The sequence below is a fragment of the Streptomyces sp. NPDC047869 genome (assembly GCF_040704065.1).
Taxonomy (GTDB): domain Bacteria; phylum Actinomycetota; class Actinomycetes; order Streptomycetales; family Streptomycetaceae; genus Streptomyces.
Window position 1 is genome coordinate 312342 of sequence record NZ_JBEYRK010000002.1, and the last position, 165231, is coordinate 477572.

A 165231-nucleotide genomic window follows, 5' to 3' on the forward strand; every position below is an offset into this window, starting at 1 on the left:
AGCATGCCCTGGTCGCCGATGGCGCGCAGCAGGAAGCTGCTGAGCGAGCCGGAGCCGACGCCGGCCTCGACGACGCGGGCGCCGGGGAAGATGTCGGCGAAGGCGAGGATCTGCCCCGCGTCCTTCGGGTAGACGACGGCTGCCCCGCGGGGCATGGACAGGACGTAGTCGGGGAGCAGGGGGCGCAGCGCGAGGTAGGCGACGTTGCCGGTGGTGCGGACAACACTGCCTTCGGGAGCGCCGATCAGTTCGTCGTGCGGGAAGGAGCCCTTGTGGGTGTGGAAGTTCTTCCCGGCTTCGAGCGTGAACGTGTAGTGGCGGCCCTTGGGGTCGGTCAGCTGTACCTGGTCCCCGACCTTGAAGGGCCCGCGCCTGCGGGCGGCACCGGTCGGTTCGGACATGTGACCAGCCTACCGGCGTTTGCGGGGGCCGCCGACCACGGGAGGGCGGGCCGTCAGGGGCGGGCCATGGCCTTGACGAAGGCGCGCTCGACGTCTGCGGCGGAGAGGACGCCGTAGATCTCGCCGGTCTCCTCGACGACGAGGTATTCGGTGGCGGGGGTGGCGCGGAGGGTGTCGAGGAGTTCTTCTCCGGCCAGTTCGGCGGAGACCCGCATGCCGTCGGTGAGGTCCTGGGCGAGGCCGCTGACGGCGACCCAGGGGCGGCGGTGTTCGGGTACGCCGACGATGGCGGCCTCGCGGACGAGGGAGAGGGGGTTGCCGTCGGGGTCGACGACGACGAGGGCGCGGGCGCCCGCGGCGTTGGCGCGGCGGAGGGCTTCGGACAGCGGGGTGTCGGTCTCGACGGGGACGGCTCGCCGGGTGAGGGCGCGGGCCTTGAGTTCGGGGAGGTGTTCGCGCAGGCGGGCCATGCGCAGGCTGTTGCCGGCGCCGGTCCAGATGATCGCGGCGAGGATGGCGGCGAGCAGGGCGTCGGTGACGGTGTCCATGCCGCCCATGTCCTGGTTGCCCCCGCCGAAGGCGCCGGACTGGTTGAGCAGCGGCAGGCCGACGAGGACGGAGATGGCGAGGGCGCGGCCGACCCAGGCGGCCGCGACGGTGCCGCTCATGGGTTTGCCGGTGATCTTCCAGACGACGGCGCGGAGCATGCGGCCGCCGTCGAGGGGCAGGCCGGGCAGCAGGTTGAAGGCGGCGACGATGAGGTTGGAGATCATCAGGCCGGCGAGCAGGACGCCCGGGACGCTGTCCGGCTGTACGGGCTTCATGGCCAGGTAGAACAGGCCGGCCAGGGCGAGGGAGAGCAGGGGGCCGACGAAGGCGAGGACGAATTCGCGTCCCGGGGTCTCGGCCTCCTTCTCGATCTCGGAGACTCCGCCGAAGAACTGGAGCTGGATGCGGCGGACGGGGAGTTTGAAGCGGATCGCGGCGACCGTGTGGGCGAGTTCGTGGACGAGGACGGAGGCGTAGAAGGCGACGGCGAAGAAGAGGGATACCAGGTAGCGGGCGGCTCCGAGTTCGGGCAGGACCCGGTCGAGCTGGCCGCCGAAGACCCAGGTGATCAGGGCGGCCACGAGGAACCAGCTGGGTGCCACGTAGACGGGGACGCCGAAGGGGCGGCCCATGAGCAGTCCGCCGCCGGGTTCCCTGGGCCGCGGCTGCGGGGGTTCGCCCTTGGCGATGCCGGAGTGGGCGAGGGAGCGGTGTTCGGCGGGGTGGGTGCCGGGGCCGGCCGCGGGGGTCTCCTCGTCGGTGGCGGGGTGGGTGGGGCCGGTGTGGCAGGGGGTCTCGCCGGTTTCGGCGCTGGGGGTCGGGCTCGGGGCGCGGGTGTCCTTCGGGGTGCCCGCGTCGGGGTGCTCGTCCCGGCCGTCGTGGCCGTGCCGGGCGTCGTGGTCGTGCCCGTCGAGGTCTTGCCCGTCGTCGTGGTGGTCGTGCCGACTGTCCCGATCGTCGCGGTCGTGCCGGTCATCGATGTCGTGGCGGTCGTCCGGTTCGCGGGAGTCGCCGAGGCCGTCGCGCTCTGCCGGGCCGGGCTGGGGGGTGCCCGTGGGCTCGGGGCCGTCGTCGGGCTCCGGGCCGGCGTGGTGACCGGTGGGTCCGGCCGCCGGGACCGTAGGGCTCGCGGGGTGCTCGGCCGGCTCGTCGTTGCCGGACCGCGGCTGCCCGCTCCCGCCGCTCGCGTCCACGCTGTCCCCTCGTTCGAAGCGTCTTCCGCGCCATGTGGGCGGAAGGTCTCGGGTCGATGGTATGCGGCCGTGGTGGTTCGTTCCGCCCCGGCACCCCTTGTCTTTGCCCCGCTGTCGCGCGGCCTAACGCGGCCCGCGGCTGGGTCGCTGTCAGTGCCGGGCCGTATGGTCTGGGGTCATGGACAGCAGCATCGAGGACGCGGGGGCCCTGCCGGGTCATGCCGGGGGGACGGTTCCGGCGGCGGGGGCGGCGGAGCCGGCGCCGGACGCGGCGGTGGCCGCCGGGGAGCCGGTGGTGCCGGGCGGTGGTGCGGCCGGGCCGGCGGGAGAGCGGGTGGCCGTCGCGCCGTCCTCGTTGTCGCCGTCCCGGGCCGGTGACTTCATGCAGTGTCCCCTGCTGTACCGGTTCCGGGTGATCGACCGGTTGCCGGAGAAGCCGAGTGAGGCCGCGACGCGGGGGACGCTGGTGCACGCCGTGCTGGAGCGGCTGTTCGACGCGCCCGCCGCGGAGCGGACGGCGCCGCGGGCGAAGGCGCTGATCCCCGGGCAGTGGGACCGGTTGCGGGAGAGCCGGCCGGAGATCGGGGAGCTGTTCGCCGAGGATCCGGAGGGCGAGCGGCTGGCCCGCTGGCTGGGTGAGGCCGAGCGGCTGGTGGAGCGGTGGTTCACGCTGGAGGACCCCGCCCGGCTGGAGCCGGCCGAGCGGGAGCTGTTCGTGGAGGCCGAGCTGGAGTCGGGGCTGCGGCTGCGCGGGATCATCGACCGCGTCGACGTGGCGCCCACCGGCGAGGTGCGGATCGTGGACTACAAGACGGGGAAGGCGCCGCGGCCGGAGTACGCCGAGGGCGCGCTGTTCCAGATGAAGTTCTACGCGCTGGTGGTGTGGCGGCTGAAGGGGGTCGTCCCGCGCCGGTTGCAGCTGGTGTATCTCGGCAGCGGTGACGTGCTGACCTACGATCCCGTCCCGGCCGACCTGGAGCGGGTGGAGCGCAAGCTGCTGGCGCTGTGGGAGGCGATCCGGCAGGCCACGGAGACCGGCGAGTGGCGGGCCCGGCCGACGAAGCTGTGCGGCTGGTGCGATCACCGGTCCCACTGCCCGGAGTTCGGCGGTACTCCCCCGCCCTATCCGCTGCCGGTGCGGTCCGCCGCGGCCGGCGAGTAGGGCCGGCGGCTGCCTCGAGGGCGCCGCCGGTGGCCTGCCGGGGGCAGGGCAGAATGGGTGCGGACTAGCGAAGGAGTGTCACGTGGCCATCCGCGTCCTACTGGTCGACGACCAGCCCCTGCTGCGTACCGGTTTCCGGATGATTTTGGAGGCCGAGCAGGACATCGCGGTCGTGGGCGAGGCCGGCGACGGCCTGCAGGCCCTCGATCAGGTACGGGTCCTGCAGCCGGATGTCGTGCTGATGGACATCCGGATGCCGCGGATGGACGGTGTGGAGGCCACCCGGCAGATCACCGGTCCCGGGCGGGACGGCCCGGCGAAGGTGCTGGTGCTGACCACGTTCGATCTGGACGAGTACGTGGTGGAGGCGCTGCGCGCCGGGGCGAGCGGGTTCCTGCTGAAGGACGCGCCCGCCAACGAGCTGGTGCAGGCGATCCGGGTGGTGGCCGCCGGCGAGGCGATGCTGGCGCCGAGCATCACGCGCCGCCTGCTGGACAAGTACGCCACGCATCTGCCGTCCGGCGAGGAGTCCGTGCCGGACACCCTGCACACGCTCACCGACCGTGAGGTGGAGGTGCTGAAGCTGGTGGCGCGCGGGCTGTCCAACGCGGAGATCGCCGCGGATCTGTTCGTCAGCGAGACGACGGTGAAGACGCACGTGGGACATGTGCTGACCAAGCTCGGCCTGCGCGACCGGGTGCAGGCGGCGGTGTACGCGTACGAGAGCGGGCTGGTGCGGCCCGGCGCGAGCTGAGCCGGCCCCGTTACGACGCCGAGGGCGCCCCTTCCCGTGCGGGAAGGGGCGCCCTCGTCATGTGAGGCGGGCGGGCGTCAGCCGCTCACACCGCGGCCGAGCTCCCACAGCTGGAGCGAGGCGACGGAGTTGAGGGCGTAGGAGACACCCGTGACGTTGTCGCGTGCCGCGACGTACTGCTTGCCCTGCCACAGCGGCAGCACGGGGACGTCCTCGGCGACGGTGTCCTGGATCGCGGTGAGGGTCTTGACCGCGTTGAGGCGGTCGGCCTCGCGCCGGGACTGGGGGATCAGCGTGCGCTGGATGGTGCCGTTGGAGTAGGGCGAGCCGAGGAAGTTGCCCTTGTCGAGGAAGGGCGCGACGAAGTTGTCGGCGTCGGGGAAGTCGGGGAACCAGCCCATGCCGTAGACGTCGTACTGGCCCTTCTGCTCGGCGGGCCGGAAGGTCGACCAGGGGTGGCCCTGGATGCTGACGTCGAACAGGCCGCTGTTGTTGAGCTGCTTCTGCAGGATCTGGAACTCCTGCTTGGTGGCCGAGCCGTAGTGGTCGGTGGTGTAGTGCAGCGTCAGCTTCACCGGGGTGGTGATGCCGGCCTTCTCGAGCAGGCTCTTGGCCTTGGTGGCGCTGGGGTCGCCGTACTTGTTGAAGAATGAGTTGGAGTGGCCGGTGAGGGTGGCCGGGACCAGCGAGTACAGCGGCTCGGCCTGGGTGCCGTAGACCTTGGAGACGAGTTCGCCGCGGTTGATGACCTGGGCCATGGCCTGGCGGACGGCCTTGCTCTTCACGGTGGGCGCGTCGGTGTTGAAGGCCAGGTAGCGGATCTCGAGGCCGGGCATGTCGACGAGGTCGACGTTGGCCTGGGAGCCGGAGTCCAGCTTGTCGATCTGGGAAGGCGACATGGTGCGCGTCATCAGGTCGATGTCGCCCTTTTCGATGGCCTGGCCCATGGCGTCGGCGTCGTCGAAGGAGCGCATCTCGACCTCGTCGTTGTTCACCGTCAGGCTGCCCTTGTAGGAAGGGTTCTTGGTGAAGGTGGCGGTGACGATCGCGTTGTCCTTGACGTCGGACTTGAGCGTGTAGGGGCCGGAGCCGTCGACGTCGAAGCCGTCGCGCAGCTTGTCCTTGGCGTAGTCCTTCGGGTTGACGATGCCCGCGACCGGGGTCGACAGCTTGTACGGGAACGTGGCGTCGGCCGTCTTGAGGTGGAAGATCACCTCACGGTCGCCCTGGGTCTCGATCGTGTCGACCGTGTTCAGCAGGGTGGCGACACCACTGTCCGCGTTGATGCGCAGGGCACGCTCGATGGAGTACTTGACGTCGGCGGCCGTGACCTTGTCGCCGTCGGAGAACTGCAGGCCCTCGCGCAGCTTGCAGGCGTAGCGCTCGTTGCCGCTGTCGGTGAAGGAGCAGCTCTCGGCGGCCTCCGGGACGGGGTTGCCCTCACCCTTGGGCTGGGTCATCAGGGTCTGCACCGTCTGGCGCAGGATGTTCCAGGTGCCGACGTCATAGGCGTAGGCGGGGTCGAGGAGCGCCGGGGCGTCGCTGGTGGCCTCGAACCGGTCCGTGGTGCCGACCACGATGGCGTCCCCGCTCTTGCTCCCGCTGTCGGATCCGCCGCACGCGGCGAGAACCGGCGTCAGCAGGCCGGCCAGTGCCGGCAGCACCAAAGTCTTGCGGTTCATGCGGGAGTTTCTCCAGAGCTGTTCGAGTCCATGTACTCGGCATGCATGGGTGGTGCGGCGAGCCACGGGGGTTGCTTCGATGTTCTCGCGACGAGATTAGTCCGCGCCCGCACGGGGGTTCACTGACGCATGAGTTGAGCGTCCATCACGGAGTGAAACCGGGTGCGGACACACCGAAAACCCGACAGCGGCAGGATTAGTGCAGCGTCTCCCCAATCGGGACACAAGGGCACGCCGTCACGTCCCGGATCGGCACGGTCTGCACACTTGGGCAACGTTGTCGAGGACTCGACGCGTGGGGAACGTCACACCTGTGGCGAGGAGTTGGCGCTTACCGGAATTCGGCCGGGCGGCCCGCGCGGAATTCGCTCCATGGTGTACTTCCCCGGAAATTTGTCCAACACGCGCATGGCGTTTGGCACTCGGCCGGCTCGGGGCCCGGGAGTGCCCCGCGTGAACGGCTACCGCTTTTGCGCCATCAGGCCGCGCAGGAATGGCAGGTCGACCTCTTCCAGGGAGGACACGACGGTGCGCGTTTCGGCCGGGGCGATGGGGGCGATGGAGGGGACGGCGACCACCTGGCAGCCGGCGGCCTCGGCGGCGGCGACGCCGGTGGCGGTGTCCTCGACGACGGCGCAGCGGGCCGGGTCGACGCCGAGTCCGGCGGCGGCGAGCAGATAGGGGTCGGGGTAGGGCTTGGTGCGCGAGACCTCGTCACCGGCGATGGAGAGGCGGAAGTGGTGGGGGCCCAGCACGGTCAGCACGCGGTCGATGATGCGCCGGTGGGAGGCTGAGACCAGGGCGGTGGGGATGCCGTGCTCGTGGAGTTCGGCGAGCAGCCGGGCGGCGCCGGGCATCAGCGGCAGGGACCGGCCGATGCGGGTCTCGAAGCCGTCGTTGAGCAGCACGGAGACTTCGGCGAGGGTGATGGCGGCGCCGGTGGCCTCGATGAGGAAGCCGGCGCTGCGGGTCATGGGGCCGCCGACGACGACGTGCCGCCAGGATTCGTCGAGGACGTGGCCGAGGGCGGCGAAGACCTCGACCTCGACGTCCCACCAGAAGCCCTCGGTGTCCACCAGGGTGCCGTCCATGTCGAGGAGTACCGCCTGCAGGGCGGAGCCTTCGGCCGTACGGGTTCCGAGCGCTGGGACAGTGCTGGTCATCCGTGCGCACCTCCTTCAGGGACGACCAGGCCGGTTCCCATGCGGGGAACCGGCCTGCGGTGGACCGACCAGTGTACGTCTCCGATGCCCGGAGCGCCTCGTTTATCCGTCCCGGTCCGGGGTACCTCCTGAAACACCCCCGTGCAGGCCAGGCGGCCCTTCGGTGTGCCCGGACGCGGGGGCCGGCGGGTGCGTCAGCGGGCGTTGAAGTACTTGGCCTCCGGGTGGTGGATCACGATCGCGTCGGTGGACTGCTCGGGGTGGAGCTGGAACTCCTCGGAGAGCTGGACGCCGATCCGCTCGGGCCGCAGCAGCTCAGCGATCTTGGCGCGGTCCTCCAGGTCGGGGCAGGCGCCGTAGCCGAGGGAGAAGCGGGCGCCCCGGTACTTCAGGGCGAACATGTCCTCAATGGCGGCGGGGTCCTCGCCGCCGAAGCCGAGTTCGGCGCGCACCCGGGCGTGCCAGTACTCGGCGAGGGCCTCGGCCAGCTGTACGGACAGTCCGTGCAGTTCGAGGTAGTCGCGGTAGGCGTTGGACTCGAAGAGTTTCGCGGTCTGCTCGCCGATCCGGGAGCCGACGGTGACGACCTGGAACCCGACGACGTCGGTCTCGCCGGACTCCTCCGGGCGGAAGAAGTCGGCGAGGCACAGGCGGCGGCCGCGGCGCTGGCGGGGGAAGGTGAACCGGGTGCGTTCGTTGCCCCGCTCGTCCAGGATGATCAGGTCGTCGTCCTTGGAGACGCACGGGAAGTAGCCGTAGACGACGGCCGCCTCCAGCAGGTTCTCCGTCTGGAGTTGGTCCAGGAGGCCGCGCAGGCGGGGGCGGCCCTCGGTCTCCGCCAGTTCCTCGTAGGTCGGGCCGTCGCCGGCGCGGGCCTGCTTCAGGCCCCACTGGCCCTTGAACAGCGCGCCCTCGTCCAGCCAGCTCGCGTACTCCTTGAGCTGGATGCCCTTGATGACGCGGGTGTCCCAGAACGGCGGGGCGGGCACCGGGTTGTCGGTGGCGACGTCGGAGCGGACGTGCCCCTCCTCCGGGCGCTCCTCGATCTCCACGGCGGCCGTGGCGCGGACCCGGCGCTGCCGCAGCTCGGGCAGCTTCGCGCCGGGCACGCCCCGCTTGACGCCGATGAGGGCGTCCATCAGGCGCAGGCCCTCGAAGGCGTCGCGGGCGTAGCGGACCTCGCCGTCGTAGATCTCGTGCAGGTCCTGCTCGACGTAGGCGCGGGTGAGGGCGGCGCCGCCGAGGATGACCGGGAAGCGGGCGCCGAGGCCGCGCTGGTTCAGCTCCTCCAGGTTCTCCTTCATGATCACGGTGGACTTCACCAGGAGGCCGGACATGCCGATGACGTCGGCGCGGTGTTCCTCGGCGGCGTCCAGGATCGCGGAGACGGGCTGCTTGATGCCGAGGTTGACGACGTTGTAGCCGTTGTTGGACAGGATGATGTCGACGAGGTTCTTGCCGATGTCGTGGACGTCGCCGCGCACGGTGGCCAGCACGATGGTGCCCTTGCCCTCGGCGTCGGACTTCTCCATGTGCGGTTCGAGGTGGGCGACGGCCGTCTTCATGACCTCGGCCGACTGGAGCACGAACGGCAGCTGCATCTGGCCGGAGCCGAACAGTTCGCCGACGACCTTCATGCCGTCCAGCAGGGTCTCGTTGACGATGTCCAGGGCGGGCCGGTCCTGGAGGGCCTCGTCCAGGTCGGCCTCCAGGCCGTTGCGCTCGCCGTCGATGATGCGCCGCTTGAGCCGCTCCTCCAGGGGCAGCGCGGCCAGTTCCTCGGCCTTGCCGGCCTTGAGGGACTTGGCGGTGGCGCCCTCGAAGAGCTGCATCAGCTTCTGCAGCGGGTCGTAGCCCTCGGCGCGGCGGTCGTGGATGAGGTCGAGGGCCGTGCGGACCTCTTCGTCGCTGAACCGGGCGATCGGGAGGATCTTGGAGGCGTGCACGATCGCCGAGTCCAGGCCCGCCTTGACGCACTCGTCGAGGAAGACGGAGTTCAGCAGGATGCGGGCGGCCGGGTTCAGGCCGAAGGAGATGTTGGACAGGCCCAGGGTGGTCTGGACGGCCGGGTGGCGGCGCTTGAGCTCGCGGATGGCCTCGATGGTGGCGATGCCGTCCTTGCGGGACTCCTCCTGGCCGGTGCAGATGGTGAAGGTCAGGGTGTCGATGAGGATGTCCTCCTCACGGATGCCCCAGTTCCCGGTCAGGTCGTCGATGAGCCGTTCGGCGATCTCGACCTTCTTCTCCGGGGTGCGGGCCTGGCCCTCCTCGTCGATGGTGAGCGCGATCAGCGCGGCGCCGTGCTCCCGGGCCAGCGCGGTGACCTTAGCGAAGCGGGAGTCGGGGCCGGCGCCGTCCTCGTAGTTCACGGAGTTGATCACGGCGCGGCCGCCGAGCTTCTCCAGGCCCGCCTCGATGACGTCGACCTCGGTGGAGTCGAGGACGATCGGCAGGGTGGAGGCGGTGGCGAAGCGGCCGGCCAGTTCCTCCATGTCCGCGACGCCGTCGCGGCCGACGTAGTCCACGCACAGGTCGAGCATGTGGGCGCCCTCGCGGATCTGGTCGCGGGCCATCTCCACGCAGTCGTCCCAGCGGCCCTTGAGCATGGCCTCGCGGAACTTCTTGGATCCGTTGGCGTTGGTGCGCTCGCCGATGGCGAGGTAGGAGGTGTCCTGGCGGAAGGGCACGCTCTGGTAGAGGGAGGCGGCGCCGGGCTCGGGGCGCGGGTCGCGGGTGCGCGGGGTGAGGCCCTCGACGCGTTCGACGACCTGGCGCAGGTGCTCGGGGGTGGTGCCGCAGCAGCCGCCGACGAGGGAGAGTCCGTACTCGCGGACGAAGGTCTCCTGGGCGTCGGCCAGCTCGGGCGCGCTCAGCGGGTAGTGGGCGCCGTCCTTGCCGAGCACCGGCAGGCCCGCGTTGGGCATGCAGGACAGCGGGATGCGGGCGTTGCGGGCGAGGTGGCGCAGGTGCTCGCTCATCTCGGCCGGGCCGGTGGCGCAGTTCAGGCCGATCATGTCGATGCCGAGCGGTTCGAGCGCGGTGAGTGCGGCGCCGATCTCGGAGCCGAGCAGCATGGTGCCGGTGGTCTCGACGGTCACGGACACGATGACCGGCAGGTCCAGGCCGAGGGCGGCGAGGCCGCGGCGGGCGCCGAGCACGGCGGCCTTGGTCTGCAGCAGGTCCTGGGTGGTCTCCACGAGCAGCGCGTCGGCGCCGCCGGCGACCAGGCCCTCGGCGTTGCGCTGGTAGGCGTCGCGCAGGGTGGTGTAGGGGGCGTGGCCGAGGGTGGGCAGCTTGGTGCCGGGGCCCATGGAGCCGAGGACCCAGCGGGGCCGGCCGTCCTCGGCGGTGAACTCGTCGGCGACCTCGCGGGCGACGCGGGCGCCGGCCTCGGACAGTTCGTGCACGCGCTCGGGGATGTCGTACTCACCGAGGGCGGAGTGGTTGGCCCCGAAGGTGTTGGTCTCGACGCAGTCGACGCCCACGGCGAAGTACGCCTCGTGGACGGAGCGGACGATGTCGGGGCGGGTGAGGTTGAGAATCTCGTTGCAGCCCTCGAGCTGCTGGAAGTCCTCGAGCGTCGGCTCCTGGGCCTGGAGCATCGTGCCCATCGCTCCGTCGGCGACCACCACACGGGTGGCGAGTGCCTCTCGGAGCGCGGACACACGGGTCCGGCTGTCGGCGGAAGGGGTCGTTGGCAACGAGGCCATTAAGGGGCTCCCTGGGATGCGACGGCTGTCGGCTATGCGCCTTCCCCGGCGGGAACCGGGGCAGGGCACGGCGTCAGGGTAACCGGGTGTGGGCTTGGATGGGCACCGGCGTCCACGAGACGGACGCGGGGCGTGCCGGTTGGCCGGATCTCCACCGGTGTGCCGCACGGGATGTAACAGCTGTCGTCCGACCATTGGCGGGAGGTCGACATGGACCGGTAGTGTTCGACATTGCCGAACAGGGTGTTGCACGCTGTTCGGCATTGGTCGAAGAGGGCGGAGGCAGGACGGCGATGGCACGGAACATCCAGTCGCTCGAACGGGCGGCGGCGATGCTGCGGCTGCTCGCGGGCGGCGAGCGGCGGCTCGGCCTCTCGGACATCGCCTCGTCACTGGGCCTCGCCAAGGGCACCGCCCACGGCATCCTGCGGACCCTGCAGCAGGAGGGGTTCGTCGAGCAGGACGGTGTCTCCGGCCGCTACCAGCTGGGCGCCGAGCTGCTGCGCCTGGGGACCACCTATCTGGACGTGCACGAGCTGCGGGCGCGGGCCCTGGTGTGGACCGACGACCTGGCCCGCTCCAGCGGGGAGAGCGTGTATCTGGGCGTCCTGCACCAGCAGGGCGTCCTGATCGTGCACCACGTCTTCCGGCCGGACGACAGCCGGCAGGTGCTGGAGATAGGGGCCATGCAGCCGCTGCACTCCACGGCGCTGGGCAAGGTGCTCTCCGCCTACGACCCGGTGGCGCACAGCGAGGCCATGGAGGCCGACCGCAAGCCGTTCACGGATCGCACGGTGTGCGAACCGGCGGACTTCGAGCACCTGCTGGACCTCACGCGCGCGCGTGGCTACGCGGCGGACGTGGAGGAGACCTGGGAGGGCGTGGCGTCGATCGCCGCGCCGATCCACGACGGGCGCCGGATGCCGGTGGGCGCGGTCGGCATCGCGGGCGCGGTGGAGCGGCTGTGCCGCGACGGCGAGGTGCGCCCCGAGCTGATCGCCGCGGTACGGGACTGTGCCCGCGCGGTGTCGCGGGACCTGGGCGCGGGGCGTTTCTGACCGGCGGCGAGCCGCTGCCGGGCGACGGCCGGACACGGCCGGTCGCGACCCACTGACCGGATGAGGACCGGGACGCGAGGCGGCGTCCCGGTTCTCGCCATACCCTGAAATGGACATATCGGGCGAGCAGGTACGTCAGTGCAGGAAGAGCGATAACCGGCAGCGATCAATAACGATCCTGTTTTCGATAACAGAACCCTTGACGCATGCGTGACGCCGAAGCAAGACTCCCGTCCATCGGTCGGCATTGTCGAACACCTAACGGCAATACGCGCTAGTGTGTGACAACGCCAAGGGCCGGCATCGCTCTCACCCCCGAGGGCGCCAGAACCCCCGGAGGGACCCGGGGTTCGGTTTCCCTGGACGAAGGACAAAGGAGTCGCGGGTGTCCAGCTCCGACATCTTCATCGGCGAGACCATCGGTACCGCCATACTCATCCTGCTCGGCGGTGGCGTGTGCGCCGCCGTGACGCTGAAGGCCTCCAAGGCCCGTAACGCCGGCTGGCTCGCCATCACCTTCGGGTGGGGTTTCGCCGTACTGACGGCCGTCTACACCTCGGCGCCGCTCTCCGGCGCCCACCTCAACCCGGCCGTGACGCTCGCGCTCGCGATCAAGGACAAGGACTTCGGCAACCTGCCCGTCTACTGGGGCGGTCAGTTGCTCGGCGCCATGATCGGCGCGGCCCTGGTCTGGGCGGCCTACTACGGCCAGTTCCACGCGCACCTCACCGACAAGGAGATCGTCGGCGGTCCAGGGGCGCAGGCCACGACGGCCAAGGCCGTCGAGGCCCAGGAGAAGGGCGCCGGCCCGGTCCTGGGCGTCTTCTCCACCGGTCCGGAGATCCGGAACGCGGTGCAGAACCTCATCACGGAGATCATCGGCACGATCGTGCTGGTGCTCGCCGTCCTCACGCAGGGCCTGAACGACAAGGGCAACGGCCTGGGCACCCTGGGCGCCCTGATCACCGCGCTCGTGGTCGTCTCCATCGGCCTCTCCCTCGGCGGCCCCACGGGCTACGCGATCAACCCGGCGCGTGACCTCGGCCCCCGCATCGTCCACGCCCTGCTGCCCCTGCCCAACAAGGGCGGTTCCGACTGGAGCTACGCCTGGGTCCCGGTGGTCGGTCCGCTGATCGGCGGCGCGATCGCCGCAGGCATCTACAACGTCGCCTTCGTCTAGGAAGCACCCAGCCTCCGCGCACGCGCCGTACGTAAAGCCCCATCACCACGGATCTTTCAGGAGCACACAGTGACCGACGCCCACACCGCAGGCCCGTTCATCGCCGCGATCGACCAGGGCACCACCTCCTCGCGCTGCATCGTGTTCGACAAGGACGGCCGGATCGTCTCCGTCGACCAGAAGGAGCACGAGCAGATCTTCCCGAAGCCGGGCTGGGTCGAGCACAACGCCAACGAGATCTGGACCAACGTCCAGGAAGTCGTCGCCGGGGCCATCGAGAAGGCCGGCATCACCCGCGACGACATCAAGGCCATCGGTATCACCAACCAGCGCGAGACCACCGTGCTGTGGGACAAGAACACCGGTGAGCCCGTCCACAACGCCATCGTCTGGCAGGACACCCGTACCGACGCCCTCTGCCGGGAGCTGGGCCGCAACGTCGGCCAGGACCGCTTCCGGCGCGAGACCGGCCTGCCGCTGGCCGCCTACTTCGCCGGACCCAAGGCGCGCTGGCTGCTCGACAACGTCGAAGGCCTCCAGGAGCGCGCCGAGGCGGGCGACATCCTCTTCGGCACCATGGACAGCTGGGTCATCTGGAACCTGACCGGCGGCGTCAACGGCGGCAAGCACGTCACCGACGTCACCAACGCCTCCCGCACCCTGCTGATGAACCTGCACACCATGCAGTGGGACCCGAAGATCGCCGAGTCCATCGGCGTCCCGCTGGCGATGCTGCCCGAGATCCGCCCCTCCGCCGAGGTCTACGGCGAGATCTCCGGCGGCAAGCTGGGCGACCTGCTGGGCGGCATCCCGGTGGCCTCCGCGCTCGGCGACCAGCAGGCGGCCCTGTTCGGCCAGACCTGCTTCTCCGAGGGCGAGACCAAGTCCACCTACGGCACCGGCACCTTCATGGTGATGAACACCGGTGACAAGATCATCAACTCCTACGCCGGTCTGCTGACCACCGTCGGCTACAAGATCGGCGACCAGCCGACGGTCTACGCCCTCGAGGGCTCGATCGCCGTCACGGGCTCCCTGGTGCAGTGGATGCGCGACCAGATGGGCCTGATCTCCACAGCGGCCGAGATCGAGACGCTCGCGCTCTCGGTCGAGGACAACGGCGGCGCCTACTTCGTACCGGCCTTCTCCGGCCTGTTCGCCCCGCACTGGCGTTCCGACGCCCGCGGTGTGATCGCCGGGCTCACCCGGTACGTCACCAAGGCGCACCTCGCCCGCGCGGTCCTGGAGGCCACCGCCTGGCAGACGCGGGAGATCGCCGACGCCATGGTCAAGGACTCCGGCGACGAGCTGGTGACCCTCAAGGTCGACGGCGGCATGACCGCCAACAACCTGCTGATGCAGACGCTCTCGGACGTCCTGGACGCACCCGTGGTGCGCCCGATGGTCGCCGAGACCACCTGCCTCGGCGCCGCCTACGCCGCCGGCCTCGCCGTCGGCTTCTGGTCCAGCACCGACGAACTGCGCGCCAACTGGCGCCGGGCCGCCGAGTGGACCCCCCGCATGGACGCGGAGACCCGCGACCGTGAGTACAAGAACTGGCTCAAGGCCGTCGACCGGACCATGGGCTGGATCGAGGACGAGAGCTGAGCTGAGTTCCGACAGCTCTGACGAGGAGTAAGTACCCGACATGACCAGTCAGTCCACCCTGCAGTCCGTGCCTGCCCTGGGGACGCACCCGGCCTCCGGCTCGAACCCGAGCCGAGCCGAGACCAGGGAGCAACTCGCCAAGGCGTCGTACGACCTTCTTGTGATCGGCGGCGGCATCCTGGGCATCTCCACCGCCTGGCACGCCGCGCAGTCCGGACTCAGGGTGGCGCTGGTCGACGCCGGCGACTTCGCCGGTGCCACCTCCTCCGCCTCCTCCAAGCTGCTCCACGGCGGTCTGCGCTACCTGCAGACCGGCGCGGTGAAGCTGGTGGCGGAGAACCACTTCGAGCGCCGTGCGGTCTCCCGCCAGGTGGCCCCCCACCTGGCGAACCCGCTCACCTTCTACCTCCCTGTGTACAAGGGCGGGCCGCACGGCGCGGCGAAGCTCGGCGCGGGCGTCTTCGCCTACTCGGCGCTCTCCGCGTTCGGCGACGGCGTCGGCCACCTGCTCTCCCCCGCCAAGGCGGCGCAGGACGTGCCCGAGCTGCGCACCGACAACCTCAAGGCCGTGGCCGTGTACGGCGACGACCAGATGAACGACGCGCGCATGGCGCTGATGACGGTCCGCGCGGCCTTCGAGGCGGGCGCGGTCGTGCTCAACCACGCCGAGGTCACCGGGCTGCGCTTCACCAACGGCCGGGTCACCGGCGCCGAGCTCAGGGACCGGATCTCCGGCTCCGAGTTCGGGATCAACGCCCGCCTGGTGCTCAACGCGACCGGCCCCTGGGTCGACCACCTGCGCCGGATGGAGGACGCGAACGCGGCGCCCTCGATCCGCCTGTCCAAGGGCGCGCACCTGGTGCTGAAGCGCACCGCCCCCTGGAAGGCCGCGCTGGCCACCCCGATCGACAAGTACCGCATCACCTTCGCCCTCCCCTGGGAGGACATGCTGCTGCTCGGCACCACCGACGAGGAGTACGAGGGCGACCCGGCGGACGTCTCGGTCACCGAGAAGGACATAGCCCAGATCCTGGACGAGGCCGCGTTCTCCGTCCGGGACCAGCAACTCCAGCGCGACCTGATGACGTACGCCTTCGCCGGCCTGCGGGTGCTGCCGGGCGGTCCCGGCGACACCGCCAAGGCCAAGCGCGAGACGGTCGTGACCGAGGGCAAGGCCGGCATGCTGTCCGTCGCGGGCGGCAAGTGGACGACCTTCCGGCACATCGGCCGCACCGTGATGCAGAAGCTGGAGGAGCTGCCGGGCCACCCGCTCGGCGACGACGTGGAACCGGTCTCCTCGCTGCCGAAGAAGCTTCCGCTGCCCGGCGTCGCCAATCCGCGCGCGGTCGCCCACCGCCTGCTGGTGGACCACCCGGCGCCCGGCCCGCGGATGGCCGCCGACACGGCCAGGCACCTGGCCACCCACTACGGCTCCCTGGCCTTCGACATCGCCCGGCTGGCGAACGAGCGCCCGGAGCTGGCCGAGCGCGTCCACCCGGACGCCCCGGAGATCTGGGCGCAGGTCGTCTGGGCCCGCGACCACGAGTGGGCCGAGACCCAGGACGACGTGCTGCGCCGCCGCACCACGCTGACCATCCGCGGCCTGGCGACCGACGAGGTCCGCGCCAAGGTCCAGGACGTGCTCGACGGCAAGTAGGCCCGGCCGGCGGCCTGCCCTCCTCCCCGACCAGGGCAGGCCGCCGCTGCCGCGCCGGAACCCGCCGCACCGGGTCCGGAAGGGCGGAAGGGGCGGCTCCACGCCGATGGAGCCGCCCCTTCCGGCTGCCCCTCCCCTCTGCCCCGCTCTGCCCGGAGGCCCGCCGCGGCCGCAACCGGGCATGCCCCGGGCCCCGTTGGGCCGGTCCCGCCGCGGGCCGGGCCGCCGGGGCGGCGGTGCGGTCCGGCGGGGCCGCGCCGGGTGTTCCGGCGTGGCGAACGGGGCAGTGATCCGGGCAACCCCCGGTCAAGGGGGTCGCGGGCGCTCCCGCCGGACGCCGTAAGGTTGGGTGGTCAGGCGAGAGCACGTCGGAAGGAGGCACTGGGTGATCGAGCTGGAGGGGGTTCCCGAGCTGATCGACCCAGTCATGGTGGCCGCGTTCGAGGGCTGGAACGATGCCGGTGACGCCGCCTCCACGGCGGTCGCGCACCTGGAACGCGAGTGGAAGGGCGAAGTGTTCGCGGCGCTCGACGCCGAGGACTACTACGACTTCCAGGTGAACCGCCCCACGGTGTTCATGGACGGCGGAGTGCGCAAGATCACATGGCCGACGACCAGACTGTCGGTGGTGCGGGTCGGCGGGGAGAAACCGCGTGACCTGGTGCTGGTCCGGGGCATCGAACCGTCCATGCGCTGGCGGTCGTTCTGCAACGAGCTGCTCGGCTTCGCGCACGAGCTGGGTGTGGAGCTGGTGGTCGTCCTGGGCGCCCTGCTCGGCGACACCCCGCACACGCGTCCGGTGCCGGTCAGCGGGGTCACCTCCGACGCCGACCTGGCGCGCCGCATGGACCTGGAGGAGACCAAGTACGAGGGCCCCACGGGCATCGTCGGGGTCCTGCAGGAGGCCTGCACGCACGCGGGCGTGCCGGCGGTGTCGCTGTGGGCGGCGGTGCCGCACTACGTCTCCCAGCCGCCCAACCCCAAGGCCACGCTGGCCCTGCTCAACCGGCTGGAGGACCTGCTGGACCTGCGCATCCCGCAGGGCGAGCTGCCCGAGGACGCGCGCGCCTGGCAGGTGGGTGTGGACCAGCTGGCCGCGGAGGACAGCGAGGTCGCCGAGTACGTGCAGACGCTGGAGGAGGCCCGGGACACCGCCGAGCTGCCGGAGGCGTCCGGCGAGGCGATCGCCCGCGAGTTCGAGCGGTATCTGCGGCGACGGGACGTCGGCTCGCCGGGCGGGCACGCCACGGCGGACGGCGGCGAGGGCGGCTCGTTCCGGCGGGACACCCCTCGTGACACGCCCGGCGGGCGCACCCGCCCGCCGAAGCCGGCCAGGCCGGACACGGACACCCCCGGCGGCACCGAGGCCGACGACGAGGACGGCTCCGAGGACTGAGCGAGGACTGGGAAAAGGGGCGGTACGCGAGTCGCGTACCGCCCCTTCGCCGTCAGGCCGGGACCGTGCCCGGGCCGGGCTGGTGCGTCACAGGGCCACGCCGAGCAGCGCGTCCACGGCCCGGGTGACCAGACCGGGGGCGCCGGTGTCGGTGCCGCCCTCCCGCTGCTGCCGCTCGGCCCAGCGGTCGACGGCGGCGAGCGCGGCGGGTGCGTCGAGGTCGTCGGCGAGGGCCGCGCGGATCTCCTCGACGAGCGCGTCGGCGGAGGGGCCGTCGGGCCGGGAGACGGCGGCCCGCCAGCGGCCGAGCCGGTCCTGCGCGTCACGCAGGACCTGGTCGGTCCACTCCCAGTCGGAGCGGTAGTGGTGGGCGAGCAGGGTCAGCCGGATCGCGGCCGGGTCGACGCCGTCGCGGCGCAGCCCGGAGACGAAGACCAGGTTGCCCTTGGACTTCGACATCTTCTCGCCGTGCAGGGCGACCATCCCGGCGTGCACATACGCCTTGGCCATGGGGAACTCGCCGGTGAGCACCTGGGCGTGCGAGGCGCCCATCTCGTGGTGCGGGAAGGCCAGGTCGGAGCCGCCGCCCTGGACGTCGAAGCCCATGCCCAGGTGGTCGAGGGCGATCGCCACGCACTCGATGTGCCAGCCCGGGCGGCCGCGGCCGAGGCTGCCGCCGTCCCAGCTCGGCTCTCCCTCGCGGGCGGCCATCCACAGCATCGGGTCCAGCGGGTTCTTCTTGCCCGGCCGGTCCGGGTCGCCGCCGCGCTCGGCGGACAGCAGCCGCATCGCGGCCGCGTCCAGGTTCGAGACCTGCCCGAAGTGGGGGTCGGACTCGACGGAGAAGTAGACGTCTCCGTCGAGCTCGTAGGCCGCGCCGAGCTCACGCAGCCGCTCCACGAGCGGGACGATGCCGGGTATGGCCTCGACGGCGCCTATGTAGTGCTGGGGCGGGAGCATCCTGAGGGCGGTCATGTCCTCACGGAAGAGGGCGGTCTCCTTCTCGGCGAGGGCGACCCAGTCGACGCCGTCCCGGTCCGCGCGCTCCAGCAGCGGATCGTCGACGTCGGTGACGTTCTGGACGTAGTGGACCTGCCGCTTGGTGTCGAGCCACACGCGCTGAACGAGGTCGAACGCGTTGTAGGTCGCCGCGTGACCCATGTGGGTCGCGTCGTACGGCGTGATGCCGCAGACGTAGATACGGGCGACGGGACCGGGGTCGAGGGTGACGAGGCCGCCGGTCGCGGTGTCGTGGATCCTCAGGTCGCGGCCCTGACCAGGCAGGGCGGGGACCTCGGAAGCGGGCCAGGCATGCATGTACATGAGCCTAACCGGCCGCGAGCTGGGGATACGAACGGGATCGGCCCGGATGGCCGGTTCTGCGTTCTTGCGGTTCGCGCCGCGATGTGCTCACACGGGCGGCCAGGGGATCGCCGGCCATTCCCCACCCGGCTCCGGGTGGAGCCCGGTCGCGAGCAGCGCGTCGACACGCGCGCGTGTGGCGTCGATCTCGGCTGGGGTGATCAGCGGGGCCAGCCGCCCGGCCAGCCCACCGCCTTCGGCGAGGGACCCGCGCAGCGCCCCGAGCACCTCCGCGGCCTCGGCCGTGAGCGGTTCGCCGGCCCAGCCCCACAGCAGGGTGCGCAGCTTGTCCTCGGTGTTGAAGGTGACTCCGTGGTCGATGCCGTAGAGCCGGCCGTCCGCGGTGGGCAGCAGGTGGCCGCCCTTGCGGTCGGCGTTGTTGATCACGGCGTCGAGGACGGCCATGCGGCGCAGCCGCTCGTCGTCGGCGTGGACGAGCAGGGCGGTACGGCCCTCACCGACGTCGGCGAGTCCGATCGCCTTCCAGCCGGGCTCCGGTTCCTCGGCGTCCACCAGGGCGAGCAGCTCCGCCTCGGCGGCGGCGTCGATCCAGAGCTGGCACATGCCCTCGCCGTACGGGCCGTCGCGCAGCACGGTCGGCGGGACCAGCCCCCAGCCGGTGGCCTCGGAGACCTCGTAGGCGGCCACCTCGCGGCCGGCCAGGGTGCCGTCGGGGAAGTCCCACAGCGGGCGCTCCCCGGCCACCGGCTTGTACACGCAGGACGCTTCCCGGCCGTCCAGGGCGACCGTGCAGAACAGCGCCGCGTTGGACGCCTCGCGGATGCGTCCGCGCACGGACAGCTCACCGCGCGCGAGCAGCTCGGCGGCGCCGTCGTCCGCGGCCGTCACGCTCCGCGGCGGTATCCGTTCTGGCGCGGACATACGTGTCCTTCCGGGTCGAGCGGGAGGCTGCACAGCGGGCACGGCGGGCGTCCGGCGTTGACGACGTCCAGGGCGCGCTTGGCGAAGGCCCTGGCCTGCGCGCCGGTCAGCCGGACCCGCAGCATCGGGGGCCCGTTCTCCTCGTCCTGGAGCAGCCGCTCCTCGGCCTCAGCGAGGTCCTCGTCGGTGTCGGCGTCCAGCTCCACCAGGGCCTGTGCCTCAACGATCATGCGCTGTTCGTCACCGTCCCATGCCAGGGCCATGGTGCCGACCCGGAACTCCTCCTCGACGGGGGTGTCCAGCGGGCCGGAGTCGGCGACCTCCGCGGGTGCCACGGCGGGGACGGCGGCGCTGCCGCCGCTGCGCCGGACGACCTCGTCCAGCAGCTCGTCCATGCGCTCGGCGAGCGCGGCGACCTGGGTCTTCTCCAGGGCCACGCTGGTCACCCGGGAGCCCGCGACGGCCTGGAGGAAGAACGTACGGCGTCCGGGCAGCCCGACCGTGCCCGCGACGAAGCGGTCCGGCGGGTCGAAGAGGAACACCTGACGGGACACGTCCTGTCTCCATGTGGATTCGGGGATTGCTGCGGTACGGGCCATTGCGGGTGCCACGGGGTGGACCGCTTCACCCTACTGCGGGCGACGATCACGGTGCGCCCGCACCACCTCCGACCGGTGCGTCGCCCTCTCCGGGTTCCTCGCGCGGGGCGAGCGAAGCGAAGTCCCCGGTGTCGCCGAGGCGCAGGAGGAACGGCCTGAGGCGGGTGTAGCGGATCGCGGTGATGGAACACGGTTCCACGGAGATCCGCTGGAAGAGGTCGAGATGGAGTCCGAGGGCGTCGGCGACGAGCGACTTGATGATGTCGCCGTGCGAGCACATGAGGTAGACGGCGTCGGCTCCGTGGTCGCGCTCCACGCGCGCGTTCCACTCGCGTACGGCCTCGGCGGCACGGGTCTGCATGGCCCGCATGGACTCACCGCCCGGGAAGGCGGTGGCCGACGGGTGGGCCTGGACGACCTCCATCAGCGGCTCGTCCTTAAGCTCGGCGAGCTTGCGTCCGGACCAGTCGCCGTAGTGGCACTCCCCGATGCGTTCGTCGGTGTGGGCGCGCAGTCCGGGACGGGCGTCGAGCAGCGGGCGTACGGTCTCCTGGCAGCGTTCCAGGGGGCTCGCGACGACCTCTGCGAGCGGCAGTGCCGCGAGCCGTCCGGGCAGCGCGGCGGCCTGCGCGGCGCCGCGCTCGTCGAGGGTGACACCTGGGGTCCACCCGGCGAGCACGCCCGAGGTGTTGGCGGTCGACCGTCCGTGCCTGACGAGGATCAGCGTGGGCATGCGGCCCAGGGTAAGCGCATCCGTAGATGCACCGGTGAACGGGCGAAGGGAGAATGCGCTCCGTGATCGTGGACTGCGCCGTGTACCGGCACGGGCTCCGTACCGAGGGCCCCGAGGACCTGTCCGACGCGCTGGACGAGGCGCGGGCGGCGGGCGGCTTCGTGTGGATCGGGCTGCACGAACCGTCGGAACGGGAGTTCGACCTGGTCACCCGTGAGTTCGGGCTGCATCCACTGGCGGTCGAGGACGCCCTCAAGGCCCATCAGCGGCCCAAGCTGGAGGTGTACGACGACTCGCTCTTCATGGTGCTCAAGCCGGTGGTGTACGAGCCGAAGAGCGACACCGTCTCGGCCGGCGAGGTCATGGTGTTCGTCGGCGACGGCTTCGTGGTGACGGTCCGGCACGGCGTGGGGGCGCCGCTGGCGGACGTACGGCGCCGTCTGGAGGAGGACCCGGAGATGCTCGGAACGGGCCCCACCTCGGTGCTGTACGCGATCTCCGACGCCGTCGTGGACCACTACCTGGAGGTGGCGACGGAGCTGCAGACCGACCTGGAGGAGCTGGAGGCGGAGGTGTTCGAGCCGGTGAACGGCGGTTCGCGGCACACCGCGTCGCGGATCTACGCCTTCAAGCGGCAGGTCCTGGAGTTCCGCCGGGCTACCGGGCCGCTCGCGGTGCCGCTGACCCGGCTGGCCGGCACCGGACCGCTCAGCGGCGGCGGCGGCGGTGTGCGGTTCGTGGACGACAAGGCGCGGCCGTTCTTCCGGGACGTGAGCGACCACCTCACGCGCGTGAACGAGTCCGTGGAGAGCCTGGACCGGCTGGTGTCGGACATCCTGTCGGCGCACCTGGCGCAGACGAGCGTGCGGCAGAACGACGACATGCGGAAGATCTCCGCCTGGGCGGCGATGGCCGCGGTGCCGACGATGATCGCGGGCGTGTACGGCATGAACTTCGAGCACATGCCCGAACTGCACTGGCTGTGGTCGTATCCGGTGGTGATCGTGGTGATGGCCGGGCTGGAGGTCCTGCTGTACCGGCAGTTCAAGCGGCGCGGCTGGCTGTGAGCGGGCCGCGGGAGGGCGGGCCCGGAGCGGGCCGTCCGCGCGAAGGAGCGCCGGGGGTCGTAACCACCCGGCGTCCGGTGCGTTGTTCTGCGTGACGGCCGTGGCGGGGAAGACCCCCCGAGCCCCCACCACGGCCGCAGAACTTCCCGCGGCGCGTGCTAGCCGAGGCCGGCGCGCTCCAGGGCCTCGCTGCCGGCCCGCAGCGAGGCGATCCGCTCGTCGAGCGTGAAGCCCGCGGGGGCCAGCGAGAGCGTGGTGACGCCGGCGGCGGCGTAGGCCTTCATCCGGTCGGCGATGCGGTCCACGGAGCCCAGCAGCGTCGTCTTGTCGATCAGGTCCTGCGGGACCGCGGCCGCGGCGCCCTGCTTGTCGCCGGACAGGTACTTCTCCTGGATCTCGGCGGCCTCCTTCTCGTACCCCATCCGCTGGGCGAGCCGGTTGTAGAAGTTCTGCTTGAAGCTGCCCATGCCGCCGACGTACAGCGCGGTGTAGGGGCGGAAGGTGTCCGCGAGCCGGGAGACGTCCTTGTCGTCGCCGACGGCCAGCGGCAGGGTCGGGCAGATGTCGAACCCGTCGAGGGTCCTGCCCGCCTTCTCCCGTCCGGCGCGCAGGTGCGTGATCGTGGTGTCCTCGAGGTGCTCGGCGGACGGGAAGATCAGCAGGGCGCCGTCGGCGATCTCACCGGTCTGCTCGAGGTTCTTCGGGCCGATGGCGGCGATGTACAGCGGGATGTGCTCGCGCTGCGGGTGCACGGTCAGCTTGATCGGCTTGCCCGGGCCGCCGGGCAGCGGCAGCGTCCAGTGCTCGCCCTCGAACGACAGCCGCTCACGGGTCATCGCCCGGCGGACGATCTCCACGTACTCGCGGGTGCGGGAGAGCGGCTTGTCGAACCGGACGCCGTACCAGCCCTCGGAGACCTGCGGGCCGGAGACGCCGAGGCCGAGCCGGAAGCGGCCCTGGGACAGCGAGTCCAGGGTGGCGGCGGTCATCGCGGTCATGGCCGGCTGCCGGGCCGGGATCTGGAAGATCGCCGAGCCGACGTCGATGCGCTCGGTCTGGGCGGCGACCCAGCTGAGCACGGTGGCGGCGTCCGAGCCGTACGCCTCGGCGGCCCAGCACACGGCGTAGCCCAGCCGCTCGGCCTCCTGCGCGACGGCCAGATTGTCCGCGTCCATCCCGGCACCCCAGTAGCCGAGGTTGATCCCGAGCTGCATGGCCGAATCCCCTTACCCATGAGTAACGTCCGTTGGCTGCGACCTTAGCGAGCCGGGGCCGTCCCCGCACAGCCCCCGCCCGCCGCTCCCCGCCGGCGCCGGTGCCGACGGGGCCCGGGAATCCGGGCGCCCACCGGGGCGGATCCGGTTGTCCACAGGCAACCCACGGCCCCAGTTCTGGCCAGTAATCTCCCGCACATGGAGCAGAGGCATCTCGGCCGTACCGGCCTGCGCGTGTCCCGCATCGGACTCGGCACCCTCACCTGGGGCCGGGACACCGACGAGCACGACGCCGCGGACATGCTGAAGACGTTCTGGGAGGCCGGCGGCACCCTCGTCGACACCGCGGACGTGTACGGCGACGGTGAGGCGGAGTACCTGCTCGGGCGGCTCATGGACGGTCTGGTGCCCCGCCGGGACCTGGTGATCTCCACCAAGGCGGGCAGCGTCCCCGACCCGGACCGGCGCGTCGACGGCTCCCGCGGGCATCTGCTCGCCGCCCTGGACGCCTCCCTCGCCCGTCTCGGCACCGACCACGTCGACCTGTGGCAGATCCACGCCTACGATCCGGGCACTCCGCTGGAGGAGACCCTCCAGGCCCTCGACCTGGCGGTGAGCAGCGGCCGGGCCCGGTACGTCGGCGTCGCCAACTTCTGCGGCTGGCAGCTCGCCAAGGCGGCCACCTGGCAGCTCGGGGCGCCCGGCCGCACCCGGCTGGCCGGTACGCAGCTCGAGTACTCGCTGCTCCAGCGCGGCGCCGAACGCGAGGTGCTGCCCGCGGCGCTCGACCTGGGCGTCGGTCTGCTGCCGTCCTCCCCGCTGGGCCGCGGTGTGCTCACCGGCAAGTACCGGCACACCACTCCGGCGGACTCGCGCGGCGCCTCCGAGCACCTGGCGCCGTTCGTCGAGCCGTACCTCGACGACACCGCCTCCCACATCGTGGACGCCGTCACGACGGCCGCCGACGGGCTCGCGGTCACCCCGCTCCAAGTCGCCCTCGCCTGGGTCAGGGACCGGCCCGGGGTGGCCGCCCCGGTCGTCGGCGCGCGCAACGCGCAGCAGCTCACGGCGGCACTGTCAGTGGAGGCGCTTAGTCTTCCTGACGAGATCTGCCGGGCGCTGGACGATGTGTCGGCGCCCGTGCACCGCTATCCCGATCACGACTGGAGCACGCTGTGAGCACGGAGCCGGAGACCACGGAGGACACCGGGCCCGAGGCGCCGGACGTCCCGGAGAGCCCGGACACCGATCGGACCCCGGAGCAGGGCACCGCGACCGGCGGCGACCCGGGGAGCACGGGCGCGGAGCCCGCCGGTGACGCGGGCGGGCCGGAGCTGTCCGAGGCGGAGGCCGAGCTGGCCGCGCAGCGGATGGAGCGGGAGCGGATCGAGCGGCGCAGGGCCGAGCGGAAGGCGCCCATCGCGAGCGGCACCGCGCTCAGCGGGAAGGCGGCCGACCTGCTCGCCGCGGTCAGGGCGGTCGAGAGCGGCGAGCAGCCGGCCGCCGCGGTCTTCGCCGAGCCCGCGCCGGCCCCCCGCCGCCCGGCCCCCGAGCCGGTCCGGCGGCCGCAGCCCGCCCCGGCCGCGGTGCCCGCGGCCCACGGGCCCGCCCCCGAGGCCGTGGAGGCCGTGCGGCGGGTGCTCGCCGAGGGCGGGGCGCCCGAGGCCCTGGCGGCCCAGGTGGCATCGGGACTCGGCGAGGGCGCCGACACCGCGCTGCGCGAGGACCCATGGCAGCTGCTGCGGATCGGCGGGGTGCGGCCGGAGCAGGCCGACGGGTTCGCGCGGGCGCTGCTCGGCGCGGAGTGCCGTCCGGACGACGAGCGGCGGGGCCGCGCGGTGACCGTCTGGCTGCTGGAGCAGGCGGCGCTGGCCGGGCACACCGCGCTGGAGCTGACGGCACTCACCGCGGCCCTGGCGCAGCGTGGCGTGCCGGACCCGGACGCGGCGGTGCAGAGCACGATCGCCGAGGCGGAGGCGCTGGTCTTCCAGGACGCCCTGGAGGAGCCTGGCGCCCCGGCCCCGAGGGAGGACGACGGCGGGGAGGAGGAGCGCCCGGTCCGGGTCCTCGCCGGTCTGGAGCGGTACGCGCTCGCCGAGGAGAGCCTCGCCGACGGGCTGGCCCGGCTGGTCAACTCGCTGCCGAAGGAGGCCGCCGGGCCCTGGGAGGCGGTCGCCGCCGGGGCGTCCGGCGGCGCGGCCGAGCTGGCCCGCGCGGTCGCCGGGCACGCTCTGATACTGCACACCGGCGGCGAGGCGGCCCGCGCCGAACCGGTCGCGCTGCTCGGCGCGGCCCGGGCCGCCGGGCTGCGTGCCTTCGCCGTCTGCCACACCCCGGCCGGCCGCACCCCTCTCGCCGCCCTGCTCGGTGACGCCGAGGGCGCCCGGGCCGTCGGCACGGTCGCCGGTGTCCTGTCCGGGGCCGAGGGGCCCGGCCGGGACGCGGAGGGCGCGCTGGACCTGGATCTGCTGATCGTGCTGGACGCACCCCAACTCGACGTGGAGAGCGCTGCCATGCTGGTGGAGTCGCTGCCGGACGGGGCCCGGCTGGTGCTCAGCGGCGACCCCTCGGTGCTGTGGTCGGCCGGGCCCGGCCGGGTCTTCGCCGATCTGCTGGCCGCCCGCGCCTGCCCGCAGCTCGCCTCCCGCACCCCCGACCCCGGCCCGCTGGGCGAGCTGGTCTCCGGCATCGGGGCCGGTGAACTGAACCAGGTGGAGGCGCCCGGCAAGGAGATCGTCATCGTTCCGGTGCGGGACGCGGGCGAGGCCGTGCACCGGACGGTGCAACTGGTCGCGGACTCGGTGCCGCGTGCCATCGGGGTGCCGCCCGAACAGACGGTGGTGATCACCCCGGGCCACGGCGGCGCCGCCGGCACCCGGGCCCTGAACACCGCCCTGAAGGAACGCCTCAACCCGGGGCCCGGCCGCTTCGGCGGCTTCGACCCCGGCGACCGGATCGCCTACTCCCCCGCCCCGGGTCGTACGGTGCCGGGTCGCGTGGTGAACGCCGACGCCGACGGGCTGCGGCTGGAGTGCGCGGGCGAGCCCGTCGTCGTGCCCCGGGAGCGGGTGGAGCAGTCGGTGCGGCACGGCTGGGCGCTGACCGCGCACCAGGCGGTGGGCGGCCGCTGGCCGGCCGCGGTGGTGGTGCTGCCCGGGGACGCCGCGCAGACCCTCACCAGGCCCTGGATCTACACGGCCTTCGGCCGGGGTGAGCGCCATCTGTCGGTGGTGCACGGTGTGGAGCAGGCACTGCCGAGGGCCGTGGCGGAGGTCCAGGCCAAGCCCCGGACGACCCGTCTGCGGACGCTGCTGCGCGCCCAGGTCCCCGCGGCGGGCTGACCGGCCCGCCGGCTTCGCGCCCGGCGGAAGCGGCGGTGCCGTACGGGCCCCGGGCCCCGGCGGCACCGCCGGACCGGGTCACCGTTCGGCGTCGAGCGGCTCGAGATCGTCGTCGCCGTCCAGCTCGTCGTCCGCGTCCAGCTCGTCCAGGGCCTCGTCGTCGATGCCGTCGTCCTCGTGGTCCTCGTCGTCGTCCTCGTCCTCGTGGTCCTCGTCGAACACCGCGCTGACGTCGAACCGGCACAGCACCCGCTCCGGGTCGACCTCGTCGAACGGGGCCTCCAGCCACTCACCGGGTTCGGCCGGCTCGTCGGCGGCGGTGACCCACAGCGTGGAGTCGCCCTCCTCGAGGCCGAACTCCGCGTGCCGCGAGGCGATCTCGTCCGGTTCGAACTCGCCGAAGAGGACACCGAGCGCCCCGGGGACGGTGGCGGCGGCCTCGTCGTTCGCGCCCTCGCCGTCCTCGTACTCCGCCGCCTCGACCCGCTGGGCCTGGGCCAGCAGCCGCTGGGGCTCCGCCACGGAGTAGTCGCGGCGGATCAGCACGCTGACCGCGTGCGGTTCCCCTGGGCCCGCGTACGGCGGCAGCGAGTCCTCCGCACCGGGGATCTCGAACGGCGTGACCTCGTCGTAGCGGTCGTAGAGCAGCTCGTCGTAGGCCTCGGCGGCCGAGGCCAACTCGTTGAACGCCTCGTAGACGGCCTGGTCGTCCTCCCCCGTCCTGCGTTCGACCGCGGCCAGGTGACGGTCGAGCGCGGTCTTGACCGCCTCGACGGCGGCGCGTACCTCGGCAGCGGTGGGCTGCGCAGCATCAGACATAGTGCAGACGCTATCCGTACCGGGCACCAGCCCGCACAATAGATGCGATGCCGGAATACGAATTTGTCGACGTGTACGTGCCTCGCGGGGTGTCCCGCAAGGAGGCGACGCGTCTGCTGACGGACCATGCCGAGTACGGACACTGGGAGTTGGACCGACTGAGCCTGCTGCGCGACGGCAGCCGCAAGGTGCGGTTGCGCCGACGGATCATCCGCCAGGTGCGGGCCACGTGGTGAGGCAGGACGACGTATGAACAGCGGAGCGGGCCCCGCCAGGACGGCGGGGCCCGCTCCGGTTTCCACGGCCTCGCGGCCACGGCGTTCCGGCTAGGCGGCCCGGGCCTTGCGGTACAGCACCGCGCCCGCGAGCAGTGCGCCCGCGCCGGCCGGCAGCGCGAGCCCGAGCGGCACCTCGCTTCCGGTGTGGGCGAGCTGACCGCCGCCCACGGACTGCTCCGAGCCGCCGCCCTGCGTCCTGACCTGGGACGAACCGTGCGGCGTCCGGCCGGTGTCGGTGGGCGGAGCGGCCGGCGTTCCCGGGTGGCCGGGCGTACCGGGGTTGCCAGGCGTACCAGGGTTGCCGGGGTGACCGGGCGTTCCGGGATGGCCCGGAGTACCGGGGTGACCGGGCGTTCCGGGGTGCCCCGGAGTGCCTGGGTTGCCGGGGTGGCCCGGGTGCCCCGGGTGGCCGGGCGCGTTGTGGTGCCCGCCGCCGTTGGCGCAGTCGTTGCCCTTGGCGGCGTTGCCGGCGCCCACGACGTCCACGCTGTTGCCGCACACGTTCACCGGGACGTCGACCGGCACCTGGACGGTGTTGCCGGAGCCGACGCCGGGCGAGTGGTCGCTGCGGCCGCTCGCGTGGGAACCGCCGTGGCCGCCCGAGCCCCTGCCGCCGTGGTTGGCGCACGCGTTGCCCGCGGCCGGGTTGAGGAGCCCGACCACGTTCACGGTGTTGCCGCAGACGTTCACCGGCACGTGCACCGGTGCCTGCACGGTGTTGCCGGACAGCACGCCGGGCGAACCGGTGGCGGATCCGGCCGCGCCGGCGTCGGCGTGCGCGTAGCCGCTCGCGGCGGCGATCACGCCGGTGGCGGCGGCCATGGTCATAAGACCCTTGCGGGTACTCTGTCGCATTACGGAATTCCCCCCTGCCTTCGATGTTCTCTGCACCCTCCGCGGAAAGGAATTCCGCGGAGAAAGGCCGGTCGGCCCCGGAGCGCATGGCACGCGCTCCGGGGCCGACGGCTCGTAAAAGACGCCCCTCGGGGAGCCGGCGTCAGTCGTTGACGCAGCCGTTGCCGAAGGCGGGGTTCAGGAGCCCGATCACGTCGACCGTGTTGCCGCAGGCGTTCACCGGAACGTGGACGGGCACCTCGATGACGTTGCCGGAGACGACGCCCGGCGAGTGCGCGGCGGCACCCTGGGCACCCGAGTCGGCGACGGCCAGGCCCGCGCCCGCGAGAACCAGACCACCGGTGGCGGCCGCGGCAGCGACGACCTTCTTGATCATTTATTCCTCCTAGTTGGCAATGCGATCCCAAGGTGCGGGGATCACATCACCTGTAACGAGGAGGGGGTAATGAGGCTACGAGCTTATCGTCGCATTCACTCTTCCCAGTCGATCTCGCACAGCCGCCCGATTAATGGACCGAAGGCGTCACGACGCCGATCGACCGGAGGCGTCACGACGCGTCGATGAACCGGTCGAGCACCCGGACACCGAACTTCAGCCCGTCCACCGGCACCCGCTCATCCACGCCGTGGAACATGCCGGCGAAATCCAGCTCCGGCGGCAGCTTCAGCGGCGCGAAGCCGAAGCCGCGGATGCCGAGATCGTCGAAGGACTTGGCGTCGGTGCCGCCGGAGAGCATGTAGGGGATCGCCTTGGCGCTCGGGTCCTCGGCGAGCAGCGCGGACTGCATGGCTTCGACCAGCGCGCCGTCGAAGGTGGTCTCGACCGCCTTGTCGGCGTGCACGTCCTCGCGGCGGACGTTCGGCCCGAGGAGCCGGTCGAGGTCGCCGAGGAACTCCTCCTCGTGCCCCGGCAGGAACCGCCCGTCGATGTGCGCGGTGGCCTCGCCGGGGATGACGTTGACCTTGTAGCCGGCGCCGAGCTGGGTGGGGTTGGCGGTGTTGGAGAGGGTCGCGCCGATGAGCTTGGCGATGCCGCCGAGCTTGGCGAGGGTGGACTCCATGTTCTCCGGGTCCAGCTCGGTGCCGAGGGCGTCGCCGAGTTCGTCCAGGAAGGCCCGGGTGGTCTTGGTGACCCGGACCGGGAACTTGTGCCGGCCGACCCGGGCGACGGCCTCGGACAGCTCGGTGATGGCGTTGTCCCGGTGGATCATCGACCCGTGCCCGGCGGTGCCGGCCACGGTCAGCTTCATCCAGTGCATGCCCTTCTCGGCCGTCTGGATCAGGTAGAGCCGCCGCTGCTCGTTCACCGTGAACGAGAAACCGCCCACCTCGCTGATCGCCTCGGTGACGCCGTCGAACAGGCCGGGGTGGTGGTCGACGAGGTGCCGTGCGCCGTACGTGCCGCCCGCCTCCTCGTCGGCGAGGAAGGCGACCACGATGTCGCGCGGGGGCCGGCGTCCGCTCCGGAGCCGGTCGCGCACGACCGCGAGGGTCATCGCGTCCATGTCCTTCATGTCGACGGCCCCGCGCCCCCACACGCACCCGTCGGTGACCTCGCCGGAGAACGGGTCGTGGGTCCAGTCGTGGGCGTTGGCCGGTACGACGTCCAGGTGGCCGTGGATCAGCAGCGCGGGCCGGGACGGGTCCTCGCCCTCGATGCGGGCCACGGTGGAGGCGCGTCCGGGGTGCGACTCGAAGATCTCCGGCTCCAGCCCCACCTCGGCGAGCTTCCCGGCGACGTACTCGGCGGCCGCCCGTTCGCCGGGCCCGGAGTGGTCGCCGTAGTTGCTGGTGTCGAACCGGATCAGCTCGCGGCAGAGGTCCACGACCTCGTCCTCGCCGGTGACGCCCCTGGCCGTGTCCGTCTCGCTCACGCTGACTCCTCCCACTGTCACTGCTGGTGGTCCCGTCCATCCTCTCCCCGGCCCCGCCCCGCGCCCAAGACCGGGCCCGGCCCGTCACGCGCCGTTCACGCCGGACGGGCCCCGGGGACGGGGTGTGATCGGCCGGCCCCGAAAGCCTGGTAGTGTTTCCTTCGTCGCCGCGGGGGAAACCCCCGCACGACAGACACCTTGTCCGGGTGGCGGAATGGCAGACGCGCTAGCTTGAGGTGCTAGTGCCCTTTATCGGGCGTGGGGGTTCAAGTCCCCCCTCGGACACCAGCAAGGCCCTCGCTCCGCGGGGGCCTTTCGCATGCCCCGGGAGGGGCGCCGGGGGCCGGGGCGGCTCTCAGCGGGGCGCGGTGGCGCGCAGGGGCCGTGCGGTGAGGGTGCCGTCGTCGCTCCGCTCGACGCGGGTGCCGAGGTCGCTGCCGCACCGGTCGAGCACGGTGCGCAGCCAGGCGGTGTCCTCGGCCGAGGCGTGTTCCAGGCGCATCCGGCGGGCCCGCAGGGGGACCATCCGCAGGCGGGTCAGCCGGCCGGTGCCCGCATCGAGGGTCACCAGGTACAGCAGGCGCAGGTCGTCCCGGTAGCGCTCGTAGCCGCTGATGCCCTCGTAGTCGTCGACGAGGTCGCCGCAGCCGTACAGGACGAGCCGGCCCCGGTACACCTCGGGGGCGCGCGGATGGTGTGAGGAGTGGCCGTGGACGACGTCCACGCCGGCGTCGACCAGGGCGTGGGCGAAGCGGATCTCGCCGCCGGGGATTCCGTAGCCCCAGTTGGGGCCCCAGTGGACGGAGGCGACGACGAGGTCGGCGGGCCGCCGGAGCTGGCGCAGGCAGTCGGCGAAGGCGGCCGCGCCGGCCGGGGTCGGCGCGGCGATCAGGGCCACTCCGGAGCGGTCGGCGGTGGCGGCCCAGCCGTGCGGGATGCCGCTGGAGGGCATCCCGAAGGAGAAGACGAGGACGCGGCCGCCGGACTTCAGGGGCACGGCCGCCGGCCGCCAGGCGGAGACCGCGTCGGGGCCCGCTCCGGCCGTGCGCAGCCCGGCCCCGGCCAGGCTGTCCAGCGTCTCCGCCAGGCCGGGCGGCCCGAAGTCGAGCACGTGGTTGTTGGCGAGGGCGCAGACGTCGGGGCGGGCCGCGGCGAGGCAGGACAGGTTGGCGGGGTTCATGCGGTAATGGACGGCCTTGCCGGGCTCGAAGTCGCCGTCCTGGGTGACGGCGGTCTCCAGGTTGATCACCCGCACCTCGGGCGCGGCCCGGTCCAGGCAGCGCAGTGCCTCGCCCCAGGGCCAGGCCGGGTCCACCGGGCGGGGTATCGGGCCGTTCACGGACTCGGCAAGGGCCACGTAGTCCCGGGCGTCGCGCACGTAGTCCTCCCGCAGGGCGGGGTCGCCGGGGTGCGGGAGGATCTGGTCGACGCCCCGGCCGAGCATGACGTCACCGGCAAGGAACAGGGTGACGGCGCCCTCGCGCATGGTCCCGGCCCTACACGTGCGCGGGGGCCATGTGGTCGGTGAACCAGTCGCGGGCCAGTTCGGTCACCCGCTCCAGCGTGCCGGGCTCCTCGAAGAGATGGGTGGCGCCGGGCACCACCTCGAGCCGGCTCTCGCAGCGCAGCGCGGCCTGCGCCTCCCGGTTGAGTTCGAGCACCTGCCGGTCGGCGCCGCCCACGATGAGCAGGGTGGGCGCGGTCACCTCGGGCAGCCGGGGCCCGGCGAGGTCGGGGCGGCCCCCGCGGGAGACGACGGCGGCGGGGCGGGCCGACGGTTCGGCGGCGGCCCACAGGGCGGCGGCCGCGCCGGTGCTGGCGCCGAAGTAGCCGACCGCGAGCCCCTCGGCGTCGGGCTCCTCGCGCAGCCACCGGGTGACGTCGCGGAGCCGGCCGGCCAGCAGTCCGATGTCGAAGACGTTGGCCCGGTCGCGCTCCTCGTCCTCGGTGAGCAGGTCGAACAGGAGGGTGCCGAGTCCGGCGCGGTTCAGTCCGTCGGCGACGAACCGGTTGCGGGGGCTGTGCCGGCCGCTGCCGCTGCCGTGGGCGAAGGCCACGATTCCCGTCGCGCCCGCGGGCAGGGTGAGCCGGCCGCGCAGCCGGACGGCTCCGGCGGCGATCTCCGCCTCCCGGTCGCCGGGGCCGGTGCCGGCGAAGCGTTCGTGGCGGTGGGCCGCCTGCCGCAGCCAGGCGGTGACCTCGTCGTCGGCGACCTGGGTGAAGTCGCCGTAGAACTGGCCGATCGCGTAGAAGTCCGCCGGGGTGGCCAGGCAGACCAGGTCGTCGGCCTCCCCGGCGAGCCGGTGCGGGAAGTCCCAGGGTGCGACGGGGACCGCGAGCACGATCCGTGCGGCGCCGCGGGCCCGGGCGATCCGGCAGGCGACGCGCGCGGTGGAGCCGGTGGCCACGCCGTCGTCGACGATCACGGCGGTCCGGCCGGCGACTCCGGCCGGCCGGCGGTCGCCGCGGTAGCGGGCGGCGCGCTGTGCCAGGACGGCGCGCTCGTGCGCCTCGACCCGGTCCAGGTCGGCCCGGGTGACCCCGCTGCCGCGCACCACCTGCTGGTTGATGACGCGGACGCCGTCCTCGCCGATGGCGCCCATGCCCAGCTCGGGCTGGCTGGGCAGGCCCAGTTTGCGGACCATGCAGACGTCCAGCGGGGCGTCGAGGGCCTCGGCGACCTGCGCGCCGACCGGGATGCCGCCCCGGGGCAGTCCGAGCACCACGACGTCCTGGCCTCTGAGGTACTCGAGGCGGGCGCCCAGCCGCCGTCCCGCCTCGAGCCGGTCGGTGAAGAGCACGGTGGGCCACCTCATTCCCGGGACAGCCAGAGCGGCGCGGGAGCCTCCCGGTCGGTCGCGCCCATGTCCTTCATGTCGCCCGCGGCCGCGCGCAGCAGCACCCGGCCCATGGCGATCAGCGCGCGTCCGGCGGCGAGTTCGTCGCCGATGTCGGGCACCGCCGTGTCGTAGGGGTTGCGGCGGGCCTCGGCGTGGCTCTCCAGGACGTTGTCTCCGGTGTCCAGGACGATCCGGGCGGTGGTGTCCGGGTCGTGTTCGGACAGGTACAGGTTCAGCCGCCATTCCTTCACCGACGGAGGACGGCTGCTCAGGGGTCGGGTCATCGTCCGCCCCTCCTCACTGCGCTGCGAGGCCGGCGGGACGCGCCGGCACGCGTCACCCCTTCCACTGTGCACCGGCCGGGCGGGCGGCGCACCGGCGGCGGACCGGAGCGGCGGCCCGGGCAGAATGAGGGGCATGACCACGCGCGCCTGCCCCTGCGGACTTGCCCAGCCCTACGAGGCCTGCTGCGGCCGTTTCCACTCCGGGCCGGCCGCCGCTCCGACCGCCGAGGCGCTGATGCGGTCGCGTTACAGCGCGTTCGTCCGGGGGGACGCGGCGTATCTGCTGCGGACGTGGCATCCGCGCACCCGTCCCGAGCGGCTGGAGCTGGATCCGCGGATGAGGTGGACGGGGCTGGAGATCCTGGAGACCGGTGAGGGTTCGGCGTTCCACCGCGCGGGAACGGTGACCTTCCGTGCCTCCTACCGGGGCGGTTCGCTGCACGAGCGGAGCCGGTTCGAGCGGGTGGAAGGGGCGTGGGTGTACGTCGACGGGGACTTCCTCGACTGATCCCGGCCGGGGCGTCGCGTCCGCCCCGGGTCGCGGTTCCGGTCCCGGGGCGTCAGGGCGCCAGGATGTCCAGTTCCTGGAGGGCGCCCTCGGTGATCTCCCTGGTGAGCCGTTCGGCGCGGGTGCGGTCGCCTTCGCGGACCGCCTCGGCGACCTGGACGTGCAGGGTGACGGCCGCCGGGTCGGGGTCCTCGAACATGACCTCGTGGTGGGTGCGCCCGGCCAGCACCTCCGCGACGACGTCGCCGAGGCGGGCGAACATCTCGTTGCCGGAGGCGGTGAGGACGACCCGGTGGAAGGCGATGTCGTGGACCAGGTAGTCCTGGAGCCGGTGTCCGCGTGAGTTGGCCACCATTCCGAGGGCGCACTCGGTGAGTTCGGCGCACTGCTCGGGCGTGGCGTGGGTGGCGGCCAGGCCGGCGGCCACCGGTTCGACAGCGGAGCGCAGCACGGTCAGGGAGCGCAGCTGGTGCGGGCGGTCGGCGCCCGCCAGACGCCACCGGATGACCTGCGGGTCGTAGACGTTCCACTCGCACTTGGGGCGGACGGTGACGCCGACCCGGCGGCGGGACTCGACCAGGTGCATGGACTCCAGCACGCGGACGGCCTCGCGCATCACGGAGCGTGAGACCTCGAAGTGCTGTGCCAGCTCGTCGGTGCGCAGCACGCTGCCCGGCGGATACTCCCCCGCGGTGATCGCGGGACCGAGGGTGTCCAGTACGCGGCCGTGCAACCCCCGGCCCGGTGTGCTCATGGAATCAGCGTACGGCCTGGATCACGGCGACAAAAAGTCAGACTTATATGTCACACACTCTTGTATTCGTCGTACCTAATAGGTTTCAGTGTGGCGACGCCGAAGTGGCGTCGGATGTCGAGGAAGACAGCGAGGCAGCCATGCGCACCCCCCACGTCGTCGTCGTGATGGGCGTCGCCGGGACGGGCAAGACCACGATCGGTCCGTTGCTCGCCGCCCGGCTGGGTGTCCCGTACGCCGAGGGCGACGACTTCCACCCGCGGGCCAACATCGAGAAGATGACGGCCGGCGTTCCGCTCGAGGATGCCGACCGGTGGCCGTGGCTGGAGGCCATCGGGCACTGGGCGCACGGGCGCGCCGGGCTCGGCGGGGTGGTCAGCAGCTCGGCGCTGAAGCGGTCGTACCGCGACCGGCTCAGGGCCGTCGCTCCGGGAGTGGTGTTCCTCCACCTCACGGGCGACCGCGCGCTGATCGAGGACCGTATGTCCCACCGGCAGGGTCACTTCATGCCGACCGCGCTGCTGGACTCCCAGTTCGCCACGTTGCAGCCGCTGGAGCCGGACGAGGCCGGAGTGGCCGTGGACGTCGGCGGCAGCCCCGAGGAGATCACCGCACGCGCCGTGCGGGCCCTCGACGCGTTTTCCGACACCTCCGAGTAACACCTCACCCCCGTCCCCCGTACCTGCAAGGGAACCCCCGTGACCAGACTCAGCGTCGAGATGCTGGCAGCGGACGCACCTCCGCCGATCACCTCCGCCGGCCATGCCCAGCTCGGCATCGCCATCCTGGTGGGCATCGCCGTCATCGTGCTGCTCATCACCAAGTTCAAGCTTCATGCCTTCCTGTCGCTGACCATCGGGTCGCTGGCGCTCGGCGCGGTCGCCGGGGCCCCGCTGGACAAGGCCATCGTCAGTTTCACCACCGGGCTCGGCAGCACCGTGGCCGGCGTGGGCGTCCTGATCGCGCTCGGGGCGATCCTGGGCAAGCTCCTCGCCGACTCCGGCGGCGCCGACCAGCTCGTCGACACGATCCTCGCCAAGGCGGGCGGCCGGTCGATGCCGTGGGCGATGGTGCTGATCGCGTCCGTGATCGGCCTGCCGCTCTTCTTCGAGGTCGGCATCGTGCTGCTGATCCCGGTCGTCCTGATGGTCGCCAAGCGCGGCAACTACTCCCTGATGCGCATCGGCATCCCGGCGCTCGCCGGTCTGTCCGTGATGCACGGCCTGATCCCGCCGCACCCCGGCCCGCTGGTCGCGATCGACGCGGTCAAGGCCAACCTGGGTGTCACGCTGGCGCTCGGCATCCTGGTCGCCATCCCCACGGTGATCATCGCCGGTCCCGTGTTCTCGCGCTTCGCCGCCCGCTGGGTGGACGTCCCCGCCCCCGAGCGGATGATCCCGCAGCGCCCGTCCGAGGACCTGGAGCGCCGTCCGGGCTTCGGCCCGACGCTGGCAACCGTGCTGCTCCCCGTGGTGCTGATGCTGGCCAAGGCGCTGGTGGACATCGTGGTGGACGACACCACGGACATGACCCAGCGGGTCTTCGACGTGGTCGGTTCCCCGCTGATCGCGCTGCTGGCGGCCGTCATAGTCGGCTTCTTCACGCTGGGCCGGCCCGCCGGGTTCAGCAAGGAGCGCCTGCAGCAGACGGTCGAGAAGGGCCTGATGCCGATCGCCGGCATCCTGCTGATCGTGGGCGCGGGCGGCGGCTTCAAGCAGACGCTGATCGACTGCGGAGTGGGCCAGATGATCCTGGACATCTCCAAGGACTGGGCGATCCCGGCGCTGCTGCTGGCCTGGCTGATCGCGGTCGTGATCCGGCTGGCCACCGGCTCGGCGACGGTGGCGACGGTCTCGGCGGCCGGTCTGGTCGCGCCGCTCGCGGCCGACATGTCGACCACCCACTCCGCTCTGCTGGTCCTCGCCATCGGCGCCGGCTCGCTCTTCTTCAGCCATGTCAACGACGCCGGTTTCTGGCTGGTGAAGGAGTACTTCGGGCTGAGCGTGGGACAGACCGTGAAGACCTGGTCGGTGATGGAGACGATCATCTCGGTGGTCGCGGGCGGGCTGGTCCTGCTGCTGTCACTCGTCATATAGGCGACACGGGCGCGGTACACACGGGCGCCGCGCATGCGGGCGCGGCAGCCACCGCTCACCCCCTCCTCGGCGGCCGAGGAGGGGGTGAGCGCCGTTTCAGGGGCGCCACAGCGGGTGCTCCCGCTCGGCCCACCGTCTGCTCACGGTGCCGGTCCGCAGTCCGCGCCGGGCCTCCGGGTCGCCGAGCGCCATGCCGATGTGGCCGGCCAGCACCACGCCGATCGTCAGGGCCAGCCAGTCGTGCACGAAGGTCGCGGAGGTCCGCCAGACCAGCGGGGTGAGACAGGTGAACCACATCATCAGGCCGGTGCCGAGCATGACCAGCGTGGCCCCGGCGATCCAGGCCGCGTAGACCTTCTGGCCGGCGTTGAACTTGCCCGCCGGCCGCGAGGAGCGGCGCTTGTCCCGGCTCAGCGCGGCCCACAGCCAGACGCGGTCGTGGGGGCCGAAGCGGTTGAGGAAGCGCAGGTCGGCGCGGAAGGCGCGGGAGGCGAGGCCCAGCAGCACCGGGACGGGCAGGGCGAGCCCGGCGCACTCGTGGACCCGGACGACCAGTGCACGGCGACCGACGAGCACGGCGAGCTGCGGGATGTAGAGGCATGCCGCGGTGAGCACGCACACGCCCATCAGCGCGGCCGTGCCGCGGTGCACCCAGCGCTGGGCCGGGCCGAAGCGGCGGACGCGGGAGTCCGGCGGTGCCGGGGTGTCAGCTCGTAGGCTCATCGGTCCGCCCGTTCGACCGGCCGACCCAGGCGTCGACGTCGTAGCCGAGCCGCTCCCAGTAGCCGGGCCGGACGCGGTCGGTCACGGTGATGCCGGAGAGCCACTTCGCGGACTTGTAGAAGTACATGGGCGCGACGTAGAGGCGGACGGGGCCGCCGTGGTCGTGGCCGATGTCCTTGTCCTGCATGCGCAGGGCGACCAGGACGTCCCGGCGGCGGGCCTGGTCGAGGGTGAGGCTCTCGGAGTAGGTGCCGTCGAAGCAGGTGAAGCGGACCGCCCGGCCGGCGGCCCGTACTCCGGCCGCGTCCAGCAGCCGGGAGAGCGTCACGCCCTGGAAGGGGGTGCCCGGGACCCGCCAGCCGGTGACGCACTGGACGTCTCTGACCAGCCGGGTCTGCGGCAGCGCGCGCAGGTCGGCGAGGGTGTAGGTGCGCGGGTGGTCGACCAGGCCGTCGACGGTGAGCCGGTAGTCGGCGGGGCTCTTGTGCGGGACGGAGGCGGCCACCGAGTAGTAGCGGAAGCCGCCGCCGTTGGGCAGCAGACCGGACAGGCCCGTCGGGTCGCTGCCGAGGAAGCCTTCGAGGCCGCGTTGCACCACCGGGGCGGTGGCGACGCCCAGTGCTCCCAGGGCGAGGGTGCCGAGGAAGACACGGCGGCCGACGGGCCGGCCCTGGGCGCCGGGGTCCTCGGGCGGTTCGGGGTTCACCTCTTCATTCGAGCACTTGCGGCCGGGGCGGGGGCAGCGTGTGCGGACATCGGTCAGAGTTCCGTAAGGACTCCCCGGACGGGTGCGGGAGCGCTCCCGCCGTGTGGGTACGGGTGTCCGCCCAGCGCGCGGGCGCGGGCCGCGCGGAAGGCCGGCCACGGGTCGCGGTGCGGGTACGACCAGGGGACGGGGGTGGCGTGCCGCCCGATGCGCCGGAACAGGGCCGCCGCCTCGGCCGGGCGGCCGGCGCAGGACATCGCGAAGGCGAGGTGGTTGAGGTCGGTGTGACGGCGGGGGTGTTCGTCGTGCTCCCACTCCAGCCACCAGTCGAAGGCCGCGCGCAGGACGTGGCGGGCCCGGGGGCCCGACCAGTGCCCGCTGCCGGACGGGTCGGCGGGCGCCAGGCCGGTGGCGGCCAGGACGCGGTAGCGCTCGGCGTACGCGACGACCGGCAGGACGGCAAGCGGGGAGTCGGCGGGGGCCTCGGCGGCGGCCCGCTCGGCGAGGTCGTACACCTCGTGGGACTCGGCCCGGCCGCCGTGGGGCCGCTCGGCGAGCCGGGCGACCAGCAGGTGGTGGGCGTGGTGGTGTTCGGGGTGGCGCTCGCGCAGCTCGGCGAAGACGCCCAGCAGTTCGCGCTCGGGGCCGAGAAGGCGCGCGAGCCGGAGCAGGCCGAGCCAGGGCGTGGGGTCGGCGGGGGCCAGGGCCGCCGCGGCGTGGCAGGCGGCGCGGGCCCGGTCGGGGCTCTCCACGCCGCGTAAGGTCCGCCGGACCAGTGCGAGGGCGTGCAGGGCGGCGGCGTCGGGCGAGTCCGGTTCGGCGAGCAGCCAGTCCTGGGCCCAGGCGGCGGCGTAGTGCGCGCCGGCGAGCACGGTGAGGCGGTGGCCCCTGCGGTCCCAGTCGTCGCCGGTGCGTCGCAGCAGGGCGCGCGTGGCCTGTCGCCGGCCCTGGGCCAGCGAGGCGCGGGCGGCGAGGAGCTCGGCGTCGTCCAGGGCCTCGTCGAAGGCGCCGGAGTCCTCCGGGGCGGTGGCGCCCGGCTGGTCCGGAAGGGCACGGCGGGCGCCGAGCAGAGACGGGATTGGGGGCACCGCGGGACTTCCTGTTTCTCGGGCTGCCATCGACCGATCACGCACAGCAAACCCGCAGCCAGGGTTTGCGTCAAGCAGAACCGGAGTGTTGCCCTCTTCAACCAGCTTGTGGCGCGGGGCACTTGGGGCACGGACGCGCTGGTCGCCGCCGGGTCCGGACGGTGTGCGGGCCAGAGGGTGTGGCGTACGCCATGGCACGGTGTCCCGGGAACGCTACAGTCGGCCACTACGCGTCCGTGGTCCGGCCGGATGATCGAGGTACGCAGCGTGTCCGTTCTGGTTCTCCTGCTCGCCGTGGGCGCCGCCGCCTGCGTGGGCTCCGGTTTCGTGCTCCAGCAGAACGCCGCGCAGCGGGCACCGCTCGGCGACTTCCTGTCGTTCCGGCTGCTGCTGGACCTGATGCGGGTGCCGCGCTGGCTGGGCGGTATCGCCCTGATGGTGGCCGGCATGGTCCTCGGCGCGGTCGCCCTCGGCAAGGGCGAGATCTCGCTGGTCGAGCCGCTGCTCGCGACGAACCTCCTGTTCGCGCTGGCCCTGTCGCGCCTGCGGACCGGGAAGTCGCTCGGCCGTCAGGGCTGGGCGGGGCTCGGGCTGCTGGCGGGCGGTGTGAGCGCGTTCATCGTGGCGGGCGAACCGCGCGGCGGCATCGCCGTCACCGACCCGCTGCGGCACTGGCTGATCATCGGTGTGATGCTCGGCGCGGCCCTGGTGCTCACCACCTGGGCCAAGCGGTCCCGGCTGGACGGGGGCCCGGTGCTGCTGGCCACCGCCGCCGGGCTGCTCTACGGCGTGCAGGACGCGCTCACCCGGATCAGCGGCACCCGTTTCGCGGCCGGCGGCTTCCCGGAGCTGCTCAGCGGCTGGCAGCCCTACGGCGTGCTCGCGCTGGGCGTCACCGGACTGGTCCTGGTGCAGAGCGCGTTCGAGACGGCCGAGCTGCGCATGTCGCTGCCGGCGCTCACCGCGGCCCAGCCCCTGGCGGGCATCCTGTGCGGGGTGGGCTTCCTCGGCGACCGGCTGCGCACCGACACCGGGGCGCTGGCCTGGGAGGCGGCGGGGCTCGCGGCGATCGTCGCGGGCATCGTGCTGCTCGGGATGCACCCTGCGATGCCGTCCGGCGCGGCGGACCCGGAGCGCGCCCGGGACCTCCAGTCGCGCTGAGCCCGCGCGCCGGGCCCTGCTTGGATACGGGCATGAACCCTGCTGACGAGATCCTCGACATCGTCGACGAGAACGACCGGGTGGTGGCACAGGTCCCGCGCGGCGAGGCGTACGCCCGGGGCCTGCGCCACCGGTGCGTCTTCATCCAGGCCCGGGACGCGGCCGGGCGCCTGTTCGTGCACCGCCGCACCCCCACCAAGCTCGTCTTCCCCTCCCTGTACGACATGTTCGTCGGCGGTGTGGTGGGCGCGGGTGAGTCCTACGACGCGGCGGCGCTGCGCGAGGCGGAGGAGGAACTGGGCGTGTCGGGGCTGCCCCGGCCGGAGTTCCTCTTCAAGTTCCTCTACGACGACGGGGCCGGGAAGAGCTGGTGGTCGGCGGTGTACGAGGTGTCCTGCGACCTTCCGGTGCGGCCCCAGGCGGAGGAGGTGCAGTGGCACGACTTCCTGTCGGCGGACGAGGTGGAGCGGCGGCTCGGCGAGTGGGAGTGGGTGCCGGACGGCGTGGCGGCCTACGAGCGGCTGCGGGCGTTCCGGTCGGCCCGGTGACGCCCCGGTAGGGTCCTGCGCGTGAGTGAGTTCGTACGCAACGTCCGGCTCTGGTTCGCCCCGGAGCGGGTGCGCGAGGAGGGCGGCACGCCCGACTACCGGTTCTCGCTGGCCAACGAGCGCACGTTCCTGGCCTGGCTGCGGACCGCGCTCGCGCTGATCGGCGGGGGATTCGCGGTGGACCAGTTCCTGCCGGACCTGCGCTGGGCGTGGCGGGTCGGCCTGGCGCTCGCGCTGCTCGGCGCGGGGGTGCTGTGCTCGCTGCGCGCGGTGAACCACTACGTGCGCTGCGAACGGGCGATGCGGCGGGGCGAGGACCTGCCGGCCTCCCGGTTCCCGGCGGTGCTGAGCCTGGTCGTCGCGGTGGTGGCGGTCGCGATGGTCGTGGTGGTGCTGGTGGGATGGGCGGGGTGAGTACGGCCGGCCGTGATCCGGGGCTGCAGCCGGAGCGCACCCGGCTGGCCTGGCGGCGTACGACGCTGTCGGCGGCCGTGGCCGCCGTCCTCGCGGTGCGGGCCGCGCTGCACGGCGGGGCGTCGGCCACCGCGGTCGTCGGATGCGCGCTGTGCTGTGTGCTCTGGCTGGGCCTGCTGTGGGTGGCCCACCACCGCATCCGCGTCCTGGCGGCCGGGGCCCGGCCGCCCGCGCTGGCACCGCGGCACGCCACGGCGGCCGCGCTGTGCGCGGTGGCGATGGCCGTGTGCGCGGTCGTGCTGGTGGTCTGAGCGGGCGTCCCCGGCTCGCGCCGGGCAGGCCGCCGCCGGGTCTAGTGCCTGTCGGTCTCCTGGTCGACCGTGACGACGATCTTCCCGCGGGTGCGCCCCTCCTGGCTCCGCCGGTGCGCGTCGGCCGCCCGTTCCAGCGGGAACGTCTCCTGGACGTGCACGGACACCACCCCCTGCTCGGCCAGTTCGGACAGCTTGCGCAGGTCCCCGGCGTCGGGCCGGACGAAGTGGTAGCGGCCGCCGAAGCCGACCACCTCCGGGTCGGCGATGGACACCAGCCGGCCCTCCGGAGCGAGCAGGTTGGCCGAGACCTTCAGGGTGCCGCCGCCGATGGTGTCGAAGACGGCGTCCACGCCCTCGGGGGCGAGTCCGCGCACCCGCTCGGACAGGCCTTCGCCGTAGCTCACCGGCTCGCCGCCGATCCCGCGCACGAAGTCGTGGTTGCGCTCGCTCGCCGTGCCGATCACCCGGGCGCCGAGGTGGGCGGCGATCTGGACGGCCAGGGAGCCGACCCCGCCGGCCGCCGCGTGCACCAGGACGGTCTCGCCGCGCTTGACCTCCAGCGCCTTGACCAGGACCTGGTAGGCCGTCAGCCCGGCCAGCGGCAGCCCGGCCGCCTCCTCGAAGGAGAGGTTGCGCGGCTTGCGTGCCAGAGTGCGCACGGGCGCGGCGACGTACTCGGCGAAGGTGCCCCGGGAGAGGAAGTCCTCGCGGACGTAGCCGATGACCTCGTCGCCGACGGAGAACTCCGGTACCGAGGCGCCGGGCCGCACCACCACTCCGCTGACGTCCCAGCCGGGGATCACCGGGAAGACGGCGTCCAGGATCTGGTCCAGGTAGCCCTCGCGACACTTCCAGTCGACCGGGTTGACGGCGGCGGCGCGGACCTTGACCAGCACCGAGTCGGGGCCGACCTTGGGGTCGTCCGCCTCGCCGTACTCCAGCACCTCGGGCCCGCCGTAGCGGCTGTAACTGATGGCCTTCATGCCCACGACCCTCCGGGGTCCTCGTGCGCCACGCAACCGGTATGCCGGGATGTGCACCGTTCGCGTGACAACGTCCGCGTCGCCCTCACCGGTACCCCGAAGACGGCCAATGACCAGCCGCCCCGCGCGGTGCGCCGATTATCGTGGCTCCGGTCACGTTCGGGGGCCGGTTCGGCACACGCACTGGACTGCATACCGACCGGTCGGCATCATGAGACGCGATCCTGTTCACCCGTTCGTAGGAGTGATGTATGAGCGCCGACCACCCGCCCGGACTCGATCTCGACCGGCTGCGCGCGCTGCTCGACCGTGAGCGGCCCGGCCTGGTGAACGGCTCCCTGTCGGGCCGGCTGATCGAGGGCGGACGGTCGAACCTCACGTACGCGCTCTCCGACGGCACCTCGCGCTGGGTCGTCCGGCGGCCGCCGCTCGGGCACGTGCTGGCCACCGCGCACGACATGAAGCGCGAGCACCGCGTGATCAGCGCCCTGCACCCGACGGACGTACCGGTCCCCCGCCCGGTGCTGCTGTGCGAGGACGAGGACGTGCTCGGGGCTCCTTTCTACGTCATGGAGTTCGTCGAGGGCACGCCCTACCGCACTGCCCAGCAGCTCGCCCCGCTCGGCGAGGCGCGGACCCGGGACGCCGTGCTCTCGCTCGTCGACACCCTGGTCGAGCTGCACGCGGTGGACCCGGCGGCCGTGGGCCTCGAGGACTTCGGGCGCCCGGAGGGCTTCCTGGACCGCCAGCTCCGCCGCTGGGGCAAGCAGCTCGACGCCTCCCGCAACCGTGAGCTGGCGGGCGTCGACGAGCTGCACGCGGCCCTCGGCCGCGCCCTGCCCACCTCGCCCGCCCCGGCCGTCGTCCACGGCGACTACCGGCTGGACAACGTGCTGATCGGCTCCGACGACACGATCAGGGCGATCCTCGACTGGGAGATGTCCACCCTCGGCGACCCGCTCACCGACCTGGGCCTGCTGGTGATGTACAGCACGCCGCTGGGCCTGCCGACGTCGCCGGTGTCCACGACCGCCGAGGCGCCCGGGCACCCCCGGCCCGCCGAGCTGATCGAGCGGTACGCCGCCCGCTCGGGGCGCGACGTCTCCGCCGTCTCCTGGTACACGGCGTTCGCCTGGTTCAAGCTCGCCGTGATCCTGGAGGGCATCCACTACCGGTACACGCTCGGCCAGACGGTGGGCCGCGGATTCGACCGGATCGGCGAGCTGGTGCCCGTCTTCATCGACCACGGACTGACCACTCTTCAGGAAGGCTGACCGGACATGGACTTCGCGTTCGACGCGCGCACCGAGGAGCTGCGCGCCAGGCTGCTGGCCTTCATGGACGAATACGTGTACCCGGCCGAGCCGGTCGCCGAGGAGCAGCGGGCCGCGCTGGCCTCGCCGTGGGACACCCCGGCCGTGGTGGAGGAGCTGAAGGCCGAGGCACGCCGGCAGGGCCTGTGGAACCTCTTCCTGCCCGACGCCGAGTACGGCGCCGGCCTGACCAACCTGCAGTACGCCCCGCTCGCCGAGATCACCGGCCGCTCCCCGCACCTGGCGCCGACCGCGACGAACTGCGCCGCGCCCGACACCGGGAACATGGAGGTGCTGGCGCAGTTCGGCGACGAGCGGCAGAAGAAGCAGTGGCTGGAGCCGCTGCTGGCGGGTGAGATCCGCTCGGCGTTCGCGATGACCGAGCCGGAGGTGGCCTCCTCGGACGCCACCAACATCACCACGCACATCGAGCGGGACGGCGACGAGTACGTCATCACCGGCCGCAAGTGGTACATCTCCGGGGCGATGAACCCGGACTGCAAGATCTTCATCGTCATGGGCAAGACGGACCCGGACGGCGCCGACATCCGCCGGCAGCAGTCCATGGTGCTGGTCCCGCGCGACACTCCCGGAGTGACCGTCAAGCGCGCGATGCAGGTCTTCGGCTACGAGGACCACTCCCACGGCGGCCATGCCGAGGTGGTCTTCGACCACGCGCGCGTGCCGGTCACCAACCTGATCGGCGAGGAGGGCGGCGGCTTCGCCATCGCCCAGGCCCGGCTCGGCCCCGGCCGGATCCACCACTGCATGCGGCTGATCGGCATGGCCGAGCGGGCGATCGAGCTGATGTGCCGGCGCGCGGTGTCCCGGACCGCCTTCGGCAAGGCGCTGGCCCAGCAGGGCGTGGTGCAGAACTGGATCGCCGACGCGCGGGTCACCGTCGAGCAGCTGCGCCTGCTGGTGCTGAAGACCGCCTGGCTGATGGACACCGTCGGCAACCGGGGCGCGCACACGGAGATCCAGGCCATCAAGATCGCCACTCCGCGCGCGGTGGTCGGCATCCTGGACCGGGCGATCCAGCTGCACGGCGCGGGCGGGGTGAGCCAGGACTTCCCGCTGGCCGAGCTGTACGCCAGCGCCCGCACCCTGATGCTGGCCGACGGCCCGGACGAGGTGCACCAGCGGTCGCTGGCCCGGCGTGAGCTGAAGAAGTACCTGTAGGGGGACATGGGTGAGGGGCGACCGCGCGGCGGTCGCCCCTCGTTCGTGCCCGGTTACGGGCGCAGTGCGCGCAGCAGCAGGTCGGCGAGGTGGTCGGCGACCTGCTGCGGGGTGAGCGGGCCGTCGGGGCGGTACCAGGTCGACAGGTGGTGGACCGAGCCGAAGTGGTAGTCCACGACCAGGTCGGCCGGGGTCGCGGTGGAGAAGACGCCCTCGCGCTGGCCTTCCTCGATGAGCGCGCGGAAGCCTTCGTGGTAGCGCCGGCGCTCGGCGCGCACCTGCTTGTTCTTCTCGGGGCTCAGATGGTGCATGGAGCGGAAGAAGATCATCGCGTCGTCGAGGTTCTCGATCGTCGTGACGACGACGTCGGCCGCCGCGCCCCTGAGCCGCTTCTCCACCGGCTCGTCCGCGTTGGCGAAGGTGTCGAGGCGCTCCTGCTGGATGCGCAGCACGCGCGCGTACACCTCGTGCAGAAGATCGTCCTTGGAGCCGAAGTAGTGGTACAGCGCCCCCTTGGTGACGCCGGCCGACTCCACGATCTCCTGCACCGACGTGCGGTCGTAGCCCTGCTCGGCGAAGAGGCGGGTGGCGGCCGCCAGCAGCCGCTGCGGGACGGGCGTCCCGTCTCCGTCCGTCGTCCTGGGCACTGCCGCCACCTGCCTTTCCGTCGTGTCTACCGACTGTCGTTACCGCTGTCCTGCGCCCGGGTGCGCAGTTCCCGCCGGAGGATCTTCCCACTCGCCGTCTTGGGCAGGTCGGGCAGGATCTCCACCTGGCGCGGGTATTTGTAGGCGGCCAGTCTCTCCTTGCAGTACACCGCGAGTTCATCCGGGTCCGGGTCGGTGCCCGGACGCAGGCTGATGTAGGCCTTGACGGTCTCGCCGCGGTAGCCGTCGGGGACGCCGACGACGGCCGCCTCACGCACCGCCGGATGGGTGTACAGGACGTCCTCGACCTCGCGCGGCCAGACCTTGAAGCCGGACGCGTTGATCATGTCCTTCTTGCGGTCGACGACGTAGAGCCAGCCCCGCTCGTCCATGAACCCGATGTCCCCGGTGCGCAGTTCGCCGTCCGGGAAGGTCTCGGCGGTGGCGTCGGGGCGCCGCCAGTAGCCGGGGACGACCTGCGGGCCGCGTACGACGATCTCGCCCTGCTCCCCGAAGGGCAGCTCCTCGCCCCGGTCGTCCACGATCCGTACGACCGTGTCGGCGCCGGGCAGGCCGACCGAGAGCGTCCCGGAGACGGGGTCGACGGGTGACTCCAGGCCGGGCGGTACGGAGGCGCAGGGAGCGGTGCACTCGGTGAGGCCGTACCCGGTGCGGATGTACGGCCCGAAACGCTCGCGGAACCCCTCGACCAGGGCGGGCGGCACGGGGGCGCCGCCGGAGGAGATGTTCACGAAGGAGGAGAAGTGGTCCGGGGTGACGTCCGGGTGCGCGGCGAGGGCCATGAACGCGGTGGACGGGCCGACCGTGTAGTGCGGGCGGTGCTCGGCGAAGGCCGCAAGGACCACGCCGGGCTCGAAGCGGTAGGTGAGCACGAGGGTGCCGGTGCTGTTCAGGCAGGCGCCGAGCTGGCAGACCATCCCGGTGATGTGGAACAGGGGCGCGAGCGCGTAGTAGACGGGGGCCTCGGGCAGGGCGAGGCCGGTCCGCTGGCGCTCGGCGTTGTGCATGATGTTGCCGTGCGTGTTGGTGGCGCCCTTGGGGGTGCCGCTGGTGCCCGAGGTGTAGCTGATCAGGGCGATGTCGCCGGGGCGCGGGTCCCGGCCCGCCGGGGCCCGGCCGCCCCGCCGGGCGACGGCCACGAGGTCGTCGGCGTCGGGGGCCTGGGGCAGCCGCTCGAAGGTGAGCACGCGGGCGTCGTCACGGGTCTGGAAGTCCAGCTCGCAGCCGGTGAGCACGATCCGCACCGGCGAGTCCGCGGCGGTGTCCCGCAGGTACGACTCCCAGGCCCGGTCGGAGCAGATCAGCGCGGCGACCTCGCCGTCCCGCAGTACGTGGGCGACCTCCGCCGACTTGTACATCGGGTTGACGGGCACGACGGTGGCGCCCGCCTTCCAGGCGCCGAGGACCGCGAGCACGAAGTGCGGGGAGTTCTGCAGCAGGACGGCGACCCGGTCGCCGCGCTCCAGGCCGCGCTCCGCGAGGTGGGCGGCGACCGAGTCGGTCAGCTCGTCGACCTCGCGGTAGCCGAGGGAGGCGTCGAAGTAGGTGAGGAAGGCGCGGTCGGGGGCCTCGGCGGCGGCGCTGCGCAGGGCGTGCACCAGGGAGTCGGCGGGGTCGACCGGGGCGCGCTGGGCCTCGTCGAGCATGGCCAGCCAGGGCCGGGCGGCGTAGCGGGAGTCGCTCATCGGCCGGCCTCCCACTTGCGCTGGATGTGGTTCATGCCCGCCAGCCAGCGGTCGGGGGTGGCGGCCCGCGCCTGGTAGAACTCGGCGACCTCGGGGTGCGGCAGGATCAGGAAGCGGTCCTCCTCGATGCCCCGGAACAGTGCGTCCGCGACGTCCTCGGGCTCGATCGCGGTGGGCTGGAGCACCAGGTCGCCCGCGCTGCCGGTGGCGGCCAGCATGTCGGTGCGCACGCCCTGGGGGCAGATGGCGTGCACCTTGACGCCCCGGTGGCGGTAGGTGAGCGACAGCCACTCGGCGAAGGCCAGCGCACCGTGCTTGGTGACGGCGTAGGAGGGGGCGCCGATCATGGTGAGCAGTCCGGCGGCCGAGACGGTGGAGACGAACCGGCCGGCGCCGCGCTCCAGCCAGCCGGGCAGCAGCGCCTGGGCGGCGCGGACGTGCGCCATCACATTGACGTCCCAGGACAGCGCCCAGGCCCGCTCGTCCAGGGGCGCGCCGGCTCCGGCGTCCTCGAAGGCGACACCGGCGTTGGCGCAGTAGACGTCCACGGTGCCGCCGAGCGCGTCCCGGGCCTCGTCGACGACGGCCGAGGCGTCGCCGGGTACGGCGATCCCGCCGATCTGCCCCGCCACGGCCTTGGCCTTCTCCGCGTCCAGGTCGTTGACGACCACGCGGGCACCCTCGGAGGCGAACCGCCGGGCCAGCGCGGCCCCGATCCCCCCACCGGCTCCGGTGACGACCACTCCCGCATCCTGCACGGCTTTCACCATCGGTCTCCTTCGACGCGGCGCGACTCGGCTCAGCGACGGCCAGACTAACCGGTCGGTATGTGTGAGGGAAGGGCGGCCGGAGCAAACCTAGGCAGGCCCTGAGGACGCGCGGGGCCGTACCGGTGTGCGACTCCGCGGCGTGGGCTCGACCCGCCACGCACGGTCCGCACTTCCCTACCCGATGGAGGTCTCCTCGTGCACCTGTCCAGACGGAGCGTACTGGCGGCGGCCACGGCCGGCGCGGCCCTCCCGGCGGCGCCGGCCCTGCTGGCGGCGTCCAAAGCCACCGCTTCACTCCCGGCGGCACCCGCGGCCGCCGCCGAGCACCCGCGCACGGGCTTCGAGCGGCTCGCGGCCGACGGGTACCGCGTCCTCGACGGCCGGCGCGTCGGCGTCGTCACCAATCCCACCGGCATCACCCGGGACGCCCGGCACATCGTCGACGTCATGCACGCGGACCCCCGGGTGCGGCTGACCGCCGTCTTCGGCCCGGAGCACGGCTTCCGGGGCACCGCCCAGGCGGGCGGCTCGGAGGGGCGCCACGACGATCCGGCGACCGGGCTGCCGGTCTACGACACGTACCTGAAGAGCGGTCAGCCGCTGGCCGACGTCTTCACCGCCTCCGAAGTGGACACGGTCGTCTTCGACATCCAGGACGTCGGCGCCCGTTTCTACACGTACATCTGGACGCTCTACGACTGCATGGAGGCGGCCGCTCTCGCGGGCAAGAGGTTCGTCGTGCTCGACCGGCCCAACCCGGTGACCGGCCGCTCGGCCCAGGGCCCGGTGCTGCACCGGGAGTTCGCCACGTTCATCGGGCGGCAGCCGATCGCGCAGGCGCACGGGATGACGGTGGCCGAGCTGGCCCGGCTGTTCAACGGGGAGTTCCTGGACGAACCCGTCCCGCTGGAGACCGTCCTGATGACGGGCTGGAAGCGCGACCGGTTCTACGACGCCTCGGGCCTGCCCTGGGTGCCGCCGAGCCCGAACATGCCCACCCCGGACACCGCGCTGGTGTACTCCGGTACCTGCGTGTTCGAGGGCACCAACCTCTCCGAGGGGCGCGGTACGACCCGGCCGTTCGAGCTGCTCGGGGCCGAGGGCATCGACGGGCGGTGGGCCGAGGCGGCCAACGGGGCCGGGCTGCCGGGCGTGCGGTTCCGGGAGGCGTACTTCGCGCCCACGTTCTCCAAGTTCCAGGGGAAGACGGTCGGAGGCGTGCAGATCCATGTGTACGACCGGGACGCCTTCGATCCGGTGCGCACCGGGATCGCGCTGCTGGTGACCGCCCGGAAGGTCTGGGACGGCTTCGCCTGGCGCCCGGACAACTGGATCGACAAGCTCACCGGATCCACCCGGGTACGGACGATGATCGACGCGGGCGCGGACACCGACGAGGTCGTCGGCGCCTGGCAGGAGGAGCTGGCGGCGTTCCGGCGGGTCCGCGGGAAATATCTCCTCTACAGGTGAGCCGCCCGCTCTGGCCAACTGCCCCGGGCAGCAGGACGATGCGCCCACATCGCACCGTTTCGGGGCACGAGGGAGCCTGTCATGGCGGAGCCTGGGATGAGCGTGTCTCCCTACTGGGAGCTGACCTTCGACGCGGACGGGGACGTGGACGGCCCCGAACGGGACCGGCTGCTGGCACAGGTCAGGGAACGCGGCGTCCGTGACCTGATCGTCTTCGCGCACGGCTGGAACAACGACCGTTCGGGCGCGACGGCGCTGTACCGCGCGTTCTTCGCCCCGGTCCCGGACCTCGCCCCGAGGGCCCGGATCGGGTACGCCGGCGTCATCTGGCCGTCGATGCGGTTCTGCGACGAGCCCATCGGGGACCTGCCCCGGTCGGTGGCGGCTATGGAGGCACAGGCGGCGCCGGGCCCGGCGCTGGACAAGGACACCCGGCGCGCCCTGCTGCGCGCCTTCCCGGACCGGGCCACCGTGCTCGACCGGCTGGCCCGGCTGCTGGACGAGCAGCCGGCCGGGGACGAGGGGCTCGCGGAGTTCGGGCGCCTGGCGCGGCTGCTCGTCGAGCCGGGACCGGGCACGCCCGGGGTGGCGGACGTCCCGGAGGAGGACGGGCCGGCCCTGTTCCGCGGTGACCCGGCGACGGTCTGCGCGGAGCTGGCCGACGCCCTGGCGGGCCTCGGCGCGGCGGAGGGGTTCACGCTGCCGAACCCCTGGAACGGTGCCAAGGAACTCCTGCGGCAGGCCACGTACTACACCATGAAGCGGCGGGCCGGGACGGTCGGCGAGCACGGGCTGGGCCCGGTCGTCGGACGGCTGGCCGCCGCGGCGCCGGGCGTGCGGGTCCATCTGGTCGGGCACAGCTTCGGCGGGCGGCTCGTGTCGTTCGCGCTGCGCGGGCTGCCCGCCGGGGTGCGCACGGTGAAGTCCGTGACACTGCTCCAGGGCGCGTTCTCCCATTACGCGTTCGCCGCCCGGCTGCCGCACGACCCGGACCGCGCGGGGGCGCTCGGGGACCGGCAGAAGCGGATCGACGGCCCGCTGGTGTGCTGCTACTCGCGCTTCGACTCGGCGCTCGCCACGTTCTACCCGCTGGCGTCGCGCTGCGCGGACGACGACCGCTCGGTCGGCGGCCTCGCGCTCGGCCGGATGCCGGGCGACCGATGGGGAGCCATGGGCCACGACGGGGTGCGGGGGGTGGCGGGGACCGGCACCCTGGACCTCGCCGCGGCCCTGCGCGGACCGCTGCCCTCGTCGGGCTGCGTGAACGTCGACGTGGCGGCTGTGGTGCGGCGCGGAGGCGCGCCGAGCGGGGCGCACAGCGACATCGTGCACCCGGAGCTGGCGCGGTTGGTGCTGGCGGCGGGCCGCATCGCCTGACCCACCGCCGCCGGTGCGTCACCGCGGCGAGGTCACCGCGGTGACGCCGTCGCCGGGGTGTCACCGGTGCGAGGTGTACTCCACGACCTGCTGGAAGGTCGGCCGGTTCTGCCAGCCGATCCGCCCGTGCTTGACGCCGCCCAAAGGCCGCTGCGCGATGGAGTCGGCGCACCACTGGTCGCCCGCCGAGCACTGGTCGTCGCCGGGGTAGACCTGGGCCGCGGTCTTTCCGGCCGCCTCCTTCAGGGTGCTGATCAGGACGTCCCGGCAGGCGCCGAGGCCGCCGCCGCCGCAGTACTTGCGTGTCAGGCCGTCCCGCACGGACTCGCCGAGCACCGCCCGGATGTCCTTGTCGACATAGCTCCACCAGCCGTACTGGAAGGAGCTGCCGGCGTGCGATCCGGTCGGGCCGTGACCGGCCGACGGAGCCTCGTCCACGGGGAGGTTGCCGGTGAACGCGGTGTACAGGTCGCTGCCCAGACCGGGTTCGAACTCGGCCTTCACCAGCAGTGGCCACCAGGCGTCCAGGATCCGGATGGCGTCCGCGTCGGCGTACTTCCTGGAGCCGGCCGAGGTCTCCGTGCGTTTCGCGCCCGCGGTCACCCACGCCTGGAGCCTGCTCACCGCCGCGGCGGCCGTGGAGTCCGTCACCGGAGAGGAGCCGATCACCTTGAGCAGCTTCGGCAGGACGTCCTCGGCGCGCAGGTCGGTGAGGGCCGCGTCCGCCATGGCCTGCACCACTTTGGTGCGGGTCACCCCGCCGGCCGCGACCAGCTTCGCCACCCGGTCGTCGAGCAGGTCGCCGCGGTGCACGGACCCGTCACCCCAGGACGCGGTCGTGTAGTCCTCGGCCTGCTTGTTGTTCCAGGAGATGTAGTAGTCCTGGTCGACGGAGTTCGGATGGGCGGAGGCCGGGGTGTAGTCGGCGGTGTTGGTGGCCGGGTCCCAGTTCCGCCACTCGTAGGCGGGCTCGGCCAGCACCGGGAACTCGGCGTCGACGCCGCTCGCCCGGACCGGGTTGTCGCCGCTGTTGTAGTACGCGGTGTGCTGCGAGTCGGCGTAGAACCAGTTGAAGGTGTAGTTGATGTGCTGGGCCGCGCTCTGGAAGTCCTTCGGGCCCTTGACGTAGCCGGGGTCGTTGAGCATCTGGAAGCCGATGATCGAGTCGGCCTCGTGCAGGTAGGAGGAGCGCAGGGTGGCGTAGGCGACCTTCTTGCCGCCGACGGTCGCGCGGTACTGCACCGGTCCGTACCTGGTGCGCCACACCCGCATCGTGTACGAGCCCGCGGCGGTGCCGTCGGCCACGGTGGGTTTCCAGGCGTTCTTCCGCTCGACCTGGTCCATGGCCGTGCAGGTGCCGTGGTACAGGTAGTGGTGGTCGTCCTGGCACAGCTCGACGGCGTAGGTGTCGATGATGTCCTGGCCGGAGGTGGTCGCGCTCCAGGAGTAGTCCTGGCCGCGGCCGAGTTCGACGTACATGCTCAGACCCGCGAAGGAGGCGCCGCGGGCGCTGATGCCGGGTCCCTGGATCTCCTGGAGCAGGAGCAGTTGCGGGGCGAAGTAGCCGGTCTGCGGTCCGAAGACGGCGACGGGGCGGCCGCTCGCGGTGTACTTGCCGCTGACCACGAGGGCGTTGGACATGCCGCGCCGGGCGGAACTCAGGGCGGTTCTCGCCGCCACCGCCGACGCGCTCTTCGCGCCGGCGGTGGCCGCGCTGCCGGTGCGGTCGTAGACGAGGGGCTCCTCGGTCACCGAGCCGGCGTCGGGCAGCGCCGCGCCCTCGGGGTCGGCGGGCCGGCCGGCGTACGGGAAGCTCGTGCCGTCGTGGACGGTGAGGGCCGCCTCGGCGTCGTTGCGCATCCGGAACGACTCCCAGACCCTGGTGCCTTCCGCCACGCCGTACTTGGACTGGGCGGCGAGCAGGGAGAGCGCGTTGTTCACCTCGCCGCCCCCGCCGGAGCCGAACAGCGAGCCGACGACGGAGGCGAGCGCCACCAGGTCGGTGATCTTGAAGTGGTCTATGGTGCCGGCGTTGGTGACGGAGTCCTTGTGGCCGGTCAGGACGTACTCGCCGGGGAAGTAGCGGCCGCTGTCGGAGGCGTCGATATAGGAGTTGATGCCGTCGAGGTAGGCGTTCGCGTCGGTGAGGGCCTGCTGCCCGCGGGTGCCGTTGTGCGCGACGGCGTTGTCGATCTGCGCCTGCAGATCGGCCTCGGTGTACGGCGCGTCGCGGTAGAACTGCTGCTCCAGGCCCTGGTTGGCGGCCGCGCCGCCCGCGAAGCCGGTGAGCTGCCCGCGGCCCACGTGCCGGAATACGTCCATGAGCCACAGCCGGTCCTCGGCGGCGGCGTATCCGGCGCCGAACTCCGTGCCGTATCGCGTGGTGCCTGTGATGTGCGGCACACCGGTCTTCTTGTCGCGGACGATGGTCACGTCACCGCGCCCGGCCGGCTTCTCGGTGGAGGCGACCTGGTCGGAAGGGACGCCGAAGGACGCGTCGTTGAAGAAAGTGTTGATCTTCGCGTCGGTGAGCCCCTGGTATCCGGTCGCGAGGCCGGCGTAGGGGCCGAGCTGGTCCTCGGCGTGTGCGGGCTGGGTGCCGAAGGCCTGGTTGAGCAGGATCTGGGCAAGAGTGGCGTTGCCGTTCTCGCCGGGCGGCAGGATGTCCGAGCACTGGCCGCCGCAGTAGTCGTTCGAGGTGGCGGCGGCGTCCGCGGCGGTGGCGTGGGTGAGCGGGGAGAGAAGTCCGGCGACGAGAACGCATATCGACGCCGTCTTCAGGAACCCGGTGAGCCTGCGGGGAGTTCTCAGTTTGTCGAACAGCACGTTGCGTGGGGCGCGACGTGGCATGGCAGCTCCTCCCGACGGGGGTGGCCCGGACGTTACCGCCGGTATCCCCGGGATTGAAGATGAACATGCGTCAACTTTCGGAGTCACCGGAGCGGCGCCCGGCGGTCAACCCGGGGCGCCTTATGGGAGGGCATCGGAAAACGGATGGAGCCGGATCGTGTGTCGATACGTCTATTCGGCGACGTCGCGAGGAACCCGTACGGCGACGGAGAAGTGACGCAAGAGCGGACGCAGGTGTGACGGAGGTGCATGGCGATGGCCGGATTCCGAAGTCTGGCGAGACAGGTGCGAGATCCGCGGTGTGACCTGGCGCTGCGGCGCTACTCACTGCGCAAGTGCCTGGAGCGGTTCGCTCCTTATGGGCATCGGGCGACCTGGGACCATCTGTGCTCCCGGGCCGGTTTCGGTCCGGAGGACCGGTCCCCCGATCCGGCGCGGCTCGTGGCCGCGCTGGAGGAGTTGGAGGAGGCGCGGGCGGTCTGGCTCGGCTACGAGGCCGAGTTCGCCGAGCGCCGCAAGAAGGAGAAGCACGACGGGCTGCGCCGGCCGGGGACGGTGGACGACTGGCACCGGCTGACCTGGGGCGGGTTCGGGGTCGCCTGGTGCGACGACCCGCGGGTCCATCCCGGCGAGCCGCTGGCGGAGGTGCTGCGCCGGCTCATCGCCGCGCTGAACCGTGAGCCGGGCGGATGCTGCCCGGTCTGCGACGGGGAGCGGCTGGTCTGGAGGTACGGCCTCGACCACGAGCCGTCGTCCGGCCCGGTCTGCGCGGACTGCGGCATCCTCGTGCCCCGGCCCGTGCTCACCCCGCAGGCGCTGGCGTACTCCAGAAGCGAGCGCCTGCTGATGTCGGCCTGAACCACGGCCGGCCCGGCCGACGGGGCTGCGCCGGGGGTGCGCCGGGGGATGCCGCACCCCCGCAACGGCACGGCCGTGTACCGCACTTGGGGCGCACGGCGACTGGGCCTCAGCCGGCGACGGCAGGGCTGGCCGCGCCGCCCGGCCGCCGCTACGGCCGTTCCGGCAGGAGGCGGGAGCCGCTCAGGCGGTTGCCCGAGATGTCGTCCGGGTTGGACAGGACGCAGTTGTCCAGGGACAGGCAGCCGCAGCCGATGCAGTCGGTGAGGTGGTCCCTGAGCCGGTTCAACTGCCGGATGCGCTCGTCGAGTTCGGAGCGCCACGCCTGCGAGAGGCGGGCCCAGTCCTCGCGGGTCGGGGTCCGCTCCTCCGGGAGCCGGGCCAGGGCCTCGCGGATCGTGGCCAGCGGGATGCCGACCCGCTGGGCCGCGCGGACGAAGGCGACCCGGCGCAGGGTGTCCCGGGTGTAGCGGCGCTGGTTGCCGGCGGTGCGGCGGCTGGTGATCAGCCCCTTGGTCTCGTAGAAGTGCAGGGCGGAGACGGCGGCGCCGCTGCGTGCGGACAACTGGCCGACGGTCAGCTCGTGGACCTTCTCGGGGATCTGGGGCACCCCGCAGAGCCTACCGACCCGGCCGGCCCCTCATCCGTTGACATAGCCGCCGCGCCCGACCATGCTAAGCAGTTGCTTAGGAACGCGAGCGAGAGGCCGGGAACATGGCAGAACCGAGGACCTTCACCTCCCCCGACGAGCTGAAGGCCGCCGTGGGCGAGCAGCTCGGCCACACGGACTGGCTGGAGATCGACCAGAAGCGGATCGACCTGTTCGCGGAGGCGACCGGGGACCACCAGTGGATCCACGTCGACCCGGAGAAGGCCGCCGCGGGGCCGTTCGGGACGACCATCGCGCACGGCTATCTCACCCTGTCCCTGCTGCCGCTCTTCGGCCCGCAGCTGCTCCGGGTCGAGGGCGTGCGGATGGGCGTCAACTACGGGACGAACAAGGTCCGCTTCCCCTCCCCCGTCCCGGTCGGCTCCCGGCTGCGGGCCACCGCGGCCATCTCCGGCGTCGAGGACGTCAAGGACGGCATCCAGGTGACCCTCGCCTTCACCGTGGAGCGGGAGGGCGGGCAGAAGCCCGTGTGCGTCGCGGAGTCGGTGTCCCGGTACTACCTCTGAGCCGGGGCGTCCGGCTCGGCGCCCACCATGCGCAGCACGAGGTCGGCGTAGAGCGCGCCGACCTCCTCGGGCGTGCGGGGCCCGTCCACGCTGAACCAGCGGGCCACGTCGATGCAGAGCGACAGCACCGCGAGGGTGGTGCCCTGCACGTCCGGGACCCGGAACTCGCCCGCGGCGACACCGTCGTCGATGATCCCGCGCACCTCGGCGTCGACCTGGCGGCGCAGCGCGACGATCTCGGCACGGGCCGCGGGGCCGAGCGCGTCGAGTTCGTACTGCACGACCCGCGCGGTGGTGCGCCGCCCGGCGTGCCAGCGGACGAAGGAGCTGACGGCGTCGGCGAGCCGCTCGGTGGCGGTGCCCTCGCGCCGGGCCGCCGTACGCAGGATTTCCAGGGCCTTGTCGTGGCCGATCCTGCTGATCCGGTGGAGCAGCTCTTCCTTGGTCTTGTAGTGGATGTAGAGCGCGGCCGGGCTCATGCCGGCGCGGCCCGCGATGTCGCGGGTCGTCGTCGCGTGGTAGCCGCGCTCGGCGAAGGCCTCCACGGCGGCGACCAGCAGCCGCCGTGCCGCGTCAGGGGTGACCTGTTCCCACGGCTCGACCTCGCCGCCGGTCGTCTCCTCCGCCGTACTCATCGCTCGTTCGCCCCTCTCGGTGACAGGAGCACCACCATACCGCCGAAGGTGAGCGCTCGCTTAGAGCAGCCGCCCGGCGAAATGCGCGGACCACGGGAAACGCTCAGAGCTTCTCGAAGGGATCGTGCTCGGCGAGCAGCTTCTCCAGCCGGGCCTGGTCGACGCGGCTGACGATCTGCCCGGCCTCCTGCCGGTCCCGGATCACCTTGGCGAGGGTGAAGGCGGACGTGACGAGGTAGAGGACGGCGATGGCCAGGAAGGAACGCACCCAGGCGTTGGCGTCCAGCCGGAGGATGCCGATGCCGGTGGCCGCCATGGCGACCGCGAACGAGGCGACGGACTGGCCGTAGAAGGCGGCCGTGTTCTGCTGCTTGACCGGTGTTTCACTCATGCGACGAGCATCGGCGGACGCGGCCCGCGCCACATCCGCCGGGATACTCAGAACGGCTACTCAGGAGGGCGGGCGGAACGACTCAGAAGGCGGAGACCCCGGTGAGCGCGCGCCCGACGAGCAGCTTCTGGATCTGGCTGGTGCCTTCGTAGAGGGTCATCACGCGGGCGTCGCGCAGCAGTTTGCCGGCCGGGTACTCGTCGATGTAGCCGTAGCCGCCGAAGACCTGGAGGGCGTTGTTGGCGGCCCGGACGGCGGCCTCGGAGGCGAACAGCTTGGCCTTGGAGGACTCGACGGCGAACGGCCTGCCGCGGTCGATCAGATCGGCGACCCGCCAGGTGAGCAGCCGGGCGGCGTCCACGTCGACGGCGATGTCACTGATCAGTTCCTGCACGAGCTGGTGCCGGGCGATGGGCTTGCCGAACTGCTCGCGCTCGCCGGCGTACCGCACGGCCGCGTCCAGCGCGGCCTGGGCTATGCCGACGCATCCGGCGGCGACCGACATCCGCCCCTTGGCCAGCGCGGACATGGCCACGGAGAAGCCCTTGCCCTCCTCGCCGACCAGCGCCGAGGCGGGTACCCGCACCTCGTCCAGGACCAGCTCGGCGGTGGCCTGGCCGCGCAGGCCGAGCTTGCCGTGGATGGTGCGGCGGGTCAGGCCGGGGGTGTCCGCGGGCACCAGGAAGGCGGAGACGCCCTTGTGGCCGGGCGCGTCGGTGGACCGGGCGAAGAGGAGCACGACGTCGGCCCAGGTGCCGTTGGTGATGAACATCTTGGTGCCGCTCAGGACGAAGTCGCCGCCGTCGCGCACCGCCCGGGTGGAGAGGTTGCCCGCGTCGGAGCCGGTGCCGGGTTCGGTGAGGCCGAAGCAGCCGACGTACTCGCCCGCGGTCAGCCCCGGCAGCCAGCGCCGCTTCTGCTCCTCGCTCCCCCAGGCGGCGATCGACTTGGCGACCAGCCCCAGGGACACCGAGACGATCCCCCGCACCGAGGAGTCGCCGCGCCCCAGCTCCTCGGTGACCAGGCAGTAGGCGAGGTGGTCGCCGCCGGAGCCGCCGTACTCCTCGTCGACGGTCAGCCCCAGGAATCCGACCTCGCCGAGCTTCTTCACGATGCCCCGGTCGACCTCCTCGGCCCGGTCCCAGGCGACCACGTGCGGGGCGATCTCGCGCTCCACGAAGTCCCGGGCGAGCTGCCGTACGGCGGCCTGCTCCTCGCTCAGCTCCAGGTTCACCACGCGATCACCCCACACGGATACGGATCTTGAAAGACGTACATTTAAATTAGCACTGCTAGTTTCCGTTGACAGCCCTACTATGTGCGCCATGGCCCGACCGCGCAAGCCCCTCCTCAGCACCGACCGGATCGTCGAGACGGCTCGGGAACTCGTGGACGCGGAGGGCCTGGCGGCCGTCTCCACCCGGCGGCTCGCCGCCCAGCTGGGGGTGAGCGGCCCGTCGCTCTACAACCACTTCCGCACCAAGGACGAGATCCTCGAGGCGGTCGCGGACTCGGTGAGCGGACAAGTCGACCTGTCGATGTTCGAGGACGGCCGGGACTGGCGGACCGCGCTGCACGACTGGGCCGTCTCCTACCGGACCGCGCTGCGCGACCACCCCAACATCGTCCCGGTGCTCGCCCGCGGGCCCGGCCGCCGCCCCGCCGCCCTGCGGCTGGCGGACGCCGTGTACGGCGCGATGGTCCGCGCGGGCTGGCCGCCGGCGCAGGCCACGTCCATCGGCGCGCTGATGCGGTACTTCATCATGGGTTCCGCGCTCGGCTCCTTCGCGGGCGGTTTCGTGGACGACGCGAGTGCGTACGACCCCGCCGACTACCCGCACCTCGGGCAGGCCCATCTGCTCGCCGAGCAGCAGGAGAAGATCGACGAGCGGGCCTTCGAGACCGGGCTGACCGCGCTGCTGGACGGGCTGGCGCAGCAGTACGAGCGGGCCCGGCAGAGCGTGTGAGGGCACCTGGACACTTCGGCCGGCGCCGAAGCGTCGGTGCCGCATGCTGGGTGCATGACCACCAAGGACACCCGGGCCGCCGGGCTCGCCGCGCTCGCCTCACTGGTCGCCGACGAGACGCGGGCCGCCTGTCTGCTGGCGCTGCTGGACGGACGGGCCTGGACCGCCGGGGAACTGGCCCGGCACGCCGGGGTGGCCCCGTCCACGCTCAGTGAGCACCTGGGCAAGCTGGTCGCCGGCGGACTGCTCGCGCAGGAGCGGCAGGGGCGGCACCGGTACGTGCGGCTGGCCGGCGCGCGGGTGGCCCAGCTCGTCGAGGACCTGGCCGCCCAGGTGGCGCCCGCCGGGACGGCGCGCCCGCGCACGCTGCGGGAGTCGAGCGCGGGCTCGGCGATGGCCCGGGGCCGCACCTGCTACGACCATCTCGCCGGACGGCTGGGCATCACCATCACGGACGCGCTCACCGAGCGGGGGCTGCTGCGCCAGGACACCGGGTTCGCGCTGACGGACGCCGGACTGCGGTGGTACGGCACCGCGGGGATCGCCCTCGACCGGTCGGCCAGGCGGCCCCTGGCCCGTGCGTGCCTGGACTGGACCGAGCGGCGGCCCCATCTCGCGGGCTCGGCGGGCGCCGCGCTGTGCCGCCACGCGCTGGACGCGGGCTGGTGCGTGCGGATCGGGTCCGAGCGGGCGGTGCGGGTGACTCCGTCGGGAGTGCGGGCGCTGTACGACCTGTTGGGTATTGAGCGGGAGGCGTTGTGCTGAGCGCGGTCAGGGGGATGGGCTGTCGTGCCGGTCGCCGGGTGCGGGTCCGCTGTGGCTGGTCGCGCCGTTCCTCACGCCCCTCGGGTGCCCCCGCGTCCCCTGCCCCAAGGCGCCGTCGCTTTTCCGCCAGCCGGAGTCACACCGTTCCGCCTAGCCTCAGGAGCATGATGAGCAACGCCCCGCGTCACCCCTGGCTGCCCGCCGCCGCTGCCGCCCTCACCGTCGTGCTCTGGGCCTCCGCCTTCGTGGCGATCCGCAGCGCGGGTGACGCCTACTCGCCGGGGGCGCTGGCGCTCGGGCGGCTGCTGTCCGGGGCGCTGACCCTGGGCGTCCTGTGCGTCGTACGGCGCGAGGGGCTGCCGCCCAGGTCGGCCTGGCGCGGCACAGCCCTCTCCGGGGTGCTCTGGTTCGGGTTCTACATGGTCGCCCTGAACTGGGGCGAGCAGCGGGTGGACGCCGGCACCGCCGCCCTCGTCGTGAACGTCGGCCCGCTGCTGATCGCCCTGCTGGGGGCCCGGCTGCTCGGTGACCCGATGCCGCCGAGGCTGCTGGCGGGCATGGCCGTGTCCTTCGCCGGTGCCGTGACCGTGGGGCTCTCGATGTCGTCCGGGGGCGGCGGGGCCTCGCTGCTCGGGGTGGTGGCGTGTCTGCTCGCGGCGGTGGCGTACGCCGCCGGGGTCGTGTCGCAGAAGCCCGCCCTCGGACAGGCGAGCGCGCTGCAGGTGACGACGTTCGGGTGCCTGGTCGGCGCGGTGGTCTGCCTGCCGTTCGCCGGGCGACTGGTGACCGAGGCGGCCCACGCACCCGTGTCGGCGACCCTCGACATGGTCTACCTGGGCGTCTTCCCGACCGCGCTGGCCTTCACCACCTGGGCCTACGCCCTCGCCCGCACGACCGCCAGCCGGATGGGCGCGACCACGTACGCCGTGCCGGCGCTGGTCGTGCTGATGTCGTGGCTGGCGCTCGGCGAGGTGCCGGGGGCGCTCACCCTGGTGGGCGGGGTGCTGTGCCTGGCGGGTGTGGCGGTGTCGCGGTCCCGGGCGGCCGGACGCTCGCGCCGGGCCGCGGCTGGGGAGCCGCGACCCGAGAAGGTCCGCTGAGCCGGTGGGCGCCGGGCCTTCGCCGGGCCCTCAGAACACCACCAGCGCGCGGCCGCCCTTGCCCGCGAGCATGTTCTCGAAGGCCGCCGGGATGCCCTCCAGCGCGATCCGCTCGGTGACCAGCGCCGAGAGGTCCAGCCGGCCCTCCCGTACGTGCTCGGCGAGGACCGGTACGTCGCGGGCCGGGTCGGTGTTGCCGTAGACGCAGCCGGACAGGGTGCGGCCCCAGTGGAAGATCTCCAGGGCGTTGAAGGTGACCTCCTGGTCCTTGCCGCCGATGCCGACGACGGTCGTCCGGCCGCCCCGGCGGGTGGAGTCCCAGGCGGCGCGGATGCTGACCGCGCGGCCCACGCACTCCACGGCGACGTCGACACCCTGCTTGCCGGTGAGGGCGCGGATCTCGCGCGCGGTGCTGTCGGAGGCGATGACGTAGTCGGTGGCGCCGGCCGCGCGGGCCAGTTCCTCCTTCGCCGGCGAGACGTCGACGGCGATGATCCGGGAGGCGCCGGCGATACGGGCGGCCTGGAGCGTGGCGAGGCCCACGCCGCCGGCGCCGAACACCGCGACCGTCTCGCCCTGCCGGACCCGTGCCGAGTGGTGGACGGCGCCGTAGCCGGTGAGGACGGCGCAGCCGAGCAGGGCGGCGTCGGTGAGCGGGACGCCGTCGGGCAGCGGCAGCACGCAGGACGCGGATACCACCGTCTCCTCGGCGAACGCGGCGACGTTCAGGCCGGGGTGGAGTTCGGTGCCGTCGCTCGTGCGCGCGTGCACGCCCGCCGCGCCGGCCAGGGCGTCGGCGCACAGCCAGACCTCGCCGAGCGCGCAGGCGTGGCAGGTGCCGCAGGACGGCGCCCAGTTGAGGACGACGGGGGTACCGGGCGCGACATGGGCGACGCCCTCCCCCACGGACACCACGGTGCCGGCGCCCTCGTGGCCGAGGACCGCCGGGACCGGCACCCGCATGGTGCCGTTGGACAGGGACAGGTCGGAGTGGCAGACGCCGGCGGCGGCGAGGCGGACGCGGACCTGGCCGGGGCCCGGGTCGGGCAGCTCGATGCCGGTGATCTCCAGGGGTGCGCCGATGGCGGGCAGGACGGCGGCTCGTACGGCCATGGCTCGCTGACTCCTCAGAACTGCAGGGACTTGGTCTGGAGGTACTCGGCCAGTCCGTGGCTGCCGAGCTCCCGGCCGACCCCGGACTGCTTGTAGCCGCCGAACGGGGCGAGCGGGTTGAACCGGCCGCCGTTGATGTCGACCTGGCCGGTGTCCATGCGGCGGGCGAAGGCCACCGCCTCCGACTCGTCCCCGGCCCAGACGGCGCCCGCGAGCCCGTACACCGTGCCGTTGGCGATGCGCAGGGCGTCCTCCTCGTCCTCGTAGCGCAGGACGCACAGGACCGGGCCGAAGATCTCCTCCTGGGCGACGGTCATCTCCGGGTTGACGTCGGCGAGGACCGTCGGGCTGACGAAGTACCCCTGTTCGCGCGGTGATCCGGGGCCGCCCGCGACCAGGCGGGCGCCCTCGGCGACGCCCTTCTCGATGTAACCGAGCACCCGGTCCCGCTGCCTGGCGTTGACGACCGGGCCGATGCGGTCGCCGTACTTGGCGGCGGCGGCCGCGGCCAGTTCGACGGCCTCGTCGTAGCGGTCGCGGTGGACCAGCATCCGGGTCCAGGCGCTGCACGTCTGGCCGGAGTTGGACATCACGTTGGCGACGCCCACGCCCACCGCCTTGGCGAGGTCGGCGCTCGGCAGGATGACGTTGGCGGACTTGCCGCCCAGTTCCAGCGCCACCTTCTTCACGGCGGCGCCGGCCGCCGCGCCGATCCGCCGGCCGACGGCCGTGGAGCCGGTGAAGGAGACCAGGTCGACGTCCGGGTGCTCGGCGAGGGCCTGCCCGGCGACCGGGCCGAGGCCGGTGACGAGGTTGAACACACCGGCCGGGACGCCGGCCTCGTGGACGGCCTCGGCGAAGAGCTGGGCGGTGAGCGGGGTGTCCTCGGCGGGCTTGAGGACGACGGTGCAGCCGGCGGCGAGCGCGGGGGCGGCCTTGGCGACGATCTGGTGCAGCGGGTAGTTCCAGGGGGTGATCGCCCCGACCACGCCGATGGGCTCGTGCAGCACGGTGGAGTTGCCGACCTTCTCCTCGAAGGAGTGGGTCGCGGCCAGCTCGGCGTAGGAGCCCGCGACCGCGATCGGTACGCCGGCGTGCACGGCCTGCGAGAACTGCAGGGGCGAGCCCAGCTCGGCGGTGACCGTCTCGGCGATCTCGTCCTTGCGGGCCACCAGGACGTCGCGGAGGGCGGTCAGCCGTGCGGCGCGTTCGGCCGGGGGTGTGGCCGCCCAGGCCGGGAGGGCCTCGCGGGCGGCGCGCACGGCGGTGTCGACGTCCAGCGCGTCACCGGCCGGGACCCGGCCGACGACCTGTTCGTCGGCCGGGTTCACGACCTCGATCACGTCCCGGCCGGCGGCGGGGCGCCAGGCACCGTCGATGTACAGGCCGTCATGTGCCTTCATGCTGCTTCCTCCCGGCGGGGCTCCGTCGTCCGGCACACAAACTAGCGGCGATAGTTTTCACGCGCCAGACGTGCCCGGGCACCGGCGGCTCCCCGGCACCCGGACGTACCGGGACATCATCGCCCGGACGCACCGGGACATCGTCGCCGGATCGGCGCCGGCTCACTCGTCCAGGTCGGGCAGCCGGGCCGGGGACGGGCAGATGCGGTCGCCGTGCTGGTCGAAGACGAAGAGGTGGGCGAGGTCGACGAGCAGGGGCACCTGCATGCCGTGGCGCAGCCGGATGTCGGGGGTGGTGCGGACCACCAGGTCGCCGGGGAGCCGGCCCTCCGGCGGCGCGGGCTCGGGCACGGTCTCCTGCGGCTGTTCCAGCACCACCACGGGGCCGGCCCGCAGCGAACCGGCCCGCTCCCGCAGCCGGTCCAGCACGCCCGCCCCTTCCCGGCGGCGCCGGCGGGCGGCCCGGGCGGCCGGGCGCGGGGCCTCCAGCTCGGGCACCACGGCGGGCCGCGAGCCGGTGTTGAAGTGCACGAGGGTCTCGTGTCCCTGGAACTCCATGTGCTCCACCAGCCCGGTCAGCGGCACCTCACCGGGCCGGGCGGCGCTGTGCTTGGCGATGCGCACCGCCTCCGAGCGCAGCCCGACGATGATCTCGCGGCCCTGCTGGACGCGGAGCAACTGGTGGTCGAGGGAGAGGGGTTGGGGCAGGCGCAGGTACTGCTTGCCGAGGCTGATGGTCATGGCGCCGTCGAGCGGGGCGCGGACCAGGCCGCGCAGCAGGTTGATGCGCGGGGTGCCGATGAAGGCGGCGACGAAGACGTTGCGGGGCAGCGCGTACACCTCGCGCGGGGTGCCGACCTGCTGGAGCACCCCGCCGCGCAGCACGGCGACCCGGTCGCCCAGGGACATGGCCTCGGACTGGTCGTGCGTGACGTACACCGTGGTGACGCCCAGCTCGCGGGTGAGCTGGGCTATCTCGGCCCGCAGGTGGTTGCGGAGCTTGGCGTCGAGGTTGGACAGCGGCTCGTCCATCAGGAACGCGGAGGGATGCCGCGCGATGGCCCGGCCCATGGCGACCCGCTGGCGTTCGCCGCCGGAGAGCTGGCCGGGGAACCGGTCGAGCAGGTCCTCGATGCCGAGCATGCGGGCGGTCGCGTCCACGCGCGGGGCGGGGTCGGCGGCGGGTGCCTCGATGCGCAGCGGGAAGCCGATGTTGTCGCGGCTGGTCATGCTCGAGTAGAGGGCGAAGTTCTGGAAGACCATGGCGATGTCCCGCTCGGCGGGCAGCCAGTCGTTGGCGTGCTCGCCGTCGAGGAACAGTTCGCCGTCGTCGATCTCCTCGAGTCCGGCGATCATGCGCAGCACGGTGGACTTGCCGCAGCCGGAGGGGCCGAGCAGGACCAGGAACTCACCGGGTGCGATGTCCAGTGAGACCCGGTCGACCACGCGGGGGCCCCGGGCGTAGGACTTGCTCACGTCGTGCAGAGAGATGGCGCGTGTCATGGGTGCTGCCCCCGGGGGCTGTGCGGAGCGCCGCTGCTCCGTGGTCCGGGGCCCCGTGCGGACGTACGGGGCCCAGGGGCACGCCGTCGGTCTCCCGCCGCGCGGCCGGAGGGAAGGGGACGACAGGCCCCACGAGTCACGGAAGTTAACGGAATGTGCCCGGTCGGGGAAGAGTGGTGACGATGTCCGGAACCGCGCCCCAGGCGAGGGCCGAAACGGAAGGGCGGGTTCGGGCTCCGGGCCTCCCGGTGCGGGCCACGGGAGGGGGTACCGGGCGGTCAGCCGGTCGCGGTGAGGTGGGCGAAGACCACCACGTTGCTCGTGTAGCCGGTGCGCCGGCTGTACAGGCCGCCGCAGGTGAGCACACGCAGCTCCGGGCGCCGGGAGGGGCCGTAGACCTCCTTGTCGGGGAAGCCGGCCTTGTCGTACACCTTCACCCGGTCGACGCTGTAGACGGCGGTACGGCCGTCCGCGCGCCTGACCTCGATCGGCTTGCCGGGCTCGACCTGGGCCAGGGCCGCGAAGACGGCGGCGCCGGTCCGGGTGTCGCGGTGGCCGACGGCGACCGCGGTGCCGGTCTCCCCCGGTGTCGGACCGCCCTGGTACCAGCCGACCTCCTTCGGCCGGTCCAGCGGCGGTGTCGACAACTGCTGTTCGCGGTCGAGTCGCAGGCCCATGACCGGGGCGTCGATGCCGAGGGACGGGATGCGGAAGTCCGTCGGCCGGGACCGGGTGGACAGGGGGCGGGGCGCGGGCGCCTGGTCCGCGGACTCCCCCTGCGGTCCGTCACCCGCCCGGTCCGGTCCGTCCGGTCCGCCGCACCGGACCCCCACCGTCACCAGGACGCCCGCGAGCAGGGCCGTCCTGGCGAGGCGGTAGGCGCGGGTCCGGTGCCACGGCCTGGGTCGGCGCCTACGCGGCACCATGGGGCCGCCGGCGGATCAGCCGGATGTACACCGCGCCGCTGACCGCGACCAGTCCGACGGCCGCGGCGGCCGCCACCGGCGAGAACGCGCCCGTCGTGTCGACGAGGCCGCCGCCGCCCGCGTGCACACCGCCCTTGGGGCCGTCGTTGTGGTCGCCGCCGCCCGAGCCCCAGGCCGAGTCGCTCTGCCGGTCGTTGTCCTGCCGGCCGTTGTCCTGCCGGCCGTTCTCCTGCCGGCCGTTCTCCTGCCGGCCGTTCTCCTGCCGGCCGTTGTCCTGCTGGTGGTCCTCGATCTGGCCGCCCGGACCGTTCTGCCCCTCCGCCCTGCCGTCACGGCAGTTGACGCGGAAGACCTTCTCCTTCAGGGCCGTGGGCGTCCCCACGGTCCAGCTGATCTTGTACTGCCCGTCCGCGAGTCCCAGCGGGTCGGTGTGGCCCGCTCCGCCGGCGAGCTGGATGCTGCCCGTCACGGTGGCGGCGGTGGGCAGCGGCGGCTGGGGCGTGATGGTGTAGGTGATGGCGGGCAGCGAGTCGAAGTTGACGGCCTCGAGGAAGAACTTGCAGACCACCGGGTCGTCCTTCGCCGAGCCGATGAACGACGGCGGGTTGGTGGAACGCGCGTTGTGGATCCTGATGTCGCCGTTCTCGCCTACCGCGGTCGCCGCCGGCGCCGCCACCCATGACGCGCCCGCCGCGGCGAGGGCGGTGAGGACGACGGTGGCACCCGCGCGGGAGAAGGTCCGTGGAAGTGTCAGGGTGGGCATGCAAGCTCCTCCGAGTTAGACGATTTTCATACAAATCGCTCTCCTCTGGACTCTCACGCATGCGCTCCACGGCCCGCGGCACCAACGCCGGACGCGCCGTCAGATATCGCTCGTGCGGCGCAACGCCGGTCCCTTCCGGCCCGCCTCCGAGGCCGGACCGGCCTCCGGGGGCCGCTTTCCGCCCTCCGGCGACCGCACCGCCACCGCCGAGGACAGCAGCAGCAGCGCCCCCAGCATCACGAAGGGCGCGGCCACTCCGGCCACGCCCGCGACCAGGCCCGCCGCGGCCGGTGCGGCTACCTGGCCGAGCCGGTTGCCGGTCAGGCGCAGGGCGAGCGCGGTGGAGCGGGCGCCGGCCGGGGCGGCCTGCACGACCGTCGTCATGGACAGCGGCTGTCCGACGCCGAGGCAGAAACCGAGGACGGTGAGCATCGCGCCGAGCGCCCACACCGGCACCGGCACGGCCACCCCCGCGCAGAGCACGGCCGCCAGGAAGCAGGTCGCGGTGAGCAGCGCGGGGCGGCCCAGCAGCCGCAGCAGCGGGGTGAGGACCAGCCGGCAGGCGATGGTGGCCCCGGCGCGCAGGCTGAGCAGGACACCGATCACCGCGGGGGCGATGCCCCGGTGCTCGCCGACCACCGGGAGATAGGCGGTGAGGATGTCGGTGGCGGAGAGCACGGAGAGACTGATGAGCATCCCGGCGGGCACGCCCCGGGCGCGCAGGATCCCGCCGACCGGCACTCTGCCACCTTGCGTAGACAGGGAGTTGACGGCCGTACGGTCCTCGATGCGCCACAGCGAGGTGAGCGCGAGCGCCCCGCCCGCGCCCGCCATGACGAGGGCGAGCGCGCTGCTGCCGACCATGTCGGGGCCGCCGATGAGGGCGCCCGCGGCGATCGGCCCGACGAGCTGGCCGAGAGAGGCGCCGATGGTGAAGTGCCCGAAGTTGCGGTCCTGTTCCTGCGGCGCGGACTGCCGGGCCACCAGCGACTGGGCGCCGATCACGAAGCTGAGGTGCCCGAGCCCCATCACCCCGCTCCACAGGGCCGTCGCCCACAGGGAGCCGGCCAGTCCGCTCAGTACGCAGCCCCCGGAGATGAGGACGACCCCCACCGGGAGCAGCGGAGCGCAGCGGCCGTGGTCGGTACGGCGGCCGAGCGGCACCGCCGCGAACAGCGGGAGCAGGGCGTACACCCCGGCGATGACACCGACCGCCCGCTCGTCGGCGCCCAGCGCGAGCGCCCGGTAGGAGACGGCGGGCCGGGCCATCGACACCGCCCCCTGCGCGAGACCGAAGGCGACGACGAGGCGGAGCAGCCAGCCGCGGTTCCCACCGGGCGTCATGGGACGTTCTCCTTCTGGGAGATGTTTCCGGGTGACTTCCCGGGTGACTGTTCGGGGACTTCCCGAAGGGGGCTTCCCGAAGGGGGCTTCCCGAAGGGGGCTTCCGGGGGCTCAGAGGATGCCGAAGACGACGCCCGCGCCGAGCACCACCAGGGAGGTGAGCACGGCCCACTTCACGACGAACCGGGTGTGGTCGCCGAACTCGACCTTGGCCATGCCCACGAGGACGTACACGGCCGGGACGAGCGGGCTGGACATGTGCAGCGGCTGGCCGACGATCGAGGCGCGGGCGATCTCCACGGCGGAGACGCCGTGCGCCTGGCCCGCCTCGGCGAGCACCGGCAGGATGCCGAAGTAGAAGCCGTCGTTGGACATGAAGTACGTGAGCGGAATGCTCAGCACGCCGGTGACGAGGGCCATGTGCGGGCCCATCCCGTCGGGGATGTTGCGCACCAGCCACTCGGCCATGTGGTCCACCATGCCGGTGCCCTGGAGCACGCCGGTGAACACGGCGGCGGCGAAGACCATGCCGGAGACGTTCAGGACGTTCTCGGCGTGCGCGGCGATCCGGGCCTTCTGGTCCGGCATGTGCGGGAAGTTGACGGTCAGCGCGAGGGCGGCGCCGAGCAGGAACAGCACCGGGATCGGCAGCCACTCCATGATCATGGCGGTGAGCAGGGCGACCGTGAGCAGGGCGTTGAACCAGTACAGCTTGGGCCGCAGGGTGGCGCGTTCGGGGTCGAGGCCCTGGAAGCCCTCGCCCTCGGGCGCCTCGGGCAGGCCCCCGCCGGAGCCGGCGCCCGCGGTGCGCGCCGGGGTCTTCCCGGAGCCGGCGCCGACCAGCACGGTCTCCGTCTCGGGCGCCTTCACCAGGGCCTCGTCCAGGGTGAGCACGCCGAGCCGCTTGCGCTCGCGCCGGCCGAGGACGTAGGCGAGGACGAGGACGAACAGCAGGCCCGTGGCCAGGGCCGGGATCATCGGGACGAAGATGTCGCTCGCGTCCAGCTTCAGCGCCGTCGCGGCGCGCGCGGTCGGGCCGCCCCACGGGAGGGTGTTCATCACGCCGTTGGCCATGGCCGCCACGCCGGTCATCACGACCAGGCTCATCTTCAGCCGCTTGTACAGCGGGTACATCGCCGAGACGGTGATCATGAAGGTGGTGGAGCCGTCGCCGTCGAGGGAGACGATCGCGGCCAGGACGGCCGTGCCGACGACGATGCGCAGCGGGTCGGCCTTGCAGAACCTCAGGATGCCCCGGACGACCGGGTCGAAGAGGCCGACGTCGATCATCACACCGAAGTAGACGATCGCGAACATGAGCATCGCCGCGGTGGGGGCGAGGCCGGTGACGCCGTCGATGACGTAGTCGCCGAGGTGGGCGCCCTTGCCCACGAAGACACAGAAGAGTGCCGGTATGAGCACGAGCGCCGCGATCGGCGACATCTTCTTCAGCATGATCAGGACCAGGAAGGTCGCGATCATGGCGAAGCCGAGGATGGTCAGCATGTGGATACCTAACGTTCGCCCTTGAACATCCCACCTGGGGCCGGCGGTGCGACGACGTTAGGTTCCGTCAAACGGCGTTAACAAGTGGTTGACACGCGAGCAATAAGCGCGAAAGTCCAGGTCACAGCTTTGCTCAGGTCAGCGTGGTGAGCTGTTCGGACGCGGCCGCCACCTCGACCGGCACTCCGTTGAGGACCGCGTTGCCGGAGAGCGGGTCGAGCAGGCTGCCGTCGAGGAGCTGGTTGACGTTGACGCCGGGGTCGGTGCCGGCGTGGCTCAGCCGGACGCCGGGGCGGTCGTGGCCCCAGCCGTGCGGCAGGCTCACCACGCCCGGCCGGACCGCGTCGGTGACCTCGGCGGGCGCGGTCACCTCTCCCCCGGCGCCCTTGACCCGTACCGGTTCCCCGTCCGCTATGCCGAGGCGTGCGGCGTCGCGCGGGTTGAGCTGCAGGGTGCAGCGGTTGCTGCCGCCGGTGAGGGCGGGCACGTTGTGCATCCAGCTGTTGTTGGAGCGCAGATGGCGGCGGCCGACGAGGACCAGTGCGGCGGGGCGTTCGCGCAGGGCCTCGCGCAGCCGGGGCAGGTCGCCGGCGATCGGCGCGGGCAGCAGTTCGACCTTGCCGCTCACGGTCTTCAGGGGCTGCGGCAGGCGCGGGCGCAGCGGGCCGAGGTCGATGCCGTGCGGGTGGTCGAGCAGTTTGCGCAGCGTCAGCCCGTCGGGCCGGGCGCCGAAGCCGTCGCCGTAGGGGCCGAGGCGCAGCATCAGGTCGAGCCGCCGCTCGGGGCCGCTCTCCCCGGTGAGCTGTGCGGCCAGTTCCCGCGGATCGCGGCCGTGCACCGGGGAGTGGGGTTCCCGGACGGCCTTGCCGAGGGTCTGGTCGACGACCATCGCGTCCACGGCGGCCGGGTCGGCGCCGTGCATGCCCGTCGCGGCCAGGACCAGCCGGGCGAGGATCTCGGTCTCGGCCATGCGGCCGGGTTCGAGGGGGACGGCGGGAGGGCTGTAGCGGACCTGGTTGCGCACGGCGAGGGTGTTGAAGGCGAAGTCGTGGTGCGGGCTCTGCGAGGGGGGCGGCGGGGGCAGTACGACGTCGGCGTGGCGGGAGGTCTCGTTGAGGTAGGGGTCGACGCTGACCATGAAGTCCAGCGAGTGCAGGGCCTTGTCGAGGCGGTCGCCGTCGGGCGCGGACAGCACCGGGTTGGCCGCGACCACGACGAGCGCGCGGACCGGCTCGCCCTCGTCGGTCGCGGTGTCGATCTCCTCGGCGAGCGCGGAGAGCGGCAACTCGCCCTTCGCCTCCGGCAGCTGCCGTACCCGGGAGTGCCAGCGGCCGAGGGCGAAGCCGTGTCCGGGGCCGGCCGGGCGGGGGGTGCGGTCGGTGGCGGCCTGCGGGAAGAGGGCGCCGCCCGGCCGGTCCAGGTTGCCGGTGAGGACGTTGAGGACGTCGACCAGCCAGCTGGCGAGGGTGCCGTGCGGGACGGTGCAGCTTCCGATGCGGGCGTAGACGGCGGCGGTGGGGGCGGCGGCCAGTTCGCGGGCGAGGGTGCGGATGAGGTCCGCGTCGAGGTCGCAGGCCGCGGCCACCGCCTCGGGGGTGAAGTCCGCGATGGCCGCGCGGAGTTCGTCGACACCCTGGACGTGCGGGGCGAGCGCGCCGAGGTCGGTCAGCTCCTCCTCGAACAGCACCGTGGCCAGCGCGGCGAGCAGCAGGGCGTCGGTGCCGGGGCGGATCGCGAGGTGCCGGTCGGCGAGTTTCGCGGTGCGGGTGCGGCGGGGGTCCACCACGGTGAGCCGGCCGCCGCGGGCCCTGAGGGCCTTGAGCCTGCCGGGGAAGTCCGGGGCGGTGCACAGACTTCCGTTGGACTCCAGCGGGTTGGCGCCGATCAGCAGCAGGTGGTCGGTGCGGTCGAGGTCCGGGACCGGGATGGCGTTCGCGTCGCCGAAGAGCAGGCCGCTGGAGACGTGCTTGGGCATCTGGTCGACGGTGGAGGCGGTGAACAGGCTGCGGGTGCGCAGGGCGGCCAGCAGGACCGGCGGGTAGAGGGCACCGGCCATGGTGTGCACGTTGGGGTTGCCGAGGACCACGCCGAGGGCGTGCGGCCCGTACCGCTCGACGACCGGGCGCAGCCCCGCCGCGACCGCGTCGAAGGCCTCCTCCCAGGTGGCCTCGCGCAGTGCGCCGTCCTCGCGGACCAGCGGCACGCGCAGCCGGTCCGGGTCGCCGTCGACGGCCCCGAAGGCGGCGCCCTTGGGGCAGATGAAGCCCTTGCTGAAGACGTCCTCGCGGTCGCCGCGGGCGCCGGTGACCCGGGCGCCCTCGACGGTGAGGGTCAGCCCGCAGGTGGCCTCGCACAGGGGACAGATTCGCAGGGCGGTGCGGGGCACGGGTCCTCCCGGAGGTTCGGCGGCGGTGCCGGGCCCGCCCCGGTGGGCCCGGGTGGGCTCCGGCGGGCTCGGGAGGTGAGCATACCGACCGGTAGGCATGGAGGGGAGCCCCCGCGACGGCCGCGGCCGCGGGGCCGCCTTCAGTCGAGGACGCGCCCCAGGTACGCCCGCAGCAGTTCGCGGGTCTCGTGGATGATCGCCTCGTCCCCCTCGGGATCGACCCGGAAGGCGAGCTGAACGAGGGCGTCGGCGCTCTCCACGGCGACCAGGAAGACGCGGCGCAGTTCCTCGCCGGGGCTTCGGCCGAGGTAGCCGGAGAGCAGGTCGGTGAGCCGGTCGGCGACCCGGGTGTTGGGCTCCGCATGCCGGGCGCCGACCGGGATCTGGTTGCCGAAGTCCACGAGGGAGAAGCCCGGCGCGGTGCGCTTCATGGCCAGGTACTCGTCCAGTACGGCGTCCACGGCGGCCCGCCAGTCCCCCCGCCGCTCGCCCTTCAGCCGCTCCCTGACGCGCTCGGTGTACCGCTCCAGGTTGCGCTGGGCGAGGGCGTCGGCCATCTGCCGCTTGTTGCCGAAGAAGCGGTAGACCGATCCGATGGGCACCTCGGCGCGCGCGGCCACCGCCCGGGTACTCAGGGCTTCGTAGCCGGCCTCGTCGAGGAGGTCGGCGCAGGCGTCGAGGATCCTGGTCAGCCGTTCGGCGCTGCGCCGCTGGACGGGCGCGCGGCGAAGCGATGTCGCGTGGGGCACGGACTTCATGATGCCTCTCCGCCGGGGTGGGGTGAACCTCGCCCCCCAGTACGGAAAAGGGTGGCCGTTGCACTCATCGGGGGTGCGGGGCAGGGGCGGCCGTCGTACCCGGCAGTGGTGCGGGACGGGGGCGGCGGTCACACCCGCGGAGGTGGCGGACCGGGGGCCGCCGCACCGGCCGGCAGGGCGGAGGGGACGACCCGCCGCTCACCGGACGGGGCGTGGGACCGGCCGCGCTCAGGACCCGGCGGTGCCGGTGTCCGTGACCGGCCGCGCCTCCGCTCCGGACGCCGTGATGTCGGCGGTGCCCTGCACCGGCTCGCCGCGGACGGCCCACACCGTGCCGTCGTCGGCGTACAGGCGGGCGGTGACATGGTGGGTGCCGTGCGGGACGAGCCGGCCGGCCAGGTGGTACTCCCGCGCACGCAGCCGGGCCACCCGGTGGCCGTCGACGAAGAGGCGGACGAGCCCGCGGCCGGGCACCGCCCGCGGCCGGGCGTCCGGCGCGGAGAAGCGGAAGTGGCGCAGCGTCAGCCGGACGTCCCAGCCGCCCGCGGTGTCCGGGGCCACCTCGACGGCGACCTCCGGCGCGCCCCGGCCGCCGGCCTCGCGCAGATGCCGGCCCGTCTCGTCGGTGCCGTCCAGGACCTCGCCCACCGGCGACGGCGCGACGGCACCGGTGCGGTCGTGCGCCTCGCCGGTCCCGCAGCCCCCCGCTCCCAGCGGCAGCAGAACCGAGACTGCGAGCGCGGTGAGGGCCCTGCCCGTCCATGTCCTCCATGCCATGCCCGGGAGGCTAGAGCAACGTGCCGTCACCCCGAATCCCCCTGAAGTCTGGTTCCCGGCCTACCCCTTCGGGTGGACCCGGCGCGAGAACCCAGGACCCTCTTGCGCCCGGCCCCCGCCATTCCTACGGTGATGCATAGGAATCAGGAGCGCAAGGGAGCGATCAATGAGCGGGGACCCACGGAAGACCGCCGAGGGACTGTCGTACCTGACCGGGTTCGGCAACGAGCACGCCTCGGAGGCGGTGCCGGGCGCCCTGCCCGAAGGCCGCAACTCGCCGCAGCGGGCGCCGCTCGGCCTGTACGCCGAGCAGCTCAGCGGCACGGCGTTCACCGAGCCGCGGGCACACAACCGGCGCTCCTGGCTGTACCGGGTCCGCCCGTCGGCCGCGCACCCCGCGTTCACGCGCACCGGCAACGGCGCGATCCGCACGGCGCCCTTCACCGAGACCGTGCCCGACCCCAACCGGCTGCGCTGGAACCCGCTGCCCGAGCCGCCGGCCGGCACCGACTTCCTGGCGGGCCTGTGGACGCTGGGCGGCAACGGCGACGCGACCCAGCGCACCGGCATGGCCGTGCACCTGTACCACGCCAACGCCTCGATGGAGCGGGTCTTCTCCGACGCCGACGGCGAGCTGCTGATCGTGCCGGAGCGCGGCGGCCTGCTGCTGCACACCGAGTTCGGCCGGCTCCATGTGGAGCCCGCACATGTGGCGCTGATCCCGCGCGGGGTGCGCTTCCGTGTGGAGCTGCTCGATGAGTCGGCCCGCGGCTATGTGTGCGAGAACTACGGGGCGCCGTTCCAGCTCCCCGACCTCGGGCCCATCGGCGCCAACGGGCTGGCCAACGCCCGGGACTTCCGGGCACCGGTCGCCGCGTACGAGGAGGTGGAGGGACCGGTGGAGGTGGTCAACAAGTTCTGCGGCAACCTCTGGACCGCCACGTACGACCACTCCCCGCTCGACGTGGTCGCCTGGCACGGCAACCATGTGCCGTACGTCTATGACCTGCGCCGTTTCAATGTGATCGGCACCATCTCCTACGACCACCCCGACCCGTCCATCTTCACGGTGCTGACCTCCCCGTCGGACACCCCGGGACTGGCCGGCGTCGACTTCGTGGTGTTCGCCCCGCGCTGGCTGGTGGGCGAGGACACCTTCCGGCCGCCGTACTTCCACCGGAACGTGATGAGCGAGTACATGGGCCTCGTCGAGGGCGCCTACGACGCCAAGGCCGAGGGGTTCGTACCGGGCGGCGGCTCGCTGCACAACATGATGTCGGCGCACGGCCCGGACCGGGAGACCTTCGACCGGGCGAGCGCGGCCGAGCTGAAGCCGCAGCGGGTCGACGACGGGCTGGCGTTCATGTTCGAGACCCGCTGGCCGCTGACGCTCGCCCCGCAGGCGGCCGGGGCCGGCCACCTCCAGCAGCGGTACGACGACGTCTGGCAGGGTCTCGAGCGTCACTTCCGCGCGCTGTGACCACTCCGTTGCACCGAACGATCCCGAACAGGTACGGATAGCCCCGTGACCTCCTTCGCCCCGGATTCGATCGTCCTGAACCGCAAGCTGCCGCTGTGGTACCAGGTGTCGCAGTCGCTGCGCGCCTCGATACTCGGCCGCTCACCGCGGGACCCGCTGCGCCTGCCCACCGAGGAGCGGCTCGCGGAACACTACGGGGTGAGCGTGCTCACCATGCGGCAGGCGCTGAAGGAACTGGAGGACGAGGGACTGATCAGCCGGCACCGGCGGCGCGGCACGTTCATCGAGCCCGATGCGCGACGCGGCGCCCCGGTGCGGCTGCTGGGCTCGGTGGACGCGATCGTCGCCCAGCAGTCCGGCATGACGACCGAACTGCTGGAGCAGGGCAGCACCCCCGTGACCGGCGAACTCGCCGAGCACTTCCCGGACCTGGCGGAGGTGGCGACGTACCACCGGCTGCGCAGCGACGAGAAGACCGGCGAGCCGACCAACCACGCCCGCAACCACGTCCGCCCCGAACTCGCCGCGCGCATCGACGTGCGGGACCTGGTCCGCTGGCCGATGACGAAGGTGCTGCGGGACGTCGCCGGCGCGGACATCAGCCGCATCACGGACACCGTGGAGGCCCGGCTCGCCGACCCGGAGACCGCGCGGCTGCTCCAGGTGCCGCTGCTCAGCCCGATCCTGCACTACACGGGCGTGACCTACGACGCCGCCGGCCGGGCGCTGGACGTGGTGGTCATCCACTACCGGGGCGACCGCTTCTCCTTCACGGTGACCCTGGACGCCACCTGACCCGGCCGTCACCGGCAGGCTCTACGATGCCCAGCGTGACGCACGACGACGCTCCGCCGCTGGCGGACCTCATGCCGTGGTCCGTCGCACCGCCGCGGCCGGGCCGCGCCTGGCCGACGGCGCCCGACCCCGGCTCCCTGCGGGCCCGCTGGGACGCGCTGCTCAGGGCCGGGGGCCAGGACCGGGAGACCCTGTTCGAGCCGACCCGCTCCCGTACGGCGCACTCCGCGGTGGGCCAGCTCCCCGGCCAGTCCTCCGGCACCGAACGGCTGGCGCGCGCCGAGGGCCCCTGCGCCGAGCCGGTACGCGTGCTGGCGGCGCCCTTCGACGAGCAGTGGCTCATCCCGGACCACCGGCTGCTCGACGTGGCCCGGCCGGAACTGTGGCGGGTGGCCGGCGAGCGGCAGGTGTTCCTGGTCGAGACGGGCGACGACGACGGTCCGCTGCTCGCGACCTCGCTCCTGCCGCTGCTGCGCCCCGGCCGCGTCCGGCCGCTGTACCGCCGCCCGGACGGCACGGAGCCGAACCTGACGCCCGGCCTGCTGGACCACCTGGGCGCCCTGCTGGGGGAACGCCCCACGGCCGCGGACGTCCTGGCCTGGATCCTGGCGGCGGTCCGCCCCGGCCTCACCGTCCCGCTCACCGGGGACGCCGATGTCTGGGCCGCGGGCGTGGAGCTGGGCCGCCGCATGCTGTGGCTGATGCGCCGCGACGGCGAACGCCCCAAACTGCCCGGCGGCCGCCGCCCCTACGTCCGCGCGCCCCTGCCCGCACGGCCCCTCACCCTGCACTACGACCGCGAGGAGGAGACGCTGCACCTCGACGGGGGCCGGGTCTCCCCCGTGCCGCCGGAGGCCTGGGACCACGAGGTGGCCGGCGTCCGGGTCCTTCAGGCCTGGTTCGCGGCCCGAACCGCTCCGGCGGAACCGGGCACCCTGGCCGCGATCCGTCCCGCCACCTGGCCGCAGGACTGGACGTCGGAGTTGCTGGAGCTGGTCACGGTCCTGGCCCTGCTGGCGGAACTGCGCCCGCGGCGCGCCGCCCTGGAGGTCACCTCGCCGGTCACCGCGGCCGGGCTGCGCCGCGCGGGCGTCCTGCCGGTCCCGGCTGCCGCCCGCCGCCCCGCCTCGGTCCTGGACCACCGGGAGGAGGGCCCGGACGGCCAGTTCGCCCTGCTCTAGGCCCTGTCGGGCAGGGCGGCCTCCAGCCGGGCGATGTCGGTGGCGTCCTTGGCCCGGCGCGGCCGGGAGGGGTCCCAGACGGGCATCATGCGCTTGATCTCGATCTGGACCCGCGGAGCGGCGATCGGCGCCGTCGCCCCCCGATCCGGCCCGGCTCGTCGGCGAGCAGCCCTTCGGGCCAGGGCGTCCCGGCCCAGGGGCCGCCCGCGACGACGATCCGGCCCTCGGCGTCCCTGTCGACCAGGGTGAAGCTGGTGTCCAGGCCCTCCCTGGTGAAGTCGAGCCGGAGGCCGGGCGGTGGCCCGGGAACCGGCCGGTGCCCGAGCCGGGTCAGGGTGCGGGTGAGGGCCGCCGCGTCCCGCGCCCAGGCGAACCAGTCGACGTCCCCGTGGTCCCGGGTGACCTCGCCGAGGAAGAAGTCCATCGCCCAGCCGCCGCGCAGCCACAGGGCCGGGCCCGAGCCGCGGGTGGCCGCCAGTACCTCTGCGATCAGGGCGAGTTGGCGTTCGGAGCGGTCCCGGTCCATGCGGTCACGGTACGGGGCGTGCCGGCGGGGTACTGACAGGACCGCCGGTCAGGGGAGATCATCCGGCTCATGGATCATCTGCCGCTGCCCCTGGAGGGCATCACCGTCGTCGCCGTCGAACAGGCCGTGTCCGCGCCCTTCGCCACCCGGCAGCTCGCCGACCTGGGCGCCCGGGTCGTGAAGGTGGAGCGGATCGACGGCGGTGACTTCGCGCGGGGTTACGACACCGCCGCCGGGGGTCTCGCCTCGCACTTCGTGTGGTGCAACCGCGGCAAGGAGTCCATCGCCCTGGACCTGAAGGACCCGCGCGGCCTGGCGGTCGTACGGCGGCTGGTGGCGGACGCGGACGTGTTCGTGCAGAACCTCGCCCACGGTGCCGCCGCCCGGCTGGGGCTGGACGCGGCCACGCTGTGCGCCGCGCACCCGCGGCTGATCGCCGTGGACATCTCCGGGTACGGCGGTTCGGGCCCGTACGCGGACAAGCGGGCGTACGACATGCTCGTGCAGTGCGAGGCCGGGCTGGTGTCGGTGACCGGGACGCCCGGGCAGCCGGTCAAGGCGGGCATTCCCGCGGCGGACATCGCGGCGGCCATGTACGCCTTCTCCGGCGTGCTGGCCGCGCTGGTCCGGCGGGGCACCACCGGCCGGGGCGGGCCGGTGGAGGTGTCGATGCTGGAGGCGCTCGCGGAGTGGATGGGGCATCCGCTGCACCACGCGATGCACGGGGGCGAGCCGCCGGCCCGCACCGGCCTCGCGCACGCCGTCATCGCGCCCTACGACGCCTATCCGACGGCGGACGGCGGGCGGGTGCTGCTGTCGGTGCAGAACGACCGGGAGTGGCGCCGGCTGGCCGAACAGGTCATGGGGAGGCCGGAGTCGGGGACGGACCCGGACTTCGCGACGAACGCGGCCCGGGTGGCGAACCGGGCGCGGACCGACGAGCTGGTCGCGGACGCGCTGGGAGCGCTCGGCGCCGACGAGGCGCTGGCCCTGCTGGAGAAGGCCGGGATCGCCTGCGCGCGCCTGCGTGACCTGCACGAGCTGGCGGACCATCCGCAGCTCGCGGCCCGGGAGCGGTGGCGTCGGGTGGGTACGCCCGCCGGGCCGCTGAAGGCGCTGCTGCCTCCCATCACGCTGCCGGGCGGGGACGAGGCACGGATGGGCGACGTGCCCGCGCTCGGACAGCACACCGGTTCCCTGCTGCGCGCCGTGGGGATGACGGACGACGAGATCGCAGCCTTGCGTCGGGACGGTGTGGCGGCCTGAGCGCGGGCCCCGGACGGGCTCCGGGGCCGCCGGCCTTGCTCAAGGGACCCCGCGGGGCCTCGCGGGGTTCGCTCGGTACTCGGCTCGGCGCCGGCTCAGTGCCCGCCGAACAGCGAGCGCCGCAGCCGGCGCAGCGGCGCGAACAGGGAGACCCGGCTGACCCGCCGGCCCCGGTCGCTGCGCTGGTGCGCGGTGTCACGTGCCGTCAGCTCACGCATCAGCGAGGTGGCCTCGGCCGTCTCGACCTGCGGTATGGCGGGACCCGCCAGCACCGACAGATGACGGTCGAGGCGCGAACTGGTCGCACTGCTCCCGCAGGTGATCGCAGGGACCCTGGCCCTGCTGCGCACTGTTATCTGCTCCATGTCACTCCCCACCCGTACGAGTCCACCCGGCCCGGGCAGGGTAACCCTATCGCCCCGGTGGAGCACCCGTGTATCTCGCCCACAGGATTCACCTTCCCCACAAGGAGGTTGACCATTCCTCGCTGACTACTCTCCGAATCCGACCGCTTTCAGGGTGAGTTGAGCAACCGGCTGACCAGTGGGCTGCGCCGAGCCACCGCCGGGCTCGACGGTCACGGCGAGTGACGTCGAGGATCTGCCGAGACCCTTGGCGACCAAGGGCGTGTCGCCCGCGAGGAGGCCCAGGGAGCGCGGTAGCGCATGGGGGCGCATGAGCCAGAGCTGGTGCACGCGGCCGCCGGAAGGGGTGCCGTATCCGCTGAGGGTGACGACGGCCCGCCCCTCCGATACGGAAGCGATCACTCCGATACCGCGGCCCCGGGCGTCCCCGATCGCGGTGGTGCGGGCGTCGGGAGCGGCGAGAACGTGGGCGATCTCACGTGCCCGGGTCTGCTCCGCGTCGAGCCGGTCCTGGGTGCGGTTCGCCTGGACGGCGAAGAGGGAGGCGACGACGAGGGCCGCGGCGGCGGTCGCCGTGGCGAACGGGACGAGGAGAGGGCGCGCCCGGGGCGTACGGGCGCGCGCGGGCGGGGGCTGGCCGCCCCAGACGTGCGGGGGCAGTTGGGGCGCGCGCTCCGGGGTGGGCGACTGCTCCTGCGGGGTGGCGCGGACGGCGGCCAGCACCCGGTCGCGCAGGGCGGCCGGCGCGGGGGCGGCCGTGGACCAGGCGAGGCGTACCGCACCCTCGGACAGCGCGCGCGCCTCGGCGGCGCAGCGGTCGCAGTTGCCCAAGTGCTTCTCGAAACGGCGCCGTTCGCCGGGTTCGAGCGCGTCGAGCGCGTAGGGCGCGGCGAGGGAGTGCGGGTCCCCGCGGCCCAGGAGGCGGCCGAGGATGCTCACGCGGCACCTCCCAGGCAGTCGCGCAGCCGGGTGAGCCCGTCGCGCATCCGGGTCTTGACCGTGCCGAGCGGCAGCGAGAGCCGCTCGGCCACTTCACGGTAGGTGTAGCCGTCGTAGTAGGCGAGGGTGACGGACTGGCGTTGCAGCTCCGTGAGCCGGTTCAGGCAGCGGCGCACCCACTCGCGCTCCAGACCGGCCTCCACCTCCTCGGCGACATGGTCAAAGGCCGGTTCCCCGGCGCGCAGCGCCTCCCGCTGCTCGCGTTCGCCGGCCGCGCGTGCGCTGCGCACCCGGTCGACGGCGCGACGGTGGGCGAGGGTGAGGATCCAGGACAGTGCGCTGCCCCGCCGGGGGTCGAACCGGCCCGCGGAGCGCCACAGTTCGAGCAGCACCTCCTGGGCCACCTCCTCGGACTGCGAGGGGTCGCGCACCACCCGCCGCACGAGCCCGAAGACCGGTCCGGACACCAGTCCGTACAGATCCTCGAACGCCCTCTGGTCGCCGCCCGCCACGAGCACCAGCAGTTCGTCCGCCTCCACCCCGGTCCTCCGTCCGTGGCCGCAGCCGGCCCGGCCCCCGCCTCTGACTCCACGCATCCGCACGAGCGCACACCTCCAGCGGTTGATACGCATCCGCGGGCCGAAAACGCGGGTCCAGGGCGGTCCAAAAGAATTTCCCCGGCCGACCAATCCGATCGGCGATCCCGCTCCGTATACCCGTCCGTCAAAGCAAGTCGGTACTGAGGACGGACGGCATGACACCTCTCTTCTCCAGGAGCGGCACCGGTCGCAAGGGCCTGGTCGCGCTCATCTGCGGTGCGCTGGCCGCCGGGGGGCTCGCAGCCGCCGGCGTCGCCACGCTGGAACCCGGGGCGGCCTCCGCCTCCTCCCACCGCGAGGCCCCGCTGATCTCGGGGACCCCGCAGTACGACAACACGGACCTGTACGCGTTCGTCAGCCCGGACAAGCCCGACACCACGACGATCGTGGCCGACTGGATCCCGTTCGAGGAACCGGCCGGCGGCCCGAACTTCTACACGTTCGCGGACGACGCGCAGTACGACATCCACGTCGACAACAACGGTGACGCGCAGGGCGAGCTGCTGTTCCGCTACACCTTCAAGACGCACACGAAGAACGGGGACACGTTCCTCTACAACACCGGTCCCGTCACCAGCCTGGACGACCCGGACCTCAACATCACGCAGACGTACGACATCGACCTGATCCGGATGAAGAACCAGCACGAGGTGTCGCGGACGAAGCTCGCGGACGACGTGCCGGTGGCGCCGTCGAACGTGGGCAAGGCGTCCATGCCGGACTACGGCAAGCTGCGCTCGCAGGCCGTGTACAAGGCGGCGGGCGGTGCCGCGACCTTCGCCGGCCAGGCCGACGACCCGTTCTTCCTGGACCTGCGGGTGTTCGACCTGCTGTACGGCGGCAACCTCACCGAGGTCGGCCGGGACACGCTCAAGGGCTACAACGTCAACACGATCGCTCTCCAGGTGCCCAACGACCTGATACGCGAGTCCGGCGAGCAGCCGGTCGTCGGCATCTGGTCGACCACCCAGCGCCGCAACGCGCAGGGCTACTACTCGCAGGTCTCGCGCCTCGGCAACCCGCTGGTCAACGAGGTCGTCAACCCGCAGAAGGACAAGGACAGGTTCAACGCGTCGCAGCCCGCGTACGACGGCCAGTTCCTGAAGAACGTGACCAACCCCGAGCTGCCGAAGCTCATCGAGGGCATCTACAAGATCAAGGCGCCCGCCGAGCCGCGCAACGACCTGGTCGACGTCTTCCTCAAGGGCGTCAAGGGCCTCAACCAGCCGCCGAACGTGAAGCCTTCGGAGCAGTTGCGGCTGAACACCTCGATCAAGCCGAGCATGCATCCCAAGCGGCTGGGCGTCCTGGACGGTGACAACGCGGGCTTCCCGAACGGCCGCCGGCTCACCGACGACGTGATCGACCAGGCGCTCCAGGTCGTGGAGGGCGAACTGGTCGGCGCCAAGAACGACCTGGGCGACGCGGTGGACAAGAACGACAAGAAGTTCGAGAAGTACTTCCCCTACGTCGCCGAGCCCACCGCCGGTTCGCGCGGCGCGCTCGCCAAGGGCACGACCAAGGGCGCGGACGTGCGCAGTCAGCTCGGCGACGCGCTGCGACCGGCCGGGGCCGGCTCCTCCGGATCCGGTAACACCGTGCTGATCGCCGCCTCGGCGGCCTCGGGCGCGGCCGGCATCCTGCTGATCGGCACCGCCCTCGCCTGGTGGCGCCGCCGGATGCAGCGCCCGTACTGATCCACCCCCCGAACCGGCGCGGCCCGTTTTCCTTCCCCCACGGCGGGCCGCGCCCTTTTCGCTTCCGACCGGCACCAGGCGATCCAGGAGACGGCATGGCCCCGCGCACGAACGACGAGGAGGCCGGCGGGCGTTCGGCCCGCACGGCCGGGTCGGGCACCCCGCCGCCCGGCAGCGAACCCGCACCGCGGCCCGAGTCCGGCACACCGCCGGACGAGCGGCGGGGCGAGGCCGGGGCCGAGGAGCGGGTGGCGGCCGTGCGGCGGGTGGGGGTCGCGGGGCGCCGGTGGCGGGCCGCTCGGCTCGCGGGGCCGGCGGTGCTGCTGGCGGTCGCGCTGACCGGCGGCGCGATCGCCGTCGGGGCCGTGCGGGACGGCCGGACGGCCCCAGCGGCGGCCTCCGGTGCCGTGGACCCCGGGGTGCTGGGCGGCGGGAACCTGGACGCGGCCGTCGCCGCGCTCCAGACCCATCTGCGCTCGCAGCCCCGGGACCACGCCGGCTGGGCCACGCTCGGTCTGGCCTACGTCGAGCAGGCGCGGACCCAGGGCGACCCGGCCCGGTACCCGCAGGCCGAGAAGGCCCTGAAGCGGTCCCTGGCGCTGGCCCCCGGCAACGACCAGGCGCTGGCCGGCCGGGCCGCCCTCGCCGCCGCCCGGCACGACTTCGCCGACGCCCTCACCTATGCGGACCGGGCGCTGCGGCAGAACCCGTACGGCGAACGCGCCCTGTGCTCCCGGATCGACGCCCTGGTGGAACTCGGCCGGTACGGGGAGGCGTCCCGGGCCGCCGGCACCGCCGACGAACGCAGGCCGGGCGTACCGGTGTTCACCCGGTACGCGTACGTGCGCGAGCTGCGCGGTGACGTGCCGGCGGCCCGGCGGGTCCTGCGGCAGGCCCTCGACGCGGCCGCCTCACCCGGCGACGTCGCCTACGTGGCCGCCCAGCTCGGCCAGCTCGCCTGGAACCAGGGCCAGTACGCGTCCGCGCTCGGCTACTACTCCCGGGCCCTGGCCGCCGACGACACCTACCTGCCGGCGCTGGAGGGCCGGGGCCGGGCGCAGGCGGCGAGCGGGCACCGGGACGAGGCGATCCGGGGGCTGCGGGCCGTGGTCGCCCGCTATCCGCTGCCCGGGCCGCTGGTCGCGCTCGGCGAGCTGTACGAGGCCCGGGGCGCGGCCGGCGACAAGGCGCGGGCGCGCGAGCAGTACGCGCTCGTGGACGCCTGGACCGCCCTGGCCCGGGCCAACGGCGTCGACGCCGACCTGGACACCGCGCTGGCCGCCGCCGACCACGGCGACAAGGCCTCCGCGCTGCGCGCGGCCCGCGCCGAGTGGGCCCGCCGGCACACGGTGCACACCGCGGACGCCCTCGCCTGGGCGCTGCACGTCAACGGCCATGACGAGGAGGCCCTGCCGCTGGCCCGCCGGGCCACGGCCACCGGCTACCGCAACGCGGCCTTCCTCCATCACCGCGGCGTGATCGAGCTGGCAACGGGCCACACCGCGGACGGCCGTGCCTCGCTGCGCGCGGCGCTGCGGCTGAACCCCGGCTTCTCGCCGCTGGGCGCGGCGCGGGCCCGGAAGGCACTGGAGGCCGCGAAGTGACGCTCCGCCGCCCGGCCGCCCTGGCCGCGGCCGTCCTGACCGCCGCCTGCGGACTCGCGCTGCTCCCCGCCGCCACGGCCAGCGCGCACCCCCTCGGCAACTTCACCGTGAACCGGTACGACGGGCTCGTCGCCGCCCCGGGGCAGCTCCGCGTGGACCACGTGGAGGACCTCGCGGAGATCCCGGCGACCCAGGCCGGGCCCGCCGTCCGGCGGCTCGGCCTGAGCGCGTGGGCCGAGCGGCGGTGCGCCGAGGCCGCCGGGGACAGCGCGCTCACCGTCGCGGGCCGCGCAACCGAGCTGACCCCCGCGAGCGCCCGGGCCCGGCTGCGGCCGGGTCAGGCGGGTCTGCACACCCTGCGTCTGGAGTGCCGGTTCACCGCGCCGCTGCCGAAGGGTGAGCCGGTCGCCCTCGGCTTCCACGGCGCCGCGGCCGGCGGCGGGCCCGGCTGGCGGGAGATCACCGCGCGCGGCGACCGTATGACGCTCACCGCGACGGACGTGCCGAAGCGGTCCGTCTCGCACGAACTGACCACGTATCCCAAGGATCTGCTGTCGTCGCCGGCCGACACCACCGGCGCCTCCCTGCGGGTGCGCCCCGGTGGACCGGCCCTCGCCGAGGAGCGGCAGGACGCGCCCGGCGCGGCCGTCCTGCCCCGGGGCGCCGACCGCTGGACCCGCGCCCTGGACGATCTGGTGGCCCGGCACGACCTCACCCTCGGCTTCGCCGTGCTGGCGCTGCTCATCGCGGTCGCGCTCGGTGCCCTGCACGCCCTGGCCCCGGGGCACGGCAAGACCCTGATGGCGGCGACGGCGGCCGCGCGCGGGGGCCGGTCCCGGCTGCGGGACGTGCTGCCCCTGGCCGCGTCGGTGACGGTGACGCACACCCTGGGCGTGGTCGCCCTGGGCCTGCTCGTCACGGCCGGGTCGGCGGCCACGCCCTCGGTGATCGCCTGGCTGGGCATGGCCGGCGGCGCCCTGGTGCTCGCGGCGGGCACCGGCCTGGTGCGCCGGGCCTGGCGTGACCGGGCACGCACGCGTCCGCGTCCGCGGGCTCGACAGATGCCGCGGGAGCGCCCGTTGGTGCTGGTCGGCGCGGAGGAGGAGACCGCCGGTGCGGGTCACCCGCACCACGACCACCACCACGACGGACACCGCCACGACGGACAGCAGAACCACGGGCATCACCATCACGACGGACACCGCCATCAAGAGGAACACCACCATCACCGCCCCCACGAGGAGCACCACCACGCTCACCACGACGGCGTGGTGCACACCCACGGCGGCCACACCCACAGCCACCCCACCGCCCCCACCCTGCGCGGCACGATCCTGCTCGGGTTCGCCGGCGGACTGGTGCCCAGCCCCTCCGCCGTGGTCGTCCTGGTCGGCGCCGCGGCGCTGGGCAAGGCCTGGTTCGGGCTGCTGCTGGTCGTGGCGTACGGCGCGGGTCTCGCGCTGACGCTGACGGCGGCCGGGTTCGCGGTGGTCCGGCTGGGCTCGGGCGTCGCCCGGGCGCTGGACCGGCGCCCTCGCTGGACGTCCCACCCGGTGGCCGGACTGGTCCGGCGCACCCTGCCGCTCGCGTCCGCGCTGGTCGTCGTCGCCCTGGGGGCCGGATTGCTGCTCAAGGGGGCGGCATCCGCGGTCGGTTGAGCTACTTTGTGGAGAAATCACGTCAGATGCCGTGGGGGGTGCCCGTGTCCGAAGAACCGGGCCGTGAACGCGTGATCGCGGGCCGCTACCGTCTGCTGTCCCCGCTCGGCGAGGGCGGCATGGGCACCGTGTGGCGGGCCCGCGACGAGGTGCTGCACCGCGAGGTGGCGGTCAAGGAGGTACGGGCCCCGGCGGGACTGCCCGCCTCCGACATCGAGCGGATGTACGCGCGCCTGGAGCGCGAGGCGTGGGCGGCGGCCCGGGTCGCCGACCGCAACGTGGTCACGGTGTACGACGTGGCGCTGGAGGGCGGCCGCCCCTGGATCGTGATGGAACTGGTCAGGGGGCTGTCGCTGGCCGACCGGCTGGACGGCGAGGGTCCGTTGCCACCGGCGCGGGCGGCGCACATCGGCGCCGAGGTGCTGGCCGCGCTGCGCGCCGCGCACGCGGCCGGGGTGCTGCACCGGGACGTGAAGCCGGCCAACGTACTGCTGGCCGAGGACGGCCGGGTGGTGCTGACCGACTTCGGCATCGCCACGGTGGAGGGCAGCTCCGCGCTGACGATGACCGGAGAGGTGATCGGCTCTCCCGAGTTCCTCGCGCCGGAGCGGGCGCTGGGACGCACCCCGGGCCCGGAGTCGGACCTGTGGTCGCTGGGCGTGCTGCTGTACGCGGCCGTCGAGGGCAGTTCGCCGTTCCGGCAGAACACCCCGCTGAGCACCCTGCGTGCCGTCGTGGACGAGGAGTTGCCGCCCCCGCGCCTGGCCGGGCCGCCGGCACCGGTCATCGAGGGGCTGCTGCGCAAGGACCCCGCCGAGCGGCTGCCCGCCGAACAGGCCGAGCGGGACCTGCGGATCGTCGCGGCGGGCGGTACGGCGGCGGCCGGAGCGGCGGCCTCGCCGTACGCCACGACGCTCGCGGCCCGGCCGCGCCGGCCCTCCCCCACCCCGCCGATGCCGCTGCCGGCGGGGAATCCGGAACCCGGGACCACGGCTGCCGGGCCGGAGCGCGGCCGGCGCGCCGGGCCGGTGCTCGTCGCCGGGCTGGTCGCGGTCCTGCTGGCGGTGGCGGGACTGACGTATGCCCTCCTCGACCACGGCGACGGCGGCGGCCGGGCGGACGACGGCACACACACCAGCCGGGCGAGCGGCACGCACTCCGGCGCTCCCGGCACCGCCACGGACACAGGCGCGGACACCGGCGCACCGCCGCCCGCGCCGAGCAGCGGTGCGCCGAGCAGCGCGCCCGCCCAGTCGGTGCACGTCACCCTGGCCGGCGCGCACACGGAGTACGCGGGGAGCTGCCCGCCACCGGACGCGCAGGCGCCCGCTTTCACGGCGACGTTCACCGTCGGGCGGCTGCCGGCGCGGGTGGAGTACCGGTGGGTGCTCGCGCACGGCTCGGTCTCCGACCCGGGGTGGAAGACGCTGACGTTCCCGACGGACGGCGGGAGGAGCAGGCAGGTGCGGGTGACCGTGACCGCGTACGCCGACGGCGGGACGGTGGAGAACGAGATCAGCGTGGAGGTGCGCGCTCCGGTGCGGGCCACCTCGAACGCGGTGCCGTTCTCGGTGACCTGCACGACCGCGACGGAGACCCCGTCGGACGGGGCCTCCGCGTCTCCCTCGGGCTCGCCCTGAGAGTTCACTCCCACGGGTCGTCCCTGGTGGAGCCTTGATTGACGGTCTCACCCGCCCGGCTCAGGCCGCGTTGGCGAGCACCGGCAGATAGCCGCCGGACTGGCCGGTAGCGGTCGGGTGGTACGACTCGCCGATGTCGAGCCAGTTGACGCTGTGGAGCCAGGAGCTGCTGGAGCAGATCTCGTGGCCGGTGAACGTGGTGCGTACGTCACCGAAGACGAAGTTGTGGTCGAGGGCGCGCTTCTGGACGGCGTTGTCGAGGTAGTCGGCCGCGCCGTTGATCGCGGACCGCTTGGTCTCGGAGAGGCCCAGGCAGGTCTGCCCGAGCTTGTAGAAGCGGGGGTAGCCGATGACGACGACCCGGGCGGACGGGGCTTTGGCGCTGATCGCGTCGTAGACGGTGTCGAGCTTGCCGGGGAGCGTGGAGTCGACGTACGCCTTGGCGGTGTTGATCTTGGCCAGGCAGGTGCTGTCGGACGAGGTGACACAGGTCGTCATGACGTCGGCGAAACCGGCGTCGTTGCCGCCGATGGTGATGGAGACCAGGGCGGTCGAGGAGTTGAGCGAGCCGAGCTGATTGGCCAGCACATCCCCCGTCTTGGCGCCCGAGCAGGCGTTGAAGGCGAACGAGGAGGGGCTGTGGGCGGCGTTCCACAGGTAGGGGTACGCCTTGGTGCTGCGGTCGCAACTGCCGCTGGAGCTGATGTAACTGCCCGATCCGACCCCCGAGGAGTAGGAGTCGCCGAGCGCCACGTAGCCGCCGCTCACGGCGGTCGAGGACGCCTGCGCCGTGGCGGCCCCGGTGAGGGAGAGGCCGGTGGCGAGGAGGAGCGAGGTAACGAATCCGGTAAGTCGGGAACGTCTCATGGAACCTCCCTTTAGCAGGATCTCTGCCACAACTGTCGTAGCAACTACGCGTGTTGACTGGAAGTGTCCATGCCAAAAACTTTTTCGATCTCAACGACTTCTCACGACATCCCGACGCAATCGCCCCACAACGTTCACCGGCCGGCGTATTGCGCGCCCATGCCGCCCCATCCGCCCGACAGGGCGTCAGCCGGCCCCGCGGGCACCCTCGGCGCAGAGCTCACAGCCGCTCGGGGAACACACGTCTGGAAGGAGGGTGCCGTCTTGACGGCCCACGCGGGCTGCGCGACATTGAGGCCGACATCAGGCGCGCCGGGGGGCAAAGTCGCCCATGCAGACCTCACGCATCGAGACACCTTCACCGGACGGCGGTACGGACGACGCCGAGTGGGACGGGACAGGACCGGGGAGGGACCTGTCGCCGCTGGTCGCGGGGGCCGCCACCGCCGTCGGCACGGTCGGCGCGCTGCTCACGCTCACCGGCACCGACTCGCCACTGCGCGGCCCGTGCACGCTGTTCCTCCTGCTCGCCGCGCCGGCCGCGGCGATCGGGTCGGGCTTGCGCGGGCTGGAACCGTTCGGCCGCGCGATCGCCGCGCTCGCGGGTGCGGTCGTGCTGAACATGCTGGTCGCCCAGGGCATGCTCGCCGCGCACCGCTGGTCGGTCCGCGGCGGCGCCGTCGCGGTGATGTGCCTCAGCCTGCTGGTGTTCCTGTCCGTCCGCGCCGGGCGGACGGTCCGGCCGAGGAATCGACCCAAGAGTGACAATACGGACTGAAGTTATGTAACGGTCCAAGCAGAACAACGTGATATTTGCTTCCAGGCCTTGCGATTCTGCTTCAATCGTCAATACCGTCATACAACTCACCCGCAACGGTCCGTCGGTACACGGTTCAGGGGAGGGCTCGGGGCCGTGACGTTCCGGCGCGGGGCGCGGCAGGGGGGTGCCGTGCTCGGTGACCGCACTGGTGGCCGAGCCGTGCCGAAGACGAGAACCCCCTTTTCGAACCGGAACAGAGCGGGCCGCCCAGGGGCGGGCGGTCCACCGGACGAGAGGGACCACACCCATGAGTTCTGTGCTGCATCCGCCCGGTCCGGACCGGGATCCGTTACTGACCACCCGCTACCGGCCCATCTCCTCGCACCTGGCGATCACTCCGCCGGTGAGCGTGGTGATCCCCGCCATGAACGAGGCGGAGAACCTGCCCTACGTCTTCAAGTCGCTGCCGGGCTGGATCCATGAAGTCGTCCTCGTGGACGGCGACTCCACCGACGGCACCGTCGAGGTCGCCCGCTCGCTGTGGCCCGGGCTGAAGGTCGTCGGACAGCGCGGCAAGGGCAAGGGAGACGCCCTGATCAGTGGTTTCGCGGCGTGCAGCGGCGACATCATCGTGATGGTCGACGCGGACGGCTCGGCCGACGGGGCCGAGATCGTGTCGTACGTCTCCGCCCTGGTCTCGGGCGCCGACTTCGCCAAGGGCTCGCGCTTCGCCAACGGCGGCGGCACGGACGACATGACCTTCGTCCGCAAGCTCGGCAACTGGGCGCTGTGCACGGTCGTCAACCGCAAGTTCGGCGCCCGCTACACCGATCTCTGCTACGGATACAACGCCTTCTGGCGGCACTGCCTGGACAGGATCGAACTCGACTGCACCGGCTTCGAGGTCGAGACGCTCATGAACATCAGAGTGGTCAAGGCGGGCCTGAGAGTGCAGGAGATCCCCAGCCACGAGTACCTGCGCATCCACGGCACGAGCAATCTGCGGGCCGTGCGGGACGGGCTCCGGGTGCTGCGGGTCATCCTCGGCGAGCGGTCCAACCGGCGTGCCCTGCGCCGGCGCGGTCACCGCTCCCCGCTGCTCGGCGCCGGGCGGGGAGCGGCGTCTTGAAGGATCCCGGCATCTCCGTCGTGATCTGCGTGTACACCGAGGACCGCTGGGAGGACATCCTCGCGGCGGTCTCCTCGGTACGTGCCCAGTCGTACCGGGCCCTCGAGACCCTGCTGGTCGTCGACCACAACGCGGCCCTGCTGGACCGGCTGGCGCGCGAGTACCGGGAGGCGGCCGGCGTGCTGGTGCTGCCCAACGCCGGCCCGCGCGGGCTGTCGGCCGGACGCAACACCGGCATCGCGGCCTCCCGGGGCGAGGTCGTCGCCTTCCTGGACGACGACGCCGTGGCCGAGCGGGACTGGCTGCGCCGCTTCGCCGAGGGGTACGCCGACCCGCGGGTGATGGCGGTCGGCGGCCGCACGGTGCCCGTCTGGGCCTCGGGCCGGCGGCCGGCCTGGTTCCCGGAGGAGTTCGACTGGGTGGTGGGCTGCACCTACCGGGGCCTGCCGCCGGGCCGGGTCCGGGTCCGCAACGTCCTGGGCGGCAACGCCTCCTTCCGGCGCACCGCGTTCGAGGCGGCGGGCGGCTTCGCCACCGGCATCGGCCGCGACGGCGACCGCCGCCCGCTGGGCTGCGAGGAGACGGAACTGTGCATCCGCCTCACCCGGGCCCGCCCCGGCGCCGTGCTGATCGTCGACGACCGCGCGGTGATCCACCACCGGGTGCCCGCGGCGCGCGAGCGCTTCGCGTACTTCCGCGCCCGCGCCTGGGCGGAGGGCCTGTCGAAGGCGCTGGTGGCCCGGAGCGTCGGCGCGGGCGAGGGCCTCGCGTCCGAACGCCGGTACACCACCCGGGTGCTGCCCGGGGGGGTGGCCCGCGGACTGCGGGACGCCCTGCTCGCCCGGCCGGGCGGCGCGGGCCGCGCGGGCGCGATCGTCGCCGGGGTGCTCACGGCGGCCGGCGGCTACGCGGTGGGCAGTGCTCGGGCGTGGCGCGGCCCGGCCGCGTTCCACGTCGTACGGATCGAGGGGGACGCCCATGTCTGACGCACCGGTGCCGATCCTCATGTACCACGCGGTGGCCACCGCGCCGAACGAGGGCACCCGGGCCCTGTCCGTCGCCCCGGAGGCGTTCGCCGAGCAGATGGGAATCGTCGGCGACCTCGGCCTGACCCCGCTCACCACCGCCGGCCTCGCGGCGCGCTGGCGCTCCGGCCGGCCGCTGCCCGCCCGGCCGGTGCTGATCACCTTCGACGACGGCTACGAGGGCGTCCACCGGCACGCCCTGCCCGTGCTCGCCGAGCACGGCTTCCCGGCCACGCTGTTCGTCTCCACCGGCTGGATCCGAGGCGCCCACGACACCGGCGGCGGCCCGGACACCATGCTCGACTGGCCGCAGGTGCGCGAACTGGCCGGCGCGGGCGTCGAGATCGGCGGGCACAGCCACACCCACCCGCAGCTCGACCAGCTCGACGACCGCGCGCTGGCCTCGGAGCTGTCCCGGGGCACCGAGATCCTCACCGGCGAACTGGGCGCCCGGCCCGAGTCGTTCGCCTACCCGTACGGCTACTCCAGCCGCCGGGTCCGCCGGGCGGTGCGCGAGGCGGGGTACGGCCAGGCGCTCGCCGTCGGCAACGGGCTCGCCCGCCGGCGCCAGGGGCCGTACGCCATCGAGCGCGTCACCGTCCGGCGCGGCACGGGCGCCGAGGAGTTCGAACGGCTGCTCCGGGGCCGCGCGATCGCCCGCGCCTTCGCCAGGGACCGCGCCCTCACCAAGGGCTACGCCCTCGTCCGCAGAGCACGCCAGGTCCGCCGGAAGGCCATCCGTCCCCGTGTCTGACACGACCACCACCACCGAGGCCGCGGCACCCGGGACCGGGGCGCCCGTACGGCCCGGGCGCCGGCTGCGGCTGCCCGGGTCCGGGCGGCCGCCGGGCGGCAGCCCGCTGTTCCGCAACGCCTACGCGCTGATGCTCAACACCGGCATCTCCGCCGTCCTGGGGCTGGGCTTCTGGCTGGCCGCGGCGCGCCACTACTCCGAGTCGGCGGTCGGGCAGGGCTCCGCCGCCATCGCCGCGATGAAGCTGCTCGCCGGGCTGACCGCGGTCACCCTGACCGGGGCGCTGGCCCGGTTCATCCCCGTCGCCGGCCGGCACGTCGGCCGGCTCATCCTCCGGACGTACGCGGGCAGTTCGCTGGTCGTCGCGCTGGCGGCGGGGGTCTTCCTGCTGACCCTGGACGTGTGGGGGCCGTCGTACCGGTTCCTGCACGGGCCGGTGAACGGGCTCGGCTTCGTCGTGGCCGTCATGGCCTGGAACGTGCTCACGCTCCAGGACGGGGTGCTGACCGGGCTGCGCAGCGCGCCCTGGGTGCCGGTGGGCAACACCGCGTTCTCGGCGGTGAAGCTGGGACTGCTCGTCGCGTTCGCCGTCGCCGTGCCCACCACCGGTGTCTTCGTGTCCTGGGTCGCGGCGATCGCCGTCTCGGTGGTGCCGCTCGGCTGGCTGGTGTTCCGCCGGCTGGTGCCCCGGCACGCCGGCGCCACCGGGGACGGCGCGACGCCGCCGACGCTGCGGGAGATCGGGCGGTTCCTCGCCGGGGACTGCACCGGCTCGCTGTTCTCGCTCGCCGTGGTCCACCTCGTCCCGGTGATCATCGCCGCGCAGGTCAGCGCCGAGGACAACGCGTACTTCTACATCACCACCACGATCGGCGGCACGACCAACCTGCTCGCCGTCAACATGGGCGCCTCCCTGACCGTGGAGGGCTCGCACGATCCGGGGCGGCTGGCCGCCAACACCCGGGCCGCGCTGCGCCGGATGGCCCGGATCATGCTGCCGGTCGCGGCCGTGCTGTTCGCCGGCGCGCCATGGATCCTGGGCGTCTTCGGCGCCGGCTACGCGCAGGCGGCGACCCCGCTGCTGCGCTGGTTCGCGGTGGGCGCGGTGCTGCGGGTGGTCACGGAGACGTACTTCGCGGTGCTGCGCGCGCAGAGCCGCACCGCCCAACTCGCCTGGTTGCAGGGCCTGTTGTGCGCGCTGGTGCTCGGGCTGACGCTGCTGCTCCTGCCCCGGGCGGGGCTGACCGGCGCGGGCGTCGCCGAGATCTCCAGCCTCGCGGTGATCGTGGCGATCGCGGCGCCGAGGCTGTGGCGGACGATCCGGTCCGCGCCGCCCGTCGCACCGGAGACGGCGGCCCCGGACGGCGATCTCGCGGACCTGGGGGCACACGACGCCCCGGCCGGTCTCCCCGGGCGCCGGCGCGGCCCGGCCTGGGCGCACGGCGGCGCCACCCCCGGCCCGGTCGTCCATGCCGACGCCGACCACGCCGAACACCGGCCGGACGTCCGCCCGGGCCCCGGCACGCCGGCACCGCCGCCGATGCCGTCGCCCGCCGAGGCGGCCGGGGAACCGGGGCCGGGTGCCGGGGCCTCGGCCGGCCCGGCGGCGACCGCCCCCGTGCCGGAGACGCGGGTGGACGCGCCGTTCGGGACGGCGGTTCCCACCCGCGCCGTGGAGGACGACCCGGATGCGCAGGAGCCTCCCCCGCCCGCGCCGCGCGAAGGCCCACTGCCCACCCGTACCGGCGTCGTCCTCGGCTGTCTGCTGACCGCCGCGCTCCTGCTGTACTGGGTGCCCGCGCTGCGGCTCGGCGAGGCCGACCTGGACCGGATGGGCGGGCTCGGGCTGGTCTCGGTGCTGCCGCCGCCGACGCTGGTGGGGGCCGCGCTGCTGGTCACGGTGTTCGCCTCGCTGCTGTGGCTGCGCCGCGAGCACCGGGCCCTGCTGCTGGTCACCCTGCTGGCGACGGTGGTCTCCCTGCACGCGCTGCCCGCGGTGCTGGAGAGCGAGCCGCGGTTCCCGACGGCCTGGCAGCACCTGGGCTTCATCGACTACGTCGACCGCACCGGCTCCGCCGTACCGGACCTGGACGCCCGCTGGAGCTGGCCGGGCTTCTTCGCGGCGGCCGCCTTCGTGGCCCGTGCGTGCGGCGTCGGCGACCTCACCGAGGTCATCCGCTGGTGGCCCACGGCGATCCAGCTCGCCTACCTGGCACCGCTGTTCCTGCTCACCCGGTCGCTGCGGGCGGGCTGGCGGGCCAAGTGGACCGGCGTGTGGATCTTCGTGCTGAGCGGCTGGGTCGGTCAGGACTACTTCTCCCCCCAGGGCTTCACGTACCTGCTGTACCTCGTCTTCGTGGCGATCCTGCTGGTCTGGTTCCGCGCCCCGTATGTCATCCGGACCCGGTTCCGCCCGGGCGAGGCCGAGGTGGAGCCCACCGGCAGGCGGCAGCGGGCGGTGCTGCTGCTGGTGCTGATCGGCCTGTACGCGGCGAGTGTGCCCGCGCACCAGCTCACCCCGTTCGTGATGCTCGGGGTGCTCACGGCCCTGGTGCTGTGCGGCCGTTCGGAGCTGCGCGGGCTGCCGCTGCTGTGCGCGGTGCTGGTCGCGGTCTGGGTCGGCTTCATGGCCGAGCCGTACTGGTCCGGTCACTTCGACGACCTGTTCGGCGGGGTCGGCGGGGTCGGCGGCAATGTCTCGACCTCCGTCTCCGGGCGGATCGAGGGCGGGAGTTCGACGCACAAGCTGGTGCTGTACACCAGGGTCCTGCTGGCCGGCTCGGTACTGGGCCTCGCCTGCTGGGGCTGGTGGCGGCGCCGCTTCCACCGGTACCGGGAACGCTCGCTGCCGGTCCTCGCCTTCGTCCCCTTCCTCGGCTTCGGCATGCAGTCGTACGGCGGTGAGATGGCGCTGCGCGTGTTCATGTTCGCGCTGCCCGGAGCCGCCCTGCTCGGCGCCCTCGCCCTCTTCCCGCGCACCGGTGCCACCCGGCAGGAGCGCGACAGGGACCGGGTGAGCCTCGCGCCGCTGGCCGCGCTGCTGGCCGGGCTGCTGCTGATGGGCGGCTTCCTGGTGGCCCGGTGGGGCAACGAGCCGTTCGAGCGGACCCGGCCCGGCGAGGTCGCGGCGATGGACTGGGTGTACGCCCACGACGAGCCGACGGTGCGGCTGCTGTGGCTGAGCCAGGACCCCGTCGACGACGTGACCCCGGCGCTGCCTTGGGGCGCCCGGGACATGGAGCGGGTCGACTACCTGCCGACACGGGCGCCGGTGGACCCGGTGCTGGTGTCGGGCCTGGTCGAGGCGCTGGAGGACGCGGGCCCGAACTCGTATCTGATGGTCAACGAGAGTCAGGTCAGGTACCTGCGGCTGGACGCCGGGTATCCGGCGTCCTGGGAGTCCCGGCTGCTGCGGAACCTGGACGCCCGGCCTGAGCTGGCCAGGATCCTGGTCAACGAGGACGTCACGGTGTACGCGGCGCGCGGGCGGCCGGCGGGCACGGTGCCGGAGCCGGATCCCGGGCCGGTCGGGCCGCGGATCACCTGGACGCCCTGGTCGGTGACCGGCGCGGTGGCCGCCCTCGCGCTGGTGCCGCTGCTCGTTGCGCGCGAGGTGCTCCGGGTCGCGGCGCGGCCGAGCGTGCGCCGGCTGCGGTGGCTGCAGGGCGGCTTCTGGTTCGCGCTGCCGCTGCTGGCGGTGGTGCTGGCCTCGCTGGTGCAGCGGTTCCTGACGATGAAGTGACGGGCGGGGCGGGGTGGTTCAGCGGGTCAGCCACCTCACCTCGTAGGCGCGCATGCCGAACCGTCTGCCGTCGACCCGCGCGCTGATCGGCCGGTTCAGGGTGTTCACCACCAGGACGGTTCTGGCGCTCGCCAGCACCCGCACGTTCGGGACGTCGTCCGGGGCGACGGACACGGTCTCGAACCGGGTGCCCGGCGGGAACGCTCGGTGGAACCCGGCCACCAGGCCGTACATGGGCAGTTCCCGCCCGCCGCCGGCGCCGCCGGTCGGTGTCCACAGGCAGCCGGGGCAGCCGGCGCCCTTCTCGTCCTCGGGGTTCCAGTAGAAGCCGGAGTCCGCGCCGCCCCTGGCCATGGCGATCATCCCCGTGGCGTGGACGGCGCGGCGGTGGTCCTCGGACCAGCCGGTGCGCCCGCCGTCGGCGCCGGCGGGCTCGACGTAGTACTCGGCCCACCACAGGGGCAGGTCGTGGGTCTGCCGGCGTACCCACTCGCTCACCGCGGTGAGCTTGTCGGTGGCCGCGAACTCGTCGGGCAGCGGGTCGCCGTCGTTGGTATAGCTGGAGCCGTCCACGACCACGAAGTCGGCGCCGGTCCGATGGGTGTTCCAGTAGCGGAAGGCGTCGAGGACCCGCTGGTCCATGGCGCCCCAGGGACCCCGGAAGCCGGCCGAGGCGTTCTCCGCCCGCGGGTCGAGACTGTCCATGACGAGGTAGGGGCCGCCGACCATGATGTCCTCGTCGACCTTCTTCAGGGCCCGGTGGACGAGGTTGTACATCCTCGTGTAGCCCTCGTAGTCCCAGCGGTGCTCGGCGTCGTTCCAGAAGCCCTTGAACTCGTTCCAGACGATGAAGTGCCGTACGCCCGGATAGCGCCGGGCGACGGTCGCGGCGAGGTCGGCGAAGTCCTGGTAGTGGTCCGGGGTGGGCGCGGTCTCCAGGGCGGCCCGGCTCCAGTCGGTGCCGCCGGGCCTGCCGCCCTTCATCCAGTCCGGCGCGCAGCACAGCGTGATGACGGGGGTGCCGCCGGACTCGCGGATGAAGCCGACCCGGCGGTCCATCGCGCCGAAGTCGTAATGCCCCTTCACCGGCTCGGGGTTGTCGGCGCCCCAGCCCATCAGTGCCTGGACCTGGGGCAGCCCGCGGTCCTTCGCCAGCCGTCCGGCGACCCGCCCGGTGGCGGTGGCACTGCCCTGGTCGGCGCTGTACTGGGTGTGGGTGAAGCCCCATCCCACGGCGAGCTCCGGGCGCCCGCGGGGCGCGGCGGGCGTGCCGTGCGCCCCGCCCCCGTCGCGCGAGGTGCCCGCGGTGCCCGCGCCGCCTCCGGGCGGCGTGCCGAGCAGGGTCACCACCAGGGCCAGCACGGCCGCCGACACACCGAGCAGGGCGGTGAGCCGCCACCGCCGCCGAACCCCCGCAGACCACTCATGACGCCCCATCAAGGACCACAGTAACGGCCGGATCCGGGATCGCGGCAGGCGTGGGGAACACCCGGACAAGGGGTGGAAATGCCGTGCGCCGGGGGCATCGGTGCCGGATCATGGCCCCATGTCTGCGAACCCACACGACGCTCTGCCGATCCGGCTCCACGTCGACGACTCCGACTCGCCGTCCGACGTCGTCGACGCGCTGTTCCTCGGCCGCTTCGCGACGGGCGAGCAGCCGTACTCCCACGCGGTGAACATCGACCGCGTGCGCTCCGGCGCGACCCTGCTGCCGGAGGGCGCCCGGGTGCTGCGGGCCGCCCGCGACGACGACCGCAGCGCGACCCTCGCCGAGGGCGACGGCTGGACACTGCTGGTCTCCCGCTGGAACCGGGGCGCGGACGTCACGGTGACCGCGACCAGCGCCGAGCTGGCGAAGACGGTCCTGGACCGGGCGACGGACGGCGCGGCCGACGAGCCGGAGCCCCAGCCGGAGAACGTGACCATGGGCTTCTGGTACGTCTCCCCGCGCCGCGGCCCGCACCGCACCACCCGGCAGATCTCGGCGGGCACCTGGGACGAGGTCCGGCCCAACTACACCGCGCCCGTCGCGGACGCGATGGACCGTCTGATGAAGACGACCCCCGAGGACATCGCCGGCCGGCTGCTCCTGCTGCACGGGCCGCCCGGCACCGGCAAGACCTCCGCGCTGCGCACACTCGCCCGTTCCTGGCGCGACTGGTGCCAGGTGGACTGCGTGCTCGACCCGGAGCGGCTCTTCTCCGACGTCGGCTATCTGATGGACATCGCGATCGGCGAGGAGGACGCGGCGGGCAAGGGCCGCTGGCGGCTGCTCCTGCTGGAGGACTGCGACGAGCTGATCCGCGGCGAGGCCCGGCACACCGCGGGCCAGGCCCTGTCCCGGCTGCTCAACCTCACCGACGGCCTGCTCGGCCAGGGCCGCAACGTCCTGGTCGGCGTCACCACCAACGAGGACCTGGAGCGGCTGCACCCGGCCGTCGTGCGGCCCGGCCGCTGTCTGGCCCGCATCGAGGTGGGCCCGCTGACCCGCGCCGAGTCGGTCGGCTGGCTCGGCACCGAGGAGGGGGTCGGCCGGGAGGGCGCCACCCTGGCCGAGCTGTACGCGCTGCGCCGGGGCACGGCGCCGACGTCGGTGCCGGGGGCGCGGGAGGGGGCGGACGCGGGGCTGTACCTGTAGCCGCCCGGTGGACCTGAAGGCGGCGGCTCCGGGTGCTTTCATGGCCGTATGACCGTGTTCGTCGGCACCTCGGGATGGCAGTACAAGGACTGGCGGGAGGTCGTCTACCCGGCGGGGGTCCCGGCGCGGCTGTGGCTGGAGGAGTACACGCGCCGGTTCCTCACCGTGGAGATCAACAACGCCTTCTACCGGCTGCCCTCGTACGACAACTTCGCCGCCTGGCGGGTGCGGGTGCCGCCGGACTTCGTGGTCGCGGTGAAGGCCAGCCGCTATCTGACCCACATCAAGCGCCTGAAGGAGCCCGAGGAGCCGGTGCACCGGCTGATGACCCACGCGGCGGGACTGGGCGACCGGCTGGGTCCGGTCCTCCTCCAGCTCCCGCCGACCCTCCGCGCGGACCCGCCCCTGCTGGACGCCTGCCTGGCCTGCTTCCCGCCGGGCACGCGGGTCGCCGTCGAGCCGCGGCACGACTCCTGGTGGACGGCCGAGGTGCGCGAGGTGCTGTCGTCCCGGGGCGCCGCCCTGTGCTGGGCGGACGTCCTGGCCCGCCCGGTCACCCCGCTGTGGCGCACCACCGGCTGGGGGTACGTCCGCTTCCACCAGGGCCGCGCGCAGCCGTGGCCGCGCTACGGCAGGCGGTCCCTGGAGACCTGGGTGGACCGGATCGCGACGACCTGGTCCGAGGGGGAGGACGTGTACGCGTACTTCAACAACGATCCCGGGGGCGCGGCGGTCCAGGACGCGGTGGCGTTCGCGGGGGCGGCGCGCCGGGCAGGACTGGCCGTCACCCGGACACCGGAACCGGCCCGGGCACGCTGACCCGGGGCACTCCGTCCGGGTCAGGCAGGATCAGGGAGCATGAGCCGAACGAGAGGCCCCAGGTGTATTGACCCGCCGCGTCAACGACGCTGCGGGTCACACCTAGTGCTGCGACCGGAAAGGTTCACCGGCTCGCGACGCCCGGCACGGCACCTCGCCGCGTTGTCGCATCACCCGAGTACGTCCAGTACGCGGGCGATGCTCCGCCTTGCGATGCACCGCACCGGACGCCGCGAGCTTTCCGGCAAACCTTTCCGGTCACAGCACTAGTCCCCGTAAGCCGCCCGCAGGGCGTCCCGTACGGCGGCCAGGGCGTCCTCCTCCCCCAGTCCGAGCCGGTGCGCCCGCTCCGCGTAGACCTGGGCGGCCGACGCGGCCTCGCGCACGGCGGCCGGGCCCGCGGCCGCGACGACCGTGCCGTTGCGGCCCCGTGTCTCGATCACCCCGTCGCCCTCCAGCGCCCGGTACGCCTTGGCCACCGTGTTCACCGCCAGCCCCAGCGACTCCGCCAGCCCCCGCACGGTCGGCAGCCGGTAGCCCACCGGCAGGGCCCCGGACCGTGCCTGTTCGGAGATCTGCGCCCGTACCTGCTCGTACGGCGGCGCGCTGTCATCGATGTGGATCTTCAGGCTCACAGGGCCGATTGTCCCGCACCCGGCGGAAAATGGGAGGCACCCCCGGCGCCCCGGCCCGTACGGTGCCTCCCCATGACAGTGATCGTGCGCGATCTGCGCCCCGACGTCCCGGCCGACACAGAGGGCTACGCCCGGGTCCGCCATCTCGCCCTGCCGTACATCCTGTTCACCCCGGAATCGGTCCGCCACCTCGTCACCCACAGCCATCCCGACGCCCACTTCCGCTCGCTGGTCGCCGTCGAGGACGGCGAGGTGATCGGCGCCGCCGGGGTGTCCCTGGCGCACGACAGCCCGGAGCCGGGCCAGGGTTTCCTCAACGTCTACGTCCGCCCGGACCGGACCGGCCGCGGAGCCGGCCGGCTGCTCGTCCGCGCGGCCGAGGAGCACCTCGACGCCGTCGGCGCGACCAAGCTGTACACCTGGGTCCTCGACGAGCCCGCCAACCGCGCCTTCGCCGAGCGGAACGGCTACACCATGGGACGCCCGGCCCACTTCCTCCGCCTCGACCTGGCGAACGGCACCCTCCCGGCGCTCCCGGAGCCCCCGCCGGGCGTCGAGCTGCGCACGGCCGCGGACTTCGCGGACGACCCGCGCCCGCTGTTCGAGCTGGACGCGGCGACGGTGACCGACGAACCGGGCATGGTGCCCGTCGAGTTCACGGACTACGACGCCTGGCTCGAGCAGAACTGGCGGCATCCGCTGCTGAACCGCGAGCTGACCACCGCCGCGGTCGTCGACGGCCGGCCGGTCGCCTTCACCGTGGCCTACACCGACGGCGGCACCCGGTACACCACCTCGATGACCGGCACCCTGCGCGCCCACCGCGGCCGCGGCCTGGCCAAGCTCGCCAAGGTCCACTCGCTGCACCGGGCCCGCGCCGCCGGCATCACCGAGGCCTTCACGGGCAACGACGCCGGCAACGACCCGATGATCGCGATCAACAAGTGGCTCGGCTACGAGATCTGCGCGACGGAGGTGCGCTATGTCCGCGCGGCCGGCTGACCCGGCCGGCCGGGTGGAGGTCGTCCTGGTCAAGGGCGGCCGTGTGAAGATCCGTTACCCGGCGGAGCTGCTGCACGAGGACGGCGTCCGCGTCTCGGTGCGGGCCTCGTGGGCGGGCGAGGGCGTGCGCGACTTCGGGTTCGTGCGCTTCGAACCGGGTGACGTGTTCACCGAGCACTACTGGCTGGACCGGTGGTACTCGGTGAAGGAGGTCCGGGCCGGGGACGGCACCCTGAAGGGCTGGTACTGCGACATCACCCGGCCGGCCACCCGGTCCGGCACAGAGCTGGTCGTCGAGGACCTCGACCTGGACCTGTGGCGCTCCGCCGACGGCCGGGACGTACGGCGGCTGGACGAGGACGAGTTCGCCGAGAGCGGGCTGGCGGAGCGGGATCCCGGGGCCGCGTCCGCCGCCGTCGCCGCGCTGGACGAGCTGGAGAAGCTGGCCCGCGAGGGCGGCTTCGGCGACCTGCTGGCCTGAGACCCCGAGGGGCCCCGCCGGCCCGGACCCCGCCCGTTCGCCCGCCGCTACACGGTCGCCAGCACCGCGTACCGCTCGTCGTCCACGGCCCTGCCCCACAGCAGCGGGTCGCCGGACAGCCGCTCCACCCGCGTGCGGAGGGCGACCGGCTCCAGCAGGGACACGAGCCGGGCGGCGGGTATGCCCACCGGGCTGACAGCCCCCCAGACGCCCTCGACCAGCACGAACCGGCCTCCGGGCCGCAGCAGGGTGCGCCAGTGGCGCAGGACCCGCGCGGGGTCGGGCAGCGCCCACAGCACATGCCGGACCAGGACCACGTCGTGGCTCCGCTCACCCACCGGCGGTGACGCCGCGTCCCCCTGGAGGACCGCCGCGTCGCGCCCGGTGAGCTTGGCGCGGGCGAGCCCGACCATGGCCGGGGAGCTGTCCACCCCGGTCACCCGGTGTCCCTGCTCGGCGGCGAGGAGCGACAGGCTGCCGGTGCCGCAGCCGAGGTCGAGGACATCGGCGGGGCGTCCGGGCAGCCAGCCGCGCAGCCGGTCCGCCCAGGCGGCCCGCACCTCGGGGGCCCGCAGACCGTGGTCCGGCTCGTCGTCGAAGGCCGCGGCCTGCGCGTCCCAGTCCACCTCGGTGCCCGTCGCGGCCCGTCGGCCACTCTCGTTCGTCATGTACCGCAGAGTGACATCCGCCACTGACAATCCGGCATCGATGAGCAAGTCTCCCCAAAAGCGCCTATCCCCGGGGCAACGCGGAACCCGGTAGGCACTGTGAGGAGGCAGCCATGGCCCGTGTGACCGTGCAGAAGCCGCTGAAGAGGACGGACAGCCGCAGGCTCCGCGAAGAGGCGGAACAGCGCCCGGCGGGCCGTCCCGAAGTGCGCAAGGACATCGCACGCACCTGGTGGCCCGACGGGTAGACGGCCCCCGTCCGCCCGCCGGCGGACGGTCGCGGTCTCAGAACCTGGGTTCGGAGAACTGGACCTGGACGAGTTCGGCAGCCTCCTCCTCCGTCTCGACGGAGGGCGGAGAGCCGGCCAGCGGTTCGTTGGCCGTCTCCTTCATGCACAGGACGGCGACGACGCCCACGAGGGCGGCGGCCGTGGCGTAGTAGGCCGGCATGAGGTTGGTGCCGAAGGCACTGATCAGCGCGGTGATCACCAGCGGAGTCGTGCCGCCGAAGAGCGATGTCGAAAGGTTGTAGGCGACCGCGAGGGAGCCGTAGCGGACGTGGGTGGGGAAGATCGCCGGGAGCGCCGCCGACATCGTGCCGAGCATCGCCACCAGGGAGAGGCCCATCAGGACCAGGCCCAGGGTGATGAGGACCACGCCACCCTGCCGGATGAGCAGGAAGGACGGCACGGACAGGAGGAGGAATCCGAGCATGCCCGTCATCAGCAGCGGCTTGCGTCCGAAGCGGTCCGAGAGCCGTCCGACCTGGTTGATGACGCACATCTGCAGCACCATCACCACCAGCAGGATCAGCAGCCCGTGGTTGGTTCCGTAGCCCAGCTCGTCGGACAGGTACGTCGGCATGTACGACAGCAGCATGTAGTCGGTGATGTTGTACGCCGCGACGAGCGCGAGGCACAGCAGCAGCGGCCGCCAGTGGCGGCTGAAGATCCTGCCGAGGTCTCCGGCGGCCGAGGTCTCCACCGCGTCGGCGGCCTCGCTCGCCTTGACCTGGCCGCCCTCCAGTTTCTGGAAGGCCGGCGTCTCGTCGAGCCTGAGCCGCAGGTACAGGCCGATGAGGCCGAGCGGGGCCGCGGCCAGGAAGGGGATGCGCCAGCCCCAGTGCAGCATCTGGTCGTCGCTGAGGAGGCCGCTGAGGACGACGACGAGGCCGGAGGCCCCGACGTACCCGGCGAGCGTGCCGAACTCCAGGAAGCTGCCGAAGTAGCCGCGCCGCTTGTCCGGCGCGTACTCGGCGATGAAGGTCGACGCGCCTCCGTACTCTCCGCCGGTGGAGAACCCCTGCACCAGCCGGAACAGGATCAGCAGGGCCGGAGCCCAGAGACCGATGGCGTCGTGCGAGGGGATGAGACCGATGGCGAAGGTCCCCACCGCCATCATGATCATGGTCGCGGCGAGGATGCGCTTGCGGCCGAGCTTGTCGCCGAGCGGCCCGAACACCATGCCGCCGATCGGGCGCACGAGGAAGGCGACCGCGAAGGTCGCGAACGAGCTGAGCAGCTGGGCGGTACCACTCGCCGAGGGGAAGAAGACCTCGCCGATGGTCGAGGCGAGATAGCTGTAGATGCCGAAGTCGTACCACTCCATCGCGTTGCCGAGTGCGGCGGCCTTGGTGGCGCGCTTGACCGCCGCCTCGTCGGTCACCGTGATGTCGCTGCGACGGAGCTTCGGGTGGCGTCGCCGCTCGATCGCGCGGAACAGCGTCCGGTGACGCCTGACCGCAGCGTGGTCCACAGACTCGTCGGGGCCGGTCGCCACCATGAACATGTTCCTTTCGCCGTCGTACCACCTCCGCCTGCACAGATCTCATGCGCTCAAACGACCCGCTTCGCCCCGCATTCGTCCGGTCGCCCCGCGTCACGGCCGTCGCGGCGCTCCGCGGCTTCCTGAGCCCAGCCTCAGCACTCCCTTAACGCCACCATAAGGATCTCCCGGAACCGCTCCCGGCAGGCGATTCCACGGCTCCCCGGGGCTAGCTTCGGAACACCCCACGGGATCCGACCCGCCCCAGAGGACCGTTCCAAGGAGCTCCCCCATGCCCGCACGCCGCAAGGCCGCCGCCGTCACCGTCGCCGCTCTCGGCTTGACCGCGCTCGCCGCGGCGCCCGCGTCCGCGCACGGCTCGATGAGCGGCCCGGTCAGCCGGGTCGCTCAGTGCTACGCCGAGGGCCCGGAGAGCCCGAGGTCGGCGGCGTGCGGGGCGGCCGTGGCGACGGGCGGCACCCAGGCGCTCTACGACTGGAACGGCATCCGGATCGGCGACGCCGCCGGGCGCCACCGGGAGCTGATCCCCGACGGCAGGCTGTGCAGCGCCGGGAACGAGGAGTTCAAGGGGCTGGACCTGGCCCGCTCCGACTGGCCGGCGACGAGCGTGCGCAGCGGGGCGTACACCTTCAAGTACCGGGTGACCGCCCCGCACAAGGGGACCTTCAAGGTGTACGCGACCAGGTCCGGTTACGACCCGGCGAAGCCGCTCGCCTGGTCGGACCTGGACCTGGAGCACCCGGTCGCGACGGCCACCGACCCGGTGCCCTCGGGCGGCTTCTACACCTTCGCGGGCACCCTTCCCGAGCGCACCGGCAGGCAGTTGCTGTACGCGGTCTGGCAGCGCTCGGACAGCCCGGAGGCCTTCTACTCCTGCTCCGACGTGGACTTCGGCGGCAGCGGCGGCGCCGGCAGCACCACCGGCGGCGGCACCACCGGGAGCGGCACCGCCGGGGACGGCACCGCCGGCAACGGCTCCACCCCGGCGCCGAGCGCCTCCGCGCCCTCCGACGAGCAGATCGAGGCGGGCTCCGGCAGGTCGACGATCGAGCACCACGGGCACGGGGACGACGACGCGAGCACGTCCGCGCGGCCCACCGCGGCGGCGGCCGGGGCCAACCGGCCGGAGGCCGCCGGTACCGCGCGGAACCTGGCCGAGACGGGCGCCTCCAGCGGGACCTCGTACGTCGCGATCGGCGGGGCGGCGGCACTGGCGCTCGGCTCGGCGGCGCTGTTCCTCTCGGTCCGGCGGCGCGCGGCGGGCGGCCGGCCGGGCCGCTGAGCCCGGCGGAACTCCGGGGCCCGTCCGGCGGCTCAGGCCGGACGGGCCCCGGCGGCGTGTCAGCTGAAGACCGACGCGCAGGTGGTGGCCGAGGCGTGGGCCGGGTCGAGGGCGTTGGCCACCTCGTGGAAGGCGATCCGGTCGAACAGGGCGATCGCCACGTGCTCGGACAGGTCGAGCGGGCACAGGTCCTGGAGCAGGACGTTGCGGACGTCCGGGCCGCTCAGGTACTGGTTGCGCCAGGGGGTGGCCACCTCGTCGTACTTGGTGGCGATGACGGTGTAGCGCACCCCGGGGACGGTGTCGCCGCCCGCGTTGAGCTTGGCGAGGAAGGCGGAGCCGGCGATCTGGTCGGCGAGGCCGGGAGTGGTGGAATTGATCAGGTCCGCGGCGCCCGGGAAGTAGGGCAGCAGGTTGGTCAGTCCGCTCAGGTCGGTGCCGTGGTTGTCGGGGGCGAGGCCGACGAGGGCGTTCACCTTGGCCGCGCCGCCGAGGAACCTCAGGTAGTAGCGGGGCATCATGCCGCCCTGGGAGTGGCCGACGAGGTCGGCCTTGGGGGCGCCGGTGGCGGTGAGCACCTTGTCGACGTAGGCGGCGAGCTGCTCGGCCGACTTGTCGATGGGGCCGAGGCCGTGGAAGAGGGGGACGCCGGACAGCTGTCCGTAGTCGAGGGAGAAGACGCAGTACCCGCGGTGCTTCAGGTACGGGGCGAGGGAGAGCCAGTTGTCGACGGAGTTGCCCAGGGTGCCGTGGACCAGGACGACCGGGCGGGGATGGGCGGCGGAGGGCTTGCAGGAGTAGTCGTTCCAGCCCGAGCTGGGGGCGGTGTCGGCGTGCGCGGCGGCGGTGGGGACGACGGCGACGGCGGCGGTGAGGAGCAGCGCGGTGAGGGGTCTGAGCACTCGCTTCCAGGGCAGCATCGTGTGATCTCCTTGCGGCTCAAGGGAGGTGCGGCGGACGACCTGTCCCTGTGATCCGGATCACGAGGATGCTGTTCACTCGTCAAGTTACGGGCGAGTAGTGGAAGTGTGAAGTTACGCGTCAGTAAAAACTTCCAGCGATAACCACGGCCCCGCCCCCGCGTCGACGGACCGTCACCAGGCGGGCCGTATCGGGCCGTTGGGCGCGATCCGCAGCAGACGCCGCCGCAGCGCCGCGATCTCCCCCTCGCCCAGCAGCTCGGCCCACACCCCCACCACCTCGGCGGCCGCCGCCTCCGCGGCCCGCGTGCACTCCCAGCCCCGCCCGGTGAGCACGACGAGCCGGGCCCGCGCGTCCGCGGGGTGCGGGCGCCGCTCGGCGTACCCCTTGCGCACGATCTCCTCCACGAGCTGGCTGGCGGCCTGCTTGGTCACCCCGAGATGCGCGGCGAGGTCGGTCACGGTGGCGCCGTCCGGCGCGAGCCGCGCGAAGGCGAAGCCGTGGGCGGGCCGGATGTCCGTGAAGCCGCGGGCCCCGACCCCGTCATGGATGCGCTGGACGAGGTCGCCCGCGACGGCGAGCAGGGCGGCGGACAGGGCCATGGCTTCGGAGTTCTGCACGCAGGCATTGAAACACCCTTGACGAACAGGTCAAGCAGCTTGACCATATAGTCAAGCTACTTGACCACTTGATCGGAGACCTCCATGCCCGTAGTCCGCTCGGCCGAGGCCGTGACCCACGAGATCCACGGCGCCCGCTTCGTCTCGTACGCCACCCCGCTCACCCGGAGCAAGGAGCTGTGCGCGTGGCGGGGCGAGATCCCCGCCGGGACGAAGGCGCCGGCCCACACCGTCGACCGGGAGGAGATCTTCCATCTGCTCGTCGGCGAACTGCTGATCACCCTCGACGGCGAGACCGAGCGCGTCCGCGCCGGCGACACGGTGATCGTCGGCGCCGGGACGACCCTGACCGTGGAGAACCCCACCGACCACACCGCGCTCTCCTGGGTCACCACCTCGGTGGGCCTCACGGCCCGGCTGGCCGACGGCACGGTCATCACTCCGCCGTGGGCCAACTGAGCCGGTGGGCGGGGGCTCAGGCGGCCAGCGTCCCCGGCATCACCGCCCGGGGCCCGAACTTCGCCCGGGCGCGGTCCGCGACCTCCTCGATGCGGCGGACCTTCTCGTCCACGGGGTCGAAGGTGAGCTGGTGGGCGGCCTGGTCGGCGGAGGTCAGGCCCTCCGCGCGCAGGGCGAGCGCGCGGACCCGGGCGCGCTGCAGGCCGAGCGCCTCGTACATGCCGTAGGCCGCCCTCGTCAGGGCCGCGGAGTGCGCGGTCGGTTCCGCCAGGGTGCGGCTGCGGGTGGTCGAGGTGCGGTCGGCGTAGCGCACGGTGAGGGTCAGGGTGCGGCAGACCTTCTCCACCGCGCGCAGCCGGGCGCCGATCTCCCCGGCCGCCGACAGCAGCGCCCTGCGATGCCGGCCGGTGTCCAGCTCGTCCATGTCGAAGGGGCGTTCGGCGGCCAGGGAGCGCGAGACCGCGTTCGGCACGACCCGGCCGCGGTCGATACCGTTCGCCTTCTCGAGCAGATCGCGGCCCGCCTTCGCGCCGATCAGCCGCTGAAGCGTGGACAGGGGTGCGCCGGCCACCCGGCCGAGCGTGTCCAGGCCGTACTCGCACAGGGTGCGGGCGGTCGCCGGGCCCACGCCGGGCAGCGCGGCCACGGGCCGGCCGGCGAGGAACTCCGCGACGGCGTCCGGCTCATCGGGGACGGCGCGGGTCACCCCGGGGCGGGCGTCGCGCAGCGCCATGCGAGCCAGCATCGGGCCCGGTCCGGCACCGATCGCGCAGTCGACGCCGTGCAGCGCGAGGGCGCGGACCCGGATCACCGAGGCCAGTTCCACCGCGTCGCGCCCGAAGTACCGTTCGGCGCCCCGGAGATCGGCCAGCGCCCCGTCCGGCGGCAGCGCCTCCACGACCGGGGTGAACTCCTCCAGCAGCCCGAGCAGGCCGGGCAGGGCCGCCTCGTGCATCGGCGGCAGCTGGAAACGTACGCAGAGGATGGTCATCCCGCACTCCCCGGACTCTGGTGCCACAACTTCCTTCCCACCGCGGGCCCTTCGCCCGCGGGGCGCAGATCGGCCCAGGGGTGCATCTCGTACCCCGTGGGCATGCGGATCGTCCGGCCCTCCATCGGGTCGGGGGCCGCCGAACCGGCCGGCCGGGGCAGCCCGTCCGAACCGGCGATCCGGGCGCGGGACGGGCCGTCGCCGTCCTGCGGCGCGGAGCCGTCCGCGACGCCGCCGGGCGGGCCGGCGAGGAGGGCGGCGACCCCGTCGAGGCCCTTCTCGCGGCGCACCTCCAGCAGTTCGGCGAGGTTCCAGGCCGCCGAGCCCACCACGCTGAGGCTGCGCGGGCCGCGCCGCTGCACCACGCCGCGCACCAGCAGCAGCCAGGAGTGGAAGACGGTGTGCGCGCAGGTGTCGTGGGAGTCGTCGAAGAAGGCGAGGTCGACCAGGCCCGTGCCGTCGTCCAGCGTGGAGAAGATGACCCGCTTGCCGGACCGGATCGGCGGGGTCTGGGTGGCCGCCTTGGCGCCCGCGACCAGCACCGTCTCCCCGTGCCGGGCATCGCGCAGCCGGCGCGCGGACACCACGCCCAGCTCCTCGAGGAACTCCCGGTGGTCGTCCATCAGATTGCGCGAGGCGTCCATGGACAGCACACCGAGTTCGGCGCTGAGCCGCTCCTGCGGGGTCAGGTCGGGCAGGCCGGCCGAGGCGGTCTTCCGGCCCCCCGCGAGCGGGAGCTGACCCCCGCCGCCGCCCCGGGCGCCCCGGTGCAGTTCGGTCAGGTGAAGTTGCAGGTCACGGCGGTTGGCGCCGAACGCGTCCAGCGCGCCCACCTGGGCCAGCCGCTGGGCGAGCGGGCGGCTCGGGCGGGCCCGCTCCCAGAAGTCCAGCAGGGAGGCGTACGGCTGTCCGGCCGCGATCCGCTCCGCCTCGGCCTCGCTGATGCCGTGCACGTCGCTGAGGGCGAGCCGGAGCCCCCACACCCCTGATTCAGACACCAGTTCGATCCTGTGTGCGACCCCGGACACGTTCACGTCCAGCGGCAGGACCGGCACCCCGCGCCGCCGCGCGTCCGCCAGCAGCAGCCGCTTGGGGTACATCCCGGGGTCGTGCGTGAGCAGCCCGGCGTAGAAGGCGGCCGGGTGGTGCGCCTTCAGCCATGCCGACTGGTAGGTCGGTACGGCGAAGGCGACGGCGTGGGCCTTGCAGAAGCCGTAGGAGCCGAAGGCCTCGACGATCTCCCAGGTCCGCCGGATCGTCTCCGCGTCGTATCCGTTCGCCGCCGCGGCCCGCGCGAACCACACCTTGATCCGCCCCTGCGACTCCGGGTCGGACAGCCCGCGCCGGACCCGGTCCGCCTCGCCGCGCCCGCAGCCGGTCAGGACGGAGACGATGTCGATGACCTGCTCGTGGAAGACGACGACCCCGTACGTGTCCTTCAGCGCCTCCTCCAGGTCCGGGTGCGGGTAGCGCACGGGCGCCCGCCCGTGCCGCGCCTCGATGAACGGCCGCACCATGTCGGCGGCGACCGGTCCCGGCCGGAAGAGGGAGATGTCGACCACCAGGTCATGGAAGGTGCTCGGCTGCAGGCGGCCCACCAGGTCCCGCTGGCCCGGCGACTCGATCTGGAAGCAGCCCAGCGTCTCGGTGGACCGGATGAGCCCGTACGTCGCCGGGTCGCCCGGCGCCACCGCGTCCAGGTCGATCCGCTCCCCCGCGGCCCGCTCCACCTCCGCGACCGCGTGCGCCATCGCCGACTGCATCCGCACACCCAGCACGTCCAGCTTGAGCAGTCCGAGCTCCTCCACGTCCTCCTTGTCGAACTGCGACATCGGCAGTCCCTCGCCGCTGGTCGGCACCACCGGCGTACGGGCGAGCAGGGAGGCGTCGGACAGGAGCACCCCGCACGGGTGCATGGCGACTCCGCGCGGCAGCGCGTCGAGGCCCTCGACCAGCTCCCAGAGCCTGCCGTACTTCTCCTTCTCCCCCGCCAGCTCCTTCAGCTCGGGCAGTTCCTCCAGCGCCGCGCGGGCGTCCCGGGCCCGGATGTGCGGGAAGGACTTGGCCACCCGGTCGATCTCGGCCGGGTCCATGGACAGCGCGGCCCCCACGTCCCGGATGGCGTGCCGCACCCGGTAGGTCTCGGGCATGGAGACGGTCGCGACCCGCTCGGTGCCGAACCGGCCGATGATCGCCCGGTAGACCTCCAGCCGGCGCGCGGACTCCACGTCGATGTCGATGTCCGGCAGCACCACCCGCTCCTTGGACAGGAAGCGCTCCATCAGCAGCCCGTGCTCGACCGGGTCGGCGTGCGCGATGCCGATGAGGTGGTTGACGAGGGAGCCGGCGCCGGAGCCCCGGGCTGCCACCCGGATGCCCATCCCCCGGATGTCGTCGACCACTTGGGCGACCGTGAGGAAGTAGGAGGCGAACCCGTGGTGGGCGATGATGTCCAGCTCGCGGTGCATCCGCTCCCAGTACGCGCGCCGGCCGGCGTGACCGAGCCGCACCATCCCGGCCGCCGCCCGCGAGGCGAGCGCCCGCTGGGCGGTGCGGCGGCCGGCGCCGACGAGGTGCGCCTCGGGGAAGTGGACGGTGCCGATGCCGAGGTCGCCCTCGGGGTCGACCAGGCACTCGGCGGCCGTGACCCCGGTCTGCTCCAGCAGCCGGTGCGCGGTGTCGCGCCGGTAGCCGGCCGCCTCCACGACCCGCTCGGCGACCGCCAGCATGGCCTGCGCGTCCTTCAGCCAGGCCTCGCCCGGGTCCAGCTCCTTGCGGGGGTCGATCGGCACCAGCCGGCGGGCGGCGTCCAGGACGTCGGCGACCGGCCCCTGACCGGGGTCGGCGTAGCGGACGGCGTTGCTGAGCACCGGCCGGATCCGCTGCTCGGCGGCGAAGCCGACGGTACGGGCGGCCAGCCGCAGGGAGCCGGGGCCGGTGCCCGCGCGGCCGTGCCAGACGGCCTCCAGCCGCAGCGCGTCACCGTAGACCTCGCGCCAGGGGGCGAGCAGCCTCGCGGCCCGGTCGGGGCGCCCGGCGGCGAGGGCGCGGCCCACGTCCGACCCCGGCCCGAGCAGCACGGTCAGGCCGTCGCCGTGGTTGCCGGACCAGGGCAGCAGCGGCGTGCCCCCGCTCTCGTGCGCGGCGGTGACGATCCCGCACAGGTCGGCCCAGCCGCGGGCGCCGTCCCGGGCGAGGAAGGTCGCCCGGGGGGCCGACTCGTCGATGAAGGCGCCGCCCCGCACCGGGGTGCGGCGCTTCTCCCGGCCGACGGTCTCCGGCCCGGCCACCGCCAGGTTCACGCCGAACAGCGGGCGGACCCCCTCCGCGGCGCACGCCTTGGCGAAGCGGACCGCCCCGGCGAGGGTGTCGCGGTCGGTCAGGGCGAGGGCCTCCATGCCCCGTTCCCCGGCGCGCCCGGCCAGCCGCTCCGGGTGGGAGGCGCCGTACCTCAGGGAGAACCCGGAGACGGTGTGCAGATGCGCGAAGCCCGGCACACGCACCTCCCGCACTCGTGAGCCCCGAACGGCTCTCGAACATCAGTTCCCTACTCCGTCATCCACCATACCCCCATTCTCGAACAAGTGTGCGACATCGCAATGACCCCCTCCCACCTGCGCAAACACCTCGCCCACCGGCACCCGGTGCCGGCAGCACGAAGTCCCGCCCCCTCGCGCGCGGGGACGGGACTTCGACAGCAGGGCGTCGCGCGGGTCAGCCGATCCGCGAGCCCGTGGCGGACAGCGCCTCGGTGACCGGCTGGAAGAAGGTCTCCCCGCCGGAGGCGCAGTCGCCGCTGCCGCCGGAGGTCAGACCGACGGCCTTGTCGCCGGAGAACAGCGAGCCGCCGCTGTCCCCGGGCTCGGCGCACACGTCCGTCTGGATCAGACCGCTGACCGTGCCCTCGGAGTAGTTGACCGTGGCGTTCAGCCCGGTGACCGTGCCGTCGTGCACCTGGGTGGTCGAACCGCTGCGGGTGACCTTCATGCCGACGGTGGCCTCGGCCGCGCCGGTGATCTGCTGGGCCGAGCCGTTATAGAGGTCGACCTCGCTCGGGTGGTCGACCTGGGCCGTGTACTTGACCAGGCCGAAGTCGTTGCCCGGGAAGCTGGACTGCTCGTTCTGGCCGATGACGCCGCCCGAGGAGTCGGACCAGCTCGAGATGGCCTCGGTGCAGTGGCCCGCGGTCAGGAAGTACGGCTGTCCGCCCTTGACCACGTTGAAGCCGAGCGAGCAGCGCCCGCCCGAGCCGCTGATGGCGTCGCCGCCGGCGATGAAGGGCTTGTACCGCCCCTCGGACCGCTTCAGCTCGGCCTTGCCGCCGAGCCCGTCGACGACCTTGCCCAGTCTGGTCCACTCGGCCCCGGACACCGTTCTGTCGGCGGTGACGACCACCTTGTTGGTGACCGGGTCGGTCGCCCAGGAGGTGCCCGGGATGGTCGCGTCCTGCTTCAGCGTCGCACGCGCGCCGTCGAGTTCGGCGAGCGAGTTGGCGACGACTCTGGCCTTGGCACCGGCCGCCTCGACGGTCCTGGCGGCCGTGGCGTCGAGCACGTTGACGACGAGGCTCTTCGCCCGGGCGTCGTAGTAGCTGCCGGCCGCTCCGGAACCGAGGTCCCGGACGAGCGTGGAGGCGAGCTTTCCGGCCGCCGGGACGGACAGGATCCGCGCCTGCGGGGCGGACTTGGCGGGCTCGCTGGCGTTCGCACTCTGGAAGGTGACTCCCGCGGCGACCAGTGCGGCGATTCCCGCGCCGGCCACGGCGATCCGCCGCCCGGGTATGCGTCGGTGCTTCAACTCATGTCCTCCTGTGGGGGATCGGCTCCGCGGGTTGTGGGGACCGCGCGGGCCGGAAGGCTGGTTGACGGGCGCCCACTCTTCCGAACCGCACAGGGAGCACACAAGGTCGACTTCAGGACGCGCGCGCGGAACACGCGTGCGCCCCAACCCACTTGAGGGTTCACGATCACCCCAGGGAATTCGCACTGCAAACACCCGGTGCGAGCAACGGCTCCGCGGACAGTGACCGTTGCCGGTGGCCGGAATTCGATCCTCCGCATCGGGGCCGCCGAGGGCGGGCAGACGAAGGCCCCCGCACGCGAGGAGCGTGCGGGGGCCCGGCGCCGTCACGTCGCCGTCACGGCCGCGTCCGGCCGTGGGGACACGGAAGGCGGTCCCGTCCTAGTAGACGTGGACTCCGTAGGCGCTCAGCGCCTCGGTGACCGGCTGGAAGAAGGTCGTGCCGCCGGAGGAGCAGTTGCCGCTGCCGCCCGAGGTCAGACCGTACGCCGTGCTGCCGCCGTACAGCGGGCCGCCGGAGTCGCCGGGTTCGGCGCAGACGGTGGTCTGGATCAGGCCGTAGACGATGTCGCCACCGCCGTAGTTGACCGTCGCGTTCAGCGCGGTGACGCGGCCGCTGTGGGTGCCGGTCGTGGATCCGCGGCGGTAGACGGTCGTGCCGACCGAGGGCGTCGCGGCGCTGGTGATGTCCTGGCTGCCGACGGCACCCGACTTGGTCACCGAGCTGTTGGTGTAGCGCACGATGCCGTAGTCGTTGCCGGGGAAGCTGGAGCCGGCCGTGGAACCGAGCGTGGTCGAGTGCGAGGAGTTCGACCACCAGGTGCCCGCGCCGTCGGTGCAGTGACCGGCGGTCAGGAAGTAGTAGTTGCCGCTGGCGTCCTGGACGTTGAAGCCCAGCGAGCAGCGCCAGCTGCTCGCGTAGATCGCGTCGCCGCCGGAGATCAGCTTGTTGAACTTGCCGGGCGTGTGCTTGACGACGAGAGCGCCCGAGTCGCTGCCGGCCTGCTGCTTGATCTTGGCTATCTCGGCCTGGGACACCGTGCTGTCGACGGTGACGACGACGCGGTTGTTCTTGGCGTCCACCGCCCAGGCCGTGCCGGGGATGTCGGCCTGGAGGACGGAGTCGCTCGCCCTGGTGAGCTGGTTGGCGCTGAACGTGTGGGCGTCGCTGGCGTTCGCGGTGGGGGCGGCGAACGCTGCCGCGGCCAGGAAGCCGGTCGCCACGGCGGTCAGCCGGGTCCGTCTTGCGATACCGCTGCGGGGAGTGGTGCGCTTGATCCTCACGTTGCATTCCCTCCCAGGGGAAATCGAGGGCCCGCGTGGGGTCGGGGCCCGGTGAGGCGCAGTCAGGGACTCGTTCGGGGTACCGAACAACGCTCATGTTCCTGACAAGCGCTGAGGGGGAGTATTCGGCCGAACGGCCGGTCGGCACAAGGGTGCCTTTCGGCCGTCAAGCTTTGAACCACCTGTGCGCGCCGCCCCCTTGACGCCGGCTCAGGAATGGCCTGGCCGGTGCACACCGCGCACGGGCCGGCGGCGGGCGGCACCGGGCCGATTCCGGCCAGGGTGAAGGCGGGTTCACCGGCGGGGACGAGGCCGCGCCCCCGTCCGCCGGCGCCGCACGTGCACGGCCGGGCCGCCGGACCGGGCGACGGTGGACACCTCACCGCCACCCCCCGTTCCGGGCATGGCCGGAATTCACCCCTCCGGATGGTCCCCTAGCAGTCGCAGCACGAACAGCACTCACAGCATTCGCAGCACTGGCAGGCCTCGCAGCACGAGCAGTCGCAGTCGCAGTTGCCGCACCAGCCCTCGCGCTTCTTCCGGGACCAGGGGCCCTCGTACTCGTCGGCGCAGCACACCTTGCAGGTGCAGCACACCCCCAGGGCGGCCGCGCACCCGGCCCAGAAGCCCCGCTTGTCCGGGCGCGGCGGCTCGCCCCCGAAGGGGTTGCCGTACGGATTGCCCGGCGCCGGGGGTGCCTGGTGCCCCGGGGGCGGCCCGAAGGAGGCCTCGGGCGCGTGTCCGCACGAGTGGCCGCCGAACGCCCGGTCCACCGAGCGGCTCAGCTCGTGCGCGAGCAGCAGGTGGACCAGCCCGCGGTCGGTGAACTCCGCCTCGCGCAGCGCCAGCCGGATGCCGTGCAGGGCGTCGTCGGCGAGCCGGCGTGCCTCGGTGAGGGAGGTGCCGGTGGCGGTGAGCGGGTTCCAGGCGCCCGAGCGCGCGTCCGCCTCCCGGTCCTCCACGGCGTCCAGCAGGTGCGCGAGCCGGCCGAAGAGGCGGCCGGCCTCGGCGAGCGGCCCGGCGTTGCCCGGCCGCCCTGCCAGCACGGCGGTGTGCGCGAAGGCGGCCGCGGTCGCCGTCTCGGTCGGCTCGGTGACCGTCAGCAGCGGGGTGCCGTACCCCGCCAGGGCCTCGATGCCGGTCTGCCGGTCGACGGCGTCGACGAGGACACCGGTGTCGAACCCGACGGCGGCGCCGCTGTGCGCCCCGGCCTTCCCCCAGCTCGCCGCGACCCGGCGCGCCGCGAGCGCGACCGGCCCGCGGACCAGCAGCCCGTCCCGGTCGGCGACGTGGTCGCGCACCTTGGCGGAGGCGAGGACCAGCGAGACGGCCGCGGCGAGCCGGGCGCCCTCGCCCTGGGCGACGGACGCCGTCCGCATGCCGCGCAGCGCGCACGGCCCGGCGGTGCGCCGGGACCCCTCCACGGGGCCGGCCTGAGCCTCCGTCAGGACGGATATCAGCAGGCCGTCGTAGTTGGTCACGACGCGGGCGAACTGCCCGTGATCACGGCGCAGGGCGAGACACAGCCCGCACAGGTGTGCCATCCACTGGGCCCTCAGGCCCTCCCCCAGCCGGTGACTGCACGGCCGTACGATTCCGAACACGCCGATCCCCCGTGATGTGCCGCGACCTCGAGCCGGGGCATCGTATCGGCCGACTGTCGGCTCGTATCAGGTATGCCGTTCACCCGAACGCCCCGTGCATCACCCATCCGCCAACGACAATCATATTTCACTCACAGTCAGCAGCCGTATGAGTCGGGACCCTTGGGGTACATGGGCTCTCGACGTATCCGCTGTGCACCAGTACCGTCACAAACCCCCCGCGCGGCGTCTATCCACTTGGCGCACCGTCCGCATCATGGATGACCATAGGGATGCCGGAAGCAAGAAGACAGCTGTGAGAGGAGGCGTCCATGGGATCGGTACGCAAGGCGAGTGCGTGGCTCGGCCTCGTCGACGACAACGATGACGAGCGTTACTACGACGACGACTACTCCGAGGGCACCGAGTCCGCGGACGCCTGGGTCACGGACCCCCGGGTGAAGGTGGCCACGGACACGGCCGAGGAGAAGGGCCGCCGGATCGGCACGGTCACCCCGGACAGCTTCCGGGACGCCCGCGCCATCGGCGAACTGTTCCGGGACGGCGTCCCGGTCATCATGAACCTGACGGCGATGGAGCCCTCCGACGCCAAGCGCGTGGTGGACTTCGCGGCCGGGCTGACCTTCGGCCTGCGGGGCACGATCGAGCGGGTCGCGAACCGGGTGTTCCTGCTGACGCCCTCGAACACCGAGATCGTCAGCGGTGAGCCGGCGGCACGCCGCGAGGACGGCTTCTTCAACCAGAGCTGAGGCAGGGCCGTTCACCGGCCCTGCCTCCTCCGGGAGCTCACCGGAAGGCGTCGAGCCCGGTGAGCGCCTTGCCCAGCACGAGCTGGTGCATCTCGACGGTGCCCTCGTAGGTGAGCACCGACTCGAGGTTGGTCGCGTGCCGCATGACGGGGTATTCGAGGGAGATCCCGTTGGCACCGAGGATCGTCCGCGCCGTACGGCAGATCTCGATGGCCTCGCGGACGTTGTTGAGCTTGCCGAAGCTGACCTGCTCGGGACGCAGGCGGCCGGCGTCCATCCGCCGCCCCAGATGATGGGCGAGCAGGATCCCCTTGTGCAGTTCCACCGCCATGTCGGCGAGTTTCGCCTGGGTGAGCTGGAAGCCGCCGATGGGCCGCCCGAACTGCTCCCGGGTCTTCGCGTACTCCACGGCCGCCTCGAAACTGCTGCGCGCCGCGCCCATGGCGCCCCAGACGATGCCGTACCGGGCGTGCGAGAGGCAGCCGAGCGGCCCGCGCAGGCCGGTGACCTCCGGCAGCACCGCGCCGGCGGGCAGCCGTACGTCGTCCAGGACCAGCTCGCTGGTGACGGAGGCGCGCAGGGACCACTTGTGCTTGATCTCGGGCGCCGAGAAGCCGGGGCGGTCGGTCGGCACGACGAAGCCGCGGATGCCCTCCTCCGTCTGCGCCCAGACGACGGCCACCCCGGCCACCGAACCGTTGGTGATCCACATCTTGCGCCCGTTGAGCACCCAGTCGTCGCCGTCGCGCTTGGCGTGGGTGCGCATCGACGCGGGGTCGGAGCCGTGGTCGGGCTCGGTGAGTCCGAAGCAGCCGATCACCTCGCCGGCGGCCATCCGCGGCAGCCACTGACGCTTCTGCTCCTCGCTGCCGAACCGGTGGATCGCGTACATCGCGAGCGAGCCCTGCACGGAGACCAGGGAACGGATGCCCGAGTCGGCCGCCTCCAGCTCCAGGCAGGCGAGTCCATACTGCACGGCCGTGGCGCCGGCGCAGCCGTAGCCGGTCAGGGACATGCCGAGCGCGCCGATGCCGCCCAGTTCCCGGGCGAGCTCCCGGATGCCGGGCAGCTCGCCCTTCTCGTACCAGTCGGCGACGTACGGCAGCACCCGGTCGGCCGCCCAGACCCGGACGGTGTCCCGGATCGCCAGGTCCTCCGGGTCGAGCAGGTCGTCGATACCCAGCGGGTCGGCGGCATCGAACGGGGGCAGCTTCGCGGACGCGGACATGGGACACCCTCCGGAACACTGGAACTCACCAAAAACTAGCAGCGCTAGTTACGTCTCTCCGGCTGACGTTACGGTGCGGTGTCCCGCGCGTCCAGAGCGCGGGTCAGGCCGACACCTTCGGCTTCTGCGGCTCCCGCGGGGCGGGCACCGCCCCCACTGCCGGGACCTCGTCCGCCCCCGGCTCGCCGCACTGCATGATCCGGGGCAGCCGCAGCGCCATCATCGCGCCCAGCAGCAACAGCCCGGCGCTGACCAGCAGGGTCACATGGAGCCCGTGCACGAAGGAGTCCTGGGCGGCCCGGCGCAGGGCCTCGCCGGCGGGCCCGCCCAGGCGCCCGGCGACCTCGTAGGCCTCGCCGAGCGAGTGGCCGGCCGCCCGTGAGGCGTCCGAGGGGACGCCCGGCACCGATGTGAGGCCCGGCGCGTAGGTCTTGTTCATCACGCTGCCGAGCAGCGCGATACCTATCCCGGCGCCGAGCTGGTACGAGGTCTCGCCGATCGCCGCCGCCCCGCCGGCCTGCTCGGCCGGGGCCTCGCTGAGCATCGACTCGTAGGCGCCGAAGAGGGTGGTCTCCAGGCCGAAGCCGAGCAGTACGAAGCCGCAGAGCAGCAGTGCCGCGTTGTCCTCGCCGCCCATCGCGGTCAGCGTCACCACCGCGGCGGCGGTGAGGCAGAAGCCGGCGCTGACCATCCGGCGCGGTCCGAAGCGGCGCAGCATCCGGGCGCCCGCGAGGCCCGCCGCCATCGCCGCGACGGTCAGGGGCAGCAGTCGCAGACCCGTCCGCAGCGGCGACAGCCCCAGCACCAGTTGCAGGTACTGCGCCGCGATCAGCTCCAGGCCGACCAGCGCGAGCATGGCCAGCACGATGCAGCCCACCGCGGTGGTGAAGGCAGGCCGCCGGAACATCCGCAGGTCGACCAGTGGGTGCGGCCGGTGCCCCTGGCGCCGGACGAAGAGGAACAACAGCACCGCGCCCAGCAGCAGCGGCGCCACGGTGAACGGGCTCGTGGCGGGCTCCCCGCCACCGAGTCGCTTCACGCCCAGGACGACGCCGAACAGACCGGCCGCCGCCATCAGCGCGCCGGTGACGTCCCAGGGGCCGTCGCGCTCACCCCGGGACTCGGGCAGCAGCATGCGCCCGATCGGCAGGCTGACCAGCATCAGCGGGATGTTGACCAGAAAGACCGAGCCCCACCAGAAGTGCTCCAGCAGGAAGCCGCCGAGCAGCGGGCCGACGGCCGCGCCGACGGCGGCGACCGCGCTCCAGATGCCGATGGCCAGCGCGCGCTCACGCCGGTCGGGGAAGACCTGGCGGAGGATCGACAGGGTCGCGGGCATGATCATCGCACCGCCGACGCCGAGCAGCGCGCGGGCGAGGATCAGCGTCTGGGCGCTCGGCGCGAAGGCGGCCACGGCGGAGGCGACACCGAACAGGGCGTAGCCGAGGAGCAGCACGCGCCTGCGCCCGATCCGGTCGCCGAGCGTGCCGAAGAGGATCAGCAGCGAGGCGCAGACCAGCGGGTAGACGTCGACGATCCAGAGCAGCTCCACGGCACCGGGTCTGAGGTCCTCGGTGACGGCGGGGACCGCCACGTGCAGCACGGTCGCGTCGAGGGCGACGAGCAGCAGGCTGACGCAGAGGACGACCAGGACGACCCAGCGGTTGGCACCGGCCCCGGCCGCCCGACGGCGCGGCCGAACGGCAGCCGTGGTCGTCCCGGACATGTACGTACCTCCCAGATGATCCCTCGCGTGCGGCGGATCGGCGGAGTGGGGACTCTCCGTCGTACGGCCGGAGAGGAGCGGGGTCTCCGGCCCGCGCAAACCCACGCGGGTGACTCGCCAGCGTACGCGAGTCCGTCGTGGGCACACGTGGCGGACCTCTCACACGCGGGACCGAACCCGTGTGGCGTACGCCACCTCGCACGATGTCGCGCGTGCCCGGCGGGCGGTCCCGCTTTCGGCCCGGCCGATAATCGAGCCCGTGACCGACCTTGCGACGCGCGCGGCCCCGGCCCGCGACACCCTCCTGCGCCGGGCGGCCCCGGCCCTCCTCGGGTACGCGGCTGTCCGTGTCCTCGGCCTGCTCGTGCTGGCCGTGTGGAGCGCCGCGCGCGACAAAAGCGCGCTCACGCTGCTGGGCGCGCGCTGGGACTCCCTCTGGTACACCCGGGTCGCCGAGCTGGGTTACGGCTACGAGGTCCGCCTGCCGAACGGCGACGTCCACTCCAACCTGGCGTTCTTCCCGCTGCTGCCCTGGCTGGAGCGGCTGCTGCACGGCGTCACGCCGCTGTCGTACGCGCATGCCGGCCTGGTCGTCGCCCTGCTCGCCTCGCTGGCCGCGGCCGGGGGGATCTTCGCGGTCGCGGAGTGGGTGTACGGGCCCCGGGCGGGGGTCTGCGCGGTGCTGCTGTGGGCGGTGCTGCCGGTCGGGATCGTGCAGTCGATGGCCTACAGCGAGTCCCTGTTCACCGCGCTGGCCGCCTGGTCCCTGTACGCCGTGCTGACCGGCCGGTGGGTCGGGGCGGGTGCGCTCGCGGCGCTGGCGGGGCTGACCCGGCCGGTGGGTCTCGCGGTGGTCGCCGCGGTCTGGGTGGCGGGCGTGCTCACGTTCCTGCGCGAGCGGGGCGCGCGCGACGCGCGCGGCGGCGACGGTGCTCCAGGCCCGGCGGCCGGTGTGTGCGCCGAGCGCATAGCGGGTGTCGGCAGCGCGCACGAACCGACACGCGCTCCCTCCGCGCCAGAGGGCGCGCACGATCCGGCGCGCGCTCCGTCCCATACCTCTTGCGCTCCCTGCGCGCCCGCCTGGCGCCGCGCCCTCGGGCTGCTCCTCGCCCCGCTGGGCGCGGCGGGCTACGTGCTCTGGGTCGGCCACCGCACCGGCCGGGGGCCGCTCGGCTATCTGGACGTGCAGGCCGGCTGGCGCAACGGGTTCGACGGCGGATACGCCTTCGCCCGCTTCGTCGCCGACAAGTTCACGTCATTGCCGTCGGCCCTCGCCGGAGCGGGCCTGATCATCGGGGTGGCCCTGCTGATCATGCTGTACGTGACCGGCGTATGGCAGCGTCAGCCCCTTCCGCTGCTGGTGTACACGGGTGTCGTCCTCGCCCTCGCCCTGTGCGCCTCGAGCTACTTCGGGTCGAAGCCACGGCTGCTGATGCCGGCCTTCCCGCTGCTGTTCCCGCTCGCCCGCGCCCTGGCCCGGTCACGGACCTCACGGTCGGCGCTGGTCACGGCGGGTCTGGCCGTGGCGACGGCGGTGTACGGCGCGTTCTGGCTGAACGGCTCCGGTCCCCCGTGATCAACTCCGGCGGCCGATGAGCACACCCTGAATTCCACCCCATGATTCGGTGAACGAATTCATAAGGGCCATATAACCGCCGCCGGAATGATCAAAGGAATTACAGGAAGCCGGTTCACCGGATTGCGGAATCCCAGGAATTCAGCGGCTCCTGAGAGGTTTCCCACATCACATCGTCATCACAAAGCCGCTGTTTCGACCGGGAACAGAGCGCACTCACTGTAACGTCGATCGGGTGCGTACCGAACTAAACCTCACCCGGCGTCTGGACCGGGTGTTCGCCAGGCTGGACCGTGAGCCGGAACGGCCGGCCCACCTCGATGTGCCGCGGATGAGCCGGCACCGGGTCGTGCTGTTCACCGCGACCCTCGCCTTCTACCTGGCGATCGTCTGGGCCGTGGTGATCACCTCCTGGCTGGTCCGGCTCGACTGGCAGGTCATGTTCTTCCGGCCGTACCAGCAGTGGTCGGAGATCCACTGGTTCGTCGACTACTACGTGGTGCTCGGCCAGCGCGGCCCCACCGCGGTGATGGTCGCCGCCTGGCTGGGCTGGCGCTCCTGGCGGCAGCACACGCTCCGCCCCCTGCTGACCCTCGGCGCCTCACTGCTGCTGCTCAACATCACGGTGGGCGCCGCCAAGTACGGCATGGGCCGGCTCGGCCCGCACTACGCCACCGTGATCGGCTCGAACGAGATGGGTCTCGGCGGCGATATATTTCCCAGCGGCCACACCGCCAACGCCGTGGTGACCTGGGGAATCCTGGCGTATCTGGCCTCCACCCCGACCGCGCGCCGCTGGCTGTCCGCCGTGTCGGCGGTGACCTCGCTGGGCGTCGGGATGGCCACCGTCTACCTCGGTACGCACTGGCTGAGCGACGTGCTGCTGGGCTGGGCCGCGGGCCTGCTGATCCTGCTCGCGCTGCCGTGGTGCGAGCCGCTGATCGCCCGCGCCGAGACCGCGATCTTCGATCTGCGCGACCGCTGGCGCGCCCGCCGCGGCCGTACCGCGCCGGCGCCCACCGTGCCGGTCCCCGTGGTGCTCAAGCCGCGCACCGCGCCCGCCGGGCAGCCCGCTCCGGCCCGCGAGCCGGTGGCGTCGGTGCGCGGGCCCCGCGCGCCGATCCATCTGGCCCCGGGTCCGCACACGGCCCGTTCGGAGCGCACTCCGGTCACCCCGGCGGGCAGCCGCCGGCCGCCGCACGCCGACCGGCTGCCGCGCGGCGCCTCGCCCGCCCGGCCCGTCTCGGGCGGCTGACAGCCGCCCTGGCGGCGGAGTCCGGTACGCACGACCGACCCCCGCGCGTACGCCGAAGGCCCCGCCTCCTCTTCCGGGAGCGGGGCCTTCGACGTACGTGCGGGGTGCTCAGCCCTTCCAGGCGCGGGTCACCCGGCCGTCCCGCACCTCGAAGTTGAGCCGGCCCACCCGGTACTCCATGGTGATGATCGCGCCCGGCGGCAGTGACCGTACCGTCGGCCACCCGCGCTGCCGGGCGAGCCGCTCGGCGCTCGGGACGTCGAGGCCGACGTACCCGTCCGGACTGTCCTGGGGCTCCGCTGGCGGAGTGGGAATCGGTGCCATGCGGCCACGCTAGGCCGCATCGGGCGAGGACGGAAGCCGCGGCGGCGGCAGGCCTCCCGCCACTCTCCTGTCACGCTTCTGTCACAGGTTCCGGAAGCCGTTTTCTTCTAACTCCGTCACACGATCGGGGGTTTCCATGCCGTTCGCCGGGGTATTCGAACACAATTCTCGCGCGCCGGAGCGCCCTGCGGAATTGGCCGGCGGAAAGCACCGGGGCGCCGGTCGGGGCCGGTCCGCGGCGTGATTCCGCGGCGAATCCGTGGCGGCGCCGGCAGAGCTGACGCCGCATGGGAATTTCATGGATTCGGCGTGCCGGCGCCGTGCGGCCCCGCCGACCGGGCCAGTGCCCCGTCGAGCCGGTCGCGGATCCTCCTGATCGACTCGGTCAGCTCGGCGGGCTCCAGGACCTCGAACGGGAAGCCGGTCATCATGATGTGAATCACCATCACCTCCAGGCTCGGCGCACCGCTGCGCAGGACGCAGGCGTCCGGGCCGTCGGCCTCCAGCGTCCCGGCGGACGGCGAGATCCGCTCGGCGGCCTCGTGCAGCGGCACCAGCAGCCGGACCGCGGACCGCTCGGCGTACGCGCGCGTGGAGACGCCCTCGGAGACATGGGCGGCGAGGTCCTCGGCGGGCGGCTCGCGCGGGGTGAAGCGGGGTCCGTGCGGCGGCCTGGGGGTGACGCGGTCGACCCGGAAGGTCCGCCAGTCCGCCCGGTCGACGTCCCAGGCGACCAGGTACCAGCGCCGCTCGGTGCAGACCAGCCGGTGCGGTTCGACGGTGCGCCGGCTCGCGGTGCCGTCGTGCGCGCGGTACTCGAAGCGCAGCCGCTCGGCGTCCCGGCACAGATGGGCGATCTCGGTGAGCAGCGCCGGGTCGACCGGGGAGGCCGGCGGGCCGCCGCGCAGCATCGGCACGGTGAAGGCGTTGAGCGCGCCCACCCGGCGGCGCAGCCTGTTCGGCAGCACCTGTTCCAGCTTGGCCAGGGCGCGTACGGAGGTCTCGCCGATGCCCTCGATGCCCTGTCCGGCGGCGGTGCGCAGGCCGACGGCCACGGCGACGGCCTCGTCGTCGTCCAGCAGCAGCGGGGGCAGTTCCGCGCCCGCGCCGAGCTGGTAGCCGCCGCCGGTGCCGGGGCTGGCGTTGACCGGATAGCCCAGCTCGCGCAGCCGGTCCACGTCCCGGCGGACCGTACGCGCGGTGACGCCGAGCCGGTCGGCGAGTTCGGCGCCGGACCAGTCGCGGTGGGCCTGGAGCAGCGAGAGCAGACGCAGCAGTCGTGCCGAGGTCTCCAACATGGGGCCGAGTCTGCCAGCCGATGCGGACAGCCGCTGTCCTCGACGGGACAGCGGCTGTGGTGCGCGGGCTCGCTCAGAGCGCCAGGCGCCGGCCGGGCACGATCAGGTCCGGGTCGTCGCCGATGACGCTCCGGTTGGCGGCGTAGATCCGCTGCCAGGTGGTGCCGTGCCGGGCGGCGATGGTGCTCAGGGTGTCGCCCTCGCGGACGGTGTAGTCGCCGCGGGCCGCGTCGCGGCCGGTGTGGGCCGCCGTGCGCTCGGGCTTCGCCGCCGGCGCCGGCTTCGTCGTCGCGCCGCTCCCGGCCGCCGCGCCCGAGGCGGGCGCCGGGGCGGTCCCGGTGGCTCCGGCCCGGCCGGAGCAGACCGGCCAGGCGCCCCAGCCCTGGGCCCGCTGGACCTTGGTGGCGACGGCGATCTGCGCGCCGCGGGAGGCCTGGTCGGCCGTCGGGGCGTAGGAGCCGCCGCCGTACGCACGCCAGGTGCCGGCGGAGAACTGGAGCCCGCCGTAGTAGCCGTTGCCGGTGTTGATGTGCCAGTCGCCGCCGCTCTCGCACTGGGCGATGCGGTCCCACACCCCGTTGTCCGCGGCGTTCGCGTCGCCGGTGGCGGCCAGCAGTCCCAGGGGAGCCAGCAGCGCGGCTCCGGCCAGGGCGGCCGCTGTCGTACGGCCCCTGCGGGCGCCGTCGGGACGGGTGGTGCGGCGGGTGGTATCGGCACAATCGGACATGTAACTCCCTCTCCACGAACCCGGGCTCCCCCGGGCGGAGCGCGCCTCGCCGCGCAGGACCGCGGTTCCTCGCGCCCGCCCCGTCCCCCGCGGCCGGTGCGGCGATCGTGCTCTGCCTGGCCGGCCGGCGGACGTACCCGAGCGGTGCTGGTTGCACACGGCGGAGGAATGTAGAGAGAGCGGGCGGGCTGTTTCAACCAAGTCGCCGTCGTTCCAGGCCAGTTCGCGGTTACCTCAGGTATCGACGATTTTCGGCCAGCCGTTTCGTGCGTGGATTTCAGGATTTTTCGACCACACACGCGACCGGCGCGTGACCCACTTCACTCATTCAAGTGCCTTGACGGGACACGGACTTGACGATGAGTGCCCGGTTCCGCACCGAAGGTGACCCTGTGCGGTGGATGGTTCGATTCCGTCGCCCCCGGGGCGTGACCCCCACCACAGGACGCCCGTTGTCTTCTTCATGAGCCCGGAACACCGGGGCTCAGCGGCCGGGAGCCACCCTGCCGACCCAGCACCGCATCCCGAGGGAGCCACCGTGCCGCGCATGCTCGACGTCAGTGACGCAGTACGCGCCGAGATCGGCGACGAAGAAGCCGACCGGCTGCTCGCCGGAGAGAACGCCCCGGGCAGTTACGACTGCACGTCCTGCCGCACCCCGGGCGACTCCGAGCAGGAGCGCACCAGCACCGTTCTGTTCGTCGGCGACGAGACCGCCGTCCTCGCCTTCGCCCACGCCGGCTGCCTGCCCTCGCAGGTCGTCCAGGTCACCGAGGAGCAGTTGCAGGGCGCCGTCCGCTCCATCGGCGGCCGCCCGGCCGCGGACGGCGGCCCGCGGCGGTCCGTGCCCGAGCAGGCCGTGCTCGGTGTGACCAGCGGACTGGTCCTGATCGAGGGCGAGTTGCACCCCGCGCTCGTCGTCGAGCCGACGGCGCCCATCGTGCGTCCCGGCTCCTTCGGCGCGGGCGACGACTTCCTGCCGCTGCTCATCGAGCAGGGCTTCATGCCGGTGATGGAGCTGGCGTCGGTCCCGCCGGTGCTGCACGGCTGGTCGGTCCTCCTCGCGGTGGGCCAGCTCCACGCGGTGCTCCAGCCGGGGGCGGCGGGCGGTCAGCCGGTCGCCTGGTGGCAGGCGCACCAGCCGCTGCAGGTGACCGACAGCTGGCGGGCCGCCGCCAACAAGCACCAGCAGGTGCTGATGTTCGCGGCGCCCGTGGGGTCGATCGGACGGCAGCCCCGGGAGGACCTGCTGCGCGACTCCCTCGACCGGGCCGCGGCGAGCGGCAAGCTGGTCGCGGCGGCGCTGCCGCTCGCGGGCACCTGAGACCCGCCCGGCGGCAGGCCGGGAGCGCGCCCCCACTTGTACGACCGCATCCCTTTCGGATTCCGGTCGTTTGGACATACGTGCACGCATACGACACTCCTCCTCCCCGCCGGTCCGCCTTCGCCTCCGTTCCGTCCGCCCGGGTGGGGGAGAGTCCGGTCGCGGCATCGGCCACGCCGATCTACGACTCGCTCTACGCGGAGTGGGTCAAGGCCTTCCGTACGCTGCCGGGCGACCGCAGTGGTGAGGAGGAGCTGGGGTTCTGTGCCTTCGGGAACACCCCGCACAGCACCGGCTCGTACCGCATGACCTCCTACAGCGCCTACAGCGCGGGGGCGTACAGCGCCCGGCAGGGCGGCGGTCAGCAGCAGCCGCAGTGGCAGCGGGTCGGCACGCTGGGGCGGCAGCAGGACACCGGGATGCACCACGTCCCGGCGGGGCTGCCGCCCGCTCCGCGGCGCGGTGCCTGAGGCATGGCGAAGGGCGGCCCCCCGTTACCGCGGGGGCCGCCCTTCCCCATGCCTCGAGGGGCCGGTTACTTCTTCTTGCCGCGCTTCTCGCGTACCCGCACCGAGAGGTGGATCGGGGTGCCCTCGAAGCCGAACTCCTCGCGCAGGCGGCGCTCGATGAAGCGCCGGTAGCCGGCCTCGATGAAGCCGGAGGCGAAGAGGACGAACCGCGGCGGCTTGGTGCCGGCCTGGGTGCCGAACAGGATGCGCGGCTGCTTGCCGCCCCGGACGGGGTGCGGGTGGGCCGAGACCAGTTCGCCGAGGAAGGCGTTCAGCCGGCCGGTGGGCACCCGGGTCTCCCAGCCGGCGAGGGCGGTCTCGATCGCCGGGACCAGCTTCTCCATGTGCCGGCCGGTACGGGCCGAGACGTTGACCCGGGGCGCCCAGGCGACCTGGCCCAGCTCGGTCTCGATCTCCCGCTCCAGGTAGTAGCGGCGCTCCTCGTCGAGGGTGTCCCACTTGTTGAAGGCGAGGACGACCGCGCGGCCCGCCTCCACGGCCATGGTGACGATGCGCTGGTCCTGGACCGAGATGTTCTCGGAGCCGTCGATCAGGATGACGGCCACCTCCGCCTTCTCGACGGCGGCCGCGGTGCGCAGCGAGGCGTAGTAGTCGGCGCCCTGCTGGAGGTGGACACGCTTGCGGATGCCCGCGGTGTCGACGAACTTCCACGTCACCCCGCCCAGCTCGATCAGCTCGTCGACCGGGTCGCGGGTGGTGCCGGCCAGCTCGTTGACGACGACGCGCTCCTCGCCCGCGACCTTGTTCAGCAGGGAGGACTTGCCGACGTTCGGGCGGCCGATGAGGGCGATGCGGCGCGGACCGCCGACCGCGGTGCCGAAGGTCTGCTCGGGTGCCTCGGGCAGCGCCTCCAGGACGGCGTCCAGCATGTCGCCGGTGCCGCGCCCGTGCAGGGCGGAGACGGGGTGCGGCTCGCCGAGGCCCAGGGACCAGAGGTAGGTGGCGTCGGCCTCGCCGCTCGGGCCGTCGACCTTGTTGGCGGCCAGGACGACGGGCTTGCCCGCCTTGCGCAGCAGCCGTACGACCGCCTCGTCGGTGTCGGTGGCGCCGACCTTGGCGTCCACGACGAAGACGACCGCGTCGGCGGCCTCGATCGCGTACTCGGCCTGCGCGGCGACGGAGGCGTCGATGCCGAGGACGTCCTGCTCCCAGCCGCCGGTGTCGACCACCTTGAAGCGGCGGCCCGCCCACTCGGCCTCGTAGGTGACGCGGTCGCGGGTGACGCCGGGCTTGTCCTCGACCACGGCCTCGCGGCGGCCGATGATCCGGTTCACCAGGGTCGACTTGCCGACATTGGGACGGCCGACGACGGCGAGCACGGGCAGCGGACCGTGGCCCGCCGCCTCGATGGCGCCCTCGACGTCCTCGATGTCGAAGCCCTCTTCCGCGGCGAGCTCCATGAACTCCGCGTACTCGGCGTCGCCGAGAGCCCCGTGGTCGTACTCGTGCTCAGCCGAGTCGCCGGGCTGGGTCTGGTCGTTCATGAAGTCCGTACCTCGTCGTTCATCGTGGTGATCGGTGGACCGGCCGTGGTGGGCCGGTCCACTACTCAAGTGTCGCTCAGCGCGGTCAAGTGTCGCTCAGCGCCCGGTCAGGCGCCTGGCGTTTTCCAAGTGGCCGGTGAGCTGCTTCTGGATGCGCTCGGTCGCCTCGTCCAGCGCACTGCGCGTGCGCCGCCCCGACCCGTCGCCCGCGTCGAAGGGGTCGCCGAAGACGACGTCGACGCGGGAGCGCAGCGGGGGCAGCGCCTTTATCAACCGGCCGGGCCGCTCGGTGCTTCCCAGGACGGCCACGGGCACGATCGGCGCTCCGCTGCGCACCGCGAAGTACGCGAGCCCGGCCCGCAGCGAGGCGAAGTCGCCCTCGCCCCGGGTGCCCTCGGGGAAGATGCCGAGCACGCCCCCGGCCTCCAGCACGCCGAGGGCCCGGGTGATGGCGGTGCGGTCGGCGGAGGCGCGGTCCACCTTGAGCTGGCCGATGCCGGTCAGGAAGGGGTTCAGCGGGCCGACGAACGCCTCCTTCTTGATCAGGAAGTGCGTCGGCCGGGGCGAGACACCCATGACCATGGGCCCGTCGATGTTGTGCGAGTGGTTCACGGCGAGGATCGCCGGGCCGCTCGCGGGCAGCTTCCAGGCACCGAGCACACGCGGCCGCCACAGCCCGTACATCAGGCCGACGCCGATGCGCCGCCCGGCCTCGGCGCCCCGCTCCGACGGAAGGCTCACTTCCCGGCCCGCTTCTCCTCGACCAGGGTGACGACGCACTCGATGACCTGGGCGAGGGTGAGCTCGGTGGTGTCCACCTCGACCGCGTCGCCGGCCTTGGCGAGGGGGGAGGTCTTGCGGCTGGAGTCGGCGGCGTCCCGCTTGATCAGGGCCTCGCGGGTGGCGTGGACGTCGGCGCCCTTCAGCTCGCCGCTGCGGCGGGCCGCGCGGGCCTCCGGGGAGGCGGTGAGGAAGATCTTCAGGTCGGCGTCCGGCAGCACGGTGGTGCCGATGTCCCGGCCCTCGACCACCATGCCGAGCTCTGCGCCGGCCGCCAGCGAGCGCTGCAGCTCGGTGATCCGGGTGCGCACCTCGGGCACCGCGCTGACCGCGCTGACCTTGGAGGTGACCTCCTGGGTGCGGATCGGGGCGGCCACGTCGACGCCGTCGACCGTGATGGTCGGGGCGGACGGGTCGGTGCCGGAGACGATCTCCGGCTTGCCCGCGACGGCGGCGATGGCGGTCGGGTCCTCCAGGTCGATGCCGTTGGCCACCATCCACCAGGTGATGGCCCGGTACTGGGCGCCGGTGTCGAGGTAGCTCAGGCCGAGCTTGGCGGCCACGGCCTTCGACGTGCTCGACTTGCCCGTGCCGGAGGGGCCGTCGATCGCGACGATCACGGGCTTGGCGGTCGGGGCGCCGTTTTCCACGGGGGACACCTTCCTGGTGCGCTGCGGGGGCGGGGGGCGGAGCGCGAGAGCGCCCTGCACAAGGTTACTGGGTACGGGCGCCCCGGACGGACGGCCGCCTTCCTACTGCCGCAGCGCCCAGCCCCGCTCACGCAGCGCTTCCCTCAGCACGGGCGCCGCCTTGGGCTCGACCAGTAGCTGGACGAGACCGGCCTGCTGCCCCGTCGCGTGCTCGATCCGGACGTCCTCGATGTTGACCCCGGCCCGTCCCGCGTCCGCGAAGATGCGGGCGAGCTGGCCGGGCTGGTCGTCGATGAGGACGACGACGGTCTCGTACACGCGCGGCGCGCTGCCGTGCTTGCCGGGTACCCGCACCTGGCCCGCGTTGCCGCGGCGCAGCACGTCCTCGATGCCCGAGCCGCCCTCGCGGCGCTTGTCCTCGTCGGAGGACTGCAGGGCGCGCAGGGCGCGGACGGTCTCCTCCAGGTCGGCGGAGACGTCGGTGAGCAGGTCGGCGACCGGGCCGGGGTTGGCGGAGAGGATGTCGATCCACATCCCGGGGTCGGAGGCGGCGATCCGGGTCACGTCCCGGATGCCCTGCCCGCACAGCCGTACGGCCGCCTCCTCGGCGTGCTCCAGGCGGGCCGCGACCATGCTGGAGACCAGGTGGGGCATGTGGGAGACGAGGGCCACGGCCCGGTCGTGGGCGTCGGCGTCCATGACGACCGGCACGGCCCGGCAGTGCGAGACCAGTTCCAGGGCGAGGTTGAGGACCTCGGTGTCGGTGTCCCGGGTCGGGGTGAGCACCCAGGGGCGGCCCTCGAAGAGGTCGCCGGTCGCGGCCAGCGGGCCCGACTTCTCCCGGCCGGACATGGGGTGGGTGCCGATGTAGGCGGACAGGTCGAGGCCGCGCGCCTCCAGCTCGCGGCGCGGGCCTCCCTTGACGCTGGCCACGTCGACGTAGCCGCGGGCGGCGCCGCGGGCCATGGCGTCCGCGAGGACGCCGGCCACGTGCGCGGGCGGGGCGGCGACGACGGCGAGGTCCACCGGGCCGTCGGGGGCCTGGTCGGTGCCGGCGCCCAGCGCGGCCGCCGTGCGGGCCTGCTCGGGGTCGTGGTCGGTGAGGTGGACGACGACGCCCCGCTGGGTCAGGGCGAGCGCGGCGGAGGTGCCGATCAGCCCGGTGCCGATGACGAGTGCGGTTCTCACTGGGCGATGTCCTTGCGCAGGGCGGCGGCGGCGCCGAGGTAGACGTGGGCGATCCGGTCGCGGGGCCGGTCCGACTCGATGTGCGCGAGCACCCGGACGACCCGGGGCATGGCGCCCTCGATGTCCAGTTCCTGGGCGCAGATCAGGGGGACGTCGACGATCCCGAGCTTGCGGGCGGCGGCGGCCGGGAAGTCGCTGTGCAGGTCGGGGGTGGCCGTGAACCAGATGCTGATCAGGTCCTCGGCGGTGAGCCCGTTCCGCTCCAGGATCGCGGTGAGCAGCGCTCCGACCTGCTCGTCCATGTGACCGGCCTCGTCCCGCTCCAGTTGGACGGCCCCCCGGACCGCTCGTACCGCCACGGCGCTGCTCCTTGCTGACATGCGTTTCGTTCCTGGCCGGTCCAGCCTAGTCAGGCCCGCGCGGCCGGGCGCGCGGCGCCCGCCCGCTGAGACGCGGGGCCGACCCGGTGACGGCCGTGTCTCCGCTCCCGCCGCCTGCTTCGGCAGGGGAACCTTTGATGCCAAGATGTCGCAGATCACAGCTTTTCTTACTTCCGATGTTCGGAGTGACGACATGACCTACAGCACGACGCGGCGCACGGTTCTCGCGACGGGCGCGGCGGCGCTCGCCACCGGCTGCGGGGGCGGCGGCGGTTCGACGGGCTCCTCCCCCTCGCCCGGCGGCATGGAGCTGGCGAGCACGAGCGACATCCCCGAGGGCGGCGGCAAGATCTTCAAGGAGCGGAAGGTCGTGGTCACCCAGCCGTCGAAGGGCGACTTCAAGGCCTTCTCGGCGATCTGCACGCACGAGGGCTGCACGGTGAGCAAGGTGGCCGACGGCACCATCGACTGCCCCTGCCACGGCAGCAGGTTCCACATCGCCGACGGCTCGGTGGCGCACGGCCCGGCGACCCGGCCGCTGCCCGCCCAGACGATCAAGGTGGAGGGAAATTCGATCCACCTGGCGTGAGCGGCCCGCGTACGCTCCGGGGATGCAGCCCGAGGACCTGGTACGCGACCACACGATCTACGCCTGTGTCATGGGTTCGCGGGCCTTCGGCCTGGCCACCGGGGCCAGTGACACCGACCGGCGGGGCGTCTTCCTCGCCCCCGCTCCCCTGTTCTGGCGGTTCGAGAAGCCGCCGGCGCATGTGGAGGGGCCGGGCGAGGAGCGGTTCTCCTGGGAGCTGGAGCGGTTCTGCGAGCTGGCGCTGCGCGGCAACCCGAACATCCTGGAGTGCCTGCACTCCCCGCTGGTGGAGCACGTGGACGACACCGGCCGCGAACTGCTGTCCCTGCGCGGCGCCTTCCTGTCCCGCCAGGTGTACGACACCTTCACTCGCTACGCCCTCGGCCAGCGCAGGAAGCTCGACGCCGACGTCCGCGCGACGGGCGCCCCGCGCTGGAGGCACGCCATGCACCTGCTGCGCCTGCTGATGAGCGCCCGGGACCTGCTGCGCACCGGGGAGCTGCGGATCGACGTCGGCGACGAGCGGGAGCCGCTGCTGGCGGTGAAGCGGGGCGAGGTCCCCTGGCCGGAGGTGGAGGCCCGCATGGCCCGGCTGGCGGCGCAGAGCGAGGAGGCCCTGCACCGCACCCCGCTGCCGCCGGAACCGGACCGCGCGCGCGTGGCCGGCTTCCTCTTCCGGGCGCGCCGGGACTCAGCCCGCCAGGCGGACGCGTACGACGAAGTCGTGCAGGGCGTCGTGCGCGCTGGGGGTGTCGGGCAGGGCTGAGCTGGCCTGCGCCTCGTCGAGCACGGCGTGCAGCCGCTCCACGTCGGCCTCCACGCGCGCGTGGTCGACGTCGGCGGTGCCGTGCTCGCGCTCGGCCTTGGCGGCGATCAGCTCGGGCAGGTAGGCGGGCGCGGCCACCTGGTCCAGCAGGGTGGGCAGATGGGCCTGCACCTCGCCGCTGCGCATCAGATGGATGCCGGTGAGCAGCACACGGAACGTGTAGAGCAGCGGCTTGAGTTCGCCGGTCTTGCCGAACAGCCGCCACTGGGTCACGGCGAACCCGCGGTAGTGGTGGGCGTGGTGGCCGGTGAGGACGCCCGGGGTGAGGGCGGCCAGCTCCCGGTGTGCCTCGGAGGTGTGCGCCACGAGGGGCGACAGGAGCTGCTCCAGCACATAGCCGTTGCGCCGGAGCATCAGCCGGGCGAACTTGCGCACGTCGTGGGTGACGAGGTCCATCTCGAGGCCGAACCGCACCCAGGTCCGCTCCCGGGTCTCCTCCGGCTCGCGCAGCCCGACCAGGTCCGCTGCGGGCAGGAGATGGGCGCCGCGCAGGTCGAGGTCGGAGTCCTCGGAGGGGAAACCGTACAGATGGGCTCCGGAGACGGTCGCGAACAGCAGGGGGTGGGGCTGTTCGGCGATCACGGGCGTCAGGTCCATGTCGAGGTCGTCGATCATGGGCCTAAGCGTCCCAGAGCGCTCCCAGTGCCAACAGGTCGCCCCGGTACTCGATCCGCCCGGTCCAGTCGGCGGGCCAGGCGTCCGCGCCGAGCCAGGCGCCCGCGAAGGCCCCGGTGAGGCAGGCGATCGAGTCCGAGTCGCCCGAGGAGCAGGCGGCCCGGCGCAGGGCGGTGACGGGCTGGTCGGGAAAGAGCAGGAAGCACAGCAGCCCGGTGGCGAGGGCCTCCTCGGCGATCCAGCCCTCGCCGGTGGCCAGACAGGGGTCGGTCTCCGGGGAGACGGTCCGCACGGCCTCCTGGAGGCGGCCGAGCATGTCCAGGCACTCGTCCCAGCCGCGCGCGATGAAGTGCTCGGGGCCGGGGTCCTGGGAGCGGGTCCACAGGTCGCCGAGCCAGGTGTGGTCGTAGCGGGTGCGGTTGTCGTAGGCGTAGCTGCGGAGCTGCCCGACGAGCCCGGCCGGGTCGGTGCCCCGGGCGAGCAGGTGCACGGCATGGGCGGTCAGGTCGGAGGCGGCCAGGGCGGTGGGGTGGCCGTGGGTGAGCGCGGACTGCAACTGGGCGGCGCCGGCGCGCTGTTCGCCGGTCAGGCCGGGGGCGATGCCGACGGGGGCGACGCGCATGTTGGCGCCGCAGCCCTTGGAGCCGACCTGGCTGGCGTCCTGCCAGGCACGGCCCTCCTCCTTGAGCAGGCCGCAGGCGGTCAGGCAGGTGTTGCCCGGGGCGCGGTTGTTGTCCGGCGACTGGTACCAGTCCACGAACTCCTCGCGCAGCGGCCGCTCCAGCCGTTGCGGGGCGAGGTGCCCGCGCTCCATGGCCGTGCGGAGCCCGCGGCCGACGGCGAGGGTCATCTGGGTGTCGTCGGAGACGAAGGGGCGCCGCGGCAGCTCCATCTCCCGCCAGGGACCGCACTTGGCGAGGATCGAGGGGACGTCGTTGAACTCGGTCGGGAAGCCGAGGGCGTCCCCGAGGGCGAGGCCGAGCAGGGAGCCGGTGGCGGCCTGTTTGGTCGGGCGGGTGGTGGTCATGCGGGGCTTCCTTCCCGGGACGGCCGGAGCAGGGGCGGGTGCAGGGCGGTGGCGGGGCCCGCGCGGTAGAGGGCGGCCGGCTTGCCGCGGCCGCCGGTGAGCCGGGCGGCGCCGGGGACGGGTTCGACGAATCCGGGGGTGGCGAGCACCTTGCGGCGGAAGTTGGGCCGGTCCAGGGCGATTCCCCACACCGTCTCGTAGACCTGCTGGAGCTCGCCGAGGGTGAACTCGGGCGGGCAGAAGGCGGTGGCGGCGCGGGTGTTCTCCAGCCGGTCGCCGACGCGTTCGTGGGCGTCGGCGAGGATGCGGTCGTGGTCGAAGGCGAGCGGCCCCGCCGAGCCGTACGGCAGCCAGCGGGCCTGGGCCGCGTCACCGCCGCCGCGGGGTTCCGGGGGGTCGGGCAGCAGCGCGGTGAACGCGACGGAGACGACCCGCATCCGGGGGTCGCGGCCCGGCTCGCTGTAGGTGCGCGACTGCTCGAGGTCCAGCCCGGAGACGTCGTCCAGGCCGGTCTCCTCGGCGAGTTCGCGCCGGGCGGCCGTCTCCGCCGACTCGTCGGGCAACAGGAAGCCGCCGGGAAGCGCCCACCGGCCGGCGTACGGTTCCTGCCCGCGTTCGACGAGGAGCACGTGCAGCGCGCCCTCGCGGACGGTCAGGACGGCGAGGTCGACGGTGACGGCGAAAGGCTCGTAGGCGTGCTTGTCGTAGTCCCGCAGCACGGACACCCCCCTTTAATAGTCACTGCGACTATAAAAGGGGGGTGTCCGGGAGCACAACCTCTTAGAGGTCGACCTCCTGCATGAGCATCCCCACCTCGGTGTTGGACAGGCGGCGCAGCCAGCCCGACTTCTGGTCGCCCAGGGTGATCGGGCCGAAGGAGGTGCGCACCAGCTTCTCGACCGGGAAGCCGGCCTCGGCGAGCATGCGGCGCACGATGTGCTTGCGGCCCTCGTGCAGGGTCACCTCGACCAGGTAGTTCTTGCCGGTCTGCTCGACCACCCGGAAGTGGTCGGCGCGCGCGTAGCCGTCCTCGAGCTGGATGCCGTCCTTCAGGCGCTTGCCCAGGTCGCGCGGGATGGGCCCGACGATGGCCGCGAGGTACGTCTTCTTCACGCCGTACTTCGGGTGGGTCAGCCGGTGCGCCAGCTCGCCGTGGTTGGTGAGCAGGATGACACCTTCGGTCTCGGTGTCGAGCCGGCCGACGTGGAAGAGCCGGGTCTCGCGGTTGGTGACGTAGTCACCGAGGCACTGGCGGCCCTCCGGGTCCTCCATGGTGGAGACGACACCGGCGGGCTTGTTGAGCGAGAAGAACTGGTAGGACTGCGTGGCGACGGTCAGGCCGTCGACCTTGACCTCGTCCTTCTCCGGGTCCACCCGGCGGCCCTGCTCCAGCACGATCTCGCCGTTGATCTCGACCCGGGCCTGCTCGATCAGCTCCTCGCAGGCGCGGCGGGAACCGTAGCCCGCGCGCGCGAGCACCTTCTGCAGCCGCTCGCCCTCCTGCTCGGCGCCGGGGAAGGTCTTGGGCAGCTTGACGTCCTTCTTGCCCGCGTACCGCTCCCGGTTGCGCTCCTCGGTCCGCGTCTCGTACTCGCGCGAGCGCGCCGGGGCCGTACGGCCGCCGCGCTGCTGGGACTGCTTCGGGCCGCCCTTGGCGCCACCGCGCGCGGAGCCGCCGCGCCCGGACTTGGGGCCGTCCTGGGTGGCCCCGGGGCCCACGTCGTAGCGGCGCTCCTCGGGGCGGGGCTTGCGGGGCCGGCCCTGCCCCTGCTTCTGGTCCCTGTCGTTGCCGGCACCGCGGTAGTTACCGCGCCCGCCGCTCTTGCCGCTGCCGCTGCTTCGCATCAAGGTTTCCGTCTTAGTCGTCTGCGTCCTGACCGCCGGGCGCGTCGGGCGCGTCCGGGTCGAACGACGGGACTCCCTCCTGGGTCTCGGCCTCGATCGCCTCCGCCTCCGGGAGGAAGGGCGCGAGCTCCGGAAGTTCGTCCAGGCCGCGCAGGCCCATCCGCTCCAGGAAGTAGTTCGTCGTCCTGTACAGGATCGCACCTGTTTCGGGTTCCGTGCCCGCCTCCTCGACCAGACCGCGCTGCAGGAGGGTGCGCATCACGCCGTCGCAGTTCACTCCGCGCACGGCGGAGACGCGGCTGCGGCTGACCGGCTGGCGGTAGGCGACGACCGCGAGGGTCTCCAGCGCGGCCTGGGTGAGACGGGCCGTCTGCCCGTCCAGGACCAGCCGCTCCACGGCGGGCGCGTACTCGGCGCGGGTGTAGAAACGCCAGCCGCCCGCGACGAACCGCAGCTCGAAGCCGCGGCCCTGCACGGTGTAGTCGTCGGCCAGCTCGCGCAGCGCGTCGCCGATCTGCCGCCTGGGCCGCTCGAGGATGCGGGCCAGGTGCTCCTCGGTCGCGGGCTCGTCCACGACCATGAGGACCGCTTCTAGGGCGGGCTTGAGGTCGAGCCCGGCGACGGAGCGCAGGCCCGCGGGCGCGTCGGTGGTCTCGGCGGGTGCCTCGGCGGGGCCTGTGGGTGCCTCGGTGGTCTCGCTCACGCCTTCTTCTTCTCCTCGGTCTCCTCGGGCGGCCGGTCGAACTCGTCGGTGACCATGGGCGCCACGTCCGTGTCCCCGCCGGTCCAGCGCACCAGCAGCTCCCCGAGGGCGGTCTCCTGTTCCAGGGCCACGGCCTTCTCCCGGTACAGCTCCAGCAGCGCCAGGAAGCGGGCCACGACGGTGAGGGTGTCGCCGGTGTCCTCGACCAGCACCCGGAAGCTGGCCTCGCCCAGTTCCCTGAGCCGCGCCACCACGATCCCCGCCTGCTCCCGCACGCTGACCAGGGGGGCGTGGATGTGGTCGACGTAGACCTGCGGCTTGGCCTTCGGCTGCATCGCCTTGACGGCGAGCCGGGCGAACCCCTCGGGACCGATGCTGATGACGACCTCGGGCAGCAGCTCGGCGTGCTGGGGTTCGAGGCCGACGGTACGGGGGTGGCGGCGGGCCTCCTCGTCCAGGCGCTCGTTGAAGATGTCGGCGATCCGCTTGTACGCGCGGTACTGCAGCAGCCGCGCGAACAGCAGGTCCCGGGCCTCCAGCAGCGCCAGGTCGGCCTCGTCCTCGACCTCGGCGGCGGGCAGCAGCCGGGCGGCCTTGAGGTCGAGCAGCGTGGCGGCGACGACGAGGAACTCGGTCGTCTGGTCCAGGTCCCAGTCGGGGCCCATGGCCCGGATGTGCGCCATGAACTCGTCGGTGACCTTGGACAGGGCGACCTCGGTGACGTCCAGCTTGTGCTTGGAGATGAGCTGGAGCAGCAGGTCGAACGGCCCCTCGAAGTTGGCCAGCCGAACCTTGAAGACCCCGTCGGCGGCGGTCTCCCCTGCCTCGGTCTCCCCTGCCTCACCGTCTCCGGCCGGCTCGGCCCCGGACTCGGTGGCGACGCCCTCGGACAGCGGTTCCGGCGGCCCGGGTTCGGCGGTCGCCGGTGCCGGAGCGGCCTCCGCCGCGCCGGGCTCCGCCGGGGCGGGGTCGCCCGCGGCCGGTGGTTCGGGTTCGGTCGGGGGCGGGGGCGGTGCGGTGTCCGGCGCGGGCTCCGGCGGAGTCGGCTGCGGTTCCGCGGGCCGCGAGTGGGACGTGCCCGGTCCACGGCCGAGCGCACGCCTGCGGCCGGCACCGGGGCCGGAGGCGGGGGCGTCGTTCGGGGTCATGGCCGTCGCAGGCTATCGTCTGCCGCCCGCCCGGCCGACTACCGACCCCGCAGCCGCCGTACCAGGATGCTCGCGTCCCCGCGGGACTCCAGGTCGGCCAGGACCACGGCGACCGCCTCGCGGACGATACGGCCGCGGTCCACGGCGAGGCCGTGCTCGCCCCGGAGGACCAGCCGGGCGTGTTCGAGGTCCATCAGTTCTTCGGCGGACACGTACACCGTGATCTTCTCGTCGTGCCGTTCGCGCCCGCTGGGCCGCCGGTTCGCCGCCCGTCCGCGCTTGCGCGGCTGCTCGGCCGCCGACGCGGCGGCCGCGGCGGCCGATCCCTCGGGCGGAGCCTGGCGCCGGGACGGCCGGGTGCGGGACTCGGCGGTCCCGGCCGGTTCCGCGTCCGCCGCGGCGTGCTCCGCGCCCTCTCCGTCACCGCCCTGGACGGGCACCGACGGCGGCGCGTCCTCGGCGGCCACGTCGTCGCTCTCGCCCGCGGGAGCCGGCACCCGGGCCTCGCCGTTGGCCCCGCGCCGGGGCGTGGACGGCTGGAGCGCCATTCCTCCTGTCGTACGGAACAGTTCGTCGGCCCCGGGCAGACTCACTCGGCGTGACACCGGGCGAGCACCTCCCTGGCGAGCTGGCGGTAGGCGGCGGCGCCGACGGAGTTGGAGGCGTAGGTGGTGATCGGCTCACCGGCGACGGTGGTCTCCGGGAAGCGGACCGTGCGGCCGATGACCGTGTGGTAGACGTGGTCGTCGAACGCCTCGACCACGCGCGCGAGCACCTCACGGCTGTGCACCGTGCGCGAGTCGTACATCGTGGCGAGGATGCCGTCGAGTTCCAGGTCGGGGTTGAGCCGCTCCTGGACCTTCTCGATGGTCTCGGTCAGCAGGGCCACGCCGCGCAGCGCGAAGAACTCGCACTCCAGCGGAACGATCACCTTGTGGGCGGCCGTCAGCGCGTTGACCGTGAGCAGGCCGAGCGAGGGCTGGCAGTCGATCACGATGTAGTCGTAGTCGTCCATCAGCGGCTTGAGCGCCCGCTGCAGGGTCGACTCGCGCGCGACCTCGGAGACCAGCTGGACCTCGGCGGCCGACAGGTCGATGTTGGAGGGCAGCAGGTCCATGTTGGGGACCGCCGTCTTCAGCAGGACCTCGTCCGCCGACATGCCCCGCTCCATGAGCAGGTTGTAGACGGTGAGGTCGAGCTCCATGGGGTTGACGCCGAGACCCACCGACAGCGCGCCCTGCGGGTCGAAGTCCACGAGCAGCACGCGCCGGCCGTACTCCGCGAGCGCGGCACCCAGGTTGATGGTCGACGTGGTCTTGCCGACGCCGCCCTTCTGGTTGCACATCGCGATGATCTTCGCGGGGCCGTGGTCGGTCAGCGGGCCGGGGATCGGGAAGTACGGCAGCGGGCGTCCGGTCGGACCGATGCGCTCACGGCGCTGGCGGGCCGCGTCGGGCGCGAGCGTCGCCGCGTACTCGGGATCGGGCTCGTACTCGGCGTCGGGGTCGTAGAAGTGCCCCTCGGGCAGTTCGTCGTAGTCGGCGAGTTGGTTGTGGGGCGCGCCACTTCCGTCGCCGGCCATGGCGTTCACGTGATGGCCATCCATGCTCTGGTGTGCTGTCCGGACCGTCTGCGGACCCGGAGTCTGGTGGGCTGCGAAGGTGCGCACAGCGACGGAGCCGACAGCCTCGAATCCCGCGGAACCGGCCTGGCCCCGTACCGGCATTCCTGGTTGACCACCCCCGGGAGTAAATGTCGACTCATTCACAAGTCGTCTTACCTCCTTGGTGACCAGGAAACTTCTAGACAAGGTCAGCGTGGCACCATGCCGACGATTGGCGACTCTATGGCGTGTCGGCGGTCCGCAGCAACACAATCCGCCGGACCCGGCCGGATGTGTCGGCAATGAAACATCCCTCTGTCAAGGGCGTACAGGCGTCGCACGGCAGGTTCCACCGGTGTGCGAATCGGTCGAAGGGTTACGTTCGAGGCGAGTTGACCGCAAGTGGCAAAGTGACCATACACACATCCGGCCGGACCTTGTCGGGCAAGGTCCGGCCGGATGTTCGGTGTTGACGACACGTGTTGACGAATCGCCTTTCACCGGTTGGTGACTTGGCGACACGCCAGGTCGGGAGGGTCAGCCGAGCAGGGACTCCAGCTCCACGTGCTCCAGACCGAGCGCCTCGGCGACCTCCTTGTAGACGACCTTGCCGTCATGGGTGTTGAGACCCTTGGCGAGCGCGGCGTCGCGGCGCAGCGCCTCCACCCAGCCGTTGTTGGCGAGCGAGACGATGTACGGCAGCGTGGCGTTGGTGAGGGCGTTGGTGGAGGTGTTCGGCACCGCGCCCGGCATGTTGGCGACGCAGTAGAAGACCGAGTTGTGGACGCGGAAGGTCGGCTCGGCGTGCGTGGTGGGACGGGAGTCCTCGAAGCAGCCGCCCTGGTCGATCGCGATGTCGACAAGGACACTTCCGGGCTTCATGCGGGACACCAGCTCGTTGGTGACGAGCTTCGGGGCCTTGGCGCCCGGGATGAGCACCGCGCCGATGACGAGGTCGGCGTCCAGGACGGCCTTCTCCAGCTCGAAGGAGTTGGACATGATGGCCTTGACCTTGGTGCCGAAGACCTTGTCGGCCTCACGGAGCTTGTTGATGTCGCGGTCGAGCAGGGTCACGTCGAAGCCCATGCCGACGGCGACCTGGGTGGCGTTCCAGCCGGAGACGCCACCGCCGATGACGACGGCCTTGGCCGGGGTCACGCCCGGCACACCGCCCGGCAGCACACCGCGGCCGCCGGCCGGGCGCATCAGGTGATAGGCGCCGACCTGCGGGGCCAGCCGGCCCGCGACCTCGGACATCGGGGCGAGCAGCGGCAGCGCGCGGTTGGGCAGCTCGACGGTCTCGTAGGCGATGGCCGTGGTGCCGGACTCGATGAGCGCGTCCGTGCATTCCTTGGAGGCGGCCAGGTGCAGGTAGGTGAAGAGGATCTGGTCCTTGCGGAGGCGGTGGTACTCCTCGGCTACCGGCTCCTTGACCTTGAGCAGCAGGTCGGCGGCGGCCCACACCTCGTCGGCGGTGCCGAGGATCGTGGCACCGGCGGAGACGTACTCCTCGTCCGTGATCGAGGAGCCGAGCCCGGCGCCCCGCTCGACGACGACCTGGTGGCCGTTGCGCACCAGCTCGTGCACACCGGCGGGGGTGATGGCCACCCGGAACTCGTTGTTCTTGACCTCGCGGGGGATGCCGACCTTCACGTCGATCACGGTCCTTGGCTCAGAGGGTATGGAGGTGCATTACAAGACGTACCCGGACATGCAAGGGCATACCGGGAGACACCGCAGGAGAAAGAGCGGCAGAGCCAGTCTAATGAAGGTGTTCCGACTGTCTAGCCTTTCATTGCATCAATCTTCGCTCGCGGCAGTACGGATTTCGCAGGCGTCATCGCCGTAATCCGGCAGGACGCCGTCCTCCTGCGCCCCGTTACCCAGCATGCGCTCGGCCGCGGCCCGGTGCAGATGGGCGGCCGCGGGGTCGCCGAGCCGGTCCAGGGTGTCGGCCAGTCTGAGCTGCAGCGCGGCCTGCAGCCGGGTGTCCTGGGCGCGCCGTGCCCACTCCACCGCCTCCCGGCAGGTGTGCAGCGATTCCTCGGGCCGTCCCGCGTACTCCTGGACCCGCGCCACCTCGCTCAACGCCCGTGCGTGGGCGGCCACATCACCGTCCTTGCGGTACCCGGCGGCGGCCGCGCGCCAGTTCCTGAGCGCCTCTCCGTAGCGGCCCGCGTAGGTGTGGGCTGTGCCCGTACGGCCGTACAGCCGGGCGGCCTCCGCGCGCTCGCCCCGGGCCAGCCGCTCGGCCAGCGCCCTGCCGAACCAGTCCGCGGCCCGGTCGTAGTCCCCCAGCTCCTGGTGGGCCCCGCCTACGGATTCCATCGCGCGGCCGGTCGCGTACGGGTCGTTCGCCTGGCGTCCGGCGTCCAGTGCGGCCCGGTAGCGGGCCAGCGCGTCCCCGGTGCGGCCGGTCTGGGCGTCCACGTCACCGAGGTTCAGCAGGGCGGCGGCCCGTTCCCGGTGCAGCCCGCGCCGCTCGGCGACGTCGAGGACGAGGCCGTGGACCTCGTACAGGTCGGGTGCCGCCGCCTGTGCGCCGAAGTGCGCCGCCATGGCCCTGACCAGCTGGGACATCAGCCGGCGGGCGAGGGTGTCCAGCTCACCGTCGGCGACGGCCACGCGGGTGGCGGCCAGCAGGGCGGGCCGGCGCGCACGCAGCCACTCGGCGGCCGCGCGGGGTGTGGGGAAGCGCAGCGCCGGGGGCATGTCGCGCAGCCTCTCCCGGGCCTGCGGGCTGTCCGTCTCGGTGATCACCCGGCAGGACTGCAGCAGCCGTACGTTGCGCTCCAGCATCCGGGCCCGGGCGAGCTGGAGCTCCCCCGGACGCTCCTGACTCTCGGCGCGGGCGCGCATCAGCGGGTGCAGACACCCCGGCACGGCGTACTCGGGCAGCGGCGAGTCCACCGCGCGCAGCAGGCCGAGCGCGACGAACTCCTCCAGCATGGCGCCGGCGGTGTCCACCGAGCAGCCGGCCAGGGCGGAGGCGGTGTGCGGATCGACCAGACCGGCCGGGGCCAGGCACAGCAGGCGCAGCATCCGGGCGGCCCGGCCGGGGAGCTGGTCGTGGACGAGCCGGAAGACCCGGGCGAGCGGGGTGCCCTCGGTGCCGTCGTCGGCGTCCGCGTGCAGCCGTTTGGCCAGGTCGGAGACGGCCGCCTGGGGCCGGGAGGCGAGCCAGCCGCCGGCCAGGGTGAGCGCGGCCGGCTGGCCCTGGCAGGCCTCGGCGAGGCTCTCGGCGGAGCGCGGGTCGACGGTGATGCGGACCGAGCCGGTGTAGCGGGTGAGGAGTTCCACCGCCGACTTGGTGTCGAGGCCGCCCAGGGTGCAGGGGCGGACGTCGGCGATGCCGGTGAGCGGCCCGCCGGCGACGGCGACGACCAGGCAGTCGGGGGCGTCCGGCAGCAGCGCGTCGACCTGCTCGGCGCCGGCCGCGTCGTCCAGCAGGAGCAGCGCCCGCCGGCCGGCGAGGGCAGTGCGCAGCACGTCGGTCAGTTCGTCCTGGGCGGCCCCGGCGGGGGCCGGCACGTCGAGCGCGGCTAGCAGTTCGCGGGCGGTGCGCGCGACGGGGACGGGGGTGCCACCGGGCTCGCTGAGCCGGGCCCGCAGCACTCCGTCGGGGTAACGCTCGGCGACCTGCCGGGCGAGTTCCCCGGCCAGGGCGGACCGGCCGGAGCCGGGGCGTCCCGCGATGAGGAGCACGCGCGCGCGGGGTGCCTTGCGGCCGGAGAGGGTGTCCAGGCCCGCCCGCTCGATGTCGGCGCGCAGCCCCTTCAACTCCCGTGTGCGGCCGAGGAAATGGTGCTCCGTGGGCGGATGCGCGGGCAGCCGCGCGCCGTCTGTGTCCACCGCCTGGTCCGTCACGGGCCACACTCCCGTCCCACCGCACGCGCAAGCCCGCCGGGTCCTCCCGGAACAGGCATTTCCAGAGCCTAGTTCACGCTCTGCGACGTTCCGGTGGGAGCGCGGCGGGCACATCCCCCGATCGGATCAGGCGATCGTCACACCAATGCGCGGACGGCTGGGAGCGGGCCCCGGGCCGGGGTGGGTCCGGGGCCGGGGCGAGCGGGTCCGGGACGGACGCCGGGACCCTTCCCGGGCCTCGGGCTCAGGACTCGAAGGGGCGCGCGGGCCAGGGCGCGTCGGCCGGGCGCAGGCCGTCCAGGCCGTCCCCGCCCCGGGCGGCGACCAGCGAGAGGACGCCCACCACGAGACAGTTGTTGTGCACATCGCCGGCGAGCACCCGGCGCACCAGCTCGTCGACCGGCACGCGCGCGTGCTCCATGTCGGTCTCCTCGTGCTCCGCCTCGAACCGCTCGCCCTCGGCCTCGGAGAGATCACGGGCGAGGAAGATCCGTACGGCCTCGTCGCAGCCGCCGGGGGTGGTGTACACGTCGGTCAGCACCCGCCAGTCCTCGGCCTTGACGTGCGCCTCCTCGTACAGCTCGCGCTGGGCGGCGTGCAGCGGGTTCTCGCCGGGCACGTCGAGCAGGCCGGCCGGGATCTCCCACAGCTTGTGCCGCACCGGGTGCCGGTACTGGTTGATGAGCAGCACCCGGTCCTCCTCGTCCAGGGCGAGGACGGCGACCGAGCCGGGGTGCACCTGGTAGTCACGGCAGACCACCGAGCCGTCGGGCATGACGACCTCGTCCGTGCGCACGGAGGTCTTGTTGCCCCTGAAGGGGGTCTGGGTCGCCCGGATCTCCCACTCCGCGGGGGTGTCCTTGATCGTCATGCCCTGTCCTTCCACACGTGCGCGAGCGGCCGGGGCGCGATCCATTTGAATGGGCGCGCCCCGGCCACCGTACAACTCTCGTGTTACTTCGAGATCTTCCGCTCGACCGAGGCCTTCACCAGCCCGGCGAAGAGCGGGTGCGGGCGGGTCGGCCGCGAGCGCAGCTCGGGGTGCGCCTGCGTGGCGACCAGGTAGGGGTGGACGTCGCGCGGGTACTCCACGTACTCCACGAGCTTGCCGTCCGGCGAGGTGCCCGAGAAGAGGATGCCGGCCTTCTTCTCCAGCTCCGCGCGGTAGGCGTTGTTGACCTCGTAGCGGTGGCGGTGCCGCTCCTCGACGTACTCCTTGCCGTCGTACACCTCGCGGACGATGGAGCCCTCGGCCAGCTTCGCCGGGTACATGCCGAGCCGCATGGTGCCGCCCATGTCGCCCTCACCGGCCACGATGTCCATCTGCTCGGCCATCGTGGAGATGACCGGGTGGCCGGTGGCCGGGTCGAACTCGGTGGAGTTGGCGTCCGGGATGTCGGCGAGGCTGCGCGCGGCCTCGATCACGATGCACTGCAGCCCCAGGCAGAGGCCGAGCAGCGGGATCTTGTTCTCGCGGGCGTAGCGGATCGCGCCGACCTTGCCGAGGACACCGCGGTCGCCGAAGCCGCCGGGGATGCAGATGCCGTCGACGTCGCCGAGCTGCGCCTTGGCGCCGGCCGGGGTCTTGCAGTCGTCCGAGGTGACCCACTTGATCTTGACGCGGGCCTTGTTGGCGAACCCGCCGGCACGCAGCGCCTCGGTGACCGACAGATAGGCGTCGGGCAGGTCGATGTACTTGCCGACCAGGGCGAGGGTGATCTCGTGGTCGGGGTTGTGGACGCGGTCCAGCAGGTCGTCCCAGGTCCGCCAGTCGACGTCCCGGAAGGGCAGGTCGAGCTTGCGCACGACGTAGGCGTCCAGGCCCTCGGAGTGCACGACCTTCGGGATGTCGTAGATCGAGCGGGCGTCCGGGCAGGCCACGACGGCGGCCTCGTCGACGTCGCACATCAGCGAGATCTTGCGCTTGATGGCGGTCGGCACCTCGCGGTCGCAGCGCAGCACGATGGCGTCCGGCTGGATACCGATGTTGCGCAGGGCGGCGACGGAGTGCTGGGTCGGCTTGGTCTTCAGCTCGCCGGAGGGGCCGATGTACGGCAGCAGCGAGATGTGGACGACGAAGACGTTGTCCCGGCCGACCTCGTGGCGGACCTGGCGGACGGTCTCCAGGAACGGCAGCGACTCGATGTCGCCGACCGTGCCGCCGACCTCGGTGATCACCACGTCGACCTCGTCCGTCGCCATGCGGCGGATGCGGTGCTTGATCTCGTTGGTGATGTGCGGGATGACCTGCACGGTGTCGCCCAGGTACTCGCCGCGTCGCTCCTTGGCGATCACGGTGGAGTAGACCTGACCGGTGGTGACGTTTGCGGATCCGTCCAGGTCCCGGTCGAGGAAGCGCTCGTAGTGGCCGATGTCCAGGTCGGTCTCGGCGCCGTCGTGCGTGACGAACACCTCACCGTGCTGGAAGGGGTTCATCGTGCCCGGGTCGACGTTGAGGTACGGGTCGAGCTTCTGCATCACGACGCGCAGGCCGCGGGCCTTGAGCAGCATGCCCAGGCTGGAGGCGGTGAGGCCCTTGCCGAGCGAGGAGGCGACACCCCCGGTGACGAAGATGTGCTTGGTCGTCGTAGATTTCGGCGGCATGGCCAAGAGGGGGCTCCCGTGGTCGCTGTCTGTCGTGCGGTGCGGCTGCCGGTCCGGATGTTTCCGGGGGTCGCCGTCGCTGCGGTTCGGGGGTCTTCCACCACCGGTCCACGGGCTACCAGCGTAACAGCGCCCGGACGGGATGGCTCCCGGCCACGCTCCGCGCCCGGTCCTGCACGCAGCGGTCCGATCCGGGGCGGCGTCCGTCACACCCCTGTACACAGGCCTTCATTCGTCACATGCTCGTCACCTGCTGCTCACTCGTTCGGCCCACACGGGTTGCCGGGAGCGGCACGCAGATCAACTACGTGCGTCGTATCCTGCTCGGACACTCACCTGCCGAGCCAGTCCGGAACGACGGCACACCCCCGCCCGCGGTACCCGGAACAACGAGAGCGCGGCAGTTCGTTGAGCAACTGTCGTTTTGCCCCAGGGCTCGGCGGGCTGCTTTGCTTCACCGCTCAACGACGCACAACAACGACCCCTTGACCGCACTAGCGACAGCCCCCCTGCGCGGGGGTGACGTGGCCGTTCGACTGGAGTTGCACGTGGCCGGGCGCATCGAAGACTACGCACTCATCGGAGACATGCAGACCGCTGCCCTGGTCTGTCGGGACGGCACAGTCGACTGGCTGTGCCTGCCCCGCTTCGACTCGCATGCCATCTTCGCCGGCCTGCTGGGCACCGAGGAGCACGGCTTCTGGCGGCTCGGCCCGGCGCACGCGGCCGACTCACAGCCGCCCACCGCCGCCCGGCGCAGCTACCGGGGCGACTCGCTGATCCTGGAGTCCGAGTGGGACACCCCGCGCGGCACCGTGCGCGTGACCGATTTCATGCCCCCGCGTGACGGCGCCCCGCAGCTCATCCGGATCGTGGAGGGCGTCACCGGCCGGGTGCCGATGCGCTCGGCGCTCAGGATGCGGTTCTCCTACGGCCGGGTCGTGCCCTGGGTGCACAAGCACGAGGGCCGCACGGTGGCGGTCGCCGGACCCGACTCGGCGTGGTTCGACACGGAGGCCGAGACCTACGGCAAGGCGCTGACGACCTACGCCGACTTCACCGTCGCCCCGGGCGACCGGATCGCGTTCACCATCTCCTGGGAGCCCTCGCACAAGGAGCCGCCGGCGCTGCCGGAACCGGAGCAGTCGCTGGAGGCGACGGAGACCTTCTGGCGCGAGTGGGTCGAGCACTGTACGTACCACGGTCCGTACCGCGAGGCGGTGGTCCGCTCGCTGATCACCCTGAAGGCGCTGACCTACGCCCCAACCGGCGGCATCGTCGCGGCCCCCACCACCTCCCTGCCCGAGGACATCGGCGGCGTCCGCAACTGGGACTACCGCTACACCTGGCTGCGCGACGCGGCGATCACCCTGTCCTCGCTGCTGCGCACCGGGTACCGCGAGGAGGCCCGCGCCTGGCGCGAGTGGCTGCTGCGCGCGGTCGCCGGCGACCCCGAGAACCTGCAGATCATGTACGGCATCGCGGGCGAGCGCGAGCTGGGCGAGGCCGAGCTGGACTGGCTGCCGGGCTACGAGCACTCGGCCCCGGTCCGGGTCGGCAACGGCGCCGCGCACCAGCTCCAGCTCGACGTGTACGGCGAGGTCACCGAGGCCCTGCACCTGGCCCACATGACAGGTCTGGCCCGCAACGACTACGCGTCCCTGCTCCAGCTGAAGCTGATCCGCTACCTGGAGGACCACTGGCAGGAGCCGGACGAGGGCATCTGGGAGGTGCGCGGCCCGCGCCGGCACTTCGTGCACTCCAAGGTGATGGCCTGGGTGGCGGTGGACCGCACGATCAAGCTGATCGAGTCCGGTGACGCGGACGGCCCGCTGGAGCGCTGGAAGGAACTGCGCGACGACATCCACCGGGACGTGTGCGAGAAGGGCTACGACAAGGAGCGCAACACCTTCACGCAGTCCTACGGCTCCCAGGAGCTGGACGCCTCGCTGCTGCTGATCCCGCAGATGGGCTTCCTGCCGCCGGACGACAAGCGGGTGATCGGCACCATCGAGGCGATCCAGCGCGAGCTGTCCACCTCGGACGGCTTCATCCTGCGCTACCCCACCGAGGGCAAGGACGAGGGCGTCGACGGCCTCCCCGGCGACGAAGGGGCCTTCCTCGCCTGCTCGTTCTGGATGGCGGACGACCTCGCGATGATCGGCCGCGTGGACGAGGCGAGGAAGCTGTTCGAGAAGCTCCTCGCACTCCGCAACGACCTCGGGCTGCTCGCCGAGGAGTGGGACCCGCGGCTGCAGCGCCAGGTCGGCAACTTCCCGCAGGCGTTCAGCCATGTGCCGCTGATCGACACCGCACTGCGGCTGACGGCCTCCGGGGCGTACGGCGGCTGAACGCGACCGGGTGAGCCGCCCCGCCTAGGCTGGAGAGGCACCATTGCCCCTTTCCGGAAGGGGGCGGCCATGGCTTCCCCTTCGAAGGCGGGCGCGGCCCTCGCCGCGCTGCGCGAAGATCTTGCCGGCGACGTGTTCGCCCCCTCGGACCCGGGCTACGACGAGGCCCGCGCCGTCTTCAACGCGATGATCGACCGGCGGCCGGCCGTGATCGCCCAGTGCGCGGGCCCGGACGACGTGGTCCGCGCCGTACGGTTCGCACGGGACCTGGACCTGCCGGTCGCGGTGCGCGGCGGCGGCCACAGCGTGGCCGGCACCGCCCTCGGCGACGGCGCCGTCGTGGTGGACCTGCGCCGGATGCACGGGGTGAGCGTCGACCCGGCGGCCGAGGCGGTCCGGGTGGAGGGCGGCGCCACGATGAGCCATCTGGACCGGGCCACCCAGCCGCACGGCCTCGCCACCACCGGCGGCCGGGCCTCCACCACCGGCGTCGGCGGCTTCGTCCTGGGCGGCGGCACCGGCTGGCTGGACCGCGCCTTCGGCTACGCCGCCGACAACCTGCTCGGCGTGGAGCTGGTCACCGCGGACGCCGAGCGGGTGCACGCGAGCGCCGACGAGAACCCGGAGCTGTTCTGGGCCCTGCACGGTGGCGGCGGCAACTTCGGTGTCGCCACCGCGCTCACCCTGCGGCTGCACGACCTGCCCGAGTTCTCCATCGCCCTGCTGCTCTACCTGCCGCAACTGGGCCGGGACGTGGTCCGCATCTTCCGCGAGACCGTCACCACCGGTCCCGACGAGGTGAGCGGCGCCGTGCTGTATCTGACCGGCCCGCCCGAGGAGTTCGTACCGGCGGAGCTGGTGGGCAAGCTGGTGTGCGCCGCGCTGCTGACCTACGCCGGCGGCGAGGAGGACCTGCGCAAGCTCGCCGAGCCGCTGCTGGCGCTGCCCCACGAGGCGGAGATCGCCGGCGCGATGCCGTACGCGGACGTCCAGTGCATGCTGGACGATCCGCCCGGGCAGCGGAACTACTGGTCGGCGGAGTACGTGACCGGTCTGCCCGACGAACTGGTGGACGTCTACTGCGCCCGCGCGGAGAGCATGCCGGTACCGACCAGCACCCAGCACCTGCTGTTCCCGCAGGGCGGCGCGATCGCCGCCGGTCCGCACGAGTACCCGGTGCCCTACCGGGACGCGCCCTGGGCGGTGCACCCCTTCGCCATCTGGCAGGACCCGGCCGACGACGAGCGGGCGGTCGCCTGGGTGCGCGAGGTCCGCGCCGACGTCCGGCCGTGGAGCACCGGCGCCGTCTATCTGAACTTCATCGGGGACGAGGGCCGGGACCGGGTCAGGGCGGGACTGGGCGAGGGGAACCTGCTGCGGCTGGAGAAGGTCAAGCGGGCCTTCGACCCCGACAACGTGTTCCGCTTCAACCACAACATCCGGCCGGTGTAGCCGGGACACACGCTGTCGTCCGGGCGTTTGCGCAGGTAGCGTCCGCTGCATGGACAGCGGTACGGAGAGCAGACTCGCCACTCAGGGCGCCGGGATCACCGTTCGGCGGGCGCTGGAGCTGCCTGGGCTGCGCAGCGGACTGCCCGAGATCCTGGCGGGCGGCGACCGGCTGGGGCGCACCGTGCGCTGGGTGCACGCGGGCGAGGTGCCGAACATCGCCTCGCTGTTGAAGGGCGGCGAGCTGCTGCTCACCACGGGCTACGGGCTCGGCACCCGGCCCGCCGAGCAGCGGGCGTTCGTACGCACCCTCGCCGAGCGGGGGATCGCCGCGCTGGTGGTGGAGCTGGGGCCGCGGTTCACCCGGCTGCCCGCGGCGCTGGTGGACACCGCACGCGCCGCCGGGCTGCCGCTGGTCCAGCTGCATCGCGAGGTGCCCTTCGTCGCGGTCACCGAGGAGATCCACACGGAGATCGTCAACGGGCACTACGCGCTGCTGCAACGCGCCGAGGAGGTGCACCGGCGGTGCACGGAGGCGCTGCTGGGCGGTGGCGGGGTGCCTCAAGTGCTCGGCATCCTGGCCGACTTCTGTACCAACCCGGTGTTCCTGGAGACGGCGGACGGCCGGCTGCTGTACGCCGCCGGCCCGGGGCCCAAGGGCGCGGACCCGCTGCAGGTGTGGGAGGGGCTGCGCGGCCCGCACAAGGACGCGCCGCCGCCGGCCGGTTCGGTGCTCGTGGACGTTCCCGGCGGTGGGCCGGGGGCGGGGCCGGGGCCGGGGTCGGTACGGGCCCGGCTGGTGCTGCTGCCGGTCCGCTCGCCGCTGGCTCCGGTGCACCGGATGGCCGCGGAGCGGGCGGCGGGCATCCTGGCCGTGGTGCTGATGCAGGCCCGGCAGGAGGAGGAGCTGGCCGCGCGCGGCCGGGGCGACTTCCTCACCGACCTTGCGGAGGGCCGTATCACGGCGGAGGACGCCCCGGCGCAGGCCCGTGTGCTCGGGTTCAAGCCGGGCGGCAGCCCGCTGCTGCCGGTGGTGATGCGGGTCGGGGACTCCCTGTCCCCGTCCGGCGGCTGGGCGGTGCTGGCACGCGCGGTCTCCGAGGAACTGGCCGCGGTGGGGGTACCGGTGCTGCTCGGTGTCCGGCCGGTCGAGGGCCGGGTACTGGTCCTGCTCGGGCTGCGCGCCGAGTCGGAGCGGCCGGCGGTCGCTGACCGGGTGGCGGCGGCGCTGCGGGCCGGTGTGGAGCGGGCCGGGATGCAGCGGCCGGGCGCGGCCCCGCCGGTGGTGGTCGTCGGGGTGGCCGGCGGCTGGGCGGCCGCGTCGGCCGGGCTCCGGCACGCGGCGGAGACGGCGGCCGCGGCGCAGGGACTGTCCGACCGGCCCTGGTACGACGCCCGCCGCCTCGACATCGACCTGCTGCTGTGGCGGCTGCGCGACCACCCGGACCTGGCGGCGTTCGTGGACCGCGCGATCGGCCCGCTGCGCGACCACGACCACCGCTCCAAGCCGCCGCTGCTGCCCACCCTGGAGACCTATCTCGCGCACGCGGGCCGCAAGGCGGAGACCGCCCGCGAACTGCACCTCAACCGGCAGACCCTCTACAACCGCCTCGCCCGCATCGGGGAGTTGCTGGGCACCGACCTCGACGACCCGCAGACGGTACTGGCCCTGAGCCTGGCGCTGCGCGCCCGGCGCCACGCCCCCTAGGTCAGGGGTCTGGGCTGGGTGAGTTCGTCGTAGACGCTCAGGACCTGGGCGACGGTCTCGTCCTCGGTCGGCCAGGTCGCGGCCTGCCGGGGGCCCCGCTCGCGCAGCAGTTCACGGCGTCCGGGGTCGGCGAGGAGCCGGACGACGGTGGCCGCGAGGGCCTCCGCGTCGCCGTACGGGACGAGTTCGGCGGCCTCGCCCACGAGGTCCGGGATGCCGCCGACGCGCGTCGCGACGAGCGGCACGCCCGCCTGGAGCGCCTCCTGGGCCAGCACGGACCGGGACTCCCACCTGCTGGTGAGCAGCGCCAGATCGGCGGCCGCGAGCAGCTCGGGCACGTCGTCACGACGCCCGACGAGTCGTACCGGCAGTTCCTCGTCCTCGATCCGCCGCTGCAGTTCGGGCCGCAGCGGCCCCTCCCCCGCGACGACGACCAGCGGGACCGGGTCGAGGCCGCGCCAGGCGCGGGCCGCGTCCAGCAGGACGCCGTAGCCGCGCTGCCGGTCGAGGGAGCCGACGGAGATGAGCAACGGGCGTCCGGTGGCGCCGAGTTCGGCCCTCAGTTTGGGCCGCCCCTGGTCGATGTCGTCGGGGTCGGCGCGACGGCGCCGGCCGGGCAGGGCCACGGCCGCCAGCCGGGCGTCCCGCGCACCGGTGCGGCGGGCCCGGTCCACCAGGTCGGAAGTGGTGCCGAGCACCACGGCGGCGGTGCGCACCACGCGCCGTTCCAGCAGCCGCAGCAGATGCGCCCGCGCGCCCTCCGCCCGGGCCCGGTTGTGCCAGGTGACCACCAGCGGGGTGCCGCGCCCGCTGAGCGCGAGCACGGCGCGGAAGGAGGCGTGCAGACCGTGGGCGTGCACGAGGTCGGCGCCGGCGCAGGCCGCCCGAAGCGCGGCCACGGAGGCCGGGTCGCTGCTGCGCGGGACGTGCACATGGTCGGCGCCGGTCCCGGTGAAGTCGTAGGCGTGGTCGGCCTCGACGGGGGCGCACACCGTGACCCGCACGCCCCGGGCGACGAGCCCTTCGGCCAGGGAGCGTACGTGCGCGCTGCTGCCGGCGTTGCCCCCACCCAGCACCTGCACGGTGCGCAGCGGCGACTGGCCGTGCGGTGCGTTGCTGCTCACGGGGCTCACGGGGCCGGGGGCTCCTGATTCGGGGCGGGCGTCACGAGAAAACGTACCGAAGGTAGCGGGCCGGGAGGACCGAAAGGACGTACCGCGCGCCTCCCGCGCGGACCGCGTACACCACCAAGCATGCCAGGACGTACGGCCGTTCCGGCAAAACCCGGAGAGGCGCACATCACGGCGACCCGGAGCACTGCGCCGGAGCACGTTCACCCACACGGGTGAGAACCGGCCCGCGGCGGCCGAACCGCCCCGGCATCCGTACGCCGAGGTCGGAGTCTCACAGCGTCCGCGCCCAGGCGGTCACGGCGAGCAGCCGGTCGGCAGGCCGTTCCCTCATCAGGGTTCCCGGCCCTGCGGCCGCGGCTGATCATCCCACCACCCCGGGGCGCCGCCCTGGGGCGCCGCCCTAGAGGTCGGCGCGGGCCGTCGCCAGGAGTTCCTCCGCGTGGGCGCGGGCCGTTTCCGAGTCCTCCTGGCCGGCCAGCATGCGGGAGAGTTCGCGGACCCGTTCCTCGCCCTCCAGGACCTTGACGCCGGAGCGGGTCACCGTGCCGTCGTTGGTCTTCTCGACCAGGAGCTGGCGGTCGGCGAAGGCGGCGACCTGGGGCAGGTGGGTGACCACGACGACCTGCGCGGTCCTGGCCAGCTTCGCCAGCCGCCGCCCGATCTCCACCGCGGCCTTGCCGCCGACACCGGCGTCCACCTCGTCGAAGAGGTACGTCGGCACCGGGTCCGTGCCCGCGAAGACGACCTCCACGGCCAGCATCACGCGGGACAGCTCGCCTCCGGACGCGCCCTTGGCGATGGGCCGCGGCGGGGCACCCGGGTGCGGGGCGAGCAGCAGTTCGACCTCGTCGGCGCCGGCCGGGCCGTAGGCGACGGACCGGCCGCTGACCTCGACACCCTCGGGGTCCTCGGTCTGCCGGATGTCGAAGGACACGCGCGCGTGGGGCATCGCGAGCGAGGCCAGCTCGGCGGTCACGGCGGCGGCGAACCGCTCGGCGGCCTCGGTCCGGGCGTCCGTCAGGGCCTGGGCGAGTCCGCCCAGTTCGGTGCGCAGGGCGTCCCGCTCGGCGGTCAGCTCGCCGGTCCGCTCGTCGTCGCCCTCCAGCTCGGTGAGCCGGGCGGCGCTCCGCTCGGCCCAGGCGAGGACGGCGCCCACGTCGTCGCCGTACTTGCGGGTCAGCGCGCCGAGGGCGGCCCGGCGCTCCTCCACGGCGGCCAGCCGCAGCGGGTCGGCGTCCAGGTCGTCGGCGTATCCGGCCAGCTCTCCGGCCACGTCGGCGAGCAGGATGCCGACCTCACCGATGCGTTCGGCGAGGGAGGCCAGCGCCGGGTCGTGCGAGCGGACGGCCTCCAGGGCCCGGTGCGCGCCCCCGACGAGGGTCGTGGCGTCGATCCCCTCGGGGTCCTCGGGGTTGCCCGCGAGAGCGGCGTGCGCGGCGGACGCGGCGGATGACAGGGCCTCGGCGTGCCCCAGCCGTTCCGCCTCCTCGGCCAGCTCCACGTCCTCCCCGGCCCGGGGCTCGACACCGGCGATCTCCTCGAGCCCGTAGCGGAGCATGTCCGCTTCCTGGGCGCGCTCACGCCCGCGCGTGACGATCTCCTCCAGCTCGGCGGAGACGGCCCGCAGCCGCCGGTAGGCCCCGGCGTACTTGGCGAGCGGCACGGCGACGGCGTCCCCGGCGTACCGGTCGAGCGCCTGCCGCTGCCGGGTGAGCTTCAGCAGCCCCTGCTGGTCGGTCTGGCCGTGCACGGCCACCAGGTCGTCGGCCAGCTCGGCGAGCAGTCCCACCGGCACGCTGCGCCCGCCCAGGTGCGCCCGCGAGCGGCCCTCGGCGGAGACGGTACGGCTGATCAGCAGGGCGCCGTCGTCCAGCTCGGCCCCGGCCTCCTCCGCGCGTACGACGGCGGTGGCGTCCGGGGGCACGGCGATCCGCCCCTCCACGACCGCCTTACCGGCCCCGATCCGCACCAGGGCCGGGTCCGCGCGCCCGCCGAGCAGCAGTCCCAGGCTGGTGACCACCATGGTCTTGCCCGCACCCGTCTCGCCGGTGACGGCGGTGAACCCCGGTGACAGCTCGACCACGGCATCGTCGATGACCCCGAGCGACCGTATCCGCATCTCCTCCAACACGGAACAGACCATACGAGGTCCGGGGCGGGGAGCGCACATGGCCCGCCCGTGTCACCCCGGCGAGTGGCCCGCGCGGGGTGCGGAGGGCCGGGCCGGTCACTGGTGCGGCGCGCCCCGCCAGCCGGTGGTCGGCAGCGCGAACTTCGCGACCAGCCGGTCAGTGAACGAGGCGTGGTGCAGCCGGGCCAGCCGCACCGGCACCGCGCCGCGCCGCACCTCCACCCGCGCCCCGGGCGGCAGCTCGATGGTCCGCCGCCCGTCGCACCACAGCACACCCGGCGGAATGTGCGGCAGCACCTCCACCGCGAGCACCGAGTCCGGCGAGGTGACCAGCGGTTTGGCGAACAGCGCGTGCGCGCTGATCGGCACCATCAGCAGCGCCTCGACCTCGGGCCACACCACGGGCCCGCCGGCCGAGAAGGCGTACGCGGTGGATCCGGTGGGCGTCGACAGCACGATCCCGTCGCAGCCGAAGGCCGTGACCGGCCGACCGTCGATCTCGAGGACCACCTCGAGCATCTTCTCCGCGCCGGCCTTCTGCACGGCTGCCTCGTTCAGCGCCCAGTCGGTGTGCACGATGTCGCCGTTGCGGTGCACGACGACGTCGATCGTCATCCGCTCCTCGACCTCGTAGGAGCGTGCCACCACCCGGTCGACCACCCGGTCGAGGTCGTCCCGCTCGGCCTCCGCCAGGAACCCGACCCGTCCGAGGTTGACGCCGAGCATCGGCACCCCCGAGGCCCGGGCGAACTCGGCGCCGCGCAGCAGGGTCCCGTCACCGCCGAGGACGATGAGCAGCTCGCATCCGTCGAGGCACTGCGGGGTGGCCTCCTTGACGAGTCCCACCTCGTCCGGGAGCGGCAGGTCGCGCGCCTCCTCCTCCAGCACCCGCACCCCGATGCCGTGCCGCAGCAGCCCCTTGACCACCAGCTCCGCGCTGCGGATGGCCGCGGGCCGCCCGGTGTGGGCGAGCAGGAAAACAGTTCGCGCTCGGTTCTGTGTCAACGCGGCCCCTCCGCCACTGCTCGGTCGACCTCGGCCGGGTCCAGGCGGGGGGCGCCGGACCGCAGCCACAGAAAGTACTCGACATTGCCCGACGGTCCGGGCAGCGGACTCGCGGTGACCCCCCGCACCCCGAGCCCCAGTTCCCAGGCCTTGTCGGCCACCCCGCGCACGGCCTCCGCCCGCAGCTGCGGACTCCGTACGACACCCCCGCTGCCCAGCCGTTCCTTCCCCACCTCGAACTGCGGCTTGACCATCATCACCAGGTCGGCGTCCGGCTTCACGCACCGCTTCAGGGCGGGCAGCACCAGCCCGAGCGGAATGAAGGACAGATCACCCACGACAAGATCCACAGGTTCCCCATCGATCGCCTCAAGCGTCAACTCGCGTACGTTCGTACGGTCCTTGACGGTGACGCGTTCATCGTTCTGCAGGGACCAGGCAAGTTGGCCGTATCCGACGTCCACCGCGACGACGTGCGCGGCGCCCGCGCGCAGCAGGACATCGGTGAAGCCGCCGGTGGACGCGCCGGCGTCCAGCGCGCGCCGGCCCTCCACGGCGAGACCCAGCGGTACGAAGGCCTCGAACGCGCCGGCGAGCTTGTGGCCGCCCCGGGAGACGTAGTCGGGGTCGCTCTCGTCGGTCTGGACCACGATCGCCGCCGCCGTCTCCACCTGCGTGGCCGGCTTGGTCGCCACGGTCCTGCCGACGGTGACCCGTCCGGCGGCGATCAGCTGGCTGGCGTGCTCGCGCGAGCGCGCCAGCTTCCGGCGGACCAGCTCCGCGTCCAGACGACGGCGTGCGACTCCTGCCACGTTCGGTTCAGCTCCTGTGTTGGTACGGCGGTACGGGGACCGGGGGTCCGGGGCGCGAGTCGAGCGCGGTGAGCGCGTCGCGCAGCCCCCTGTGTACATCCTCGTACACCTCCACGTGGCCGTCGGTGGCGAGGTGGTCGGCGTCGGCCAGCCGCTGGAGCTGCGCGTCGACGTCGGCGTCGCCGGTGGAGGTGCGCGGGACGCCCAGGGGCGCGGGGGCCGCGGGATCGTCCCCGGGGTCGAGGGCGTACCCGGGGTCGGATCCGGCCGACTGCCCGGTCGCGGATCCGGGCCCGGGCACGGCGGAACCGGCCACCGGCGCGGTCGCGGGCACGGCCTCGGGCTCGGGCTTGGTCACGGTCTCCGCCGGGGCTTCGGGCACGGACTCGGTTTCGGCCTCGGTCACAGCCTCCGCCGGGGCCTCGGGCACGGACTCGCTCATGCCCAGACGCTACCCCGAACCGCTGGGGTACCGTCGGTGGCCATGGCCACGATCGAGGAGTGCCGCACCGCTCTGGGGAAGCTCTCGGACAACATGCAGGGCGCCGAGGGCGACGTCCGGGCGGCCGCCGCCCTGGACCGCTCGGTGAGCTGCCACATCACCGACCTCGACGTCACCTTCGTGGGCCGGATGACCGGCGGCCGGATCGAGGTCGACACGACGCACCCCGGGCCGCCCCGCGAGAGGGCGCAGATCAGGCTCGCCATGGCCGGCGACGACCTGGTGGGCCTGGTGGACGGCGAGCTGAACTTCGCGACCGCCTGGGGCCGCGGCCGGGTGCGCCTCGACGCGAGTCTGCTGGATCTGTTCCGGCTCAGGAAGCTGCTGTGAGCCGTGCCCTGCGGGCCGCCGGGACCACCAGCGGGGTCCCGGTCTCCGGGTCGTCGATGATCTGACAGCGCAGCCCGAAGACCTCCTCGACCAGCTCGGCCGTGACGATGTCGTTCGGCGCCCCCTCGGCGATCACCTCCCCGCCGCGCAGGGCGACGAGGTGAGTGGCGTAGCGGGCCGCGTGGTTGAGGTCGTGCAGCACGGCCACCAGCGTCCGCCCCTGTGTCTCGTGCAGTTCGGCGCACAGGTCGAGGACGTCGATCTGGTGCTGGATGTCCAGGTAGGTGGTCGGCTCGTCCAGGAGCAGCAGCGGGGTCTGCTGGGCGAGGGCCATGGCGATCCAGACGCGCTGGCGCTGGCCGCCGGACAGCTCGTCCACGTACCGGTCGGCCAGTTCGGCGACCCCCGTCTGCGCCATGGACTCCTGGACCACCCGCTCGTCCTCGGCGGACCACTGGCGCAGGATGCCCTGGTGCGGGTAGCGGCCGCGGCCGACGAGATCGGCGACCGTGATGCCGTCGGGCGCGATGGACGACTGCGGCAGCAGACCGAGCGTCCGGGCGACCTTCTTGGCCGGCATCGACTGGATGACCTGTCCGTCCAGCAGCACCCGGCCCTGGCTGGGCCTGAGCATCCGCGACAGCGCCCGCAGCAGCGTCGACTTGCCGCACGCGTTCGGGCCGACGATCACCGTGAAGGAGTTGTCGGGGATCTCCACCGACAGCTCTTCGGCGATGACACGCTGGTCGTAGGCGAGGGTGACCTTCTCGGCGGACAGGCGGTTCACAGTGCTCCTTCGGGTGTTCGGGTGCGAGCCGCGCGGGTCCGGCCGGCCCTTCGTGCCGCTCATGTCCTGCCGGTCCTTCGTGCCGCTCATATCCGGCCCGCCCTGCGCTCGGCGACCAGCAGCCACAGCAGATAGCAGCCGCCGAGCACGCCGGTGACCACGCCCACGGGAAGCTGGTCGGCGCCGAAGACACGCTGTGCGGCCCAGTCGGCGGTGACCAGCAGGGTGGCGCCCATGCAGAGGGAGGGCAGCAGGTTCGGGCCGGGCGAGCGGGTGAGGCGCCGGGCGAGCTGCGGCGCGGTGAGCGCCACGAAGCCGACGGGCCCGGCGGCGGCGGTGGCGGCCGCGGTGAGCAGCACGGCGGACACCATCAGCACCAGCCGCACGCGCTGCACCCGCACCCCGAGGGCGTTGGCGACGTCGTCGCCCATCTCCATCATCCTCAGCCCCCGCGCGTTGGCCAGGACCAGCGGCACGAGGACGGCGCAGAGCCACAGCAGCGGCCAGACCTGCTCCCAGTCACGGCCGTTGAGGGACCCGGTCATCCACACCACCGCTCGGGTCGCGTCGACCAGGTCGGCCTTGGTGAGCAGGTAGCCGTTGACCGCGGTGACGATCGCCGAGACACCGATGCCGACCAGGACCAGCCGGTACCCGTGCACGCCCTGCTTCCAGGCGAGCAGGTAGATGGCGAAGCCGGTCACCAGGCCGCCGGCCAGCGCGCCCGCGGCGACCTGGGCGGCGCTGCCGGACATCAGCACGATCACGACCAGCGCGCCCGCCGTCGACCCCTGGGACAGGCCGAGCACGTCCGGGCTGCCGAGCGGGTTGCGGGAGACCGCCTGGAACAGGGCGCCGCCGAGACCGAGCGAGGCGCCCACCAGCAGCCCCACCAGCACGCGTGGCAGCCGCAGTTCGTTCACGATGAAGTCCTGGTACGCGGTGCCGTCGCCGGCCAGCGTCCTGAGCACGTCGGCCGCAGGGATCCTGGCGTCGCCGGTGCCGATCAGCGCCACGCCCGCGGCGCAGGCGGCGAGCAGCAGCAGGGCGACGACGGTCAGCGCCCGCACGTCCAGGCGCAGGGACAGCCCCCCAGGAGTGCGCACGGCACGGCTCGTCCGTCGGGTCTTCACAGCTGGGCCGTCCTCCGCCGTCGTACGAGAAAGATGAAGACCGGGCCGCCGACGAGCGCGGTGACGATGCCGACCTGGAGTTCCGCGGGCCGGGCGACCACCCGGCCGAAAACGTCGGCACCGAGCAGCAGCACGGGCGACAGGACGGTCGCGTAGGGCAGGATCCAGCGCAGGTCGGGGCCGGTGAAGGAGCGCACGACGTGCGGCACCATCAGGCCGACGAACATGATCGGACCGCAGGCGGCGGTCGCGGCACCGGAGAGCACCGTCGCCGCGAGCATGGCGAGAGCCCGGGTGCGGTTGAGGTTCGCGCCGAGGGCGCGGGCGGTGTCGTCGCCCATCGCCATGGCGTTGAGCGGCCGGGCGAGCCCGAGCGCAAGCAGGGTGCCGGCCACCAGGAACGGCAGCACCTGCGCGATGGTCGAGTCCGTGGCCGAGGCCAGCGAACCCACCGTCCAGAAGCGCATCTTGCCCAGCGCCGCGCCATCCATGATCATCACGGCCTGGAGGTAGCCGTACAGCGCGGCGCTGATCGCCGTGCCGGCGAGCGCCAGCCGGACCGGGGTGGCGCCGCGGCTGCCGCCGAGGAACCACACCAGCGCGCCGACCGCCGCGGCGCCGCCGAACGCGAACCAGACATAGCCGGTGAGGCTGGTGACACCGAAGAAGGTGAGCGCCGTGACGACGGCGGCGGAGGCACCGGCGTTGATGCCGAGCAGCCCGGGGTCGGCCAGCGGATTGCGGGTCAGCGCCTGCAGCACCCCGCCGGACAGACCGAGCGCGGCACCGGCCAGCAGACCGAGGACGGTACGCGACATCCGCTCGTCCACGACGACGTCGCCGTACGTCCCCGTGCTGTGGAACAGGCCGTGCCAGACCTGGTCCGGCGACAGCGCTTTCGCGCCGACCGCGATGCTCGCGAGGGCGACGAGCACGAGGATCACGACCGAGAGCAGGAGCCCAAGGGCCCTTGCCGCCCGGCGGGTTGGGGGCGCGGGGGCGGTGTCCGCGCGCTGTTCCGGAGGACTGTCGACCAACACGAGGTTAGGTTAGCCTACCCTCCCATGCGATCTCGATGCCGCCTGCGCCGCCGGCCCCCGAGCCGGCCCCGCAGCCCGGAGCCGGGTACCCGGGAACGCCGCCCCGGCACCCCGTGACCGGCCACCGCTCCGCCCGGCGACCGGTCACCGTCCGGCCGTCAGAGTCCCAGCCGCGCCAGCGCCTTCTCCCCGTCCAACTCGCAGGAGCCGTCCCCGGCCGCCGTCCAGGCCGCCGCGCACAGGGCCCGCAGTCCGTCCAGGGTCTCGCCGTCGCCTTCGAGCTCCAGCCGGTCGGCCGCGGTCGCCGTCCACCCTCCGCACCGGAAACCGTCACCCTCACGGGTGATTTCCGGCTGCCCCGTGAGCAGCCCGCGCAGATCGGCGTCCACATACGTCGGCCGGTGCTGCGGCGGCGCGGCCAGCAGCCGGGGGCCGTCCGTGACACCGGTCAGCACCAGCAGTGAGTCCACGCCGCCGTTGAACGCGCCTTCGATGTCGGTGTCCAGCCGGTCCCCGACCACCAGCGGCCGCTCGGCGCCCGTCCGCAGGACGGTCTCCCGGTGCATGGGCGGCAGCGGCTTGCCCGCGACCTGCGGCTCCGCACCCGTCGCGATCCGCACGACCTCCACGGCCGCGCCGTTGCCCGGCGCTATTCCACGCCCGCTCGGAATCGTCAGGTCGGTGTTGGACGCGAACCACGGCACGCCCCGCGCCACCGCGTACGAGGCCTCCGCGAACCGGGACCACGTCAGGTCAGGGCCGCCGTACCCCTGCGCCACCGCCGCCGGATCGTCGTCCGCCGACTCCACCGGCGTGAGACCGCGTTCGCGCAGCGCCACCCGCAGCCCCTCACCGCCGATCACCAGCACCCGGGCCCCGGCCGGCACCTGCTCGCTGATCAGCCGGGCGACCGCCTGCGCCGAGGTGATGACGTCGTCCGCCCCGGTCGGTATGCCCAGCTCCGTCAGATGGTCGGCCACGACGTCCGGCGTCCGCAGGGCGTTGTTGGTGACGTACGCCAGATGCATGCCGCCCGTGCGGGCACGCTCCAGCGACTCGACGGCGTGCGCGATGGCGTTCCCACCCGCGTACACCACCCCGTCCAGATCGAGCAGCGCCGTGTCGTACGCCTCGCTCAGGGGCCGCCCACTGCCCTCGGGCCTCGTCCTGACGCCCTGGCTCATTGCACATCGCTCCTCGTTCGACCGTCTTTCCCCCGATCATCCCCCACCCCGCCGACACACGTACGATGCCGAAATGAACACAGCAGGTCACTCGGAAGCAACGGTGCGCCGAGGCCTGGAACTGACCCCGTTCCGAGGCCTTCGTTACGACCCCGACCGGGTCGGCAGCCTGGCTTCCGTCACCTCTCCCCCGTACGACGTCGTCGTACGCCCCGACGGCCTGCACCACCTCGAGTCCGCCGACCCGCACAACATCGTCCGGCTGATCCTCCCCCAGGCGGGTACCCCGGACGCCCGCAACGAACAGGCGGCCGACACCCTGCGCCGCTGGCTCGCCGAGGGCGTGCTGGCCCCCGATCCGGATCCCGCCCTGTACGTGTACGAGCAGCGGGACGGCGACGGCATGCTCCAGCGGGGTGTCATCGGCGCCCTGCGCGTCTCCGCCCCCGACGACGGCGTGGTGCTTCCGCACGAGGACGTCATGCCCCCGGTCGTCGCGGACCGCGCCGCCCTGATGCGCGCCACCCGGGCCAACCTCGAGCCCCTGCTGCTGACCTACCACGGCAACGGCACGGCGGCCGAGGTCGTCGAGCGCACGGTGGCCGGCCCCCCGCTGCTGGCGACGACCACCGAGGACGGCTTCCACCACCGCCTGTGGTCGGTCACCGGCCCCGCCGACCTGGCCGGCATCCAGGCCGACCTGGCGCAGCACCAGGCCCTCATCGCCGACGGCCACCACCGCTGGGCCACCTACCTGCGGCTGCAGTCCGAGCACCCCTCGCCCAGCCCCTGGGACCACGGTCTGGTCCTGCTGGTCGACACCGCCCGCTACCCGCTCCGCGTCCGCGCCATCCACCGCCTGCTGCACGGACTGCCGGTCAGGGACGCGCTGGCGGCCCTGGACGGACTGTTCCGGGTACGGCGCCTCGACGTGCCGCTGCCCAAGGCGCAGGAGGTGCTGGCGGACGCGGCCTGCGCGGGCAACGCCTTCCTGCTGGCCGGCGACGGCGCCTTCCATCTGGTCGACCGCCCGGACCCCGGCCTCCTGGACCGGACGATCCCCGCGGACCGTCCGGCCGCCTGGCGCTCCCTGGACGCCACCGTCCTGCACGCCACGCTCCTCGAGCACGTCTGGCACGTCCCCGAGGACTCCCCCGCCCACATCGCCTACATCCACGACACGGCGGCCACCGTCGCGAAGGCCGAGCAGGACGGCAGCACCGCCGTCCTGCTGCACCCGGTACGCGAGGAGGTCGTACGAGAACTCGCGCGGCAGGGCGTGAAAATGCCCCGCAAGTCCACGTCCTTCGGCCCGAAACCGGCGTCGGGGCTGGTGCTGCGCGCGCTGGAGCTCTGACCGGGCCCGGACATGTGAAAGGGCGGGACTCCGGGGAGTCCCGCCCTTTCACCTTTTCGGACGTCAGTCCTTGTCCTCGTCCGCCTTCTCCTCACGGCTCTCGTGGGAGCTCGTGTCGTCAGAGACCTCGCCGGCAGAGCTTTCGTCGTCAGGGCCTTCGTCGTCGGACCGGTCGCCCTCGACGGTGGCACCCTCGCCCTCGTCGGCGGCACCCTCGGCCTCGTCGGCGGGGCCGTCGCTCTCGTCGAGCGCGTCGACGAACTCGACACCGTCCAGCTCGGCGAGCCGGTCGGAGGCGTCCGTGCTGCCGTCGCGGTCGGCCTCCACGGCCTTGGCGAACCACTCCCGCGCCTCGCCCTCCCGGCCGGCCGCCAGCAGGGCGTCGGCGTAGGCGTAGCGCAGGCGCGCGGTCCAGGGCTGGACCGAGTTGGAAGCCAGCTCCGGGCTCTGCAGGGTCACGATGGCCGCGTCCAGCTGGCCCATGTCGCGCCGGGCGCCGGCCGCGACGAGCCGCATCTCGACCTGACCGGCCTTGTCCAGCTTGTGCACATCGGGGGCACCGGCCATGTCGAGGGCCTTCTCCGGGCGGCCGAGGCCGCGCTCGCAGTCGGCCATCACGGGCCACAGCTCCACGCTGCCGGTCATGCGCCGCGCGGCACGGAACTCGGCGAGGGCCTCGCTGTACTTCTGGTTGGCGTAGGCGGCGAACCCGGCGGCCTCACGCACGGCGGCGACACGGGACGCCAGTCGCAGCGCCACCCTGGAGTAGCCGTAGGCGCCCTCGGGGTCCTCGTCGATGAGCCGCGCGACCATCACCAGGTTCTTGGCGACGTCCTCCGAGAGCGTCTTGGGAAGGCTCTGCAGCTCCTGGCGGACGTCCTTGTCGATCTCCTCACCGGTGACGTCCTCCGGGATCGGCAGCCGCTTGATCGGCTCACGGTCCCGGTCCCGCTCGTCCCGGAAGCGGCCACCGCCGCGCCGGTCGTCACGGCGGTCGTCCCGCCCGTCGCGTCCCCGGAAGCCGCCGGGCCGGCCGCCCCGGTCGTCCCGGCGGGGCCCACGGCCACCCCGGTCGTCCCGGCCTCGGAAGCCACCACGGTCGCCGTCGCGGCGGTCGTCCCGACGGAAGCCACCACGGTCGTCACCACGGCGGTCGTCGCGGCGGAAGTCGCTGCGGTTGTCGTCGCGTCGGAAGCCGGGACGCTCCCCGCCACGGTCGTCACGGCGGTCGTCGCGCCGGTCGTCACGGCGGAAGCCGCGGTCACCGCGGTCGTCCCGGCGCGGTCCACGGTCGCGGTCGTCCCGCTGGTAGCCGGGACGGTGGCCCTGGCTCCGGTCGCCCTCACGGCGGTCGTCACGACGGCCGCCGTAACCACCGCGGTCACCGCGCTCGCCGTAACCACCGCGGTCACCGCGCTCGCCGTAGCCGCCACCACGGCGATCGTCGCGACGGTCCCCGCCACGATCGTCGCGGCGGTCGTCCCGACGGAAGCCACCACGGTCGTCGCCACGGCGGTCGTCGCGGCGGAAGTCGCTGCGGTTGTCGTCGCGTCGGAAGCCGGGACGCTCCCCGCCACGGTCGTCGCGCCGGTCGTCACGGCGGAAGCCGCGGTCACCGCGGTCGTCCCGGCGCGGTCCACGGTCGCGGTCGTCCCGCTGGTAGCCGGCACGGTGGCCCTGGCTCCGGTCGCCCTCACGGCGGTCGTCACGACGGCCGCCGTAACCACCCCGGTCACCGCGCTCGCCGTAGCCGCCACCACGGCGATCGTCACGGCGGTCGTCGCGGCGGAAGCCACCACGGTCGTCACCACGGCGATCGTCGCGACGGTCCCCGCCACGATCGTCACGGCGGTCGTCCCGACGGAAGCCACCACGGTCGGCACGGTCCCCGTGCCCGCCTCCGCGGCTGTCATCGCGCCGGCCGTAGCCACCACGGTCGTTGTCGCGACGGTCATTGTCACGACGGAAGCCGCCACGGTCCCCGCGGTAGCCGCCGCGGTCGCCACGGTCACCACTGTCCCGTCGCCGCTGGTCGCGCTCCGGTCGATCGTCGGGAGAGTTGGTGGACATGGTGACTCCTGTCTTAGGTACCGCAAGCATTGTAAAAACAAAAGGACCCCTGGTCCCAGCTGAACGCTGGGACCAGGGGTCCTCCAAAGATTGTTCGGCGGCGTCCTACTCTCCCACAGGGTCCCCCCTGCAGTACCATCGGCGCTGTGAGGCTTAGCTTCCGGGTTCGAAATGTAACCGGGCGTTTCCCTCACGCTATGACCACCGAAACCCTAATGGTTTCGAGCGAACAAGCACACTTTTTACTTGTGTTAGTTAGTTCAGCTCTAGCCGGCAACTGTTCGTTGCCTCAGAACTTACACAGTGGACGCGAGCAACTGAGGACAAGCCCTCGGCCTATTAGTACCGGTCACCTCCACCAGTTACCTGGCTTCCAGATCCGGCCTATCAACCCAGTCGTCTACTGGGAGCCTTACCCCATCAAGTGGGTGGGAGTCCTCATCTCGAAGCAGGCTTCCCGCTTAGATGCTTTCAGCGGTTATCCCTCCCGAACGTAGCCAACCAGCCATGCCCTTGGCAGGACAACTGGCAC

General features: G+C 73.0%; 146 protein-coding genes, 1 tRNA gene, 2 rRNA genes and 1 pseudogene (1 of these 150 cut by a window edge). 60 read left to right on the forward strand and 90 right to left on the reverse strand.

The window, feature by feature from the left end; genetic code table 11:
- On the reverse strand, nt 1-401 hold the 5' portion of the coding sequence (locus AB0924_RS03990) for a tRNA (adenine-N1)-methyltransferase (protein WP_067050546.1). Its footprint begins 502 nt before the window's first position; 401 of the gene's 903 nt are visible here — the first part of the coding sequence; its start codon is at nt 399-401; its stop codon lies beyond the left edge, outside the window.
- A 53-nt stretch (nt 402-454) separates the two neighbouring features.
- Complete coding sequence (locus tag AB0924_RS03995; RefSeq protein ID WP_366910579.1) at nt 455-2143, reverse strand: site-2 protease family protein; 1689 nt, start codon at nt 2141-2143, stop codon at nt 455-457.
- Between the two features lie 178 nt (nt 2144-2321).
- Between AB0924_RS03995 and AB0924_RS04000 the strand changes: the two genes are divergently transcribed.
- Both AB0924_RS04000 and AB0924_RS04005 read left to right on the forward strand, forming a co-directional pair.
- Nucleotides 2322-3305: a RecB family exonuclease gene (locus tag AB0924_RS04000; RefSeq protein WP_366910580.1), complete on the forward strand. Its 984-nt coding sequence runs from the start codon at nt 2322-2324 to the stop codon at nt 3303-3305.
- Nucleotides 3306-3387: 82 nt separating this feature from the next.
- A complete protein-coding gene (locus AB0924_RS04005; protein ID WP_358932020.1) occupies nt 3388-4059 on the forward strand; it encodes a response regulator transcription factor in 672 nt (223 codons plus the stop codon).
- A 77-nt stretch (nt 4060-4136) separates the two neighbouring features.
- On the opposite strand, the gene AB0924_RS04010 is transcribed toward AB0924_RS04005, so the two are convergent.
- The 3 genes from AB0924_RS04010 to metH form a co-directional block, all read right to left on the reverse strand.
- Entirely contained in the window at nt 4137-5741 is a 1605-nt protein-coding gene (locus AB0924_RS04010) for an ABC transporter substrate-binding protein (RefSeq protein ID WP_358932018.1), read from the reverse strand.
- Nucleotides 5742-6202: 461 nt separating this feature from the next.
- On the reverse strand, nt 6203-6904 hold the full coding sequence (locus tag AB0924_RS04015) for an HAD family phosphatase (protein ID WP_358932016.1): 702 nt from the start codon (nt 6902-6904) through the stop codon (nt 6203-6205).
- Between the two features lie 194 nt (nt 6905-7098).
- Complete coding sequence (gene metH / locus AB0924_RS04020) at nt 7099-10614, reverse strand: methionine synthase (RefSeq protein ID WP_358932014.1); 3516 nt, start codon at nt 10612-10614, stop codon at nt 7099-7101.
- Nucleotides 10615-10907: 293 nt separating this feature from the next.
- Here metH and AB0924_RS04025 point away from each other — a divergent pair, with 293 nt between their 5' ends.
- From AB0924_RS04025 to AB0924_RS04045, 5 genes are all read left to right on the forward strand, one after another.
- On the forward strand, nt 10908-11672 hold the full coding sequence (locus tag AB0924_RS04025) for an IclR family transcriptional regulator (protein ID WP_358932012.1): 765 nt from the start codon (nt 10908-10910) through the stop codon (nt 11670-11672).
- 385 nt (nt 11673-12057) lie between these two features.
- Nucleotides 12058-12852 (forward strand): MIP/aquaporin family protein, encoded by a 795-nt coding sequence (locus AB0924_RS04030; protein WP_358932010.1) that lies wholly within the window; start codon nt 12058-12060, stop codon nt 12850-12852.
- A gap of 69 nt (nt 12853-12921) precedes the next feature.
- Nucleotides 12922-14460 (forward strand): glycerol kinase GlpK, encoded by a 1539-nt coding sequence (gene glpK, locus AB0924_RS04035; protein ID WP_358932008.1) that lies wholly within the window; start codon nt 12922-12924, stop codon nt 14458-14460.
- A gap of 40 nt (nt 14461-14500) precedes the next feature.
- On the forward strand, nt 14501-16117 hold the full coding sequence (locus tag AB0924_RS04040) for a glycerol-3-phosphate dehydrogenase/oxidase (protein WP_358932006.1): 1617 nt from the start codon (nt 14501-14503) through the stop codon (nt 16115-16117).
- A 385-nt stretch (nt 16118-16502) separates the two neighbouring features.
- Entirely contained in the window at nt 16503-17513 is a 1011-nt protein-coding gene (locus tag AB0924_RS04045) for a PAC2 family protein (RefSeq protein WP_358932004.1), read from the forward strand.
- Between the two features lie 87 nt (nt 17514-17600).
- Here AB0924_RS04045 and mshC read toward each other — a convergent pair whose 3' ends face one another.
- The 4 genes from mshC to AB0924_RS04065 form a co-directional block, all read right to left on the reverse strand.
- A complete protein-coding gene (gene mshC / locus AB0924_RS04050; protein WP_358932002.1) occupies nt 17601-18830 on the reverse strand; it encodes a cysteine--1-D-myo-inosityl 2-amino-2-deoxy-alpha-D-glucopyranoside ligase in 1230 nt (409 codons plus the stop codon).
- A gap of 93 nt (nt 18831-18923) precedes the next feature.
- Nucleotides 18924-19757 carry an SCO1664 family protein gene (locus AB0924_RS04055; RefSeq protein ID WP_366910582.1) on the reverse strand — a complete coding sequence of 278 codons (834 nt, stop codon included), beginning with the start codon at nt 19755-19757 and terminating at the stop codon, nt 18924-18926.
- Nucleotides 19721-20311: a DUF3090 domain-containing protein gene (locus tag AB0924_RS04060; protein ID WP_358931998.1), complete on the reverse strand. Its 591-nt coding sequence runs from the start codon at nt 20309-20311 to the stop codon at nt 19721-19723. The genes AB0924_RS04055 and AB0924_RS04060 overlap by 37 nt, the downstream gene beginning before the upstream one ends.
- A gap of 91 nt (nt 20312-20402) precedes the next feature.
- The gene (locus AB0924_RS04065) at nt 20403-21089 is read right to left on the reverse strand and encodes a histidine phosphatase family protein (protein WP_358931996.1); all 687 of its coding nucleotides are present in this window, start codon (nt 21087-21089) and stop codon (nt 20403-20405) included.
- Between the two features lie 62 nt (nt 21090-21151).
- Here AB0924_RS04065 and AB0924_RS04070 point away from each other — a divergent pair, with 62 nt between their 5' ends.
- A complete protein-coding gene (locus tag AB0924_RS04070) occupies nt 21152-22156 on the forward strand; it encodes a magnesium and cobalt transport protein CorA (RefSeq protein ID WP_358931994.1) in 1005 nt (334 codons plus the stop codon).
- A gap of 158 nt (nt 22157-22314) precedes the next feature.
- Here AB0924_RS04070 and AB0924_RS04075 read toward each other — a convergent pair whose 3' ends face one another.
- Complete coding sequence (locus tag AB0924_RS04075; protein ID WP_358931992.1) at nt 22315-23370, reverse strand: LLM class F420-dependent oxidoreductase; 1056 nt, start codon at nt 23368-23370, stop codon at nt 22315-22317.
- A 198-nt stretch (nt 23371-23568) separates the two neighbouring features.
- On the opposite strand from AB0924_RS04075, the gene AB0924_RS04080 reads away from it, so the two are divergent.
- On the forward strand, nt 23569-24549 hold the full coding sequence (locus tag AB0924_RS04080) for an aldo/keto reductase (protein WP_358931990.1): 981 nt from the start codon (nt 23569-23571) through the stop codon (nt 24547-24549).
- Nucleotides 24546-26711 carry a helix-hairpin-helix domain-containing protein gene (locus AB0924_RS04085; RefSeq protein WP_366910583.1) on the forward strand — a complete coding sequence of 722 codons (2166 nt, stop codon included), beginning with the start codon at nt 24546-24548 and terminating at the stop codon, nt 26709-26711. The genes AB0924_RS04080 and AB0924_RS04085 overlap by 4 nt, the downstream gene beginning before the upstream one ends.
- 78 nt (nt 26712-26789) lie before the next feature.
- On the opposite strand, the gene AB0924_RS04090 is transcribed toward AB0924_RS04085, so the two are convergent.
- Nucleotides 26790-27530 (reverse strand): hypothetical protein, encoded by a 741-nt coding sequence (locus tag AB0924_RS04090; RefSeq protein WP_366910584.1) that lies wholly within the window; start codon nt 27528-27530, stop codon nt 26790-26792.
- Between the two features lie 47 nt (nt 27531-27577).
- Here AB0924_RS04090 and AB0924_RS04095 point away from each other — a divergent pair, with 47 nt between their 5' ends.
- The gene (locus tag AB0924_RS04095) at nt 27578-27766 is read left to right on the forward strand and encodes a DUF5703 family protein (protein ID WP_043407302.1); all 189 of its coding nucleotides are present in this window, start codon (nt 27578-27580) and stop codon (nt 27764-27766) included.
- A gap of 90 nt (nt 27767-27856) precedes the next feature.
- Here the strand turns inward: AB0924_RS04095 and AB0924_RS04100 are convergent, their stop codons facing one another.
- From AB0924_RS04100 to AB0924_RS04110, 3 genes are all read right to left on the reverse strand, one after another.
- Complete coding sequence (locus AB0924_RS04100) at nt 27857-28663, reverse strand: chaplin family protein (RefSeq protein WP_358931983.1); 807 nt, start codon at nt 28661-28663, stop codon at nt 27857-27859.
- Between the two features lie 142 nt (nt 28664-28805).
- Complete coding sequence (gene chpH / locus AB0924_RS04105; protein WP_358935055.1) at nt 28806-29039, reverse strand: chaplin ChpH; 234 nt, start codon at nt 29037-29039, stop codon at nt 28806-28808.
- 172 nt (nt 29040-29211) lie between these two features.
- Complete coding sequence (locus AB0924_RS04110) at nt 29212-30537, reverse strand: M20/M25/M40 family metallo-hydrolase (RefSeq protein WP_366910585.1); 1326 nt, start codon at nt 30535-30537, stop codon at nt 29212-29214.
- A gap of 200 nt (nt 30538-30737) precedes the next feature.
- Here AB0924_RS04110 and AB0924_RS04115 point away from each other — a divergent pair.
- Nucleotides 30738-30825, forward strand: a tRNA-Leu gene (locus AB0924_RS04115).
- 67 nt (nt 30826-30892) lie between these two features.
- Here the strand turns inward: AB0924_RS04115 and AB0924_RS04120 are convergent.
- Genes AB0924_RS04120 through AB0924_RS04130 form a run of 3 tightly spaced genes read right to left on the reverse strand, consistent with a single transcriptional unit; the run spans nt 30893 to nt 33661 of the window.
- Nucleotides 30893-32023: a CapA family protein gene (locus AB0924_RS04120; protein WP_358935051.1), complete on the reverse strand. Its 1131-nt coding sequence runs from the start codon at nt 32021-32023 to the stop codon at nt 30893-30895.
- Between the two features lie 10 nt (nt 32024-32033).
- Nucleotides 32034-33338, reverse strand: coding sequence for a phosphoribosyltransferase family protein (locus AB0924_RS04125; RefSeq protein ID WP_358935049.1), 1305 nt, complete (start codon nt 33336-33338; stop codon nt 32034-32036).
- An 11-nt stretch (nt 33339-33349) separates the two neighbouring features.
- On the reverse strand, nt 33350-33661 hold the full coding sequence (locus AB0924_RS04130) for a dsRBD fold-containing protein (RefSeq protein ID WP_358935047.1): 312 nt from the start codon (nt 33659-33661) through the stop codon (nt 33350-33352).
- Nucleotides 33662-33794: 133 nt separating this feature from the next.
- On the opposite strand from AB0924_RS04130, the gene AB0924_RS04135 reads away from it, so the two are divergent.
- Nucleotides 33795-34169, forward strand: a complete 375-nt coding sequence (locus AB0924_RS04135; RefSeq protein WP_366910586.1) for a YchJ family protein — start codon at nt 33795-33797, stop codon at nt 34167-34169.
- 52 nt (nt 34170-34221) lie between these two features.
- On the opposite strand, the gene AB0924_RS04140 is transcribed toward AB0924_RS04135, so the two are convergent.
- A complete protein-coding gene (locus AB0924_RS04140) occupies nt 34222-34923 on the reverse strand; it encodes a FadR/GntR family transcriptional regulator (protein WP_358935043.1) in 702 nt (233 codons plus the stop codon).
- A gap of 140 nt (nt 34924-35063) precedes the next feature.
- On the opposite strand from AB0924_RS04140, the gene AB0924_RS04145 reads away from it, so the two are divergent.
- The gene (locus tag AB0924_RS04145; protein WP_358935041.1) at nt 35064-35582 is read left to right on the forward strand and encodes a gluconokinase; all 519 of its coding nucleotides are present in this window, start codon (nt 35064-35066) and stop codon (nt 35580-35582) included.
- A 39-nt stretch (nt 35583-35621) separates the two neighbouring features.
- Nucleotides 35622-37019 carry a gluconate:H+ symporter gene (locus AB0924_RS04150; RefSeq protein ID WP_358935039.1) on the forward strand — a complete coding sequence of 466 codons (1398 nt, stop codon included), beginning with the start codon at nt 35622-35624 and terminating at the stop codon, nt 37017-37019.
- Between the two features lie 96 nt (nt 37020-37115).
- Here AB0924_RS04150 and AB0924_RS04155 read toward each other — a convergent pair whose 3' ends face one another.
- The 3 genes from AB0924_RS04155 to AB0924_RS04165 are packed head-to-tail and all read right to left on the reverse strand — an operon-like array spanning nt 37116 to nt 39536.
- A complete protein-coding gene (locus tag AB0924_RS04155; RefSeq protein ID WP_366910587.1) occupies nt 37116-37742 on the reverse strand; it encodes a cytochrome b/b6 domain-containing protein in 627 nt (208 codons plus the stop codon).
- Entirely contained in the window at nt 37726-38448 is a 723-nt protein-coding gene (locus AB0924_RS04160; protein WP_366910588.1) for a molybdopterin-dependent oxidoreductase, read from the reverse strand. The genes AB0924_RS04155 and AB0924_RS04160 overlap by 17 nt, the downstream gene beginning before the upstream one ends.
- 53 nt (nt 38449-38501) lie before the next feature.
- Complete coding sequence (locus AB0924_RS04165) at nt 38502-39536, reverse strand: hypothetical protein (RefSeq protein ID WP_366910589.1); 1035 nt, start codon at nt 39534-39536, stop codon at nt 38502-38504.
- Nucleotides 39537-39785: 249 nt separating this feature from the next.
- Here AB0924_RS04165 and AB0924_RS04170 point away from each other — a divergent pair, with 249 nt between their 5' ends.
- The 4 genes from AB0924_RS04170 to AB0924_RS04185 are packed head-to-tail and all read left to right on the forward strand — an operon-like array spanning nt 39786 to nt 41970.
- The gene (locus AB0924_RS04170; RefSeq protein ID WP_358935031.1) at nt 39786-40697 is read left to right on the forward strand and encodes a DMT family transporter; all 912 of its coding nucleotides are present in this window, start codon (nt 39786-39788) and stop codon (nt 40695-40697) included.
- A 32-nt stretch (nt 40698-40729) separates the two neighbouring features.
- Nucleotides 40730-41245 (forward strand): NUDIX domain-containing protein, encoded by a 516-nt coding sequence (locus tag AB0924_RS04175; RefSeq protein ID WP_358935029.1) that lies wholly within the window; start codon nt 40730-40732, stop codon nt 41243-41245.
- 21 nt (nt 41246-41266) lie between these two features.
- Nucleotides 41267-41659 (forward strand): DUF202 domain-containing protein, encoded by a 393-nt coding sequence (locus AB0924_RS04180; RefSeq protein WP_199209958.1) that lies wholly within the window; start codon nt 41267-41269, stop codon nt 41657-41659.
- Nucleotides 41647-41970 (forward strand): DUF202 domain-containing protein, encoded by a 324-nt coding sequence (locus AB0924_RS04185; RefSeq protein ID WP_366910591.1) that lies wholly within the window; start codon nt 41647-41649, stop codon nt 41968-41970. The genes AB0924_RS04180 and AB0924_RS04185 overlap by 13 nt, the downstream gene beginning before the upstream one ends.
- Nucleotides 41971-42011: 41 nt before the next feature.
- Here the strand turns inward: AB0924_RS04185 and AB0924_RS04190 are convergent, their stop codons facing one another.
- Nucleotides 42012-42956, reverse strand: a complete 945-nt coding sequence (locus tag AB0924_RS04190; RefSeq protein WP_366910592.1) for an NADP-dependent oxidoreductase — start codon at nt 42954-42956, stop codon at nt 42012-42014.
- Between the two features lie 251 nt (nt 42957-43207).
- Between AB0924_RS04190 and AB0924_RS04195 the strand changes: the two genes are divergently transcribed.
- A complete protein-coding gene (locus tag AB0924_RS04195) occupies nt 43208-44230 on the forward strand; it encodes a phosphotransferase family protein (RefSeq protein WP_366910593.1) in 1023 nt (340 codons plus the stop codon).
- A 6-nt stretch (nt 44231-44236) separates the two neighbouring features.
- Entirely contained in the window at nt 44237-45451 is a 1215-nt protein-coding gene (locus AB0924_RS04200) for an acyl-CoA dehydrogenase (protein ID WP_358935020.1), read from the forward strand.
- Between the two features lie 53 nt (nt 45452-45504).
- Here AB0924_RS04200 and AB0924_RS04205 read toward each other — a convergent pair whose 3' ends face one another.
- The 3 genes from AB0924_RS04205 to AB0924_RS04215 are packed head-to-tail and all read right to left on the reverse strand — an operon-like array spanning nt 45505 to nt 48574.
- Entirely contained in the window at nt 45505-46098 is a 594-nt protein-coding gene (locus tag AB0924_RS04205; protein ID WP_358935018.1) for a TetR/AcrR family transcriptional regulator, read from the reverse strand.
- A 26-nt stretch (nt 46099-46124) separates the two neighbouring features.
- Entirely contained in the window at nt 46125-47804 is a 1680-nt protein-coding gene (locus AB0924_RS04210) for an AMP-binding protein (RefSeq protein ID WP_366910594.1), read from the reverse strand.
- Nucleotides 47801-48574: an SDR family oxidoreductase gene (locus AB0924_RS04215; protein ID WP_366910595.1), complete on the reverse strand. Its 774-nt coding sequence runs from the start codon at nt 48572-48574 to the stop codon at nt 47801-47803. The genes AB0924_RS04210 and AB0924_RS04215 overlap by 4 nt, the downstream gene beginning before the upstream one ends.
- A gap of 195 nt (nt 48575-48769) precedes the next feature.
- Here AB0924_RS04215 and AB0924_RS04220 point away from each other — a divergent pair, with 195 nt between their 5' ends.
- Both AB0924_RS04220 and AB0924_RS04225 read left to right on the forward strand, forming a co-directional pair.
- Complete coding sequence (locus AB0924_RS04220; protein WP_366910596.1) at nt 48770-50044, forward strand: DUF1343 domain-containing protein; 1275 nt, start codon at nt 48770-48772, stop codon at nt 50042-50044.
- Between the two features lie 81 nt (nt 50045-50125).
- The gene (locus tag AB0924_RS04225) at nt 50126-51421 is read left to right on the forward strand and encodes a serine-threonine protein kinase (RefSeq protein ID WP_366910597.1); all 1296 of its coding nucleotides are present in this window, start codon (nt 50126-50128) and stop codon (nt 51419-51421) included.
- A 60-nt stretch (nt 51422-51481) separates the two neighbouring features.
- Here the strand turns inward: AB0924_RS04225 and AB0924_RS04230 are convergent, their stop codons facing one another.
- Nucleotides 51482-54271 carry a penicillin acylase family protein gene (locus tag AB0924_RS04230; protein WP_366910598.1) on the reverse strand — a complete coding sequence of 930 codons (2790 nt, stop codon included), beginning with the start codon at nt 54269-54271 and terminating at the stop codon, nt 51482-51484.
- Nucleotides 54272-54526: 255 nt separating this feature from the next.
- Between AB0924_RS04230 and AB0924_RS04235 the strand changes: the two genes are divergently transcribed.
- On the forward strand, nt 54527-55129 hold the full coding sequence (locus AB0924_RS04235; protein ID WP_358935006.1) for a hypothetical protein: 603 nt from the start codon (nt 54527-54529) through the stop codon (nt 55127-55129).
- Between the two features lie 151 nt (nt 55130-55280).
- Here AB0924_RS04235 and soxR read toward each other — a convergent pair whose 3' ends face one another.
- Nucleotides 55281-55739: a redox-sensitive transcriptional activator SoxR gene (soxR, locus tag AB0924_RS04240; protein ID WP_358935004.1), complete on the reverse strand. Its 459-nt coding sequence runs from the start codon at nt 55737-55739 to the stop codon at nt 55281-55283.
- Between the two features lie 104 nt (nt 55740-55843).
- Between soxR and AB0924_RS04245 the strand changes: the two genes are divergently transcribed.
- Entirely contained in the window at nt 55844-56305 is a 462-nt protein-coding gene (locus tag AB0924_RS04245; RefSeq protein WP_358935002.1) for a MaoC family dehydratase, read from the forward strand.
- Here the strand turns inward: AB0924_RS04245 and AB0924_RS04250 are convergent.
- From AB0924_RS04250 to AB0924_RS04260, 3 genes are all read right to left on the reverse strand, one after another.
- Entirely contained in the window at nt 56296-56940 is a 645-nt protein-coding gene (locus tag AB0924_RS04250; RefSeq protein ID WP_358935000.1) for a TetR/AcrR family transcriptional regulator, read from the reverse strand. The two genes, AB0924_RS04245 and AB0924_RS04250, sit on opposite strands and share 10 nt — an antisense overlap.
- 103 nt (nt 56941-57043) lie before the next feature.
- On the reverse strand, nt 57044-57331 hold the full coding sequence (locus AB0924_RS04255) for a YiaA/YiaB family inner membrane protein (protein WP_358934998.1): 288 nt from the start codon (nt 57329-57331) through the stop codon (nt 57044-57046).
- 82 nt (nt 57332-57413) lie between these two features.
- Nucleotides 57414-58565: an acyl-CoA dehydrogenase family protein gene (locus AB0924_RS04260; RefSeq protein WP_358935070.1), complete on the reverse strand. Its 1152-nt coding sequence runs from the start codon at nt 58563-58565 to the stop codon at nt 57414-57416.
- A 91-nt stretch (nt 58566-58656) separates the two neighbouring features.
- Here AB0924_RS04260 and AB0924_RS04265 point away from each other — a divergent pair, with 91 nt between their 5' ends.
- From AB0924_RS04265 to AB0924_RS04275, 3 genes are all read left to right on the forward strand, one after another.
- On the forward strand, nt 58657-59298 hold the full coding sequence (locus tag AB0924_RS04265) for a TetR/AcrR family transcriptional regulator (RefSeq protein ID WP_358934996.1): 642 nt from the start codon (nt 58657-58659) through the stop codon (nt 59296-59298).
- Between the two features lie 54 nt (nt 59299-59352).
- The gene (locus AB0924_RS04270) at nt 59353-60063 is read left to right on the forward strand and encodes a winged helix-turn-helix domain-containing protein (protein WP_358934994.1); all 711 of its coding nucleotides are present in this window, start codon (nt 59353-59355) and stop codon (nt 60061-60063) included.
- Between the two features lie 164 nt (nt 60064-60227).
- Nucleotides 60228-61163, forward strand: coding sequence for a DMT family transporter (locus tag AB0924_RS04275; protein ID WP_358934992.1), 936 nt, complete (start codon nt 60228-60230; stop codon nt 61161-61163).
- Between the two features lie 30 nt (nt 61164-61193).
- Here AB0924_RS04275 and AB0924_RS04280 read toward each other — a convergent pair whose 3' ends face one another.
- The 10 genes from AB0924_RS04280 to AB0924_RS04325 all read right to left on the reverse strand — a co-directional run bounded on the left by AB0924_RS04280 (nt 61194) and on the right by AB0924_RS04325 (nt 73642).
- Entirely contained in the window at nt 61194-62276 is a 1083-nt protein-coding gene (locus AB0924_RS04280; RefSeq protein ID WP_366910599.1) for a Zn-dependent alcohol dehydrogenase, read from the reverse strand.
- A gap of 14 nt (nt 62277-62290) precedes the next feature.
- Nucleotides 62291-63679: an aldehyde dehydrogenase family protein gene (locus AB0924_RS04285; protein WP_366910600.1), complete on the reverse strand. Its 1389-nt coding sequence runs from the start codon at nt 63677-63679 to the stop codon at nt 62291-62293.
- Nucleotides 63680-63841: 162 nt separating this feature from the next.
- A complete protein-coding gene (locus AB0924_RS04290; RefSeq protein WP_366910601.1) occupies nt 63842-65182 on the reverse strand; it encodes an ABC transporter ATP-binding protein in 1341 nt (446 codons plus the stop codon).
- A gap of 278 nt (nt 65183-65460) precedes the next feature.
- Nucleotides 65461-66108 carry a class F sortase gene (locus AB0924_RS04295; protein ID WP_366910602.1) on the reverse strand — a complete coding sequence of 216 codons (648 nt, stop codon included), beginning with the start codon at nt 66106-66108 and terminating at the stop codon, nt 65461-65463.
- On the reverse strand, nt 66095-66871 hold the full coding sequence (locus tag AB0924_RS04300; RefSeq protein WP_366910603.1) for a hypothetical protein: 777 nt from the start codon (nt 66869-66871) through the stop codon (nt 66095-66097). Before AB0924_RS04300 ends, AB0924_RS04295 begins: the two co-directional genes overlap by 14 nt.
- A 99-nt stretch (nt 66872-66970) precedes the next feature.
- Nucleotides 66971-68215 (reverse strand): MFS transporter, encoded by a 1245-nt coding sequence (locus tag AB0924_RS04305; protein ID WP_366910604.1) that lies wholly within the window; start codon nt 68213-68215, stop codon nt 66971-66973.
- Between the two features lie 111 nt (nt 68216-68326).
- Nucleotides 68327-69721 (reverse strand): citrate:proton symporter, encoded by a 1395-nt coding sequence (locus AB0924_RS04310; protein ID WP_366910605.1) that lies wholly within the window; start codon nt 69719-69721, stop codon nt 68327-68329.
- A gap of 133 nt (nt 69722-69854) precedes the next feature.
- Nucleotides 69855-72107 (reverse strand): molybdopterin oxidoreductase family protein, encoded by a 2253-nt coding sequence (locus AB0924_RS04315; RefSeq protein ID WP_366910606.1) that lies wholly within the window; start codon nt 72105-72107, stop codon nt 69855-69857.
- Nucleotides 72108-72247: 140 nt separating this feature from the next.
- On the reverse strand, nt 72248-72865 hold the full coding sequence (locus AB0924_RS04320; RefSeq protein WP_366910607.1) for a TetR/AcrR family transcriptional regulator: 618 nt from the start codon (nt 72863-72865) through the stop codon (nt 72248-72250).
- A 228-nt stretch (nt 72866-73093) separates the two neighbouring features.
- Nucleotides 73094-73642: a hypothetical protein gene (locus AB0924_RS04325; protein ID WP_358934972.1), complete on the reverse strand. Its 549-nt coding sequence runs from the start codon at nt 73640-73642 to the stop codon at nt 73094-73096.
- A gap of 166 nt (nt 73643-73808) precedes the next feature.
- Between AB0924_RS04325 and hmgA the strand changes: the two genes are divergently transcribed.
- Genes hmgA through AB0924_RS04340 form a run of 3 tightly spaced genes read left to right on the forward strand, consistent with a single transcriptional unit; the run spans nt 73809 to nt 77098 of the window.
- Nucleotides 73809-75122: a homogentisate 1,2-dioxygenase gene (hmgA, locus tag AB0924_RS04330; protein ID WP_358934970.1), complete on the forward strand. Its 1314-nt coding sequence runs from the start codon at nt 73809-73811 to the stop codon at nt 75120-75122.
- Between the two features lie 45 nt (nt 75123-75167).
- Complete coding sequence (locus tag AB0924_RS04335) at nt 75168-75917, forward strand: GntR family transcriptional regulator (protein WP_351671076.1); 750 nt, start codon at nt 75168-75170, stop codon at nt 75915-75917.
- Nucleotides 75918-75943: 26 nt separating this feature from the next.
- Nucleotides 75944-77098, forward strand: coding sequence for a type ISP restriction/modification enzyme (locus AB0924_RS04340; RefSeq protein ID WP_358934967.1), 1155 nt, complete (start codon nt 75944-75946; stop codon nt 77096-77098).
- A gap of 85 nt (nt 77099-77183) precedes the next feature.
- On the opposite strand, the gene AB0924_RS04345 is transcribed toward AB0924_RS04340, so the two are convergent.
- Nucleotides 77184-77624, reverse strand: a complete 441-nt coding sequence (locus AB0924_RS04345; RefSeq protein ID WP_366910608.1) for an aminoglycoside adenylyltransferase — start codon at nt 77622-77624, stop codon at nt 77184-77186.
- Nucleotides 77625-77693: 69 nt separating this feature from the next.
- Between AB0924_RS04345 and AB0924_RS04350 the strand changes: the two genes are divergently transcribed.
- Nucleotides 77694-78890 (forward strand): CaiB/BaiF CoA-transferase family protein, encoded by a 1197-nt coding sequence (locus tag AB0924_RS04350; RefSeq protein ID WP_358934963.1) that lies wholly within the window; start codon nt 77694-77696, stop codon nt 78888-78890.
- A gap of 95 nt (nt 78891-78985) precedes the next feature.
- On the opposite strand, the gene AB0924_RS04355 is transcribed toward AB0924_RS04350, so the two are convergent.
- The 3 genes from AB0924_RS04355 to AB0924_RS04365 all read right to left on the reverse strand — a co-directional run bounded on the left by AB0924_RS04355 (nt 78986) and on the right by AB0924_RS04365 (nt 80733).
- The gene (locus AB0924_RS04355; protein WP_358934961.1) at nt 78986-79255 is read right to left on the reverse strand and encodes a hypothetical protein; all 270 of its coding nucleotides are present in this window, start codon (nt 79253-79255) and stop codon (nt 78986-78988) included.
- Between the two features lie 126 nt (nt 79256-79381).
- The gene (locus AB0924_RS04360) at nt 79382-80194 is read right to left on the reverse strand and encodes an anti-sigma factor (protein ID WP_358934959.1); all 813 of its coding nucleotides are present in this window, start codon (nt 80192-80194) and stop codon (nt 79382-79384) included.
- Nucleotides 80191-80733, reverse strand: a complete 543-nt coding sequence (locus AB0924_RS04365) for a sigma-70 family RNA polymerase sigma factor (protein WP_359547354.1) — start codon at nt 80731-80733, stop codon at nt 80191-80193. Before AB0924_RS04365 ends, AB0924_RS04360 begins: the two co-directional genes overlap by 4 nt.
- Before the next feature lie 215 nt (nt 80734-80948).
- Here AB0924_RS04365 and AB0924_RS04370 point away from each other — a divergent pair, with 215 nt between their 5' ends.
- The 4 genes from AB0924_RS04370 (at nt 80949) to AB0924_RS04385 (ending at nt 87392) form a co-directional block, all read left to right on the forward strand.
- Entirely contained in the window at nt 80949-82490 is a 1542-nt protein-coding gene (locus AB0924_RS04370; RefSeq protein ID WP_358934954.1) for a DUF4331 domain-containing protein, read from the forward strand.
- Nucleotides 82491-82585: 95 nt separating this feature from the next.
- Nucleotides 82586-84094, forward strand: a complete 1509-nt coding sequence (locus AB0924_RS04375; protein WP_366910609.1) for a hypothetical protein — start codon at nt 82586-82588, stop codon at nt 84092-84094.
- Entirely contained in the window at nt 84091-85752 is a 1662-nt protein-coding gene (locus AB0924_RS04380; RefSeq protein ID WP_366910610.1) for a nickel transporter, read from the forward strand. Before AB0924_RS04375 ends, AB0924_RS04380 begins: the two co-directional genes overlap by 4 nt.
- Nucleotides 85753-85796: 44 nt before the next feature.
- On the forward strand, nt 85797-87392 hold the full coding sequence (locus AB0924_RS04385) for a serine/threonine-protein kinase (RefSeq protein ID WP_366910611.1): 1596 nt from the start codon (nt 85797-85799) through the stop codon (nt 87390-87392).
- A gap of 60 nt (nt 87393-87452) precedes the next feature.
- On the opposite strand, the gene AB0924_RS04390 is transcribed toward AB0924_RS04385, so the two are convergent.
- Nucleotides 87453-88259 (reverse strand): SGNH/GDSL hydrolase family protein, encoded by an 807-nt coding sequence (locus AB0924_RS04390; protein WP_366910612.1) that lies wholly within the window; start codon nt 88257-88259, stop codon nt 87453-87455.
- A gap of 331 nt (nt 88260-88590) precedes the next feature.
- On the opposite strand from AB0924_RS04390, the gene AB0924_RS04395 reads away from it, so the two are divergent.
- The 5 genes from AB0924_RS04395 to AB0924_RS04415 all read left to right on the forward strand — a co-directional run bounded on the left by AB0924_RS04395 (nt 88591) and on the right by AB0924_RS04415 (nt 95669).
- Nucleotides 88591-89037, forward strand: a complete 447-nt coding sequence (locus AB0924_RS04395; RefSeq protein ID WP_366910613.1) for a hypothetical protein — start codon at nt 88591-88593, stop codon at nt 89035-89037.
- A gap of 289 nt (nt 89038-89326) precedes the next feature.
- Nucleotides 89327-90148 carry a glycosyltransferase family 2 protein gene (locus AB0924_RS04400; RefSeq protein ID WP_366910614.1) on the forward strand — a complete coding sequence of 274 codons (822 nt, stop codon included), beginning with the start codon at nt 89327-89329 and terminating at the stop codon, nt 90146-90148.
- Nucleotides 90145-91134 carry a glycosyltransferase family 2 protein gene (locus AB0924_RS04405; RefSeq protein ID WP_366910615.1) on the forward strand — a complete coding sequence of 330 codons (990 nt, stop codon included), beginning with the start codon at nt 90145-90147 and terminating at the stop codon, nt 91132-91134. Before AB0924_RS04400 ends, AB0924_RS04405 begins: the two co-directional genes overlap by 4 nt.
- Complete coding sequence (locus tag AB0924_RS04410) at nt 91127-91927, forward strand: polysaccharide deacetylase family protein (protein WP_366910616.1); 801 nt, start codon at nt 91127-91129, stop codon at nt 91925-91927. The genes AB0924_RS04405 and AB0924_RS04410 overlap by 8 nt, the downstream gene beginning before the upstream one ends.
- On the forward strand, nt 91920-95669 hold the full coding sequence (locus AB0924_RS04415) for a lipopolysaccharide biosynthesis protein (RefSeq protein WP_366910617.1): 3750 nt from the start codon (nt 91920-91922) through the stop codon (nt 95667-95669). The genes AB0924_RS04410 and AB0924_RS04415 overlap by 8 nt, the downstream gene beginning before the upstream one ends.
- Before the next feature lie 18 nt (nt 95670-95687).
- Here AB0924_RS04415 and AB0924_RS04420 read toward each other — a convergent pair whose 3' ends face one another.
- The gene (locus AB0924_RS04420; RefSeq protein ID WP_366910618.1) at nt 95688-97106 is read right to left on the reverse strand and encodes a xylan 1,4-beta-xylosidase; all 1419 of its coding nucleotides are present in this window, start codon (nt 97104-97106) and stop codon (nt 95688-95690) included.
- A gap of 109 nt (nt 97107-97215) precedes the next feature.
- Between AB0924_RS04420 and AB0924_RS04425 the strand changes: the two genes are divergently transcribed.
- The gene (locus AB0924_RS04425) at nt 97216-98310 is read left to right on the forward strand and encodes a DUF5925 domain-containing protein (protein ID WP_358934930.1); all 1095 of its coding nucleotides are present in this window, start codon (nt 97216-97218) and stop codon (nt 98308-98310) included.
- A gap of 48 nt (nt 98311-98358) precedes the next feature.
- Entirely contained in the window at nt 98359-99129 is a 771-nt protein-coding gene (locus tag AB0924_RS04430; protein ID WP_358934928.1) for a DUF72 domain-containing protein, read from the forward strand.
- A 266-nt stretch (nt 99130-99395) separates the two neighbouring features.
- Here the strand turns inward: AB0924_RS04430 and AB0924_RS04435 are convergent, their stop codons facing one another.
- Nucleotides 99396-99764: a GntR family transcriptional regulator gene (locus AB0924_RS04435; protein WP_358934926.1), complete on the reverse strand. Its 369-nt coding sequence runs from the start codon at nt 99762-99764 to the stop codon at nt 99396-99398.
- Nucleotides 99765-99836: 72 nt separating this feature from the next.
- Between AB0924_RS04435 and AB0924_RS04440 the strand changes: the two genes are divergently transcribed.
- Both AB0924_RS04440 and AB0924_RS04445 read left to right on the forward strand, forming a co-directional pair.
- Complete coding sequence (locus AB0924_RS04440; protein ID WP_366910620.1) at nt 99837-100766, forward strand: GNAT family N-acetyltransferase; 930 nt, start codon at nt 99837-99839, stop codon at nt 100764-100766.
- Nucleotides 100747-101247, forward strand: coding sequence for a DUF402 domain-containing protein (locus tag AB0924_RS04445; protein WP_366910621.1), 501 nt, complete (start codon nt 100747-100749; stop codon nt 101245-101247). The genes AB0924_RS04440 and AB0924_RS04445 overlap by 20 nt, the downstream gene beginning before the upstream one ends.
- 47 nt (nt 101248-101294) lie before the next feature.
- Here the strand turns inward: AB0924_RS04445 and AB0924_RS04450 are convergent, their stop codons facing one another.
- The gene (locus tag AB0924_RS04450; protein ID WP_358934920.1) at nt 101295-101915 is read right to left on the reverse strand and encodes a class I SAM-dependent methyltransferase; all 621 of its coding nucleotides are present in this window, start codon (nt 101913-101915) and stop codon (nt 101295-101297) included.
- A gap of 113 nt (nt 101916-102028) precedes the next feature.
- Here AB0924_RS04450 and AB0924_RS04455 point away from each other — a divergent pair, with 113 nt between their 5' ends.
- Entirely contained in the window at nt 102029-102163 is a 135-nt protein-coding gene (locus AB0924_RS04455; protein WP_366910622.1) for a hypothetical protein, read from the forward strand.
- Nucleotides 102164-102200: 37 nt separating this feature from the next.
- Here the strand turns inward: AB0924_RS04455 and proP are convergent, their stop codons facing one another.
- Complete coding sequence (gene proP / locus AB0924_RS04460; RefSeq protein ID WP_358934916.1) at nt 102201-103697, reverse strand: glycine betaine/L-proline transporter ProP; 1497 nt, start codon at nt 103695-103697, stop codon at nt 102201-102203.
- Nucleotides 103698-103971: 274 nt separating this feature from the next.
- Between proP and AB0924_RS04465 the strand changes: the two genes are divergently transcribed.
- Nucleotides 103972-104982: a lytic polysaccharide monooxygenase gene (locus AB0924_RS04465; RefSeq protein WP_358934914.1), complete on the forward strand. Its 1011-nt coding sequence runs from the start codon at nt 103972-103974 to the stop codon at nt 104980-104982.
- A gap of 59 nt (nt 104983-105041) precedes the next feature.
- Here the strand turns inward: AB0924_RS04465 and AB0924_RS04470 are convergent, their stop codons facing one another.
- On the reverse strand, nt 105042-105902 hold the full coding sequence (locus AB0924_RS04470) for an alpha/beta fold hydrolase (protein WP_366910623.1): 861 nt from the start codon (nt 105900-105902) through the stop codon (nt 105042-105044).
- A 174-nt stretch (nt 105903-106076) separates the two neighbouring features.
- The gene (locus AB0924_RS04475; RefSeq protein WP_366910624.1) at nt 106077-106523 is read right to left on the reverse strand and encodes a MarR family winged helix-turn-helix transcriptional regulator; all 447 of its coding nucleotides are present in this window, start codon (nt 106521-106523) and stop codon (nt 106077-106079) included.
- Nucleotides 106524-106607: 84 nt separating this feature from the next.
- Here AB0924_RS04475 and AB0924_RS04480 point away from each other — a divergent pair, with 84 nt between their 5' ends.
- The gene (locus AB0924_RS04480; RefSeq protein ID WP_366910625.1) at nt 106608-106982 is read left to right on the forward strand and encodes a cupin domain-containing protein; all 375 of its coding nucleotides are present in this window, start codon (nt 106608-106610) and stop codon (nt 106980-106982) included.
- 16 nt (nt 106983-106998) lie between these two features.
- Here AB0924_RS04480 and AB0924_RS04485 read toward each other — a convergent pair whose 3' ends face one another.
- The 5 genes from AB0924_RS04485 to AB0924_RS04505 form a co-directional block, all read right to left on the reverse strand.
- Entirely contained in the window at nt 106999-107973 is a 975-nt protein-coding gene (locus AB0924_RS04485; protein WP_358934906.1) for a hypothetical protein, read from the reverse strand.
- Nucleotides 107970-111470 carry a DNA polymerase III subunit alpha gene (gene dnaE / locus AB0924_RS04490; protein WP_358934904.1) on the reverse strand — a complete coding sequence of 1167 codons (3501 nt, stop codon included), beginning with the start codon at nt 111468-111470 and terminating at the stop codon, nt 107970-107972. Before dnaE ends, AB0924_RS04485 begins: the two co-directional genes overlap by 4 nt.
- Before the next feature lie 217 nt (nt 111471-111687).
- Entirely contained in the window at nt 111688-112770 is a 1083-nt protein-coding gene (locus AB0924_RS04495) for a S1 family peptidase (protein ID WP_358934902.1), read from the reverse strand.
- Between the two features lie 384 nt (nt 112771-113154).
- Entirely contained in the window at nt 113155-114057 is a 903-nt protein-coding gene (locus AB0924_RS04500; protein ID WP_358934900.1) for a S1 family peptidase, read from the reverse strand.
- Nucleotides 114058-114491: 434 nt separating this feature from the next.
- Nucleotides 114492-115661 carry a DUF5685 family protein gene (locus AB0924_RS04505; protein ID WP_366910626.1) on the reverse strand — a complete coding sequence of 390 codons (1170 nt, stop codon included), beginning with the start codon at nt 115659-115661 and terminating at the stop codon, nt 114492-114494.
- A gap of 311 nt (nt 115662-115972) precedes the next feature.
- Here AB0924_RS04505 and AB0924_RS04510 point away from each other — a divergent pair, with 311 nt between their 5' ends.
- Nucleotides 115973-116410, forward strand: coding sequence for a cell division protein SepF (locus tag AB0924_RS04510; protein WP_199209989.1), 438 nt, complete (start codon nt 115973-115975; stop codon nt 116408-116410).
- Nucleotides 116411-116447: 37 nt separating this feature from the next.
- Here AB0924_RS04510 and AB0924_RS04515 read toward each other — a convergent pair whose 3' ends face one another.
- On the reverse strand, nt 116448-117638 hold the full coding sequence (locus tag AB0924_RS04515; protein WP_358934895.1) for an acyl-CoA dehydrogenase family protein: 1191 nt from the start codon (nt 117636-117638) through the stop codon (nt 116448-116450).
- 103 nt (nt 117639-117741) lie between these two features.
- On the reverse strand, nt 117742-119364 hold the full coding sequence (locus AB0924_RS04520) for an MFS transporter (protein ID WP_358934893.1): 1623 nt from the start codon (nt 119362-119364) through the stop codon (nt 117742-117744).
- A gap of 259 nt (nt 119365-119623) precedes the next feature.
- On the opposite strand from AB0924_RS04520, the gene AB0924_RS04525 reads away from it, so the two are divergent.
- Both AB0924_RS04525 and AB0924_RS04530 read left to right on the forward strand, forming a co-directional pair.
- On the forward strand, nt 119624-120940 hold the full coding sequence (locus AB0924_RS04525; RefSeq protein ID WP_366910627.1) for a hypothetical protein: 1317 nt from the start codon (nt 119624-119626) through the stop codon (nt 120938-120940).
- Nucleotides 120941-121175: 235 nt separating this feature from the next.
- Nucleotides 121176-122195, forward strand: a complete 1020-nt coding sequence (locus AB0924_RS04530) for a phosphatase PAP2 family protein (protein ID WP_358934889.1) — start codon at nt 121176-121178, stop codon at nt 122193-122195.
- Between the two features lie 108 nt (nt 122196-122303).
- On the opposite strand, the gene AB0924_RS04535 is transcribed toward AB0924_RS04530, so the two are convergent.
- From AB0924_RS04535 to AB0924_RS04545, 3 genes and pseudogenes are all read right to left on the reverse strand, one after another.
- The gene (locus AB0924_RS04535) at nt 122304-122519 is read right to left on the reverse strand and encodes an I78 family peptidase inhibitor (RefSeq protein WP_358934887.1); all 216 of its coding nucleotides are present in this window, start codon (nt 122517-122519) and stop codon (nt 122304-122306) included.
- 329 nt (nt 122520-122848) lie between these two features.
- Nucleotides 122849-123817, reverse strand: a pseudogene (locus AB0924_RS04540) (YafY family protein); the annotation flags it as partial.
- 73 nt (nt 123818-123890) lie between these two features.
- Nucleotides 123891-124544 carry a transglycosylase family protein gene (locus AB0924_RS04545; protein ID WP_358934885.1) on the reverse strand — a complete coding sequence of 218 codons (654 nt, stop codon included), beginning with the start codon at nt 124542-124544 and terminating at the stop codon, nt 123891-123893.
- A gap of 538 nt (nt 124545-125082) precedes the next feature.
- On the opposite strand from AB0924_RS04545, the gene AB0924_RS04550 reads away from it, so the two are divergent.
- A complete protein-coding gene (locus AB0924_RS04550; protein ID WP_358934883.1) occupies nt 125083-125868 on the forward strand; it encodes a hypothetical protein in 786 nt (261 codons plus the stop codon).
- Between the two features lie 80 nt (nt 125869-125948).
- A complete protein-coding gene (locus tag AB0924_RS04555) occupies nt 125949-126338 on the forward strand; it encodes a hypothetical protein (protein ID WP_358934881.1) in 390 nt (129 codons plus the stop codon).
- A gap of 65 nt (nt 126339-126403) precedes the next feature.
- On the opposite strand, the gene der is transcribed toward AB0924_RS04555, so the two are convergent.
- The 5 genes from der to aroH form a co-directional block, all read right to left on the reverse strand.
- Complete coding sequence (der, locus tag AB0924_RS04560; RefSeq protein WP_358934879.1) at nt 126404-127882, reverse strand: ribosome biogenesis GTPase Der; 1479 nt, start codon at nt 127880-127882, stop codon at nt 126404-126406.
- 96 nt (nt 127883-127978) lie between these two features.
- A complete protein-coding gene (locus tag AB0924_RS04565; RefSeq protein ID WP_358935068.1) occupies nt 127979-128566 on the reverse strand; it encodes a lysophospholipid acyltransferase family protein in 588 nt (195 codons plus the stop codon).
- A 53-nt stretch (nt 128567-128619) separates the two neighbouring features.
- Nucleotides 128620-129312 carry a (d)CMP kinase gene (gene cmk / locus AB0924_RS04570; RefSeq protein ID WP_358934877.1) on the reverse strand — a complete coding sequence of 231 codons (693 nt, stop codon included), beginning with the start codon at nt 129310-129312 and terminating at the stop codon, nt 128620-128622.
- Between the two features lie 102 nt (nt 129313-129414).
- On the reverse strand, nt 129415-130500 hold the full coding sequence (locus AB0924_RS04575; protein WP_358934874.1) for a prephenate dehydrogenase: 1086 nt from the start codon (nt 130498-130500) through the stop codon (nt 129415-129417).
- The gene (aroH, locus tag AB0924_RS04580; RefSeq protein WP_358934872.1) at nt 130497-130859 is read right to left on the reverse strand and encodes a chorismate mutase; all 363 of its coding nucleotides are present in this window, start codon (nt 130857-130859) and stop codon (nt 130497-130499) included. Before aroH ends, AB0924_RS04575 begins: the two co-directional genes overlap by 4 nt.
- 214 nt (nt 130860-131073) lie before the next feature.
- Here aroH and AB0924_RS04585 point away from each other — a divergent pair, with 214 nt between their 5' ends.
- A complete protein-coding gene (locus AB0924_RS04585; RefSeq protein WP_358934870.1) occupies nt 131074-131469 on the forward strand; it encodes a Rieske (2Fe-2S) protein in 396 nt (131 codons plus the stop codon).
- 22 nt (nt 131470-131491) lie between these two features.
- Nucleotides 131492-132235 carry a nucleotidyltransferase domain-containing protein gene (locus AB0924_RS04590; protein ID WP_366910628.1) on the forward strand — a complete coding sequence of 248 codons (744 nt, stop codon included), beginning with the start codon at nt 131492-131494 and terminating at the stop codon, nt 132233-132235.
- On the opposite strand, the gene AB0924_RS04595 is transcribed toward AB0924_RS04590, so the two are convergent.
- The 12 genes from AB0924_RS04595 to AB0924_RS04650 all read right to left on the reverse strand — a co-directional run bounded on the left by AB0924_RS04595 (nt 132161) and on the right by AB0924_RS04650 (nt 145707).
- The gene (locus tag AB0924_RS04595) at nt 132161-132910 is read right to left on the reverse strand and encodes a nucleotidyltransferase domain-containing protein (RefSeq protein ID WP_366910629.1); all 750 of its coding nucleotides are present in this window, start codon (nt 132908-132910) and stop codon (nt 132161-132163) included. The genes AB0924_RS04590 and AB0924_RS04595 overlap by 75 nt on opposite strands.
- A gap of 4 nt (nt 132911-132914) precedes the next feature.
- A complete protein-coding gene (locus AB0924_RS04600) occupies nt 132915-133937 on the reverse strand; it encodes an ADP-ribosylglycohydrolase family protein (protein WP_366910630.1) in 1023 nt (340 codons plus the stop codon).
- Nucleotides 133934-134653: an NUDIX domain-containing protein gene (locus AB0924_RS04605; RefSeq protein WP_366910641.1), complete on the reverse strand. Its 720-nt coding sequence runs from the start codon at nt 134651-134653 to the stop codon at nt 133934-133936. Before AB0924_RS04605 ends, AB0924_RS04600 begins: the two co-directional genes overlap by 4 nt.
- Nucleotides 134654-134717: 64 nt before the next feature.
- On the reverse strand, nt 134718-135782 hold the full coding sequence (locus AB0924_RS04610; protein ID WP_358934862.1) for a pseudouridine synthase: 1065 nt from the start codon (nt 135780-135782) through the stop codon (nt 134718-134720).
- 13 nt (nt 135783-135795) lie between these two features.
- Nucleotides 135796-136413 (reverse strand): SMC-Scp complex subunit ScpB, encoded by a 618-nt coding sequence (gene scpB, locus AB0924_RS04615; protein ID WP_358935063.1) that lies wholly within the window; start codon nt 136411-136413, stop codon nt 135796-135798.
- Nucleotides 136414-136481: 68 nt separating this feature from the next.
- Nucleotides 136482-137633: a segregation/condensation protein A gene (locus AB0924_RS04620; protein ID WP_366910631.1), complete on the reverse strand. Its 1152-nt coding sequence runs from the start codon at nt 137631-137633 to the stop codon at nt 136482-136484.
- Nucleotides 137634-137671: 38 nt separating this feature from the next.
- Entirely contained in the window at nt 137672-138238 is a 567-nt protein-coding gene (locus AB0924_RS04625; protein ID WP_359547456.1) for a hypothetical protein, read from the reverse strand.
- Nucleotides 138223-139359 (reverse strand): ParA family protein, encoded by a 1137-nt coding sequence (locus tag AB0924_RS04630; RefSeq protein ID WP_358934856.1) that lies wholly within the window; start codon nt 139357-139359, stop codon nt 138223-138225. The genes AB0924_RS04625 and AB0924_RS04630 overlap by 16 nt, the downstream gene beginning before the upstream one ends.
- A 414-nt stretch (nt 139360-139773) precedes the next feature.
- Nucleotides 139774-140898, reverse strand: coding sequence for an alanine dehydrogenase (ald, locus tag AB0924_RS04635; RefSeq protein WP_358934854.1), 1125 nt, complete (start codon nt 140896-140898; stop codon nt 139774-139776).
- A 138-nt stretch (nt 140899-141036) separates the two neighbouring features.
- Nucleotides 141037-143103, reverse strand: a complete 2067-nt coding sequence (locus AB0924_RS04640; protein WP_358934852.1) for a tetratricopeptide repeat protein — start codon at nt 143101-143103, stop codon at nt 141037-141039.
- Between the two features lie 244 nt (nt 143104-143347).
- The gene (locus AB0924_RS04645) at nt 143348-143974 is read right to left on the reverse strand and encodes an NUDIX hydrolase (protein WP_358934849.1); all 627 of its coding nucleotides are present in this window, start codon (nt 143972-143974) and stop codon (nt 143348-143350) included.
- A gap of 83 nt (nt 143975-144057) precedes the next feature.
- Nucleotides 144058-145707, reverse strand: coding sequence for a CTP synthase (locus AB0924_RS04650; protein WP_358934847.1), 1650 nt, complete (start codon nt 145705-145707; stop codon nt 144058-144060).
- A gap of 548 nt (nt 145708-146255) precedes the next feature.
- Between AB0924_RS04650 and AB0924_RS04655 the strand changes: the two genes are divergently transcribed.
- The 3 genes from AB0924_RS04655 to AB0924_RS04665 all read left to right on the forward strand — a co-directional run bounded on the left by AB0924_RS04655 (nt 146256) and on the right by AB0924_RS04665 (nt 151215).
- Nucleotides 146256-148058: a glycoside hydrolase family 15 protein gene (locus AB0924_RS04655; protein ID WP_358935061.1), complete on the forward strand. Its 1803-nt coding sequence runs from the start codon at nt 146256-146258 to the stop codon at nt 148056-148058.
- Between the two features lie 69 nt (nt 148059-148127).
- Nucleotides 148128-149510: an FAD-binding oxidoreductase gene (locus AB0924_RS04660; protein ID WP_366910632.1), complete on the forward strand. Its 1383-nt coding sequence runs from the start codon at nt 148128-148130 to the stop codon at nt 149508-149510.
- A gap of 49 nt (nt 149511-149559) precedes the next feature.
- Nucleotides 149560-151215: a PucR family transcriptional regulator gene (locus AB0924_RS04665; protein WP_366910633.1), complete on the forward strand. Its 1656-nt coding sequence runs from the start codon at nt 149560-149562 to the stop codon at nt 151213-151215.
- Here AB0924_RS04665 and AB0924_RS04670 read toward each other — a convergent pair.
- The 5 genes from AB0924_RS04670 to AB0924_RS04690 all read right to left on the reverse strand — a co-directional run bounded on the left by AB0924_RS04670 (nt 151212) and on the right by AB0924_RS04690 (nt 156597).
- Nucleotides 151212-152348, reverse strand: coding sequence for a glycosyltransferase family 4 protein (locus tag AB0924_RS04670; protein WP_358934841.1), 1137 nt, complete (start codon nt 152346-152348; stop codon nt 151212-151214). The genes AB0924_RS04665 and AB0924_RS04670 overlap by 4 nt on opposite strands.
- A gap of 400 nt (nt 152349-152748) precedes the next feature.
- The gene (gene recN, locus AB0924_RS04675) at nt 152749-154491 is read right to left on the reverse strand and encodes a DNA repair protein RecN (protein WP_366910634.1); all 1743 of its coding nucleotides are present in this window, start codon (nt 154489-154491) and stop codon (nt 152749-152751) included.
- A gap of 84 nt (nt 154492-154575) precedes the next feature.
- A complete protein-coding gene (locus tag AB0924_RS04680; RefSeq protein ID WP_358934837.1) occupies nt 154576-155484 on the reverse strand; it encodes an NAD kinase in 909 nt (302 codons plus the stop codon).
- Nucleotides 155481-156296: a TlyA family RNA methyltransferase gene (locus tag AB0924_RS04685; protein WP_366910635.1), complete on the reverse strand. Its 816-nt coding sequence runs from the start codon at nt 156294-156296 to the stop codon at nt 155481-155483. The genes AB0924_RS04680 and AB0924_RS04685 overlap by 4 nt, the downstream gene beginning before the upstream one ends.
- Before the next feature lie 7 nt (nt 156297-156303).
- The gene (locus AB0924_RS04690) at nt 156304-156597 is read right to left on the reverse strand and encodes a hypothetical protein (RefSeq protein ID WP_358935059.1); all 294 of its coding nucleotides are present in this window, start codon (nt 156595-156597) and stop codon (nt 156304-156306) included.
- Between the two features lie 183 nt (nt 156598-156780).
- Here AB0924_RS04690 and AB0924_RS04695 point away from each other — a divergent pair, with 183 nt between their 5' ends.
- Nucleotides 156781-157128 (forward strand): sterol-binding protein, encoded by a 348-nt coding sequence (locus AB0924_RS04695; RefSeq protein ID WP_358934833.1) that lies wholly within the window; start codon nt 156781-156783, stop codon nt 157126-157128.
- Here the strand turns inward: AB0924_RS04695 and AB0924_RS04700 are convergent.
- From AB0924_RS04700 to AB0924_RS04715, 4 genes are all read right to left on the reverse strand, one after another.
- Nucleotides 157112-157978 carry an ABC transporter ATP-binding protein gene (locus AB0924_RS04700; protein WP_358934831.1) on the reverse strand — a complete coding sequence of 289 codons (867 nt, stop codon included), beginning with the start codon at nt 157976-157978 and terminating at the stop codon, nt 157112-157114. The genes AB0924_RS04695 and AB0924_RS04700 overlap by 17 nt on opposite strands.
- Nucleotides 157979-158001: 23 nt before the next feature.
- Entirely contained in the window at nt 158002-159048 is a 1047-nt protein-coding gene (locus tag AB0924_RS04705) for an iron chelate uptake ABC transporter family permease subunit (RefSeq protein ID WP_358934828.1), read from the reverse strand.
- Entirely contained in the window at nt 159045-160088 is a 1044-nt protein-coding gene (locus tag AB0924_RS04710; protein WP_358934826.1) for an iron chelate uptake ABC transporter family permease subunit, read from the reverse strand. The genes AB0924_RS04705 and AB0924_RS04710 overlap by 4 nt, the downstream gene beginning before the upstream one ends.
- A 158-nt stretch (nt 160089-160246) precedes the next feature.
- Nucleotides 160247-161272, reverse strand: coding sequence for an HAD-IIA family hydrolase (locus AB0924_RS04715; protein ID WP_358934824.1), 1026 nt, complete (start codon nt 161270-161272; stop codon nt 160247-160249).
- 73 nt (nt 161273-161345) lie between these two features.
- Here AB0924_RS04715 and AB0924_RS04720 point away from each other — a divergent pair, with 73 nt between their 5' ends.
- Nucleotides 161346-162629, forward strand: a complete 1284-nt coding sequence (locus AB0924_RS04720; RefSeq protein ID WP_358934822.1) for a DUF1015 domain-containing protein — start codon at nt 161346-161348, stop codon at nt 162627-162629.
- A 63-nt stretch (nt 162630-162692) separates the two neighbouring features.
- Here AB0924_RS04720 and AB0924_RS04725 read toward each other — a convergent pair whose 3' ends face one another.
- The 3 genes from AB0924_RS04725 to AB0924_RS04735 all read right to left on the reverse strand — a co-directional run.
- Nucleotides 162693-163550, reverse strand: a complete 858-nt coding sequence (locus AB0924_RS04725) for a hypothetical protein (protein ID WP_366910643.1) — start codon at nt 163548-163550, stop codon at nt 162693-162695.
- Nucleotides 163551-164791: 1241 nt separating this feature from the next.
- Nucleotides 164792-164908, reverse strand: a 5S ribosomal RNA gene (gene rrf / locus AB0924_RS04730).
- Nucleotides 164909-165018: 110 nt separating this feature from the next.
- Nucleotides 165019-165231: ribosomal RNA gene (locus AB0924_RS04735) — 23S ribosomal RNA — on the reverse strand; the annotation flags it as partial.

Excerpts from the sequence above, each read along its gene's own strand:
- AB0924_RS04000 (WP_366910580.1), top strand. The coding sequence starts at position 2,322 with ATGGACAGCAGCATCGAGGACGCGGGGGCCCTGCCGGGTCATGCCGGG.
- AB0924_RS04010 (WP_358932018.1), bottom strand. The coding sequence starts at position 5,741 with ATGAACCGCAAGACTTTGGTGCTGCCGGCACTGGCCGGCCTGCTGACG.
- AB0924_RS04015 (WP_358932016.1), bottom strand. The coding sequence starts at position 6,904 with ATGACCAGCACTGTCCCAGCGCTCGGAACCCGTACGGCCGAAGGCTCC.
- metH (WP_358932014.1), bottom strand. The coding sequence starts at position 10,614 with ATGGCCTCGTTGCCAACGACCCCTTCCGCCGACAGCCGGACCCGTGTG.
- AB0924_RS04025 (WP_358932012.1), top strand. The coding sequence starts at position 10,908 with ATGGCACGGAACATCCAGTCGCTCGAACGGGCGGCGGCGATGCTGCGG.
- AB0924_RS04040 (WP_358932006.1), top strand. The coding sequence starts at position 14,501 with ATGACCAGTCAGTCCACCCTGCAGTCCGTGCCTGCCCTGGGGACGCAC.
- mshC (WP_358932002.1), bottom strand. The coding sequence starts at position 18,830 with ATGCATGCCTGGCCCGCTTCCGAGGTCCCCGCCCTGCCTGGTCAGGGC.
- AB0924_RS04055 (WP_366910582.1), bottom strand. The coding sequence starts at position 19,757 with ATGTCCGCGCCAGAACGGATACCGCCGCGGAGCGTGACGGCCGCGGAC.
- AB0924_RS04065 (WP_358931996.1), bottom strand. The coding sequence starts at position 21,089 with ATGCCCACGCTGATCCTCGTCAGGCACGGACGGTCGACCGCCAACACC.
- AB0924_RS04075 (WP_358931992.1), bottom strand. The coding sequence starts at position 23,370 with ATGCAGCTCGGGATCAACCTCGGCTACTGGGGTGCCGGGATGGACGCG.
- AB0924_RS04080 (WP_358931990.1), top strand. The coding sequence starts at position 23,569 with ATGGAGCAGAGGCATCTCGGCCGTACCGGCCTGCGCGTGTCCCGCATC.
- AB0924_RS04090 (WP_366910584.1), bottom strand. The coding sequence starts at position 27,530 with ATGTCTGATGCTGCGCAGCCCACCGCTGCCGAGGTACGCGCCGCCGTC.
- AB0924_RS04095 (WP_043407302.1), top strand. The coding sequence starts at position 27,578 with ATGCCGGAATACGAATTTGTCGACGTGTACGTGCCTCGCGGGGTGTCC.
- AB0924_RS04100 (WP_358931983.1), bottom strand. The coding sequence starts at position 28,663 with ATGCGACAGAGTACCCGCAAGGGTCTTATGACCATGGCCGCCGCCACC.
- chpH (WP_358935055.1), bottom strand. The coding sequence starts at position 29,039 with ATGATCAAGAAGGTCGTCGCTGCCGCGGCCGCCACCGGTGGTCTGGTT.
- AB0924_RS04120 (WP_358935051.1), bottom strand. The coding sequence starts at position 32,023 with ATGCGCGAGGGCGCCGTCACCCTGTTCCTTGCCGGTGACGTCATGCTC.
- AB0924_RS04130 (WP_358935047.1), bottom strand. The coding sequence starts at position 33,661 with ATGACCCGACCCCTGAGCAGCCGTCCTCCGTCGGTGAAGGAATGGCGG.
- AB0924_RS04135 (WP_366910586.1), top strand. The coding sequence starts at position 33,795 with ATGACCACGCGCGCCTGCCCCTGCGGACTTGCCCAGCCCTACGAGGCC.
- AB0924_RS04140 (WP_358935043.1), bottom strand. The coding sequence starts at position 34,923 with ATGAGCACACCGGGCCGGGGGTTGCACGGCCGCGTACTGGACACCCTC.
- AB0924_RS04145 (WP_358935041.1), top strand. The coding sequence starts at position 35,064 with ATGCGCACCCCCCACGTCGTCGTCGTGATGGGCGTCGCCGGGACGGGC.
- AB0924_RS04155 (WP_366910587.1), bottom strand. The coding sequence starts at position 37,742 with ATGAGCCTACGAGCTGACACCCCGGCACCGCCGGACTCCCGCGTCCGC.
- AB0924_RS04170 (WP_358935031.1), top strand. The coding sequence starts at position 39,786 with ATGATCGAGGTACGCAGCGTGTCCGTTCTGGTTCTCCTGCTCGCCGTG.
- AB0924_RS04175 (WP_358935029.1), top strand. The coding sequence starts at position 40,730 with ATGAACCCTGCTGACGAGATCCTCGACATCGTCGACGAGAACGACCGG.
- AB0924_RS04185 (WP_366910591.1), top strand. The coding sequence starts at position 41,647 with ATGGGCGGGGTGAGTACGGCCGGCCGTGATCCGGGGCTGCAGCCGGAG.
- AB0924_RS04190 (WP_366910592.1), bottom strand. The coding sequence starts at position 42,956 with ATGAAGGCCATCAGTTACAGCCGCTACGGCGGGCCCGAGGTGCTGGAG.
- AB0924_RS04195 (WP_366910593.1), top strand. The coding sequence starts at position 43,208 with ATGAGCGCCGACCACCCGCCCGGACTCGATCTCGACCGGCTGCGCGCG.
- AB0924_RS04200 (WP_358935020.1), top strand. The coding sequence starts at position 44,237 with ATGGACTTCGCGTTCGACGCGCGCACCGAGGAGCTGCGCGCCAGGCTG.
- AB0924_RS04210 (WP_366910594.1), bottom strand. The coding sequence starts at position 47,804 with ATGAGCGACTCCCGCTACGCCGCCCGGCCCTGGCTGGCCATGCTCGAC.
- AB0924_RS04215 (WP_366910595.1), bottom strand. The coding sequence starts at position 48,574 with ATGGTGAAAGCCGTGCAGGATGCGGGAGTGGTCGTCACCGGAGCCGGT.
- AB0924_RS04225 (WP_366910597.1), top strand. The coding sequence starts at position 50,126 with ATGGCGGAGCCTGGGATGAGCGTGTCTCCCTACTGGGAGCTGACCTTC.
- AB0924_RS04230 (WP_366910598.1), bottom strand. The coding sequence starts at position 54,271 with ATGCCACGTCGCGCCCCACGCAACGTGCTGTTCGACAAACTGAGAACT.
- AB0924_RS04235 (WP_358935006.1), top strand. The coding sequence starts at position 54,527 with ATGGCCGGATTCCGAAGTCTGGCGAGACAGGTGCGAGATCCGCGGTGT.
- AB0924_RS04245 (WP_358935002.1), top strand. The coding sequence starts at position 55,844 with ATGGCAGAACCGAGGACCTTCACCTCCCCCGACGAGCTGAAGGCCGCC.
- AB0924_RS04250 (WP_358935000.1), bottom strand. The coding sequence starts at position 56,940 with ATGAGTACGGCGGAGGAGACGACCGGCGGCGAGGTCGAGCCGTGGGAA.
- AB0924_RS04255 (WP_358934998.1), bottom strand. The coding sequence starts at position 57,331 with ATGAGTGAAACACCGGTCAAGCAGCAGAACACGGCCGCCTTCTACGGC.
- AB0924_RS04265 (WP_358934996.1), top strand. The coding sequence starts at position 58,657 with ATGGCCCGACCGCGCAAGCCCCTCCTCAGCACCGACCGGATCGTCGAG.
- AB0924_RS04270 (WP_358934994.1), top strand. The coding sequence starts at position 59,353 with ATGACCACCAAGGACACCCGGGCCGCCGGGCTCGCCGCGCTCGCCTCA.
- AB0924_RS04275 (WP_358934992.1), top strand. The coding sequence starts at position 60,228 with ATGATGAGCAACGCCCCGCGTCACCCCTGGCTGCCCGCCGCCGCTGCC.
- AB0924_RS04280 (WP_366910599.1), bottom strand. The coding sequence starts at position 62,276 with ATGGCCGTACGAGCCGCCGTCCTGCCCGCCATCGGCGCACCCCTGGAG.
- AB0924_RS04285 (WP_366910600.1), bottom strand. The coding sequence starts at position 63,679 with ATGAAGGCACATGACGGCCTGTACATCGACGGTGCCTGGCGCCCCGCC.
- AB0924_RS04290 (WP_366910601.1), bottom strand. The coding sequence starts at position 65,182 with ATGACACGCGCCATCTCTCTGCACGACGTGAGCAAGTCCTACGCCCGG.
- AB0924_RS04295 (WP_366910602.1), bottom strand. The coding sequence starts at position 66,108 with ATGGTGCCGCGTAGGCGCCGACCCAGGCCGTGGCACCGGACCCGCGCC.
- AB0924_RS04300 (WP_366910603.1), bottom strand. The coding sequence starts at position 66,871 with ATGCCCACCCTGACACTTCCACGGACCTTCTCCCGCGCGGGTGCCACC.
- AB0924_RS04305 (WP_366910604.1), bottom strand. The coding sequence starts at position 68,215 with ATGACGCCCGGTGGGAACCGCGGCTGGCTGCTCCGCCTCGTCGTCGCC.
- AB0924_RS04310 (WP_366910605.1), bottom strand. The coding sequence starts at position 69,721 with ATGCTGACCATCCTCGGCTTCGCCATGATCGCGACCTTCCTGGTCCTG.
- AB0924_RS04320 (WP_366910607.1), bottom strand. The coding sequence starts at position 72,865 with ATGAAGTCCGTGCCCCACGCGACATCGCTTCGCCGCGCGCCCGTCCAG.
- AB0924_RS04325 (WP_358934972.1), bottom strand. The coding sequence starts at position 73,642 with ATGGCATGGAGGACATGGACGGGCAGGGCCCTCACCGCGCTCGCAGTC.
- hmgA (WP_358934970.1), top strand. The coding sequence starts at position 73,809 with ATGAGCGGGGACCCACGGAAGACCGCCGAGGGACTGTCGTACCTGACC.
- AB0924_RS04340 (WP_358934967.1), top strand. The coding sequence starts at position 75,944 with ATGCCCAGCGTGACGCACGACGACGCTCCGCCGCTGGCGGACCTCATG.
- AB0924_RS04345 (WP_366910608.1), bottom strand. The coding sequence starts at position 77,624 with ATGGACCGGGACCGCTCCGAACGCCAACTCGCCCTGATCGCAGAGGTA.
- AB0924_RS04350 (WP_358934963.1), top strand. The coding sequence starts at position 77,694 with ATGGATCATCTGCCGCTGCCCCTGGAGGGCATCACCGTCGTCGCCGTC.
- AB0924_RS04355 (WP_358934961.1), bottom strand. The coding sequence starts at position 79,255 with ATGGAGCAGATAACAGTGCGCAGCAGGGCCAGGGTCCCTGCGATCACC.
- AB0924_RS04370 (WP_358934954.1), top strand. The coding sequence starts at position 80,949 with ATGACACCTCTCTTCTCCAGGAGCGGCACCGGTCGCAAGGGCCTGGTC.
- AB0924_RS04375 (WP_366910609.1), top strand. The coding sequence starts at position 82,586 with ATGGCCCCGCGCACGAACGACGAGGAGGCCGGCGGGCGTTCGGCCCGC.
- AB0924_RS04390 (WP_366910612.1), bottom strand. The coding sequence starts at position 88,259 with ATGAGACGTTCCCGACTTACCGGATTCGTTACCTCGCTCCTCCTCGCC.
- AB0924_RS04395 (WP_366910613.1), top strand. The coding sequence starts at position 88,591 with ATGCAGACCTCACGCATCGAGACACCTTCACCGGACGGCGGTACGGAC.
- AB0924_RS04400 (WP_366910614.1), top strand. The coding sequence starts at position 89,327 with ATGAGTTCTGTGCTGCATCCGCCCGGTCCGGACCGGGATCCGTTACTG.
- AB0924_RS04410 (WP_366910616.1), top strand. The coding sequence starts at position 91,127 with ATGTCTGACGCACCGGTGCCGATCCTCATGTACCACGCGGTGGCCACC.
- AB0924_RS04420 (WP_366910618.1), bottom strand. The coding sequence starts at position 97,106 with ATGGGGCGTCATGAGTGGTCTGCGGGGGTTCGGCGGCGGTGGCGGCTC.
- AB0924_RS04425 (WP_358934930.1), top strand. The coding sequence starts at position 97,216 with ATGTCTGCGAACCCACACGACGCTCTGCCGATCCGGCTCCACGTCGAC.
- AB0924_RS04430 (WP_358934928.1), top strand. The coding sequence starts at position 98,359 with ATGACCGTGTTCGTCGGCACCTCGGGATGGCAGTACAAGGACTGGCGG.
- AB0924_RS04440 (WP_366910620.1), top strand. The coding sequence starts at position 99,837 with ATGACAGTGATCGTGCGCGATCTGCGCCCCGACGTCCCGGCCGACACA.
- AB0924_RS04445 (WP_366910621.1), top strand. The coding sequence starts at position 100,747 with ATGTCCGCGCGGCCGGCTGACCCGGCCGGCCGGGTGGAGGTCGTCCTG.
- AB0924_RS04450 (WP_358934920.1), bottom strand. The coding sequence starts at position 101,915 with ATGACGAACGAGAGTGGCCGACGGGCCGCGACGGGCACCGAGGTGGAC.
- AB0924_RS04455 (WP_366910622.1), top strand. The coding sequence starts at position 102,029 with ATGGCCCGTGTGACCGTGCAGAAGCCGCTGAAGAGGACGGACAGCCGC.
- proP (WP_358934916.1), bottom strand. The coding sequence starts at position 103,697 with ATGGTGGCGACCGGCCCCGACGAGTCTGTGGACCACGCTGCGGTCAGG.
- AB0924_RS04465 (WP_358934914.1), top strand. The coding sequence starts at position 103,972 with ATGCCCGCACGCCGCAAGGCCGCCGCCGTCACCGTCGCCGCTCTCGGC.
- AB0924_RS04470 (WP_366910623.1), bottom strand. The coding sequence starts at position 105,902 with ATGCTGCCCTGGAAGCGAGTGCTCAGACCCCTCACCGCGCTGCTCCTC.
- AB0924_RS04480 (WP_366910625.1), top strand. The coding sequence starts at position 106,608 with ATGCCCGTAGTCCGCTCGGCCGAGGCCGTGACCCACGAGATCCACGGC.
- AB0924_RS04485 (WP_358934906.1), bottom strand. The coding sequence starts at position 107,973 with ATGACCATCCTCTGCGTACGTTTCCAGCTGCCGCCGATGCACGAGGCG.
- AB0924_RS04510 (WP_199209989.1), top strand. The coding sequence starts at position 115,973 with ATGGGATCGGTACGCAAGGCGAGTGCGTGGCTCGGCCTCGTCGACGAC.
- AB0924_RS04515 (WP_358934895.1), bottom strand. The coding sequence starts at position 117,638 with ATGTCCGCGTCCGCGAAGCTGCCCCCGTTCGATGCCGCCGACCCGCTG.
- AB0924_RS04520 (WP_358934893.1), bottom strand. The coding sequence starts at position 119,364 with ATGTCCGGGACGACCACGGCTGCCGTTCGGCCGCGCCGTCGGGCGGCC.
- AB0924_RS04535 (WP_358934887.1), bottom strand. The coding sequence starts at position 122,519 with ATGGCACCGATTCCCACTCCGCCAGCGGAGCCCCAGGACAGTCCGGAC.
- AB0924_RS04545 (WP_358934885.1), bottom strand. The coding sequence starts at position 124,544 with ATGTCCGATTGTGCCGATACCACCCGCCGCACCACCCGTCCCGACGGC.
- der (WP_358934879.1), bottom strand. The coding sequence starts at position 127,882 with ATGAACGACCAGACCCAGCCCGGCGACTCGGCTGAGCACGAGTACGAC.
- AB0924_RS04565 (WP_358935068.1), bottom strand. The coding sequence starts at position 128,566 with ATGTACGGGCTGTGGCGGCCGCGTGTGCTCGGTGCCTGGAAGCTGCCC.
- AB0924_RS04585 (WP_358934870.1), top strand. The coding sequence starts at position 131,074 with ATGACCTACAGCACGACGCGGCGCACGGTTCTCGCGACGGGCGCGGCG.
- AB0924_RS04590 (WP_366910628.1), top strand. The coding sequence starts at position 131,492 with ATGCAGCCCGAGGACCTGGTACGCGACCACACGATCTACGCCTGTGTC.
- AB0924_RS04595 (WP_366910629.1), bottom strand. The coding sequence starts at position 132,910 with ATGATCGACGACCTCGACATGGACCTGACGCCCGTGATCGCCGAACAG.
- AB0924_RS04600 (WP_366910630.1), bottom strand. The coding sequence starts at position 133,937 with ATGACCACCACCCGCCCGACCAAACAGGCCGCCACCGGCTCCCTGCTC.
- AB0924_RS04610 (WP_358934862.1), bottom strand. The coding sequence starts at position 135,782 with ATGCGAAGCAGCGGCAGCGGCAAGAGCGGCGGGCGCGGTAACTACCGC.
- AB0924_RS04620 (WP_366910631.1), bottom strand. The coding sequence starts at position 137,633 with ATGACCCCGAACGACGCCCCCGCCTCCGGCCCCGGTGCCGGCCGCAGG.
- AB0924_RS04630 (WP_358934856.1), bottom strand. The coding sequence starts at position 139,359 with ATGCCGGTACGGGGCCAGGCCGGTTCCGCGGGATTCGAGGCTGTCGGC.
- AB0924_RS04645 (WP_358934849.1), bottom strand. The coding sequence starts at position 143,974 with ATGACGATCAAGGACACCCCCGCGGAGTGGGAGATCCGGGCGACCCAG.
- AB0924_RS04650 (WP_358934847.1), bottom strand. The coding sequence starts at position 145,707 with ATGCCGCCGAAATCTACGACGACCAAGCACATCTTCGTCACCGGGGGT.
- AB0924_RS04660 (WP_366910632.1), top strand. The coding sequence starts at position 148,128 with ATGGCTTCCCCTTCGAAGGCGGGCGCGGCCCTCGCCGCGCTGCGCGAA.
- AB0924_RS04665 (WP_366910633.1), top strand. The coding sequence starts at position 149,560 with ATGGACAGCGGTACGGAGAGCAGACTCGCCACTCAGGGCGCCGGGATC.
- recN (WP_366910634.1), bottom strand. The coding sequence starts at position 154,491 with ATGGTCTGTTCCGTGTTGGAGGAGATGCGGATACGGTCGCTCGGGGTC.
- AB0924_RS04695 (WP_358934833.1), top strand. The coding sequence starts at position 156,781 with ATGGCCACGATCGAGGAGTGCCGCACCGCTCTGGGGAAGCTCTCGGAC.
- AB0924_RS04700 (WP_358934831.1), bottom strand. The coding sequence starts at position 157,978 with ATGAGCGGCACGAAGGGCCGGCCGGACCCGCGCGGCTCGCACCCGAAC.
- AB0924_RS04715 (WP_358934824.1), bottom strand. The coding sequence starts at position 161,272 with ATGAGCCAGGGCGTCAGGACGAGGCCCGAGGGCAGTGGGCGGCCCCTG.
- AB0924_RS04720 (WP_358934822.1), top strand. The coding sequence starts at position 161,346 with ATGAACACAGCAGGTCACTCGGAAGCAACGGTGCGCCGAGGCCTGGAA.